The 228,400-nt window shown below is 70.1% G+C and carries 201 protein-coding genes, 1 tRNA gene and 2 pseudogenes (2 of these 204 cut by a window edge); 85 read left to right on the top strand and 119 right to left on the bottom strand.

Features of this window, described 5'->3' with window-relative positions; all coding sequences use genetic code 11:
• Positions 1-344, bottom strand: partial view of an SDR family NAD(P)-dependent oxidoreductase gene (locus LG391_RS15995; RefSeq protein ID WP_225768988.1) — the start only. Its footprint begins 502 nt before the window's first position; only the first 344 of its 846 coding nucleotides appear in the window; the start codon lies at positions 342-344; its stop codon lies off the left edge, out of view.
• 103 nt (positions 345-447) lie between these two features.
• Here LG391_RS15995 and LG391_RS15990 point away from each other — a divergent pair, with 103 nt between their 5' ends.
• From LG391_RS15990 to LG391_RS15970, 5 genes are all read left to right on the top strand, one after another.
• Positions 448-1,356 (top strand): LysR family transcriptional regulator, encoded by a 909-nt coding sequence (locus LG391_RS15990; protein ID WP_225768987.1) that lies wholly within the window; start codon positions 448-450, stop codon positions 1,354-1,356.
• A 303-nt stretch (positions 1,357-1,659) separates the two neighbouring features.
• Positions 1,660-2,403 (top strand): response regulator transcription factor, encoded by a 744-nt coding sequence (locus tag LG391_RS15985; protein ID WP_225768986.1) that lies wholly within the window; start codon positions 1,660-1,662, stop codon positions 2,401-2,403.
• A complete protein-coding gene (locus LG391_RS15980; RefSeq protein WP_225768985.1) occupies positions 2,400-3,722 on the top strand; it encodes an ATP-binding protein in 1,323 nt (440 codons plus the stop codon). The genes LG391_RS15985 and LG391_RS15980 overlap by 4 nt, the downstream gene beginning before the upstream one ends.
• 91 nt (positions 3,723-3,813) lie before the next feature.
• Complete coding sequence (locus LG391_RS15975; RefSeq protein ID WP_225768984.1) at positions 3,814-4,488, top strand: carbonic anhydrase; 675 nt, start codon at positions 3,814-3,816, stop codon at positions 4,486-4,488.
• Positions 4,489-4,493: 5 nt separating this feature from the next.
• Positions 4,494-6,017 carry a SulP family inorganic anion transporter gene (locus tag LG391_RS15970; protein ID WP_225768983.1) on the top strand — a complete coding sequence of 508 codons (1,524 nt, stop codon included), beginning with the start codon at positions 4,494-4,496 and terminating at the stop codon, positions 6,015-6,017.
• A gap of 5 nt (positions 6,018-6,022) precedes the next feature.
• On the opposite strand, the gene LG391_RS15965 is transcribed toward LG391_RS15970, so the two are convergent.
• Positions 6,023-6,391, bottom strand: a complete 369-nt coding sequence (locus LG391_RS15965) for a response regulator (protein ID WP_225768982.1) — start codon at positions 6,389-6,391, stop codon at positions 6,023-6,025.
• A gap of 215 nt (positions 6,392-6,606) precedes the next feature.
• Between LG391_RS15965 and LG391_RS15960 the strand changes: the two genes are divergently transcribed.
• Positions 6,607-6,852, top strand: a complete 246-nt coding sequence (locus LG391_RS15960; protein WP_225768981.1) for a hypothetical protein — start codon at positions 6,607-6,609, stop codon at positions 6,850-6,852.
• Here the strand turns inward: LG391_RS15960 and LG391_RS15955 are convergent.
• Entirely contained in the window at positions 6,842-7,624 is a 783-nt protein-coding gene (locus LG391_RS15955; protein WP_225768980.1) for an SDR family oxidoreductase, read from the bottom strand. The two genes, LG391_RS15960 and LG391_RS15955, sit on opposite strands and share 11 nt — an antisense overlap.
• A 29-nt stretch (positions 7,625-7,653) precedes the next feature.
• Complete coding sequence (locus LG391_RS15950; protein WP_225768979.1) at positions 7,654-8,628, bottom strand: sugar-binding transcriptional regulator; 975 nt, start codon at positions 8,626-8,628, stop codon at positions 7,654-7,656.
• A 261-nt stretch (positions 8,629-8,889) separates the two neighbouring features.
• On the opposite strand from LG391_RS15950, the gene LG391_RS15945 reads away from it, so the two are divergent.
• Genes LG391_RS15945 through LG391_RS15915 form a run of 7 tightly spaced genes read left to right on the top strand, consistent with a single transcriptional unit; the run spans position 8,890 to position 16,494 of the window.
• A complete protein-coding gene (locus tag LG391_RS15945) occupies positions 8,890-9,771 on the top strand; it encodes a transketolase (protein WP_225768978.1) in 882 nt (293 codons plus the stop codon).
• Positions 9,768-10,718 carry a transketolase family protein gene (locus tag LG391_RS15940; RefSeq protein ID WP_225768977.1) on the top strand — a complete coding sequence of 317 codons (951 nt, stop codon included), beginning with the start codon at positions 9,768-9,770 and terminating at the stop codon, positions 10,716-10,718. The genes LG391_RS15945 and LG391_RS15940 overlap by 4 nt, the downstream gene beginning before the upstream one ends.
• Before the next feature lie 2 nt (positions 10,719-10,720).
• Complete coding sequence (locus tag LG391_RS15935; RefSeq protein WP_225768976.1) at positions 10,721-12,196, top strand: glycerol kinase; 1,476 nt, start codon at positions 10,721-10,723, stop codon at positions 12,194-12,196.
• A 36-nt stretch (positions 12,197-12,232) separates the two neighbouring features.
• Positions 12,233-13,213: an ABC transporter permease gene (locus tag LG391_RS15930; RefSeq protein WP_225768975.1), complete on the top strand. Its 981-nt coding sequence runs from the start codon at positions 12,233-12,235 to the stop codon at positions 13,211-13,213.
• Positions 13,214-13,262: 49 nt separating this feature from the next.
• On the top strand, positions 13,263-14,192 hold the full coding sequence (locus LG391_RS15925) for a sugar ABC transporter substrate-binding protein (RefSeq protein WP_225768974.1): 930 nt from the start codon (positions 13,263-13,265) through the stop codon (positions 14,190-14,192).
• Positions 14,192-15,712: a sugar ABC transporter ATP-binding protein gene (locus LG391_RS15920; protein WP_225768973.1), complete on the top strand. Its 1,521-nt coding sequence runs from the start codon at positions 14,192-14,194 to the stop codon at positions 15,710-15,712. The genes LG391_RS15925 and LG391_RS15920 overlap by 1 nt, the downstream gene beginning before the upstream one ends.
• A 14-nt stretch (positions 15,713-15,726) precedes the next feature.
• The gene (locus tag LG391_RS15915; protein WP_225768972.1) at positions 15,727-16,494 is read left to right on the top strand and encodes an SDR family oxidoreductase; all 768 of its coding nucleotides are present in this window, start codon (positions 15,727-15,729) and stop codon (positions 16,492-16,494) included.
• A 225-nt stretch (positions 16,495-16,719) separates the two neighbouring features.
• Here the strand turns inward: LG391_RS15915 and LG391_RS15910 are convergent, their stop codons facing one another.
• From LG391_RS15910 to LG391_RS15900, 3 genes are all read right to left on the bottom strand, one after another.
• Entirely contained in the window at positions 16,720-17,613 is an 894-nt protein-coding gene (locus LG391_RS15910) for a carbohydrate ABC transporter permease (RefSeq protein ID WP_225768971.1), read from the bottom strand.
• Entirely contained in the window at positions 17,610-18,740 is a 1,131-nt protein-coding gene (locus LG391_RS15905) for a carbohydrate ABC transporter permease (protein WP_225768970.1), read from the bottom strand. Before LG391_RS15905 ends, LG391_RS15910 begins: the two co-directional genes overlap by 4 nt.
• A gap of 292 nt (positions 18,741-19,032) precedes the next feature.
• Positions 19,033-20,694: an extracellular solute-binding protein gene (locus tag LG391_RS15900; protein ID WP_225768969.1), complete on the bottom strand. Its 1,662-nt coding sequence runs from the start codon at positions 20,692-20,694 to the stop codon at positions 19,033-19,035.
• A gap of 221 nt (positions 20,695-20,915) precedes the next feature.
• On the opposite strand from LG391_RS15900, the gene LG391_RS15895 reads away from it, so the two are divergent.
• Genes LG391_RS15895 through LG391_RS15885 form a run of 3 tightly spaced genes read left to right on the top strand, consistent with a single transcriptional unit; the run spans position 20,916 to position 24,369 of the window.
• The gene (locus LG391_RS15895; RefSeq protein WP_225768968.1) at positions 20,916-21,734 is read left to right on the top strand and encodes a BtpA/SgcQ family protein; all 819 of its coding nucleotides are present in this window, start codon (positions 20,916-20,918) and stop codon (positions 21,732-21,734) included.
• Between the two features lie 5 nt (positions 21,735-21,739).
• Positions 21,740-22,876 carry a M42 family metallopeptidase gene (locus LG391_RS15890; RefSeq protein WP_225768967.1) on the top strand — a complete coding sequence of 379 codons (1,137 nt, stop codon included), beginning with the start codon at positions 21,740-21,742 and terminating at the stop codon, positions 22,874-22,876.
• On the top strand, positions 22,873-24,369 hold the full coding sequence (locus LG391_RS15885) for an FGGY-family carbohydrate kinase (protein ID WP_225768966.1): 1,497 nt from the start codon (positions 22,873-22,875) through the stop codon (positions 24,367-24,369). The genes LG391_RS15890 and LG391_RS15885 overlap by 4 nt, the downstream gene beginning before the upstream one ends.
• Positions 24,370-24,495: 126 nt before the next feature.
• Here the strand turns inward: LG391_RS15885 and LG391_RS15880 are convergent, their stop codons facing one another.
• Both LG391_RS15880 and LG391_RS15875 read right to left on the bottom strand, forming a co-directional pair.
• Positions 24,496-25,671, bottom strand: coding sequence for an efflux RND transporter periplasmic adaptor subunit (locus LG391_RS15880; protein ID WP_225768965.1), 1,176 nt, complete (start codon positions 25,669-25,671; stop codon positions 24,496-24,498).
• 16 nt (positions 25,672-25,687) lie between these two features.
• The gene (locus tag LG391_RS15875; RefSeq protein WP_225768964.1) at positions 25,688-28,852 is read right to left on the bottom strand and encodes an efflux RND transporter permease subunit; all 3,165 of its coding nucleotides are present in this window, start codon (positions 28,850-28,852) and stop codon (positions 25,688-25,690) included.
• Positions 28,853-29,191: 339 nt separating this feature from the next.
• On the opposite strand from LG391_RS15875, the gene LG391_RS15870 reads away from it, so the two are divergent.
• Complete coding sequence (locus LG391_RS15870) at positions 29,192-29,764, top strand: TetR/AcrR family transcriptional regulator (RefSeq protein ID WP_225768963.1); 573 nt, start codon at positions 29,192-29,194, stop codon at positions 29,762-29,764.
• A gap of 16 nt (positions 29,765-29,780) precedes the next feature.
• Here the strand turns inward: LG391_RS15870 and LG391_RS15865 are convergent, their stop codons facing one another.
• The 13 genes from LG391_RS15865 to LG391_RS15805 form a co-directional block, all read right to left on the bottom strand.
• Entirely contained in the window at positions 29,781-30,197 is a 417-nt protein-coding gene (locus tag LG391_RS15865; protein WP_225768962.1) for a DOPA 4,5-dioxygenase family protein, read from the bottom strand.
• A gap of 59 nt (positions 30,198-30,256) precedes the next feature.
• Positions 30,257-31,264, bottom strand: a complete 1,008-nt coding sequence (locus tag LG391_RS15860; RefSeq protein ID WP_225768961.1) for an EscU/YscU/HrcU family type III secretion system export apparatus switch protein — start codon at positions 31,262-31,264, stop codon at positions 30,257-30,259.
• Positions 31,261-32,064 carry a type III secretion system export apparatus subunit SctT gene (gene sctT, locus LG391_RS15855; RefSeq protein ID WP_225768960.1) on the bottom strand — a complete coding sequence of 268 codons (804 nt, stop codon included), beginning with the start codon at positions 32,062-32,064 and terminating at the stop codon, positions 31,261-31,263. The genes LG391_RS15860 and sctT overlap by 4 nt, the downstream gene beginning before the upstream one ends.
• Positions 32,064-32,363: a type III secretion system export apparatus subunit SctS gene (gene sctS / locus LG391_RS15850; RefSeq protein WP_225768959.1), complete on the bottom strand. Its 300-nt coding sequence runs from the start codon at positions 32,361-32,363 to the stop codon at positions 32,064-32,066. Before sctS ends, sctT begins: the two co-directional genes overlap by 1 nt.
• A 147-nt stretch (positions 32,364-32,510) precedes the next feature.
• Entirely contained in the window at positions 32,511-33,164 is a 654-nt protein-coding gene (sctR, locus tag LG391_RS15845) for a type III secretion system export apparatus subunit SctR (protein ID WP_225768958.1), read from the bottom strand.
• Positions 33,157-34,242, bottom strand: coding sequence for a type III secretion system cytoplasmic ring protein SctQ (gene sctQ / locus LG391_RS15840; RefSeq protein ID WP_225768957.1), 1,086 nt, complete (start codon positions 34,240-34,242; stop codon positions 33,157-33,159). The genes sctR and sctQ overlap by 8 nt, the downstream gene beginning before the upstream one ends.
• Positions 34,239-34,724 carry a YscO family type III secretion system apparatus protein gene (locus tag LG391_RS15835; protein WP_225768956.1) on the bottom strand — a complete coding sequence of 162 codons (486 nt, stop codon included), beginning with the start codon at positions 34,722-34,724 and terminating at the stop codon, positions 34,239-34,241. Before LG391_RS15835 ends, sctQ begins: the two co-directional genes overlap by 4 nt.
• Positions 34,721-36,082 (bottom strand): FliI/YscN family ATPase, encoded by a 1,362-nt coding sequence (locus tag LG391_RS15830; protein ID WP_255646642.1) that lies wholly within the window; start codon positions 36,080-36,082, stop codon positions 34,721-34,723. The genes LG391_RS15835 and LG391_RS15830 overlap by 4 nt, the downstream gene beginning before the upstream one ends.
• On the bottom strand, positions 36,079-36,690 hold the full coding sequence (sctL, locus tag LG391_RS15825) for a type III secretion system stator protein SctL (protein ID WP_225768955.1): 612 nt from the start codon (positions 36,688-36,690) through the stop codon (positions 36,079-36,081). The genes LG391_RS15830 and sctL overlap by 4 nt, the downstream gene beginning before the upstream one ends.
• A complete protein-coding gene (locus LG391_RS15820) occupies positions 36,683-37,306 on the bottom strand; it encodes a SctK family type III secretion system sorting platform protein (protein WP_225768954.1) in 624 nt (207 codons plus the stop codon). The genes sctL and LG391_RS15820 overlap by 8 nt, the downstream gene beginning before the upstream one ends.
• Positions 37,303-38,055, bottom strand: coding sequence for a type III secretion system inner membrane ring lipoprotein SctJ (sctJ, locus tag LG391_RS15815; protein WP_225768953.1), 753 nt, complete (start codon positions 38,053-38,055; stop codon positions 37,303-37,305). Before sctJ ends, LG391_RS15820 begins: the two co-directional genes overlap by 4 nt.
• Positions 38,056-38,110: 55 nt before the next feature.
• Positions 38,111-38,629 (bottom strand): hypothetical protein, encoded by a 519-nt coding sequence (locus LG391_RS15810; protein ID WP_225768952.1) that lies wholly within the window; start codon positions 38,627-38,629, stop codon positions 38,111-38,113.
• Positions 38,630-38,682: 53 nt separating this feature from the next.
• Positions 38,683-39,354 carry a secretin N-terminal domain-containing protein gene (locus tag LG391_RS15805; RefSeq protein ID WP_225768951.1) on the bottom strand — a complete coding sequence of 224 codons (672 nt, stop codon included), beginning with the start codon at positions 39,352-39,354 and terminating at the stop codon, positions 38,683-38,685.
• Positions 39,355-39,870: 516 nt separating this feature from the next.
• Between LG391_RS15805 and LG391_RS15800 the strand changes: the two genes are divergently transcribed.
• From LG391_RS15800 to LG391_RS15775, 6 genes are all read left to right on the top strand, one after another.
• On the top strand, positions 39,871-40,038 hold the full coding sequence (locus tag LG391_RS15800) for a hypothetical protein (protein WP_225768950.1): 168 nt from the start codon (positions 39,871-39,873) through the stop codon (positions 40,036-40,038).
• A gap of 112 nt (positions 40,039-40,150) precedes the next feature.
• On the top strand, positions 40,151-41,140 hold the full coding sequence (locus tag LG391_RS15795; protein WP_225768949.1) for an FHA domain-containing protein: 990 nt from the start codon (positions 40,151-40,153) through the stop codon (positions 41,138-41,140).
• 403 nt (positions 41,141-41,543) lie between these two features.
• Positions 41,544-41,879 (top strand): hypothetical protein, encoded by a 336-nt coding sequence (locus LG391_RS15790; protein WP_225768948.1) that lies wholly within the window; start codon positions 41,544-41,546, stop codon positions 41,877-41,879.
• Complete coding sequence (sctV, locus tag LG391_RS15785; protein ID WP_225768947.1) at positions 41,876-43,963, top strand: type III secretion system export apparatus subunit SctV; 2,088 nt, start codon at positions 41,876-41,878, stop codon at positions 43,961-43,963. Before LG391_RS15790 ends, sctV begins: the two co-directional genes overlap by 4 nt.
• A gap of 8 nt (positions 43,964-43,971) precedes the next feature.
• Positions 43,972-45,567 (top strand): type II and III secretion system protein family protein, encoded by a 1,596-nt coding sequence (locus LG391_RS15780; protein WP_225768946.1) that lies wholly within the window; start codon positions 43,972-43,974, stop codon positions 45,565-45,567.
• Positions 45,568-45,575: 8 nt separating this feature from the next.
• Positions 45,576-46,265: a CpaD family pilus assembly lipoprotein gene (locus tag LG391_RS15775; RefSeq protein WP_225768945.1), complete on the top strand. Its 690-nt coding sequence runs from the start codon at positions 45,576-45,578 to the stop codon at positions 46,263-46,265.
• 150 nt (positions 46,266-46,415) lie between these two features.
• Here LG391_RS15775 and LG391_RS15770 read toward each other — a convergent pair whose 3' ends face one another.
• Both LG391_RS15770 and LG391_RS15765 read right to left on the bottom strand, forming a co-directional pair.
• Positions 46,416-47,180 (bottom strand): lipopolysaccharide assembly protein LapB, encoded by a 765-nt coding sequence (locus tag LG391_RS15770; RefSeq protein WP_225768944.1) that lies wholly within the window; start codon positions 47,178-47,180, stop codon positions 46,416-46,418.
• Positions 47,181-47,359: 179 nt separating this feature from the next.
• Complete coding sequence (locus LG391_RS15765; protein ID WP_225768943.1) at positions 47,360-47,875, bottom strand: DUF882 domain-containing protein; 516 nt, start codon at positions 47,873-47,875, stop codon at positions 47,360-47,362.
• Positions 47,876-48,167: 292 nt separating this feature from the next.
• On the opposite strand from LG391_RS15765, the gene LG391_RS15760 reads away from it, so the two are divergent.
• Positions 48,168-48,770: a CDP-alcohol phosphatidyltransferase family protein gene (locus LG391_RS15760; protein ID WP_225768942.1), complete on the top strand. Its 603-nt coding sequence runs from the start codon at positions 48,168-48,170 to the stop codon at positions 48,768-48,770.
• Here LG391_RS15760 and LG391_RS15755 read toward each other — a convergent pair.
• The 5 genes from LG391_RS15755 to aepX form a co-directional block, all read right to left on the bottom strand.
• Positions 48,761-49,183 carry a DUF2141 domain-containing protein gene (locus tag LG391_RS15755; RefSeq protein ID WP_225768941.1) on the bottom strand — a complete coding sequence of 141 codons (423 nt, stop codon included), beginning with the start codon at positions 49,181-49,183 and terminating at the stop codon, positions 48,761-48,763. The genes LG391_RS15760 and LG391_RS15755 overlap by 10 nt on opposite strands.
• Positions 49,180-50,286 carry a 2-aminoethylphosphonate--pyruvate transaminase gene (locus LG391_RS15750; protein ID WP_225768940.1) on the bottom strand — a complete coding sequence of 369 codons (1,107 nt, stop codon included), beginning with the start codon at positions 50,284-50,286 and terminating at the stop codon, positions 49,180-49,182. Before LG391_RS15750 ends, LG391_RS15755 begins: the two co-directional genes overlap by 4 nt.
• Entirely contained in the window at positions 50,283-51,284 is a 1,002-nt protein-coding gene (locus tag LG391_RS15745) for a flippase-like domain-containing protein (protein WP_225768939.1), read from the bottom strand. Before LG391_RS15745 ends, LG391_RS15750 begins: the two co-directional genes overlap by 4 nt.
• Complete coding sequence (gene aepY, locus LG391_RS15740; protein WP_225768938.1) at positions 51,281-52,453, bottom strand: phosphonopyruvate decarboxylase; 1,173 nt, start codon at positions 52,451-52,453, stop codon at positions 51,281-51,283. The genes LG391_RS15745 and aepY overlap by 4 nt, the downstream gene beginning before the upstream one ends.
• Before the next feature lie 78 nt (positions 52,454-52,531).
• Positions 52,532-54,226 carry a phosphoenolpyruvate mutase gene (aepX, locus tag LG391_RS15735; RefSeq protein WP_225768937.1) on the bottom strand — a complete coding sequence of 565 codons (1,695 nt, stop codon included), beginning with the start codon at positions 54,224-54,226 and terminating at the stop codon, positions 52,532-52,534.
• A 111-nt stretch (positions 54,227-54,337) separates the two neighbouring features.
• Here aepX and LG391_RS15730 point away from each other — a divergent pair, with 111 nt between their 5' ends.
• The 4 genes from LG391_RS15730 to LG391_RS15715 all read left to right on the top strand — a co-directional run bounded on the left by LG391_RS15730 (position 54,338) and on the right by LG391_RS15715 (position 57,467).
• Complete coding sequence (locus LG391_RS15730) at positions 54,338-55,096, top strand: NTP transferase domain-containing protein (RefSeq protein WP_225768936.1); 759 nt, start codon at positions 54,338-54,340, stop codon at positions 55,094-55,096.
• Positions 55,097-55,098: 2 nt separating this feature from the next.
• Positions 55,099-55,890, top strand: a complete 792-nt coding sequence (locus LG391_RS15725; protein ID WP_225768935.1) for a phytanoyl-CoA dioxygenase family protein — start codon at positions 55,099-55,101, stop codon at positions 55,888-55,890.
• A 116-nt stretch (positions 55,891-56,006) separates the two neighbouring features.
• Positions 56,007-56,309, top strand: a complete 303-nt coding sequence (locus LG391_RS15720; RefSeq protein WP_225768934.1) for a hypothetical protein — start codon at positions 56,007-56,009, stop codon at positions 56,307-56,309.
• A 111-nt stretch (positions 56,310-56,420) separates the two neighbouring features.
• Complete coding sequence (locus LG391_RS15715; RefSeq protein WP_225768933.1) at positions 56,421-57,467, top strand: LLM class flavin-dependent oxidoreductase; 1,047 nt, start codon at positions 56,421-56,423, stop codon at positions 57,465-57,467.
• Positions 57,468-57,709: 242 nt separating this feature from the next.
• On the opposite strand, the gene hpnE is transcribed toward LG391_RS15715, so the two are convergent.
• On the bottom strand, positions 57,710-58,996 hold the full coding sequence (hpnE, locus tag LG391_RS15710; RefSeq protein WP_225768932.1) for a hydroxysqualene dehydroxylase HpnE: 1,287 nt from the start codon (positions 58,994-58,996) through the stop codon (positions 57,710-57,712).
• Positions 58,993-60,729, bottom strand: coding sequence for a squalene/phytoene synthase family protein (locus LG391_RS15705; protein WP_225768931.1), 1,737 nt, complete (start codon positions 60,727-60,729; stop codon positions 58,993-58,995). Before LG391_RS15705 ends, hpnE begins: the two co-directional genes overlap by 4 nt.
• 254 nt (positions 60,730-60,983) lie before the next feature.
• Here LG391_RS15705 and hpnA point away from each other — a divergent pair, with 254 nt between their 5' ends.
• The 4 genes from hpnA to LG391_RS15685 all read left to right on the top strand — a co-directional run bounded on the left by hpnA (position 60,984) and on the right by LG391_RS15685 (position 65,988).
• Positions 60,984-61,979 (top strand): hopanoid-associated sugar epimerase, encoded by a 996-nt coding sequence (gene hpnA / locus LG391_RS15700; RefSeq protein ID WP_225768930.1) that lies wholly within the window; start codon positions 60,984-60,986, stop codon positions 61,977-61,979.
• Positions 61,976-63,157, top strand: a complete 1,182-nt coding sequence (locus LG391_RS15695) for a glycosyltransferase (protein ID WP_225768929.1) — start codon at positions 61,976-61,978, stop codon at positions 63,155-63,157. The genes hpnA and LG391_RS15695 overlap by 4 nt, the downstream gene beginning before the upstream one ends.
• On the top strand, positions 63,154-65,109 hold the full coding sequence (gene shc, locus LG391_RS15690) for a squalene--hopene cyclase (protein WP_225768928.1): 1,956 nt from the start codon (positions 63,154-63,156) through the stop codon (positions 65,107-65,109). Before LG391_RS15695 ends, shc begins: the two co-directional genes overlap by 4 nt.
• Before the next feature lie 207 nt (positions 65,110-65,316).
• Entirely contained in the window at positions 65,317-65,988 is a 672-nt protein-coding gene (locus LG391_RS15685) for a nucleoside phosphorylase (RefSeq protein WP_225768927.1), read from the top strand.
• Here LG391_RS15685 and hpnH read toward each other — a convergent pair.
• Both hpnH and ispH read right to left on the bottom strand, forming a co-directional pair.
• Positions 65,938-67,089, bottom strand: a complete 1,152-nt coding sequence (hpnH, locus tag LG391_RS15680) for an adenosyl-hopene transferase HpnH (RefSeq protein ID WP_225768926.1) — start codon at positions 67,087-67,089, stop codon at positions 65,938-65,940. The two genes, LG391_RS15685 and hpnH, sit on opposite strands and share 51 nt — an antisense overlap.
• 50 nt (positions 67,090-67,139) lie before the next feature.
• Entirely contained in the window at positions 67,140-68,078 is a 939-nt protein-coding gene (gene ispH / locus LG391_RS15675; RefSeq protein ID WP_225768925.1) for a 4-hydroxy-3-methylbut-2-enyl diphosphate reductase, read from the bottom strand.
• 304 nt (positions 68,079-68,382) lie between these two features.
• Between ispH and LG391_RS15670 the strand changes: the two genes are divergently transcribed.
• Positions 68,383-69,000, top strand: coding sequence for an ABC transporter substrate-binding protein (locus tag LG391_RS15670; protein WP_225768924.1), 618 nt, complete (start codon positions 68,383-68,385; stop codon positions 68,998-69,000).
• A 44-nt stretch (positions 69,001-69,044) separates the two neighbouring features.
• Here LG391_RS15670 and LG391_RS15665 read toward each other — a convergent pair whose 3' ends face one another.
• From LG391_RS15665 to LG391_RS15630, 8 genes are all read right to left on the bottom strand, one after another.
• Complete coding sequence (locus LG391_RS15665; protein WP_225768923.1) at positions 69,045-69,866, bottom strand: VacJ family lipoprotein; 822 nt, start codon at positions 69,864-69,866, stop codon at positions 69,045-69,047.
• A 364-nt stretch (positions 69,867-70,230) separates the two neighbouring features.
• Positions 70,231-72,852 carry an MMPL family transporter gene (locus LG391_RS15660; protein WP_225768922.1) on the bottom strand — a complete coding sequence of 874 codons (2,622 nt, stop codon included), beginning with the start codon at positions 72,850-72,852 and terminating at the stop codon, positions 70,231-70,233.
• 94 nt (positions 72,853-72,946) lie between these two features.
• On the bottom strand, positions 72,947-74,116 hold the full coding sequence (locus tag LG391_RS15655) for an MFS transporter (RefSeq protein WP_225768921.1): 1,170 nt from the start codon (positions 74,114-74,116) through the stop codon (positions 72,947-72,949).
• 183 nt (positions 74,117-74,299) lie between these two features.
• Positions 74,300-75,574 (bottom strand): Gfo/Idh/MocA family protein, encoded by a 1,275-nt coding sequence (locus tag LG391_RS15650; protein WP_225768920.1) that lies wholly within the window; start codon positions 75,572-75,574, stop codon positions 74,300-74,302.
• 38 nt (positions 75,575-75,612) lie between these two features.
• A complete protein-coding gene (locus LG391_RS15645; RefSeq protein WP_225768919.1) occupies positions 75,613-76,449 on the bottom strand; it encodes a carbohydrate ABC transporter permease in 837 nt (278 codons plus the stop codon).
• Positions 76,446-77,369, bottom strand: a complete 924-nt coding sequence (locus LG391_RS15640) for a carbohydrate ABC transporter permease (protein ID WP_225768918.1) — start codon at positions 77,367-77,369, stop codon at positions 76,446-76,448. The genes LG391_RS15645 and LG391_RS15640 overlap by 4 nt, the downstream gene beginning before the upstream one ends.
• A gap of 4 nt (positions 77,370-77,373) precedes the next feature.
• Complete coding sequence (locus LG391_RS15635) at positions 77,374-78,612, bottom strand: sugar ABC transporter substrate-binding protein (RefSeq protein ID WP_225768917.1); 1,239 nt, start codon at positions 78,610-78,612, stop codon at positions 77,374-77,376.
• 59 nt (positions 78,613-78,671) lie between these two features.
• Positions 78,672-79,823, bottom strand: a complete 1,152-nt coding sequence (locus tag LG391_RS15630) for an ROK family transcriptional regulator (protein ID WP_225768916.1) — start codon at positions 79,821-79,823, stop codon at positions 78,672-78,674.
• A gap of 273 nt (positions 79,824-80,096) precedes the next feature.
• Between LG391_RS15630 and LG391_RS15625 the strand changes: the two genes are divergently transcribed.
• Positions 80,097-82,865, top strand: a complete 2,769-nt coding sequence (locus LG391_RS15625) for a DUF4082 domain-containing protein (RefSeq protein WP_225768915.1) — start codon at positions 80,097-80,099, stop codon at positions 82,863-82,865.
• Here the strand turns inward: LG391_RS15625 and LG391_RS15620 are convergent.
• On the bottom strand, positions 82,832-83,461 hold the full coding sequence (locus LG391_RS15620; protein WP_225768914.1) for a TetR/AcrR family transcriptional regulator: 630 nt from the start codon (positions 83,459-83,461) through the stop codon (positions 82,832-82,834). The two genes, LG391_RS15625 and LG391_RS15620, sit on opposite strands and share 34 nt — an antisense overlap.
• 98 nt (positions 83,462-83,559) lie before the next feature.
• Between LG391_RS15620 and LG391_RS15615 the strand changes: the two genes are divergently transcribed.
• Together LG391_RS15615 and LG391_RS15610 are read left to right on the top strand one after the other, a co-directional pair.
• Positions 83,560-84,279, top strand: a complete 720-nt coding sequence (locus LG391_RS15615; RefSeq protein ID WP_225769364.1) for a glutathione S-transferase N-terminal domain-containing protein — start codon at positions 83,560-83,562, stop codon at positions 84,277-84,279.
• Between the two features lie 3 nt (positions 84,280-84,282).
• Positions 84,283-84,981, top strand: a complete 699-nt coding sequence (locus tag LG391_RS15610) for a glutathione S-transferase family protein (RefSeq protein ID WP_225768913.1) — start codon at positions 84,283-84,285, stop codon at positions 84,979-84,981.
• On the opposite strand, the gene LG391_RS15605 is transcribed toward LG391_RS15610, so the two are convergent.
• From LG391_RS15605 to LG391_RS15590, 4 genes are all read right to left on the bottom strand, one after another.
• Entirely contained in the window at positions 84,972-85,490 is a 519-nt protein-coding gene (locus LG391_RS15605; protein WP_225768912.1) for a GNAT family N-acetyltransferase, read from the bottom strand. The two genes, LG391_RS15610 and LG391_RS15605, sit on opposite strands and share 10 nt — an antisense overlap.
• The gene (locus tag LG391_RS15600; protein WP_225768911.1) at positions 85,487-85,981 is read right to left on the bottom strand and encodes a GNAT family N-acetyltransferase; all 495 of its coding nucleotides are present in this window, start codon (positions 85,979-85,981) and stop codon (positions 85,487-85,489) included. The genes LG391_RS15605 and LG391_RS15600 overlap by 4 nt, the downstream gene beginning before the upstream one ends.
• A gap of 15 nt (positions 85,982-85,996) precedes the next feature.
• Entirely contained in the window at positions 85,997-86,203 is a 207-nt protein-coding gene (locus LG391_RS15595; RefSeq protein ID WP_225768910.1) for a hypothetical protein, read from the bottom strand.
• Between the two features lie 78 nt (positions 86,204-86,281).
• Positions 86,282-86,815, bottom strand: a complete 534-nt coding sequence (locus LG391_RS15590; RefSeq protein ID WP_225768909.1) for a DUF1579 domain-containing protein — start codon at positions 86,813-86,815, stop codon at positions 86,282-86,284.
• An 88-nt stretch (positions 86,816-86,903) separates the two neighbouring features.
• Between LG391_RS15590 and LG391_RS15585 the strand changes: the two genes are divergently transcribed.
• Positions 86,904-87,863 (top strand): YafY family protein, encoded by a 960-nt coding sequence (locus tag LG391_RS15585; RefSeq protein WP_225768908.1) that lies wholly within the window; start codon positions 86,904-86,906, stop codon positions 87,861-87,863.
• A 3-nt stretch (positions 87,864-87,866) separates the two neighbouring features.
• Here the strand turns inward: LG391_RS15585 and ftsH are convergent, their stop codons facing one another.
• Positions 87,867-89,705, bottom strand: coding sequence for an ATP-dependent zinc metalloprotease FtsH (gene ftsH, locus LG391_RS15580; protein WP_225769363.1), 1,839 nt, complete (start codon positions 89,703-89,705; stop codon positions 87,867-87,869).
• A gap of 159 nt (positions 89,706-89,864) precedes the next feature.
• Here ftsH and LG391_RS15575 point away from each other — a divergent pair, with 159 nt between their 5' ends.
• From LG391_RS15575 to LG391_RS15550, 6 genes are all read left to right on the top strand, one after another.
• The gene (locus tag LG391_RS15575; protein WP_225768907.1) at positions 89,865-91,571 is read left to right on the top strand and encodes an IlvD/Edd family dehydratase; all 1,707 of its coding nucleotides are present in this window, start codon (positions 89,865-89,867) and stop codon (positions 91,569-91,571) included.
• A gap of 24 nt (positions 91,572-91,595) precedes the next feature.
• Positions 91,596-92,507: a dihydrodipicolinate synthase family protein gene (locus LG391_RS15570; protein WP_225768906.1), complete on the top strand. Its 912-nt coding sequence runs from the start codon at positions 91,596-91,598 to the stop codon at positions 92,505-92,507.
• A 134-nt stretch (positions 92,508-92,641) separates the two neighbouring features.
• Entirely contained in the window at positions 92,642-93,901 is a 1,260-nt protein-coding gene (locus LG391_RS15565) for an NAD(P)/FAD-dependent oxidoreductase (RefSeq protein ID WP_225768905.1), read from the top strand.
• A gap of 41 nt (positions 93,902-93,942) precedes the next feature.
• The gene (locus LG391_RS15560) at positions 93,943-94,902 is read left to right on the top strand and encodes an arginase family protein (protein ID WP_225768904.1); all 960 of its coding nucleotides are present in this window, start codon (positions 93,943-93,945) and stop codon (positions 94,900-94,902) included.
• 33 nt (positions 94,903-94,935) lie between these two features.
• Positions 94,936-96,153 carry an MFS transporter gene (locus tag LG391_RS15555; RefSeq protein WP_225768903.1) on the top strand — a complete coding sequence of 406 codons (1,218 nt, stop codon included), beginning with the start codon at positions 94,936-94,938 and terminating at the stop codon, positions 96,151-96,153.
• A gap of 103 nt (positions 96,154-96,256) precedes the next feature.
• On the top strand, positions 96,257-97,708 hold the full coding sequence (locus LG391_RS15550; RefSeq protein WP_225768902.1) for an alkaline phosphatase family protein: 1,452 nt from the start codon (positions 96,257-96,259) through the stop codon (positions 97,706-97,708).
• Positions 97,709-97,816: 108 nt separating this feature from the next.
• Here the strand turns inward: LG391_RS15550 and LG391_RS15545 are convergent, their stop codons facing one another.
• Entirely contained in the window at positions 97,817-98,644 is an 828-nt protein-coding gene (locus LG391_RS15545) for a universal stress protein (protein ID WP_225768901.1), read from the bottom strand.
• A gap of 100 nt (positions 98,645-98,744) precedes the next feature.
• Positions 98,745-100,097, bottom strand: coding sequence for an AarF/ABC1/UbiB kinase family protein (locus tag LG391_RS15540; RefSeq protein ID WP_225768900.1), 1,353 nt, complete (start codon positions 100,095-100,097; stop codon positions 98,745-98,747).
• 288 nt (positions 100,098-100,385) lie between these two features.
• On the opposite strand from LG391_RS15540, the gene LG391_RS15535 reads away from it, so the two are divergent.
• Positions 100,386-103,880: an indolepyruvate ferredoxin oxidoreductase family protein gene (locus tag LG391_RS15535; RefSeq protein WP_225768899.1), complete on the top strand. Its 3,495-nt coding sequence runs from the start codon at positions 100,386-100,388 to the stop codon at positions 103,878-103,880.
• 4 nt (positions 103,881-103,884) lie between these two features.
• Here the strand turns inward: LG391_RS15535 and LG391_RS15530 are convergent, their stop codons facing one another.
• The 3 genes from LG391_RS15530 to LG391_RS15520 form a co-directional block, all read right to left on the bottom strand.
• Positions 103,885-105,042, bottom strand: coding sequence for a hypothetical protein (locus LG391_RS15530; RefSeq protein WP_225768898.1), 1,158 nt, complete (start codon positions 105,040-105,042; stop codon positions 103,885-103,887).
• 81 nt (positions 105,043-105,123) lie between these two features.
• On the bottom strand, positions 105,124-105,657 hold the full coding sequence (locus LG391_RS15525) for a manganese efflux pump MntP family protein (RefSeq protein WP_225769362.1): 534 nt from the start codon (positions 105,655-105,657) through the stop codon (positions 105,124-105,126).
• 191 nt (positions 105,658-105,848) lie between these two features.
• Positions 105,849-106,745, bottom strand: a complete 897-nt coding sequence (locus tag LG391_RS15520) for a LysR substrate-binding domain-containing protein (protein WP_225768897.1) — start codon at positions 106,743-106,745, stop codon at positions 105,849-105,851.
• 141 nt (positions 106,746-106,886) lie between these two features.
• On the opposite strand from LG391_RS15520, the gene LG391_RS15515 reads away from it, so the two are divergent.
• Together LG391_RS15515 and LG391_RS15510 are read left to right on the top strand one after the other, a co-directional pair.
• Complete coding sequence (locus tag LG391_RS15515; RefSeq protein ID WP_225768896.1) at positions 106,887-107,999, top strand: branched-chain amino acid ABC transporter substrate-binding protein; 1,113 nt, start codon at positions 106,887-106,889, stop codon at positions 107,997-107,999.
• 28 nt (positions 108,000-108,027) lie between these two features.
• Complete coding sequence (locus LG391_RS15510; RefSeq protein ID WP_225768895.1) at positions 108,028-109,011, top strand: agmatinase family protein; 984 nt, start codon at positions 108,028-108,030, stop codon at positions 109,009-109,011.
• 123 nt (positions 109,012-109,134) lie between these two features.
• Here the strand turns inward: LG391_RS15510 and LG391_RS15505 are convergent, their stop codons facing one another.
• A complete protein-coding gene (locus LG391_RS15505; protein ID WP_225768894.1) occupies positions 109,135-110,049 on the bottom strand; it encodes a LysR substrate-binding domain-containing protein in 915 nt (304 codons plus the stop codon).
• A gap of 97 nt (positions 110,050-110,146) precedes the next feature.
• On the opposite strand from LG391_RS15505, the gene LG391_RS15500 reads away from it, so the two are divergent.
• Positions 110,147-111,118 (top strand): quinone oxidoreductase, encoded by a 972-nt coding sequence (locus tag LG391_RS15500; protein WP_225768893.1) that lies wholly within the window; start codon positions 110,147-110,149, stop codon positions 111,116-111,118.
• Between the two features lie 7 nt (positions 111,119-111,125).
• Here the strand turns inward: LG391_RS15500 and LG391_RS15495 are convergent, their stop codons facing one another.
• From LG391_RS15495 to LG391_RS15480, 4 genes are all read right to left on the bottom strand, one after another.
• A complete protein-coding gene (locus tag LG391_RS15495) occupies positions 111,126-111,842 on the bottom strand; it encodes a YafY family protein (protein ID WP_225768892.1) in 717 nt (238 codons plus the stop codon).
• Positions 111,843-111,877: 35 nt separating this feature from the next.
• Positions 111,878-112,174, bottom strand: coding sequence for a hypothetical protein (locus LG391_RS15490; RefSeq protein WP_225768891.1), 297 nt, complete (start codon positions 112,172-112,174; stop codon positions 111,878-111,880).
• A gap of 99 nt (positions 112,175-112,273) precedes the next feature.
• Positions 112,274-114,316: a DUF4139 domain-containing protein gene (locus LG391_RS15485; RefSeq protein ID WP_225768890.1), complete on the bottom strand. Its 2,043-nt coding sequence runs from the start codon at positions 114,314-114,316 to the stop codon at positions 112,274-112,276.
• A gap of 116 nt (positions 114,317-114,432) precedes the next feature.
• A complete protein-coding gene (locus LG391_RS15480; RefSeq protein ID WP_225768889.1) occupies positions 114,433-114,906 on the bottom strand; it encodes a hypothetical protein in 474 nt (157 codons plus the stop codon).
• 207 nt (positions 114,907-115,113) lie between these two features.
• Between LG391_RS15480 and LG391_RS15475 the strand changes: the two genes are divergently transcribed.
• The 7 genes from LG391_RS15475 to LG391_RS15445 all read left to right on the top strand — a co-directional run bounded on the left by LG391_RS15475 (position 115,114) and on the right by LG391_RS15445 (position 121,977).
• A complete protein-coding gene (locus LG391_RS15475; RefSeq protein WP_225768888.1) occupies positions 115,114-116,280 on the top strand; it encodes a Re/Si-specific NAD(P)(+) transhydrogenase subunit alpha in 1,167 nt (388 codons plus the stop codon).
• 14 nt (positions 116,281-116,294) lie between these two features.
• On the top strand, positions 116,295-116,699 hold the full coding sequence (locus LG391_RS15470) for an NAD(P) transhydrogenase subunit alpha (RefSeq protein WP_225768887.1): 405 nt from the start codon (positions 116,295-116,297) through the stop codon (positions 116,697-116,699).
• Positions 116,700-116,742: 43 nt separating this feature from the next.
• Positions 116,743-118,137: an NAD(P)(+) transhydrogenase (Re/Si-specific) subunit beta gene (locus LG391_RS15465; RefSeq protein WP_225768886.1), complete on the top strand. Its 1,395-nt coding sequence runs from the start codon at positions 116,743-116,745 to the stop codon at positions 118,135-118,137.
• A 162-nt stretch (positions 118,138-118,299) separates the two neighbouring features.
• Positions 118,300-118,593, top strand: a complete 294-nt coding sequence (locus LG391_RS15460) for a hypothetical protein (protein ID WP_225768885.1) — start codon at positions 118,300-118,302, stop codon at positions 118,591-118,593.
• Between the two features lie 114 nt (positions 118,594-118,707).
• Entirely contained in the window at positions 118,708-119,241 is a 534-nt protein-coding gene (locus LG391_RS15455) for a cupin domain-containing protein (protein ID WP_225768884.1), read from the top strand.
• 242 nt (positions 119,242-119,483) lie between these two features.
• On the top strand, positions 119,484-121,031 hold the full coding sequence (locus LG391_RS15450; protein ID WP_225768883.1) for an FAD-dependent monooxygenase: 1,548 nt from the start codon (positions 119,484-119,486) through the stop codon (positions 121,029-121,031).
• A gap of 61 nt (positions 121,032-121,092) precedes the next feature.
• Positions 121,093-121,977: a hypothetical protein gene (locus LG391_RS15445; RefSeq protein ID WP_225768882.1), complete on the top strand. Its 885-nt coding sequence runs from the start codon at positions 121,093-121,095 to the stop codon at positions 121,975-121,977.
• 23 nt (positions 121,978-122,000) lie between these two features.
• Here the strand turns inward: LG391_RS15445 and LG391_RS15440 are convergent, their stop codons facing one another.
• The gene (locus LG391_RS15440; protein WP_225768881.1) at positions 122,001-122,855 is read right to left on the bottom strand and encodes a neutral zinc metallopeptidase; all 855 of its coding nucleotides are present in this window, start codon (positions 122,853-122,855) and stop codon (positions 122,001-122,003) included.
• A 159-nt stretch (positions 122,856-123,014) separates the two neighbouring features.
• On the opposite strand from LG391_RS15440, the gene LG391_RS15435 reads away from it, so the two are divergent.
• The 4 genes from LG391_RS15435 to LG391_RS15420 all read left to right on the top strand — a co-directional run bounded on the left by LG391_RS15435 (position 123,015) and on the right by LG391_RS15420 (position 127,933).
• The gene (locus LG391_RS15435; protein WP_225768880.1) at positions 123,015-124,163 is read left to right on the top strand and encodes a serine protease; all 1,149 of its coding nucleotides are present in this window, start codon (positions 123,015-123,017) and stop codon (positions 124,161-124,163) included.
• A gap of 3 nt (positions 124,164-124,166) precedes the next feature.
• A complete protein-coding gene (locus LG391_RS15430) occupies positions 124,167-125,405 on the top strand; it encodes a serine protease (protein WP_225768879.1) in 1,239 nt (412 codons plus the stop codon).
• A 69-nt stretch (positions 125,406-125,474) separates the two neighbouring features.
• The gene (locus LG391_RS15425) at positions 125,475-126,617 is read left to right on the top strand and encodes an ATP phosphoribosyltransferase regulatory subunit (protein WP_225768878.1); all 1,143 of its coding nucleotides are present in this window, start codon (positions 125,475-125,477) and stop codon (positions 126,615-126,617) included.
• 23 nt (positions 126,618-126,640) lie between these two features.
• Positions 126,641-127,933: an adenylosuccinate synthase gene (locus tag LG391_RS15420; RefSeq protein ID WP_225768877.1), complete on the top strand. Its 1,293-nt coding sequence runs from the start codon at positions 126,641-126,643 to the stop codon at positions 127,931-127,933.
• On the opposite strand, the gene LG391_RS15415 is transcribed toward LG391_RS15420, so the two are convergent.
• Positions 127,930-129,084, bottom strand: coding sequence for a PQQ-dependent sugar dehydrogenase (locus LG391_RS15415; RefSeq protein WP_225768876.1), 1,155 nt, complete (start codon positions 129,082-129,084; stop codon positions 127,930-127,932). The two genes, LG391_RS15420 and LG391_RS15415, sit on opposite strands and share 4 nt — an antisense overlap.
• 232 nt (positions 129,085-129,316) lie before the next feature.
• Here LG391_RS15415 and LG391_RS15410 point away from each other — a divergent pair, with 232 nt between their 5' ends.
• On the top strand, positions 129,317-129,790 hold the full coding sequence (locus LG391_RS15410; RefSeq protein ID WP_225768875.1) for a phosphoribosyltransferase: 474 nt from the start codon (positions 129,317-129,319) through the stop codon (positions 129,788-129,790).
• Between the two features lie 59 nt (positions 129,791-129,849).
• Here the strand turns inward: LG391_RS15410 and rpoH are convergent, their stop codons facing one another.
• Positions 129,850-130,731, bottom strand: coding sequence for an RNA polymerase sigma factor RpoH (gene rpoH / locus LG391_RS15405; RefSeq protein ID WP_225768874.1), 882 nt, complete (start codon positions 130,729-130,731; stop codon positions 129,850-129,852).
• Positions 130,732-130,818: 87 nt separating this feature from the next.
• The gene (locus LG391_RS15400; RefSeq protein ID WP_308013050.1) at positions 130,819-131,838 is read right to left on the bottom strand and encodes an RluA family pseudouridine synthase; all 1,020 of its coding nucleotides are present in this window, start codon (positions 131,836-131,838) and stop codon (positions 130,819-130,821) included.
• 35 nt (positions 131,839-131,873) lie between these two features.
• Here LG391_RS15400 and LG391_RS15395 point away from each other — a divergent pair, with 35 nt between their 5' ends.
• From LG391_RS15395 to LG391_RS15385, 3 genes are all read left to right on the top strand, one after another.
• On the top strand, positions 131,874-132,152 hold the full coding sequence (locus tag LG391_RS15395) for a hypothetical protein (protein WP_225768873.1): 279 nt from the start codon (positions 131,874-131,876) through the stop codon (positions 132,150-132,152).
• Between the two features lie 14 nt (positions 132,153-132,166).
• Positions 132,167-133,228, top strand: coding sequence for a low specificity L-threonine aldolase (locus tag LG391_RS15390; protein ID WP_225768872.1), 1,062 nt, complete (start codon positions 132,167-132,169; stop codon positions 133,226-133,228).
• A gap of 71 nt (positions 133,229-133,299) precedes the next feature.
• A tRNA-Glu gene (locus LG391_RS15385) sits at positions 133,300-133,375 on the top strand.
• A gap of 347 nt (positions 133,376-133,722) precedes the next feature.
• On the opposite strand, the gene LG391_RS15380 is transcribed toward LG391_RS15385, so the two are convergent.
• The 4 genes from LG391_RS15380 to LG391_RS15365 all read right to left on the bottom strand — a co-directional run bounded on the left by LG391_RS15380 (position 133,723) and on the right by LG391_RS15365 (position 138,932).
• Positions 133,723-134,943, bottom strand: a complete 1,221-nt coding sequence (locus tag LG391_RS15380) for a Gfo/Idh/MocA family protein (protein ID WP_225768871.1) — start codon at positions 134,941-134,943, stop codon at positions 133,723-133,725.
• A 16-nt stretch (positions 134,944-134,959) separates the two neighbouring features.
• Positions 134,960-136,006 (bottom strand): sugar phosphate isomerase/epimerase, encoded by a 1,047-nt coding sequence (locus tag LG391_RS15375; protein WP_225768870.1) that lies wholly within the window; start codon positions 136,004-136,006, stop codon positions 134,960-134,962.
• A 179-nt stretch (positions 136,007-136,185) separates the two neighbouring features.
• Positions 136,186-137,679: an NAD-dependent succinate-semialdehyde dehydrogenase gene (locus LG391_RS15370; RefSeq protein WP_225768869.1), complete on the bottom strand. Its 1,494-nt coding sequence runs from the start codon at positions 137,677-137,679 to the stop codon at positions 136,186-136,188.
• 11 nt (positions 137,680-137,690) lie between these two features.
• The gene (locus LG391_RS15365) at positions 137,691-138,932 is read right to left on the bottom strand and encodes an iron-containing alcohol dehydrogenase (RefSeq protein ID WP_225768868.1); all 1,242 of its coding nucleotides are present in this window, start codon (positions 138,930-138,932) and stop codon (positions 137,691-137,693) included.
• Between the two features lie 180 nt (positions 138,933-139,112).
• Between LG391_RS15365 and LG391_RS15360 the strand changes: the two genes are divergently transcribed.
• From LG391_RS15360 to LG391_RS15320, 9 genes are all read left to right on the top strand, one after another.
• On the top strand, positions 139,113-139,763 hold the full coding sequence (locus tag LG391_RS15360; protein ID WP_225768867.1) for a GntR family transcriptional regulator: 651 nt from the start codon (positions 139,113-139,115) through the stop codon (positions 139,761-139,763).
• Positions 139,764-139,863: 100 nt separating this feature from the next.
• Positions 139,864-140,955 (top strand): ABC transporter ATP-binding protein, encoded by a 1,092-nt coding sequence (locus LG391_RS15355; RefSeq protein ID WP_225768866.1) that lies wholly within the window; start codon positions 139,864-139,866, stop codon positions 140,953-140,955.
• Positions 140,956-141,012: 57 nt separating this feature from the next.
• Complete coding sequence (locus LG391_RS15350; protein ID WP_225768865.1) at positions 141,013-142,446, top strand: extracellular solute-binding protein; 1,434 nt, start codon at positions 141,013-141,015, stop codon at positions 142,444-142,446.
• Positions 142,447-142,548: 102 nt separating this feature from the next.
• Positions 142,549-143,625 carry a carbohydrate ABC transporter permease gene (locus LG391_RS15345; protein WP_225768864.1) on the top strand — a complete coding sequence of 359 codons (1,077 nt, stop codon included), beginning with the start codon at positions 142,549-142,551 and terminating at the stop codon, positions 143,623-143,625.
• Between the two features lie 3 nt (positions 143,626-143,628).
• The gene (locus tag LG391_RS15340) at positions 143,629-144,573 is read left to right on the top strand and encodes a carbohydrate ABC transporter permease (protein WP_225768863.1); all 945 of its coding nucleotides are present in this window, start codon (positions 143,629-143,631) and stop codon (positions 144,571-144,573) included.
• Positions 144,574-144,575: 2 nt separating this feature from the next.
• Positions 144,576-145,664 (top strand): ABC transporter ATP-binding protein, encoded by a 1,089-nt coding sequence (locus LG391_RS15335; protein ID WP_225768862.1) that lies wholly within the window; start codon positions 144,576-144,578, stop codon positions 145,662-145,664.
• The gene (locus LG391_RS15330) at positions 145,661-146,155 is read left to right on the top strand and encodes a hypothetical protein (protein ID WP_225768861.1); all 495 of its coding nucleotides are present in this window, start codon (positions 145,661-145,663) and stop codon (positions 146,153-146,155) included. The genes LG391_RS15335 and LG391_RS15330 overlap by 4 nt, the downstream gene beginning before the upstream one ends.
• A gap of 3 nt (positions 146,156-146,158) precedes the next feature.
• Positions 146,159-146,923: a type 1 glutamine amidotransferase domain-containing protein gene (locus tag LG391_RS15325; RefSeq protein WP_225768860.1), complete on the top strand. Its 765-nt coding sequence runs from the start codon at positions 146,159-146,161 to the stop codon at positions 146,921-146,923.
• A 325-nt stretch (positions 146,924-147,248) separates the two neighbouring features.
• Positions 147,249-147,932, top strand: coding sequence for a sugar phosphate isomerase/epimerase (locus tag LG391_RS15320; protein ID WP_225768859.1), 684 nt, complete (start codon positions 147,249-147,251; stop codon positions 147,930-147,932).
• Here the strand turns inward: LG391_RS15320 and LG391_RS15315 are convergent.
• A complete protein-coding gene (locus LG391_RS15315) occupies positions 147,896-148,834 on the bottom strand; it encodes a transcriptional regulator (protein ID WP_225768858.1) in 939 nt (312 codons plus the stop codon). The genes LG391_RS15320 and LG391_RS15315 overlap by 37 nt on opposite strands.
• A 169-nt stretch (positions 148,835-149,003) precedes the next feature.
• Between LG391_RS15315 and LG391_RS15310 the strand changes: the two genes are divergently transcribed.
• From LG391_RS15310 to LG391_RS15285, 6 genes are all read left to right on the top strand, one after another.
• Positions 149,004-150,878, top strand: coding sequence for an ABC transporter substrate-binding protein (locus LG391_RS15310; RefSeq protein ID WP_225768857.1), 1,875 nt, complete (start codon positions 149,004-149,006; stop codon positions 150,876-150,878).
• Positions 150,879-150,939: 61 nt separating this feature from the next.
• Positions 150,940-151,944, top strand: a complete 1,005-nt coding sequence (locus tag LG391_RS15305; RefSeq protein WP_225768856.1) for an ABC transporter permease — start codon at positions 150,940-150,942, stop codon at positions 151,942-151,944.
• A complete protein-coding gene (locus LG391_RS15300; protein WP_225768855.1) occupies positions 151,944-152,813 on the top strand; it encodes an ABC transporter permease in 870 nt (289 codons plus the stop codon). Before LG391_RS15305 ends, LG391_RS15300 begins: the two co-directional genes overlap by 1 nt.
• Positions 152,810-153,820 carry an ABC transporter ATP-binding protein gene (locus LG391_RS15295; protein ID WP_225768854.1) on the top strand — a complete coding sequence of 337 codons (1,011 nt, stop codon included), beginning with the start codon at positions 152,810-152,812 and terminating at the stop codon, positions 153,818-153,820. Before LG391_RS15300 ends, LG391_RS15295 begins: the two co-directional genes overlap by 4 nt.
• A complete protein-coding gene (locus LG391_RS15290; protein ID WP_225768853.1) occupies positions 153,817-154,662 on the top strand; it encodes an ABC transporter ATP-binding protein in 846 nt (281 codons plus the stop codon). The genes LG391_RS15295 and LG391_RS15290 overlap by 4 nt, the downstream gene beginning before the upstream one ends.
• 33 nt (positions 154,663-154,695) lie before the next feature.
• Positions 154,696-156,246, top strand: a complete 1,551-nt coding sequence (locus LG391_RS15285; protein ID WP_225768852.1) for an alpha-N-arabinofuranosidase — start codon at positions 154,696-154,698, stop codon at positions 156,244-156,246.
• A gap of 359 nt (positions 156,247-156,605) precedes the next feature.
• On the opposite strand, the gene LG391_RS15280 is transcribed toward LG391_RS15285, so the two are convergent.
• The 25 genes from LG391_RS15280 to LG391_RS15160 form a co-directional block, all read right to left on the bottom strand.
• On the bottom strand, positions 156,606-156,995 hold the full coding sequence (locus LG391_RS15280; RefSeq protein WP_225768851.1) for a DUF3060 domain-containing protein: 390 nt from the start codon (positions 156,993-156,995) through the stop codon (positions 156,606-156,608).
• Between the two features lie 181 nt (positions 156,996-157,176).
• Positions 157,177-158,676 carry a M23 family metallopeptidase gene (locus LG391_RS15275; RefSeq protein WP_225768850.1) on the bottom strand — a complete coding sequence of 500 codons (1,500 nt, stop codon included), beginning with the start codon at positions 158,674-158,676 and terminating at the stop codon, positions 157,177-157,179.
• Positions 158,676-159,953 carry an ImcF-related family protein gene (locus LG391_RS15270; protein ID WP_225768849.1) on the bottom strand — a complete coding sequence of 426 codons (1,278 nt, stop codon included), beginning with the start codon at positions 159,951-159,953 and terminating at the stop codon, positions 158,676-158,678. The genes LG391_RS15275 and LG391_RS15270 overlap by 1 nt, the downstream gene beginning before the upstream one ends.
• Positions 159,954-159,976: 23 nt before the next feature.
• On the bottom strand, positions 159,977-161,605 hold the full coding sequence (locus LG391_RS15265; RefSeq protein ID WP_225768848.1) for an SUMF1/EgtB/PvdO family nonheme iron enzyme: 1,629 nt from the start codon (positions 161,603-161,605) through the stop codon (positions 159,977-159,979).
• Entirely contained in the window at positions 161,598-162,809 is a 1,212-nt protein-coding gene (locus tag LG391_RS15260) for an ABC transporter permease (RefSeq protein ID WP_225768847.1), read from the bottom strand. The genes LG391_RS15265 and LG391_RS15260 overlap by 8 nt, the downstream gene beginning before the upstream one ends.
• Before the next feature lie 8 nt (positions 162,810-162,817).
• Positions 162,818-163,552 carry an ABC transporter ATP-binding protein gene (locus LG391_RS15255; protein ID WP_225768846.1) on the bottom strand — a complete coding sequence of 245 codons (735 nt, stop codon included), beginning with the start codon at positions 163,550-163,552 and terminating at the stop codon, positions 162,818-162,820.
• The gene (locus LG391_RS15250; protein ID WP_225769370.1) at positions 163,549-165,567 is read right to left on the bottom strand and encodes a vWA domain-containing protein; all 2,019 of its coding nucleotides are present in this window, start codon (positions 165,565-165,567) and stop codon (positions 163,549-163,551) included. Before LG391_RS15250 ends, LG391_RS15255 begins: the two co-directional genes overlap by 4 nt.
• Complete coding sequence (locus LG391_RS34875; RefSeq protein WP_304608481.1) at positions 165,564-167,111, bottom strand: serine/threonine-protein kinase; 1,548 nt, start codon at positions 167,109-167,111, stop codon at positions 165,564-165,566. Before LG391_RS34875 ends, LG391_RS15250 begins: the two co-directional genes overlap by 4 nt.
• On the bottom strand, positions 167,108-167,875 hold the full coding sequence (locus tag LG391_RS15240) for a PP2C family serine/threonine-protein phosphatase (RefSeq protein WP_225768845.1): 768 nt from the start codon (positions 167,873-167,875) through the stop codon (positions 167,108-167,110). The genes LG391_RS34875 and LG391_RS15240 overlap by 4 nt, the downstream gene beginning before the upstream one ends.
• Complete coding sequence (tagF, locus tag LG391_RS15235; protein ID WP_225768844.1) at positions 167,872-168,555, bottom strand: type VI secretion system-associated protein TagF; 684 nt, start codon at positions 168,553-168,555, stop codon at positions 167,872-167,874. The genes LG391_RS15240 and tagF overlap by 4 nt, the downstream gene beginning before the upstream one ends.
• Positions 168,537-172,187 (bottom strand): type VI secretion system membrane subunit TssM, encoded by a 3,651-nt coding sequence (gene tssM / locus LG391_RS15230; RefSeq protein WP_225768843.1) that lies wholly within the window; start codon positions 172,185-172,187, stop codon positions 168,537-168,539. Before tssM ends, tagF begins: the two co-directional genes overlap by 19 nt.
• 23 nt (positions 172,188-172,210) lie before the next feature.
• Positions 172,211-173,620 (bottom strand): type IVB secretion system protein IcmH/DotU, encoded by a 1,410-nt coding sequence (gene icmH / locus LG391_RS15225; RefSeq protein ID WP_225768842.1) that lies wholly within the window; start codon positions 173,618-173,620, stop codon positions 172,211-172,213.
• 3 nt (positions 173,621-173,623) lie between these two features.
• Positions 173,624-174,964, bottom strand: a complete 1,341-nt coding sequence (gene tssK / locus LG391_RS15220; RefSeq protein ID WP_225768841.1) for a type VI secretion system baseplate subunit TssK — start codon at positions 174,962-174,964, stop codon at positions 173,624-173,626.
• Positions 174,965-174,969: 5 nt separating this feature from the next.
• A complete protein-coding gene (gene tssJ / locus LG391_RS15215) occupies positions 174,970-175,458 on the bottom strand; it encodes a type VI secretion system lipoprotein TssJ (RefSeq protein WP_225768840.1) in 489 nt (162 codons plus the stop codon).
• 174 nt (positions 175,459-175,632) lie between these two features.
• Positions 175,633-176,967 (bottom strand): type VI secretion system-associated FHA domain protein TagH, encoded by a 1,335-nt coding sequence (tagH, locus tag LG391_RS15210; protein ID WP_225768839.1) that lies wholly within the window; start codon positions 176,965-176,967, stop codon positions 175,633-175,635.
• 48 nt (positions 176,968-177,015) lie between these two features.
• Positions 177,016-179,691 (bottom strand): type VI secretion system ATPase TssH, encoded by a 2,676-nt coding sequence (tssH, locus tag LG391_RS15205; RefSeq protein WP_225768838.1) that lies wholly within the window; start codon positions 179,689-179,691, stop codon positions 177,016-177,018.
• A gap of 37 nt (positions 179,692-179,728) precedes the next feature.
• Positions 179,729-180,763, bottom strand: a complete 1,035-nt coding sequence (gene tssG / locus LG391_RS15200) for a type VI secretion system baseplate subunit TssG (protein WP_225768837.1) — start codon at positions 180,761-180,763, stop codon at positions 179,729-179,731.
• Positions 180,760-182,571: a type VI secretion system baseplate subunit TssF gene (tssF, locus tag LG391_RS15195; protein ID WP_225768836.1), complete on the bottom strand. Its 1,812-nt coding sequence runs from the start codon at positions 182,569-182,571 to the stop codon at positions 180,760-180,762. Before tssF ends, tssG begins: the two co-directional genes overlap by 4 nt.
• A complete protein-coding gene (gene tssE, locus LG391_RS15190) occupies positions 182,564-183,058 on the bottom strand; it encodes a type VI secretion system baseplate subunit TssE (protein ID WP_225768835.1) in 495 nt (164 codons plus the stop codon). Before tssE ends, tssF begins: the two co-directional genes overlap by 8 nt.
• Positions 183,059-183,074: 16 nt before the next feature.
• Complete coding sequence (locus tag LG391_RS15185; RefSeq protein ID WP_225768834.1) at positions 183,075-183,875, bottom strand: type VI secretion system accessory protein TagJ; 801 nt, start codon at positions 183,873-183,875, stop codon at positions 183,075-183,077.
• Between the two features lie 40 nt (positions 183,876-183,915).
• Positions 183,916-185,430 (bottom strand): type VI secretion system contractile sheath large subunit, encoded by a 1,515-nt coding sequence (gene tssC, locus LG391_RS15180; RefSeq protein ID WP_225768833.1) that lies wholly within the window; start codon positions 185,428-185,430, stop codon positions 183,916-183,918.
• 25 nt (positions 185,431-185,455) lie between these two features.
• A complete protein-coding gene (tssC, locus tag LG391_RS15175; RefSeq protein ID WP_225768832.1) occupies positions 185,456-186,955 on the bottom strand; it encodes a type VI secretion system contractile sheath large subunit in 1,500 nt (499 codons plus the stop codon).
• A 5-nt stretch (positions 186,956-186,960) separates the two neighbouring features.
• Positions 186,961-187,494 carry a type VI secretion system contractile sheath small subunit gene (gene tssB / locus LG391_RS15170; RefSeq protein WP_225768831.1) on the bottom strand — a complete coding sequence of 178 codons (534 nt, stop codon included), beginning with the start codon at positions 187,492-187,494 and terminating at the stop codon, positions 186,961-186,963.
• Positions 187,495-187,548: 54 nt separating this feature from the next.
• Positions 187,549-188,661 carry a type VI secretion system protein TssA gene (gene tssA, locus LG391_RS15165; RefSeq protein ID WP_225769360.1) on the bottom strand — a complete coding sequence of 371 codons (1,113 nt, stop codon included), beginning with the start codon at positions 188,659-188,661 and terminating at the stop codon, positions 187,549-187,551.
• A gap of 165 nt (positions 188,662-188,826) precedes the next feature.
• Positions 188,827-189,129 (bottom strand): hypothetical protein, encoded by a 303-nt coding sequence (locus LG391_RS15160; RefSeq protein WP_225768830.1) that lies wholly within the window; start codon positions 189,127-189,129, stop codon positions 188,827-188,829.
• A 557-nt stretch (positions 189,130-189,686) separates the two neighbouring features.
• On the opposite strand from LG391_RS15160, the gene LG391_RS15155 reads away from it, so the two are divergent.
• From LG391_RS15155 to LG391_RS15145, 3 genes are all read left to right on the top strand, one after another.
• Positions 189,687-190,163, top strand: a complete 477-nt coding sequence (locus tag LG391_RS15155; protein WP_225768829.1) for a type VI secretion system tube protein Hcp — start codon at positions 189,687-189,689, stop codon at positions 190,161-190,163.
• A gap of 78 nt (positions 190,164-190,241) precedes the next feature.
• Positions 190,242-191,036 (top strand): hypothetical protein, encoded by a 795-nt coding sequence (locus LG391_RS15150; RefSeq protein WP_225768828.1) that lies wholly within the window; start codon positions 190,242-190,244, stop codon positions 191,034-191,036.
• A gap of 11 nt (positions 191,037-191,047) precedes the next feature.
• Positions 191,048-191,587: a hypothetical protein gene (locus tag LG391_RS15145; protein ID WP_225768827.1), complete on the top strand. Its 540-nt coding sequence runs from the start codon at positions 191,048-191,050 to the stop codon at positions 191,585-191,587.
• Positions 191,588-191,737: 150 nt separating this feature from the next.
• Here LG391_RS15145 and LG391_RS15140 read toward each other — a convergent pair whose 3' ends face one another.
• The 24 genes and pseudogenes from LG391_RS15140 to ccrA all read right to left on the bottom strand — a co-directional run bounded on the left by LG391_RS15140 (position 191,738) and on the right by ccrA (position 219,291).
• A complete protein-coding gene (locus LG391_RS15140) occupies positions 191,738-192,205 on the bottom strand; it encodes an SMI1/KNR4 family protein (RefSeq protein ID WP_225768826.1) in 468 nt (155 codons plus the stop codon).
• A 160-nt stretch (positions 192,206-192,365) separates the two neighbouring features.
• Positions 192,366-192,806 (bottom strand): hypothetical protein, encoded by a 441-nt coding sequence (locus LG391_RS15135; RefSeq protein WP_225768825.1) that lies wholly within the window; start codon positions 192,804-192,806, stop codon positions 192,366-192,368.
• 231 nt (positions 192,807-193,037) lie between these two features.
• A complete protein-coding gene (locus tag LG391_RS15130; protein WP_225768824.1) occupies positions 193,038-193,490 on the bottom strand; it encodes a YrhA family protein in 453 nt (150 codons plus the stop codon).
• Between the two features lies 1 nt (position 193,491).
• The gene (locus LG391_RS15125) at positions 193,492-194,895 is read right to left on the bottom strand and encodes a PAAR-like domain-containing protein (protein WP_225768823.1); all 1,404 of its coding nucleotides are present in this window, start codon (positions 194,893-194,895) and stop codon (positions 193,492-193,494) included.
• A 254-nt stretch (positions 194,896-195,149) separates the two neighbouring features.
• Entirely contained in the window at positions 195,150-196,229 is a 1,080-nt protein-coding gene (locus tag LG391_RS15120) for a DUF2169 domain-containing protein (protein ID WP_225768822.1), read from the bottom strand.
• Between the two features lie 10 nt (positions 196,230-196,239).
• A complete protein-coding gene (gene tssI, locus LG391_RS15115) occupies positions 196,240-197,763 on the bottom strand; it encodes a type VI secretion system tip protein TssI/VgrG (RefSeq protein WP_255646631.1) in 1,524 nt (507 codons plus the stop codon).
• Positions 197,750-198,541: pseudogene (locus LG391_RS34735) on the bottom strand (type VI secretion system Vgr family protein). Before LG391_RS34735 ends, tssI (LG391_RS15115) begins: the two are co-directional and overlap by 14 nt.
• Positions 198,542-198,790: 249 nt before the next feature.
• Complete coding sequence (locus LG391_RS15110) at positions 198,791-199,084, bottom strand: PAAR domain-containing protein (RefSeq protein ID WP_225768821.1); 294 nt, start codon at positions 199,082-199,084, stop codon at positions 198,791-198,793.
• Positions 199,081-199,779: a hypothetical protein gene (locus tag LG391_RS15105; protein ID WP_225768820.1), complete on the bottom strand. Its 699-nt coding sequence runs from the start codon at positions 199,777-199,779 to the stop codon at positions 199,081-199,083. Before LG391_RS15105 ends, LG391_RS15110 begins: the two co-directional genes overlap by 4 nt.
• Positions 199,780-199,799: 20 nt before the next feature.
• Positions 199,800-200,345 carry an SMI1/KNR4 family protein gene (locus LG391_RS15100; RefSeq protein ID WP_225768819.1) on the bottom strand — a complete coding sequence of 182 codons (546 nt, stop codon included), beginning with the start codon at positions 200,343-200,345 and terminating at the stop codon, positions 199,800-199,802.
• A 10-nt stretch (positions 200,346-200,355) separates the two neighbouring features.
• Complete coding sequence (locus tag LG391_RS15095) at positions 200,356-201,225, bottom strand: hypothetical protein (RefSeq protein ID WP_225768818.1); 870 nt, start codon at positions 201,223-201,225, stop codon at positions 200,356-200,358.
• Complete coding sequence (locus LG391_RS15090) at positions 201,222-202,250, bottom strand: DUF4123 domain-containing protein (RefSeq protein WP_225768817.1); 1,029 nt, start codon at positions 202,248-202,250, stop codon at positions 201,222-201,224. The genes LG391_RS15095 and LG391_RS15090 overlap by 4 nt, the downstream gene beginning before the upstream one ends.
• A pseudogene (tssI, locus tag LG391_RS15085) lies at positions 202,247-203,941 on the bottom strand (type VI secretion system tip protein TssI/VgrG); the annotation flags it as partial. The pseudogene tssI (LG391_RS15085) and the gene LG391_RS15090, both read right to left, overlap by 4 nt.
• A gap of 118 nt (positions 203,942-204,059) precedes the next feature.
• Complete coding sequence (locus LG391_RS15080; RefSeq protein ID WP_225768816.1) at positions 204,060-204,353, bottom strand: PAAR domain-containing protein; 294 nt, start codon at positions 204,351-204,353, stop codon at positions 204,060-204,062.
• A gap of 39 nt (positions 204,354-204,392) precedes the next feature.
• Positions 204,393-205,082, bottom strand: coding sequence for a hypothetical protein (locus LG391_RS15075; protein ID WP_225768815.1), 690 nt, complete (start codon positions 205,080-205,082; stop codon positions 204,393-204,395).
• Positions 205,079-205,660: an SMI1/KNR4 family protein gene (locus tag LG391_RS15070; protein ID WP_225768814.1), complete on the bottom strand. Its 582-nt coding sequence runs from the start codon at positions 205,658-205,660 to the stop codon at positions 205,079-205,081. The genes LG391_RS15075 and LG391_RS15070 overlap by 4 nt, the downstream gene beginning before the upstream one ends.
• A gap of 9 nt (positions 205,661-205,669) precedes the next feature.
• Positions 205,670-206,602, bottom strand: a complete 933-nt coding sequence (locus LG391_RS15065) for a hypothetical protein (RefSeq protein WP_225768813.1) — start codon at positions 206,600-206,602, stop codon at positions 205,670-205,672.
• 5 nt (positions 206,603-206,607) lie between these two features.
• The gene (locus LG391_RS15060) at positions 206,608-207,648 is read right to left on the bottom strand and encodes a DUF4123 domain-containing protein (RefSeq protein ID WP_225768812.1); all 1,041 of its coding nucleotides are present in this window, start codon (positions 207,646-207,648) and stop codon (positions 206,608-206,610) included.
• Complete coding sequence (locus LG391_RS15055; RefSeq protein WP_255646629.1) at positions 207,645-209,303, bottom strand: type VI secretion system Vgr family protein; 1,659 nt, start codon at positions 209,301-209,303, stop codon at positions 207,645-207,647. Before LG391_RS15055 ends, LG391_RS15060 begins: the two co-directional genes overlap by 4 nt.
• Positions 209,290-210,177 (bottom strand): type VI secretion system Vgr family protein, encoded by an 888-nt coding sequence (locus tag LG391_RS34730; RefSeq protein ID WP_255646627.1) that lies wholly within the window; start codon positions 210,175-210,177, stop codon positions 209,290-209,292. Before LG391_RS34730 ends, LG391_RS15055 begins: the two co-directional genes overlap by 14 nt.
• Before the next feature lie 471 nt (positions 210,178-210,648).
• Positions 210,649-211,971: an acyl-CoA dehydrogenase family protein gene (locus tag LG391_RS15050; RefSeq protein WP_225768811.1), complete on the bottom strand. Its 1,323-nt coding sequence runs from the start codon at positions 211,969-211,971 to the stop codon at positions 210,649-210,651.
• A gap of 17 nt (positions 211,972-211,988) precedes the next feature.
• Complete coding sequence (locus LG391_RS15045; RefSeq protein WP_225768810.1) at positions 211,989-215,852, bottom strand: type I polyketide synthase; 3,864 nt, start codon at positions 215,850-215,852, stop codon at positions 211,989-211,991.
• 38 nt (positions 215,853-215,890) lie between these two features.
• Positions 215,891-217,978, bottom strand: coding sequence for an AMP-binding protein (locus tag LG391_RS15040; protein WP_225768809.1), 2,088 nt, complete (start codon positions 217,976-217,978; stop codon positions 215,891-215,893).
• A gap of 125 nt (positions 217,979-218,103) precedes the next feature.
• Entirely contained in the window at positions 218,104-219,291 is a 1,188-nt protein-coding gene (ccrA, locus tag LG391_RS15035; RefSeq protein WP_255646626.1) for a crotonyl-CoA carboxylase/reductase, read from the bottom strand.
• Positions 219,292-219,878: 587 nt separating this feature from the next.
• On the opposite strand from ccrA, the gene LG391_RS15030 reads away from it, so the two are divergent.
• Positions 219,879-220,265 (top strand): hypothetical protein, encoded by a 387-nt coding sequence (locus LG391_RS15030; RefSeq protein ID WP_225768808.1) that lies wholly within the window; start codon positions 219,879-219,881, stop codon positions 220,263-220,265.
• 29 nt (positions 220,266-220,294) lie between these two features.
• Here LG391_RS15030 and LG391_RS15025 read toward each other — a convergent pair whose 3' ends face one another.
• The 4 genes from LG391_RS15025 to LG391_RS15010 form a co-directional block, all read right to left on the bottom strand.
• The gene (locus tag LG391_RS15025) at positions 220,295-220,480 is read right to left on the bottom strand and encodes a hypothetical protein (protein WP_225768807.1); all 186 of its coding nucleotides are present in this window, start codon (positions 220,478-220,480) and stop codon (positions 220,295-220,297) included.
• A 15-nt stretch (positions 220,481-220,495) separates the two neighbouring features.
• Complete coding sequence (locus LG391_RS15020) at positions 220,496-221,245, bottom strand: SDR family NAD(P)-dependent oxidoreductase (protein WP_225768806.1); 750 nt, start codon at positions 221,243-221,245, stop codon at positions 220,496-220,498.
• A 79-nt stretch (positions 221,246-221,324) separates the two neighbouring features.
• Positions 221,325-221,855 carry a YbhB/YbcL family Raf kinase inhibitor-like protein gene (locus LG391_RS15015; RefSeq protein ID WP_225769357.1) on the bottom strand — a complete coding sequence of 177 codons (531 nt, stop codon included), beginning with the start codon at positions 221,853-221,855 and terminating at the stop codon, positions 221,325-221,327.
• Between the two features lie 361 nt (positions 221,856-222,216).
• Positions 222,217-222,981 (bottom strand): IclR family transcriptional regulator, encoded by a 765-nt coding sequence (locus LG391_RS15010; RefSeq protein WP_225768805.1) that lies wholly within the window; start codon positions 222,979-222,981, stop codon positions 222,217-222,219.
• Positions 222,982-223,128: 147 nt separating this feature from the next.
• Between LG391_RS15010 and LG391_RS15005 the strand changes: the two genes are divergently transcribed.
• The 4 genes from LG391_RS15005 to LG391_RS14990 form a co-directional block, all read left to right on the top strand.
• Positions 223,129-224,190, top strand: coding sequence for a succinylglutamate desuccinylase/aspartoacylase family protein (locus LG391_RS15005; RefSeq protein ID WP_225768804.1), 1,062 nt, complete (start codon positions 223,129-223,131; stop codon positions 224,188-224,190).
• The gene (locus LG391_RS15000; protein ID WP_225768803.1) at positions 224,187-225,128 is read left to right on the top strand and encodes a threonine/serine dehydratase; all 942 of its coding nucleotides are present in this window, start codon (positions 224,187-224,189) and stop codon (positions 225,126-225,128) included. The genes LG391_RS15005 and LG391_RS15000 overlap by 4 nt, the downstream gene beginning before the upstream one ends.
• 73 nt (positions 225,129-225,201) lie before the next feature.
• A complete protein-coding gene (locus tag LG391_RS14995) occupies positions 225,202-226,224 on the top strand; it encodes a sugar ABC transporter substrate-binding protein (RefSeq protein ID WP_225768802.1) in 1,023 nt (340 codons plus the stop codon).
• 29 nt (positions 226,225-226,253) lie between these two features.
• A protein-coding gene (locus LG391_RS14990) for an ATP-binding cassette domain-containing protein (protein ID WP_225768801.1) crosses the window boundary here: on the top strand, positions 226,254-228,400 show its 5' portion. 427 nt of this gene lie beyond the right edge of the window; the window shows 2,147 of its 2,574 coding nt (coding positions 1-2,147); it begins with the start codon at positions 226,254-226,256; its stop codon lies beyond the right edge, outside the window.

Below are 228,400 nucleotides of genomic sequence, written 5' to 3'. Positions count from 1 at the left end.
CGGCCCCAGCGCGCCACCGTCTCGGCGACGAAGCGCTCCATCTGCGCCGCGTCGCGGACATCGGCGCGGGTATAGGCGGCGTCGCCGCCGTCCCAGCGGATCCGCGCCTCGACGTCGCGGCCCAGCGCCTCGCGCCGGCCGTTGAAGGCGACCTTGGCGCCGGCCCGGGCCAGCGCGGCCGCGGTGACAGCGCCGATCCCGGAGGTGCCGCCGGTGACGATCGCCACCTTGCCGGCCAGCACGCCCGTGGCCTCGGCGGCGGGGGCCGTGGTCGGAAGCGCCGCCCCGCCGGCCGCGATCGCGCCGGCCAGGACGGTGCGGCGCGGCAGTGCTGTCTCTTCCATGGTCGCCTCCCTGCTGAGTGCGGGGAGAGCCTACCGCCCAAGATTGCCCCGAAAAATCGGGGCTGTCTTTGTAAGCTTTTAAGATCGGATTTATAATCGGCACATGCCCCCACCCGATCCCTTCACCGGATTGTCCGCTTTCCTCGCCGTCGCCGAGGCCGGCGGATTCACCGGGGCGGCGGCGCGGCTGGGCGTGTCGCCGGCGGCGGTCAGCCAGGCGGTGAAGGCGCTGGAGGCCCGGCTGGGGACGCTGCTGTTCGTCCGCACCACGCGCCGGGTCGGGCTGACCGAGGCCGGCGCCGCGCTGCTGGCGCGGGTCGGGCCGGCGACGGCGGAGATCGCCGCCGCGGTCGAGGCGGCCGGGGCGATGGGGACGGAGCCGACGGGCCTGCTGCGCCTGACCGTGCCGCGCATGGCCGTGCCGCTGGTGGTCGAGCCGGTGGTGGCGGCGCTGCGGCGCAGCCATCCGCGGGTCGCGGTCGAGATCGCGGTCGACGACGCCACGGTCGACCTGACCGCCCGCGGCTACGATGCAGGCATCCGCATCGGCGAATATGTCGAGCGCGACATGGTGGCGGTGCGGCTGACCCGCGACATCGCCTGGTCCGTGGTCGGCAGCCCGGCCTATCTCGACGCCCGCGGCCGGCCGCAGCGGCCGGAGGACCTGACCCGGCACGAGGCGATCCGCTACCGCTTCCCCGCCTCCGGCGCGATCTATCGCTGGGAGTTCGAGCGCGACGGCCGCGCCCTGACGGTCGACCCGCCCGGCAGCCTGATCGTCAACGACGGCGGGCTGCTGTTCGCCTTCGCCCGGGCGGGGCTTGGCCTCTCCTACGTGCCCGACATCGCGGTGGCGGCGGAGCTCGTCTCCGGCCAGCTCGAGCCGGTTCTGCAGCCTTTCCTGCCGCGGACGCCCGGCCTGTTCCTGTACTTCCCGCGGCGGGCCCAGGACCAGCCCAAGCTGCGCGCCTTCATCGACGTGGCCCGCGCCGTGCTGCAGCCCGGGCGCTGACCCGAACCAGGACAGTGGACCTTGCCGCTTCGCTTCGTGTCATCGTTCCACCCCCGGGTTGAAATATCATGAATAGTTTGGAATTTTCCTTTATCTCGGCACGGCTGCGACCTTATTTCCGTTGAGATATCGGAATGGATCTTCTATCGACGATCAGACTATGCTTGGAAACTATTCCAGGCCATTGTCGATTATTTTAACGAAAATCTCGTCGATCGGACACGATCGGCGGCGGCCGGCGCCTGCCGGTCCATGGGGAGGACGCGTTCCGGTTTCCGCTGTCAAAGGACCCTTGGATCCGCGATGAACGAGCTCCTGCGTTCCGCCCCCCTGCGCTCGGATCACGTGCTGGTAGTCGAAGACGATCCTGGCACCCGCTCCCTGATCGTGCGCATCCTGCGCGAGAACGGGCTGCGCGCCACCGGCGTCGGCGACGGCCGCGAGATGTGGGATTCGATCGAGGCGGCGCCGGTCGACCTGCTGATCCTCGACGTCATGCTGCCGGGCGCCGACGGGCTCGACCTCTGCCGCGCCTTCCGGGCCCGCAGCCCGGTGCCGATCATCATGGTCAGCGCCCGCGGCGAGGAGATGGACCGCGTGCTCGGGCTCGAGGTCGGGGCCGACGACTACATCAGCAAGCCCTTCGGCCGGCGCGAGCTGCTGGCGCGGGTGCGCGCGGCGTTGCGCCGGGGCGCGGCGCTGGAGCCGTTCCCCGGCCGCTCCCATCGGGAGATGCTGCGCTTCGCCGGCTGGGCGCTCGACCGGCGCCGGCGGCGGCTGACCGATCCCGGTGGGGCGGAGGTCGAGCTGTCGGGGGCGGAGCACGACCTGCTGGTCAGCTTCCTGGAGCATCCCCAGCGCGTGATCGGGCGCGAGCGGCTCCTGGAGCTGTCGCGCTCGCGCCTCGGCAGCCCGTCCGACCGCAGCATCGACGTGCTGGTCAGCCGGCTGCGGCGCAAGCTCGGGTCCAGCGGCCCGGACGGCGCCCTGATCCGCACCATCCGCGGCATCGGCTACATGTTCACGGCGGATGTGGAGCACCGGTGATCCGCCGCGTCGTCTGGCCGCGCGGCCTGCTCGGCCGCCTGACCCTGCTCGTCCTCGCCGCCGTGCTGCTGCAGTTCGTTGGCGCCTCGGTGCTGCAGGAGCTGGCCGAGCGCACCAAGTCGGGCAATGTCCATGCCGACCATCTGGCCGAGCGGCTGGCCATCGGCGAGCGGGCGCTGTCCAGCGTGCCGCCCGGGCAGCGGCCGCAACTGGCCGCGGCGCTGTCCACCGCCGATCTCGCCCTGAGCTGGTCGCCCCATTCGGCCGGCGCCGAGGGCGGCGTCGCGTCGCCCTGGCTGCGCGACCTGGAGGCACGGCTGCAGAAGCGCGATTCCGGCCTGGCCGGGCGCGGCCTCACCCTGGATCGGGGCGTCGGGGAGGGGGAGCCGCACCGCGTCCGGGGCGAGCTGCGCCTCGCCGACGGCTCCGTCCTCGGCTTCGACGTGACCCGGCTGCAGCACGGCCTGCCCGACATCCTGCGCAGCCTGCTGTCCACCGCGCTGCTGGCCAGCTGCCTGCTGATCGCGGCGCCGCTGCTGGTCCGCGCGCTCGGCGCGCCCTTGCGCCAGCTGGTCCGGGCGGCGGATGCGATCGGACGCGGCCGTCCCGTCCCGGTCGCGGTCGAGGGACCGATGGAGGTGCGACGGCTGGCGCGGGCGCTCAACGCCATGCAGGACCGGCTGGCCCGGCTGATCGCCGACCAGACCCAGGCCCTGGCCGCCGTGTCGCACGACCTGCGCACGCCGATCGGCCGGCTGCGCCTGCGCACCGACCTGATGGAGGACCGGCCGCTGCAGGCCGAGATGCAGGCCGATCTCGACGAAATGGAGCAGATGGTCGGCTCGGTGCTGGCCTATCTCAAGGGCGACACCGATCCGGAGCCGCCGCGCGCGGTCGACCTCGTGGCGCTGCTGACCACGCTGGTCGATGACGCGGCCGATGCCGGGCAGGACGCCGCCTATCGGGGGCCGGACCGGGCCGTGCTGCAGGCCCGGCCGCTGGCGCTGAAGCGCGCCTTCGCCAACCTGATCGACAATGCGGTGACCTATGGCGGCTCGGCGCGGGTCGTGCTGCGTTGCAGCGAGACCGAGATCACGGTCGCCATCGCCGATGACGGGCCGGGCATCCCGGAACCGGATCTGATCCGCGTCCTGGAGCCGTTCCAGCGCATCGAAGGATCGCGCAGCCGCGCCACCGGCGGCGTCGGGCTCGGCCTGGCCATTGCCTTGCAGGCGGTGGAGCGCGAAGGCGGACGACTGTCCCTGGTCAACCGGCCCGGCGGCGGCCTGACTGCGGAGGTGACGCTGCCAAGGCGCTGAAACACTTTGTCACGAACCGTTCGCACATGCGAAATCTAGGCTTCCCATCCTATCCATCCGTGACCTCTCGCCCAAGCACAGGAGGCCAGGGATGGATGACCTGTTCACCGGAATGGCGCGGTTCCGCGCCGAGATCTTCCCGCAGCAGCAGCCGCTGTACCAGAAGCTCGCGACCGACGGCCAGCAGCCCCAGGCGCTGGTGATCTCCTGCGCCGATTCCCGGGTGGTGCCGGAGCTGATCACCCAAAGCGGCCCGGGCCAGATCTTCTGCTGCCGCAACGCCGGCAACATCGTGCCGCCCTTCTCTCAGGCCAATGGCGGCGTGTCCTCGGCGATCGAATACGCGGTCGTGGCGCTCGGCGTCCGCGACATCGTGGTCTGCGGCCATTCCGACTGCGGCGCGATGAAGGGGCTGCTGAATCCCGAGGCGCTGCGGGACATGCCGAACGTGGCCGCCTGGCTGCGCCACAGCCATGCCGCCCACCGGGTGGTGTGCGAGGCCTATCCGCCGGGCCGCGACGAGCGCGAGACGCTGCGCGCGCTGGCGATGGAGAACGTGGTGGCGCAGCTGAACCACCTGCGCACCCACCCCTCGGTCGCGGCCAAGGTCGCCCGCGGCCAGCTGCGGCTGCACGGCTGGTTCTTCGAGCTCGAATCCGGCGAGATCCTGGCCTATGACGGCGCCGCCGGCCGTTTCGGCCGGATCGACGACGCCGGCGGCCTGCCGGTGGCGCTGCCGCCGATGCCGCGGCTGGCGGCGGAGTAGGCGGCATGGCGCGCCTCCTCCCGTCCTCGCTGGCCCGCGACCTGCCGGCCTCGATCGTCGTCTTCCTGGTGGCCCTGCCGCTGTGCATGGGCATCGCCGTCGCCTCCGGCGTGCCGGCGGAGAAGGGGCTGGTGACCGGCATCATCGGTGGCATCGTCGTCGGCCTCCTGGCCGGATCGCCGCTGCAGGTCAGCGGCCCGGCCGCCGGTCTCGCCGTGATCGTGTTCCAGCTGGTGCAGGATTTCGGCCTCGCCATGCTCGGCCCGATCCTGGTGCTGGCCGGGCTGCTGCAGCTCGGCGCCGGGGTGCTGCGCCTGGGCAAGTGGTTCCGCGCCATCTCGCCCGCCGTGGTGCACGGCATGCTGGCCGGCATCGGCGTGCTGATCGTGGCGGCGCAGCTGCAGGTGCTGTTCGGCCGCGCGCCGCTGCCGGACGGGCTGCAGAACCTGGCGGCGATCCCGGCGGCCCTGGCCGGCCTCGTGCCGCTGCAATGGTCCTCCGGCACCGCGGCGGTGCTGGCCGGCGGCGCCACCATCCTGGCGATGGTGCTGTGGGAGAGGCTGCGGCCGCGGTCGCTCCGCCTCGTCCCCGGCGCCCTGGTCGGCGTCGTCGCGGGCACGGCCCTGGCCGTGGTGCTGGCGCTGCCGGTCCAGCGGGTGGATGTGCCCGACGCGATCCTCGCCAGCGTCTCGGTCCCGACCATGGCCGACCTGTCGCGGCTGGGCGAAAGCGGCATCCTGGTCGCGGCGCTGGTGATCGCCGTGATCGCCAGCGCCGAGACGCTGCTGTCGGCCGCGGCGGTCGACCGGATGCATGACGGCGTGCGCACCAACTACGACCGCGAGCTGTCGGCCCAGGGCGTGGGCAACCTGCTCTGCGGCCTGGCCGGCGCCCTGCCGATGACCGGGGTGATCGTGCGCAGCTCGGCCAATGTCCAGGCCGGGGCCGCCACCCGGCTGTCGACGATCCTGCACGGCGCCTGGATCCTCGCCGCCGTCGCCCTGCTGCCCTGGCTGCTGCGCGAGGTGCCGATGGCGTCGCTGGCCGGCGTGCTGGTGGTCACCGGCTGGCGGCTGGTCAGCCTGAAGCATGTGCGCGAGCTACTGCACCGGCACGGCCTGCTGCCGGCGGCGATCTGGGCCGCGACCGTGGTCATGGTGGTGGCGACCGACCTGCTGACCGGTGTCCTGGTCGGGCTGGCGCTGTCGTTCCTCGAGGTGCTGCCGCATCTGCGCCGTATGCCGCTGAAGATCCGGCGCCGAGATCTGCCCTCGGGCGAGGCCGAGCTGCGGCTGGAGGGGGCGGCCACCTTCCTGCAGCTGCCGGCCCTGCTGCGGGCGCTGGAGGCGCTGCCGCCGCGCGCGACCGTGCGGCTGGATGCCGGCGGGCTGGCCCAGATCGACCACACCAGCATGGAGACGATCGCCGACTGGGCCGAGCGCAGGGCCGCCGCCGGGGCGCGCGTCGAGTTGCACCGGCCGCCCGCCCTGCCGCACGGGCAGCGCCTGGCGGCGGCGCTCAGGGCCTGAGGTGCTTACCGCCGCTCGACCAGGTCCTTCAGCCCCTGCGCGATCTGCTGCTGCAGGAGCGGCTTGGTCCACACCGGGCGGCCGCGATGCAGCAGCTCGATCTCCGCCTCCGACCGGCCGGTGACGAAGGCGAAGGGGATGTTGCGCTCTTCCAGCACGTCGGCGGCGGCATAGACCTCCGCGCGGCCGAGGCCGATATCCAGGAGCGCTGCGTCCAGCCGCTCCGAGCTGGCGATCCGAACCGCCTCGCGCAGCGTGCTGACGGGGCCGACCACCTCGAGCCCGGCGGACTGCACGATGCTCTCGAGCATCGCCGCGATCCAGGTGTCGTCTTCGACGATCAGGACCCGGGGCGGGGGCTCACGGCTCTCCATGTCACCTCCTTTCACCTTGGAGCCCCGCGCCGAACGGCCGCGGGGCCTTCCTCCTTGCATCATTAACAAGAGATGAACGGAAACCTATCCACAGCCCGGTTCGCCGAATTGGGGACAGGATGACGCGGCAGGGTTGTGATTGGGCCGCGGATCGGAACCGAGGGAAGGATCGAGGGTTGTCCCTGTAGCCTCATGAGCCGCATGGGAGCATGGCGATGACCCTGAGCGCAGAGGATGTCGCGGGGATCCTCGGTCCGGTCGACGAGACGCTGGTGGCCGATGTCATCCGCACCGGCGCGAGCCGGGAAGAGCTGGTCCAGGCCTGGGCCTGGGTCAGCAGCGACGAGGCGATGATCGGCGACGGCCGGCCGCTGCCGGGCGGCCGGGTCGCCGCCCTGGTCGAGCTGCTGGCGCCGGAGGAGGACGAGCCGGAGCCCGGCCCCCCGCCGGTCACGACATGATCAGGCCGCCATCGACATTGATGGTCTGGCCGGTGATATAGGCGGCGTCGTCGCTGGCCAGGAAGGCGACCAGGCCGGCGACGTCCTCGCCGCTGCCGGCGCGGCCCATCGGGATGCCGCGCACCCACTCCGCCATCAGCTCGCCCGGCTTGTAGTCGCCCAAGAGCCTGCCCCAGGCGGTGTCGTTGTAGGCCCACATGTCGGTGTCGATGATGCCGGGGCAGAAGGCGTTCACGGTGATGCCTTCCTTCGCCACCTCCTTGGCCAGGCTCTGGGTCACGCCGACGACGCCGAACTTCGAGGCGGCGTAGTGCGGGGTGAAGATGAAGCCCTGGCGCGCCTGGCCGGAGGCGGTGTTGATCAGCCGGCCGCCGCGGCCGTGCTTGCGGATCCGGCGGATCGCTTCCTGGCAGCACAGGAAGACGCCCTTGGTGTTGACCGCCAGCACCTTGTCCCACTCCGCCTCGGTCATCTCCTCGATCCGGGCGATGGTGATGACGCCGGCGTTCTGGATCGAGATGTCGACCTTGCCGAAGCGCCGCTCCGCCTCGTCATAGAGCGCCGCGACCTGGGCCGGGTCGGTGACGTCGGCGACGAAGGAGGCGGTGCGGCCGCCCTCCTGCGCGATCCGCTCTGCGGTCTCGGCCACGGCGGGCTCGTTGGCCGCCAGCAGCACGGACGCGCCCTCGGCGGCGAAGCGGCGGGCGATGGCGGCGCCGATGCCGCGGCTGGCGCCGGTGATGACGACGGTCCTGTCGGTGAAGCGGGGCATGGTCTCTCTCCCGGAACTCTCGGTTTGGGTCAGCGGGCGAAGTCGCCGTCGGACTGGGCCAGCAGCTTCTCCGCCGTGAAGCGGTCGGTGATCAGGATGTTGATGTGGCGGCCCAGCAGGGCGCCGCGGATCGCCGCCACCTTGCGGTCGCCGCCGGCGACGCCGACGATACGCGGGATGGTGCCGATCTCGTCCAGCGACATCGAGATCACCCGCTCGTCCAGCGACGTCTGGACCGGGGCGCCATAAGCGCCGAAGAAGCGCAGGCAGATATCGCCGACGCCGCCGCTCCTGGCCACCGCTTCCAGCTCCTCGCCGGTGAAGACGTTGCCGCTGTTGGCCAGCATCTTCGACGGCTCGACCGCGCCGATGCCGACCAGCGCCAGGGTGATGCGCCGCCACTGCTCCATCGTCGCCCGGACATAGGGGTCGGCCAGGAGGGCCCGTTTCGCCGAGGCCGAGCCGGCGACGCCGGGGGCGGGAAGGAGCTGCGGCTGCGACCCTGTCAACTGGGCCAGGCGCGTGGTCAGGTGGGTGGCGTGGCCCTGCACCGCGGGGTTGCCCATGCCGCCCAGCATCTGCACCACCCGCTCGGCCGCCACCCGCTTCAGCGGGTTGACGGCGTCGACCATGCGCAGCAGCGATGCGCTCCAGGACGAGATGCCGATCACCTCGCCCTGGTCCAGCGTCGTCTCCAGGAAATGCGCGGCGGCGTCGCCGATGCCGGCCAGGATCGATTCCTCGCGGTCCTCGCCGCATTCGGCGACGATCGCCTCGGTCAGTCCGAAGCGTTCGCGCAGCCCCGTCTCCAGGTCGACATAGGTGCCGCGCGGCGCGTTGATGGTGATGCGGACGATCGATTCCTCTTCGGCCCGCTTCAGCAGGCGCGAGATCGTGGCCTGCGAGATGTGCAGCCGCTGCGAGATGTCGGACTGCTTCAGCCGGTCGACATAGTACATCTGCGCCACCCGGGTGATCAGACGAAGTTCGTTGACGCGGCTCATCTTGGCGTTGCCTCGATCGTCGGTCGCCCGTGTGGCTGATTCGAAATTTTATGCATCACAGCCTGATTATTCAGATGCTCGCTGGGGATCGGTCAAGCGGAAGCTGCGCGTGATCGCCACCAAGGTTCAGAATTTTCTCCTAATTCCTGGTTCTCTTCGTCCCTTGGGCGAATGCTGGGCTGAGCGGCTTGACGCTCTCCCGACTCGGGAATAGCATGAATTTAAATCTAGAGTTGAATAATTATTCAAGTCGGAGGAGCGGTGCTCGACCCCAAGCCCTCAATCGTCCTGGACCCGGTCCCCGACCCGGCGCGCGTCGCCGCGGCGGACGGGGCCGAGCGGGCGCGCCTCCTGGCCGGGGCGGCGGCGGAGATCCGCGCCTCCGTGCTGCGCATGATCGGGCAGGCCGGCCTCGGCCATGTCGGCGGCGACCTGTCGGTGACCGATATCCTGGCGACGCTGTTCTTCGGCGTGCTCGACCTCGATCCTGCCGACCCGACGCGGCCCGACCGCGACCGCTTCATCCTCAGCAAGGGCCATTGCGCCGCCGCGCTGTACAGCACGCTGGCGCTGCGCGGCTTCATCCCGGCGGATCTGCTCGGCAGCTTCATGAAGCCGCTCTCGGCGCTGAACGGCCATCCGAACCGGCGCAAGGTGCCTGGGGTCGAGGCGAACACCGGCCCCCTCGGCCACGGCCTGCCGATCGCCGTCGGCTCCGCCATCGCGGCCCGGCTGTCGGGGAAGCCCTGGCGCACCTTCGTCGTGCTCGGCGACGGCGAGCTGCAGGAGGGCAGCAACTGGGAGGCCGCGATGTCGGCCGGCCATCGCGGGCTCGACAACCTCACGGCCGTCGTCGACCGCAACCGCCTGCAGCAGGGTGCCCGCACCGAGGACACCAACCGGCTGGAGCCGCTGGCCGACAAGTGGCGCGCCTTCGGCTGGGAGGCGATCGAGCTGGACGGCCACGACCACGCCGCGCTGTGGGCCGCCTTCACCGCCGCGCCGGCGGACAAGCCGCGCTGCGTCATCGCCCGCACGATCAAGGGGAAGGGCGTGTCCTTCATGGAAGACCGCGTCGAGTGGCACCACAAGGTGCCGTCGCCGGCGCAGATCGAGCAGGCCCTGATCGAGGTGGCCCGATGAGCGCCGATGTCGTCGCCAAGGCCGGCACCTTCGACTGCCGCAAGGCCTTTGCCGAGACGCTGACCGAGCTGGCGCGGACCGATCGGCGCATCGTCGCCGTGTGCAACGATTCCGTCGGCTCCAGCAACCTGACCGGCTTCGCCGCCGAGTTCCCCGACCGGCTGGTCAATGTCGGCATCGCCGAGCAGGCCATGGTCGGGGTCGCCGCCGGCCTGGCCAATGGCGGCTTCGTACCCTTCGTCTGCGCCGCCTCGCCCTTCCTGACCGGCCGGGCGCTGGAGCAGATCAAGGCCGACGCGGCTTACAGCCAGTATCCGATGGTGCTGTGCGGCATGAGCCCGGGCATGGCCTATGGCGAGCTCGGGCCGACCCATCATTCGATCGAGGACCTGGCCTGGACCCGGGCGATCCCGGAGCTGACGGTGATGGTGCCAGCCGACCCGGCCCAGACCCGCGCGGCGGTGTGCTGGGCCGCAGGCGCCGGACGCCCGGTGTTCCTGCGCATCGGCCGCTTCCCGGTGCCGGAGGTGACGCCGCCCGGCGCCGCGTTCGATGAAGGCGCGACGCAGCAGCTGCGCGCCGGCGGCGACGTCACGCTGGTGGCGACCGGGACCATGGTGTCGCGGGCGCTGGAGGCGGCGGAGCTTCTGGCCGGCGAAGGGGTTGAGGCCCGAGTGCTGAACGTCGCCACCCTCAAGCCGCTGGACCCCGAGCCGCTGCTGCGCGCCGCGGCCGAGACCGGCCGCATCGTCACCGTCGAGGAGGCTGTGGTGCAGGGCGGCCTCGGCGGCGCCGTGGCCGAGGTGGTGTCGCAGGCGCGGCCGGTGCCGATGCGCATCCTCGGCGTCACCGGCTTCGCCCCGACCGGCAGCGCCGCCTTCCTCTTGGACCATTTCGGGCTGAACCCGGCCGGCATCGCTGCCGCCGCCCGCGAGCTGGTGGCCTGACCATGAGCTTCGTCCTCGCCATCGACCAGGGCACCAGCTCCACCAAGGCGCTGCTGGTCGATGCCGCGGGCGCGGTGGTGGCGCGGGGCTCCGCGCCGCTGGGCGAGACGCATCCGAAGCCGGGCTGGGTCGAGCAGGACCCGGCCGCGATCCGGGACAGCGTGCGCGCCGCCGTCGCCGCCTGCCTGGAGGGGCGGGACCCGAAGTCGGTCGCGGCGGTCGGCTTCAGCACCCAGCGCGAATCCCTGCTGATGTGGGACCGCCGCACCGGCGCGGCGCTGTCGCCGCTGATCAGCTGGCAGGACCAGCGCACCGGCGCGCTGTGCGAGGCGCTGCGCTCGCCCGAGTCCGAGCGGCTGGCGCGAGAGCGCAGCGGCCTGCCGCTCGACCCGATGTTCTCGGCCGCCAAGGCGAAATGGCTGCTCGACACGCTCGACCCGGACCGGGTGCGGGCCAGGGCCGGGGAGATCTGCCTCGGCACGGTCGATGCCTGGCTGCTCAGCCGCTTCGGCGGGGAGGCGGTGACCGAGGCCGGCAACGCCTCGCGCACCCAGCTGCTGGATGTCCGCCGCGCCGCCTGGGACCCCGACCTGATGGACCTGTTCGGCGTGCCGGAGGCGGCGCTGCCCCGCGTCGTGTCCTCGATCGGGCCGTTCCCGGCCGTCCGCGGCCTCGACCCGCTGCCGGATGGCGTGCCGGTGGCGGCGGTGCTCGGCGATTCCCATGCGGCGCTGTTCGCCCATGGCGCCTTCGCCCCGGGCCAGATCAAGGCGACGATGGGCACAGGATCCTCCGTCATGGGGCTGATCGACCGGGCCGAGGCGCTGGACCCGGGCCTGTGCCTGACCATCGCCTGGTCGGTCGACGGCCGTCCGGCCCTGGCGGCGGAAGGCAACATCCGCTCGGCCGGGTCGACCCTGCGCTGGGCGGCGGAGCTGCTGGGCCTGTCGACCCAGGACCTGGCCGATCTCGCGGCGGACGCTTCCAGCGACGGCGTCTACCTGGTGCCCGGCTTCAACGGCCTCGGCGCGCCGTGGTGGGACCTGAACGCGGTCGGCCTGCTGGCCGGCTTCACCCTCGGCACCGGCCGGGCGGCGGTCGCCCGCGCGGCGCTGGAATCAATCCCGCACCAGATCGCGGATGTGGTGGAGGCGATCGACCGCAGCGTCGGGCAAGTCCGGGCGCTGCATGTCGATGGCGGGCCGACCCGCAACCCGGTGCTGATGCAGGCCCTGGCCGACCTCGCCGGCTGTGAGGTGCTGCGGTCGGACACGGCCGAGCTGTCGGCCCTCGGCGCGGCGCATCTCGCTGGCCTCGGCGCCGGGATCTGGGACTGGGACGGTCTCGCGGCGCTGCTGCGCGACCGGCACGGCTTCGCCCCGGCGATGCCGGCGGAGCGGCGCCGGGCCGAGCGGGACGGCTGGCGGCGGGCGGTGCGGCGCGCCTCCGGCACGCCGCCGGAGACGGCGGGGCGCTGACCCGCCTCGCCTGGTGACACGAAAAGGATGTAGGGAATGGAAGCGCGCATCGACCGACCGGCCACCAGGACGATCCTCCCACGGATCAGCCTGACCAGCGGCGCCCAGGGCCCGCTGATCGGCCTGATCCTGCTGTGCGTGATCTTCTCCTTCGCCTCGGACCATTTCCTGTCGGTCCGCAACGGCCTCAATGTGCTGGACCAGGTCACCGTGCTCGGCATCCTCGCCATCGGCATGACGGCGGTGATCGTGATCGGCGGCATCGACCTGTCGGTCGGGTCGGTCCTGGCGCTGTCGATGATGGTGATGGGCTGGCTGGCGCGCGACATGGAGCTGCCGATGGCGCTGGCCATCCTGCTCGGCATCGGCGCCGGCGCGCTGTGCGGCCTGGCCTCCGGCCTCCTGATCACCCTGGCGCGGCTGCCGGCCTTCATCGCCACGCTGACGATGATGTCGGTGGCCCGCGGCCTGGCCAACATCCTGACCGACGGCACCCAGATCGTCGGCTATCCGGACTGGTTCACCGCGCTGGCCACCGTGCGCAATTTCGGCTTCCTGTCGCTGACCGTGGCGCTGTTCCTGGTGCTGGTGGCGGTCAGCTGGCTGTACCTGACCTTCCGGCCCAGCGGCCGCAATCTCTACGCCATCGGCGGCAGCCGCGAGGTGGCCCGGCTGGCCGGCATCCATGTCGGCCGGGTGACGATCGCGGTCTACGCCGCGGCCGGGGCGCTGGCCGGCGTCGCCGGCATGGCGCTGGCCTCGCGCCTCGATTCCTCGCAGCCCAGCGCCGGGCTCGGCTACGAGCTCGACACCATCGCCGCGGTCGTGATCGGCGGCGCCAGCCTGTCGGGCGGCGTCGGCAGCATCGGCGGCACGGTCGTCGGCGTCCTGATCATCGGCGTGCTGCGCAACGGGCTGAACCTGCTCGGCGTCTCGCCCTTCGTGCAGCAGGTGGTGATCGGCCTCGTGATCGCCGCCGCCGTCACCTTCGACACCCTCGGCCGGCGCAACCGCTGACCGGGACCACAAAGACGGAATGACCGTCGCAACAGGAGAGGACCGACCCATGAAGACCCGTATCGCCGTCGCCGCGCTGGCCCTTCTGGCCGGCACCGCCCTCGGCTCCCCCGCCTGGGCCAAGGACAAGGTGATCGGCCTGGCCGTCGCCAACCTGCAGGCCGACTTCTTCAACCAGATCAAACAGTCGGTCGAGGCCTCGGCCAAGGAGCAGGGGATCAAGGTCGTCACCGTCGACGCCAAGGGCGATTCCGCCACCCAGGTCAGCCAGATCCAGGACCTGATCACCCAGCAGATCGACGCGCTGATCTACATCCCGGCCGGCGCCACCGCCGCCAGCGTGCCGGTGAAGGCGGCCAAGGCGGCCGGCATCCCGGTGGTCGCGGTCGACCGCAACCCGGCCGATGCGCCGGGCGACACCTTCATCGCCACCGACAGCGTCGCCGCCGCCCGCACGCTGGGCGAGCATGTCTGCAAGGTGACGGGCGGCCAGGGCAACGTCGCCATCATCCAGGGCCAGCTCGGCACCACGCCGGAGCAGGACCGCGACAAGGGCTTCACCGAGGCGCTGGAGAAGTGCCCGGGGCTGAAGGTCGTCGCCAAGCAGGCCAGCACCATGTGGATGCAGGACGAGGGCTTCAACATCGCCCAGGACATGCTGCAACGCGACCCGGACATCTCGGTCTTCTTCGGCCGGGCCGACGCGCTGGCGCTGGGGGCGGCCCAGGCGGTGAAGGTGGCCAATCTCGACCACAAGACCTGGATCTTCGGCTTCGACGGCGACGTCGCCGGGCTGAAGGCGGTGCAGGCCGGCACGCTGGACGCGACCATGACCCAGACCACCCAGCAGATGGGCCGGCTGGCGCTGCAGTCGGCGCTCGACCTCGCCGAGGGCAAGACCGTCCCGGCCGAGCAGCTGCAGCAGGCGACGCTGACCACCAAGGACAACGTCGCCGGCTTCATCGAGAAGCACCCGTAATGGCGAGCGCGGCGACGGTTCGTGCCGCCGCCGTGGCGGAGAGCCCCGAGGGGCTCTCCATCCGCGGTATCGGCAAGGCCTATGGCGGCATCACCGTGCTGCAGGATGTCGACCTCGACATCCGGCCGGGCGAGGTGCTGGCGCTCTTGGGCGAGAACGGCGCCGGCAAGTCGACCCTGTCCTCCGTCATCTCCGGCCTGGTGCCGCCCAGCACGGGAAGCATGACCTGGCAGGGCCAGCCCTACGCCCCGGCCTCGCCGGGGGAGGCGATCGCCGCCGGCATCGGCCTGATCCATCAGGAGATGAAGCTGCTGCCGGACCTGACGATCGCCGAGAACGTGTTCGTCGGCCGGCTGCCGACCCGGGGCGGCCGGATCGACCGGGCGGAGATGAACCGCCGCGCCGGCGAGCAGCTGCACCGCCTGGGCCTCGACATCGCGCCGACCAAGCTGGTGCGCGAGCTGCGGGTGGCGGCGCAGCAGCAGGTCGAGATCGCCAAGGCCCTGACCCTGAACTCCCGCCTGCTGATCCTGGACGAGCCGACCGCGGCGCTCGGTGGCGAGGAGACGGAGCGGCTGTTCCAGCAGATCGAGCGGCTGAAGCGCGACGGCGTCTCCTTCATCTATATCAGCCATCGCCTCGACGAGATCGCCCGCATCGCCGACCGCGTCGCGGTGCTGCGCGACGGCCGCCTGGTCGCCACCCACGACACGGCGCAGGTGCCGGTGAAGACCCTGGTCGAGCAGATGGTCGGCCGCAGCGTCGACCGGATGTTCCCGGCCGTCGCCGCGCCGGAGCAGCAGGCGCGGCTGGAAGTCACGAACCTGACCGGCGCCGACGGCGCCTTCCGCGACATCAGCTTCACGGTGCGGGCGGGCGAGGTGTTCGGCATCGCCGGCATCGTCGGCGCCGGGCGGACCGAGCTGGTGCGCGGCGTGGTCGGCGCCGATCCCGTAGCGTCCGGCACGGTGGCGGTGGATGGAAGGCCGGTCGACCTGCGCGGCCCGTCCGACGCGATCCGCGCCGGCGTCATGCTGGTGCCGGAGGACCGCAAGCTGCAGGGCGTGGTGCTGGACCACACCATCGCCGACAACATCGCCTATGCCAATTTCGACCGCATCGCCCCGGGCGGCTGGATCAGCCCGGCGCGGGTGCGCGGCTTCGCCGCCGATCTCATCGCCCGGATGGGGGTGAAGGGCACGCCGGGCCAGCGCGCCGGGAATCTCTCCGGCGGCAACCAGCAGAAGGTCGTGATCGCGAAATGGATCGCGCGCGACCCCAAGGTCTTCATCCTGGACGAGCCGACCCGCGGCATCGATGTCGGCGCCCGCGCCGCGATCTACGACGTGATCGCCGGCCTCGCCGCCTCCGGCATGGCGGTGGTGGTGGTCAGCTCCGACCTCGACGAGGTGCTGGGCCTGTCGCACCGGATCATGGTGCTGGCCCGCGGCCGCAACCAGGGCATCCTCGACCGCGACCAGGCCAGCCGGGTCGCGGTGATGGAACTCGCAACCCGCTGAACCCAGAGGCTTCCGTGCAGATCTTCCGGCTCGATGATCAGATCGCCTTCGTCACCGGCGCCGGCAGCGGCATCGGCCAGCGCATCGCCGTCGGCCTGGCCGAGGCCGGCGCCGATGTCGCCCTGTTCGACCTTGCGGCATCGGAGGCCGGCCTGGCCGACACCGCCGGCCGCATCCGGGCGCTGGGCCGCCGGGCGCTGACCCTGGCCGGCGACGTGACCAAGGCCGAGGATCTCGCCAAGGCGGTGGATGCGGTCGAGTCCCAGCTCGGCGCGCTCACGGTCGCGGTCAACTGCGCCGGCATAGCCAACGCCACGGCGGCGGAGGACCTGCCGGAGGCGCAGTGGCAGCGCACCATCGACGTCAACCTGACCGGCGTCTTCCTCTCCGCCCAGGCCGAGGCCCGGGTGATGCTGCCGCGCAAGCGCGGCTCGATCGTCAACATCGCCTCGATGTCGGGGTCGATCGTCAATCGCGGCCTGCTGCAGGCGCATTACAACACCTCCAAGGCCGGGGTGATCCACCTGACCAAGAGCCTGGCGATGGAATGGGCCGGTCGCGGCCTGCGGGTGAATGCGATCAGCCCCGGCTACACGCTGACGCCGATGAACCTGCGCCCTGAGGTGGCGGAGCAGCGCAAGATCTTCGAGCGCGACACGCCGATGGGCCGGATGGCGACGGTGGACGAGCTGGTCGGCCCGGCGGTGTTCCTGGCCAGCGCCGCCTCGTCCTTCTGCACCGGCGTGGACCTGATCGTCGACGGCGGCTTCGTCTGCTGGTGAGGGAAGGGCGTCCGCTCTCCGAGCTCTCGATCATGGGCTGAAAGGATATCGAGCAGCTCGGATTGCCTCTCCCGCCTGGCGGGAGAGGTCGGACGTCCGCAGGACGGCCGGGTGAGGGCTGGTCCCGGCCTCGACAAAATCCCCTCACCCGGAGCCGCTTCGCGTCTCCGACCTCTCTCGTAAACGGGAGAGGCACGCATCACCGCCGATCGAGGTGGCTCTAGATTACTTCACTGCCCCGGCGGTCAGGCCGCGGATGATGTAGCGCTCGAGGAAGATGCCGATCACGGCCAGCGGCGCGATCGCCGCGGTCGACAGCGCCGCCATCGACCACCAGTTGATGCCCTGCGACCCGGTCTGGCTGGCCACCATCACCGGCAGGGTCTTGGCGTCGGTGCTGGTCAGCAGCGCGGCGAAGAAATACTCGTTCCAGCACAGCACGACCGACAGGATGAAGGCCGCCACCATGCCGGGCAGAGCCAGCGGCAGCACGATGCGCAGGAAGGCCTGCCACACCGTGGCGCCGTCGACCCGCGCCGCCTCCTCCAGCTCGATCGGGATCGAGGCGAACTGGTCGCGCATGATCCAGATCACGATCGGCAGCACCATCAGCGCATAGACCAGGATCAGCCCGATCCGCGTGTCCAGCAGCGCCAGCTCCTTGTACAGGACCAGGAACGGCATCGCCAAAACCCCCGGCGGCAGGATCAGCTGCGACAGGAACCAGAAGGAGATGTCCTTGTTGCGCCGGGGCCCGAATTTGTAGCGGAGGCGGCTGAGGCCGTAGGCGGCGAGCGAGCCGATGGCGACCGCCAGCACCGAGGCGCCGACCGAGGCCACGACGCTGTTCTCGAAGCGCAGCAGGAACTCCTCCCGCACCGTCGAGGTGGCGCCGATCGTGTCCGGCGACAGGCCCAGCGAGCGCCAGCCGCGCCAGTCCGGCTGATAGTCGATCCAGGGGATCAGGTGCCCCTGGGTGACGTCGACCGCGGTCTTGAACGAGGTCGTCACCGTCCAGTAGATCGGGAACAGCGAGATGAAGGCCCACAGCAGCGCCGCGGCGTAGAGCAGCGTGCGGCCGGAGATGCGCCGGGCGCGCCAGGTCGCCGCGCCGCTCATGTCAGCCGCCGCATCCAGCGGCTGACCAGGCTGAGCAGCGCGGTCACGAAGACGATGATCATGATGAAATAGACCTGCGCCAGCATGGTGCCGTAGCCGACATTCGACCGGTCCCGGTACTCGCGGTAGATGAAGCTCGACACCGTGTCGGTGGCGCCGCCGGGCCCGCCGGCGGTCACGTTGATGACGATGTCGGCCAGCTTCAGCTCGAAGATGATCCTGAGGATCACCGCGGTGACGCTGACCGGCAGCATCAGCGGAAAGGTGATCTTCCAGAAGGACTGCCAGGCCTTGGCGCCGTCGATCCGCGCCGCCTCCAGGATGTCGTTCGGGATGGCCTGCAGCCCGGCCAGCAGCAGGATCATGACGAAGGGGATCGAGACCCAGCCGTCCATCGCCATGATGCTGAGCCGCGCCATCCAGGGCGAGGCGAAGAAGGCCGGGTTCTCCCAGCCCAGGAACCGGGCCAGCGACGCCGCCGGGCCGAAGCGGTACTCCATGATCGACTTGCCGATCATCCAGCTGACCGCGACCGGGCTCAGCATGAACGGCATCAGGAAGGCGACGCGGAAGAACTTGCGCGCCCGGATCTCGGCGTTCAGCAGCAGCGCCAGGCCGAAGGCGATGGCGTATTGCACCAGCACCGCCAGCACGTACCAGACCATGTTGCCGAGCGCGTTCCAGTAATAGGGATCGGCCCAGAGCGTGCGCAGATTGTCGAGGCCGTTGAGCTGCCGGCCGGCGAAGGAGCTGAGGTTCCAGTCGGTGAAGGCGATGTAGAGGCCGAAGAGGGTGGGGAAGATCACCATCGAGACGGTGAACAGCACCGCTGGCAGCAGGAACAACGCCCGGTGGCCGGCCTCGCCCCGGATCATCACCTGCCCGGCGCCGAGCGCCACCGCCCAGGCCAGATAGGTGTAGAGCAGGGGGCGCCAGGTCTCGAAGCCGATCGCGATCACCTCGGCCGAATCCAGCACCTGCAGCAGCAGCATCGCCGCGAGCGCGAGCGTGGCGACCCGGATCAGCCACCGCCCCGCGACCTTGCGGCCGGCCGGGATGTGCGACGAGACGGGCTTGATGCTGTGCTCGCCGGCCAGGGCGCCGGCGCCGATCTCCGCTTCGCTCATGCTGGTCCGGACCGCAAACGGATGATGGTGGGAGACAAAGCGTCGCCGCGCCTGCTTGCGAGGCTCTTGCGGAATCCGATCACATGAACCGACCCGTACTTTCCACACTCCCCCTCCCCTTGCGGGAGGGGAGGGTGTCAATGACAGGAGCCGGCCTGGGGTCAGCCAGGATCTCTGCGGGGCGTGTGGTGACGCCCGACATCGATTCCGTTGGCGCCAAACCCCTCCCCCTACCCTCCCGCAAGGGGAGGGGGAGGATTGAAGGGATAGGTCGCCCCGATCAATTCGGGCGTCACAGCCCGAGCGACGCCTTGTAGAGGGCGATCTGCTTCTCGCGGCCGATCTGGTCGGTGATCTTCTCCCAGGCCGCGGCGATGGCGTCGGCGCCCTTCTGGGCGTCGCTCTGGCCGGCGAAGATCTTGGCCAGCTCATCCTCGGCCACGCTGTAGTACTGGAAGATGCCGGGGATGCGCGGCTCGATCGCCGCATTCGGGTGGTTGTAGGAGTCCGCGTTGGCCTTCAGGTAGGAGGTGATGAAAGCCTCGTCATAGCCGGCCGCGACCCATTCCGGGATCTGGAAGTGGCTGTTCCGGTAGGGCTGGAAGCCCGAGGGGTAGGCCGCCATCCACAGCGACAGGTCCTTGCCGCCGAGATGGGCCGCGGCGCTCCAGGCCGCCTTGTGCTTGGCGGCGTCGCCGTCGACGCGGGCCATGACATAGACGCCCCAGCCCAGATAGGCCATGTTCGGCGCGTAGTTCGGGCCGCCCGGCAGCTTGTCCCAGGCCCCGGTCTTGGCGTTGTACACATCGTCCGAACCCGGCAGGATGCTGAAGCCGCAGACGTCGCCGATGACCGAGGAATCGCTGGTCTTGGCGTTCGACCCGACATCGCCCCACCACGCCACCATCGACCCGGTCCCGGCCAGGAACTGCTGGAAGGCGGTGGTGTTGGGGTCGGCGCCCAGCTGGTCCGCCGGTTCCGACGGCAGCGCGTCGATCACGTCCTGGATCGCCCGCACCCAGGCCGGGTTGTTGATCCGCGGCTTCATGGTGTCGACGTCGAACAGCCAGGCCTTGTCGTCCGGGTGCTTGGCATAGGCCGAGGCCCGGCTGCCCAGGAAATAGAAGCCGAAGCCGCCCCAGGCCTTGGGCGCGTCGAGATAGCCGTAGGCGTCCTGGCCGGCCACCTTCTTGCCCTTCAGGAACCTGGTCGCCGCCTGGACCTGCTGCCAGGTCTTCGGCACGCCCCAGTCGCCCTGGCCGCCGCCGTCCTTCCAGGCCTTGGCCAAGTCGGCGTCGGAGAAGACGTCGGTGCGGTAGTTGAAGGTGTGGCAGTCGCCGTCGATCGAGATCCGGTAGGTCTTGCCCTCCCAGGTGCCGACCGGGGCCTTGAGGTAGCCGACATAGTCGTCCATGTCGATCTGGGCCTTGACCCAGTCCGGCATCTCCGAGGCCAAGCCCTTGCCGCAGACGTCGCCCTCGAACGGGGCGCCCATCTCGACGATGTCGAAATCCACCGTGCCGGTGGCGATCGCCTGCTGCAGCCGCGGGTTGTAGTCGGCCTGGGCCAGGTCGATCCAGGTGATTTTCGCGCCGGTATAGGCCTCCCACGGCTTCAGGAAGCCGCGGAACAGCAGGTTGTGCAGGTTCTGGTTGTTCAGCCCCATGAAGGTCAGCTGGACGCCGTTGAACTCGCCCTCCTTCACCGTCGCCTTGGTCGGGCCGAGGCACAGCTCGCCGACCTTCTGCCAGTCGGCGTCGGTCGGCGATCCCTTGCCCACCCCGGGGATCTGCAGGATCTGGGCGCGCAGGCTGTCCTGCGCCAGCGCGGTCGAGGAAAGGGGGCCGAACAGGCCTGTCGTGCCCAGCGCGGCGCCGAGCCCGGCCGCACCTTTCAGAACCGTGCGCCGGGTGGCCTGCGCCGCGACGAGACGGTCGTAGTCCTGTAGCTTCACCGCGAATCTCCCTGTGGCATTATCGTTCTTGTCGCCCTCGGCCGTCCCGGACCGTCATCCCCGTACCGCCATCGTGAAACGTTTCACAAGATGACGGCCAAGGATGCGATTTCGGCGGGTGCCGTAGGCGATCCTGAGTATGATGCGGCCTCAATGGGGGCGCAAGGGAGCGGCCGGGGAGCCGTTCTACGCCACTCGGAGCAGGGAAGGGACGCGCGCGAATGGGCGCTACAGGCAATTTCCAGCGGGTGTTCGGCGACCGGAAGCCGGTGATCGCCATGGTGCATTTCGGGGCCCTGCCGGGCGCGCCGCTCTACGACTCGGCGGCCGGGCTCGACGGGCTGCTGGAGGGCGCGCGGCGCGACCTGCAGGCGCTGCAGGCCGCCGGCTTCGACGCCGTGATGTTCGGCAACGAGAACGACCGGCCCTATGAGTTCAAGGTCGATACGGCCTCGATCGCGACCATGGCCTATCTGATCGGCCGGCTGCGGCCGGAGATCACGGTGCCCTTCGGCGTCAACGTGCTGTGGGACCCAGCCGGCTCGGTCGCGCTGGCGGCCGCCACCGGCGCCGCCTTCATCCGCGAGATCATGACCGGCACCTACGCCTCGGACATGGGGCCGTGGAACCCGGATGCCGGCGCGGCGATGCGGTACCGCAACCGGCTCGGCCGCCAGGACCTGGCGATGCTGTACAACATCTCCGCCGAATTCGCCTGGTCGCTGGACCGCCGCGACCTGGCCGACCGGGCGCGCAGCGCGGTGTTCTCCAGCATCCCGGACGCTGTCCTGGTCTCCGGCGCGATCACCGGCGAGGCGGCGGCGATGTCGGACCTCGAGGCAGTGAAGCAGGCGCTGCCGCATACACCAGTCCTGGCCAACACCGGGGTGAAGCACGAGACGGTCGCCGACGTGCTGCGGGTGGCGGATGGCTGCATCGTCGGCTCCTCGCTCAAGGTCAACGGCCACACCTGGAACGCGGTGGACCCCGACAGGGCGGCGGAGTTCATGCATCTGGCGCGGGCGGCGCGGAAGGGCTGACGGCGATGACGACGGAGGAAGTGCGGGGCGCAGACCCGGTCAAGCAGCGCCTGCGCAGGCTGGTGGCGGAGCTGATGCTGATCCCCGGCCTCAGCGGCCATGAGGGGCGGGTGCGGCGGCACATCGCCGGGCTGCTCTCCGGGCTCGGCCTCGCCTCGCGCTCCGACCGGCTGGGCAACCTGATCGCGACGATCGAGGGCACGGTCGCGGGACCGAGCGTGATGCTGTTCGCCCATATGGACCAGCTGGGCCTGATCGTCCGCAAGATCGAGCCCGGCGGGCTGGTGCGGGTGGAGCGGCTGGGCGGGGTGCCGGAGAAGGCGCTGGCCTCGCAATCGGTGGTGTTCTGCGTCGGCGCCGGCCGCGACGTGCCGGGCGTGATCGCCAACAAGAGCCACCACGCCACCGCGCAGGAGGAGAAGTACCGGGTCCTGCCCTATCCGGAGATCTATATCGACGCCGGCTTCGACAGTGCCGCCGCGGTGCTGGCGGCCGGCATCGACATCGGCACGCCCGTGGTCTATGCGCCGAAGGTGGTCGAGCTGGCCGGCGACCGCATCGCCGGCACGGCGGTGGACGACCGCGCCGGCTGCGCCGTGATCGTCGAGGTCGCCCGGGCCCTGCTGGCGACGCCGCGGCGGCCGACCGTGCATCTGGTGTTCTCGGTGCAGGAGGAGTTCAACCTGCGCGGCGCGGTCACGGCGGCGCAGGCGCTGGCGCCGGACATCGCCATCCAGCTCGACATCGTGCTGGCCACCGACACGCCGGACATGGCCCAGCGCGGCGATGTCCGGCTGGGCGGCGGGCCGGCGATGAGCCTGTACAGCTTCCATGGCCGCGGCACGCTGAACGGCACCATCCCGCATCCGGCGCTGGTCGCCCTGTTCGGCGAGGCCGCGCGCGGCGAGGGCATCGTGCTGCAGAAGAGCGCGCATGTCGGCCTGCTGACCGATTCCTCCTATGTGCAGTTGGTCCATTCCGGCGTCGCCGCAATCGACCTCGGCTACCCGGCCCGCGGCACTCATTCCTCGCTCGAGATCTGCGACCTCTCCGACCTGGCCGGTCTGGTGCGCCTGCTGGCCGCCGGTATCGGCCGCATCGACGACAGCTTCAGCCTGGACCGCGACCGGTACGAGACATGACCCATTACCTCGGCATCGACATCGGGACTTTCGAATCCAAGGGCGTGCTGGTGGCGGCGGACGGCAGCATCGCCGCCATGGCCGCCAAGCCGCACAAGCTGATCGTGCCTCAGCCCGGCTGGGCCGAGCACCGGCCGAAGGAGGATTGGTGGGACGACGTCACCTTCCTCTGCCGCAGGCTGCTGGCGGAGAGCGGCGTGCCGGCCGAATCCATCCGGGCGGTCGGCACCAGCGCCATCGGGCCGTGCATGCTGCCGGTCGACGCGGCGGGCGAGCCGCTGATGAACGCCGTGCTGTACGGCGTCGACACCCGCGCCCATCAGGAGATCGCGGACCTGACGGCCCAGATCGGCGAGGACGTGCTGCTGGAGCGCTGCGGCAACGCCCTGACCTCGCAGTCGGTCGGGCCCAAGATCCTGTGGCTGAAGCGCAACCGGCCGGAGATCTTCGCCCGCACGGCGAAGATCCTGACCTCGACCTCGTTCCTGGTGCACCGGCTGACCGGGCGCTTCGTCATCGACCACTACACCGCGGCGAACTCCAGCCCGTTCTACCTGGCCGACGAGCTGGCCTGGAGCGACGCGCTGGCGCCCGGCATCGTCGATCTCGGGCTGATGCCGGACCTGGCCTGGAGCACCGACATCGTCGGCACCGTCACCCGGCAGGCGGCGGCGGAGACCGGGCTGGCCGAGGGCACGCCGGTGATCGCCGGCACCATCGACGCGGCGGCGGAGGCGGTCAGCGTCGGCGTGCTCGACAACGGCGACATGATGGTGATGTACGGGTCGACCATCTTCACCATCCTGCTCGGCGACACCCGACTGCGCGACCCGCGGCTGTGGTGGGCGCCCTGGCTGATGCCGGGCCAGCACGCGGCGCTGGCCGGCCTCGCCACCAGCGGCACGCTCAGCCACTGGTTCCGCGACCAGTTCGCGCGCGAGCTGGACCCGGCCACGGCGATCCCGGCGCTGGTGGCGGAGGCCGAGCAGTCGCCGCCCGGCGCGCGGGGGCTGGTGCTGCTGCCCTATTTCTCCGGCGAGCGCACGCCGATCCATGACCCGCAGGCCAAGGGCGTGCTGTTCGGCCTGAACCTGACCCACACCCGCGGCGACATCTGCCGGGCGCTGTTCGAGGGCATCGCCTGCGGCACCGCCCATATCGTCGAGACCTATCGCGAGGCCGGGCAGGTGCCGCGCGCGGTCTACTCGGTCGGCGGCGGCACCCGGAACCGGGTGTGGTCGCAGGCGACCTCCGACATCTCCGGCCATCCGCAGATCCTGCGGCAGAAGACCTTCGGCGCCAGCTACGGCGACGCCTTCCTGGCGGCGCTGGCGGTCGGCGACGTCCGGCCGGGCGACATCCGGGCGTGGAACCCGACCGAATCGGAGATCACGCCCGACCCCGCCCATGCCGAGGTCTACCGGCGGCAGTTCGGCGTGTTCAAGGCGCTGTATCCGGCGACGCGCGATTTGATGCGGCGGCTGGACGGGTGACAGCGACCATCAGCAAGAGGCCGTCATGGCGAGGAGCGAAGCGACGTGGCCATCCAGAGGGCGGTGCCGCTGGATGGCCACGCCTCTGCGGGGCTCGCCATGACGAATTTGGGAACGTCCTGCCGATTACGACCCGGCGTTGGCCTGCTGCTGCGGCAGCGGCTGCACCGGCATGCCGGGGAAGAAGATCTTCTGCAGGTTGCCGGTGATGACGCGGTCGCCCTCGGCCAGGCCCTTCTCGACCGAGACCAGGGCGCCGTCCGTCCCCCCCAGCGTCACCAGCCGCTGCTCCGCCCTGTTGTCCTTGCTGACGACATAGACGTAACGGCCGAACTGGCTGGCGGCGACCGCCACCTGCGGCACCATCAATGCGTCCGGCTGCGGCTTCAGATGGACGCGCACGCGGACATACTGGCCGGGCAGCAGGCCGAAGTCGCCGTTGCGGACGGTGGCGCGGGCCAGGATCGTCCCGGTCTGGTTGTCGACGGCGTTGTCCAGGAAGGTCAGCTCGCCCTGGTGCTTCGCCTCGGTCTCGCCCGGCAGCAGCACGTCGACCATGACCTTCCCCGCGGCCTGCGCCGCCCGGATCTTGCCCAGCTCGTTTTCGCTGGGGTTGAAGGTGACGTAGATCGGGTCGAGCTGCACCAGGGTGTTGAGGGCGCTGCCGCCGACGCTGACCAGCGTCCCGATCGGCGCCTGGTTGCGGCCGAGCCGCCCGGCGAAGGGGGCCCGGATCTCGGTATAGCCCAGGTTCAGCTCGGCCTGGCGCTGCGCCGCCTGATCGGCGGCCAGGGTGGCCTGGGCCTGCTTCAGGTTGCTCTGGCGCTGGTCGAAGGTGTCCTTGTCCAGCCAGCCGTTCTTGCTCAGCTCGCTGCCGCGGTCGTAGTTCGACCGCAGATAGTCGATATTGGCCTGGTCGCGCTGCAGCTGCGCGTTGGCCTGGTCCAGAGCGGCCTGGAAGTCGCGGGGATCGATCTTGTACAGCAGGTCGCCCTGCTTGACGTCGCTGCCGTCGGCCGCCGGCTGCGCCTGGATGTAGCCGGACACCTTCGCCTGCAGGCTGATGGCGGCGATCGATTCGGTGCGGGCGGAATAGTCGAGATAGACCGGCAGCGACCGCTTGAGCACCGGCGCCACCGGCACCGGCATGGCGGGGGGCGGCCCGCCCGGCGCGGCCTCGGCCTGCGCCGTTTCACCGCCCAGCGTCAGCAGGCCCGGGGGGAGGCGGCCGGTCTGGTACAGGCCGGCGACGACAGCGGCGGCCACGACGATCGATCCCAGGAGGACGGTACGGACGCGCATGGCGCGGTTCTCCACTCTATTCGGCCGGGCCGGCCTTCGGCTCCAGCCGATGGCCGTCGGTGACATGGGGGCTGTCCGTGCCGCCGCGGCGTTCACGGAAGGACTCGATCACGGCGTAGAACACGGGAACGAAGATCAGGGTCAGGATGGTGGCGGCCAGCATGCCGCCGAACACGGTGGTGCCGATCGACTGGCGGCTGGCGGCGCCGGCGCCGGTGGCGATCATCAGCGGCACCACGCCCAGGATGAAGGCGAAGGCCGTCATCAGGATGGGCCGCAGGCGCAGCCGCCCGGCTTCCGCCGCCGCCTCGACGATGCTGTGGCCTTCCTCGCGCAGGCGCTTGGCGAACTCCACGATCAGGATGGCGTTCTTCGCCGCCAGGCCGATCAGCATGACCAGGCCGATCTGCGAGTAGACGTCGATCTGCATCTGCCGGGCCCACAGCGCGGCGAACGCCCCGAACAGGGCCAGCGGCACCGCCAGCAGCACCATGAACGGCATCGACCAGCTTTCATACTGGGCCGCCAGGATCAGGAACACGAAGACGAGGGCGAGGCCGAACACCAGCGCCGCCACCGATCCCGCCTGCAGCTCCTGGAAGGTGATGCCGGTCCATTCATAGGTGAAGTCGCGCGGCAGCGCCGTGGCCGCTGCCCGCTCCATCGCCGCGATCGCCTGGCCCGAGCTGTAGCCGGGGGCCGGGGCGCCGTTGATCTTGGCCGAGGTGTAGTTGTTGTAGTGCGGCACCGTTTCCGGCCCCGCGATCGGCTTCAGGTCGCCCAGCGTGCTCAGCGGCACCATGCCGCCCGCCGCGTTGCGGACATACAGGCGCGAGATGTCGGTCGCCGACCCGCGGGCGTCCTTCTCTGCCTGCAAGGTGACGCGGAAGGTGCGGCCGAACAGGTTGAAGTCGTTGACGTAGAGCGACCCGAGATAGATCTGCAGCGTGTTGAACACGTCCGGCAGGTTCAGCCCCAGCATCTTCGCCTTGTTGCGGTCCAGGTCGTAGTTGTACTGCGGGGTCGTGGTGCTGAAGGTGCTGAACATCTGGTGCGGGTCCAGCTCGGGCTGCTTCCGGGCCTCGGCCAGCACCGCCTGGGTCGCCGCGTCCAGGGCGCCGGCGCCCTGGCCGGACAGATCCTCGACCTGGAACTCGAAGCCGCCCGTGGTGCTGATGCCGGGAATCGACGGCGGGTCGAAGGCCAGCGCGAAGGCGTCGGGAATCTGCATCAGCTGCGCGCCCACCTTCTGGGCCAGGGCCGACGCGCTCTGATCCGGCCCGCGCTCGGACCACGGCTTCAGGATGGCGAACTGGGCCGCGGAGTTCGACTGGGCGGCGCTGGTCAGGAAGTTCAGGCCGACGATCTCGCCGACCGTCTCGACACCCGGCGTCGCCTCCAGGATGGCGCGGGTCTTCTTCGCCACCGCCTCGGTGCGCTCCAGCGACGCGCCGTCGGGCAGCTGGATGACGACGAAGAAATAGCCCTGGTCCTCGACCGGCAGGAAAGTCGAGGGCAGGCGCGTCGACACCCAGTAGGTCAGGCCGAGGCAGGCCACGAACAGGACCATGACCAGCCAGCGGATGCGGATCAGGAACCGCACCAGGGCGGCATAGCCGTGCGACAGCGCGTTGAAGCCGGCGTTGAACCAGCGGAACAGGAAGAACGGCGTGTGCGCCCGGTGCCGCAGGAACGCGGCGCTCAGGGCCGGGCTCAGCGTCAGCGAGTTGAACGCCGACAGGCCGACGGAGATGGCGACGGTCAGGGCGAACTGGTTGTACAGGCGGCCGGACACGCCGGGGATGAAGGCGACCGGAATGAACACCGCCATCAGCACCGCCGTGGTGGCGATGATCGGGCCGGTGACCTCGCTCATCGCCTTGCGCGTCGCGGCCAGCGGCGGCAGCCCGGCCTCGAGCTGGCGTTCGACGTTCTCGACCACGACGATGGCGTCGTCGACCACCAGGCCGATGGCGAGCACCATGCCGAGCAGGCTCAGCATGTTCAGCGAGAAGCCCATGCCGTCCATGACCACCAGCGTCGCGATCAGCGACACCGGGATGGCGATGACGGGGATCAGGGTGGTGCGCCAGTTCTGCAGGAAGATGAAGACCACCAGCACGACCAGTGCCAGCGCCTCGAGCAGCGTCTTCAGCACGTCTTCCATCGCCGCCGACACGAAGCGGGTGGTGTCGTAGCGGATGCCGTATTCGATGCCCTGGGGGAAGCGCTGCTTCAGCTCCTCCATCTTGGCCTGCACGGCCTCCTGCAGCGCCAGCGCGTTCGACCCGGGCTGCTGGAACACGGCCACGACCACGGCGGGCCGGCCGCCGAAATAGCCCGAGGACGAGTATTGCAGGGCGCCCAGCTCGATCCGGGCAACGTCGCGCAGCCGCACCACCGACCCGGTCGCCGGGTCGGCGCGGACGACGATGTCGCCGAATTGCTGCGGGTCGCTCAGGCGGCCCTGGGCGTTGATCTGCAGCTCGAACGCCGTGCCCGCGGGGGCGGGCGACTGGCCGATCTTGCCGGCCGCGACCTGCACGTTCTGCTCGGCCACCGCGTTCTGCACGTCGACCGCGGTGACGCCCAGATTGGCCAGCTTGTCCGGGTCCAGCCAGATGCGCATGGAATAGCGCCGCTCGCCGAAGATCTGGACGTTGCCGACGCCGGGCAGGCGCTTGATCGGGTCGACGATCTGCAGATAGGCGTAGTTGCTCAGCTCCACCGGGTCGACCGACCCGTCCGGCGACGTCAGGTCGACGATCAGCACGAAGTTCGGGTTCTGCTTCTGGATCGTGATGCCGCCCTGGTTGACGATCGCCGGCAGCGACGAGGCCGCCTGCGACACCCGGTTCTGCACGTCGACCGCGGCGATGCTCAGCGGATAGCCGACCTCGAAGGTGACGGTGATGGTCGAGGTGCCGTCGTTCGACGAGGTCGAGGACATGTACATCATGCCCTCGACGCCGTTGATCTGCTGTTCCAGCGGCGTGGTCACGGTGTCGGCCACGACCTGGGCGCTGGCGCCCGGATATGTCGCGCTGACCACCACCTGGGGCGGCGTGATGTCGGGGAATTGCGAGACCGGCAGCAGGAAGTACGAGATGCCGCCCGCCAGGACCATGATCACCGCGATCGCCGAGGCGAAGATGGGGCGCTGGATGAAGAAGCCGATCATGGCCGGGTCACCCGCGCCGCGGTCCGGCCGAACAGGCAGCACTGCACCGCGCCGCCGTCGCGCGCATCGCAGGAAATTGCCGAGGCCGACCCCCAGGCCATGTTAAACCTCTTGGTTAAGTTAACTTTGTGGTTGATTATCGTTCCGGCGGGCCGTCGTCAAGCAGAGCTTCGGCCCGGACACCCGCTGGCTGGGTCGGATCTTGACCTGATCCTGCTAGGGTGTTACCGGTAAGTAACAGTATTGGTCTAGACCGATCATACCGTCAAGGACAATTCAGGAGCTATGACGACGATCACACCCTCGAGGCAGGAGAGCCGGTCAGCGCCGAGCGGCGAATTGAGGCCGCGCGACCGGATCCTCGGCACCGCGCGCGACCTGTTCCACAAGCACGGCTATCGCGGAGTCGGCGTCGACGCCATCGCCGAGGCGGCCGGCACCAACAAGATGACGCTGTACCGGCATTTCGGGTCGAAGGACGACCTGATCGTCGAATGCCTGCAGCGCCTTGCCGGCGAGGCCGACGCCATCTGGGCGGGCTTCGAGGCGAAGCATCCCGGCGATCCGGCGGCGCAGCTGCATGCATGGGTCCGGGCCGGGGCCGACTGCGCGATCGCGGATGCGCGCGGCTGCGACATGGTCAATGCCGCGGTCGAGTTGACCGAGCCCGACCATCCCGCCCGCCGCGTGATCGAGGACTTCAAGACGGCCCAGCGCGACCGTCTGGTGCGGCTGTGCCGGACCGCCGGCGCCACCCAGGCGGAGCTTCTGGCCGACACGCTGTGGCTGCTGCTGGAAGGGGCGCGGGTGAGCCGGCAGAGCGTCGGCGCCGAAGGCCCCAGCGCCCGTTTCATCCGGATGGCCGAGGCGATCATCGCTGCCTTCCTGCCGCGCGGCCCCGCCGCGCCCTGAGCCCGGGGGCAGAGGCTCAGGCGGGTCGGTCCGGGTCCGTGTTCGGCTCCAGCGGTCCCTCGGCCTCGTCCGCTTCCGGCAGAACGTCGCCATGCACCGGCAGCGGCGTGCCGATCCAGATCGGGTCGGCCAGATGGTCCCGGCGCGGGTTGCTGGTGTTGGGGTGGACCAGGATGCTCAAGCCCCCATGGTTCAGCATCAGCCAGGGCACCAGCGTCGCGAACAGCTCCGTGGCGAAGGAGACCTGGAACATCGCCTGGTCGTGCGGACCGACCCTGACCTCGTGCCAGCGGCCGAGGCGGACGCGGAAGCGCTCGCCGATCCAGCCGCGCAGCCGTTCCGCCCGGTCGCGGGTGGCCGCCGGATCGAAATAGACATGGGCGTGATAGCTGGCGATCTCCGCCACCGGCCGCGGCGCTTCCCTCGACTCCATCGCGCGTCTCCCGCTCTCGTCGCGCGGATTTTAGCGCAGGACGGGGGAGGGCGGGGGACTCACACTGCGCCGAGCCGCAACAGGATGCGGGCCAGGGCGTCGAAATGCTCGGTCGGAACGGCTTCGCCGATCTTGCCGTCGGCGTGCAGCTGCCGCGCCAGCAGGGGCGCCGTCTCCACCGGCACGTTGGCCATGCCGCCCTTGAACGACTTGCTGACCAGCATCGGCACCGCCGTCTCGCCGGCAACGAAGCGGATGCCGACGGTGACCTCGCCGTCGGTGACGAACAGCGTCGGCGCGGACGACCGGCCCTCGCCGCGGGCCAGGCCGCGATGCAGCTGCCGCCGGGTGCTGCGGATATGCGGATCGCCCTCCTGCTCCTTGCGCTCGCGCTTCATCTCGCTGCGGGTCATCCGCTGGTCGCGCTGGAACAGCCAGCGCTGCAGCACCATGTCGATCAGGGCGAAGACCAGCAGCACCGCGATGATGCCGATCAGCACCGGCTTCAGCGTCGCCACCAGCACCAGGCCGATGCAGTCGCGGCCGCATTGCGGCGTCACCAGCACCGCGCGCAGGGCGCCGAGGGCGAGCAGCCCGATCACCCCGATCAGCGTGCAGGCCTTCACCACCGCTTTCACGAATTCCAGCAGGTTGCGCAGGCTGAACAGCCGCTGGAAGCCGGTGACCGGGTTGATCTTGTCGCCGCGCGGCACCAGCGGGTCGAGCGAGAAGGGGATGCCGCGCAGGAAGCCGACATTGGCGACGACGCTGGCGACGATGATGACCAGCACCAGCGGGGCCACGATCCGGGCGGCCAGCGCCAGCAGGGTCGGGATGATCGTGTAGCTCTGGTCGAACGGCTTGGCGGTCAGGGCGATCGGTTCGGTCAGGATGGCGCGGAACGCCTCCATGATCGCCGGCCCTTCGACCCCGAGATAGAGGAAGCCGGCGACCAGCGCGACCACCGTGACCAGGTCGCGGCTGTGCGCCACCTGGCCCTTGCGCCGGGCATCCGCCAGCTTCTTGGCGCTGGCGGGCAGGCTCTTGTCTTCGCTGGTCTGGCTCACGGCAGCACCGTCCGGGCGAGGTCGAGCACGCCGCGGATCGAGCCCAGGCTGTCGTTGAAATAGGGCACCAGGAAGATGGCGTAGATCGGGAGCACCAGCACCAGCGCCGCCGACTTCACCGACAGCGACAGGTCGAAGACGTTGAGCTGCGGGGCCATGCGGCCGATCACGGCCAGCGCGATGTCGGCCAGCAGCATCACGATCACCAGCGGCACGGCCAGCAGCAGGCCGAGCCGGACCACCTGGTCGAGCAGGCCCAGCAGCAGCGTCGGCGTCTCGCCGGTGAAGGGCGGCAGCAGCTCGGTCACCGGCCACAGGGCGTAGCTGGTGTAGAGGGCCTCGGCCATCACGCCGAAGCCGTTGCCGGCGAAGAACAGGGCCAGCAGCACCAGGACGAACAGCGTGCCGACCGGCGAGGCCTGGCCCGAGGCGTTGGGGTCGAGCAGATAGGCGCCGTTGACGCCGCGCTGCATGTCGATCAGCTCACCAGCCGCCTCGACCGCCCAGAAGGGCAGGCCGAACAGCAGGCCCAGCAGGATGCCGATCACCGCCTCCTTGGCCGTCAGCATCAGCACCTGGCCGGGCTGCAGCGGCGTCAGCACCGCTAGCTCGGACGTCACCTGCGACACCATCGGCAGGGCGATGGCGATGACCACCGCGTTGCGCAGGAGGCCGGTGAGGCCGAGCCAGGAGAAGATCGGCAGCACCGCAGCCAGCCCGACGGCACGGGCGATCGCGACCGAGATGGCGGTGAAGTAGGGCCCGACCAGCTCTGCCAGAAGCCGGAACGATTCGATCATCAGCGCTGCCCGGATTCCGCCGGCACCGTGCCCCGGGTGATCGCCGGGAAGTCGGCGAAGATCCGGTCGGTGTAGCGCACCAGCGGGCTGGCCAGCATCGGGCCCAGCAGCACCAGGGCCAGCACCACGGCGATCACCTTGATCGCCATCGGCAGGGTCTGGTCCTGGATCTGCGTCACCGCCTGCAGCAGGCCGACGAGGAGGCCGACCGCGGCGGCGATGGCGAGCGCCGGCAAGGACAGAAGGAGGGTGAGGGTCAGCGCCTCCTGCAGCAGATGCGAGATCGTCGCCTGGTTCATGGGCGCATCGCCTCCGGCATGGCGGCTCCCACCCTGTTGTCATGCCCGGGCTTGACCCGGGCATCCAGAGGATGCCGAGACCTTCTGGATTGCCGGGTCAAGCCCGGCAATGACAGGGAAGGGGAAAACCCGCACTCCATCGCCGCCTCAGCTGTAGCTCAGGATCAGGCCGTGCAGCAGGCGCGACCAGCCGTCGACCATGACGAACAGGAACAGCTTGAACGGCACCGAGATGGCCAGCGGCGACACCATCATCATGCCCATCGCCATCAGGATCGCCGAGACGATCAGGTCGATGACGATGAAGGGCAGGTACAGGAGGAAGCCGATCTCGAAGGCCCGGGTCAGCTCGGAGATGACGAAGGACGGGATCAGGATGACCATGTCGTTCGGCGTCGCCGCGGCGCTGGCCTCCTGCGGCCACACGCGGGCGGTGGCGGACAGCAGGAAGTCGCGCTCCGCCGGGTCGGTGAAGCGCATCAGATAGGCCCGCACCGGCTCGATCGCCGACTGCATCACCGCCTGCCAGTCCTGGATGCTGCGCAGCCTGAGCGCCGGGTCGCTGACCCGGGCGTAGACCTCGGCGATCACCGGCCCGGTGATGTAGATCGTCAGCATCAGGGCGATGCCGTACAGCACCATGTTCGGCGGCGTCTGCTGGATGCCGAGCGCATTGCGCAGCAGCAGCATGACCACCGAGATCTTCAGGAAGGCGGTCAGGGTGACGACGAGGAACGGCACCAGCCCGACCAGCGTGACGATGCCCAGCAGCGGCAGGACATCGGGCTGCGCCTCATTCATCGCCGAACAGCCGCACCACGCGCACGCCCAGCTCGTCCTCGATCCGCACGATCTCGCCGCGGCCGATGCGCCGGCCGTTGGCGACGATGTCGACCGCCTCGCCCGGGTCGCGGCCGAGCGGGATGACCGCGCCGGGGGCCAGGCCCTGCACCGCGGCCAGCGGCAGCTCGCTGCGCCCCAGCTCGAACACCAGCGTCACCGGGAGCTCGGCCAGCCGCTCCGCCGGCGGCGGCGCCGCGTCGCTGTCGGGATCCGCCATCCATCCTCCTCCATCCTGCAGGGCCAGGGGCCGGCGCGACCCCGCGACCGTGACCGTGCCGCGGTCGTGCCTCGCCGCATGCGACCAGCCCTCGCCATAGACCACCAGCGCCTCGCCGGGCGGGCAGGCGACATCCGGAAAGACCACGTCGCCGGGCTCGAGCTCCCCGAGCTCGGCCAGGCTCAGGCGCACCGCGCCGATGCGGACGGTCAGCGGCACCGGCAGGCCGGCGCAGGGCGCGGGCAGGGGCGGGGCGGCGTCGATCAGGCGGCGCAGCGCCGGGCGGGCGGCCGCGTCGGCGGCGAGATGCAGCGCCGTCTCGGCGAAGGCGTGGCGAACGGCGACGGCGCAGCGGAAGGCGGGCGCGGCGGCCGGAGCCGCCGCCGGCCCGACGCTCTCGATCGCGATCGGCTCTCCGGCCGCCGCTTCCAGCAGCGGCAGCACATCGGATGCCGCGGCTTCCAGCAGCAGCGCCGCCAGCTCCGGCTCCAGCTCGGCGGCCGGCAGCCCGGCGATGTCCGCCAGCGCCTGCTCGACCAGCAGCGCCGGCACCAGCAGCGTCAGGCGGCCGGAGCCGAGGCGCAGGGTGACCGCGATGCCGTTGGCATCGGACGGGGCGAGGATCGGGGTGATCGCGAGCGGCGCCTCGATCTCCAGCCCGCCGATCCGGACCGGCACGGGCGTGCAGCGCCGGGCGACGGCGTTGGCGTCGGCAGCCTGCCCGCGGGTCAGCCGCGGCGGGTCGTAGGGGCGGGCGGCGGGGCCGGAGGCCAGCGGATCCGCCGCCCGGATCCATGCCGGCGGCGCGGCGGCGGTCATGATCGGCCTCCGGACGGAGTCAGGCTGGCCTCGTCCTCGGCGGCGACGTCGTCGCGGATCTCGGCGGCCTTGCGCCGGGCGACGCCGCGGCGCTCGGCCAGCCGGTCCAGCCGGTCGGCGTCCCGCCGCCGCTGCCGCCAGGCCTCGCGCGCCGCATCGGTGTCGGTCTCGGCCCGGCTGGTCTCGGCCCGGCGCTCCCGCACGGCGGCGTCCTGGCGCCGGGATCCGGCGGCGAACTCCGACACCCGGTCGCCCAGCCGCTCCAGCGCGTCGACCACGGCCGGCCTTTCCAGCGCCGCGGCGTAGAGCCGGCTCTCCTGCGCCGTGCGATGCGCCTCATAGGCGTCGCGGTCGGCCTCGGCCTGGCGCTCCCGCGCCTCGGCCGCGGTCAAGGCGGTTCGCTCGCGGCCCAGCGACTCCACCGCCAGCTTTTCCCGGTCACGCCGCAGCTTGCGGAGTTTATCGAGAGCATCGGGCTTCATCGGCTCAGCCGCTCCAGCTGCTCGCGGGTCTGGGCGAAGGTCGCCGCCTCCTCGAAATCCTGCTGCAGGAAGCGCCGGATGTCGCCGATCTTGGCCACTGCCTCGTCGGCCAGGGCGTCGGCGCCGGCCCGGTATTCGCCGACCTGCAGCAGCAGCTCGATGTCGGCGTGCTTGGCCATCAGCCGGCGCATCTGCCCCGCGGCGCGGCGATGGCCGGCGTCGATCACCGCCTCCATCACCCGGCTGCGGCTGGCCAGCACGTCGATCGCCGGGAAATGCCCGGCGCTGGCCAGGGCCTGCGACAGCACGATGTGCCCGTCCAGCAGGCCGCGGGTCTCGTCGGCGATCGGGTCGGTCTCCGCGTCGCCTTCGACCAGCACGGTGTAGAAGCCGGTGATCGAGCCCGTCGCCGCCGGCCCGGCGCGTTCCAGCAGGCGCGGCAGCATGGCGAAGAAGGAGGGCGGGAAGCCGCGCCGGGTCGGCGGCTCGCCGGCGGCCAGTCCGATCTCGCGCACGGCGCGGGCGAAGCGGGTGATGCTGTCCATCAGGAGGGCGACGCGTAGGCCCCGGTCGCGGAAATACTCGGCAATGGCGGTGGCGACAAAGGCGGCCTTGACGCGCTCGATCGCCGGCCGGTCGGAGGTGGCGGTGACGATCACCGCCCGGCGCAGCGCTTCCGGCCCCAGATGGCGGTCGATGAACTCGCGCACCTCGCGGCCGCGCTCTCCGATCAGGCCGATGACGATGGCGTCGGCCTCGGCGCCCTTGACGATCTGGGCCAGCAGCGAGGATTTGCCGGTGCCGGGCGACCCGTAAATGCCGATGCGCTGGCCCTCGCCGCAGGTGAGGAGCCCGTCGATGGCGCGGATGCCCAGCGGCATCGGCCGGCTGATCAGCGGCCGCAGCAGCGCCGGCGGCGCCTCGGCATGCAGCGGATAGGTGCTGTCGGTGTCGAGCGGCCCGCGCTCGGCGACATCGAGCGGCCGGCCCAGGCTGTCCAGCACCCGGCCCAGCAGGGCCGGGCCGACGCCGAGCCTGAGGGCCCGGCCGGTCGGGATCGCCTCGGTCCGGGTCGACAGGCCCTGCAGGCTGCCGATCGGCGTCAGCACCGCGGCGCCATCGACCAGCCCGACCACCTCGGCCAGGATGCTGTGGCCGGTCTGCGGGTCGCGCAGCTCGCAGATCTCGCCCAGGCGGGCATCGTTGATCTCGGCATGGACGGTGACGCCGATCGCCTTCACCACCCGGCCCTTGACCGGGCGCGGATCGGCCTCCTCCAGCCGCCGGCGCAGCGCCTGCAGCGGGTCGGCCCGCAGCTGCAGGCCGGGGACGGGGCGGGGCAAGGCGTCCGGGCTCATGCCGCCGTCTCGCCCGGGCCGGTGCGGCGCAGCGCGTCGCGCAGGGCGCGCAGCTGGGCGTCGATGCCCAGCTCGACATGGCCGTACTTCGTCACCATCACGCAGGTGTCGGCGGCCAGGCCGGGGTCGGATTCGACGGTGACCCGGCGGCCGATATCGGCCAGCGCCGGGTCGGCCAGCCGGCCGCGCAGCGCCTCGACCATGTCCGGCGCCACCCGCAGCGTCGCCGCGTGGTCCAGCCGGGCCTGGCGCAGCGCGTGGTCGACCGCCTGCAGCAGCAGGTCGCGCCGATCGAAGCGGCCGAGGATGCGCTCGATCGTCTCCTGCACCAGATCGGCCAGGGTCTGGTCCAGCCCGGCGAGGTAGCGGTCGATCTGCAGCCCGGTCGCGGCCACCAGCGCCGCGGCCTCCTCCCGTGCGGCGGCCAGCCCCTCGGCATGGCCGCGCTCGCGCTCGGCGGCGAAGGCGGCGTCGGCCTCGGCCCGCAGGCGCCCGGCATGGGCCTCGGCCTCGGCCAGGTATCGCCGCGCATCCCGCCATTGGCCCAGCGATTCGGCCTTCAGGACCGCGCCGCCGCGGCGGAAGGCCGGGCGCAGGGGCTCAGCCATGGGGCGCCACCGCTCGGGCCGCGGCCGCGAACAGGGCGGCGGCGCGGGGCCGCTCGGCCGGCGGCAGCCCGCCGTCCGGCCACCGCTGCGGCGCCAGACGCAGGCGCAGCCTTTCGCCCACGGCCGGGGGCGCCTCGCCGCACCAGGCCGCGAGGCACAGCAGGCCGGCCCGGTCGACCGCCTCCTCGACCGGCCTCGACTCCAGCCCGGCCAGCGCCGGGACGGGGCCCTTGTGGCCGAGGCCGAAGGCGTAGGCGTCGGCGCCGATCAGGCCGGCGGCGCGGCGGATCTCGGCGCCGAGGACGATGGTGCGCAGCCGCGGCGCCAGGGCCGCGGCGCCGGCATGCGCGATCGCACGGTCCAGATCGGCCGGAGCGAAGGCGGCGATGCGGACGACATCGCCCTGCCAGTCCGCGGCGTCGCAGGGCGCGAGGCCCAGGCGGCGACGCAGCAGCGCCGACAGGCGCGGCTGGATCCGGCGGGTGTCGAGCAGCCGCCGGGCCGCCGCCTCCGTCAGGCCCGGAAAGGCGCGGCCCAGCTGCGCCGGATGGGCGTGCAGCGCCACCGCCCGGTCGAAGCGCCGGAGGGCCAGCCTCTCCTCGGCCGTGCCGTTCATTCGGCCGCCGCCGGCGCGGCGGCGCCGCGGCGGCGCCAGATCCGCCAGCCGACGGTGCCGGCGGCGGCGACCACGGCCGCGGCGACCACGGCCAGCAGCCCCTGCAGCCACGGCGCGCTGGACCGGTGCACCCAGAAGCCGGCGACATTGGTCAGCGGGTCGGTGATCGGCGGTGTCGCCGCCTCCGGGGCGGTCGGCAGGAACACGACCGAGACGTTCTCGTACAGCAGGCCCTTGATGCCGTTCGCCACCAGCATCTTGATCTCGGGCGTCAGCTTCGACAGGTCGACATCGGCGCGGTGCCGGATCACCACCGAGGCGGAGGAGGGGGTGGCGGCGGCCTTCAGCCCCTCGCTGTCCGGCAGCACCACATGGACCCGGGCGGAATAGACCCCGTCGATCTCCGAGATCGTGCTCGACAGCTCCTGGCTCAGCGCATAGATCAGCCGCGCCTGCTCCTCCACCGGCGAGGAGACCAGCCCCTCGCCCTTGAACAGGTCCGGGATCTTGGCATAGCGCTCGCGCGGGTAGCCGTTGCGGCGCAGCACGTCGACCGCGTCGGCGAAGCGGTCCTCCTCGACCGAGACGACGAGCCCGCGGTCCTTGGTGATCTCACGCTCGGCCGGGATGCCCTGGTGCAGCAGGATCGCCACCATCTCGTTGGCCTCGCGCTCCTGCAGGCCGCTGTAGAGTTCGACCTTGCAGGCGGCGAGCAGCAGCAGCGCGGCGAACGCGAAGGGCTTCAGCAATTCCGGTCGACCTTTCTGAGATCCTGTCGGGCATCCGCCGGGACGGCAGCCGCGGCTATCCGCGCAGCAGGGTTTCCGGAACGTTGCCCAGCTGCTTGGAGGCGGTGGTGACGAGCGTGGTGCGGAGCACGCCGTTGTTGAACTCGATCGACGCCTGCCGCAGCTCTCGCATCTGCCCCCGGTAGTCGATCTGGGGCGCCGCCTGCTGCGCCGGCTGCGCCGCGGCCGGCCCCGGCTGCAGCCCCGGCCGGCCCGCGCCCGGGACCGTCGCCGAAGCCTGCGTCGCCACGGCGGGCGCCGGCTCGTCCAACCTGGTGCCGAGGGCCATGGTGTCCTTGTGGAACTGCTGCAGCGAGTTGAGCAGCTGGTCGCCCATCGCCGCCGGGTTCGCCAGCAGCCGGGCCTTCAGGCTCGGCGCATAATCGGCGACCGATTTGTGCGCCGGCTGCAGCGGCAGGGCGTAGTCGAAGACGTTCGCCGCCTTCTGATCCAGCGGCAGGGCGACAGGCGTCACCGCGGCCTTGGGTTCGATCAGCGCCGGCGCCTGGAGAATGGGGGGCGAGATGACAACCATGGGATCAGCCTCGGCTCATGGAACGGGTCTGGTCGGTCTGCGTCGCGGCGGGGTCATGATCCGGGCTTCCCGGTGCGGCCGCGCACGATCGTGGTCTGGAACTGGTAGGCCTGCTGCAGCGCCTGCATGGTCTCCTTGACCAGGGCGACGTAGCGGGGCGGCCCCGACACCAGCGCGACATTGGCGCTGGCCAGCGGCCGCGGCGGGAAGCGGGGATCGTCGAGCCTCAGGCTGGCGAGCGACGCCTGCAGCTCCTCGAACCGGATGGTGCCGAGCGGCAGCATCTCCGACACCGCCTCCTCGACCGTGGTCACGTACAGCACTTGGCCGTCATAGTACCATTGCAGGCCGAAGCTGGCGGCCGGGTGGTCGAGCAGCTTCTGCGGCGTCAGCTCCGGCAGCCGGCCGCGCACCCGCCCCGACACCGTGTCGCTGACCTTGACAGGCACGTCGAGATTGCTGCCGAAGGCGGCCAGCACGTCGCGCACATCCTGGTCCAGGACGACATAGGGATAGGGCTTGTCCGGCCAGGGCAGGACACGGCGGTTCTCGGCAGCGGCGAGGTCGGGCGAGACGGGCGTCGCGGCGACGGTCGGGGCGGGGGCTGGGGGCGCCGTCACGACGGCCGGGGGCGCGGGCTGTTGCGCCGCCGCCGATCCAGCCGCCTGGGGGAGCAGGGCGGCGAGCGCGAGCGCGACGGTGCATTGCCGAGTCTTGTCGGACAATACTCCTGTCAGCCCTCTCGTCCTGATCGCCATCCCCACCCGCATCAAGACTTCCCGCCGATATGTCCGCGATCGTCGACCCGCCGCCGGTCTTTATAACGCTGCATAGCCGGAGGTGCAAAAGCCAATCCAAACACCTGGGCCGCTTGAAACGGGCCGTGGATCGTGCAGATCTCAAGCAGACCTAAACGCTTAGACTGTCGGCAGGGTTCCCTGCTTTTTGTTAAAGTTTTGTTGAACAGGCAAGAGGTCGAAATCTGAATGCACTGAGACATTGAAGTGCTTGACCTCACGGCGGTTTGTCGCATAGTCGGATAGTAGTTTCGAGGTGGTGGGCAGGCCTTGGCATCGAACCGTCCATCCGGGTCGTGTTGGCCAAGGTGGCGGGACCGTAGGATTGTTTGGCCCGGACGCCGGAAGGGTTCGGTGAATCGGTGTGCCAAGTCAGAACTCCAGGCCTGCACGGGTCGTGTTCAACTTTGTACAACTTGAGCATTGCACAAGGAGGAGTGTGTCATGGCATCGACTTCCGGTAGCGATCCGGCGGCTGAGTTGAGGCAGGCCAACGCCGAGATCCGCGCGCAGAACATCAAGGACTCGATCGAAGCCGCCCAGGATCTTCAGAAGTCGCAGAAGATCGACAAGTGGTCCCAGGCGCTCATGGAAGCGGCCCGCAAGGGCTGAGCCCGGACGTCGCTCCGGTTCCTTGAGATTCATCGCTGTCAGTATGGCGAGCGCGGCCGGCCTCGGCCGCGCTCGCTTTCGCCAATGATCAGAGCGCCTCGTGGGGTGGGCCATGCTCTCGAAGTTCAAGGCGTTCATCTCTGACAGCCCCCTTTCGGGGCCGATCCAGCGGCTCTTCCCGCAATCCCCCTCGGTCACCCTGTTCGTGCTCGAGGGACCGAACGCCGGCACGGTCCAGAAGCTGGCGCCAGCCGCCTACCGGGTCGGCAATGGCCTCGAATCCGACATTGTGCTCGCCGACGAGGCGCTGGCCCCGGTCCACGCGCTGATCGACATCGACCGCCATCGCGTGCGGATCGAGCCCCTGGCCGGCACCATGACCGTGCCGGGACGGACCGGGCTGCTGGAGCCCGGCGGCACTGCGACCCTGCCGCTCCCGGCCGAGCTGACGCTGGGGTCCTCGCGCATCGTGCTGCGCAGCCCGGTGGAGGCGACCGTCGGCGGATCGCGCCTGCGCGCCGTCACCGTGACCGCCGCACTGCTGGTGATCCTGGGCGGCCTGTCCGGCATCGCGCTGTCCTCCGGCGGGGCCGGCGGCGGCTCCGACGGACGCGCCGTCGACCAGGCGGCGGCGCCCGAGGCCGGGAAGCCGGCGGTGCAGACCGCGGCGCTGGCGCCGGTGGTGCCGCGGCAGCAGACCCCGCAGGAGGCGCTGCAGGCGCGGATCGACGCGGCCGGCCTCGGCGACATCACCCTGGACGCGAAGGGCAGCCGCATCGTCGCCTCCGGCCGGCTGTCGCCAGCCGAGATGGCGCAGTGGCGCGAGATCCAGGCCTGGTTCGACCGGACCTTCGCCTCCTCTGCCCTGCTGGCGTCGGAGGTGACGACCGGGGCGGGCAGCGGCGCCCCCGAGCTGGTGATCCAGGCGGTGTGGACCGGCGACAACCCCTATCTGATCACCCACACCGGCTCGAAATACTTCGAAGGAGCGGATCTCGGCGGCGGCTGGTCGGTCGACACGATCCGGGCCGATGCCGTCACCCTGCGCAGCCGGGCCGGGCAGACCTTCGTGATGGTCCTGACCGACCCCGCCAAGCCGTAGCCGGATGCCGGGGGAGGGGGAATCGAGATGACGACGATCCAGCCACGCACCGAGCCGCTCGACGGCGTCCGGCCCGGCCCGCAGCCCGACGCCGTCGCCGGGCGCCCGGTCACCGCCGTCGGCGCACCGGCGCCGCGCCGGGCCGGGGCCGCGCGCGGCCGTCGCGACCGCGCCTCGCGGCTGCGCGAGGAGGTGCTGGACTACATCCGACCCGCCACGGCCGGGGCGATCCACGCCACGCCCGGCGACCAAGCCGAGACCCTGGCCGACATCCTGGACCTGCTGCAGGCGGAGGCGCCGGACGATCGGCTGGCCCGCTGGGGCACCGCCGTGCTGCTGCAGGAGTTGCGCAAGCACGACCTGCTGCGCGCCCGGCTGAACGACCTGATCGGCGGGGGACTGGATGACGCCAGCCCCGCGCGACACCCTGCATCGCCTCGTCTACGACTATCTGCAGCACGGCCAGAACCGGCGGGCGCCGGCGCTCGCGGTGCTGCTGGCCCCCCGCGACGGCGAGGCCGATCCGGCGGCACTGCGCGCGCTCGCCGTCGCCCTACTTGCGGCCGGCCGCCCGGCCCATGCGATCGAGATTCTCGACCGGCTCGACCGGGCGGAGCCGCCGGCCGCGGCCCGCCACCTGCTGCGCAGCCGGGCGCTGCACCAACTCGGCGAAATCGAGGCGGCGCGCCGCGCCTTCCGCGACTATCTCGACGCCCCCGACCGGCGGGTGGCGGCATGACCGCGCGCGGACGCTGGCAGACGGCCCTGGCCGCCGCCGCGGGGCGGCAGGACCTGATGATCGTGGCCCTTCTGGTGGCCACCATCCTGCTGATGATCCTGCCGCTGCCGACGCTGCTGGTCGACGCGCTGATCGCCTGCAACATGACCTTCGCGGTCCTGCTGCTGATGGTGGCGGTCTATCTGCGCAGCCCGCTCGAGCTGTCGGTGCTGCCGTCGGTGATCCTGATCGCCACGGTGTTCCGCCTGGCGCTGTCGATCGGCGTCACCCGCCTGATCCTGATGGACGCCGACGCCGGGGCGATCATCCAGACCTTCGGCGAGTTCGTCATCGGCGGCAGCCTGGCGATCGGCCTGGTGATCTTCCTGATCATCACGGTGGTCCAGTTCGTGGTGGTGGTGAAGGGGGCCGAGCGCGTGGCCGAGGTCGCGGCCCGCTTCACCCTCGACGCCCTGCCCGGCAAGCAGATGAGCATCGACGGCGAGCTGCGCGCCGGCGACATCGACCTGGCCGAGGCGACGCGCCGGCGGCAGACGCTGGAGAAGGAAAGCCAGCTCTACGGCGCCATGGACGGCGCCATGAAGTTCGTGAAGGGCGATGCCATCGCCGGCCTGATCATCGTCGCGGTCAACCTGATCGGCGGCCTCGCCGTCGGCATGCTGCAGCACGGCATGTCGCTGGGCCAGGCGATGCACGTCTATTCGCTGCTGACCATCGGCGACGGGCTGGTGTCGCAGATCCCGGCCCTGTTCGTCGCCATCACCTCCGGCACCATCGTCACCCGCGTCACCACGTCGGACAGCCGCAACCTGGGCGCCGACATCGCCCACCAGATCGGCGCCAACCCGACGGCGCTGCTGATGGCGGCAGGCGTGGTCGCGCTGCTCGGCTTCATCCCGGGTTTCCCGACCCTGATCTTCCTCGCCATCGCCGCGGCGATGGCCGGCGGCGTGATGCTGCGCCGGCGCCGCGCGCTGCGCGAGGCCGGGGCCGCGGAGGAAGAGGTCCCCGAGGTGGCGGCGGACGAGACGGTGACGCTGCATTTCGGTCCCGACCTGATGGCCGGGCTGGGCCGCGGCACGGCCGAGCGGCTGGCGCGGGACGCGGCGGAGGAGCTGGAGCAGCGGCTGGGCGTGCCGTTCCCGGTCGGCCGCGTCGGGCCGGGCGGCACGCTGCCGCCGGACGGCTTCCGGATCGACATCGACGGGGTGCCGGTCGAGGCCGGAACGGCGCGGCCGGGCCGGATCCTGCTGCGCGACGACCCGATGCATCTCGACCTCCTGGGCCTCGCCGCCGACACCGGCGAGGGCCCCGGCGGCGTGGTCCAGCACTGGATCGACGCCCGGCACGAGCCGACGCTGGCCGAGGCCGGCATCGGCCACGCGACGGCGGAGGAGATCGTGGCCGAGGCGCTGACCCGGGCGCTGCGCCGCTACGCCCCGCATTTCCTCGGCATCCAGGAGACCCAGGCCTTCCTCAAGGGCATCGAGGCGACGCGCGGCGACCTGGTGCGCGAGGCGCAGCGCCACCTGTCGGTCAACCAGGTCGCCGACGTGTTCCGCCGGCTGCTGGAGGAGGGCATCTCGCTGCGCAACCACCGGCTGGTGCTGGAGACGCTGGCCGAGTGGGGACAGAAGGAGCAGGACGTGATCCTGCTGACCGAGTATGTCCGCGGCGGGCTGAAGCGGCAGATCTGCCACGCCCATGCCGACGAGCGGAAGGTCATCCACGCGCTGATCCTCGACCGCGGCGCCGAGGAGGTGCTGCGCCAGTCGATCCGGCAGACCACGGTCGGCGCCTATCTCGCCCTGCCCGAAGGCCAGGCCGAGGAGCTGGTCGACACCATTCGCGGCCATCTCGGCCGGGTCGTGGCCGGCGGCCGGCCGCCGGTGATCCTGCCCGCGCTCGACACCCGCCGCTTCCTGCGCCAGACCCTGGCCCGCAACCAGGTCGAGGCGATGGTGCTGTCCTATGCCGAGATCGCGCCGGACTACACGGTGCAGCCGGTGGCGGTGGTCCGGCTGACCGGCCGTCGGGTCCGCCAGGATGCCGAGGCCGGGGTCGACCGGGCCGCCGCGGAGTGAGGGGGAAGATGGACCAGTCGCGATCCCGATTGCGTCACGCACTCGCCGCCACGGTCGTCCTGGCCGCGGCCATCGGCATCCCGTCCGCGTGGGCCCAGGCCGAACCCCCCGGCATGACGGTGCAGCCGCTGCCGCCGCAGGCCCAGGCCCAGCAGACGCCGGCCGCGCCCGGCACGACGACGGTGACCCCGACCGAGGACGTCACCGCCATGCGGGCGCCCGCCACGGCGCCGAAGATCGTCACCCGGCCGCCGGGGGCGCCGGCTGAGCCGCCGCCGCAGGCAACGCCGGCGATGCAGCCGCCGCCGGCCCCGGGCCAGCCGGCCCCGACCATGCAGGTGTCGCCGGCGCCGCCGCGGCAGCCGGCCCAGCCGGCGCTGACGCCCAGCCGCTCGCTGATCGAGATGAAGGTGGGGCAGGGCAACCTGCTGACCTTCGCCCTGCCGGTGCAGACCGTGCTGGTGGCCAATCCCAACGTGCTCGACGTCGAGATGGTGTCCGCGCGCTCGGCCTATATCTACGGCGTGTCCTCCGGCACCACCAACCTGTTCGCGCTCAGCAGCGCCGACCAGGTGGTGGCGGCCGCCAATGTCCGGGTCAGCCAGGACGCGGCGGCGGCGCAGCGCGAGATGATGCAGGTGGCCCCGGCCGCCGGCGGCCAGATGGGCTACATCCAGGACCGGCCGGTGACCACCGGGACGGTGGCCGATCTCGGCAGCGCCATGAAGCTCGACGCCCTGGCCCAGCAGCTCGGCAGCAATTCCGGCGGAGCGATGAACCTGAACACGCTGCAGGGGTCGCAGCAGGTCGGCATCCGCGTCCGCTTCGCCGAGGTCCAGCGCAATGCGGTGGAGAATCTCGGCGTCAACTGGCAGGCGATGTTCGACATCGGCAAGTTCAACATCGGCCTGGTCAGCGGCGGCTTTGCCGGGGTCGGCCTGCCCGGCACCGCGAATGCCGGCTATCACAGCGGCGGCAACAACGTCGACGCCGTGATCGACGCGCTGCAGCGGGAAGGGCTGGTCAACATCCTGGCCGAGCCGACCCTGACCGCGGTCAGCGGCGAGACCGCCAACTTCCTGGCCGGCGGCGAGTTCCCGATCCCGGTGCCGCAGGGCAACGAGACGGTGACGGTCGAGTACAAGCAGTTCGGCGTGTCTTTGTCCTTCGTCCCGACCGTGCTGCCGGGCGAGCGCATCGCCATGCGGGTGAAGCCGGAGGTCAGCGAGCTCAGCGACGACGCCAGGGTCGAGAACGGCAGCTTCTCGATCCCGTCCCTGATCGTGCGCCGGGCCGAGACCACAGTCGAGCTGGCCTCCGGCCAGACCTTCGCCCTGGCCGGCATGTTCCAGCGCAACATGTCGAACGTGGCCGACAAGATCCCGGTCCTCGGCGACGTGCCGATCCTCGGCAAGCTGTTCCAGTCGAGCCGGTACAAGCGCAACGAGACCGAGCTGGTGATCCTGATCACCCCGTACCTGATGAAGCCGGCGGAGTCGCCGAAGGCGGTGGCGGTGCCGGCGCAGCGCACCGAGCCCACCGTGCGGCGGGTGCGCCAGTCCCCCTCCATGACCGGCGGCAGCGCCGGCTTCGTGCTCGAATAGGACGTGCCATGAGGTTCCCGATCCGACCGCATCATCTCGCGGCGCTGGCCCTGGCCGGCGTCCTGGCCGCCTGCGAACACAAGTTCCCGGACTGGCCCGAGGATGGCTACACCACCCTGTCGACCCCGGTGGCGCACCCGGTCATGTTCGCGCCCCAGGCGTCGAGCCTGAGCGCGACCGAGCGGACCCGGCTGGTCGAGTTCGTCCGCGGCGCCGGACTGGCCCCCGGATCCTCCGTCACCGTCGCCGCCGGCGGCCCGCAGGCGGCGGCCCGGCAGGAGGCGGTGGCGGCGGTGCTGCGTAGCACCGGCCGCTACAGCATCTCCCTGGTCAACGATCCGTCCGCCTCCGACACGGTGCAGGTGGCGGCGGCCGGGCAGCAGGTGCTGTGGCCGAAGCGCTGCATGAACCCGGACGGCTCGCTGCCGGAGGATCTGCCGCTCGGCTGCGCCAGCGACCTCAACCTGGCGCAGCAGGTCGAGCGCAAGAGCGACCTGTTCCGCGGCCGCCAGATGGGGCCGGCCTTCGCTAACCCCTCGGTCCGCGCGGCCGAGCGCTACCTGCAGCTCGACGGCGACGACCGGACCTCCGCGGGGTCCGATTTCCATGGCGACCGCAGCCAGGCGGGCATGGTCCTGCCGCCGTCGGCCGGGACCAGCCCCGACGCGACCAGCATCTCGGGCGGCACCACTCCATAAACCGACACAAGGACCCTTTGGAATGCGCTGGCGTGAGTCGGCTGGCGGTGGTTTCGAGAACCGGAGCGCAGCGCACGTTTGGTGCGTGAGCATCGGAAGCGCAAAACCCGCCGCCAGACGGCCGCGCCAGGTGCATTCCCAACCGGTCTTTCAGCCGATCGTGCCGATCGCCTGAGCCCGCCGCACCGGGTCCTTCATGCCGCGGATCCGGCGCGCCGCGTTGACCAGGTTGCGCGCCTCCTTCGCCGGCAGCACCGAATCGGCCACCTTCCGCGCCTCCTGGGTCTTGCCGTCCATCGCCAGGACCAGCGCCAGGTTGCGCTGCTGCGCCGCGGTGGCGTCGGGCGCCGCAGCGGCCTCCCGCATCACCTGCACCGCTTCGCCGGTGTTGCCCGCCAGGGCGTAGGAGAGGGCGAGGTTGGTCTTCAGGCTGACATTGGTCGGCGCCTTGGTCAGCGCCGCCTGGTACAGCCGCTGCGCCTCCTGGGGCCGGCCCAGCAGGGCCAGCGCGGTGCCCTTGGCCAGGATGGTCGACACGTCGTCCGGCTTGCGGGCCAGCGCCTGGTCCAGCACCGCGATCGCCTCCTGCGGCTTGCCCTGGGCCAGCTGCACCTTGCCCAGGCCGCGCAGGGCATCGACATTGGTCGGCTCCACCGCCAGGGCGGCGTGGTAGTAGCTGGCGGCCCGCGCCGGGTCGCCGGCCTGCAGGGTCGCGTCGCCCAGCTTGACCATCGGCAGCGGGTTGCCGGGGTCCTCGGTCGCGGCACGCTGATAGAAGGTCATCGCCGTGTCGGGGTCGCCCGCGGCGCGGATGTTGTCGCCCATCCGCAGCAGCGAGGTCGTCTGCGATTCGCCGCAACCCGCGACGATCAGGGCCGTCGCGACGATGGCGGCGCGGGTGAACGGGAACGGCATGGCGGCGGGCTCTCCCCCTTGGAAAACCGGATCCGGGACGCCTCTGGCGGGCGCGCCTGCGCGGTCACGCAAGGCTGGATCATGGATAGAATGATCGCGCCGTTACGTCGACTCCGCGATTGGGAATCAGGTCCGGGCCGCGCTGATTGTAATGGCGCCGTCACCGGCCGCGGCGCCCCTCAGCCTTCCCAGGTCCGCAGGTTGCCGGAATCGATATGGGTGAAGCCCGGATACTGGCCGACGCCGCCGATCTGCAGCGCCAAGGCGCAGCCGACCAGCTGGCTCGGCGGCACCTTCTCGAAGGTCAGGTCGATGGCCCGGCCGGCCATGTGCAGGGAATTGCGGGCCGCCCCCTCGAGCGAGGAATTGGTCTTCAGCGTGCGATAGCCGGAATTGATCGTCGCCTTGCCGCTGAAGCCGGCCCGCTGGGCCACGGTGCGGATCACCGCCAGCGCCCAGAACAGCCGCGGGTCCATCTGCACGCTCTGGCCCTGTCGCCAGTCGCGCAGGAAGTAGTCGAGCTTCTGCAGCTCCACCGTGTCGTATCCGGCCGGGCCGTAGAACTGGCCTGCATAGGTCTCGCCGGTATGGGCGTGGGTCAGCTCGAGATAGGGCGGCACCCGGTTGTGCACCTCATCGAGCAGCGAGCCGGGCCGCGCCGCGGGAGGCAGGGCATGGGCGGCCGGTCCGGCCAAGGCAATGCCGCCGATCACGCCGAGCGCGGCACGGCGCGTGAGAGTCGGACCCAGGGGCCGGGAGGGTATGGACGCAGTCATGCGAAAATAGCCTCGACAGGCAGCGAAACCCAGCGCGACGTCTATATCATGTCGCAGGACCGGCGACGGATTGCAATCGCGTCGGCGTGAGGGGACGCATCACCAATTCGACGGGAGGACATGGCCAGACCGTTGCCTTGCGTCCGGCTTGATGGTGTAGAAGCCTGAGAGGGGCGCCTTCGGGACGGGGCGCGGAGACAGCAGATACGGGATGAGTCACGACACCCTGATCCATCGCATCGTCCGGCCGGTCGTCCGGCGGATCGCGCCGACCGGCGTCACCCCGAACCAGCTCACCACCGTGCGGCTGGTCACCGGCGTGGCGGCGGCGGTGGGGTTCGCCTGCGGCGGGGGCTGGGCCGATCTCGGTGGCATCGTGTTCCTGCTGTCGATGCTGTTCGACCGGGCCGACGGCGAGCTGGCGCGGCAGACCGGGCAGATGAGCCCGGGCGGGCACCGCTACGACCCGTGCGTCGACTGCCTGTGCGACGCGATCGCCTTCATCGGTATCGGCATCGGGCTGGCCCAGGCCGGCCTCGGCTTCGCCCCGGTGCTGCTGGGCGCCGCCGCCGGCATCGGCATCGGCGTGCTGTTCTGGCAGCTCAACGTGACCAAGGTGATCGAGCTGTCGCGTTATGCCATGCGCCACCGCGGCGTGGTGGTCGACCCCGACGACGCGCTGGCCCTGGTGCCGGTCTTCGTCTGGCTCGGGCTGGCCTGGCCGATGCTGATCGCGGCGGCGGTGATCACCCCGGCGGGCGCGCTCTGGCTCGGGCTGCTGTCGCGCCGGCCGAAGCCCGCCGTTCAGAAATAGCGCAGCCGGACGGTGATCCGCGTGCCCTGGGGGCTGACGGTGAAGGCGGCGTCCTTGAAGTCCGGCGGGGCGAAGAAATAGGACGGGTCGCGCGAGAAGGCGACGCCTTCCTCCGGCACGCCCAGCAGGGTGCGGTCGACCTCGTGGTTGTCGTTGACGTCCTGGAAACCCTGCGCCGCATAGACGCCGGGGGCGACGTTGCGGATCACCACGGTCGCCTGCGGCACCGCGGCCGGCGCCGTGCCGCTGTAGGGGCAGTCGTCCTTCAGGAACTGCGCCTGCGGGCACAGCGACATCCGGATGGTGCCGCGGGCTTCCTTGATGTTGGTGACGACGATCTCGACCGTCGCCGCCGACGCCGCGGCGGCGCCCAGGCCGAGCCAGGCGGCGGTGAGGAGCAGGGGGAACTTCATCGGCGCATCTCCGACAACGCGTCCTCGATGGCAACGAGCAGAGCCTGGAAATCGTTGCGATCGAGGGCGCCGATGCAGCCGATGCGGAAGCTGTCGGCCCGGGTCAGCTTGCCCGGATAGATCAGGAAGCCGCGCGCGGCCAGCGCCTCGTAGAAGCGGTCGAAGGCGAAGCGCGGGTCGTCCAGCGGGTGGAAGGTGGCGATGATCGGCGCCTGCACCGCGGGGTCGAGGAACAGCCGGAAGCCCAGTCGGCCCATGCCGGCCGCGAGCGTGTCGAAATTGTCCTGGTAGCGGCGCAGCCGGCCGGCCGGGCCGCCTTCGGCCTCCAGCAGGCGCAGCGCCTCGACCAGGGCCGCGACCACCTGCACCGGCGGGGTGAAGCGCCACTGGCCGTTGCCCTCGAAGCCGCGCCACTGGTCGTGCAGGTCGAGGCTGAGGGATGGGCTGTTGCCCTTCGCCGCCGCGATCGCCTGGCGTTCGACCAGGGCGAAGCCGAGGCCGGGCACGCCCTCCAGCCCCTTGTTGCTGGAGGCCAGCACCGCCGCGGCCGGCGTGGCCGAGAGGTCGATCGGCAGCGCGCCGAAGCTGCTCATCGCGTCCAGGATCAGCGCCCGGCCGTGCCGGGCGACGATCTCGGCCACCGCCTCGAACGGGTTGAGGATGCCCGAGGTGGTCTCGCAATGGACCAGGGCGACATGGGTGACGGACGGGTCGGCGGCCAACGCCGCATCGACGCGCTCCGGCTCCACCGGCCGGTCCTCCGGCCAGCGCAGGGCCTCGACCGGCCGTCCCAGCCGGGTGGCGATGGCGACCATGCGTTCGCCATAGGCGCCGTTGGCCAGCACCAGCAGCTTGCCCGAAGGCTGCAGCAGCGTGGCGATCGCCGCCTCGACGATGAAGGTGCCGCTGCCCTGCAGGGGAATGGCGACATGGCTGGCTTCGCCCCCGGCGACGGCCAGCAGCCGCTGCCGCAGCTCCGCCGTCAGGGCGATGAAGGCGCGGTCGCGCGAGCCCCAGTCGCGCAGCATGGCGCGGCGGGTCTCGATCCGCGTGGTCAGCGGGCCGGGGGTCAGCAGGGCCGGCTCGTCCGCGGACCAGGTCATGACGACGCCTCCGACGCGGCGCGGGCACGGCGACGGCGGGCCAGGTGGCGGCCCTCCATCACCTGCCAGGCCATCAGCCCGGGCACGCCCAGCGCGATCTCGCGGATCCGGCGGATCAGCGCCATGGCCACGGCGCTGTGCGGCGGGATGCCGAGCAGGCCGCAGATGACGATGAAGCCGCCCTCCTGCACGCCCAGCGCGCCAGGCACCAGCACCCCGGCGACGCGGACGGCCTGGGCCAGGCTCTCGATGATCACCGCCTCGCGCAGCCCGGCATCGACGCCCAGCGCCTGCAGAGTCATCCAGATCTCCAGGCAGCCGAGCAGCCAGGAGACCAGGTGGTGGCCGCCCGAGACCCACACCCGGCGGGCATGGTCGCCATAGAGCGACACGATCGAATCGTGCAGGCCGGAGACCTCGCCCAGCGACTCCCAGCCGAACTTGTCGGCCAGCCGGATCAGGCCGCGCTCCAGCACCTTGAACATGCCGAAGCGCTGGGCGCCGATGAACAGCACCACCAGCACCAGGCCGACGCTGGCGCCGGCGATGATCCAGGGCGTCATCGCGCCGTCATGGGCGCCGAGCAGCAGCAGCCCCAGGCCGAAGACGGTGAACACCACCTGGCTGGCCATCTGCGTGGTCAGGTCGACGACGATGGCGGCGCCGGACCGGTTCAGGGGCACGCCGCGCATCGCCAGCAGGCGGGCGGTGATCAGCTCGCCGCCGATCTGCGCCACCGGCAGCAGCGAGTTGATCGCCTCGCGGATCCAGCGCAGCCGGATGAAGAAGCTCAGGGCCGGCACCGGCCGCTCCGGCACCAGCACCCGCCAGCCGAGCGACGAGAACAGGAATTGCGGGAAGTGCAGGGCGATGACGGCCAGGATGCCCCAGCCGGCGCCGGCCAGCGCGGCCCAGATCTCGGCCGCGCCGGTCAGCCAGACCAGCACGACCGCGACCGCCAGGCCGACGGCGATTCCGATGCAGGCGGGCCATTTCATGATGCGGCGTCAGCACCCGTTGCGGCCGGGCGGGCGCCGGCGAGGAAGTCCTTGAAGCGGCGGGCGACATCGGCCGGGGCGACTGTCGGCCGCCCCAGCTTGTCCATCGACCCCGGCGCGATGCGGACATGGATCAGCGCCGGCCGCGGCGCCTCGGCCGCGGCTCGGAACGCGGCCTCGAACCCGTCCAGGCTGGCGCAGGAGGCGGCGAACTGATAGCCGCAGGCCAGCGCCACCGCGGCGAAGTCGACCGAGGCGGAGACGGTGGCCTGGCCGCCGGTCGAGTCATGCACGCCGTTGTCGAGCAGGATGTGGATCAGGTTGCCCGGCGCCTGGGCGCCGATGGTGGCGAAGGTGCCCAGCTTCATCAGCGCGGCGCCGTCGCCGTCCAGCACCACCACCGGCGCCGAAGTGTTCAGCGCCACGCCCAGCGCCATGCCGGAGGCGCCGCCCATCGATCCGACCTGGTAGATGTGCTGCTTCCTGTCGGCCAGAGTGAACAGCTCGCGCCCCGCCTTGCCGGTGGTGGCGACCACGGCGGTGCGGTCGTCGGTCAGGGCCAGGAACCGCTCCAGCACCGCGGCCCGGGTCGGGCGCGGCCCGGCTTCCGGCCAGTCGGCGCGGCGGCCGGGGCGGGGCCGGGGCAGCGGCGCCGCCTGCAGATCCTCGTCCCGCACATCGCCCTTCTTCATGACGAAGGCATAGGGCAGCCCGGTCTCGCCCATCCGGGCCGCGGCCTGGTCCAGCGCCGGCCCCAGCGCCTCGGGCGTGGCCGGGAAGGGCGCCTGCGGGATCTCCATCAGCTCCAGCAGGTCCTGGGTGATCCGGCCCATCACCTCGTGCTGCGGCTCGTCCGGCTGGCCGGGCTGGCCGCGCCAGGTGGTGACGAACAGGGCCGGGATGCGGAACGGCGCGTTCAGCGAGGTCAGCGGGTTGACCGCGTTGCCCAGGCCGGAGTTCTGGCACATCACCACGGTCCTGCGCCCGGCCAGCCAGGCGCCGGCGGCGATCGCCACCGCCTCGCCCTCGCTGGCGGCGCCGACATAGGTCAGGGCACTGCTCGACAGCACGCCGTTGATCAGCGGGGTCAGGAAGCTGCACGGGACCCCGGTGTAGAAGTCGTGGCCGTGCGCCTTCGCCGCTGCGATGAACTCGTCTGCGGTGATCATGCCGGTTCTTCTAGAGCGCGGCGGCGCCGGAGGGAAGCGGCGCGCGGACGCATGGCTGGGTCGCGCGCCGCCTTTTCCTCAGGTGAAGTTCCGCGCGTCGGCCAGGTCGCTCAGCGTGTCGACATCCAGCCAATGGGCGGTGAAGTACTGCACCACCACCGGATGCCGGGCGGCCAGGCGGGTCAGCAGCAGCGGCAGATCCGCCGTCTCCAGCAGCCCTTCGGCCTCGATCCGGTCGATCTCCTCGCGCAGCCAGACCGAGCCCTGGGCGCTGAACCGGGCCAGGCCGATCCATTCGCCGCTGACCTCACCGGCCGGGATCGACTCGGACATCGCCTTCAGATGCACCGGCGTGTCGTCCAGGTAGCTGCCGGAATAGGGCCGGTCGGCGGCGACCAGGTCGCGCAGCGTCTTCTTCGGCTGCTTGACCGACAGGCTCATGGCGTCGACCGCCAGGACGATGTCGCCCTCGCTCGACATCAGCCCGTCCAGGATGTAGCGCCGGAACAGCACGTCGCCATAGGCCACCACCGTCTCGCCGTCGAGCGCCTGGCGCGCCTGGGCCAGGGAGTAGACCTCGCCGGTCTCGTCGTAGCGGTCGTTGTCGACCGTCTTGATGCCGGGCACCACCACCGCCTCCTTGCGGTAGCCGCGTACGACGGTGACGTCCTTCAGCCCGCTGCCGCCGAGGGTCGACACCAGGCGCTGCAGCAGCGACTGGCCGCGCACGTCGATCATGCATTTCGGCTGGTCGCGGGTCAGCTCGTCGCCCAGGTCGCCGCGCGACGCGGCCAGCACCACGGCTTTCGGCGCCGCCTTGCCCGGCAGGTAGCGGCGCTCCGCCGCCTCCAGCTCGGCATTGCCGACCAGGGCGAAGATGTCGCGCACGCTGGCGACCCGGCCCTCGACCTCGCGCAGCGACTGGTCCTCGAAGATCTGCTTGGCCGTCTCGCGCATCGCGGTGATCGAGGAACGCAGCAGATGGTTGGCCCAGATCACGGTCGAGATGCCGGCCTGGCGGAACAGGTCGGTCGAGGTGGCGTAATACATCGTCGGCACGATCACCACCGGCGACCGGTTGGCCCAGCGCTCGGTGAACTCGAAGATCTCGGTCGCGGTCGACTTCTTGGAATGGATCAGCACCGCGTCGGCGCCGGCGGCGTGATAGGCCTCGGCCCGGCGCAGTGCCTCCTCCATGCCGCGGCCGGAGATCAGCGCCTCGATCCGCGCCACCAGCACGAAGTCGTCGTCGGTCTGGCTGTCCTTGCCGGCCTTGATGCGGCCGCAGAACTCGTCGATCTCGGCCAGCGGCTGGGCCTCGCCGATGAAGGAGTTGGTCTTCGGGAACAGCTTGTCCTCGATGCAGACCCCGGCGATCCCGCGCTCGCACAGCTTGCGCACCAGGCGGCGGACATTGTTGAAGTTGCCGTAGCCGGTGTCGCCGTCGACCAGGATCGGCAGCGTGGTCGCGTCGGCCATGTATTCGAGGACGTCGAGGACCTGGGTCCAGGACGCCTCGTTGCTGTCGCGCAGGCCCAGGCTGGCCGAATTGGTCAGGCCCGAGGCCCAGATGCCGCGGAACCCGGCTTCCTCGACGATCTTGGCGGAGAGGCCGTTATGCGCCTCCATCAGGAAGGAGAGGGGGGGGGAGAAGATCTCCTGGCGCAGCGCCGCGAACACCGTCTTCGGGCGGTCGGCCGGGGCGGAGGAGCCGGCATCGGACGGACCCGTCAGGGCGGTATCGTCGAGAGCCTTCATTATGTCTTCACTCATGAACCGGATGTCCGGGTTGCGGAATCTCGGCCGCCCGACGCCTTGCCGGGCCGGCAATTCGGCCTGTATCTTCCGTCGGCTTCAGAAAAATGCAACCGGAGCATCACGATCTTGTCATACTCCGATAGGCGGGCGGCCACCGCGATCATCCTCGCGGCCGGCGTCGGCCGGCGCCTGGGAACGGCCGCCGGCGGCCCGAAGATCCTGCTCCGGTTCGGCGGCCGGTCGCTGCTGGAACGGCATATTGCCGCGCTGCACGCGAACGGCGTCGAGGACATCTCGATCACCATCGGCCATGAGGGCGACTCGATCCGGCGCGAGATCGACCGCCTCGGGCTCGGCGGCCGCATCCGCTTCGTCGAGAACCCGCGCTACCGCGAGGGCAGCCTGGTCTCGCTCTGGGTCCAGCGGGACCAGCTCGCGGCCGGCGCGCCGGTGGTGCTGATGGACGGCGACGTGCTGTACCCCGAGCCGATGATCGGCCGCCTGCTGGACGCGGCGCCGGAGAACGCGCTGCTGGTCGACCGCGAGATCGAGCCGGGCGACGAGCCGGTGAAGATCTGCTTCCGCGGCGACACCATCGTCGACTTCCGCAAGAAGCCCGAGCATGCGCATGACTGGCACGGCGAGTCGGTCGGCTTCTTCCGCTTCTCGCCCGACATGGCCCGTGCGCTCGGCGACCGCACCGACTGGTATGTCCGCCAGGGCATCACCACTGTTGAGTACGAGGAAGCGATCCGCGACCTGATCCTGGCGCATCCGCACCGGTTCGGCGTGGCGGACATCAGCGACCTGCCCTGGACCGAGATCGATTTCGACGTGGATGTGGCCCGCGCGCAGCGGGAGATCCTGCCGCAGCTGGAGCATTGAGCATGCCCGATTCCGTGACCCCCGCCGACGCCAAGGCCGGCCCGCTTTCGGCGGAGGACCTCGCGGCCTATGCGCGCACCGGCTGGGTCGCCGCCCGCGGCTTCTTCGACGCCGCCGAGACCGCGGCGATCACGCGCTGGACCGAGGAGCTCAGCGCCATGCCCGAGGAGCCGGGCAAGCACATGGTCTATTACGAGCCGAGCCTGCTCGATCCGAGCAAGAAGGTGGTGCAGCGGATCGAGAACTTCTGTCCCTACCACGCCGAGTTCGACGGGCTGGTGCGGCACGGCCGGCTGTTCCAGGCGGTGGAACAGCTGCTGGGGGCGCCGTCCTGCCTCTACAAGGAGAAGATCAACTTCAAGATGGCCGGCGGCGCCGGCTTCGAGCCGCACCAGGACCAGCAGGCCGGCTGGTCGCGCTACGCCCCGATCTTCCTGACGGTGATGGTCTCGGTCGACCGCGCCACGGTCGAGAACGGCTGCCTCGAGATGGCGGACATGCCGCGCCTGACCGGGCTGATCGGCGAGGAGTGGAAGCCGCTGACCGACGAGCAGATGGCCAGCTTCAAGCTGGTGCCGGTGCCGACCGAGCCGGGCGACGTGCTGTTCTTCGACAGCTACGCCCCGCACGCCTCGAAGCCGAACCTGACCGACAAGGCGCGGCGGATCCTGTACCTGACCTACAACCGCCTGGCCGATGGCGACCACCGCGAGCGCTACTTCGCCGAGAAGCGCGCCAACTTCCCGCCCGACATCGAGCGGCAGCCGGGCAAGGAATACAAGTTCCGGGTGTGACGGGGCGGGTGTCGCTTTTCCTTTCTGTCATTGCCGGGCTTGACCCGGCAATCCAGGGAGCGTCGACATCGTCTGGATGCCCGGGGCAAGCCCGGGCATGACAATGAGGGCTCCCCATGCTCGACCGCCTGAAGGACCAGTTCGAGGACGCGTCCCGCCGCTACGCCGAGGCCAATGGGCTACGGCGCGACACCGACTGGTTCCTGCTGAAGCTGCAGGAGGATCTGGGCGAGCTGACCCAGGTCTGGAACAAGCTGACCGGCCGCGGCCGGACGCATGGCCGGTCCGAGGCCGAGTTGCGGCAGGCGCTGGCCGACGAGACCGCCGACATGCTCGGCCATATCCTGCTGTTTGCCCGGGCGAACGGAATCGACCTCGCCGCGGCGGTGGAGCGGAAATGGCGGTTCCGGCCGGAGTGAGCAGGCGAGAAGATCCGCGCATAGGACAGTCTGTTTCCCGTCGGGGACATTGATCGGCCAATCGGGGTGGCCATCTCTGCGGTAACTTTGCTTCGTGACCCAGGGATCCCCATGGCCCAGCCTCTCGAACTCGGACTCGACACCTTCGGCGACGTGACCACCGGTCCGGACGGCGCCCTGCTGCCGCACGCCCAGGTGCTGCGGAACGTGGTCGAAGAGGCCGTGCTGGCCGACCAGCTCGGCATCGGTTTCTTCGGCGTCGGCGAGCATCACCGCGCCGATTTCGCCGTCTCCGCGCCCGAGGTGCTGCTGGCGGCGATCGCCGGTCGCACGACGCAGATCCATCTCGGCTCCGCCGTCACCGTGCTCAGCTCCGACGACCCGATCCGCGTGTTCCAGCGCTTCTCGACCCTGGATGCGATCTCGAACGGGCGGGCGGAGGTGATCCTCGGCCGCGGCTCCTTCACCGAATCTTTCCCGCTGTTCGGCTACGAGCTCAGCGACTACGAGACGCTGTTCGAGGAGAAGCTGGACCTGTTCGCGGCGCTGCTGCGGCAGGAGCCGGTGAGCTGGCAGGGCAGCGTCCGCCCGCCGCTGCGCAACCAGAGCGTCTTCCCGCCGGTCGAGGGCGCGCGCCGGCTGACGACCTGGATCGGCGTCGGCGGCAGCCCGGAATCGGTGGTCCGCGCCGCGCGCTACGACCTGCCGCTGGCGCTGGCCATCATCGGCGGCGACCCCAAGCGCTTCCGCCCCTATGTCGATCTGTACCACCGCGCCTTCGAGCAGCTGGGCCGGCCGGTGCAGCCGATCAGCGTGCATTCGCCGGGCTATGTCGCCGACACCGACGCCCGGGCGCGGCAGGAGCTGTTCCCCGACTACAAGAAGATGCGCGACAAGATCGGCGCGGAGCGCGGCTGGCCGCCGATGGGCCAGGGCGAGTTCGAGCGCGAGGCCGAGCACGGCTCGCTCTATGTCGGGTCGCCCGAGACGGTGGCTCGCAAGATCGTCTCGACCGTCACCGCGCTCGGCGCCGTGCGCTTCCAGCTGAAGTACAGCGCCGGCCCGCTGCCGCACGACAAGCTGATGCGCAGCATCGAGCTGTTCGGGTCGAAGGTCATGCCACTGGTCCACGAGATGCTCGCCGAGCCCGCCCGGTAGGGTATTCGGCGCGACCGTCCCCTTTTCGTTGCCTCTCCCGCTTGCGGGAGAGGTCGGAGACGCGAAGCGGCTCCGGGTGAGGGGAGTTTGTCGAGGCCGGGACCAGCCCTCACCCGGTCTCGCTGCGCGAGCCCGACCTCTCCCGCCAGGCGGGAGAGGCAATCCGAGAAGACGCTCGACATCCTGTCGGCCTCGGTCCGAATGGACTGACGTGACCCGACCTCAATTCATCCCGTTCTAGCTCACGCCAGCCGCTTTCTCGGACGGGCTCTGACCTGACCGTTCGAGGCCCCTGCGGCGCGGACATGGTCGGCGGCGCGGAAGCCGGACAGCAGGCTGCCCTCGATGGTCGCCGGCAGCCCGGTCGCGGTCCAGTCGCCGGCCAGCCAGAGATTGGGGTAGGGCGTCGGGCAGCCCGGCCGCCGGGCTTCGTCCGCCGGGCTCTGGCGGATCGTCGCCCGTTTCTCCTTGATGATGCGATGGGCGGGCAGGGGGCCGGCCAAGTCCGGGAAGGCCCGCACCACATCGGCCCACAGCAGCGGCGCCAGTTCCTCCGCCGGCGCGTCGACCAGGCCGCGCGCGGCGCTGACCGTGGTGCTGGCGATGCCCGGCCGGCGGAACACCCAATGGGCGGTGCCGCCGACGATGCCGGCGATGTCGTGCGGTTCCTCCCGAAACGGAATGGCGAAATGGCCGTTGACGATCGGCTCGTCCGCCTCCGGCGGCGTCAGCCCCGGCACCAGCCGCGCCGCGATCGCCGGCGGCACCGCCAGCACCACCTGGTCGTCCGGCGCCAGGGGCAGGGTGCCCTGGTCCAGCTCCAGCGCGATGATGCGGCCCTCCTCGAACTCCAGCGCCTTGACCCGCATGCCGGTGCGGACCGTCACGCGATGCCGGTGCAGGAAGTCCAGCGCCGGGTTGATGAAGGTGTCGGCCAGGTCGCTGCGGGCGATCAGCGGGATGGTCTGGGCGCCGCCCTTGGCCAGCGTCTGCTCCACCACCGCCCACAGGCCTCGGGCCGAGGCCTCGTCGGCCGGGGTGTTGAGGGCGGAGACGGCCAGCGGCTCGATCAGGCAGCGGTACAGCTCGCCCTGCGGCACCATGCCGGCGACGGTGTCCTCCGGCCCCGCCTTGGACAGGCGGCGCAGCGCCAGATAGTCGCGCGGGCGCGTGCCCGGCACCCGGCGGCCGGCGCGCAGCACCCACCAGGGCAGCCGGCCGCGGTTCGGCCGCACCGTGAATTCGCGGCCGCGCTCCAGGTCGACGAAGCGGAAGCCGGGCCGGGCCGGGGCCGCCAGCCGGTCGCCGGCGCCGATCAGGTCGAGATAGCGCCGGACGTTACGGTTGCCGGACAGCCCCAGGTGGTTGCCGTTGTCGATCCCCCGGTCCAGCGCCGGCTCGTGGAAGGCGCGGCAGCGGCCGCCAGGTCGGGCCGTGGCCTCGTAGACCACCGCCGGGACGCCGGTGCGGGCGAGCTCGACTGCGGCGGCGAGGCCGGCCAGCCCGCCGCCGATGACATGGACGGTCATGTCAGCAGGACCGACAGCAGGATGCCGATCTTCTCGCGCTTCGACAGGCGCGGCCGAACCGACCGGTCGGCATAGCCGCGGGCCTGCAGCATCTCGAAGATCCGGCGGTAGCTGCGCTGCATGATCAGCGCCGCCTTCATCCGCTTCTCCGTCCCCGGCGGCATCAGCCCGGGCAGGGCGGTGTAGAGCGGCTGGATCTCGGCCGCCAGCCGGGCGCAGACCTGGGCGATGCGAGGATCGGCGACGATGGTGGGGATCGGCGCATCGGTCGGGATTCCGGCCTCGCGCAGCCAGCTCTCCGGCAGGTACAGGCGGCCCAGCCCGGCATCCTCGTCGACGTCGCGCAGGATGTTGGTCAGCTGCAGCGCCTCGCCCTGGGCCACGGCGAAGGCCTCGCTGGCCTTATCCGGGCAGCCGAAGATCTTCACCGCCATGACGCCGACGGTGCCGGCGACGCAGCGGGCGTAATGCGCCAGCCCGGCGCGGTCGGCGATCCGCACCTCGGCGGCGGCGTCGACGGTCATGCCGTCCAGCATGCCGTCGAACTCGGCGCGGGGCAGGCCGAAGCGGCGGATCGCCCAGATCAGCTCGCGGTCCAGCGGATCGTCCCCCCGGCCGGCGAAGATCCGGTCCAGCCGCTGCCGCCAGGCCTGCAGGGCGGCCGTCTTCTCCGCCACCGTCGCGCCGGAATCGGCGATGTCGTCGACCTGCCGGCAGAAGCCGTAGACGGCATAGATGGCGCGGCGCCCTTCGGCCGGCAGTATGCGCATGCCGGAAGCGAAGGAGGATTTGGCACGGAACACCGCCATCCGCACCAGCGCGGCGTCGTCCAGCGGCCTGGCGCCGAAGGCCATCACCGACAGGCCGGGGCGCAGCGCCCGGGCGAAATCCGCCTTGCTCAGCGCCACCCGCGTCAGGATCGGGTCGCCCCGGCGCAGCCGCGCCGCCAGCTTGCGGGCCAGCCACAGCATGACGCTGACCTCCGCCGCCAGCGCGCGGGAGGTCAGCTGGCCGGGGAGGGTGCTGGCGGTGTCGAGCATGGCGTCGACGATGTCGAGGCAGCGGTCGATCACCGGCCGGCGCAGGCGCGCCGACGCCTCGTCCGCGGTGAAGAAGCGGTCGATGCCGCCGGCCGCCTCGATCCAGTCGGTCGGCACGTAGATCCGGCGCAGCTTGCGCCAGTCGTCGCCGCAATCCTGCAGATGGTTCAGGATCTGCAGCACGGTGCACAGCGCGTCGCCGGCCGGGAAGGTCGATTCGGACTGGCCGTGCAGCCGCAGCAGATAGCGCCCGACCGGGTTGGCCGAATAGCGGCAATAGTCGATCAGGTCGTCCCAGGTCCGGCAGCTGCGATTCTCGGAATCGCGGCGGAAGGCGACCAGCAGGTCACGGCAGTCGACCAGCCCGACGCCGGTGGCCGCGATCGAGGCGCGGATGCCGGCGGCCGCCTCCGGACCGAGCTGGACCAGCCCGGCCTCCAGCGCGTCCAGCCGGGCCAGCTTCTCCGCCGTCGGCAGCTCCGGGTCGTCGCCGATGTCGTCGGCGGCGCGGGCGAAGCGGTAGAAGGCGGCGACATGCGGGCGCAGCCGCTTCGGCAGCAGCCAGGATCCGACCGGAAAGTTCTCCTGGCCCGAGGTCTTCGACGCCGGCAGCTCGACGGCGTCCGCACGGGGGGTGGGGGCGCCGGCGGGCGGGGAAGAGTCGACGATGGCTCGGTCGGCCGGCACGGTCATGATCGCCTGTCTTGTCTCGGCCAGGAGCCTCGGAAACGGGTGTTCGGCGGCGGTTCCGCCGCCCGGCCCTGGACCGGGCCACCAGACCGCAGAGCCGCCTGAATTGTCAAGGCAAACGGGGCATGGACCAACGGCCGCAGCAGGGGTGGTTTCCCATATTTTAGGTTGCGGTCGGCGGTCCGCTCCGACAGTGTCGCCGCCATGATGACAGTGCCGCGACAGGCCGAGCTTCCGGCAGACCCTCGCAGGGACGAATGAGCGAGATCGCCCTCGTCACCGGAGCCACCGGCTTCGTCGGCTCGGCCGTGGCCCGCGCGCTGCTGGCGGAAGGCCATCGGGTCAAGGCGCTGGTGCGCCCGAACAGCGACCGCCGCAACCTCGCCGGGCTCGATGCCGAGCCGGTGACGGGCGACCTCGACGACCCGGCTTCGCTGGTCCCGGCGCTGAAGGGCTGCACCGCGCTGTTCCATGTCGCGGCCGACTACCGCCTGTGGGTTCCCCAGCCTCAGGCGATGCTGCGCACCAATGTCGCGGGCACTGCGGCGATCCTGCGCGCCGCGGCGGCGGCCGGGGTCTCGCGCGCCGTCTACACCTCCAGCGTGGCGACGCTCGGCCACCATGCGGATGGCCGGCCGGCGGACGAGACCACGATCGCGACCGAAGGCCAGATGATCGGCCTGTACAAGCGCTCGAAGTTCCTGGCCGAGAATGCCGCGCGCGAGGCGGCGGCCGAGACCGGCCTGCCGGTGGTGATCGTCAACCCTTCCACCCCAATCGGGCCGCGCGACGTCAAGCCGACGCCGACCGGGCGGATCATCGTCGAGGCCGCGACCGGCCGCATCCCGGCCTTCGTCGACACCGGGCTGAACCTAGTCCATGTCGACGACGTCGCCCGGGGCCATCTCTCCGCCTTCGCCCGCGGCGTGCCGGGCGAGCGCTACATCCTGGGCGGGGAGGATTTCGCGCTCTCCGCCATCCTGGCCGAGATCGCCGGCCTGGTCGGCCGCAAGGCGCCGAAGATCCGGCTGCCGCTGGGGCCGATCTGGCCAGTGGCGCTGGCGGCCGAGGCCGTGTCGCGCTTCACCGGCAGGGAGCCGATGGTGACGCGCGACGCGCTGCGCATGGCGCGCAAGACCATGTACTTCTCCTCGGACAAGGCCCGCGCGGCGCTGGACTACCGGCCGCGGCCGGCCCGCCAGGCCCTGGTCGACGCGCTGGACTGGTTCCGAGGCAACGGCTACCTGAAATGATGAGCCTCATCCTCGCGCTGGCCAGCCTCGCGGCGTGGCTCAAGCTGTGGCTGCTCCAGGGCCGGTTCTGGGAGGCCGAGACCGCGCCCGCGGCGCCGCCGCCGGCCGAATGGCCCGGCGTGGTGGTGGTGATCCCGGCGCGCAACGAGGCGGAGGGCATCGGCGCCGCCGTCGGCTCGCTGCTGCGGCAAGCCTATCCCGGCCGGCTGCAGGTGGTGGTGGTCGACGACCAGTCGATCGACGGCACCGCCGACCTCGCTCGCGCCGCGGCCGAGGCGGCCGGCGCCGCCGACCGGTTGACCGTGATCTCCGGCGCGCCGCTGCAGCCCGGCTGGGTCGGCAAGATGTGGGCGGTGTCGCAGGGCGTCGCGGCGGCCGAGCGGGTGGACCCCGAGGCGCGCTGGATCCTGCTGACCGACGGCGACATCGTCCACCGCCCCGGCAACCTGGCGCAGCTGGTGGCGCGCGGCGAGGCGGACGGGCTGGACCTGGTGTCGCTGATGGTGCGGCTGCGCTGCATCGACTTCGCCGAGCGCTGGCTGGTCCCGCCCTTCGTCTTCTTCTTCAAGATGCTGTACCCCTTCGCCTGGGTGAACCGGGCGGACAAGGCGACCGCCGGCGCCGCCGGCGGCTGCATGCTGGTGCGGCGCACGGCCCTGGCCCGGATCGGCGGCATCGCCGCCATCCGCGACGCGCTGATCGACGACTGCACCCTGGCGGCGGCGCTGAAGCGCAACGGCAAGATCCGCCTCGACCTCACCGACGAAGCAGAGAGCCTGCGCGTCTATGGCGATGTCGGCGAGATCTGGCGCATGGTGGCCCGCACCGCCTATACCCAGCTGCGCTATTCGCCCTGGCTGCTGCTCGGCACCGTCGCCGGGCTGATCGTCACCTATGTCGCGCCGCCGGCCCTGGCCATCCTGGGGGAGGGGGCGGCTCGCTGTATCGCATTCGCAGCCTGGGGAATCATGAGCGCCGCCTACCTGCCGATGCTGCGCTTCTACCGGCGCTCGCCGCTCTGGGCGCCCTTCCTGCCGCTGGCGGCGCTGGTGTATCTCGGCGCCACCATCGATTCGGCGCGGCGCCACTGGGCCGGCGTCGGCGGGGCCTGGAAAGGCCGCGTCTACGACCAGCCCGGCGCCTCCCTGTCCCGTCAGCCGTCAGACCCGTCCCGATGAACATCGACAGCCCTTCCTTCCGGACCGACGACCTCGCCGCGCCCTCGCGCGCCAGCCTCGACGACGCGATCGGCCGCGGCGTCGGCGGGCTGCTGGGCCTGCAGCGCGAGGACGGCCACTGGGCCTTCATCCTGGAGGCCGACGCCACCATCCCGGCCGAATACATCCTGCTGAAGCACTTCCTCGGCGTGGTCGACCGGGAGAAGGAGGCGAAGCTGGCCGACTACATCCGCAGCATCCAGTCGGACACGCACGACGGCTGGCCACTGTGGCATGACGGGCCGTTCAACATCAGCGCCAGCGTGAAGGCCTATTTCGCGCTGAAGGCCGCGGGCGACGACCCGGACGCGCCGCACATGGCCCGCGCCCGCGCCGCCATCCTGGCCGCCGGCGGCGCCGCCCGATCCAACGTCTTCACCCGCATCCTGCTGGCGCTGTTCGAGCAGGTGCCGTGGCGCGCCGTGCCGGTGATGCCGGTGCAGATCATGGTGCTGCCGTCCTGGTTCCCGTTCCACCTGAACAAGGTGTCGTACTGGAGCCGCACGGTGATCGCGCCGCTGCTGGTGATCATGGCGAAGAAGCCCAGGCCCGTGAATCCGGGGGCGCTGTCGATCCAGGAGCTGATGGTCGAGCCGCCGGAGCAGGTGAAGAACTGGCACGTCCATGTCGACGGCACTTTCTGGGGCCGGTTCTTCCGCCGGCTGGACGGGGTGCTGCGGCCGATCGAGCCGTTCTTCCCGCGGCGGCAGAAGTCGATCCGCAAGGCGGTGGAGTTCGTCACCGAACGCCTGAACGGCGAGGACGGGCTGGGCGCCATCTACCCGGCCATGGCCAACTCCGTGATGATGTTCAAATGCCTGGGGTATTCGGACGACCATCCGGACCTGCAGATCGCCTGGGCCTCGGTGGAGAAGCTGGTCGACACGGTCAACGGCGTCACCTATGCCCAGCCCTGCCTGTCGCCGGTCTGGGACACGGCGCTGACGGCGCATGCCCTGCTCGAATCCGACGACCCCGAGGCGGTGGCGCGGGCCAAGCGGGGGCTCGACTGGCTGGTGCCGCGCCAGGGGCTGGACGTGAAGGGCGACTGGGCCGAACGCCGGCCGGACGTCCGGCCGGGCGGCTGGGCCTTCCAGTACAACAATGCGCATTACCCGGACCTGGACGACACCGCGGTCGTGGTCATGGCCATGCACCGCGCCGACCCGGAGCGCTATCGCGAGGCGATCGACCGCGGCGTCGAATGGATCCTGGGGCTGCAGAGCCGGAACGGCGGCTGGGCGGCGTTCGAGGTCGACAACACCTACCATTACCTGAACCACATCCCCTTCGCCGACCACGGCGCTTTGCTGGACCCGCCGACCTCCGACGTCACCGCGCGCTGCCTCAGCATGCTGGGCCAACTCGGCCGGCGGATCGACGACCCGGCGGTGGCCCGCGGCGTGGAGTTCCTGCGCCGGGAGCAGGAGGCCGACGGCTCCTGGTTCGGGCGCTGGGGCACCAACTACATCTACGGCACCTGGTCGGTGCTGTGCGCCCTCAACGCCATCGGCATGGACCCGCAGGACCCGATGATCCGCCGAGCGGTCGCCTGGCTCGCGGCGCAGCAGCGCGAGGATGGCGGCTGGGGCGAAAGCGGCGATAGCTACTACGAGGGCAAGCCGGAGATGACGCCGGCCACCTCGACCGCGTCGCAGACCGCCTGGGCGGTGCTGGCGCTGATGGCGGCGGGCGAGGCCAGGCACCCGGCGGTGGAGCGCGGCGTCGCCTGGCTGTCGGCGCATCAGCGCGCGGACGGGCTGTGGGACGAGCCGAGCTTCACCGCGGTCGGCTTCCCGCGGGTGTTCTACCTGCGGTACCACGGCTATCCGGCCTTCTTCCCGACCTGGGCCCTGTCCCGCTATCGCCGCCTGCGCGACAGCAACAGCGGCCGGGTCGAGGTCGGGATGTGAGCCGTCGAGGCCAAGAGCAGCCGCCCCCTCTTATCCTCCCCCTCCCCCTGCGGGAGGGGGTAGGGGGAGGGGGCTCGCGCCGAGTAGCGCTGGCGCCTCACATTTCGCTCGCGAGCGGCCAGGCTCTTGATCGGCCGCTGGGGCGCCCCTCGATCGACAACCCCCTCCCCCTACCCCTCCCGCAGGGGGAGGGGGAGGATTCCTGGATTGGCCACTCGCATGCTCGGCGTCCTGACCGGCCTGGCGAAGGAGGCGGAGATCGCGCGGCGGATCTCGCCGCTCGTCGCCTGCTCGGCCAGCGATCCTGGCCGGGCGGAGCGGCTGGCGCACGAGCTCGTCGGGCAGGGGGCCACCGCGCTGCTCAGCTTCGGCATCGCCGGCGGGCTGGCGCCGGGGCTGGCGACCGGGGAGCTGGTGATCGGCGCATCCGTAGCGACGGGTGCGGCGACCTACCCCTGTGATCCCGACCTGGCGGCCCGGCTCGCGGCCGCGCTGCCCGGCGCCGTTCGCGGCGATATCTGGGGCGGCGACGTCATCGTCGACACCGCCGCGGCCAAGGCCTGGCTGCACCGCGACAGCGGCGCCGCCGTCGTCGATCTGGAGAGCGCCGCGGTGGCGCGGGCCGCGGCGGAGGCCGGGCTGCCCTTCGGCGTGCTGCGGGCCGTGGCCGACCCGGCGGCGCATGGCCTGCCGCCGGCGGCGCTGGTCGGCCTCGATGCGGAGGGGCGCCCGGCGATCGGGCCGGTGCTGCGGGCCCTGGCCCGCAGCCCGGGTCAGCTGCCGGCGCTGATCCGCCTGGGGCGGCAGAGCAGCGCGGCGATGAAGGCCTTACTTGCCGCCGCCGGCACCCTTGGCAGCCATCTTCGGGGTGTGGCGTAGCTTCTCCAGCGCCTTCTGGACGTGGGCCGAGAACACGTATTCGGCCGGGCGCTGTCGGTCGAGCGGGATCTCCGGCGCCATCGGCCCTTCGGTGCGGATGCCGCGCATGCCGACGATGAAGGCCTTCAGCGGGTTGCGGAACATGTCCTTCACCGCGCTGGCCTCATAGCCCGAATGCACCATGCAGTTGGCGCACTTCTCGTAGTTGCCGGTGCCGTACTTGTCCCAGTCCGTCTCCTCCATCAGCTCCTTGTAGGTCTGGGCGTAGCCTTCGCCGAGGAGGTAGCAGGGCCGCTGCCAGCCGAAATAGGTGCGGGTCGGGTTGCCCCAGGGGGTGCAGTGATAGGTCTGGTTGCCGGCCAGGAAGTCGAGGAACATCGATGACTGGCTGAACGACCAGCGCCGGCCCTTGTCGCCGCGCTTGAAGATCTCGCGGAACAGCTGCTTGGTGGTCTGGCGGTTCAGGAAATGCTGCTGGTCCGGTGCCCGCTCATAGGCATAGCCGGGCGACACCGTGATGGCGTCGACGCCCATCGCCTTGACGTCGTCGAAGAAGTTGGCGACGCGCTCCGGATCGGCGTTGTTGAACAGCGTGCAGTTGATGTTGACCCGGAAGCCGCGCTCCTTGGCCGCCTTGATCGCCTTCACCGCGCGGTCGTAGACGCCGTCCTGGCACACCGACCGGTCGTGGTCCTCGCGGTCGCCGTCCAGATGCACCGACCAGATGAAGTAGGGGCTCGGCTTGTACTGGTCGAGCTTCTTCTCCATCAGCAGCGCGTTGGTGCACAGGTAGACGTATTTCTTGCGGGCGATGATGCCCTGCACCACCTCCGCCATCTCCTTGTGCAGCAGGGGCTCGCCGCCAGCGATCGAGACCACCGGCACGCCCGAATCGTCCACCGCCTGCAGGCACTCGGCCACCGACAGGCGCTGGTTCAGGATCTCGTCCGGGTAGTCGATCTTGCCGCAGCCGGCGCAGGCCAGGTTGCAGCGGAACAGCGGCTCCAGCATCAGAACCATCGGGTACCGCTTGGTGCCCATCAGGTGGTTCTTCAGAAGGTAAGCGCCGATACGGATCTGCTGTTGAAGCGGGATACCCATGGGGACCTTCGCGAAACTGTCGGCGGAAAAACCGAGCCAAACGGTGCTTGCTACTCGGCCGGCACCGGTGCGGTCAATTGGGATGGCAGGCGGAAACGGATATTCTCATCGACGCCGTTCAGGGTCGAGACCTCGACCTCGCCATATCGTCGCAGGGTCTCGACCAGCTCCTGCACCAGGCTGTCGGGGGCGGAGGCGCCGGCGGTGATGCCCACCGCCTGCTTGCCCACCAGCCAGGCCGGATCCAGCGCCGAGGCGTCGTCGATCAGATAGCTCGGCACGCCGAGCTCGGCCCCGATCTCGCGCAGGCGGTTCGAGTTCGAGCTGTTGCGGGCGCCGACCACCAGCAGCACGTCGGCCACCTGCGCCAGCTCCCGCACCGCGCGCTGGCGGTTCTGGGTGGCGTAGCAGATGTCCTTGGTGTCGGGGCCGACGATCGCCGGGAACTTCGCCGTCAGCGCGTCGATCACCGCCTTGGTGTCGTCGACGCTGAGCGTGGTCTGGGTGATGTAGGACACCCGCTCCGGATCCGGCACCTCGAGCGCCGCGACGTCCTCGACCGTCGAGATCAGGGTGACGCCGCCCGGGATCTGGCCGGTGGTGCCCTCGACCTCGGCATGGCCGGCATGGCCGATCAGGATGACGGTGCGGTCCTGGGCGGCGTATTTGCGGCCCTCGATATGCACCTTCGAGACCAGCGGGCAGGTCGCGTCGATCACCTGCAGTCCGCGCTGCTCCGCATCTTCCTCGACCGAGCGGGAGACGCCATGCGCGCTGAAGATCGTGATGCTGCCGGCCGGCACCTCATCCAGCTCGTCGACGAACTTGGCGCCCTTCGCCCGCAGGCTTTCGACCACGTGCCGGTTGTGCACGATCTCGTGCCGGACGTAGACGGGCGGGCCGAAGATCTCCAGCGCCCGCTCGACGATTTCGATCGCCCGCTCGACGCCGGCGCAAAAGCCTCGCGGCTGGGCCAAGATGATCCGCATTCCGCACCTGTGTTCCGGCTGGGCGCTGAGGTTCGCCAGAGTGAATCGCTCTCAATTGGACCATACAACGCGCCAACTTTGCGTGTCACTAAGGTGACTACGCGCGGGACGTGCAATGAGTCGCGATCGATATTTATCAAATTGACTGAATCGGCCGATGTGCTGGCCGTCACAGCCAATTTCCGCAGCGGCGGCGTTCGGAACTTCTCGGCAAAGGGGCGGGTTGAAGCCATCATGGGGCGATCGCGCCGCGCCGCAGGCCGGATGCCGGCGGCCCCCAACGTCCGAATCGGAAGAGACAACCATGCGCTCGCCTGCCTTCTCCAGACGCCTTGTCCTGGCCTTCGCGCTTCTGTCGCCGCTGTCCTTCGCTGCGCTGCCGGCCCAGGCAGCGGAGCCGCGCCAGGTCGTCGACACCCTCGACAACGCCCTGCTCGACGTCATGAAGAACGCCGATTCGCTGGGCTTCCGCGGGCGGTATCAGAAGCTCGAGCCGGTGCTCGACCAGGCGTTCAACCTGCCGCTGATGGCGCGAATCGCCGTCGGCCCGGACTGGTCGTCCCTGACCCCGGCCCAGCAGCAGAAGGTGACGGACGCCTTCCGCCGCTTCAGCATCACCACCTACGCCGCCCGCTTCGACGGCTACAGCGGCGAAAGCTTCCAGAGCGAGGACGCCAAGCCGGTCAGCGGCGGCGACCAGGTGGTCAACACCAGGCTGGTGCGGCCCAACGCGGCGCCGGTGCCGCTGAACTACCGCCTGCGGGGGCCGAACTGGCAGATCATCGACGTGTACCTGAACGGCACGATCAGCCAGCTCGCCAACTACCGGTCCGAGTTCGGCGCGACCCTGCGCAGCGGCGGCGGCGACGCGCTGATCAAGCTGATCGAAGGCAAGATCGCCGAGCTGACGCCGAAACGGTAAGCCGGCGAGCGGGGCGGGAGCATCACTCCCGCCCGTCCTGTCGGTCAGGGAATGTCCGGCAGCTGCGAGGCCGGAATGTCGCCGGCAGCGCCGGCTGCGGCCGGTGCGGCCGCACCGCCGGCCGCCCCCGCCGCGGCGGGATCGGTGTAGAGATCGCCGCCGCCCGACGGGGCCTGTCCGCCGTCGAGCTCGGCCTGCCGGTACTGCCGGAACACGCTGCGCAGCGTGGCGTAGTAGTCGACCGAGTTGCGCTCCAGCTCGTCGGTCGCGTCGACCGTGCGCGAGCGGACGTCGACGCCCCGGAACACGAACATGCCGACGCTGGCCTCGGTCGGGATGTCGACGATGTAGCCCCAGGGGCTGCTGACCGTGTCGACCGCGAAGCCGACCGCATCGCGCGGGTTGGACGGGCCGAGCAGCGGCAGCATCAGGTACGGGCCGTCGCCGATGCCCCATTTGTACAGCGTGGCGCCGAAATCGCCGGCCTGCTGCCGGACCACGCCGCGCGGCGTGGCGACGTCGAAGAAGCCGCCGAGGCCGAAGGTCGAGTTCGCCGCGAAGCGCAGCAGCGTCTTGATCGCGGCGATCGGCTCGCCCTGCAGCACCTTGTTCAGGAAGACCACCGGCTCGCCGAAGTTCTGCAGCGCGTTGTGCAGCCCGTCGCGCGCGAATTCCGGCACCACGTCGCGATAGGCGATGGCGACCGGACGGATGGCGTTCTTGTCGAGCGCCTGGTTGAAGTCGAAGATCGCCCGGTTCATCGGCTCGAGCGGATCGTTGATCCGGTCGAACTCCGCCCGCTGGGCGGGATCGGTCGGCGGCGTGGCGCAGCCGCTCAGCGCGGTGGCGGCGAGGAGCACGGCCATGCCGAGGGCGAGGGGGCGAGAGGATCCACGTGAGCGCAACGGCATGTCCGGTCCGATCCCGTAAGCAAATCCGAAAGTCGGTGATCTTGGTCCGCCGGAGACCGGCGGCTTGGCACGTTTCCGCCGCGGTCCGGGTCGACCCGATCCCGCGGCGGAAAAGAAAGTTACAATACGAACAATATCCTGCGGCCTGTGCGGCAACAACCACCTGACGAAAAACTTTGTTCCCCTCCGCCAGACCGCATCGATCCGGGCGCCGGAACCCGGGCGCCGACGGGGGCCGCATCGTGGCGGCCGGGCGAGACTAGGTCCATTCGGGCGGGCCGTCACCGGCCCTGATCCGGATGCTCCGTGAAGCCTGGCTTCACGGTTTGGCCGAAGGATGGCGCGGCAAAGGCACCGGCGGGCCCAGCAGGGCGGGCATGAACACCAGCACGGCGAACAGGGTGAACAGCAGCTCGATCGTCAGCAGTTCGCCCATCCCCGCCGTGCCGGGATGGGGCGAGAGCCACAGGGCGCCGAAGGCCGAGCCGGTGGTGAGCGCGCTGAACACGATGGCGCGGGTGGTGCTGGACTGCAGCGGCTCGCCGCGCCTGGCGCGCCAGTTGACGACGAAGTAGATGTCGAAGGCGACGCCGACCCCGAGCAGCAGCGGCAGGGCGATGATGTTGGCGAAGTTGATCGGCAGGCCGGTGACGATGGTGGCCGCCAGCGTCAGCAGCCCGGCCAGCAGCAGCGGCGTCAGCGCCAGCAGCACGTCGCGCAGCCGGCGCAGCGCGACCGCGAGCAGCAGCGCGATCATCACGGTCGCCAGGATGCCGGCGGTGATGAAGGCGCCGACGATGGTCCGGCTCGATTCCTGGATCGTCACCGCCGTCCCGGTGGCGTGCGGCGCGACGGCGCGGACCGCGTCGACGAAGCGTTCCATCACGGCGTTGTCGGCGGCGTTGCCCTTGGGGAACACCGTCAGCTTGGCCTGGCCGTCCGGCGAGACCCAGGTCTCCTTCAGGTCCTTGGGCAGGTCGGCCAGGGTCACCGGCTGGGCCGACAGCAGCAGCCGCAGCCGGTCCAGCATCGTCGGCAGCCCGCCCAGCAGGGCCTGGCTGACCCGGGCCATGGTGGCCGCATCGGCCTTGGCCAGCCGGTTCAGCCCGTCGGCCAGGCGGCGCTCGGGGCTGTCGGCCTCCGGCGCGATCTGCCGCAGAGTGGCCGCGATCTTCACGGCGGTGGCGCGCAGCGCGGCGTCGGACGGCTTGTCCTCGACCATCGGGGTGTCGAGGACCGGGCCGACCAGGAGGGCGAGGTCGGACAGGACCGCCAGCTTGGCCTCCTGGTCGCCGGGCACGAAGCTGTTCAGCGACAGCACGGTGTCGACCTCGGGCAGCGCCTGCAGCTTCGGCGTCAGCGCCGCCGCGGCCTCGACCGACGGGGTCAGGATGTCGATGGTGTTCGGCGTGGTCAGCGGATCCCGCATCAACTCGAGCATCGTCGAGGCCGCTTCGGAGTGCGGATCCACCAGGTTCAGCGGGTTGAAGTCGAAGCTCAGCCGCGGCATCAGCGCCAGCGACCCGAGGGCCAGCACGGCGCCCCCGGCCAGCACCCAGCGCCGGTACTTCAGCAGGAAGCGGTCGACCGGGGCCAGCTCCGTCCAGCCGACCTCGCGCGGCTCGGCCCGCACCGGCAGCACCGCCAGCAGGGCCGGCAGCAGCGTCAGGTTGAGCACGACCGCGATCAGCATGCCGACGCCGGCGATCAGCCCGAGCTCGGAGACACCGCGATAATCGGTCGGCAGGAAGGCGAAGAAGCCACTGGCGGCGGACAGCGCGGCCAGCACCAGGGCGGCGCCGACGCGGCGGATCGCGGCGTTGGTGGCGGCGAAGAGGTTGGGCGCGGTGGTGCGCTTGGCCCGCACGGCGATGCAGAGCTGCACGCCGAAATCGACGGCGATGCCGACGAACAGCACGGCGAAGGCGACCGAGATCAGGTTCAGGGCACCCACCGCCAGGGCCGCAAAGGCTGCTGTCATCAGCAGCCCGACGAACAGCGTCACCATGATCGCCGCGGTCATGGTGAAGGAGCGCAGGGCCAGCAGCAGCAGCCCCAGCACCAGCACCACCGACACCGTGGTCGACAGGCCGATGCCTTCGCTGACGCTGGCGAACTGGTCGTCGTTCAGCGGGATGTTGCCGGTCTGCCGCACGGTGACGCCGTAATCCGGGGTCAGGTGCAGCTTCTCCGCCGTGGCGCGGACGAAGCCGGTGGCCTTCGCCCCCGGCTCGAGCGCGCCGTAGTCGAGCACCGGCTGCGCCAGGACGAAGCGGCGCAGGGCCCGCGGCGAGGGCGGGGCCGTGGACAGCAGCGACTGCCAGGACAGCGGCTGGACCACATGTTCGGAGGTCAGGTTGGCGTCGATCGTCGCCGCCATCCGGGTGAAGGCCGGCTGCATCTGCGACCGCTCGGCCTGGCCCATCTGCACGCCCTGCAGAGCGAGGTTGAGCACGCCGAACAGCCCGCGCAGCGTCGGGTCGGCCGCCAGGCCGCCGATCAGCGGCTGGGCGGCGATGATGTCGTTCGCCGTCTGCTGCACCTCCTTCAGCGACAGGAACAGGATGCCGTTCTGGTCGAAGAACGGCCCGCCATCCGGGCGGCGGACGGTCCTGAACAGCGACGGCTCCGCCGCCAGCGCCTTGGTCAGCTGCACGGCCGCGGATTCCGCCAGCTCCGGCGTCTGGCCGTCGATGACGATGGCCAGCAGGCCGACATTCTGCGGAAACGCCTTGTCGAGAGCGGCGTTGTCCTGCTGCCAGGGCAGGTCGGGGTCGAGCAGCGTGCCGGTGTCGGTGTTGATCGACAGGCGCTGCATCACCACCAGCACGGCGCAGACCGACAGCACCAGCGCCGTGCCGATCACCCACAGCGCGCGGCGTTGGCAGAAGGCGCCCAGATAGACCAGGGCACGGGTCGCGGACAGTTTGGAGGCAGGCACGCGGTCTGCTTTTCGATGATGGCAAGGACAGGCGGCGGCGGAGTTGTATCCTGCTTCGCCGGTGCGAGGAAGCCGTCCGGTGACCGGGGCTGCACTATGGCGCAGCGCGGGCGAGGCGGGCCAGGCCCAACCAGGCCAGCGCCGCCGCGGCGATCGCGGCCATCAGCAGCCAGGGATCGGCCCCGGTGGCGCGCAGCGCCCAGGGGATCAGCGCGGTGGTCCCGGCCAGGCCGACGAAGGTGGTCAGGAAGGCATAGCCGGCCTGGGCCATGTAGTGCAGCTCCGGCCGGATCCGGGTGCGGATCACGGTCTGCGCCGCCAGATAGGCGCCGCCGAAGGTCATGGCGTGGCCGAGCTGGCTGAGAATGATCAGGGGCAGAGGCGGATCGAGCGACAGCACCAGCCAGCGGCCGATCGCGACCAGGCAGCACGCCGCCAGCAGCGTCGCCGGCGGGATCGTCTCCAGCCGCCGGGCGGCATAGCGGTAGACCACGATCTCGGCGGCGACGGCGGCGCCCCAGACGATGCCGGTGCTGCCCCTGGCGACGCCGTGGTCGATCCACCAGATCGTGCCGAAGGAATAGTAGAAGGCGTGCGACGCCTGCAGCAGCAGGGCCGGCGCCAGCAGCGGCGCCGCCACCGCCAGGGCCGCGGCGCCGGCGCGCGGGTCGAGGCGCGGCGTCGGCGGCTGCCAGGACGGGCCGAGGACCGCCAGGCACAGGCACAGCAGCAGCCCGGCGGTGACATAGGGCAGCAGCGCCGCGCCGTCCGGCAAAGTCAGCAGCGCCCCCATGCCGACATTGCCGATCAGGAAGGCGAAGGACCCCCAGGCCCGCATGCGGCCGTAGCCGTGGCCGCCGCGCAGGGTGACGGTGTTGGCGAAGCTCTCGATCAGCGGGATCGAGCCGTAGACGAGGCCGACCGCCAGGACCGACAGCAGGCCGATGACGGCGGGGTCGCCGATCAGCGGCGCCGCGACCAGCACCAGCGCGGCGCAGACGGCGGCGCCCGCGGCCAGGCGGCCGGCCGGCAGCAGCAGGGTCGCGGCCATGCCGAAGCCGAGGATGCAGACGGCGCGCAGGGCGAATCCCGCGGCCATGGTCCAGCCGACCGCGTCGGCGGCCAGGCCGCTCGCCGCCAGCCACACCGGCAAATACGGCGTCAGGATGCCGCTGACCCCGTAATGCGCCGACAGGGCGGCGACCGCGCGCAGCCGGCCGTGGTCGCCCGCGGGGCGTGAGACGCCGTCCGAGGGGCGGCTCATAGTTTTGCCTCTCCCGCTTGCGGGAGAGGTCGGGCTCGCGAAGCGAGACCGGGTGAGGGGAGTTTGTCGAGGCCGGTGCCAGCCCTCACCCGCCAGCGCTGCGCGCTGTCGACCTCTCCCGCCAGGCGGGAGAGGCAACGCAAACGGGCGGGCCGGCTCTGGCCGCTCAAGGATTCATCCGAGTCACAGCCGGACCACGGTGCCGGTGCGGCGCGAGCGTTCGGCGGCGAAGGCCATGAAATGGCTGTCCAGCGATTCCTCCAGCGAGGTCAGGGCGACGTTCACCTGGCTGCGGCCGCGACGCTGGATCTGCCGGCCCAGGAACTCGGCCATCAGCCGGTCGTCGCCGCCGGCATGGCCGCCGTCCCCGGTCGCGGTCAGCCGGATCGTGGTGACGTCGTCGGTGCGGAAGTCGATCACCGTGATCTCGTTCTTCTCCAGATGCCCGGCGATCTCGCCATGGGTGCCCATCAGGTGCAACGTCCGGGTGTTCTCGGCGGTGAAGGCGCTGACGTTCAGCGTGGCGCTGACGCCGTTGGCGAAGCGCATCGCCACCACCTGGTTGTCGACCACGTCGTTGTCGCAGCGATAGACGCAGCGGCCATAGGGCCCTTCGCGCAGCGCGGCGCGGATGCCGTCGGGCGAGGTGTCGAGGCTCAGCACCTTGTGCGGCCAGGCATCGGCCGGCTTGAACTTCTCGAGATAGATGCGCTGGGCGGAATAGGGGCAGACGCGCTCGACCTTGCAGCCCTCGTCGCAGCGGTCGGTCGACCCGTCGGGCGCGTTCTCGCGCCGGAAATGCGCCAGCGAGCCGTAGGACGAGACCTCGAGACAGGGCGCCCCGGCCAGCCAGCGGATGATGTCCAGGTCGTGGCAGGTCTTGGCCAGGATCAGCGGGCTCGACTCCGCCTCGCGCCGCCAGTTGCCGCGCACGAAGCTGTGGGCGAAGTGCCAGTAGCCGATGTGCTCGGTCTGGCGCAGCGTCACCAGCCGGCCGATCACGCCGCGGTCCAGGATCTCCTTGATGCGCGAGAAGAAGGCGGTGTAGCGCAGCACATGGGCGACGGTCACATCCGCGCCGGTTTCCCTCGCGGCCTCGGCCAGGATGCGGGTCTCCTCCTCGGTCGGCGAGATCGGCTTCTCCAGCAGGATGCCGAGGCCGCGGCGGATCGCGGCCAGCGCCGGCTCGAGATGCAGCGCGTCGGGGGTGGTGATCAGCACCGCGTCCAGCTCGGTCTCGCGCGCCAGCAGGTCGCGCCAGTCGGCATAGAGGTGCTCGGCGCCGAGGCCGTGCCGGGCGGCGGCGTCCTGCAGCCGGTCGGCCCGCGGATCGGCGATGGCGACGATCCGCGCCATGTCCGGCCGGCGGCGGATGTAGTCGCCATAGGCCTCGATGCCGCGGTTGCCGGCGCCGATCACGCCGACGCGGATCTGCTGGGATTTCAGGGATTTGGACATCGGTCTTGGCTTTCAGGCTCGAACGATGGAGGTGGAGGCTAGCCCTTCACGGCACCGGCGACGAGGCCGCGGGTGAAGTGCTTCTGGACCAGGGCGAACAGGATCGCGGCGGGCAGGGTGGTAACGACGCCGGCGGCCATCAGAGTGTCCCAGCGGATCACGTTCTCGCCGACGAAGCGGGTCAGGGCCAGGGTCACCGGCCATTTGCCGTCGTCGGTCAGCATCACCAGCGGGAAGATCAGGTCGCTCCAGGCGTGGATGAAGGTATAGATCGCGGTCATCGCCAGGCCCGGCCGCACCACCGGCAGGATGATGTGCCACAGGCTCTTCAGGCGCGTGCAGCCGTCGACCATCGCCGCCTCCTCCAGCTCGCGCGGGATGCCCAAGAGAAAACCGTGCAGCAGCCAGATCGCGATCGGCGTGGCCAGCGCGGTGTCGCACAGGATCACCGACAGGTAGGTGTCCAGCAGGCCGGCCGCGATCATGGCCTCGTAGAGCGGGATGACGATGACCACCGGCGACAGCATCTGCGTCGCCAGCACCAGGAACAGCAACGTGGTGCGGCCGGTGAAGCGGAACCGCGCCAGGCCGTAGGCGCCGAGGAAGCCGAAGCTGGTCGAGATCGCGGCGGCCGTCCCGGCGATGACCAGGCTGTTGCCCAGCGCCTCGATCACCCGGTACTGGCCGAACAGGGCGCGGGCGTAGTTGCCGAGGTCCAGGCTGCGCGGCAGGAACTCCGGCGGCCAGACATACAGCCGGCCATAGGGGGTGAACGAGGTCTTCAGCATCACCCAGACCGGCAGCAGCAGGAAGCCCAGCAGCAGGATCAGGGCGCCGTGCCGGCCGATCTCGGGAAGGAGGCGGCGGGCCATCATTCTTCGCCTCCCTTCAGCACGCGCCAGTACAGGAGCGACACCGTCATCAGGATGGCGAAGACCACGACGGCCATGGCCGAGGAGGTGCCGAAGTCGAAGCTGCCGAAGGCGGTCTCGTAGATCTGGATCGGCAGGGTGGCGGTGGCGCCGGCCGGACCGCCCTTGGTCAGCGGCCAGATCACCTGGAAGGAGTTGAAGGTCCAGACGGTCGACAGCAGCACGCAGGTCATCAGCACCGGCCGCAGCAGCGGCAGGGTGATGCGGCGGAAGATCTGCAAGGGGCCGGCGCCGTCGATCCGCGCCGCCTCGACATAGTCATCCGGGATCCGCTGCAGCCCGGCCATCAGCGTCACCACCATGAAGGGGATGCCGAGCCAGGCATCGACCACCACGGTGGCGATGAAGGCCGTGGTCTCCTGGCCGAGGAAGGAGATCGGCTCGCGGATCGCGCCGGTCACCAGCAGCACGGCGTTGATCCAGCCGGACTGGCCGTCCAGCACCCAGCGCCAGGAGATGGCGGCGATCACCGCCGGCGTCACCCAGGGCAGCAGGAGCAGCGCCAGATAGACCTTGCGGCCGGGGAAAGGGCGCTGCAGCAGCAGCGCCCCGCCCAGTCCGATCAGCAGCTTCACCCCCACCGAGCAGGCGGTCCACACCACCGTCAGCTGCAGCGTCCGCAGGAAGGCCGGCTCCTGCACCAGCGCCAGGAAGTTCTCGGCGCCGACGAAGTCGTTGCCCTCCCAGGGCGCGGTCAGCACCACATGGTGCACCGACTGCCAGAAGATGCGCAGCACCGGCAGGCCCAGCAGCGCGATGATCAGCAGCAGCGGCAGCGCCAGATAGGGCCAGGGCGCCTTGTCCGGCGACCAGGGCCGGGCTCGGGCAGCTCTCCGCGGCGCGGTGGGGGCGAGCGCGACCACGGGGTCAGGCGCGCGGTTCGATGCGGGCCTTGCGGATCTTCTCCGCCGCCGCATCCAGCGCCTCCTGCGGCGTCGCCTTGCCCAGGATCGCCGACTGCACCGCCTCGACCACGATCTTCTCGAAGGGCTGCCAGGCCTTCGGCGTCGGCTGGGCGAAGCCGTTCGCCTTCATGGCGATGAAGGTCTGCCAGAACGGCGTCTTGAAGGTATCGAGCTGCTCCTCCTCCGCCAGCAGCGGCACCAGCCCGCTGGTCGCGTCCCATTTGGCATGGATCTCCGGCTGCAGCAGATAGGCGACGAACTTGCCGGCCGCCTCGGGATGCTCGCTCCTGGCGGAGATGGCGAGGCTGTCGGAAACCAGCTCGCCCTTGCATTTCTTGCCGCAGGGCAGCGGCGCCACGGCGTAGGGGGCGGTCTTGTTGTCCGGGTCCAGCCCCATGATCGCCTTGCCCCAGGGGCCGCTGACCATCATCGCGATCTTGCCCTGGGCGAACAGCGGCGGGTGCTGCTCGCGGTTCAGCTCCAGCGGGTTGGGCACGACCTTGTCCTTCTGGAACAGGTCGACATAGAACTGCAGTGCGCCCACCGCCTCGGGGCTGTTGATCTTCGTCTCGCCAGACGAATCAAAGGCTTCGCCGCCGTTCTGGTAGACGAAGTTCAAGAACTGACTGACCAGGGTGACATGCGCGGCCGCGGCGGTGGCGTAGCCGTACATGCCGGGGTTCTTCTCGGTCACCGCCTTGGCCGTGGCCACCAGCTCGTCCCAGGTCTTGGGCGGGGTCGGGATCAGGTCGGTGCGGTAGTACAGGGCCTGGGTCGAGAAGGCCATCGGCACGGCCATCTGCTTGCCGCCGAACTGGGCCGCAACGCGCAGCGGCTCCGGGATCCGCCCCAGGGTCTCGGCGTCGACCAGCCCGTCCAGCGGCCGGATCGCCCCCATCATCGAGAATTCGGCGACATTGCGGGTGCCGATATAGGCGACGTCGGCGGCGCGGCCGGCGATGAAGTCGGTCGACAGCTTCTGGAACGCCTCATCCCAGCCCACGCCTTCGACCTTCACGGTGATGTCCGGGTTCTTCTCCTGGAAGCCGGCGACGATCTCGCCCAGAAGCTTCTGGTTCCGCTCCTCGCTGGCGCCGGGGATGAAGAAGCGGATCTCCTCGGCCAGGGCCGGCCCGGCGAGGCCGGCGGCGATGGCAAGAACGCAAAGGCTCGGCCCGAGCCGCGTTGTGCGCAGGTTCATGTTAGCCTCCCGTGGCTGGCTGGTGTTGCTTGGCTTGGGGCGCCCCGATCCCGGCGGGATCAGGGCGGTCGTCTCATCCCGCCCTGGCGCAGCAGCAGGTCCAGCGCCAGGCCGACCGCGCCGCGCAGATAGCCGTCGCCCTCGTCGGGGCTGATGACGATCCCGGTGCGGCATTCGTCGAAGTTGTAGCCATGGGCGCGGAAGCTCTCGTTCAGCGCCTTCAGCAGATAGATGTTCAGCGCCGGCTGCGGCGCCCGGAACACGATCGTCTCCAGGTCGAACAGGTTGGCGACCTGGGCCAGGGCCTGGCCGATCCAGCGCCCGGCACAGTCGAAGATCTCGATCGCCTCCGGATCGCCCTGCGACGCGATCTGGGCCAGAACGGCGATGTCGTCCGACAGGCCGCGCTTCAGCGCCTGGCGCGAGATGGCGGACAGCGAGGCCAGCGACGCCAGGCAGCCGCATTTGCCGCAGCGGCAGGCGGCGCCGGAATAGGGGGCCAGCGACAGGTGGCCGATCTCGCCGGCCTGGCCCTTGCCGCGATAGACGTCGCCATTGATCGAGATGCCGGAGCCGATCTCGTTCTGAAGGCTGACCACGGCGTAGTTCTCATAGGCCCGGGCCAGGCCCAGCATGCGCTCGGCCACGACGATGGCGTTGGACGGGGTCTCGGCCGCGACGCCGATGCCGAAGGCGTCCTGCAGCGCCGCGGTCAGGCGCCGGCCGGCGCCGATCACCTCGGCCCGGCGCGGCCCGACCTCGCCCAGCACCACGCCGCCGGCGGCCAGCGCGTCCCAGCCGGGGCCGCCCCTGCGGCGCAATTGGTCGAGGGCATCGACCAGCGGCGACGGGTCGTCATTGGCCGGGGCGGGCAGGGGGATCGGGCTCTGCTTCGGCGCGCCGGCCAGGTCGGCGATCACCAGCTGGGCCGATTCGGGGCCGAGATGCAGGCCCAGCAGCGTGCCGTAATCCGGGTCGAGGTCCAGCATGACGCGGGGCCGGCCGCCGCCCGACGCCTTGGCGCCGGTCTCGCGCAGCAGGCCATGGCCGATCAGGGTGCGGACCAGCGGGGTCATGGCCGAGGCGCTGAGGCCGAGCTCGCGCGCCGCCTCGATCCGGCTGACGCCGCCGCGGCGATGGATCAGGCGCAGCAGCTCCGAGGCATCGCCCCAGCGCCCGCGCAGATCCAGCTCTCCCATGCTCTTCGCCACCGTCCCTCCGCGTGGAACTTTGTTCCCGGCCCCTGCGGCTTGATCGACTCATATTTCATGAAAGGGGAGATCACAACCATCTAATTTTTGAATCTGAAATAAGCCTACGTACTTTGAAGGAAGCCAGCTTACGGGAAATTCAGGACTCGAATCGTCCGCATGCGGTACCGTTGATGGAAATTTTCCCAAAATCAGAAAGAAAATTTTCGCGCCTGTTTCCGCACCGAAAATATTGGCGCCGCGCCGCGGCGCGAAAAGACGGAGGGATTGGGCATGACGAACAAGATCGTCATCGAGAACCAGAAGACGGGCAATCCTCAGAGCGAATGGGATATCGACGGGATCGGCGACGCCAATATCGTCGGCTTCGCCACCAGCATCAGCGTCGACCCCGGCGAGACGGTCAGCTTCAAGGTCGACACGGATTCGACGGACTACCGCATCGATATCTACCGTCTCGGCTATTACAGCGGGGACGGGGCACGGAAGGTCAAGACGCTGCAGGTGCAGCTGACCACGGCCCAGGTCCAGCCCGACCCGATCGTCGATCTCGGCACCGGGCTGGTCGATGCCGGCAACTGGGCGGTCTCGGCATCCTGGCTGGTGCCGTCCGACGCGGTGACCGGCCTCTATATCGCCAAGCTGGTCCGGCAGGACGGGACCGCGGGCGCCAACCACATGCCCTTCGTGGTGCGCGACGGCGGGGCGGGCAGCGACATCCTGTTCATGACCGCCGACACGACCTGGCAGGCCTACAATTCCTGGGGCGGCTACAACCTCTACGGCGGCAACCTGCCGCCGGGCCGCGCCTACAAGGTCAGCTACAACCGGCCCTACAACACCCGCGGCTTCGATTTCCAGAGCGGCCCGCAGGACTGGATCTTCGGCGCCGAATACCCTGCGATCCGGTGGCTGGAACGGAACGGCTACGACCTGTCCTACGCCACCGGCGTGGACGCCGATCGCGACGCGGCCGCGCTGCTGGCCTACAAGATCCTCCTGTCGGTCGGCCACGACGAATACTGGTCGGCCGGCCAGCGGGCCAATGTCGAGGCGGCGCGGAACGCCGGCGTTCACCTGGCCTTCTTCAGCGGCAACGAGTGCTACTGGAAGATCCGGTGGGAGCCGAGCATCGACGGCAGCTCCACCCCGTACCGGACCATGGTCTGCTACAAGGAATCGCGCGCGAATGCCAAGATCGACCCCAGCCTGGTCTGGACCGGCAGCTGGCGCGACCCGCGCTTCAGCCCGCCCGGCGACGGCGGCCGGCCCGAGAACGGGCTGACCGGCACGATCTTCCAGGTCGATTCCTACCGGCTCGACACGATCGACATTCCCTACGCCTATTCCCGGCTGCGCTTCTGGCGCAACACCACGATCGCCAGCCTGCAGCCGGGCCAGACCGGTTCGCTGGTCACCGGCTATCTCGGCTATGAATGGGACGAGGACCGCGACAACGGCGCCCGCCCGGCCGGGCTGATCGACCTGTCGCTCTCGACCGTCAATGTCAGCACCTATCTCCGCGACTACGGCACGACGATCGGCACCAGGGATGCCGTGCACAGCCTGACGCTCTACCGCGCGCCCAGCGGCGCCCTCGTGTTCGGCGCCGGCACGGTCTACTGGGTCTGGGGGCTCGACCCGAACCACGACAACGAGCCCACCCCCGCGGACCCGATCGTCCAGCAGGTGACGGTCAACCTGTTCGCCGACATGGGGGTGCAGCCGGCCACGCTGCAGCCGGGCCTCGTCGCCGCCACGGCCTCGACCGATACGACCCCGCCGAGCTCGACCATCACCTCGCCGACGGCAGGCGCGACCTGGGTGGAAGGCCAGCAGGTGGTCATCGCCGGCACCGCGGCCGATGCCGGCGGTGGCGTGGTCGCCGGTGTCGAGATCTCGCTCGACGGCGGCGCCACCTGGCGCAAGGCGACGGGCACGACCAGCTGGACCTACAAATGGACCGCCCAGGCGGCGGGCAGCTACACGCTGAAGTCGCGCGCCACCGACGACAGCGTCAATATGGAGACGCCCGGCAGCGGGGTCGCGGTGACGGTCTCCGCGGCCCCGACCGTCAGCCTCTGGGGCTTCGGCCAGCAGCCGGCCACGGTCTTCGTCCAGGACCCGAACGGGGTGGAACTGGGCGTGAAGTTCCTCTCCACGGTCAACGGCACGGTCACCGGCCTGAAATTCTACAAGGGCCTGCAGAACGAAGGGCCGCACACCGGCAATCTCTGGTCCAGCGACGGCACGCTCCTGGCCAGCGTGACCTTCGCGGACGAGATCCCGACCGGCTGGCAGACGGCGACCTTCGAGACGCCGGTCGACATCACCGCCGGCACGATCTATGTCGCCTCCTACCACACCAACGGCTTCTACTCGGCCGACGCCAACGCCCTCGCCGGCGGGCACACCAATGGTCCGCTGACGGCCCTGGCGGATTCCGACGTCGGCAACGGGGTCTTCGCCTATGGCCCCTCCTCATCCTTCCCGAACACCAGCTTCCAGGGCTCGAACTACTGGATCGACGTGATGTTCGAGCCGGGCGCGACGCCGGTGGGGGACAGCCTGTTCTCCCTGTCCGACGTGCCGGCGACCGTCACCGTCAATGATCCCTCGGCGGTGGAACTCGGGGTCAAGTTCACCACCAGCGTCGCGGGGACGATCGCCGGCATCCGCTTCTACAAGGGGCCGCAGAACACCGGGGCGCATCAGGGGCGGCTGTGGACGGAGGCCGGCTCGCTGCTGGCGACCGTGACCTTCAGCGGCGAGACGGCGAGCGGCTGGCAGACCGCCTATCTCACCACCCCGTTCGCGATCTCCCCGGGCACGACCTACATCGTCTCCTACCACTCGAACGGGTTCTACTCCGCCAACGGCGCCTATTTCGGCACGGCGCACACCAACGGCCCGCTGACCGCGCCGTCGGATGCGGCGGCCGGCGGGAACGGCGTCTACAGCTATGGCGCGGCGGGCAGCTTCCCGAACAACACGTTCAACGCCACCAACTACTGGGTGGATGTGATCTTCGTGCCGGATTGAACGGGTCGGCGGCGCTCGCGGAACAGCGTCCGCACCAGCGCCGCCGCGATCCGCTCCAGATGGCCGGCGTCCTGGTAGACCCGCTCCATCACCGCCAGGCCGCGGGTGAAGGTGACGACCAGGTCCGCGGCCTCCTCCGGCGTCACCGCCAGCCGGGCGCGGGCGGCATCGGTCGACAGCGCGGCCAGGACGATGCCGCGCAGCCCGTCCAGCAGGCCGCGCAGCCGCGCCTGCAGCCGCGGGTCGTCCAGCGCCGCCGGCTCCGTCGCCGTCTTGGTGCTCAGGCAGCCGCGCGCCGGAGAGCCGCGGGTCATGCTGGCGATGGCGGCGCCGAACAGGGTCCGCAGCGCCTGCTCCGGGTCGGGCGTCGACTCCAGGGCCTTGCGGGCACCGGCCAGGAAGCGGCCGGCATAGGCGTCGAAGGCCAGCAGGAAGATCTCCTCCTTGCCGCCATAGGCGTTGTAGAGCGAACCGCGCAGCACGCCGGTCGCCTGGGCGATGTCCTGCATCGTGGTGGCGCTCAGCCCCTTGCGCCAGAACACGTCCAGCGCCTCCGCCAGAATCTCGCCTTCATCGAACCGCCGCACGCCGGCCATCACCGCCTCGGATCATTCTTGACATCGATGTCAAATTTGACGCTCATGTCAAGCATAGCCGATCGACCCCGCGACGGCCAGATCCCGAGGACCGGATGATGATCGACCTGCATTACTGGACCACGCCGAACGGCCACAAGATCACGATCGCGCTGGAGGAGCTGGGGCTGCCCTACCGGATCGTCCCGGTGAACATCTCGCAGGGCGAGCAGTTCAGGCCTGACTTCCTGGCGATCGCCCCGAACAACCGCATCCCCGCCATCGTCGACCACGACCCGGCGGAGGGCGGCGCGCCGATCTCGATCTTCGAATCCGGCGCCATCCTCGAATACCTCGCCGACAAGTCCGGCAAGCTGCTGCCCAGGAGCGCGCGCGAGCGCTTCGGGGCGCTGCAATGGCTGTACTGGCAGATGGGCGGCCTCGGGCCGATGGCCGGGCAGAACCACCACTTCTCGATTTACGCGCCGGAGCGCATCCCCTACGCGACCGAGCGCTACGTCAAGGAGACCGGGCGGCTCTACAGCGTGCTGGATCGCCAGCTCGCCGGCCGGGACTTCGTCGCCGACGAGTTCTCGATCGCCGATATCGCCATCTATCCCTGGATCGTGCCCCACCAGCGGCAGCAGCAGCGGCTTGAGGATTTCCCGAACGTCGCCCGCTGGTTCGCCGCCATGGCGGCCCGGCCCTCGGTGGTCCGCGCCTACGAGATCGCGGCGCAGATCAACACCGTGCCGACGGTGACCGAGGACTCGAAGCGCCACCTGTTCGGCCAGTCGGCTGCAACGGTCGCGGCCGCGACCATGCAGGGCAGGGCCTGACCCGTGGCGGCCCTCACCCTCTACGAACTGGCCGGCGCCGATGCCGCGCTGCGCTTCAGCCCGCATTGCTGGAAGACCCGCATGGCCCTGGCCCATAAGGGGCTGGAGGCGGAGCGGGTGCCGTGGCGGTTCTCGGAGAAGCAGGCGATCGCCTTCTCCGGCCAGGGGCTGGTGCCGGTGCTGGTGCATGACGGCGAGACCGTCTCCGACTCCTGGCGCATCGCGCTGCATCTCGAGGAGCGCTTCCCCGACCGGCCGTCGCTGTTCGGCGGCGCCGCTTCCGTGCCACTGGCACGCTTCGTCAACCACTGGGCCGATACCGTGCTGAGCCCGGGGATCGCGCGGGTCATCCTGGTCGACATCTTCGGCTGCCTGGACGAGGGGGACCTCGACTATTTCCGCGGCTCACGTGAGCAGCGCTTCGGCCAGAGGCTGGAGGAGGTCGTCGCCGACCGGCCGGCCCATATGGCGGCCCTGAAGCAGGCGCTGACCCCGCTGCGCCGGGCTCTGGCGCAGGATCCGTTCCTCTCCGGGGCGCAGCCGGCCTATGCCGATTACTGCGTCTTCGGCATGTTCATGTGGGCGCGCTGCACCAGCCCGGCTGAGCTGCTGCAGCCGGACGACCCGGTCTTCGCCTGGCGCGACCGGCTGCTCGACGCCTTCGGCGGCATGGCCCGGGCGGCGCCCTGCGTTCAGGGCTGACGGTCGGGCGCATCCAGCCGCCAGACCGCGCAGTCGATGCCGTAATGCCGCTCCAGGCCGATGCTGCGCATGCCGAGCCGCTGCATCACCCGGATCGAGGCGGCGTTGCCGGGATCGGCCACGCCGTAGAGGCAGGGCGCCCGCAGCGCGGTGAAGGCGAATTCGGCCATCGCCCGCGCCGCCTCGGTCGCCAGGCCCCGGCCCCAATGATCCGGCCGCAGCCGCCAGCCGATCTCCAGCGGCTGGGCCGGGTCGTTCTCGATGTGCTGGACGCAGCCGGCGCCGATCACCTCGTCCGACCCGGCCGGCAGGAACGCCCACCAGGAGAAGCCCTGGGCCGCCCAGCGCGCCTGCACCCGGGCGATGCCGGCGCGGACGTCCTCCGCCGTGTCGGTCGTGCCGCCGACATGGCGCATCACCACCGGATCGGAGTTCAGCGCGAGCAATCCCCCGAAATGCTTCTCCGCATAGGGCTCCAGCCGCAGGCGGGGCGTGTGGAGAACGGTCATGCGACGCCGAACGCCGCGTGGAACGTCACCGTCCCGTCCGGCACTTCCCCGCCGAAGGGCAGCGCCAGGAAGTACTGGGCCGGGATGCCCGGCGACTGCAGCCGCGGGTCGGCGGCGAAGCCGAAGCGGCCGTAATAGCCGGGCGCGCCGGCCAGGACGCAGCCCTGGGCCCCGAGCGCTCGGATCCGGTCGAGGCCGGCTCGGATCAGGGCCTGGCCGATCCCCTGTCCCTGCCGGTCGGGCCGGACAGCCACGGGGCCGAGCCCGTACCAATCCCGGATCGAGCCGTTGATGGCGACGGGCGAGAAGGCGACCTGGCCGAGGATCTCGCCGTCCTCCTCCGCCACCAGCGCCACGCTCAGCGCCCCGGCGGCCCGCAGCGCCTCGACGATGGCGGGTTCGCTGCCGTCGGCGTAGGGGCGGCCGCGGAACGCGTCCTCGACCAGTTGCCGCACCGTCGCGTCGTCTTCGGGTCGCTGGTCTCTGATCATGCCGTGGCGCCCGGCTCAGGTGTCCAGCATGGTCAGGGCGGCCTTGCGGTCGCCAGGCTTCAGCTTCAGGAACAGGGCCCGGGCCGCCTTGATGTCGCGCTCCGTGCCGCTCTCCGCCGCGGCCTTCAGGGCCAGGGCGGTCGCGTGCTCCGGCCCGCAGATGAAGGCCACCGCCTTGGCCAGGCGCCCCATGGCCTCCCGATCGATCCTGGTCTCGTCCATCCCGATCCTTCCCCGTGCCGCCGGATATCTCCGGTTCTGGACCATCGCGGGGCCGCTGCCCAGGAGATTCGGCGCCGGTCAGTCGCCGGTGCGCTCGAAGCGCATGATCCAGTTGGTCTCCCAGCTCTCGCCGCCATCGGTCGAGAAGGCCTGCTCCCAGCGCGCCGAATGGCCGGTGATCTCCGACCAGATGAAGCGCACCCGGATCGGCGTGCCCTCCCAGACATCGTCGGCGAAGAAGGTGCCGACACCGTCCTCGAACCGGCCGCGCAGCGGCGCCTCGTCCATGTGCAGGCTGCGGCCGTCGAACCACCAGATCGACCACAGCTTCGTCGCCGCGTCGAACAGGCGCAGCGTGGCGGCGCGATAGGGGCCGGACGGCAGCTCCAGGATGTTGTCGTCGATCGTGCCCAGGCCGCCGATCAGCGGCCGCATCTCGGAATGGCCGGCGAACTCGTCCCACAGCGTGTCGCCGACGAGGCGGCGGCGCAGCCTTCGGTGCGACACCGACCAGCGGCCGAACAGCGGGCCGAAATCGTCGCGGCCGTCATTCGGCGAATCGGGGACGCTGGGGTCGGTGCCGGGGGCGGGCTTGGCGAACAAAGCGGGCATCGGTCTCTCCGTGATGCAGTGGCGATGCGGCGGAGGATGCAGGCGTCCGGCTGACACCGAATGTCAGGATTTCGGCTATGCTCGGGCCATGCGCGCCAACCGCCTGCTGTCGATCCTGCTGCTGCTGCAGTCCCGCGGCCGCCTAACCGCCCAGGCGCTGGCGGCGGAGTTCGAGGTCTCGGTCCGGACCGTCTATCGCGACATCGACGAGCTGTCGGCCGCCGGCGTGCCGGTCTATGCCGATCGCGGCCCGGGCGGCGGCTTCGCGCTCTTGGACGGCTACCGCACCCGGCTGACCGGCATGACCGCTGGCGAGGCCGAGACCCTGCTGCTGGCGGGTCTTCCCGGGCCGGCGGCGGATCTCGGCCTGGCCGAGCCGCTGGCGGCGGCGCGGCTGAAGCTGCTGGCGGCGGTGCCCCCGGCGGCGGGGGAGGGCGCGGCCCGGGTCGGCGACCGCTTCCACCTCGACCCGGTCGACTGGTACCGCCGGGCCGAGCCGCCCCTGCACCTGCCGGCGATCGCCCGGGCGGTCTGGGGCCAGCGGCGCCTGGTGATCCGCTACGAGAGCTGGTCGGCCACGGTGCGGCGCACGATCGATCCGCTCGGCCTCGTGCTCAAGGCCGGCGCCTGGTACCTGATGGCGCGAACGGGAGCCGACATCCGCACCTACAAGGTCGCCAAGGTGCTGGACCTCGACGTGCTGCCGGACGGCTTCGACTATCCCGCCGGATTCGAGCTGGCGGCGCAGTGGCGGGAGTCGCTGCAGCGCTTCGCCCGCGAGCTGCGCCGGGCCGAGGCCGTGCTGCGCGTCTCGCCCGAGGCGCTGCCGCTGCTCGACCGGCTGGGCGCCGACGCGGCCGAGGCGGTGCGGCAGGCGGAGCCGGACGCCGAAGGATGGCGGCGGGCGACCGTGCCGATCGAGGGCGTCGGCCATGCCGCCCGGCTGCTGCTGGGCTTCACCGATCTGGTCGAGGTGCTGGACCCGCCCGAACTGCGCCGGGCCCTGGCCGAGGGGGCGCGGCGGGTGGCGGCGCTGTACCGGGACTAGCTCTCAGTCCTCCGTCCCGGTCTTCGCCGTCGCCTCGGCGCCGGTCAGGGCGGCTAGCTCGGCGGCGTCGAGGGTCTCCTTTTCCAGGAGGCGCTTCGCCGTGCGGTCGAGCAGGGTGCGGCGTTCGGTCAATATCCGGACCGTGCGGTCGAAGGCGGCATCGACGATCCGCCGCACCTCGGCGTCGATCTCCGCCGCGGTCTCGTCGGAGAAGTCGCGCTCCCGTGGCCCGCCCGCGAGTGGGTTGGGGCTGAGGAACGAGCGCTGGTCCTTCTCCAGCGCGACATGGCCCAGCGCCTTCGACATGCCGTAACGCGTGACCATGGCGCGGGCGATGTCGGTGACCTTGGCCAGGTCGTCGGCGGCGCCGGTCGAGAGGTGATGGAACACGATCCATTCGGCGGCCCGACCCCCCAGCAGCACCGCCATCTTGGTCTCGAGCTCCGCCTGGGTCATCAGGAAGCGGTCCTCGGTCGGGCGCTGGATGGTGTAGCCGAGGGCGCCGACCCCGCGCGGGATGATCGAGACCTTGTGCACCGGGTCGGTGCCGGGCAGGGCCATGGCGACCAGGGCATGGCCCATTTCGTGGAAGGCGACGATCTCGCGCTCGCGCGGGTTCAGCAGCCGGTTGCGCTTCTCGAGGCCGGCGATGATGCGCTCCACCGCGTTGTTGAAGTCCTCCATCGTCACGGCGTCGGCGCCGCGCCGGGTCGCGAGAAGCGTCGCCTCGTTGACCAGGTTGGCGAGGTCGGCGCCGGTGAAGCCGGGGGTCAGGGCGGCGATCTTCTCCGGGTCCACGTCCGGCCCCAGCCTGGCCTTGCGCAGATGCACCTTCAGGATCTGGATGCGGCCGGGCTTGTCGGGCCGGTCGACCAGCACCTGCCGGTCGAAACGGCCGGCGCGCAGCAGGGCCGGATCCAGGATCTCCGGCCGGTTGGTCGCGGCCAGCAGCACCAGGCCGGTCGATGAATCGAAGCCGTCGAGCTCGACCAGCAGCTGGTTCAGCGTCTGCTCCTTCTCGTCATGACCGCCGCCGAAGGGGCCGATGCCGCGGGCGCGGCCCAGCGCGTCGAGCTCGTCGATGAAGATGATCGCGGGAGCCTTGGCTCTCGCCTGCTCGAACAGGTCGCGCACCCGGGCGGCGCCGACGCCGACGAACATCTCGACGAATTCCGAGCCGGAGATCGAGAAGAACGGCACCTTGGCCTCGCCGGCCACGGCCTTGGCCAGCAGCGTCTTGCCGGTGCCCGGCGGGCCGACCAGCAGCACGCCCTTGGGCATGCGCCCGCCGAGCCGGCCATAGGCCTTCGGATCCTTGAGGAAGGAGACGATCTCCTGCAGCTCGGCCTTCGCTTCGTCCACCCCGGCGACGTCGTCGAAATGAACCCCGGTGTCGGCCTCGACATAGATCTTGGCCTTGCTGCGTCCGATCTGCATCAGCCCGCCGCCGATGCCGCCGCCCATGCGGCGCAGCAGGAAGCCCCACAGGCCGAAGAACAGCAGCACCGGCAGGACCCAGGACAGGAGGTCGCGGAAGAAGGTGCTTTCGACCTGGCCCGTGAAGCGCACGCCGTAGCGCTGCAGATCCTCGGCGAAAGCCGGATCCACCCGCGTGGTCAGGAACTGGGTCTGGCCGCTTTCCAGCGGCTGCTTCAGCGTGCCCTGGATGTAGCGGTCGGAGACGGCGACCTCGGCGATCTTGCCGTCGCGCAGATACTGTTCGAACTCACTGTAGGGGATCGGCGCCACCTGCTGCGCGGTGGTGATCAGATACTGCAGCAGCAGGATGCCGAAGAAGGCGGCGATCCAGTACCAGACGTGGAACCGGGCCTTGTTGTTCATCTGCGGCATCTGCGGCGTCTCGCTCGGGCTCACGCCTCTAAAACACTCCCGAGACCCCGAACGGTCCATCGGGGGATCGTTGAACAATCGAAGGCCGCGGCCTACGGTGCGACAGTCACGCGGCGCAGCGGCCGCGACCGTCATCCCGGAAGGTTTCCCATGGACAAGCGCGGCCTGCGGAAGGGGCTGACCAGCTACGGCGACGCCGGGTTCTCGCTGTTCCTGCGCAAGGCCTTCATCAAGGCCATGGGCTATTCCGACGACGCGCTGGACCGGCCGATCATCGGCATCGTCGACACCGGCAGCGACTTCAACCCCTGCCACGGCAACGTGCCGCAACTGGTCGAGGCGGTGAAGCGCGGGGTGATGCTGGCCGGCGGCATGCCGATGGCGTTCCCGACCATCTCGATCCACGAATCCTTCGCCCATCCGACCAGCATGTTCCTGCGCAACCTGATGGCGATGGACACGGAGGAGATGATCCGCGCCCAGCCGATGGATGCGGTGGTGCTGATCGGCGGCTGCGACAAGACCGTGCCAGCCCAGATCATGGCCGCGGCCAGCGCCGACCTGCCGGCGATCGTGCTGCCCACCGGCCCGATGGTGGTCGGCCACCACAAGGGCGAGGTGCTGGGCGCCTGCACCGACTGCCGGCGCCTTTGGGGCCGTTGGCGCGCTGGCGAGATCGACGACCAGGAGATCGAGGCGGTGAACGGCCGGCTGGCGCCGTCGGTCGGCACCTGCATGGTGATGGGCACCGCCAGCACCATGGCGATCCTGGCCGAGACGCTGGGCCTGTCGCTGCCCGGCGCGGCGGCGATCCCGGCCACCAATGCCGACCGCATCCGCTGCGCCGAGGCCACGGGCCAGGCGGCGGCGCGCATGGCGGTGTCCGGCGGGCCGAAGCCGTCCGAGATCCTGGTGCCCGGCGCCTTCCGCAACGCCATGGTGGCGCTGCAGGCGGTCGGCGGGGCGACCAACGGGCTGGTGCACCTGGCCGCCATCGCCGGCCGCGTCGGCCAGCCGATCGACTATGCCGAGTTCGACCGCATCGGGCGCGAGACGCCGGTGCTGATCGACCTCAAGCCCTCCGGTGCGCATTACATGGAGCATTTCCACCACGCCGGCGGCGTGCCGCATCTGCTGGCGGAGCTGCAGGACCTCCTGGACCTGACCGTGCCGACCGTGGCCGGCGGCATCCTGGCCGACACGCTGCCCCCGCCGGGCGAATGGCGCGACGCGGAGGTGATCCGGCCGCGCTCGAATCCGCTGAAGGCCCAGGGCGCCATGGCGGTGCTGCAGGGCAACCTGTGCCCCCGCGGGGCGGTGATCAAGCAGTCGGCGGCGACGCCGGCGCTGCTGCAGCACACCGGCCGGGCGGTGGTGTTCGAGTCGGTCGAGGACATGGCGGCGCGGATCGACGACCCCGATCTCGACGTCGCGGCCGACGACGTGCTGGTGCTGCGCAGCGCAGGGCCGAAGGGCGCGCCGGGCATGCCGGAGGCCGGCTACCTGCCGATCCCGCGCAAGCTGGCGCAGCAGGGGGTGAAGGACATGGTCCGCCTGTCCGACGCGCGGATGAGCGGCACCGCCTTCGGCACCATCGTGCTGCACATCGCGCCGGAATCGGCGGCCGGCGGGCCGCTGGCCCTGGTCCGCACCGGCGACCGCATCCGGCTCGACACTGCCGGCCGGCGGCTCGACCTGCTGGTCGACGACGCCGAGCTGGCCCGCCGCGCCGCCGAGGCGCCGCCCCCGAAGCCGGCGCCGGACCGCGGCTATGCCCGGCTGTTCCACGACAGCGTGCTGCAGGCCGACGAGGGCTGCGATTTCGACTTCCTGGTGCCGGGCCGGAAGGCCGGCTGATCGGACCGACAGAGGATCATCACTATGCCGAGACTGTCCGGCGTCATCGCCGCCGCCGCCACGCCGCTGCGCGACGACCTCTCCATCGACCATGCGAAACTGGTCGCGCATTGCCGCTGGCTGCTCGGCGACGGCGGCTGCGACGGGGTCAACCTGCTCGGCACCACCGGCGAGGCGACCTCCTTCTCGGTCGAACAGCGTCTGGCGGCGATGCGGGCGGTGGCCGAATCCGGCCTGCCGATGCAGCGTTTCATGGTCGGCACCGGCGCCTCGGCGCTGGCGGATGCGGTGCGGCTGACGGCGGAGGCCAAGGCGTTGGGCTTCGCCGGGGCGCTGCTGCTGCCGCCCTTCTACTACAAGGGCATCGACGATGAGAGCCTCGTGGCCTATGTCGACGCGGTGATCGAGCGGGTGGGGGCCGAGGGGCTGGGCCTCTACCTCTATCACATCCCGCAGAACACCGGCGTGCCCTGGCCGATCGAGGTGGTGGCGCGGCTGGCCGAACGGCATCCGGGCCCGCTGCTGGGGCTGAAGGATTCCTCGGGCGACATCGCCTATTCGACCGATCTGGCCAAGCGGGTGCCGGGCATTGCCGTGTTCCCCAGCTCCGAGGCGACGCTGGGCCTGGCGAAGGCGCGCGGTTTCGCCGGCTGCATCTCGGCCACCACCAACGTCACCGGTCCCCTGGCGCGGATCGCCTGGCACCAGGCCGGCACGCCGGAGGCCGAGGCCGCGGTGGCCGCCGCCGGGGCCGTGCGGGCGGCGCTCAGCACCGTCACCCTGGTGGCGGCGGTGAAGGACACGGTGGCCGAGATCCATGGCGACGCCACGTGGCGCCGGCCGCACCCGCCGCTGCGGCCGCTGACCGAGGCCGAGCGCCGGACCCTGCGCGAGGCGCTGGCCAAGACCGAGTATCCGACGCTGTTCGGGCGCTGAGGCGGGGCAATCTCCGTCCTCCTACCGTCCCTCTCTCCGGCGTCGAACCGGCCGGGCGGCAAAGCGACGCTCTTGCCCTGGCCTGCCGCACCGCAATATCGGTGAGGGGACAGTCTCAGGCGAGGGGATCATCCATGGCCGAAGCGCGTCACCGCGTGGTCATCATCGGCGCCGGCTTCGGCGGGCTGGAAGCGGTGCTCCGGCTCAAGGGCGCGCCGGTCGACATCACCCTGATCGACCGCCGCAACCATCACCTGTTCCAGCCGCTGCTGTACCAGGTCGCCACCGCGTCGCTGGCGCCGTCGGAGATTGCCTGGCCGATCCGCCACTTGGTGGCGCGGCGGCCGGAGGTGCGGACCATCCTGGGCGAGGTCACGGGCGTCGACATGGCCGGGCGGCAGGTGCAGTTGGGCGACGAGCGGGTGCCCTACGACACCCTCCTGGTCGCGACCGGCGCCCGGCACGCCTATTTCGGCCATGACGACTGGGAGCCCTTCGCCCCCGGCCTGAAGGACATCGACGACGCCACCGCCATCCGCCGCCGCATCCTGATGGCGTTCGAGCGGGCGGAGACTGAGACCGACCCGGCGGTGCGGAAGGCGTTGCTGACCTTCGTCATCGTCGGCGCCGGCCCGACCGGGGTGGAGATCGCCGGCACCATCGCCGAGCTGGCGCACCACACCATGGCCCGGGACTTCCGGGCCCTGGACCCGAAGGAGGCGCGCATCCTGCTGGTCGAGGCCGGGCCGCGTGTGCTGGCGGCCTTCCCGGAGGATCTGTCAGACTACGCGAAGACGGCGCTGGAGCGCCTGGGCGCCGAGATCCGCACCGGCCAGGCCGTGACAGCCTGCGACGCCGAGGGCGTGGCGCTGGGAGCGGAGCGGATCCCGGCCAAGACGGTGATCTGGGCCGCCGGCGTGCAGGCCTCGCCGGCCGCGATCTGGCTGGGGGCGGAGGCCGACCGCGCCGGCCGGGTCATGGTCGCGCCGGACCTGACCCTGCCGGGACACCCCGAGATCTTCGTGGTCGGCGACACCGCCCGGCTCGACGCCTGGAACGGCCAGCCGCTGCCCGGCATCGCCCCGGCCGCCAAGCAGCAGGGCAAGCACGTCGCCGACACCATCCGGGCCCGGCTGGAGGGCCGGGCGGAGCCGCGGCCGTTCCGCTACAAGCACGCCGGCAGCCTGGCGACCATCGGCAAGCGCGCGGCGGTGATCGATTTCGGCTGGATCAAGCTGCGCGGCTGGCTGGCCTGGTGGATCTGGGGCTTCGCCCACATCTACTTCCTGATCGGACTGCGCAACCGCCTGACCGTGGCGCTGAGCTGGCTGTGGATCTACACCACCGGCCAGCGCAGCGCCCGGCTGATCACCGGAAGGGGGCGGGAGGAGTAAGAGCAGCGGCCCTGGTCAACCAGATCAGAGGGGGAGCGACCATGGGACATGCAATCCTGGCCGAGGGTATCGCCGGCACCGCCCTGATCCGGGCGCCGTCGAATCTCGGCCTCCGGCCGCTGCGGCCGGGTCATGAGCCTGGCACCTGGCGGGCGCCGGCGGTGCTGACCGAGGCCGGGCTGCAGGCGCGGCTGGCGCCGGCGCGCACGGTCGATCTGGACCGGCCGCGCTACAGCACCGAACCGCAGCCCGGCACCGTGCTGCGCAACGGCCCGGCGATCCGCCGCTTCAACGAAGAGGTCGCCGACGCGGTCGACGCGGCGCTGCGCGACCGGCTGGTCCCGGTGGTGGTCGGCGGCGACTGCTCGATCCTGATCGGCTGCCTCGCCGGCGCCCGGCGGCATGCGGAGCTGGCGCTGGTCCATCTCGACGGCCACAGCGACTTCCGCCACCCCGGAAACTATGAGGACTTCCCGCTGCATTCGGCCGCCGGCATGGACCTGGCGCTGGCGATCGGCCTGGGCGACCCGCTGATGCTGCGCTGGGACGGCGCACCGGACCCGCTGGTGCCGGCGGAGCGGGCGATCCAGATCGGCGAGCGCGAGGGGCGGGACCCCGATTGGGGCTGGGAGGACATCAACGACACCGCGATCACCCGGATCGACATCTTCGAGCTGCTGGAGCTCGGGCCTGAGCAGGCGCTGCGCCGCAGCTTCGCGGTGCTGGACCGGACGCCGGAGATCCCGTTCTGGCTGCATCTCGACGTCGACATCCTCGACCAGGCGGTGATGCCGGCGGTGGATTCGCCCGGCAGCCCGGGGCTGGATTACGACGGGCTGGCGGCGCTGCTGCGCGGCTTCCTGGCCTCGCAGCGCTGCATCGGCCTCGACATCACCATCTACGACCCGGACCTCGACCCGGACGGGACGTATGCCCGCGGCCTGGTGGGGATGCTGGCCGATGGGCTGGCGCCGTTGACAGGCGCCCGCCGCCGGCCCTAGAGCCGTCGCCGATTGTCGCGACCGGAGCATCCGATGGCCGCCGAAACTCCTGCCAGCTCGGGCGTCCGCGTTGCGATTCCGCGCGGCGTGTGGATGCTGGGGTTCGTCAGCCTGTTCATGGACGTCTCGTCGGAGATGATCCACGCCCTGCTGCCGGTCTTCCTCCTCACCACCGTCGGCGCCAGCGCCGCGGTGATCGGGCTGATCGAGGGCGTGGCCGAGGCCACCGCCTCGATCGTCAAGGTGTTCTCCGGCGTGCTCAGCGACTGGTTCGGCCAGCGCAAGCTCTTGGCCGTGATCGGTTACGGCCTCGGCGCCCTGTCCAAGCCGCTGTTCCCGCTGGCCGGCAGCGCCGGGCTGGTGCTGGCGGCGCGCTTCGTCGACCGGGTCGGCAAGGGCATCCGCGGCGCGCCGCGCGACGCGCTGGTCGCCGACCTGACGCCGCCGGCGATCCGCGGCGCCGCCTACGGGCTGCGCCAGTCGCTCGACACCGTCGGCGCCTTCGCCGGGCCGCTCCTGGCGATCGGGCTGATGCTGGCCAGCGGCGGCGACATCCAGCTGGTGTTCTGGCTGGCAGTGATCCCGGCGATGGTCTCGGTCGCGATCCTCATCGGCGGCGTGCACGAGCCGGACGCGGTCCGGCCGGCCAAGGCGGCGCGGTCGCCGATCCGGCGCGACGAGCTGCGCCGGCTGGGCGGCGCCTATTGGCGCGTGGTGGCGGTCGCGGCGGTGCTGACCCTGGCCCGGTTCAGCGAGGCCTTCCTGGTGCTGCGGGCGCAGGAGGCCGGGCTGGCCGCGGCGCTGGTGCCGCTGGTGCTGGTGGTGATGAACCTCGCCTACGGCCTGTCCGCCTATCCGGCCGGGGTGCTGGCCGACCGCCGCGACCCGAAGCGGCTGCTGGTCCTCGGCTTCGGCGTGCTGGTGGCGGCCGACCTGGTGCTCGCGTTTGAAGGCGGGCTGTGGGCGGTGATCGCCGGCACCGCGCTGTGGGGGCTGCATATGGGCATGACCCAGGGGCTGCTGGCGGCGCTGGTGGCCGAGACCGTGCCCGCCGACCGGCGCGGCACCGGCTTCGGCCTGTTCAACCTGGCCGGCGGGCTGGCGTTGCTCCTGGCCAGCGCGCTGGCGGGCGGGCTGTGGACGTGGATCGGCTCCGGCGCCACCTTCCTGGCCGGCGCCGGCTTCACCGTGATCGGCCTGGCCGGCGCCGTGCTCCTGCTGCCCCGCCGCACCATCGCCGCAGGTCAGTAGGCGCGCGGCAAGCCCTGTGTCCGGGCAGGGCGAGCTTCACCATCGAGGCCGCTTCAGCTTCCGATGCAGCCGTAATAGGATCGCTGTTGGAAGGCGGGGGCCTATGAAAAAGATCATTCTCATCGAGGCGAACGAGATCCCGTTCCGAGTGTTCGACCGCTATGTCGAACAAAACCCCGGCGGCTTTCTCGCCCGATTTCTCTCCGAATGCATTCAATACGAGACGATATGCGAGGACGAGCAGCAGCTCGATCCCTGGATCAGCTGGCCGACGATGCATCGCGGCACGACGGACCGGAACCATGGGATTCTGCATCTGGGCCAACCGATCGCCCCCGAGGTCGAGAAGGATTATCCACCGATCTGGGAATGGCTGCGTCTGGCCAACCGCAGCGTCGGTGTCTTCGGTTCCCTGCACAGCTCGGCGATCCCGACGCGCATGCAGGACTACGCCTTCTATCTGCCGGATTATTTTGCTGCCGATGCAGCGGCATGGCCGCCCGAGCTCGAGGCGTTTCAGCGCTTCAACCTGGTGATGACCCGCAATTCCGCGCGCAATGTTTCGATGAGCCTTGGCCCGGCCTCGGTGTTGGGCGGATTTCTGGGCAAGGTGGCGCCGAAGCTGTCCATGAACACCGCAGGGCAGATTCTCGGTTTCCTCGTTGAGGAGCGCTTCAAGCCCTACAAGCGGATCCGGCGACGATCCTTCCAGCCCGTGATCATGGCCGACCTGTTTCTGGACAATCTGGAACGGACCAAACCGGATTTTGCGACCTTCTATACCAACCATGTCGCCGCGGCGATGCACCGCTATTGGGCGGCGCAGTTCCCGGAGGATTATCGTGAAAAGGTCGATGTCGACTGGATCGAGAAATACAAAGGCGAAATCTCCTTCGCGATGGCAAAGTTGGAAGGAATTATCAGGAAGTTCATGAAGTTCGTGGAACGCAACCCTGAATACGGGATCGTGATGGCGTCAAGTCTTGGTCAGGCAGCCATCCGCTTCGGCCGGACGGATGAGTTTCTGACCATCGTGAGCGTCGAAAAGCTGATGGAGGCCCTGGGGGTTGACCGTGCCCATTGGGCGAGCGCCCCTGCGATGGTGCCCTGCGTTTCGATCCGGATGCAGGGGAACCATCCGTCACGCGACGAAATCCAATCAAGATTGGAAAATATCCGGGTTGCTGATCATCGCATGGTGTACTCTCCCAGGCCTGACAAGCCGCTTTGCTTCGACATCAAGGACGACTACATTCACTTCTATGTTTCGGTCGACAACTACAAAGGGGATAATTTTGCGTTTTATGGCAACCGAAAGATCCCCTTTGAAGACATCGGCTTCGGCATGATGGCGCATGAAGACAATGTGAATTGCACGGCGCAGCATGTGCGCGGGGGCACCCTGTTCATCCATCAGCCCGGCGAGGCCAAGCCCATCTCGCCAGGCGCGGCGAGAACGCAGATATCGACGATCGACTTCGCGCCCAGCGTGCTCAGCCACTACGGGATCGACGCGGGCGGTCGCTTCGAGGGCAAGCCGAGCATCCGGTTCTGACGCAGCAGCCCAACGGGCCGGGTTCGCCCGCGGCGAAGCTCACATTCCGCCGTGGTCCATGCGGCCAAATTCGCGGCAGCGAAACCCGACCTGTCGAGCGCCGTCCGCTTAGTGCGCCATCAGCACCGGGCGGTCGGCGTGGAACAGCATGTGCTCGGTGACGCCGCCCAGGATCATCTCGCGGAACCGGCTGTGGCTGTAGCCGCCCATGACGATCAGCCCGGCATTGGCGCGCTGGGCCGCGGCCAGGATGGCGGCGTCGACCGACTGCTTCGGGTCGTCCTCGGCGATCCGGTTCGACGGCGCGCCGTGGCGGCTGAGATAGCGCACCAGCTCGGCCGCGGTGCAGCGGTCCTCGCCCTCGTCCCGGGTGTAGACGCTGACCGCTGTCGCGCCTTCCAGGAAGGGCAGGGCGGCGGCGACGCTGCGCGACGCCTCCTTGCCGCCATCCCAGGCGACCAGGATGCGCTCGGCGAAATCCTCCGCCACCGGTCCCGGCACGATCAGCACCGCCCGGCCGGTCTCGAACAGCGCCGCCTCCAGCACCGCCCGGCTGGCATTCGGGTCCTGGCCCGGGCCGGGCGTCACGATCAGGTCGGCGACGGTGCCGCGGTGGCCGATCACAGCGGTCTCGCCGCCGGTCTCCTCGCGGTACTCCACCTCCGGCCCAGCGCCGGCCTCGGCCGCGGCGGCGTCGAACACGGCGCGGTTGCGGGCGGCGACCTCGTTCGAGGCCTTCTCCGCCCCTTCCAGCAGCATGCTGGTGGCGACCGCCATCTCGGCCCCGGTATAGGCCAGGACCCGCTGCGGATCGGGGCGGAGCGACAGCACCTCGACCGAGGCGTCGAAGCGCCTGGCGACGCGCAGCGCCGCGTCGAGCGCGGCGCGGTCGCCGGCATGGCCGCTGAGGGGGACGAGCAGGTGCTGGATGGTCATGCAGCCTCCGGGGCTTTCAAGTCCATGGGCATTGTCCTCCCAAGGGAACCGCCGATCCAGCGTTTCGGTGCCCCGCATGGCTGCGTCCCGCTTGTACGGGTCAGGCGTCCGCTACCGGCAACGACAGCTTGTGCTTCTTCAGGATCGCGGCCTGCCGCTTCGCCAGGGTGGCCTGGTCGAAATCGGCGATCAGCTCGTTGAACAGGTTGTGCCAGTTCACCCGGGCCTTGAGGTGGATGAAGACCGATCCGAGGCCGAGCGCCGCGCGGTCCATGAACACGAATTCGCGCGGCACCTCGACCCCGCCGACCCGGCGCAGCTCCTTGTGCACCTGCTCGGCGGTCTCGCGGCCGTAGACGCCGCCCTTGGCCTCGCCGATCAGCCGAACCTTGTTCTCCAGGATCGGCCCGTACAGGAAGCTGGCCCAGACGTTCAGCACGTCGGCCAGCTCCTTGGTGATGGTCTTGAAGCCCCAGGTCCTGTAGGCCTCGACCGCCCGGTCGCGGTCGTTGGTCTCGAGCGCCCGGTACAGCTCGATCACCGCGCCGACGAAGCTGGGCGGGAACACCCGGATGCAGCCGAAATCCAGCAGGTTGATCGAATCGTCCGGCCGCACCGTGTAGTTGCCGAGATGCGGGTCGCCGTGGATCACGCCGTAGTAGTACAGCGGCACGTACCAGGCCCGGAACATGTTCAGCGCCAGCTGCGCCCGCTGCTCCTCGCTGCCCTGGACGAAGGTCAGGATCTTCTCGCCGTCCTGCCAGGTGGTGGTCAGGAGCCGCTTGGTCGACAGCTCCGGCACCACCTCGGGCACATGCACGTTCGGCTCCTTCGCCAGCATCTCGGCGTAGAGCTGGGAGTGCCGGGCCTCGAGCGCGTAGTCCAGCTCCTCGCGCAGCCGCTCCGAGATCTCGGCGTGGATCTGCTTGGTCGAGACCGTCTTGTCGTAGCGCTCGAAGATGCCGAGGATCAGCTTCAGCTGCTTCAGGTCGGCCTCGACCGCCGACTGCATGTCCGGATACTGCAGCTTGCAGGCGAGGCGCCGTCCGTCCAGCCCGACCGCCCGGTGCACCTGGCCCAGCGAGGCCGCCGCCGCCGCCTCGTGCTCGAAGCTCTGGAACTTCGACTGCCAGGCCTGGCCCAGCTCGCTCGCCATCCGGCGCTTGACGAAGGGCCAGCCCATCGACGGGGCGTTGGCCTGCAGCTGCTGCAGCTCCTGCGCGTATTCCTTCGGCACCGCCTCGGGGATGGTGGCCAGCATCTGCGCCACCTTCATCAGCGGGCCTTTCAGCCCGCCCAGCGCCGCCCGCAGCTCGTTGGCATGCGCCTCGCGGTCGACCTTGAGGCCGAGATAGCGCTCGCCCGCCACCCGGGCGGCGAGCCCGCCCATGGCGCCGGAGACTCGGGCGTAGCGGCGCAGGCGTCCGCCGAAACTGTTCTCTTCGTCGGCCATGATCCAACCGGGGCAGCGCGGCCGGGCCCGGCCGCCCGACCTATCTAGGGGCAGATCCGCCTTCCGTCACCCCCGGCGGTGTCGCAGCCGGTCCTCGGGCCTGAGTCGGGTTCGTTTCCGTCGCGTTTCCGGCAAAGTCGGAAATCTTGGATCAAGGACAGCAATACTGTCGGTTCCGCGTTGCTTTCTTTCCGGGAAGCTCCCGGTGCGATTGTCCCCGCGGCGAAAGAAGATTACCTATTTGGAGGTGGCCGCGGCGACAGACCGGCGGCCTTTCGGGAGGCATCGATGACGGCAACGGCGCTTGCTTCCGTGAGCCTCGAGGACAAATACACCCTCGACTCCGGCCGCATCTATCTCACCGGCATCCAGGCGCTGGTCCGCCTGCCGCTGATGCAGCGCCGGCGCGACGAAGCGGCCGGGCTGAACACCGCCTGCTTCATCTCCGGCTACCGCGGCTCACCGCTCGGCGGCTACGACCAGGCGCTGTGGGCGGCGCGCAAGTTCCTGCAGAAGCAGAACATCGAGTTCAAGCCCGGGCTGAACGAGGATCTGGGCGCCACCGCGGTCTGGGGCAGCCAGCAGGTCGGGCTGTGGCCCGGCGCGAAATACGACGGCGTGTTCGGCATCTGGTACGGCAAGGGCCCCGGCGTCGACCGCACCGGCGACGTGTTCAAGCACGCCAATTTCGCCGGCACCTCGAAGCATGGCGGCGTGCTGGTCATGGCCGGCGACGACCACGCCTGCAAATCCTCGACCGTGCCGCACCAGTCCGAGCACGCCTTCATCGCCCATATGATGCCGGTGCTGAACCCGACGAACGTCCAGGAGATCCTGGACTACGGCCTCTTCGGCTGGGCGATGAGCCGCTATTCCGGCCTATGGGTCGGCTTCAAGACCATCGCCGAGAATGTCGACAGCTCGGCCTCGGTCTTCGTCGACCCGAACCGGGTCAGGATCGTGCTGCCGGAGGATTTCGTGATGCCGCCCGGCGGGCTGAACATCCGCTGGCCCGACCCGCCGCTGGTGCAGGAGGAGCGGCTGATGCGCGACAAGCTGTACGCCGCGCTCGCCTTCGCCCGCGCCAACAGGCTCGACCACCTGGTCTATGACAGCGGCCGGCACCGCTTCGGCATCGTCACCACCGGCAAGTCTTATCTCGACGTCCGCCAGGCTCTGGATGACCTCGGCATCGACCGGGAGCTCGCGGCCCAGCTCGGCATCTGCATCTACAAGGTCGGCATGCCCTGGCCGCTGGAGCCGACCGGCGTGCGCGCCTTCGCCGAAGGCCTCGACGAGCTGATCGTGGTCGAGGAGAAGCGGGCGCTGATCGAGAACCAGCTGAAGGAGCAGCTGTACAACTGGCATGCCGACAAGCGGCCGGTGATCGTCGGCAAGTTCGACGAGAAGCGCGACTGGATCCTGCCCTCGACCGGCGAGCTGACGCCGGCGCAGATCGCGGTCGCGATCGGCCGGCGCCTTCTGAAGTATCTGGACCATCCCGGCCTGGCCGAGCGGGTCCGCTACCTGGAGGAGCGCGAAGGCCAGAAGAAGATCGTCAAGGCGGCGGTCGACCGGGTGCCCTATTTCTGCTCCGGCTGCCCGCACAACACCTCGACCCGGGTGCCGGAGGGCAGCCGGGCGCTAGCCGGCATCGGCTGCCACTACATGGCAACCTGGATGCCGGACCGGCATGCCGAGACCTTCAGCCAGATGGGCGGCGAAGGCGTCGCCTGGATCGGCCAGGCGCCGTTCACCGAGACCAGGCATGTCTTCGTCAATCTCGGCGACGGCACCTATTTCCATTCCGGCAGCCTGGCCATCCGCGCGGCGCTCGCGGCCGGCGTCAACGTCACCTACAAGATCCTCTACAACGACGCTGTGGCGATGACCGGTGGCCAGCCGGTGGACGGCACCATCACCGTGCCGATGATCGCGGCCCAGCTGCGGGCCGAGGGCGTCCAGACCATGGTCGTGGTCACCGACCGGCCGGAGATCTACGGCGAGCCGGGAACGCAGAGCAAGCTGCTGCCGGCCGGCGTCGGGGTCGAGCACCGCGACCGGCTCGACCACATCCAGCAGCAGCTGCGCGAGACGCCCGGCGTCTCGGTGATGATCTACGACCAGACCTGCGCCGCGGAGAAGCGCCGCCGCCGCAAGCGCGGCACGATGGAGGATCCGGCCCGCCGGGTGTTCATCAACGAGGCGGTGTGCGAGGGCTGCGGCGACTGCTCGAAGGTCTCGAACTGCCTGTCGGTGGTGCCGGTCGAGACCGAGTTCGGCCGCAAGCGCGCGATCGACCAGTCCAGCTGCAACAAGGACTATTCCTGCGTCAACGGTTTCTGCCCGTCCTTCGTCTCTGTCCTGGGCGGCAAGCTGCGCAAGCCGAAGCCGGCCGCGGAGGGCCAGGCAGACCTGTTCCCGACGCTGCCGGAGCCCGAGCTGCCGTCGCTGGAGCAGCCTTACGGCATCAGGATCACCGGCATCGGCGGCACCGGCGTGATCACCATCGGTGCCCTCCTGGGCATGGCCTCGCATCTCGAGGGCAAGGGCGTGTCGGTGCTCGACCAGGCCGGCCTGGCCCAGAAGGGCGGCGCCGTGGTCAGCCATGTCCGCATCGCCCGCAAGCCGGAAGACATCCACGCCGTGCGCATCGCCGCCGGCGGCGCCCGGCTGATGCTGGGCTGCGACCTGGTCGTCGCGGCCTCGGGCGAGGCGCAGTCGAAGATCCATCCCGGCCTGACCCGGCAGGTGGTGAACAGCCACGAGACCATCACCGGCGCCTTCACCCGCAACCCCGATTTCGTCGTTCCCGGCACGTCGATGCTCGAGACCCTGGCGAAGAACGGCGGCGACCCGAAGCTGCTGGACGCGGTCGACGCCACCCGCCTCGCCACCGCGCTCTTGGGCGACAGCATCGCCACCAACCTGTTCATGCTCGGCTACGCCTGGCAGAAGGGGCTGGTGCCGGTGTCGCACGAGGCGCTGGAGCGCGCGATCGAGCTGAACGGCACGGCGGTCGCCATGAACAAGGCCGCCTTCCTGTGGGGCCGCCGCGCCGCCCACGACCTCGCCCGGGTCGAGCGGCTGGCCGCGCCGCCGCAGGAGGAAGGGCACCGGCTGTCGCGCAGCCTGGACGAGGTGATCGCCCGCCGGGTCGAGCAGCTGACCGCCTACCAGGACGCCGCCTACGCAGCGCGCTATGCCGCGCTGGTCGGGAAGGTGCGGGCGGCCGAGGCGAAGCTGGGCCGGGAGGAGCTGACCGAGGCGGTGGCCCGCAACTACTACAAGCTCCTGGCCTACAAGGACGAATACGAGGTCGCCCGGCTCTACACCGACGGCAGCTTCCTGAAGCAGATCGAGGCGCAGTTCGAGGGCGACTACAAGCTGCAGTTCCACCTGGCGCCGCCGGCCTTCGCCGAGAAGGACCCGGACACCGGCCATCTGAAGAAGCGCGCCTTCGGGCCCTGGATGCTGAAGGCGTTCAGGCTGCTGGCGCGGATGAAGCGGCTGCGCGGCACCGCCTTCGACCCGTTCGGCCGCACCGCCGAGCGCCGCGCCGAGCGGCAGCTGATCGCGGATTACGAGGCGGTGGTGGAGGAGCTGCTGGCCCGGCTGGGGCCGGACACCCATGCCGTCTGCGTCGCCATCGCCCGGGTGCCGGAACAGATCCGCGGCTACGGCCACGTCAAGGACGAGAACCGGGACAAGGCCAAGGCGCGCGAGGCCGAGCTGCTGGCCACCCTGCGCACCCCGGCGGCGCCGAAGCTGGCGGCGGAATAAGGGCTCAGTCGGGCGGCGGTGCCGACACGCTGCATTGCACCAGCAGCCGGACCAGCTCCGCCTGCCGGCTGGTGCCGGTCTTCTCGAAGATATGGGCCAGATGGGTCCGGGCGGTGCTGTCCGAGATCGACCGGCGCCTGGCCGCGGCCCGGATGCCGTCGCCGCGGGCGATCTCGACGGCGAAGCCGGCCTCCGCCGCCGTCAGCCCGAACAGCTCCTGCAGCAGGGCGGAGGCGGGCGCCGCGGTGCGGTCCGGATCGACGATGAAGATCGCCACCCGCGGCTGCGGCCGGCGGTCCCCGACCCCCGCCTCGCGGATCGGGATCACGGTCAGGAGCAGCGGGCGGGCGCCGGAGGGGCGCGACACGCGCATCCGGGTGCCGGCGGCGGCGGCGCGGGCCGCGGCATCGAGGCCGGGGGGCGCGGTCCCGGCCGCCGCGGCCATGGCGACGGCGCGCCGCAGCCGGCGGGTCTCTTCCGGCAGCGCCGCGGCGATCCCGGACGGCCCGGCCGACAGCCCGTCGGGGCGGGCGACGAGCGCGCCGGCCCGCCGGTTGAGATAGGCCGGCCGGCCCTCGGCATCGCAGAGGATCAGCCCGAGATCGATCCGGTCGAGCACGGCCATCGCATCGGCGAAGCGAAGGTCGGCGGCGCCCAGCGTCCGGCGGAGCTCCAGCACGCGGGCGAGATGGGGCAGGACCGCCTGCAGCGCCGCGACGTCGCGGTCGGTGAAATCCGGCGCGCCCAGGACCCGGCGGACGGCGACGTAGCTGCCGTGGGTCGGCGTCTGCCGCACCAGCGCCACGATGCCGTAGAAATCGCCGTTGGGCCGGACCACCTGGTTGTAGAAATCCGACCGGATGAAATCACGCTCGGGCTTCAGCTCCAGGCTGCGCACCGCCCGGCCGAGCGGCAGCCTGGCCGCCCATGGCGCCGTCCGCGGGGCGCCCGGGGCCGACATGCGCTGCAGATGGGCCGGGTCCCAGCGCCAGCCGATCATCAGATCCGCCCGCCGTTGCGGCTGGTCCTCGACCAGCAGCGATCCGCGCTGCCCGTCGGCGACGGCGGCGATCGCCTCGACCGCGCCGGGCCAGGCATCCGGCGACGCCGCGGCGTCGTAGATCCGCTGCACGGCCTTGAGGATTGCGTCCGCCCGGTCCATGCCCCCCCGCCTGCCGGAAACGTCACGCTCGCTGTCGGGAATTTTATCACAGTCCGCGGCGTTCCGGTACGCCGGCGGCGGTCAGGCGCCGCCGAGGTGCTCGACCAGGATCCGGGCGCCGACCAGGATCAGGCCGAACCCGCCCAGCACCTCGGCCAGTCGGCCGAGCCGGGCCCCGGCGCCGCGGCCGAGCAGGAAGCCCAGGAGGCACATGCCGAAGGTGACCGCGCCGATGGTCAGGCTCGCCGTCCAGATGTCGATCCGGACGAAGGCGAGGCTGACCCCGACCGCGGTGGCGTCCAGGCTGGTGGCGATGCCGGCCATGGCCAGCGCACCCAGGCTCGACCGCCGGTCCGGCGCCGGGGCCCGCTCCGGCATCATCCCGTGCCAGGCCATGCGGCCGCCGACCAGGCCGAGCAGGACGAATGCGACCCAGTGGTCGATCGCCGCCACCGCCTCGGCGAAGGCGATGCCCAGCGCCCAGCCGAGCAGCGGCATGACCAGCTCGAACCCGCCCAGCACGACGCCGACCCGCATCGCCTCCACCGCCTGGGCGCGCACCGGGATGCGGCGGGCGGAGGCGCCCTTGCCGATCGCTGCGGCGAAGGCGTCCATCGACAGGCTGAGGGCGAGGCCGAGGGTGGTGGCGAGGGGCACGGGGGCGCATCCGGGTGACGGTCGAGGCGCCCCGGATAGCCGCGTGGACTCGATGGGTCAACGGCGCAAGTCTTTGTTCTGGAATGGTTATTTCGGCTTCGCTGGAAAGTGAAGCCGGGGCTGAACCCTGTGCCCGGCGGCTCGTCCCGTCAGCCGTCGAACTGCGCCGTCAGCCAGGCCAGGGCCATCCGCACCGCCGGCAGCTCGAGCCGGCGCGGATCGCACAGCACCCACCATTGCCCCTCCGCCGCGATGCGGACCGGGAAGGGGCGGACCAGCGTGCCGTCGCGGACATGCTGGGAGGACAGGACGTCGCTGACCAGCACCATGCCGCCGCCATGCAGCGCCACATCGATGGCGACGCTGATGTCGGAGAAGTGCATCTGCCGGGCGGCATGCGGCGCCTTCACCCCGGCGGCCTCGAACCAGCGGCGCCATTCGGTGCCGTCGTCCTGGTGCAGCAGCGGCACCTCGCCCAGCGCCGACGGGTCGGGGATCACGCCGCCGCGGTCGCCGAACAGGCGCGGGCTGCAGGCGGGGGACAGCGCCACCTCCGCCAGGATGCGCGACCACTGCCCCGGCCAGGGGCCGCCGCCGAAGGTGACGCCGACATCGACCCCGGCGGTCGCCACCGCGTCGTTGTCCAGCACCCGCACGGTGCAGGCGACGGTCGGATGGGCCCTCACGAACTCCGCCAACCGCGGCGCCAGCCACTTGCTCGCGAACATCGGCGGCGCGCCGATCACCAGCGGCCCGGCCAGCTCGCCGGCGCGGGCGGCCAGCAGGGTCGCTGCGGCGGAGACGGTCTCCAGGCTGTCATGCACGGTGCGATGGAACAGCCGCCCGGCCCCGGTCAGGACGACGCGGCGGCCGCGCCGCTCGAACAGCGGGAAGCCCACCGCCTCCTCCAGCCGGCGCATCTGGTGGCTGACGGCGCTGTCGGTCAGGTGCAGGGCCCGGGCGGCGCGGGAGAAGCTCTCGTGCCGCGCCGCCAGGTCGAAGGTGCGCAGCGGGTCGAGGGGCAGGCGCATGGCATCCGCCTTCATGAATTCAGATCATCTATTTCCTGAGATTTGATCACTTTGTGTCAAGTAGGTGTCACGATAGGGTTGGATGCATCACCGGGCGCGCCAAGACGTCCGGACCATCCGACAGGGGCGAAAGTCATGGGTTGCGCCATTCGAGGCATGCTGATCGCCAGCACCGTCCTGGCGGCCGCCGCGCTGGCGGCGGAGGGCTCGGCCGCGGCGCGGGCGGAGGAGCTGCGGCTGGGGGCGGCCGGGCCGTTCACCGGGCCGGAGGCGTCGTTCGGCGAGCAGATGGCCAGCGGCGCGGAGCTCGCGGTCGCTGACATCAACGCCAGGGGCGGCATCCTCGGCCGCAAGGTCGTGCTGGAGCTGGGCGACGACCAGTGCGACCCGCGCCAGGCGGTCAGCGTCGCCAACGACCTCGCCGGCCGCGAGGTGGCGGCGGTGGTCGGGCATTTCTGCTCCTCCTCCTCGATCCCGGCCGCGGCCGTCTATCACGACAGCGGCATCCCGATGGTGACGCCGGCGTCGACCAACCCGGCCCTGACCGACGAGGCGGCGGCCAAGGGCTGGCAGGAGGTCTTCCGGGTCTGCGGCCGCGACGACGCCCAGGGCGCGGTGTCCGGCCGCTACCTGGCCGCCCACTTCAAGAAGGTCGCGATCGTCCATGACCGCTCCGCCTTCGGCACCGGCGTGGCCGGGGAGACGCGCAAGGCGATGAACGCCGCCGGCCTGAAGGAGGTGCTGATCGAGAGCATCAACCAGGGCGAGCGCGACTTCTCCGCCGTGGTCAGCAAGCTCAAGGACGCCGGGGTCGAGGCGGTCTATTACGGCGGCTACCAGACCGAGGCCGGCCTCCTGATCCGCCAGTCGCGCGACCAGGGGCTGGCCGCCGTCTTCGTCGCCAGCGACGGCATCCTGGCCGACGATTTCTGGGCGATCGCCGGCACCGCGGCCGAGGGCACGCTGATGACCCATCCGCCCGACCCGCGCGGCAGCGCCGCCGGCAAGGCCGTGGTCGAGGCGCTGAAGGCGAAGGGCAAGAGCCCGGACGGCTTCGCCCTCTACAGCTACGCCGCCTTCCAGGTGCTGGCCCAGGCGGCGGAGGCCGCGGGCAGCGCCGAGCCGGAGGCGATCGTCAAGGCGCTGCGCGGCGGCAAGCCGTTCGACACCGTGATCGGCCCGATCCGCTTCGACGCCAAGGGCGACGTCGTCGACCCGTCCTACGTCATGTACGCCTGGCGCGGCGGCACCTATGCCGAGCTGGACTGACCGGCCCATCCCGAAACCGGAGCACACCATGTCCGAACCGACCGATCCCGGCCTGATGCCGCCCGGCCTCGTGGTCAACACGATGAAGGGCGATCCCGGCGAGCACCGCGCCGGCAGCTGGCTCGAATGGGACGGGAAGTGGGAGGGGCTGCAGGCGGCGCTGCTGGGCATCCCCTTCGACGGCGCCTCGGTGGTCCGCACCGGGTCGCGCCACGGTCCGGATTCGGTGCGCCGGTCGATGATGTACTACACCACCTACAGCAGCGGCGACGGCCGGGCGATGACGGGATTCCGCGCCGCCGATGTCGGCGACGTGCCGACCGTGGTCACCGACCTGCCGGGCAGCCACGACCGGATCAGCGCCGCGGTCGCCGCCATCGCCGGCCGCGGCATCGTGCCGGTGGCGATCGGCGGCGACCATTCGATCTCCTTCCCGATCATCCGCGGCGTGGTGCGGGCGCTCGGGCCCGGCAAGCGGCTGGGCGTGATCCATTTCGACGCTCATCACGACCTGCGCAAGGCGCATCTCGGCGCCGAATCCAGCGGCGTGCCGTTCCGCAAGTCGCTGGAGCTGCTGGACGGGGCGCTGTCCGGCCGCAACCTGGTGCAGATCGGCATGGCGGAGTTCGCCAACTCGCCGCAGCTCGCCGGCTATGCTGCGGAGCAGGGGGTGACCGTGATCCCGGCGCTGGAGGTCCGCCGCCGCGGCATGGCGGCGGTGGTGGAGCAGGCGCTGGCCCTGGCGACCGACGGGGTGGATGCGCTCTACGTCTCGGTCGACATCGACTGCATCGACCAGAGCCAGGCGCCCGGCACCGCGGCGCCCAACCCGGGCGGGCTGGATGCGCGCGACGTGCAGGACGCGCTGCGCCGGATCGGCAGCCATCCGAAGACGGTGGGATTCGACCTGGTCGAGATCTCGCCGCCCTTCGATCATGACGACATCACCGGCCGGACCGGCGCCGCCCTGGTGCTCAACCTGCTGTTCGGCCTGGCCGGCCGGGCCGGCTGAGGTCGCCGGTCAGCTGAAGAACAGCCAGATCAGAATCAGGATCGGGATCGGAATCCCGAGCAGCCAGAGCAGGATGTACGGCACGCGGCGCCTCCGGTTCGTTCGGCCGCACGCGGGCGGCCTCTACGATCCGGAACGGCGGCTCTGCGTCTCCGGTTCCCCTGCCGGCCGCGGCTCGGGCATCGCCGGCAGGCCGTCCAGCAGCACGCCGATCGCGGCATCGGCCACGGGCGTCCGGCGGTCGCGGGCGTAGAGGCCGTACTGGGCGGCCAGCGGCCCCGGCACCCCGGCGGACGGCTTCAGCACGCGCATGCCGCCCGCGCGGACGGCTTCGGGCGGCAGCAGCCCGACGCCCAGCCCGTTCTCGACCGCCGCCTGCAGGGCGGTGACGCTCTGGCTCGTGAAGGTGACCCGGTGCTCCCGGCCGGTCGCGGCCAGCGCCTCGATCATGCGCCGGCGCCACAGGCAGGGCGCGGTGAACGCGACGAGGTCGAGGGGCCGCTCCGGATCCGGGGCGCAGTCGGGCGCGCACACCCATTGCAGCTCGACGGTCCAGGTGGCCAGGGCGTCGGCCGTCACCACCGAGGTCGGGCCCAGCATGATGTCCAGCCCGTCCTCGCCCCACAGCCGCCCCAGCGCCACGCTGTGCTCGACCACCACGTCGAGGCGGATGTCGGGATAGGCTCGGTGCAGCCGCCCCAGCGCGGCCGGAAGCGCCGCGGAGGCCAGCTCCTCGGCCAGGCCGATGCGGACGCCGCCGCTGATCTCCTTCTGCTGCAGCCGGGCCACGGCCTCGTCGCCGAGGGCCAGGATGCGGGTGGCGTATCCCAGGAAGATCTCGCCCTCGGCGGTCGGCACGACGCCGCGGCCGGTGCGCTGGAACAGGTGCCGCTGCACCAGGCCTTCCAGCCGGCGCATCTGCATGCTCAGCGCCGACTGGGTCCGGCCGGTCTGCGCCGCGACCTTGCTCAGGCTGCCCTGCCGGCAGACCGCCACATAGGTGCGGAGGAGGTCGAGGCCGATCTGCTCGGATATCATTTTCGATGAACTCTGATGTTCATGGTATCAGCCTACAACCATGTCCCGCCCCACGCCATCTCCCGGGCATCAGCAGCGCAGGACAGGGGCGAACCCCATGAAAGCGATCCGTGTTCACCGCCACGGCGGGCCCGAGGTGCTGGCCTATGAGGAGGTCGATATCGGCCGGCCCGGGCCCGGCGAGGTCCGGGTCCGCAACCGCGCGGTCGGCCTCAACTTCGTCGACACCTATTTCCGCACCGGCGCCTATGCGCCGCCCGCCCTCCCGTTCACGCCCGGCAACGAGGGCGCCGGCGAGGTGGTCGAGGTCGGCGCGGGCGTGGAGGGCTTCGCGCCGGGCGACCGGGTGGCCTATGTCGGGACGCTCGGCGCCTATGCCGAGGAGCGCATCGTGCCGGCCCATTTCCTTGTGCGCCTGCCGGACGCCATCGGTTTCGAGACCGGCGCCGCGATGATGCTGAAGGGCCTGACGGCGCAGTTCCTGCTGCGCCGCACCTTCCGCGTCGGGGCGGGCCACACCGTCCTCATGCATGCGGCAGCGGGCGGCGTCGGCCTGATCCTGACGCAATGGGCGAAGCATCTAGGCGCCACCGTCATCGGCACGGTGGGCTCGCCCGAGAAGGCCGTGCTGGCACGCCGGAACGGCTGCGACCACGTCATCGAGTACCGCCGGGAGGATTTCGCCGCGCGGGTGCGGGAGATCACGGGCGGCGAGGGCTGCGACGTCGTCTATGACGGCATCGGCCGCGCCACCTTCCCGGCCTCGCTCGACTGCCTGCGGCCCTTCGGCACCTTCGTCAGCTTCGGCGCGGCGTCGGGGCCGATCGAGCCGTTCGACATCATGCTCCTGATGCGGAAGGGCTCGCTCTTCGCCACCTGGCAGCTGCTGTTCCAGCACCTTGCGAAGCGCGAGGACGTGCTGGCCATGAGCAAGGATCTCTTCGGGGTGGTGGCGACCGGCGCGGTGACGGTCCCGGTCCATGCCCGCCTGCCCCTCGCCGAGGCGGCCGAGGCGCATCGCCGGCTCGAGGCGCGGCAGACCACCGGCGCGACCGTGCTGCTGCCGTAGGGGCGCGCTAACGGCCGGACTGGAGGGCCCGCTCCCGCAGCTCCTCCGCCTCCCGCGCCTCGCGCTCGCGGTTGAGGTAATCCTCGAGCGTCCGGCCGGAGACCGGCTCGAACCGCTCCTCCAGCGTCTCCAGCGTGTCGATCCGGTCGAGGCGGAAGCTGCGGAAATCCTGGCGCAGCTCGCACCAGGCGGTGGCGGTCCAGCGGTTGCCCCAGAAGAACAGGCCGAGCGGCTGCACGATCCGCTCGCTGGTCGCCTCCGGCGCGCTGTAGTGCAGCCGCAGCTTGCGCCGCTCGGCGATGGCGAGGCGGATCGGCTCCATCAGCTCCAGCGGATAGGGCCGGCGGCCGGGAGCATGGATCGGCACTTCGTCGAGCGAGGCGGCGCTGGCCTCCGGAAGCACGCCGGAGATCTTGCGCGCGGCGCTGCCGGCGGCACGGGCCAGGGCCGGGTCGGTCCAGGCCGCGACCATGCGGGCGCCCAGGCTCAGCGCCAGCAGCTCCTCGGCGGTGAACTGCACCGGCGGCGGCTCGAAGCCGCGGCGCAGCCGGTAGCCGACCCCGGCCTCGCCGTCGATCGGCGCGCCGCTGGCCAGCAGGTCGGCCATGTCGCGATAGACCGTGCGCTCCGACACCTCGAGCGCCTCGGACAGCTGCTGCGCCGTGACCAAGGTGCGGCCGCGCATCAGCAGCAGGATCTGGATCAGGCGGTCGGCTCGGCGCATCGGCAGATTGCCTGCCGACGGGGCAGGCGGGAGGGTCAGAGGGAACGGCTCCTGAAGTGATAGAGCCGAACGCTCGGCCCGTCGATGGCCTGCATGAAGCGGTCGAAGCCGGGCAGGGCGGGCGCCGCCGTCGCGGCCGCCTCGGCGCTGGCCAGGTCGCGCCAGCGCACGATGTCGCCGAACAGCCCGTCGGCGCCGATGCCGAAGCTGCGGTCGATATAGCCGTCGAGCCCCGCCAAGGCCGCGCGGCTGCCCTCCGCCGCCCCGACCACGGTCTCGACCGCGATGCCCGGCCGGGCCCGGAACAGCACGACCTCGGTGACGAAGGCCATCGGTGTCTCTCCATCCGTGAGGCCCTGGACGGGCCGTCGATGGAGGCACGATACGACACCCCTCCTGACAGCATTCTGTCAGGAGGGGTGGGGCGCCCGTCAGACGTTCAGCTTGCGCACCGACTGGCGGAACTGGGCGCGGGCGGAGTCGATCGCCTTGCGGGCCTTGTCCAGGCCGGCGCCGACCTGCTCCAGCTCGCTCTCGCTGTCGTTCAGCTTGCCGAGATAGCGCTGGAACAGGTCGCTGTCCTTCGGCACCGCGCCGATGTTCTCGCGCAGCCGCGCCTGCTCCTGGCCGATCTCCGCCTGGCGCTGCTCCAGCCGCTCGGCCTCGGCCTCGCGGTCGCGGATCACCGCGAGCTGGCCGGCCAGCTCCGTCATCGCCTGGCGCACCTTGGCCGGCAGGCTGCGGTCCTCGGCCCAGGCGGCGATCTGGTCGTCGGCGTCCTCGGCCAGGTCGATGGTCTGGGACAGCGGCTGCTCTTGCGTCACTGTCACCGTCTCGGTCCTGCCGGCCGGCACCGCCTGGCGGATGCGGTACTGGCCGGCGACGATCTCGACCTTCCCCTCGGCAGGCTCGGTCAGGGTCCAGCCCTCGTAGCGCGGCGTCTGCAGCAGCACCGTGCGGTTCTCGCCGGCGACGCCGGTGACGGCATAGGTGACGCTGGCGCGCTGGGTGGTGGTCAGCTCCAGCACGCCGTCGACGATGCGGGCGCGGGCCAGGGTGTCGTCCCGCCTGTCCTCGCGGTCGACCGTCACCTTCTGGTCGACGGCGAAGCTGACCAGCCGGGCCTCGCCGGCCGGCAGCGCGCCCAGCCGGGCGTCGCCGACATAGGCGACGGCACCGTCGGCGCCGCGCTCATAGAGGGTCAGCACGCCGGGCGGCAGGCCGGTCTGGCCGTCATTCCTCAGGTCGACCGCGGCCAGGGGGTGCTTCGGCTCGGTCTCCGGCAGGTACAGGTCGATCCGGCCGGCCGGGATCTCGCGGTCGATGATCGGCACCAGCAGCGAATGGCCGGCGGCGACGGTCACCGGCTCGGGCAGGCGGAAGGTGACCTGGGTCGCGGTCTCGCCGGACTCGGCGGCGGTGACCTGCGCGTATTGCTGCCGCGCCTCCTCGTCCTGCGCGATCGCCGCCTCGGCGGCCGGGGCGGCCATCATCGCCATCGGCGCCGGCGGGGCGGCGGCGCCGGCTGCCGCCCGGGCACGGCCCGGGCCGGCCCCGTCGGCGTCGCGGGCGCGCTCGTCGACCGGCGGCAGCACCCGGCCCAGCACCTCCACCGGCACCTCGGGCCGGGCGACGGTGTAGCTCTGGTACAGCGCCTGGCGGAAGGTGACGGGGTTGCCGGACACGACGGTCAGGTCGACGCCCTGCCAGTCGGTGCCGCTCATGTTCTCCAGCACCGCCCAGCCCTGCAGCCCGGCCTTGTCCGCCTTCGGGTCGGCGGCCAGGGTCAGGCGGTAGCTGGTCTTCCACAAGGGCGCCGCGACGACATAGCCGACGCGCAGCGTGCGCTCGCCGTCGCCGGTGGCGCGGATCGCCAGCGTGCGCCGGTCCTTGGCCGAATCGCGGGCCAGGGCGGCCAGCGCCGCGTCCAGCTTGGCCTGCAGCGCCGGGTCGGCGAATTGCAGCCCGTCCGCCTCCTCCAGCAGGAACTGGCGCACCCCGCCCGCGGTCATCAGGCTGACCCGGTGGCGGGTGATCTGCGCGCCGTCCTTGTCCTTCGACGTCTCCGCCACGACCGACAGGATGCGGCCGGAGACGCCGCGGGCGCCTTCGACCCGGACCTCGGCCCCGCGCAGCGCGTTCAGGAGGTCGGCGGGGGAGGACAGCGCCTCCGGCCCGAACGGCATCTCGCGGAAGGCGGCGGCCAGCGGCTCGCGCCCGGGCCGGCTGATCTCGCCGATGCCGCCCCTGTCGTCATAGACGACGATGCTCTTCATCACGTCGTCGACCTGGTCCAGCGGCACGGCCAAGTCCAGGGTCTCGTTGCCGGTGACCCTGGCCTCGTACTCGAAATAGCCGACGCCGCCGGTCGACAGCAGCACGCGCTTGAGCGCCAGCGGCTCGGCGGCGAAGGCCGGCAGGGCCAGGAACGCCACGGCCGCGGCGGCCGGCAAGGCGAGGCGGATCGGTGTCATGCGGGTCCCCCTTCAGGATCGGTCGCAGACCCGACCATGCCGGCCGATCGTGGCGGCGCCGCGGCCATGTGGGGCCGAGCATGGCGGAAAGACGTCCGCCATGCCCGGGCGATCGGTCAATCGAACGGCCAGCCGTCGTTGTCGTTGTAGTTGCGGCGGCCGCGCCAGCCGCCGCCGGTGCAGTCGGCAGTGTCGGTGCCGTCGGTGCAGCGGTTGGTGCCGCCGTAGCGGCCTTCGTCGCAGACGCCGTTATAGGCGCGGCGGCAGCTGTTCGGGCCGTGGTCGCGGTCGCGGCTGGCATAGCCGCGGCAGTCGGCGGTGTCGGTGCCGTCGTCGCAGCGATTGGTGCCGCCGTAGCGGCCTTCGTCGCAGACGCCGTTATAGGCGCGGCGGCAGCTGTTGGCGCGGTCGTTCCGGTCGCCGCGATAGCGGTTGTCGATCCGGGTGTAGCCGCCGTCGCCGTAATAGCCGCCGTCGCTATAGTAGCCGTCGTTGTAGGAGCCGTTGCCGTAGTAGCCGTCCTGCGGGACGCAGGCGATGGCGCCGACGGCGGCGACTGTCAGGGCAAGGGTGCGCAGGAAGGTGGACAAGGGGTGGTTCCTCGAAGGCGTTTCTGGCCGGCCGCAATCTCTTGCGGGGCGGTGGGGAATCAAGGCGCGACACCCCGTCCGGGTTCCGTTGTTTCAGGTGGAAGGATCGTGGACAGCGGGCGGGGGCGTAGGGCATGGTCGGACGTTGCGTCGCCGCGGGGAAAAACTTGCGGATCCATCGCCGGGAACGCGAAGGGAGAACGATCCATGCGGATAGTGGTGTTGCGGGAGCGGCGGGACGGGGAGCGCCGTGTGGCGGCGACGGCGGACAGCGTGAAGAAGCTGGTGGGTCTGGGGGCGACGGTCGTTGTGGAGGCCGGGGCCGGGCTGGGCAGTGCCGTGACGGACGAGGCGTACCGCGCGGCGGGGGTGGAGGTGGCGCCGGATGCGGCGGCGGCTCTCGCGGGCGCCGATGTGGTGCTGAAGGTGCGGCGGCCCTTGCGGGCCGGGCAGGGCGAGGTGGACGAGCTGTCCCTGATCCCGCGGGGGGCGGCGCTGATCGGGGTGCTGGAGCCCTATGACGACGCGGAGAGCCTGTCGGCCTATGCCGAGGCGGGGATCGAGAGCTTCGCCCTGGAGCTGGTGCCGCGGATCACGCGGGCGCGGGCGGTGGGCGTGCTGTCGGGCGAGGCGAACCTGGCGGGGTACCGGGGGGTGCTGGAGGGGGCGTCGGTGGTCGGCCGGGCGTTCCCGAGGATGATGACGGCGGCGGGCACGGTGCCGCCGGCGCGGGTGCTGGTGATGGGGGCCGGCGTGGCCGGGCTGCAGGCGATCGCGACGGCGCGGCGCCTCGGGGCCGTGGTCTCTGCCACCGATGTGCGTCCGGCGGCGAAGGAGCAGGTGCAGTCGTTGGGCGCCAGCGTCGTGGCGGTGGAGGACGAGGAGTTCAAGGCGGCGGAGACTTCGGGCGGCTACGCCAAGGAGATGTCGGCGGAGTACCGGGCCAAGCAGGCGGCGCTGATCGCCGAGACGGTGAAGAAGCAGGACATCGTGATCTGCACCGCGCTGATCCCGGGGAAGAAGGCGCCGGTGCTTATGGACGAGGCGATGGTGCGGTCGATGAAGCCGGGGTCGGTGATCGTGGACCTGGCGGCGGAGCGGGGCGGCAACTGCGCCCTGACCCGGCCGGGCGAGGTGGTCGAGGACCAGGGCGTGACCATCGTCGGGCACAGGAACGTGCCGGGCCGGATCGCGACCGACGCCTCGGCGCTCTACGCCCGCAACCTGGTGGCCTTCCTGACGCCGCTGATCGACAAGGAGAGCAAGGCGCTGAAGGTGGACGGCTCTGACGAGATCGTGGCGGCGACGCGGCTGACCGCGGGGGGCCGTGTGGTGCATCCGGGCTTCGGCGGCCGGGCCGAGCAGGCGGCGTAGGGGAGAGCGGGATCATGGCGGCGGACGGGATCGCAGAGGGCGCGCAGGGTCTGGCCGAGGCGGCGCGGGGGCTGGCGGACCAGGCCCAGGCGCTGGCGGCGCAGGCGCAGGCGGCGACGGCCGTGCCGGCGGGGGGGCACGGCTTCTTCCTCACCGGGGTGACGGTGGTCGTGCTGGCCTGCATCGTCGGCTACTACGGGGGGTGGCGGGTGACGCCGGCCTTGCATTCGCCCCTGATGAGCGTGACCAACGCGATCTCCTCGGTGATCGTGGTCGGCGCGCTGATCGCGGCGGGGCCGGCGGGGATCGGGGCGTCGAGCGTGCTGGGGGCCCTGGCGGTGCTGCTGGCCTCGGTCAACATCTTCGGGGGCTTCCTGGTGACCCGCCGCATGCTGGCGATGTACCGGAAGAAGGGCTGAGGCAGCCCGTACAGGCAAACCAAGACACGACGAGGGGATCGCGATGACGAGCCTGGCGGTGCTGGCGTATCTGGTGGCGGCGGTGTGCTTCATCATGGCGCTGCGGGGCCTGTCGAGCCCGGAGACGAGCCGGCAGGGGAACTGGTACGGGATCGCCGGGATGGCGATCGCGGTGGCGACGACGCTGGTGCTGCTGCCGCAGGTGCGGAACTACTGGCTGATCGTACCGGCGATCGCGATCGGGGGCGGCATCGGCTACGTGGTGGCGCAGCGGATCCAGATGACGGCGCTGCCGCAGCTGGTGGCGGCGTTCCACAGCCTAGTGGGGCTGGCGGCGGTGTGCGTGGCGGCGGCGGCGTTCCTGGACCCGGCCGCGTACAATATCGGCACGCCGGGGGCGATCCATGTCGGCAGCCTGATCGAGATGGCGCTGGGGGCGGCGATCGGGGCGATCACCTTCACCGGATCCCTGGTCGCCTTCGCCAAGCTGCAAGGTCTGGTCTCGGGCAAGCCGCTGGTGTTCCCGTTCCAGCACCCGCTGAACGCCGGCCTGGGCCTCCTGATCGTGCTGCTGATCGTGTGGATGTGCGCCGGGCAGTCGGGGGCAGCCTTCCTGCTGCTGATCCTGGTGGCGCTGGCGCTCGGGTTCCTGCTGATCCTGCCGATCGGCGGGGCGGACATGCCGGTGGTGGTGTCGATGCTGAACAGCTACTCCGGCTGGGCGGCGGCGGGCATCGGCTTCACCCTGCAGAACAACCTGCTGATCGTCACGGGCGCCCTGGTCGGGTCGTCGGGCGCCATCCTCAGCTACATCATGTGCAAGGGGATGAACCGGTCGATCATCAACGTGATCCTGGGCGGCTTCGGCGGCGAGGCCAATGCCGCCGCGGCCGGCGGCGCCTCGGGCGACCGGGCGGTGAAGCAGGGCTCGGCGGAGGATGCGGCCTTCGTGATGAAGAACGCCCGGTCGGTGATCATCGTGCCGGGCTATGGCATGGCGGTGGCGCAGGCGCAGCACGCGCTCAGGGAGATGTCGGACCTCCTGAAGAAGGAGGGGGTGGAGGTGCGCTACGCCATCCACCCGGTGGCGGGGCGCATGCCCGGGCACATGAACGTGCTCCTGGCCGAGGCCAACGTGCCCTATGACGAGGTGTTCGAGCTGGAGGAGATCAACCGCGACTTCGCGCAGGCGGACGTGGCCTTCGTGATCGGGGCGAACGACGTGACCAACCCGGCGGCGAAGTCGGACCCGGCGAGCCCGATCTACGGCATGCCGATCCTGGACGTGGAGAACGCCAAGACGGTGCTGTTCGTGAAGCGGTCGATGGCCTCGGGCTATGCCGGGGTCGAGAACGAGCTGTTCTTCCGCGACAACACCCTCATGCTCTTCGGCGACGCCAAGAAGATGTGCGAGGACGTGGCCAAGTCGCTGGCATAGTGCGTTGTCCCGATGTCTGACGACCGAGAGGCCTCTCGAAGGGACGAGCATTACGTCATCGACCTTTGCGATCAAATCCTTCGAAGATGTTCTGTGCGCCAGCATCGGTTCGGTTTCCTGCGAGGGGATCCGGATCGGCTTGGCCGGTCCAGATGCCTGCCGGTGGACGCCTTTTACGCCGATCTCGGGTTGGTCATAGAGTACCGGGAACGACAGCACAGTGAGCCGGTTGCCTTCATGGACCGGCGAATGACCGTCAGTGGTGTGACACGCGGAGAGCAGCGGCGGCGCTATGATGAGCGTCGCCGTGAGGTGCTTCGCGAGCAAGGCATCGCGCTCCTGGAACTGGACTATGTCTCGTTCAAGCACACTCCTCGAAAGAGGCTGCAACGCGTGCCCGACGATGAGGCCGTGATCCGAGCCCGGTTGGCGGCGCTCGGCATCATTGCCGAGTAGACGTTAGGTTCGCGTGCCGCGAACGGCAGCCTACGCGACGCTTTCCAGCTTCAGGCCCTTGCCGCTGGCTGCCTTCGGGCCAAACTCCTTGGTCTGCAGCCGAGGAGACAGGCCATGGCTGAAGCCGATCCGGGCGTCGAGGCCCATTACTTCGAGGATGGCGGTGCCGTGCCGAACAACCCGGCCCTGCCGCTGCTGGTCTATCGCCAGGTCAGCGGGCTCGGCCTCGGCGACATGGCGACGGCGATCGAGGCGCGCTTCGGCCAGAACGGCTGGGGCAAGGGCTGGCGCAACGGCATCTATCCGTTCCACCACTTCCACAGCAACGCGCATGAGGTGCTGGGGATCGCCGGCGGCCGCGCCAAGGTGCGGTTCGGCGGCGCCGGCGGCGTCTCGCTTGAGCTGCTGGCCGGCGACGTGGTGGTGATCCCGGCCGGGGTCGGCCACAAGCGCGAGGAGGGCAGCGGCGACCTGCTGGTGATCGGCGCCTATCCGCCGGGCCAGGACCCGGACCTGGTCAAGGAAGGTGACGGCGACGGCCGCGCCCTGCGCGACAGCATCCGCGGGGTGCCGGTGCCGGCGACCGACCCGGTGCTCGGCGCCGGCGGACCGCTGGTCAAGATCTGGCGCGAGGCCGAGGGCGGGTAGCCGGCCAACGGCAAGCCGTCGCAGCCCTGTCCGTTGCCGATCGACCGCGGCGACGCTATACAGCCCGTGTCGGAAAAGGCAGGCTTGGTTTGGTCAGCCCAGGCCCTTCCGGAAACGAAAGCTCTGGTCTCCCCCCCTGCGCAGGAGACCCCCGCGACGAACGGCGGACGCTGCGTCCTTGTGTTCGCCGGGGCGGTTCTCAGCCCCGCCGCTCCGGTCGAACGCCGACAGAGGAGTGGTTCATGCACGACCCGGCTCTCCATGATGTCGTGATCGCCGGCGCCGGCCCCGTCGGCCTGTTTCTGGCCTGTGAGCTGCGTCTCGCCGGCCTTTCGGTGCTGGTCCTGGAGCAGGCCGGGGACCCGCGTTCGCCCCTGAAGCGGCTGCCGTTCGGGATGCGCGGCCTTTCGGCGCCGACCCTCGAAGCCCTGTACCATCGCGGCTTGCTGGACGACGTCGCCGCGGCGCAGCGCGCGAAGGATGCATCGGGCGGCGGCACCGTGGCCGCCGCGCATTGGCTGCAGCAGCCGCGCCGCCCCGGCGGCCATTTCGCCGGCATCCCGTTCTACCAGGACGACATCGACAGCTCGCAATGGCCGTATCGTCTGCCGAGCCCGGCCGGCACCAGCATGCCGGTCGACCTGGAAACCCTCGAAACCGTTCTGGCCGCCCGCGCCACCGCGCTGGGTGTCGAGATCAGGCGCGGCGTCGGCGTCGCAGGCTTCGATCAGGCCGACGGGGTGACCATTCGCGCCGGCGGCGAGACCGTCCGCGGGCGCTGGCTCGTCGGCTGCGACGGCGGCCGCAGCACGGTCCGCAAGGCCGGCGGCTTCGACTTCGCGGGCACCGATCCCGAGTTCACCGGCTATTCCGTCGATGTCGAGTTGGCCGATCCGGACACGCTCCGCCCCGGCCGCCACTACACGCCGACGGGCATGTACACCTATGCGCGGCCCGGGACGGTGGCGATGGTCGAGTTCGACGGCGGCGCCTTCCACCGGGCCCGGCCGGTCACGCTCGAACATGTGCAGGCGGTGCTGCGCCGCGTCTCCGGCACGGACGTGACCGTGACGGCGCTCCGGCTCGCCACGACCTGGACGGATCGCGCCTGCCAGGCGACCGCCTACCGCAACGGGCGGGTGCTGCTCGCCGGCGACGCCGCGCACATCCACTCCCCCTTGGGCGGTCAAGGCCTCAATCTCGGGCTCGGCGACGCGATGAATCTCGGCTGGAAGCTCGCCGCGACCATCCGCGGCGACGCGCCGCCCGATCTGCTCGACAGCTACTGCGGCGAACGGCATCCGGTGGGGGCGCTGGTCCTCGACTGGTCGCGCGCCCAGGTCGCGCTCATGCGGCCGACCCGAAGCTCGCGCGCGCTCGAAGCCATCATGCGCGATCTGATCGGCACGCGCGACGGCGCGACCTACTTCGCCCGGCGCGTGTGGGGCGTTTCCCTGCGCTACGATCTCGGCGGCGACCATCCGCTGGTGGGCCGCAGCGTTCCCGACTTCGAGCTGGCCGACGGGACCACGGCCGGCGGTCTCCTCAGGACGGGCAGGGGGCTGTTCCTGGACTTCGACTCGCGCGCCTCGCTCCAGGCGCTGGCAGGCCGCTGGAAGGGACGGATCGCTTACGTCGCCGGCGACGCCAAGGACCGGCTGGGCCTGAGCGCCGTGCTGGTGCGCCCCGATGGTGTCGTCGTCTGGGCCGGCGAGGCCGCCCCCGACGAGAAGGACGCGTCCAGGGCCGCGTCACGCTGGTTCGGGGAGCCTGCTCATGGCTCCGCCTGATCCCTCCGGTTAACGCAATGTTCATTGCTTAACCGCCCGTACCTCGTTCATGATATGTTCCATGGACACAGGCGCGGACTCCGATCTCGACATCCAGGCCTACTGCCGCAGCCTCGCGCTGCAGCAGGTCCGGATGCTCACCCGCCTGGCCGAGATCGCCATGCAACTGGCCGAGGCCGAAGGCACCCGCGCCATTGAAGCGCAGGCCTGGGCCGCCCAGGCCAGGGCCGCCCAGCCCGAGGCCGATGAAGCTTCGGTGCAGGCGGCCCGGGCCGAGGCGCAGCAGGCCGGGATGGCCTTCGGCCGCTTCTCCCGCTCGGTGCAGCGCTCGCTCGACCTGCGCTCCCGCGCCGCCGCCGACCTCTGCGCCCGCGACAAGGCGGACCGGAAGGCCCGCCGCGCCCGCCAGCGCAACCATGTCACCGAGGCCTTCTACGCCCTGATCTGGGATCCCGGCCAGGCGACCCGGGAGCTCGACGAGGCCGATTACCACACCAACAATCTGCACGAGCGGCTCGACGCGCTGTACGAGGACGAGGAGGACCGGATCGAGGACCGGCCGGTGGGCGCGGTGATCACCGGCCTGGCCTGCGGCCTCGGCCTGTCCGACGAATGGCGCCGCCGGGCGGCCGACTGGTCGGACCCGCCGCACCCGCCGCCGCCGACCGGCACCCCGGCGGAGGTTCGGGAGCGGCGCCGGGCCCGGCTGCACGAACTGATGAGGCGGGCGTTCAAGGCCGTCGATCCTGCCAAGGCGCCCGGCCTCGAGGCCGGGATGGATACCCGGCTCGAGGAGCCCGACGTCCCGGCCCTGATCGACGCCGAGCCGCCCGCCCGGGCCGCCGCCCGCCTCTGCCGCTCCCTCGGCGTCGACTTCGCCGGCGACGACGAGGAGCCCCCCGAACCCCACGAACCAGGCAAACCCAGCGGACCCGACACCGGGTGACCGGCCTCTCCGCCGGCCGGCGGCTACAGCGTCTGGGCCGAGAAGGTGTCGCAGGTGGTCGGGGTGCCGCTGTCGAAGCCGCGGCGGAACCAGCGCACCCGCTGCTCCGAGCTGCCATGGGTGAAGCTGTCGGGCACGACATAGCCCTGGGACTGCTTCTGCAGCGCGTCGTCGCCGCCCGCGGCGGCGGCCTTCATCGCGCTCTCGATGTCGCCCGGCTCGATGAACCGGCTCTGCTGGTCGCCGCGCTTCGCCCAGACGCCGGCGAAGCAGTCGGCCTGCAGCTCGACCCGCACCGACAGCGCGTTGCCGTCGACCCCGCCGCGGGCGCGCAGCTGGCTGACCTTGTCCATGATGCCGAGCAGGTTCTGGACGTGGTGGCCGACCTCATGCGCCACGACATAGGCCTCGGCGAACTCGCCGGGCGCGCCGAAGCGGCGGCTCAGCTCGTCGAAGAAATCGGTGTCGATATAGACCTTCTGGTCGGCCGGGCAGTAGAACGGCCCCATCGCCGCGCTGGCCGACCCGCAGGCGGATTGGACGGCGCCGCTGAACCGCACCAGCCTCGGCGGCGCATAGCGGCTGCCGGCCTCCTGGAACACGGCGCCCCAGGTGTCCTCGGTGCTGCCGAGCACGGCGGCGAGGAACTGGGACATCTCGTCCTGCTGGGCGCCGGACGGGCCGGAAGCGGTCTCGGTCTGTGACGGGCCCGGGCCGGGGTCGACCTGCTGCAGCAGGGCCGAGGGATCGACGCCGAAGAACAGCGCCACCAGCACGATGACGATGGCGCCGATGCCGCCCACCCCGCCGACCGCGGCCGGGCGCATGCCGCGCCGGTCCTCGACATTGCTGCTGCGCCTCAGATTCTGCCACCGCATCGACGTCTCTCCCCTGATGCGCCCGGACAACCCGCCGCGGCCCGTCCGGTTCCATCCTAAGGCAGGAGCGTCGATCGTGCGATCCGCCATCGTTTCGCCGCGGGATCGCGCTTAGGATACGGGATCGCTTCGCTCTGGATGCTCCGCCTTGGTCCAGGCATGCCCGTTCTGACGTTTCGCCTGCTGGTCGCCTGGACGGTGCTCTGCCTCTGCGCGGCGGCCGATCCGGCCGAGGCCGCCAAATCCGGCCCGAACAGCTGCCGCTGGGCCTTCGACGACCGCTGCGACGAGCCGGGGATCGGCACCGGCGACTGCGCCTCCGGCACCGACACCGCGGATTGCCGGCCGGTCCGCGCCGGCGGCAACGACAGCTGCCGCTGGGCCGAGGACCACAGCTGCGACGAGCCGGACATCGGCACCGGCGTCTGCGCCGACGGCACCGACGTCAGCGACTGCCGGCCGCTCTACGCCCGGCGCAACCGCGACAACAGCTGCGCCAGCGCCTTCGACGACATCTGCGACGAGCCCGGCGCCGGCACCGGGCGCTGCGCCGTGCGCAGCGACACCGCCGACTGCCTGGGCCGCGACACCCCGGCCGGGATCCGCGACCACTTCTTCGGCCGCGACCAGCGCCGCCTGGCCCGGGTCGACCGTATGCCGTGGAGCGCGATCGGCGAGCTGACCTTCGACCACGGCGCCTGCTCCGGCACCCTGGTCGGCCGGCGGGTGGTGCTGACCGCCGCGCATTGCTTCATGCGCGACGACGATTCGCTGGACAAGCCGCGCCGCTTCCGCGCCGGCCGCAACGGCGCCAGCCAGGTGGCGGAGGCGGGCGTGGCCGGCTTCTTCCTGCCGCCGGGCTTCCGCCAGGGCCGCAGCCATGGCGGCGAGTCCTGGTACAGGCTCGACTGGGCGCTGGTCGAGCTCGACGCCGATATCGGCGACGTCACGGGCGTCATGGCGGTGCACCGCCTCAAGCCCGAGGACAAGGCCGAGATCGAGGCCGGGCGCTGGGTGCGGGTGATGCAGGGCGGCTACGCCTGGGACGCGCCGGACCGGATGACCGAGCATGTCGGCTGCCGCGTCGTCTCGCTGCGCGACGACGGCACGCTGCTGCACGACTGCGACATGACCAAGGGCGACAGCGGCTCGCCGATCTTCATCAAGCGGTCCGGCGGCTATGCCGTGGTCGCCGTGGTCAGCCGCTTCTACGGCGGCGACGACGGCAGCCGCTCGGCCTATCTGGCGGTCGACAGCCGGGCCTTCGAGAAGGCGGTGGCGAAATACGTCGCCGCCCATGGCGGCTGAACGGTGAGGGCCGTTCTCGCGATGCTCGCGGTCCTCGCCCTGGCCGGGCCCGTTCGGGCCGACGACAGCTGCCGCTGGGCCCGGGACGGCGCCTGCGACGAGCAGCGCTTCGGCGGCTCGGGCGAATGCGCCGCGGACACCGACGACGCCGACTGCGCCGCCTTCAAGACCGGCGACAACAGCTGCCGCTGGGCCTTCGACGGCCAGTGCGACGAGCCGGAGATCGGCACCGGCGAATGCGATGCCGGCCGCGACAGCACCGATTGCCGGCCGCTGCGCGCCGGCGGCGGCGACGGCTGCTACTGGGCGGGCGACGGCGCCTGCGACGAGCCGGGCATCGGCACCGGCGTCTGCCCGGACGGCACCGACATCAGCGACTGCCGGCCGCTCTACGCCCGGCGCAACCACATCAACAGCTGCGCCACCGCCTTCGACGATGTCTGCGACGAGCCGGGTCTCGGCACCGGCCGCTGCGCCGCCCGCAGCGACACCGCCGACTGCCTGGGCCGCGATACCGTCCCCGGCATCCGCGACCACTTCTTCGGCCGCGACGACCGCCGCATGGTCCGGCCCGACCGCATGCCCTGGACCGCGATCGGCGAGATCGCCTTCGACAGCGGCGGCAGCTGCACAGGCACCCTGGTCGGAAGGCGGGTGGTGCTGACCGCGGCCCACTGCTTCTTCCGCGACGACGGCGAGCGCGACGAGCCGAGCAGCTTCCGCGCCGGGCGCGACGGCGACAGGTCGGTGGCGGAGGCCGGCATCGTCTCGGTCCAGCTGGCGCCGGGCTACCGCCCCGCAGCGGATCGGGAGGAGGAGGGCCAGGGCTCCGACTTCGGCTCCGACTGGGCCATCCTGCTGCTCGACGCCGACATCGGCGACCGGGCCGGCATCATGGCGGTGCACCGGCTGACCGAAGCGGACGAGGCGCGGATCAAGGCCGGCGACTGGGTGCCGCTGGTCCAGGCGGGCTACGCCTGGGACGCGCCGGACCGGATGACGGCGCACAGCGGCTGCCGCGCCCTGGCGCTGCGCCGCGACCACACGCTGAAGCACGATTGCGACATGACCAAGGGCGACAGCGGCGGCCCGATCTTCATGAAGGAGAGGGGCGGCTACGCCGTGGTCGCCGTGGTCACCCGCTTCTTCCGCGACGGCGGGGCCGAGAACGCCTATCTCGCCGTCGACAGCCGGGCCTTCGCCGACGCGCTGCAGCGATACCTGGTCGCGCATGGGGGGTGAGCGCGGGGCGGGGATCGAGCCGCCTTCGTCGTTGCGCCGGGGGCGGAAGGCCCTAGCGTGCGGCACGTCATGACCGACGCTTTCAACGCCGCCCTCCTGCCCGAGGGATTCTACGACGTCCTTCCGCCCGACGCGGCGCAGGAAGCGGCGGTGATCGAACGCATGATGGCCGTCCTCGGCAGTCATGGCTTCGACCGGGTCAAGCCGCCGCTCGTCGAGTTCGAGGACACGCTGCTGTCCGGCGTCGGCGCCAGCATGGCGCGGCACACCTTCCGCCTGATGGACCCGATGGGCAGCCGCATGCTGGGCCTGCGCGCCGACATGACGGTGCAGGTCGCCCGCATCGCCCGCTCCCGCCTGGCCGCTGCGCCGCGGCCGCTGCGCCTGGCCTATGCCGGCCAGGTGCTGCAGGTGCGCGGCACCCAGCTGCGGCCGGAGCGGCAGTTCGCCCAGGTCGGCGCCGAGCTGATCGGCGGCGCCCAGCCGGCGGCGGATGCCGAGGCGGCCCTCTTGGCGGTCGAGGCGCTGCAGGCGGTCGGGGTCGACCGGCTGGCGCTGGACCTGACCGAGCCGACCCTGGTGCCGGCGCTGCTCGGCGCCCTCGGGGTGGAGGGCGAGGCCGGCACGGCGCTGCGCCACGCGCTCGACCGCAAGGACGCCGCCGCCGTCGCCCAGCTCGGCGGCACTGCCGCGGCGGCCCTTGGCGGGCTGCTCGCCGCCTCCGGCCCGGCCGATGCGGCGCTGGCCGCGCTCGCCGGCATCGACCTCCCGGCGGTGACCCGGCCGATCCTGGACCGCCTGGCCGAGGTGGTGCGGCTGATCCGCGCCTCGGCGCCGGACCTCATGGTGACGGTCGACTTCGTCGAGCATCGCGGCTTCGAGTACCACACCGGCGTCGCCTTCACCCTGTTCGCCCGCAATGCCCGCGGCGAGGTCGGCCGCGGCGGCCGCTATCGCGCCAATGGCGCCGAGGGCGAGGAGGCGACCGGCTTCACCCTGTTCATGGACACGGTGCTGCGCGCCGCCGCGCCGCCGCAGGCGCCGCGCCGGGTGTTCCTGCCGCGCGGCACCGCGCCGGGCGAGGGCGCCGCGCTGCGCGCCCAGGGCTATGTCACCATCGCCGGGCTGGAGCCCGGCGCCGATCCTCTCATCGAGGCGCGCCGCCTCGGCTGCGGCTGGGTCCTGCGGGACGGCCGGCTCGACGAGATCTGAGTTAGAAGGCACGAGGTATTCCGATGGCGAATGTGGCCGTGGTCGGCGCCCAGTGGGGCGACGAGGGCAAGGGCAAGATCGTCGACTGGCTGTCCAGCCGGGCCGACGTGGTGGTGCGGTTCCAGGGCGGCCACAATGCCGGCCACACGCTGGTCATCGGCAACAAGGTGCTGAAGCTGTCGCTGCTGCCGTCGGGCATCGTGCGGCCGGGCAAGCTCGGCATCATCGGCAACGGCGTGGTGGTCGACCCCTGGGCGCTGCTGGCCGAGATCGAGAGGATCCGCGCCCAGGATGTCGAGGTCGGGCCGGAGAACCTGCTGCTGGCCGAGAACGCGGCGCTGATCCTGCCGGTGCACGGCGCGCTGGACCGGGCCCGCGAGGCGGCGCGCGGCGAGGGCAAGATCGGCACCACCGGCCGCGGCATCGGCCCGGCCTATGAGGACAAGACCGGCCGCCGCGCCATCCGCGCCTGCGACCTGGCCGACGAGGCGGCGCTGCCGGGCAAGGTCGAGGCCCTGCTGGCGCATCACAACGCGCTGCTGCGCGCGCTCGGCGCCGACGAGGTCGACCCGGCCGAGCTGCTGGCCCAGCTGCGCGAGGTGGCGCCGAAGATCCTGCCCTATGTCGGCGTGGTGTGGGAGCGGCTGGACGCGCTGAAGCGCGAGGGCAAGCGCATCCTGTTCGAGGGCGCCCAGGGCGCGATGCTGGACATCGACCATGGCACCTATCCCTTCGTCACCTCCTCCAACACCGTCGCCGGGCAGGCGGCCGCGGGCTCCGGCATCGGGCCGAAGGGCGTCGGCTATGTGCTGGGCATCACCAAGGCCTACACCACCCGCGTCGGCTCCGGCCCGTTCCCGACCGAGCAGGAGAACGAGATCGGCCGCCGGCTGGGCGAGCGCGGGCACGAATTCGGCACCGTGACCGGCCGGCCGCGGCGCTGCGGCTGGTTCGACGCGGTGATGGTGCGGCAGGCGGTGAAGACCGGCGGCATCGACGGCATCGCCCTGACCAAGCTGGACGTGCTGGACGGCTTCAAGTCGCTGAAGATCTGCATCGGCTACGAGCTGGACGGCCAGGTGCTGCAGCATTTCCCGGCCGGCCAGTCGGCCCAGGCCAGCGCCAAGGCGGTCTACGAGGAATGGGACGGCTGGGAGGAGAGCACCAAGGGCGCCCGCTCCTGGGCCGACCTGCCGCCGACCGCCATCAAGTACATCCGCCGGATCGAGGAGCTGATCGAGGCGCCGGTGGCGCTGCTCTCGACAAGCCCGGAGCGCGACGACACCATCCTGGTGCGGGATCCGTTCGCCGACTAGGACGCCGGCCCGACGCGGAGGATCTCGCCGTCGCTCTCGTCGGTGAGCAGGTACAGCGCGCCGTCCGGCCCCTGCACCACCTGGCGGATGCGCAAGGCCAGATCCTCCAGCAGGTCCTCCGCCCCGGTGATCCGGTCGCCGTCGCGCTCCAGCCGCACCAGCTTGGGGATGGCGAGGCCGCCGACGAAGACGTCGCCGCGCCAGCCCGGCATCGCGTCGGCGGTGTAGAAGGCCATGCCGGAGACGCCGATCGACGGCGTCCAGTGGTAGATCGGCCCGGTCATGCCCGGCGCTTCGCGCCGGCCGGTGCCGACCGGGCTGCCATTGTAGTTCACGCCGTGCGAGACGACCGGCCAGCCGTAGTTCTTCCCGGCCTCGGGGATGTTGATCTCGTCGCCGCCCCGCGGCCCGTGCTCGTTGATCCAGAGCACGCCGGTGTCGGGGTTCAGCGCCGCGCCCTGGATGTTGCGGTGGCCGTACGACCAGATCTCCGGCAGCGCGTCCCGGCGATTGGTGAAGGGATTGTCCTCCGGCGCCGAGCCGTCCGGCCAGATCCGGATCACCTTGCCGAGATGGGAGCCGAGCTGCTGCGCCTGGTCCCGGAACTGGGCCTTGGAGCGTTCGCCGAGGGTGATGAACAGGTGCCCCTGCCGGTCGAAGACGAGGCGGGAGCCGAAATGCATGGCGCTGTCGAGCTTCGGCTTCTGCGAGAAGATCACCTCCACCCCGGTCAGCCGCGTCCCGTCCTCGCTCAGCCGGCCGCGCGCCACGGCGGTGGAGTTGCCGCCGTCGCCGGCCTCGGAGTAGCTGAGATAGACCATGCGGCTCTGGATGAAGGCGGGGTCGACCGCGACGTCGAGCAGCCCGCCCTGGCCGCCGGCGTCCACCTCCGGCACGCCGGCCAGCGGCTCGGAGACCTTGCCGCCGCCGATCAGGCGGAGATTGCCGTCGCGCTCGGTCACCAGCATCCGCCCGTCCGGCAGGAAGGCGAGGCCCCAGGGGTGGCTCAGCCCTTCGACGACGGTCTGGACGCGGATCCGGCCCTTCTCGGTGTCGTAGGCGGCGTCGACCGCGGCGGCCTCCGGGATAGGGGCCAGCAGGGCGGCGGCGGTGAGGGCGGGGGCGGCGAAGGCGGGGATGGGCACGCGCATGAGGCTCTCCTCGTCTCGGTCTCGACCCGTCTGACATGGGGGCGGGGCATCGCAGGCAACACTTCGCCGCGGCGCGCTTCGAGGACATGATGACGCGGCCGGGAGGGCAGGCGGATGACGGACGGGATCGAACGGGCGCTGCTGCAGGCCGTCTCCGCCACGCGTGGACATTTCCGCTACGAATCGGGTCATCACGGCGACCTCTGGCTCGACCTTGACCTGCTGTTCGTCGATGCCGCCCGGATGCGGCTGGGCCGCGGCGCTGGCCGGGCGGGCGGCGGGGCTGGGGGTGGAGATCGTCTGCGGTCCGCTGACCGGCGGCGCCTTCCTGGCCCAGTCGATCGCGGCCGAACTCGGCCTCGGCTTCGTCCATGCCGAACGCAGGATCGAGGACGGCGCGGTGCAGTACCGGATCCCGGCGCCGCTGGCGGCCGTGATAGCCGGGCGGCGGGTGCTGGTGGCGGACGACGCGATCAACGCCGGCTCGGCGCTCGGCCTGACCCTGGCGGAGCTGTTGCGCCATGGCGCTGCGCCGGCCGGGGTCGCCTGCCTTCTGACCCTCGGCGAGGCGGCGGGCCGGATCGCCGCTGGCCACGGCGTGCCGTTGCTGGCCCTGGCGGCGTTGGCGCGCGGGATGTGGCGGCCGGAGGACTGTCCGCTCTGCGCTGCGGGCGAGCCGCTCGTCGATCAGGTGCCGAAGGGCTGATCCACAAACGAAAACGGCCGGAGCATCGCCCCGGCCGTCTCGGTTCATCGGTTGCCCGATCAGTGGGCCAGCTTGGCCTCGACCGCGGCGTTGCGGATCGCCTTTTGCAGCTTCTCGAAGGCGCGCACCTCGATCTGGCGCACCCGCTCGCGGCTGATGCCGTATTCCTGGCTCAGATCCTCCAGCGTGGTCGGCTCGTCGCGCAGCCGGCGCTCGCTCAGGATGCGGCGCTCACGGTCGTTCAGATGCGACATCGCATCCTTCAGCAGCTGCCGGCGCTTGCCGAGCTCCTGCCGGTCGGCGAGCATCACCTCCTGGCTGTCGCGCTCGTCGACCAGCCAGTCCTGCCACTCGCCTTCGCCGTCGACGCGCAGCGGCGCGTTCAGCGAATGGTCCGGCGCGGCCAAGCGGCGGTTCATCGAGATCACGTCCTGCTCCGGCACCGACAGCTCGGTGGCGATCTTGGTCACCGTCTCCGGCTTCAGGTCGCCGTCCTCGATCGCCTGCAGCTGGCCCTTCAGCTTGCGCAGGTTGAAGAACAGCTTCTTCTGCGCCGCCGTGGTGCCCATCTTCACCAGCGACCAGCTGTGCAGGATGTATTCCTGGATGGCGGCGCGGATCCACCACATGGCGTAGGTGGCCAAGCGGAAGCCGCGGTCCGGATCGAACCGCTTGACCGCCTGCATCATGCCGACATTGCCCTCGGAGATCAGCTCCGAGATCGGCAGGCCGTAGCCGCGGTAGCCCATCGCGATCTTGGCGACCAGCCGCAGATGGCTCGTCACCAGCCGGTGCGCCGCTTCGGTATCGCCATGCTCCCGCCACGCCTTGGCGAGCATGAACTCCTCCTGCGGCTCCAGCATCGGAAACTGACGGATTTCCTGCAGGTAGCGGCTCAGGTTGGATTCGGACCCCAGGACGGGCAGGCTTGCTTGTGCCATCAATCTTGCTCCCTCTCCGGCGCCCGGCCCTTGGGAGGCGGGCGCCCTTCCGGATGACTCATCCGGACCGATTCATAATACCCGACTTCAGTACTCGGGTATACGGTCTTCCCCTGCGAGGGAGACGAGCAAATGTCGCATGTCTCCCGGCAGAGGCCTCGTGAATTCGAGTTCACGTTGATCCGCCGGATGGCGGAAGCGCAGCTTCGCCGCATGCAGCGCCTGCCGCGGAAAGCTGCGCGCCGTATCGTTTCCGGCCGACTTGGGCCCGATAGCCGAGCGCGGGCGTCGGCCATAGACCGGATCGCCGATCAGCGGATGGCCGATCGAGGTCAGGTGGACCCGGATCTGGTGGGTCCGCCCGGTGTCCAGCTTGCAGGCGATCAGGCTGGCCTCGGCCCCGGCCGGGCGCAGCACGCGGTAGTGGGTGCGCGCCGGCTTGCCTCCAGCCTTAACGAGAGCCATGCGCTGCCGGTTCCGCGGGTCGCGGCCGATCGCGCCCTCGATGGTCCCGGCCGAGGGACTCGGCCGGCCCCAGACCAGGGCGAGATAGGTGCGCGACAGGGTGCGGTCCGCGAACTGGGCCGACAGCGCCTTGTGGGCGGCGTCGGTCTTGGCCACCACCATCAGCCCGCTGGTCTCCTTGTCCAGCCGGTGGACGATGCCCGGGCGGGCGACGCCGCCGATGCCGGACAGCTGCGCGCCGCAATGGGCGAGCAGGGCGTTGACCAGGGTGCCATCGGGATTGCCGGCCGCGGGGTGGACCACCAGCCCGGCCGGCTTGTCGATGACGATAAGATGGGAATCCTCGTACACGATATCAAGCCCGATCGCCTGCGGCTCGGGCTCCGCCGGAACCGGCGGCGGCACGCGGATTTCGAAGCGCTGGCCGGGTTTGACCTTGACCGAGGCGTCTTCTACTGTCCGCTCGCCCTCCCGCACGCAGCCCGTGGCGATCAGCGCCTGCAGCCGTGACCGAGACAGGTCCGGAACCGCGGCGGCCAGGGCGCGGTCCAGCCGCTGGCCGGCGGCGTCCGGACCGATAATGACGGGAATCGTCCCGTCGCTGGAAAGGGGTGAGACGGGTGCGTCTGGAAGCTGGGTCATTGCGAGCGGTGAAGATAACCGTTTGGGCGATGCTTGTGGTCATCATCCTGCTCGCTGCCGTCGTCGTCGGGGAATTGGGCCGCCGCTTCTTCGCCCCGGGGTCCGCCCCGGCACCGACCGCCGCTGTTCCCGCCACGACGCCGGCGACCGCCGCCGCGCCGTCCGCGCTGCCCGCCGGCAGCCGCATCACCAGCATCGCCGTCGCGGGCGATCGCGCAGTGATCCTGATCACACTGCCCGGCGGCGGGCAGGAGCTGCGCAGCATCGACCCGCGCACCGGCGCCGCCGCGACCCTTCTGACCACCGCCCCGTAACCGGAAGATTCGGCATGACCGACGTGATCAACCTCGCCAGCGACAACGTCGCCGGCGCCGCGCCCGAGATCCTGGCGGCGATCGCCGGCGCCGCCGATGGGCGCGTGCCCTCCTATGGCGGCGACGAGGTCACCGCCCGGCTGCAGGACCGCCTGTCGGAGGTGTTCGAGCGCCGCGTCGCCGCTTTTCCGGTGCCGACCGGCACGGCGGCCAACGCCCTGGCCCTGGCCACCTTCACCCCGCCTTATGGCGCGGTGCTGTGCCACCGTGAGGCGCATGTCGCGGTCGACGAATGCGGCGCGCCGGAATTCTACACTCATGGCGCCAAGCTGATGCTGGCCGAGGGCGCGCACGGCAAGCTGACCCCGGCGATGCTGGAGGCCGTCTTCCCGACGGATTGGCGCGGCGACGTGCACCGCAGCCAGCCGGCGATGCTCAGCCTGTCGCAGGCGACCGAGGCCGGCACCGTCTACAGCCCGGCCGAGATCGGCGCGCTGACCGAGGCGGTGCGGCGCTGGGGCCTGGCGGTGCACATGGACGGCTCGCGCTTTGCCAATGCCCTGGCGGCGCAGGGCTGCTCGCCGGCCGAGCTGACCTGGAAGGCCGGCGTCGACGTGCTGTCCTTCGGCGGCACCAAGAACGGCTGTGTGATGGCCGAGGCGGTGGTGTTCTTCGACCCGGACAAGGCGGCGGATTTCGCCTTCCGCCGCAAGCGCGCCGGGCACCTGCTGTCGAAGATGCGATTCGTCTCGGCCCAGCTCGAGGCCTATCTGGCCGACGGGCTGTGGCTGCGCTTGGCGCGCAACGCGAACACCCGGGCGCGGCAGCTGGCCGAGGGGCTGCAGGCCTTGCCGGGCGTGACGCTGGAGCACCCGGTCGAGGCCAACGAGGTGTTCGTCCGCCTGCCGGCGGCGCTGGCCGAGGGGTTGAAGCGCCAGGGCGTGGTCGCGGCGCATTGGGAGGGCGAGGTCTGGCGCTTCGTCGGCGCCTTCGACACTGATGCGGCAACGGTCGAGACGGTGCTGGAGCGGGCGCGGCGCTGCCTCGCGCCCGGTGCTGCGGCAGCGGCCGGATAGGGCTGTCAAAAAACCGACGGAAATGTCTTGCGTCGGCGCGCGGGCTCCCCTATATCCGGGCCCGCGCCTCAGTCCCCTTCGTCTAGAGGCCTAGGACACCGCCCTCTCACGGCGGTAACAGGGGTTCGAATCCCCTAGGGGACGCCATCTCTCTAGAGTATGTCTAGAAAGAGATGAGCGATGATGTGCTCTGTGGCTTAATGATGAGCCGCGATGGTGCGCCTCTCCGATAGAGGTCGACCTGCATAGCGCAAGGCCGAGTCTGATAGCGGCGACGTCGGCACCTATCCAACAGATCATCGTCCTACTCTCGCATCCATGCGCGACGGATGGATTCGCGCTTCGGCAGTGTCGGGCAACCAGACCGACAGGCGATGGGCGCGTCCCGTCGCCTGCGCGTCCCGCAACCACCTTTGTTATCACGAAGGCTGCCGCATGGCGGCTTTGGCTCGACCCTCCTGGCAGGCCGGCCGAAAAGCGCGGGGACCGTCCAGTCACGCCTTGGCTCTGCTGTCGAGCGCCTTGGAAGCGACGCCTGGCTTCATTGCCCTGGTCTTCCGCGCCTTGGTTGGCCTGGGCGTCTCGACATCGATCCATGTGCCCGCTCTGCCCGACGCGATGATGGCGTCGCAGACGACCGTCGTCTCCAGCGCGTCGCGGAAGGTCGGCGCGGCCGGCTTGCCGTCGGCCAGGCCATGCAGGAAATCGGCGACCTGATGCACGAAGGAATGCTCGTAGCCGATGATGAGCCCCGGCACCCACCATTTGCCGAGATAGGGGTGCTCGCCGTCCGTGACCAGGATCGAGGTCCAGCCGCGCAGCACGCCGGGCGTGCGGTGGTCGAACCAGGCGACGCGGTTGAGGTCGTGCAGGTCCCAGGCGAAGGAGCCCTTCTCGCCGTTGATCTCCAGCGTGTAGGCGGCCTTGTGCCCGCGCGCGTAGCGGGTGGATTCGAAGGTGCCGAGCGAGCCGTTCGAGAAACGGGCCAGCACCGCCGCCGCATCGTCGATGCCGACCGCCTGAACCTTGCCGGTCAGCGCGTGCTTGCGCCGCTTGACGAAGGTTTCGGTCATGGCGGTCAGGCTTCGGATCGAGCCGTTGATCCAGATCGCCGTGTCGATGCAGTGCGCCAGCAGGTCGCCGGTCACGCCCGACCCGGCCGCGTCGACATCGAGCCGCCATGTCCCGGCGCCGCCCTGCGGCACGTCGGGCGAGATGGTCCAGTCCTGCAGGAACTTGGCGCGGTAGTGATAGATCCTGCCCAGCAGCCCCTGGTCGACGACCTGCTTGATCAGGCTGACCGCCGGCACGCGGCGGTAATTGTACCAGACCATGTTCGGCACGCCCGCCGTCTCGACCGCCTGCACCATCGGCAGCCCCTCGGCGGCGCTGCGGGCCAGCGGCTTCTCGCAGGTGACCATCTTGCCGGCCTCGGCCGCCGCGATCGCGATCTCGGCATGGCTGTCGTTCGGCGTGCAGATGTCGATCACGTCGATATCCTTGCGCTCCACCAGCCTGCGCCAGTCGCTCTCGACGCCCTCATAGCCCCAGGTCTGCGCGAAGGCCTTGGCCTTCTCGCCGTTGCGGGCGGCGACCGCCTTCAGGACCGGCCGGTGGCCGGTGTCGAAGAACTGCGAGATCTTGCCCCAGGCATTGGAATGGGCCCGCGCCATGAAGCCGTAGCCGACCATGCCGACATTGAGTGTCTTGGCCATCGTTGGTCCTTCCGCCTCAGTCTTCGCGCCAGCCATGGGCGTCGCGCACCTTGATCATGGCGCCGAGAACGGCGTTCCAGGTGTTCTGGTCCTCCATCACCGCATTCGGGAACATGCAGCCGTCCCAGCAGATATGGCGCATCCTCCTGGTCAGGGTGCTGTCGCCGTCGCGCAGCCAGTAGCCGGCATGCTTGACGATATCGAGCCGGCCGTTCGGGTCCGTGACCTGGCAGTGGCGGCCGGTCTTCTCGTGGTCGCCGGAGCCGAAGACGGTGCCGTCATTCTGGGCGACGTGGAAATCCATGGTCCAGGGGCGGAGGGCATCGGCCACCGTCCGGTAGGCGGCGTCGAGCGTCGCCTGATCGGACCAGTCGAAATCCCTCGGCAGGATGCGGTCCTGCTCGGCGTTGTACCCCAGCGTGTAGAGCATCGAATGCGCCATGTCGGCCTGGTAGCCCACCACCCCCGGGCGGTCGACGAGCTCGAGCAGCTTCACCATCTCGCGCCAGGAATGCATGCCGCCCCAGCAGATCTCGCCCTCGGCGACCAGGAATTCGCCATGGTCCTCGGCGATCTCGGCGGCTTCGCGGAAGGTCTGCGCGATCAGCCGGGTGTTGCCCTCCGGATCCTGGCACCAGGCCTCGACGCCGGTCGAGGAGTCGATCCGGATGCCGCCGGTGGGCCGGATGCCCAGTTCGCGCATCTGCCGCCCGATGGCGCAGGCTTTCCGGACCTGCTCGACGAAGCGCTTGCGGTCGTCGGCCGAGCCCATGGCCGATCCGCCGCCGGCGCCGCCCCAGATCGGCGCGACGAAGGAGCCGACCTTCAGCCCGTAGCCGGCGATATGGTCGGCCATCCGCTTGACCGCGTCCTCGTCGCTGTCGATCGACATATGCGGATCGGTGATGAACAGGTCGATGCCGTCGAATTTGACGCCATCGACCTCGGCCTCGGCGGTCAGGCGCAGCAGCGTGTCGAGCGGGATGATCGGCTCGGAATCGCCGCCCTTGCCGACGATGCCGGGCCAGGCCGCGTTGTGCAGCTTGGGATAGGTGTTGGCCATCGGATCCTCCCCAGATCTGACGTCGCAGGCCTTGTCTTGACTGCCGGTTTGCCCGGTCAGCGGCTCGACCCTGTCCGGGGGCTTCGGCCGCGACCTCGAGCCGCGCCCCCGGATTCCCCACATTAAACGACGGACGCGCCAGGCCGGCCAGATCGAAGACGGACCACCGGTCCGGCCGGTTAGAGCCGCGTCGCGATGTACTTGGCCTCGAGGAATTCCAGCACGCCCTGCGCGCCGCCCTCGCGGCCGAGCCCGCTCTGCTTGGTGCCGCCGAACGGCGCCGCCGGGTCGGAGACCAGCCCGCGGTTGAGACCGACCATGCCGGTCTCCAGCCGGCGGCAGACCCGCAGCCCGCGCGCCAGGTCGCGGGTGAAGACATAGGCGGCCAGGCCGTATTCGGTCGCGTTGGCCAGGGCGACGGCCTCGTCCTCGGTCTCGAAGTGGCTGAGCGCGGCGACCGGCCCGAAGATCTCCTCCCGCGCCATGGCGGCCTCGGCCGGGACGCCGTCCAGCACGGTCGGGGGATAGAAGTAGCCGGGGCCCTCCGGCCGTCTTCCGCCGCAGAGCAGCCGGGCGCCGCGCGACAGCGCGTCGTCCACCAGCCGCTCGATCTTGCCGACCGCGGCCGGGTTGATCATCGGGCCACATTCGGTGGCGGGATCGGTCCCGGGGCCGACCTTCAGCGCCGCCATCCGCGCCGCCAGCTCCGCCGCGAACCGGTCGTAGAGGCCGGATTGCACATAGAGACGATTGGCGGCGGTGCAGGCCTCGCCGCCATTGCGCATCTTGGCCAGCATGGCGCCGTCGAGCGCCAGCTCCAGATCGGCGTCGTCGAAGACGATCAGCGGCGCGTTGCCGCCGAGCTCCATCGAGCAGCTCACCACATGCTTCGCCGCCTCGGCGAGCAGCACCCGGCCGATCTGGGTGGAACCGGTGAAGGACAGCTTCCGCACCCGGGGATCCGCCAGGATCGCCGCCGTCACCGGGCCGGGGGCGGAGGTGGTCAGCACGTTGACGACGCCCGGCGGCACGCCGGCCTCGGCACAGAGGGCCGCGAGCGCATAGGCGGTCAGCGGCGTCTCGCTGGCCGGCTTCAGCACCACGGTGCAGCCGGCGGCGAGCGCCGGCGCGATCTTGCGGGTGGCCATCGCCGCCGGGAAGTTCCAGGGCGTGACCAGCACGCAGATGCCGACCGGCTCGTAATCGACGACGATGTAGTTCGCCCCGGTGGGGGAGAGCATGAAGTCGCCGCAGATGCGCACCGCCTCTTCCGCGTTCCAGCGGAAGAAGTCGGCGGCATAGGCGACCTCGCCGCGCGCGTCGCGCAGGGCCTTGCCGTTCTCCAGCGCGATCAGCCGCGCCAGGTCCTCGGCGCGCTCGCTCATCAGCTCGAAGCAGCGGCGCAGGATCTCCGACCGCCGGCGCGGCGGCGTCGCGCGCCAGGCCCCGGCCGCCTGCGCGGCCGCCTCGACCGCCGCCGCCGCATCCTCGACTGACGCGTCCGGCACCTCGGCCAGCAGCTGTTCGGTCGACGGATCGATGACGGAGATCGGCTTGCGGCCCGCCGGCCACAGCCATTCGCCGCCGATGAAGAGGCCGCGGGCGCAACCCGCCGGATCGAGGCCCGATGCGGAGGAGGGGGGCGCGGGCGCCAGCGGCGTTGCCAGGGTCATGGCCGGATCCCTTATTCGAGGACGGAGTCGGCTGCCGCCGCGTCCAGGTCGCCGCGATAGGCGGCATCGACCAGGCGGCGCATCTCGGCGGGCCCGATCGGGCGCGGATTGTTCTTGATCAGGCGCTCGATGCCGACCGCCTGCTCGGCGGTCCAGTCCAGCTTGTCGGCGGGCAGCCCGAGGCCGGCGAGCGTCGGCGTGATGCCGATGGCGCGCAGCAGCCGCGTCACCTCGTCGATGGCGGCGTCGGCCAGCGCCGCGCGGGCGGTGCGGCCACCGTCGACCCCGAGTGCGATGGCGATCTCCGCCATCTCCTCCAGCGCCGCGGCGCGGTTGAAGCGCATCACATAAGGCAGGGCGGTCGCGACGCCGAGGCCGTGGGGCGTGTGGGTCAGGGCGCCGACGGGGTACTGGATGGCATGTGCCGCCGCCGTGCCCGCCGTGCCGAAGGCGCAGCCCGCGGCCAGCGCCGCCAGCATCACCTCCGCCCTCGCCTCCTCGTCCGTCCCGTCGCGCCAGGCGCGTTCGAGGCCGCGCCCGAGCAGCCGGATGGCGAGGAGCGCGAAATGGTCGGTCAGCGCGCTCTTGCCGATGAAGACGTGTTGCTGCGCGAGCGCCGCCGAAGGCTGGCGCCGGCCTGCCGTGAACGCCTCGATGGCGTGGGTCAGCGCATCGGCGCCGGCGACCGCGGTCAGGGCGGACGGGCAGGAGAGGGTGAGGTCGGGGTCGCAGACGGCCGCGGCGGGAATGAGGTACGGGCTCGAGATGCCGACCTTCAGCATACGGTCCGGGTCGGAGATCACGGCGACCGGGGTCGCTTCCGAGCCGGTTCCCGCGGTGGTGGGAACGGCGACGACCGGCAGAACCGGCCCCGGCACCTTGAACTCGCCGTAATAGTCCGGCAGCCGGCCGCCATGGGTGAGCAGCAGGGCGGCGCATTTCGCCATGTCGAGGCAGCTGCCGCCGCCGATGCCGATGACGAGGTCGGGCGCGAAGCCGCGCGCCTCCTCGGCGCAGTCGGCGGCGCTGTCGCGCGGCACGTCCGGCTGCACGCGGCCATGGACATGGACGTCAAGGCCGGCCGCGCGCAGGCCGTCGAGCATCCGCTCGAAATCGGATGACGTGGCGAGGCGCTCGTCGGTGCAGATCAGCGCCCGGCGCCCCAGGCGGCCGGCGACCGCGGGCAGGGCGCCGCGCTGGCCCTTGCCGAACAGGATCTCCTTGGGCAGCCGGATCGCCGAGAAGGACGTCACGATCGACTCCATCGATGAACGACGCTGCGACTTCTGTTCGCCTATATCCTATATCGAATCGTATAGGATATCGTATTGAATGCGGCGGAGGATCGTGCTAGCTCTGCTGCGTTGTCAAGGGACAAAGCAGTGCGAAGCGAGAAACCACTGATCGCATCCGATCCGGACGAAGGTGGCACGGTGATCCACAGGGCCGCAAGCCTCGCCGAAGAGGTCTACGAGGCGATCTTCGCCCGGCTGATGGCGCTGAAGATCCCGCCCGGCGCCCGCATCACCGTCGACGCCCTGGTGCGCGAGCTCAGCGTGTCACAGACGCCGATCCGGGAGGCGCTCGGCCGCCTGGAGGGCGAGGGCCTGGTGGTCAAGACCCATCTCGTCGGCTACAGCGCGGCGCCGCAGATCTCGCGCCGGCGCTTCACCGAGCTGTACGAGCTGCGCCTGCTGCTCGAGCCCGACGCGGCGCGCAGGGCCGCGTCGGCGATGACGGATGCGGCACTGCAGGAGCTGGCCGAGGCGGCGGGGGTGATGTCGCGCCCGGAGGGGCCGGACGCACGGGCCCGCTACTCCCAGTTCGCGCGCCAGGACGCGGCATTCCACGACAAGATCCTCGACGTCGCCGGCAACGAGCTCATCCGCGAGACGCTGGCGCACCAGCACACCCATTTCCACATCTTCCGCCTGATGTTCCATTCGCGGGTGACCGAGGAGGCGCTCGACGAGCACGCGGCGATCCTGGCCGCCTTCTCCCGGCGCGACCCGGACGAAGCCGAGCGGGCGATGCGCACGCATATCGAGCGGTCGCGCGATCGCCTGCTGCCGGCATTCGACTGATGGCGGCCGTGATCCCGTCCGGCACGAGTCCCTCGCCCGAATGCGGGAGTCGCCAGGGGCGGGCGGATCCGTGATACGCTGGAGGGAAGGGAGGGAAGCGATGGGACAGGGCGACGCCTGCGCGCTGAACCTGACGAATGTCAGCAAGTCCTATGGACGCGTCACAGCCCTGCGCAACCTGTCGTTCAGCGTCGCGGAAGGCCGCTTCTTCGTGCTGTTCGGGCCCAGCTCGGTCGGCAAGACCACGACGCTGCGCATGATCGCCGGACTCGTCGCGCCGGACCGGGGCCGGGTCGAGATCTTCGGCCGGGACTGGACCCACGAGCCGATCGCGGGGCGCGGCGTGTCGATGGTGTTCCAGTCCTTCGCCCTCTATCCGCATCTCACCGTCCGTCAGAACCTGGCCTATCCGCTGGTCGAGGCCGGGGAGGCGCGGGACGAGATCGATCGCCGCGTCCGGGAAACGGCGGCGATGCTCCGGCTCGACGCGAAGCTCGACCGCAAGCCCGGCACGCTGTCGGGCGGCGAGCAGCAGCGGGTCGCGCTCGGCCGGTCCCGGATCCGGCGCCCCCGGATCCTGCTGCTGGACGAGCCGCTGACCAATTTGGACGCCAAGCTCCGGCACGACATGCGCGCCGAGCTCAAGCGGCTGCACCGGCAGTTCGGCCTCACGATCGTCTATGCGACGCCCGACGAGCTCGAGGCGCTGTCGATGGGCGAGGAGATCGCCGTGCTGCGGGATGGCGGCGTCGTGCAGACCGGGACTCCCGATGAGCTCTACGAAGCGCCGCGCGACCTGTATGTGGCCGGCAAGATCGGCTCGCCCGCCATGAACATGATCAGGGGCACGCTGTCCCGCGACGGCGCCGTCGTCGACTCCGCCATCGGCCCCCTGCCATGCCCGCGCAGGCTGAGCGCAGCGGAAGCCGGGGAAGCGGCCGTGGTGGGCATCCGGCCGAGCGACATCCGCCTTGCGGCCGGCGGCGAAGACGGCGTGCCGGCGAGCATCGCCATGCTGGAGCCGCTGGGCGACGTGACGGTGATCTCGATGGAGGCCGGCGGAGAGACGTTGCGGCTGGTGCTGCCGGAAGCGGCGGCTTCGGGCCTGCAGCCCGGCCAGCGGGCCTCGATCGTTCTCGATCCTGGAAAGCTTCACGTCTTCCGGGCTTCGAGCGGACAGGCGATCACCTGACGCAGGAGACCGGACAACAACAAAAAAGCCGACAACACATGGGGAGGAGATCCAAGAATGACGGCAACGACGAAGATCAAGGGCGTGGTGGCGGCGGCGGGCCTGGCCGCCTTGCTGATGACGAGCGGGGCCGGGGTTGCCTTCGCCGAAGAGGTCACGCTGTCGATGGCGGTGCCCGACTGGCCGCCGACGCGTGTCATGAAGAAGTTCTTCGACGAGCAGTACAAGCCGAAATCCGGCAACACCGTGAAGCTCGACGTCGACTTCATTCCCTGGCCCGATTTCTACACCCGGGTGAACGCCTCGCTCACCTCCGGTGAGCAGAAGTACAATTTCATCGTGTCGGACTCGCAATGGCTGGGCGCCTTCGTCGAGGGCGGCTATTTCCGGAAGATCAACGACCTCCTGGACGCCGACCCCGAATTCAAGAAGGCGTTCATGGAGATCCATCCCAACCCGCTGAACGCCTACGCGACCTATCCCTACAAGTCGGAGAACTACTACGGCTTCCCGCAGTTTCCTGACGTGCTGGTCACCTTCGCCCGCAAGGACATCATCTGCGACGAGACCGAGCAGAAGAACTTCATGGCGAAATACCAGAAGAAGCTGCCCTGCACGGGCGAAGAGATCGACGCCATGACGTGGGACGATTTCAGGAACGTCGGCGAGTTCTTCCGGCGCAAGAAGGGCGAGATGCTGGCGGGCAAGCCCGCCGACGACGATTTCTACGGCATCGCCTTCCAGGCCGGGAAGAGCTACGACTTCTCGTCCATGCAGATCAACGGGTTCATCTGGCAGATGGGCGGCAACATCTGGGACGAGACCCAGGTGCCGCAAGGCCAGGCGGAGGGCGTGGTGAATTCGCCGGCCGCGGTGAAGGCGCTGGAGGCGTATCTGGGCCTGATCGAATACATGCCGCCGGTGGCCAAGACCGGCACCATGGACATCTTCAAGTCGGACGAGCTGTTCCGCGAAGGCAAGGTGGCCATGAACGTCAACTGGATCGGGCTGGGCGAGGCCTCGCTCGACCCGAAGACCTCGAAGGTCGCGGACAAGCTGGTGTTCGGCCTGATGCCGGGAACCATGGGGGCCGACGGCAAGATGGTCCGCTGGTCCAACATCGGCGGGCAGCCCTTCGTGCTGACCACCTGGACCTCCGAAACCCAGATCAAGGAGGCCGTGGAGTTCGTGAAGTGGTGGCTGTCGTCCGACATCCAGCACCAGTTCGCGGCGGCGGGCGGTCAGTCGGCGATCAAGTCCGTGTATTCGGACCCCAAATACGTGACCTACCGCCCGTGGAACAGGGCCTGGGCCCCGTCGCTGGACTGGCAGAAGGACGTGTGGCACGTGCCCCAGTTCTTCGAGCTGCTGACCCAGCAGCAGGACCAGTTCGATCTCGCGATCACCGGCAAGCAGGACGCCAAGACGACCTTGGACAACATCGCCAAGTTCCAGCAGAACCTGCTGACCGAGGCGGGCCTGATCGAGTGATGTGACGGAGGCTGCCGCCGGCCGTCCGGGCCGGCGGCAGCCGCCCCGAGCCGCAGCCAGGCGGGCCGGATCCGACAAGCAGAATTGCGATCGAGAGCGCCCATGTCAGTGACACCAACCTTGTCGGCCCCCGGGGGGCGGACGTCGCCGGCATTTCTGGAGGTCTCCGCCGACAACTGGCGGCTGGCCATCGTCGCGGGCGTCGTCGTCTCCGTGGCCGCCGCCGTGGCGGCGCCCGCGGCCGTCGCCTTCTGGATCGTCGGCGCGATGGCGGCGCTGGTCGCCGCGGCGTTCGCGGTCAACGCCTATCGCCGCCGTTACTACGGCGGGCTGCTCGTGGCGCCGGCCATCGCCGTGCTGTTCACGATGAACATCTTCCCGCTGCTGTGGTCGCTGGGGCTGTCGTTCTTCGCCTACCAATCGAACCAGCAGTCGATCCGGTTCGTCGGGCTCGGCAACTACATCAAGGTGCTCACCAACGACATCGCCGCGGCGGACAACTGGCACGCCCTGATCAACACGGCGATGTTCGTCGTGCTGACGGTGACGGCGCAGATGGTCGTCGGCTTCCTGCTGGCGATGCTCTTCGCCAAGCAGTTTCCGCTGCGCAAATATCTCCTGATCCTGGTGCTGACGCCGATGATGCTGTCGGTCGTCGCCTCGGGCGTATTCTTCACCTACTACTACGACCCGACCTTCGGCATCCTCAGCTATGTGATGAACGGTGTCGCCGACGGCCAGTTCATCCTGATGGACAGCAAGGCGGGCGCGGTGGCCGGCATCGTCTTCGCCGATGCCTGGATGTGGTCGCCCTTCGTCATGCTGCTGGTGCTGGCCGGGCTCGTCTCCGTGCCGAAATACCTCTACGAGGCGGCCGCAATCGACCGCGTCTCCGCCTGGCGGCGCTTCTGGACCATCACCTTTCCTTATATCCGCGGGCTGCTGATGCTGGCGCTGCTGTTCCGCACCATCGAGGCGTTCAAGCTGGCCGACCTCGTCATCCTGCTGACCAAGGGCGGCAACGACACGATGACGATCTCCTACCACCTGATCCGCATCGCCAACGAGCAGAACAAGACCAGCGAGGGGGCGGCGATCTCCTACATCATGCTGTTCATGGTGATCGTCCTCACCAACCTCTACCTCTATCTCGCCAACCGCAGGAACCGGGAGAGCTGACCCATGGCCTCCGGCCCATCCATCTGGGAACGCATCGGGTTTCGCCGGAGCCACGGCGTCGCGGAGGCCGGCTGGGGACGCACCCTGGTCGTGGCCGGCGTCAGCTTCGTCTACTTCCTGCCGGTGCTGTTCATCATCTTCACCGCGATCAAGCCGCAGGCGCTGGCGCTGTCCGTGCCGCCGACGCTGTCGCCGACCTCGCTGTTCGGCCTCATCCCCGACCAGTTCGTCTTCACCCCGACGCTGGAGAATTTCGGCTCGGTGTTCTCGCGCGTGATGACGGCCGGCGGGCAGCCGGAGGCGACCGGCTTCGACCGCTTCTTCTTCAACTCGATCGTGATCGCGACCGTCTCGGTCCTGCTGGCCCTCGTCCTCGGCACGCTCGCGGCCTACGGCTTCTCGCGCTACCCGCTCAAGGGCAACGACACCTACCTGTTCATCATCCTGACCACGCGGATGCTGCCGGCCATCGTCGTCATCATCCCGGTGATCCTGATGTTCCGCGCCGTCGGCCTGTCCGGGTCCTATCCCGGCATCATCCTGCTCTACACCGCCTTCAACCTGGCCTTCACCATCTGGATGATGAAGAGCTTCTTCGACGAGCTCTCGACCGACGTCGAGGACGCCGCGCGGATCGACGGGTCGTCCGAGGTCAAGGTGTTCTGGAAGATCTGCCTGCCGCAGGTCGTCGCCGGCCTGGCCGCGACCTTCGTCTTCGGCCTGATCCTGACCTGGAACGAGTTCCTGTTCGCCCTGCTGCTGACCGGCCCCGACACGCGCACGGTGCCGGTGGCGATGAACCAGGCCGTCTCCTCCGGCGGCCGCGGCACCGACTGGACGCTGCTGGCCGCGATCGAGACGCTGTTCCTGATCCCGGTCTTCCTGGTCACCTTCTTCCTGCAGGACCACCTGCTGCGCGGCGTCACTTTCGGCACGGTCAGGAAGTAGCGATGTCGACCATCGAGATCCGCGGGATCACCAAGGCGTTCGGCCCGTTCGTCGCGGTCCGGGACGCCGACCTGTCGGTCGCGGCGGGGGAGGTCGTCTGCCTGCTCGGCCCGTCGGGCTGCGGCAAGACCACGACGCTGCGCATGATCGCGGGGCTGGAGCGGGCGACGGCGGGCGACATCGTGATCGCCGGGCAGCGGATGAACGAGCTGCCGCCGCAGAAGCGCAACATCGCCATGGTCTTCCAGTTCTACGCCCTCTACCCGGCGCTGACGGTCGGCGAGAACATCGCGATGCCGCTGCACCGCGAGGGCATCGGCAAGGCGGAGATTGCCGCCCGTGTCGGCAGGGTGGCCGGCATCCTGCATCTGGGCGACGTGCTGGACCGGATGCCGGGCCAGGTCTCGGAGGGCGAGAAGCAGCGCGTCGCCGTCGCACGCGCCATCGTGCGCGATCCCAACTGCTTCCTGTTCGACGAGCCGCTGTCGCGGCTGGATGTGGAGCTGCGCCACGCCATGCGCGGCCAGATCAAGGCCGTGCTGTCCAACCTGTCCAAGGCCACGGTCATCGTCACCCACGACCAGCTCGAGGCCCTGACCATGGCGGACCGCATCGCCATCATGCGCGACGGGCTGATCGAGCAGGTGGGAAGCCCGCACGACGTCTTCGCCAGGCCGGCCAATGTCTTCGTCGCCAGCTTCATCGGCACGCCGCAGATGAACCTGATCGAGGCGGAGCTGAAGGGCTATGGCGGCGGCAAGGCGACGGTCACCTTCGACCGGCAGGACGTCGACCTCCCCGCGAACCCGGCCGTCGCGGCCCTGGGGCCGGGGCGGGTCACCGTCGGCGTGCGCCCGCGCGCCTTCACCGTGGTGCCCCGGGACACCGCCGGCACGATCGATGCGGTGACCGAGCTGATCGAGCCGATGGGCGCCGAGACGCTGATCCATGCGCGGACCCGGACCGGCGGCGACATCCGGGTGGTCGTCCCGCGCGACCGGAAGGTGACCGTCGGCGAGCCGCTGCACCTGATCCCGGATCCCCTGCAGACCCACATCTTCGCCGCGGACGGCAAGGCGGTCCGGGCATGAGCCGGCACGATCAGGGCGGGCTGTCGCCCGCAGCCGCGCGCAGGCTGGAATACGCGATCATCGGGCTCGGCGTCGCGGCGCTGCTGCTGATCTTCCAGCCCTTCGAGATCGCGCTGTTCACGGCCGGGGGCATCATCGTCGTCGTGGCGGCGCTGGCGAACAACCTGCTGCCGCTGGCGCAGCCCGGCGTTCCTGCGCGGACCGTGGTCAAGGCGGCGATGATCGTCGCCATGATCTTCTGCCTGGTCCTGCTGGTCGCGATCTTCGCGGCCCATCTCTACGGCCTGTTCTTCCTCAAGCCGCCGGATCCCACCACCCTCGGCGGCAAGGCCCAGCTGGCCGCCAGGCCCTGGTACATGCACGGCTTCACCTGGACGGTCGCGGCCATCGCCTGCGTCCTGGCCGGCGTGCTGATGCTGCAGGGCCGCCGGGAGGCCGGAGGCGAGGAAGGATCCGGCGAGCACAACCCCTCGACATCTCCAGGAGAGTGAACGATGAGCCATCGCGATCAAGCCGCCGCCTTCCACCGGATGCAGCAGCTGATGTCCGCGTCCCCGGTCCCCTCCATCTCGACGGAGCTGCTGGTCACGGCGGACGGCGAGCTGAACCGGGAGCTCAACAGCTTCCTGTTCGACCCGCCCTCCGACCCGAACCTGCTCGAGGGCAAGCGCATCGCCATCTGCTGCACCAACGGCGTGGAGGAGGTGGAGATCCTGGGCGCCCATCGCTGGCTGACCGAGCATGGCGCCACCGTCCACATCGTCTCGCCGCGCATCGGCGAGTTCGACCCGACGCTGGGGCTGCGCTTCCCGCCGCAATGCGCCACCCATGTCCTCGCCATCCGCCTGATGGAGAATGCCGGCTGGCTGAAGATCGACCGCTACACCGACGAGGCGAAGGCGGCGGATTACGACGCCGTCCTGCTGCCCGGCGGCTGCTGGAACCCCGACGCGCTGCGCATGGACCCGCACGCCCGGGCCTTCGTCCGCGCCATGCATGAGTCCGGCAAGCCGACCACCGCGATCTGCCACGGCCAATGGGTGATGGTCAGCGCCGGGATCCTCAAGGGCAGGCGCGCCACCGCCGTGTGGAACATCCAGATCGACCTCGAGAATGCCGGCGCCGTCGTTCTCGACGAGCCCTGCGTGGTCGACGGCAACCTGATCACCGCGCGCTTCCCCTATGACCTGCCGCGGCTGGTCCAGGCCATGGTGCAGCAGCTGCTGGCGGCGAAGGGCCAGGCGTCGGCGGCGCAATAGGCGCCGTGGCCGGCCTCGCCTGAAAAGGGGGCGGGCCAGGGCGATCGCGATGTCTTTGGTCCATTCTGTCCATGATCTGTCCGGTTCGGACCATTGCATTGCCTCTCCCGCCGGACGCGGGAGAGGTCGACAGCGCGCAGCGCTGGCGGGTGAGGGCTGGCCCAGACCTCGACAAACTCCCCTCACCCGGAGCCGCTTCGCGTCTCCGACCTCTCCCGCAAGCGGGAGAGGCAATCGGGCGGCGCCTTATCTGCCACCGTAGGCGCTTCAAGCAATTGCCTTGGGGTCGGGCCGGCGACCCGCGACGGCCGAGGGAGGAGGGGGGATGAAGTACGGCTTCAACCTGCTGCTCTGGACGGGGCATGTCACCGACGACCACGCGCCGCTGCTGAAGGCGCGGCGGGAGACCGGGTATGACAGCGTGGAGATCCCGGTCTTCGAAGGCGCGCCCGACGACTACGCCAGGCTCGGGGAGCGGCTCGCGGCGCTGGGCTTCGACGTCACCGCCGTGAGCGTGCTGGGGGCGGGGCACAACTGCCTCTCGGACGACCGGGCGGAGCGCGAGGCCGCGCTGGACCGGGCGAAATGGGTCGTCGACTGCGCCAGGGCGCTCGGGGCATCGATCGTCGCCGGCCCGATGCACTCGCAGCTCGGCCATTTCACGGGCCACGGCCCCACGGCCGAGGAGCGCCGGCGCGGCGTCGACTTCCACCGCCGCGCCGGCGACCACGCCCAGCGGCAGGGCGTCCGCTTCGCCCTCGAGGCGCTGAACCGCTTCGAGTGCTATTTCCTCAACACGATGGATCAGCTGGCCGGCTATCTGGACGAGGTCGACCACCCCGCCGTGAAGGGGATGTACGACACCTTCCACGCCAATATCGAGGAGAAGGATCCGGTCGCCGCCATCGGCACGATCAGCCGCCACATGATCCATGTCCACATTTCGGAGAACGACCGCGGCACGCCGGACCGTCACGCGCCCAGCCGCAGGCGCATGACGATGTCCTGATCATGGTTGCCGAAGCCGCGGCCGAAGATGTTGAGGCCGCCTGGGTGCTCGGCGTTCTCCTCGATGCCGATCCGGAGGCGGATCGCGTGATGGTCGTTCAGGCGAAGCTGGTCCAGCGTCACGTCCGAGGCGCGGCTGCCGTCGACGAAGGCCCCGTCGCCGGTGATCCGCCAGGTGACGAGCTTGCCGTATTGCGATCCGGCGAGCTTCCACCAGCGCGGCGTGTAGCGGCCTCGCGTGTCGCCGTAGTCGCCCGGCGACGTCCAGGTCGCCACCGCGACATGGTTGATCCACAGGGTGATGTCCGACGGCCAGTCGCTGTTGGTGCCGGGCACTTCCGACGACAGCTCCATGGTGACTTCGAGCTGTTCGATCGCCTTCCCCACCACCTTGGCGTTGTTGGGGAACTTGTATTCGACGAAGCCGCGGCCGAACCAGATCAGGGAAGCCTTCATCCGGTTCGGGTCCAGGAAATGGTCGGGAACGTCGAGAAGGCCCAGCACGCCGTCGGTGGAGCACAGCCCGCAGGGGGCGCTGACCTCGCAGGTGGTGTAGAGGCCGATCGGCATCGCGACCTCGATGATCCGATCGTTCTGCAGCGCGTCCGGATCGTCGAGCCGGACCGTGATCTCGTCATAGAGGGCCGAGCAGACCTTCTGCTGTCCCTTGCTTGCCTTCACGGTCTCGGTCCGGATCAGCTCGGCCCGCTCCAGCTTCTGCACGTTGATGGCAACGGTGGATTGCGGCAGCTCCAGCTCGCTGCTGATCTGGTTGACGTTCAACGGCCCGCGCTGCCGGAGAAGCCTGAGCATGGCCAGCCTGACGGGCGAGGCGAGCGCCTCCAGCGCTTCGCTGCCTTCCCCCGCCATCAATGTCAGCAACCGGCGCTGCGGGACGTCCATTGCACGATCATCCTTGAGAACGGCCACGAGATCGCCCTGTTCTGTATCAGAGATTGTGATATGTATCAAAATTATTGACGCGTAGGTCGAATGGGGTTTCACTCCCTGCCCGGACCGGCTTCAGAACCGGTTGGATAGGGAGGAACCCATGCGTGTCATGAAATTGCTCATGCTCGCCTTTGCGGGCCTCGTCGCCAGCACGGCCGCGTCATTCGCCCAAGGCACGGTCTCGGAGCTGCCGCGCCGCGAGACGCTGATCCTCGAAAACCCCGAGGGGACGATCAAGAATTCCGGCTGGTTCAACATCTGGGCCATCAACGCCGGCGGACAGTCCACCGGTCTGCACCAGCTGGCGCTCGACACGCTCTGGTACATCGATCCGGAGCGTGGGCTCGACGGCTCCTGGCAGAATTCCCTGGCCGCCGAGAAGCCGATCTACAATGCCGACTTCACGGAAATGACCGTGAAGCTGCGCCCGGGGATCTACTGGAGCGACGGCGTCGAGTTCACGGCCGACGATCTCGTCTACACCGTCGAGACGCAGATCAAGACTCCGGGCATGCGCTGGAGCGCGCTGCTCTCGCTCAATGTCGACAGCGTCAAGGCGGTCGATCCGCAGACCGTCGTCTTCAGGCTGAAGAAGCCGAACTCCCGCTTCCATGCGCTGTTCACGGTGCGCTTCAACGCCATCTGGATGATGCCGAAGCACGTCTTCGAGAAGGCGCCCGACCCGCTGCGGTTCGATTTCAACAAGCCGGTCTCGCTCGGCGCCTACACGCTCAACAGCTATGACCCGGACGGCAAGTGGTACGTCTGGCAACGACGCGACGACTGGCAGCGCACGACGCTCGGCCGCTACGGCCAGCCCGGCCCGAAATACGTCGCCTATGTCGACCCAGGCCCGCCGGACAAGCGCGTGATCGCGCAGCTCAACCACGATCTCGACGTCATCCACGACGTCGCGCCCGAGGGCATGTTCACCCTGGCCAAGCAGTCGAAATCCCTGAAGACCTGGTTCAAGGGCTTCCCCTACGGCCACCCCGATCCGACCCTGCCGTCGGTGATCTTCAACCTGCAGAATCCGGCCTTCCAGAACCGCGACGTGCGCTGGGCCCTGGCCCTGCTGATCGACATCCGCGCCGTCGCGATGGCGTCATACCGGGGCGCCGCGACGATCTCGGCCATCGCCGTCCCGCCCACCGGCACCCATCCGGACGATTATCACAAGCCTTTGCAGGACTGGCTGGCCGGCTTCGAGCTCGACACCGGCAAGGAGAAGATCAAGCCCTACGATCCCACCGTCGGACAGCAGATCGCGACGATGCTGCGCCCGTCGATGGGCGACCAGATCCCGACCGATCCGGCGGAGATCGCGCGCTCCTTCGGCTATGGCTGGTGGAAGACCAATCCCACGGCTGCCGCGGAGCTGCTGGAGCGGGCCGGCTATGCCAAGCGCGGCAACGCCTGGTACACGCCGGACGGCAAGCCCTTCTCGATCAAGATCATGGTCGAGGGCGAGACCCGGCCGGTGATGACGCGGGCCGGCACGATGATCGCCCAGCAGTGGCGCCAGTTCGGCATCGACGCGAAGATCGACGTCGCCCAGGGCACCAACATGCTCGACCGCCGCGGCGCCGGCGATTTCGACACCTTCATCGGCTGGAGCATCGAGACCTATGGCGGCCACCCGGACCTCGCCTTCTTCCTCGACAGCTGGCACTCCCAGTTCGTCGCGCCGGCGGGCAAGACTCAGTCGCCGCGCAACTGGCAGCGCCTGCAGAGCCCGGAACTCGACAAGCTGATCGAGCAGATCCGCACCGTCTCCTTCGAGGATCCGCGGACGGTCGAGTTCGGGCGCGACTACGCCAGGTTCATGGTCCGCGAGATGCCGGTCATCCCGCTGATGGCCTACAACGTCTTCACGGCCATGGACGAGACCTACTGGACCGGCTACCCGACGGCCGAAGATCCCTACACCAATCCGGTGCCGAACTGGGGCAATTCGCGCCTGATGATGGTGCGGCTGAAGCCTGTCCAGCCCTGAACCCCGCGATGGCTGCGCGGCGCCCGTCCGGCGGGCGCCGCCGGCAACCCGAGGGCGGAGAATGAAGCCTTTTCTCGCCTATCTCGCCAGACGGCTGGTGCAGTTCGTGGTCGTCGTCTTCATCGGCGTGAACATCACCTATGTCATCAGCCATTCGACGCCGATCGACCCGGTGGAGCAGAGCGTGTCCGCGGCGACCTCCTTCGGCGTCACCAGCCCCGAGGCGATCGAGATGATGCGGGCTTCGCTGCGCCAGCTCTACGGCCTCGAAGGATCGCCGGTCGAGCAGTACCTGTCCTTCTGGCGGCGGGTCGTCGCCGGCGATTTCGGCCCGTCCCTCTCCGCCTTCCCGACGCCGGTGTCCACCCTGATCTGGCGTGCGATGCCATGGACGGTCGGGCTCCTGCTCGTCTCCACGCTCATGACCTGGATCATCGGCAACCTGATCGGCGGGCTCGCCGGCTATTACCGGCGCAACCGCCTGCTGAAGCTGGCCGGGATCGTGTCGATGGGCGTCCATCCGATCCCGTACTACATCGTCGCCTTCGTCCTCCTGATCGTGTTCGGCTTCCTCTGGCCGGTGCTGCCGATCAGCGGCGGCGCCAGCATGAACGCCAATCGCGAGGACGGCTTCGGCTTCGCCCTCGACGTGCTGGTCCATTCGGTGCTGCCCGCCCTGTCGCTCATGGCGGTCGGCATCGGCGGCTGGTTCATGGGCATGCGGGCGCTGGTGTCGAACATCGTGACCGAGGACTATGTCGGCTATGCCGAGCTGGGCGGCGTCGGCCGGCGCCGGATTCTCGGCTCCTATGTCATGCGCAACGCGCTGGGGCCCCAGGTCACCGGCCTCGCGCTGCAGCTCGGCGCGATCTTCAACGGGGCGATCATCACCGAGCAGGTGTTCGGTTATCCCGGCCTCGGCTCGCTGCTGATCAGCGGCGTCCACGCCGGCGACTACAGCCTCGTGCTCGGCATCACCTCGGTGTCGATCATCGCGGTTTCGGCCGCGGCCCTGCTGATCGACCTCCTGTTCCCGCTGATCGATCCGCGCGTGGAGGCCCGCTGATGCAGTTCCTCGCGATCCTGCGGGACCTTGTCCGATACAACATCGAGTTCACTGCGGGCCTCGTCCTGGTCGGGCTGGTGATCGTGATGGCGCTGCTGTCCTTCGCATCGCCGTACCCGCCGCTCGACGTCTATGTGGTGGCGCCGGACGTGCCCCCCTCGTCGGACCATCTCTTCGGGACGACCTCGCGCGGCCAGGACGTGTTCTGGCAGCTGACCATCGCGATCCGCAACACGCTGACCTTCGGCATCGTGGTCGCGGTCCTCAGCCGGATCATCGCGCTCGTCGTCGGCCTGGTGGCCGGCTACAAGGGCGGCTGGGTCGATCGGGTGCTGATGTCGATCAACGACACCTTCGTCGTCGTGCCGCTCTTCCCGATCCTCGTCCTGTTCTACTTCATCATGCGCGACGCGATGAGCTGGGCCATGCTCGCGCTGATCACCGCCGCCCTCGGCTGGGCCTATGACGCGCGGCTGATCCGCGCCATGGCGATGAGCCTGCGGACCCGCGAGTTCACCCAGCAGGCCTATTTCTCGGGCGCGAGCACCGGCCGGATCCTGGTGCAGGAACACCTGCCCTTCGTCCTGCCGATCGTGTTCTCGACCACGATGAACAACATCAACTGGTCGATCGGGATCGAGGTGACGCTGTCGGTGCTCGGCTTCACCGACATCAACACGCCGACCGTCGGCGGCATGATCTACTGGGCCAACCAGCACACGGCGCTGGTCGCCGGCGTGTGGTGGTGGATCGCCTTCCCGGTGGCCCTGGTGGTCATGCTCTTCGTCGGGCTGTTCCTGCTCGCGATCTCGATGAACGAATACATCGACCCGCGCAGCCGGCTGGCGCGGATGGGGGGCGGCGCATGAGGTCCGCGCCACTGCTAGAGGTCTCGGGTCTCAAGGCCTGGTACCAGATGCGGTTTTTCGGGGTGACGCGGGAGGTGCGCGCCGTCGACGACGTCAGCCTCGCCATCCGCCGCAACGAGATCTACGGGCTGGCGGGGGAATCCAGCTCCGGCAAGACCACGCTGATCAAGACCATCGCCCGCGCCATCCGGCCGCCGCTCAACGTCGTCGGCGGCACCGTGACCTTCGCCTTCGCGGACGGCCGCCGGGACATCTACGCGATGTCGCCGGCCCAGGTCGCCGACATCCGCTGGAGCCGCCTGTCCTACGTGCCCCAGGGATCGATGAACGTGCTGAATCCGGTCCGACGGATCCGGAACACATTCGTCGACTTCGCCGCGCGCCATATCGGCGACACGCGGCAGGCGTTCTTCGCCGCGGTCTCGGCCCATCTGCGGCGGCTGTCCCTCGACCCCAAGGTGCTCGACGCCTATCCGCATGAGCTGTCCGGCGGCATGCGCCAGCGCCTGACCATCGCGCTGGCGACCATCTGCCGGCCGGAATTCATCATCGCCGACGAGCCGCCGACCGCCCTCGACGTCGTCGTCCAGAAGGGCGTGCTGGCCATGCTGCGCGAGGTGCAGCAGGAGATGGGCTCCTCCATCCTGTTCGTCACCCACGACATGGCGGTCCACGCCAACCTCGCCGACCGGCTCGGCATCATGTATGCCGGCCGGCTGGTGGAGGAGGGGCCGACCGCCGAGATCTTCCAGCGCCCGCTCCACCCCTATACGGCGCATCTCATCTCGAGCCTGCCCCGGATCGGGGACGATGTCCGGAAGACCGGCATTCCGGGCGCCCCACCGAACCTCGCCGACCCGCCGGCCGGTTGCCGCTTCCACCCCCGCTGTCCCCTGGCGGTGGAGCGCTGCCGCGAGGCGGCGCCGCCGCTCGAGGAGCTCGAGCCGGGTCATCGGGTCGCCTGCCACGTCGCCAGCGCCCGGGCCGGGGGGACGGCTCTGCCATGAGCACGCTGCTCGAGGTCCGGCAGGCGAGCAAGAGCTTCAGGTCCGGCGGCCTGTTCGGGCGCCATGTCGTGCGGGCGGTCGACGGCGTCGACTTCTCGCTGGCGAGCGACCGGCCGGAGGTCTTCACCATCATCGGCGAGTCCGGCTCGGGCAAATCGACCCTGGCCCGCATGATCCTGAACAGCACGGCGCCGAGCGGCGGGTCGATCCTGTTCCGCGGCCGCGATCTCGCGACGATCCGCAGCCGCCGCGACCGGCTGGCCTTCATGGCCGAGGTGCAGCCGGTGTTCCAGAACCCTTTCGAGGCGTTCAACCCGCTGAAGCGGCTCGACGGCTATCTCTTCATGGCGGCACGCCGGTTCTGCGGCGTGCGGACGCGCGACGAGGTGGACGCCCGGGTGGACGCCGCGCTGCGCAAGGTCGGCCTGTCGCTGGCCGAGGTCCGTGGCCGCTTCCCCCACGAGATGTCCGGCGGTCAGCTGCAGCGCGTCGCCATCGCCCGCGCCCTGGTGCCCGAGCCGGCGCTGATCGTGGCGGACGAGCCGGTGTCGATGATCGACGCGTCGCTGCGCATGACCATCGTCAACATGTTCGCGACGCTGCGCGACGCGTTCGGCGTGTCGATCGTCTACATCACCCACGCCCTCGCCACCGCCTACCCCATCAGCGACCGCCTCATCATCATGGAAAAGGGCAGGGTGGTGGAAGGCGGTCCCGCCCGGGCCGTGCTCACCGCCCCGAGCCATCCGTATTCCATCCGACTGCTGCAGGCGGTCCTGCCCGTCCGCAACGCCTGGCGGGAGGAGCTCCCCGCCGCACCCAGGCCCCAGCCGGCGGCCTGAGGATCTCGTCCGTCTCTTCTCCCGGAGCGCTTCATGCAGACCGTCAGGGTTTCCATCGACCGTGCCTTCGCCATCGGCGAGACCGACCGCCGCCTGTTCGGCGCCTTCGTCGAGCATCTCGGACGCTGCGTCTATGGCGGTCTCTACGAGCCGGGGCATCCGCGCGCCGATGCCCGCGGCTTCCGCGCCGACGTGCTCGAACTGGTGCGCGAGCTGGCGCCGACCATCATCCGGTATCCGGGCGGCAACTTCGTCTCGGGCTACAACTGGGAGGACGGCGTCGGGCCGGCCGACAGGCGCCCGCGACGGCTCGACCTCGCCTGGATGTCGACCGAGATCAACGCCTTCGGCACCAACGAGTTCATCGACTGGTGCCGGGCCGCCGGGCTGGAGCCGATGCTGGCGGTCAATCTCGGCACCCGCGACGGCGATGCCGCCCGCCGGTTGGTCGAATACTGCAACTTCCCCGGCGGGACGGAGCTCTCGGATCTGCGCCGGGCCCATGGCTGGCCGGAGCCGCACGGCGTCAAGTTCTGGTGCCTCGGCAACGAGATGGACGGGGCCTGGCAGATGGGGACCAAGACGGCGGAGGAATACGGCCGGATCGCCACCGAGGCCGCCAAGCTGATGAAATGGGTGGATCCGACGATCGAGCTCGCCGCCTGCGGCTCGTCGGGCCGCACCATGCCGACCTTCGGCGCGTGGGAGGACACGGTGCTCGAGCACTGTTTCGAGCATGTCGAGTTCATCTCGCTGCACACCTATCTCAACGACTATGCCGGGGACACGCCGGCCTTCCTCGCCAGCCCCGACCTGATGGACTCCTTCATCGACGAGGTCGTCGCCATCGTCGACGCCGTGGCGGCGCGGCGGCGCTCCTCCAGGCGCATCATGCTCAGCTTCGACGAATGGAACGTGTGGTACCGCACGCGCCGGCGCGGCGAAGGCCGGACCAAGCTCGGCTGGCCGGCGGCGCCCGAGATCCTGGAAGAGGTCTACACCATGAAGGATGCGCTGGCCTTCGGCGGGGCCTGCATTTCGCTGCTCAACCACGCCGACCGGGTGCGCTGCGCCTGCCTGGCGCAGCTGGTGAACGCCATCGCCCCGATCATGACGGCGACCGGCGGCCCGGCCTGGCGGCAGACGATCTTCCATCCCTTCGCCCATTTCAGCAATTTCGGCCGCGGCCGGGTCCTCCGGGCGCAGGCGGCCTCACCGACCTATGCCGCGACCTATTACGACCCCCGCGGCACGGCGGACCTGACCTTCCCGTTGCCGGAGGTGCCCTATGTCAAGGTGGCCGCCGTCCATGACGAGGACGGCCGGGCCGTGACCCTGTTCGTCCTCAATCGCCACCTCGACCAATCGGCCCCGGTCGAGATCGACGCGCGCGGCTTCGGCGATCTCGAGTTGAACCAGGCGCTGGAGATGCGCGACGACGATCTCTCCGCGGCCAACACCAGAGAGGCGCCGGACCGGATCCAGCCCCGCGCGCTGACCGGCGTGCGGGTGGAGGGCGGACGGATCGCGGCGACGCTCGGGCCTGCGTCCTGGAACGTGATCAGACTGGCGGCCTCGGCATGACCCTACAGGCGAGGTGCTCGCGGATCGCGACCTCCTTGGGCGGCCGCTCGTCGCCGTCATTGTCGCTTGCGGTTGAGCGCCGGCCTTAAGCCGTATGACGGCCAGGCTGCATGGGGCCCGATGGTGTCGTGTCCCCACTGAGCGATGCCGGTGTCCAGATCCGCTCGACCGCGCAGGTCCAGGCCGTGCAGGGCGAGGTAGCCAATTAAACCTCCACTTCGACCAGCACGGTCTCGGGCTGTGAGCCGCAGCGGGGGATCCAGCCTTCGGCGATCTCCTCCTCGGCGATGCAGCCATTGTGCTCCATCCGGATCCGGGAGAGAGCCTGCCTGCCAAGCGGATCACCGCGTCCAGAGCCGTCAGCGCCGCGGCCTTGCGCCGTCGAGCGGTTCGATGCGGTTGCCGCTGCCCGCGTCGACGACCGAGGGCGCCTGGGACCTCTCCGTCCAGTACACCTGGTTCTGCGACCCGGACACGGTCAGCGTGGCGCCCGAGGCCAGCCCGATCGAGACGATGTTGCGATCGCCTTCGAGGATGAGCGAACGGCACTTGCCTGAAATGGTGTAGCGCTGGTCGTCGGCGCGAATGACGACGTCGCGGTCCTCGCAGGCGATGGGCTGGCGTTCGGCCGCAGTCTGCAGGATCAGGATCTCCGCCTGCGATGGCGCGCAGGGAGCAATCGAAAACCCGAGCAGGGCTGCGATGCCGAAGATCATCCGGGTCATGCTGTGTCTCTCGACTGCGATCATCGGTTCGCCTCCTTCCCCTCCATTACCGGTGCCGCTCCATCCGGCCCGATCTCCGGTGAGTCCCGGCTGCATCATGCGAGGATACCGTGCCTCGTTTGGGATTGGATGAACATTGTCCGAGTGGGATCATGCTGCCGGATCCATGCGGCCGCATGGCCTCGCTCGGGCGGACGCGACGCCGTCACTTCCGGAACGCCACCAGCAGGGCCGCCTTCAGGGCCTGGCCGGCCTCGAGGAAGGGCATCGGGTCGACCGGGATATCGCCGCGCCGGACCTCATAGTGAAGATGGGGGCCGGTCGATTCGCCCGTCGAGCCGAGGGTGCCGACGACGGTCCCCACCGCGACCGGATCGCCCACGCCGACCGCGAGGGACTGCATATGCGCATAGCGGGTGACCAGCCCGTCGGCATGCTGGACCTCCACCATGTTCCCGTAGCCGCCGGCGGGGCCCGACCGCAGGACACGGCCGGCGCCGGTGGCGAAGATCGGCGTTCCCGCGGGGGCGACGAGATCGACGCCGGTGTGCATCATCGTCAGGCCGGTGATCGGATGGACGCGCACGCCGAAAGGGCTCGATTTCTGATACTCGATGCGCAGGGGCGGCGCCAGGGGCAGCCCCGGCAGGCGCGCTGCCAGGAGGCGAGCATGGGCGTCGAGCGCGGCGGGCGAGAACGGATCGGCGATCGGGGCGGAGCCGGCTGCGGGCGGCAGGTCGAGCCGGTCCAGGGCACGGTCGATCGCGTTGACTGCCACGGCCAGGCGCACGGTCTGCGCCAGACGCCGATCGGCGGCCCCGATATCGGCCGATGACAGGCCGAGCGCCGCAAGGTCCGGGTCGGCCGTGGGAACCGGAGCGGGCGGCTCTGCCGGCGGTGGCCCGGGCCGGTGCGACAGCGCCAGGCCAACCGCCAGAGCCGTGAGCACCGCCAAGGCCCCGACCCCCAGGAGGAGCGGCAGCGGGGCCCGTCCGGCCGGGCGGGCGCGCCCGCCTGCCGGCGATCGATCGCGCGACGGCGACACCGGCTGCGACGAGGCGGCCTTCGCGACGGTCCGCGCGGCCAGCACGAGCACAGCCGGTAGACGCTCCCCCGCCTCGGCGGCGTGCGCGGCCAATCGCCGGGCGGCGGTGTCGGGCGGCTCGCGGAGGAGGGCCGCATCGACCGGCCGCATCATGTCGGCCGACAGATCACAGGAGGCCAGGACCAGCCGGTCTCCGGCTTCCAGGTGAATCCGCGTCACCTCCGGCTGGAGCGCGTTGTCCGCGGACCGGGACCGCCCCTCGAAGCCGATGGCGGTGAGGCCGTCCGGCCCGAGGCGATAGAGTCGGCCCACGCCAGTCCGGACGCACATCGTATGCGGCGGGCTGACGATCGCGGCCAGGATGGACACGCCTTCGGGGCGCCGGCGGGATTGCTGCCGGTGACCGGACCGGAGCGCTTCCCGCTCGATCCGCCGGCGAACGGCCCGAGCCACCTCCGCCCGGCTCAGCCCGTCCGGGAGCGCCGCAAGATCCCCCAGGACGGCGGCTGCCTCGTCGCGACTCTCCGCCGTCTCGCTTCCCGGCACGGCCAGCGCCCAGAGCCCGATCTCAGGCCGGCACAGCCTGTGCGGCGCCCCGGCGATGCCGGCATCGCAGGCGGCGCGTGGATCCGCGCCCGGCCGGGGGGCCACCTCCGCCATCAGTCGAGCGGCGAGGCCGATGGCGGCGCGTCGCCCGGCAGGCCGCCGGCCGAATCGATCAGCGGCTGCGCCGCGTCGATCAGCACCCCGAAGCCAGGCAGATCCCGGCCGTCACCCCCGAGAAGCCAGGCGTAGCGACGATCGATCGCCGTCCACGGCCTGGTGCCGCCGACGGCCTCGGCCAGGGCCGAAAGCCGCACTGCGTCCGCACCGCTCGCCCGGTCGAACAGCGTGGCTTGGCGTGCGGCGAGGGCGAGGCGCAGGAGCGGTCCGGGCGACCGGGTCAGAGCGTCGATGACCCGGCCTGCGCTGCCGGGGTCGGCCCCGGGCAGCGTGACCTCGAGATCGTCCAGAAGGCTGTCCCAGGCCCTGGCCGTGTCGTCGAGGTAAAGGCCGAGCACGGTTGCGGCGAGCGTGCGCCCGACCGTCTCGGGCCGTCCGCTATCGCCCAGCACCCAGGCATCGGCCTGCAGCGCGCCGGACAGATCGGCCAGGGCCGGCGCCATCACCCGGTGGAACCCGTCCGCCGTGAGCAGGCCGGGGATCGGCGTGGCGAGGGAGGCTCCGGAGCGGCGGGTCAGCGGCCAGCCGTCGGCACCGAGGACGAGATCTGCGCGGAACGGCGGCAGAGCCTGGGCCGCCTCGGAGCTCCGGATCGCGGCATAGGCCCGGACCGCGAGCGGCGTCTGCCGGAGGCGGGCCCTGACCCGGTCGATCGCCGCGGCATCCACCGCAGGCAGGAGGCGCGGTTCCGCAGCCAGGGCCCGGTCCAGCTGGCGCGCCAGCCTTTCGCGCCGGTCGGGGGAGGGCTCGGTCATCGACCAGTCGATCGTGGCCCAGAGGCGGATCAGGTCGTCCTGCCGCGGAGCGTCCGCGTCGCCGAGGGCAAGGACCGCCTTCAGCCCCTCGAAGGCGAGCTCGGGCGCGATGTCCGGACGCTCGATCCGCTCCAGGATGCGGCCTGCCAGGCGGCCCAGCAGCCCGTCGCGCAGCAGGTCGCGGTCCAGCCGCTGCGTCTCGGCCTGGAGATCGTCGAGGTCCCCGGCATTCAGGCCGGCCCGTCGCCACCAGGCTGGCGGTCCGCCGGCGAGCGGAGAGGCGGAGAGGCGGTCGAGGGCGGCGAGAGCGACGGCCGGATCGTCCGGCGACGCGGCAGGGCCGGGCGCGACGGCGCGGGCCTCCCCGACCGCCGATCGCGCTTCCCCGGCGAGCCGCGCATTGGCGATGTGGATGGCGGCGAGGAGAGCGGCCGCGATGGCGAGCCCGCCCCCCAGCACCGCTATCCATATCCGCCGCCCGGTCATTGCGTCAGATCGTCGACGAGGCTCTGCGGGTCGGCGGCGCCGTTGTCGCGCATCCGCTGCATGTGCAGCACGAAGATGTCGACATAGGGCAGCAGCGAGTCGGAGCCGCGGGCGTGCAGCTCCGCCTTCAGCGTCGGCACCTGCGCCTGGACCACCTCGTCGGAGTAGTCGCCGGCGGTGCTGAGAACGGTGTCGACATAGATCTCGCGCGAGGTGCGCACCGTATCCTCCAGCCCGGACCGCTGCTTCTCCATCTGCTGCATCTGTGCCTCGGCGTCGGCGGTCGCCTTGCGGGTCGGGGCGTCCTGACGCCGCGCCTGCAGCCGCCGCAGGGCTGGTCGTGCCACTTGCTCGATCGCCTGATTCACGGCCAGCAGCCGCTGCTGATCGGTGCGCAGCTTGTTGCCGAGAAGAGCGCCGACATTGACCAGCGACCGCACCGTCCGGTTCCGGGCGTCGTTGCGGTCCACCAGGGCTTCCCGGATCGACTGCCCGACGCCGCGCAGTTCGGTCTTGACGGCCTCGTCTCCGGCCTCGTCGGCCAGGCGATCCAGCGTGCTCAGGGCCGCGTCCTCGCGCCGGGCGTTCGCCGGGCTCTCGGTCGACGACGGCATCGCCTGCCATTCGCGCTCGATCTCCGCCAGACGCTCGGGCGAGGTGATGACCGGCGCGGCCACCGCCAGGCGAAGCCCGAGCTGGCGGGTTTCGGTGGCCTTGCCGCTGCCGCCGGCGTAGTACGGCATCTCGACGCGCATGCCGGAGCGGATCTGGTCGAGCGGCATGGTGAAATCGCCGCCGCGGACGATGAAGCCGCCGGCTTGGCCGTGCAGCCGGCCGCGCCGGTTCAGCCGGAACGGCTCGAACATCATCTCCGACGCATTGCCGAGCACGTCGTGCAGACCCAGCGGATTGGGCTTGAGCAGGCCGACCGGATGCAGCTTGCCTTCCGCGGAGCCGGTGCCCTGGTACCAGAGATACTCGGCCGGAATGCCGCTCGACATCGGGAACCGGGAGGCGAGGAAGGCTTCCGAGGAGACCGCCATGCCGCCGCGCGCGGCATATTCCCATTCATCCTCGGTCGGCAGGCGCACGAAGCCGGGGGTGCCCGATTCCGACGGCAGCACGTCGCGAGCATGGGTGATCAGCCATTCGGAATAGCGTCGGCCGAAAGCCACGGCATCGAACCAGGTGATCTCGGTCTGCGGCAGCCGCGTCCGCATCGTCGGGTTCGGGCAGTCCCCGCCGGCCAGTGCATCCCACTGCGCGCGAGTGACCTCGTACTTGCCCATCAGGAAGTAGCGGACGCCCGGAGTCGCCGCATCGGAGAAGGAACCGGCGATGACCTCGAAGCGGCGGTCGCTGAGGAAGCCCAGCTCCGGCTGGGCGTCGCCGAGCTGGACCCGGACATCGTCGAGGACGCCGGCGGAGGGCAGATCGATGCGCCGGAACGTCATGGCGCCCCCGCAGGGCAAGGGCAGGACGATGTCGCCTGGCGCGGGCGACGGGTTGTAGGACTCCTCGGGCCAGGTGATGGGCTCGGCCGCCCGGCCCGGCCCGGCGACCGCCAGGCAGGCCGCGAGTCCCAGAAGCGCGGCTCGCAGGCGCCGGGCGGAGCGGTCAGACATCGCGAAGTCCTTCGGAGGGTTGGATGCGGGCGGCGAGCAGGCCGCCCCAGCTTGCCGACAGCAGCGCGGCCAGGATCGTCGCCGCCGTGGCGATGCCGAAATGGGCCAGCAGCAGCCGGCAGATGCGCTCGCCGGGCTGCAGGCTGCCTGCAAAGATGGCGTTGAGTGCGGTGGCGGCGCCCTGGAAGACGATGCCGGCGAGGGCGACGCCGAGCACCGCGATCAGCACGGCCTGCACCACCGGGAAGGCGACCAGGGACCGGGTCGGCAGCCCGATCAGGCGCAGCATCGCCAGATCCCGCCGCTTGCGCTCGACATGGGCGCGCAGGCTGGCGGCGAGGGAGACCAGATAACCGAGCGCGCCGCAGCCGGCGATCAGCCAGAAGGCGATGCCGAGATTTCGGTCCAGCAGCTGCATCTGCGCGATGTCGGCGGAGGCGGTGCGGACCTCCACGCCGCGTTCCTTGAGCGACGCCTCGATCGCGGCGACGTCGTAGATCGAGCGGGCGTAGAGGCGGAACCGCGCGAACACGCGGTCCGTGGCCGGTGGCGGGGCGCCGGCCCAGCCCCGGCTGCCGACGCCAAGACCGTCCCGCCAGTCCTCGGTGGCGGTGAGAAGGTCCAGCGGGGCCAGCAGGGCGTCGGACGGCGCGATCGGGGCGTCGGTGATGCCGGAGACGGTGAGGGTCAGGCGCTGCGCCTCGATGCGGCCGTCGCGCTGCCGCGTGATCTCGGCGGTGAGCCGGTCGCCCGCGGCCGTGCCGAGGCTGTCGGCCAGCCGGCGGCCGAGCACGACCGCATCCCCGGCCGGCGGCGCGTTGCCGGCGAGCAGCGGGTCGCCCGGCCCCGACGGCAGCAGCGCGACGCCGGAGAGGGGGCGGCCGCCATCTTCCTTGCGCAGACGGGTGAAGCTGGCGGCGATCGAGCGCGTCGCGGGCACGATGAAGGCGATCCCGTCCTGTCCGGCCAGGTCCCGGAAGAAGGCGGCGTCGAAGCGGCCGCTGCCGGCCGGCACGATCTCGCGGTTGCGCGGATCCTCGATCAACCGCTGGGCCAGGGTGTCGATCAGGCCGAAACGCATCCCGAACAGCACCAGCAGCGGTGCTAGCACCGCCGTGAGGCCGAGCACCTGGCACAGCACGATCCGCCAGTCATGGCCGAAATCCCGGGTGGCGAGGCGCGCCGCGAGCGCGATCCGTCCCACGATCGGCCTCAGGTCCAGAAATAGGCGCGCACGGCATCCTGCTCGCGCCGCAGGGCATGGCCGAAGGTCCGGTATCCGCCGGCCTCGGCCCTGGCCCAGTCATGCGAGGCGATGATGGCCGTGGTCTTCAACTGCTGGACGGTGTCGATCATCAGGCCGAACACCTGCTCCGCCGTGGGCGGGTCGAGCGACGCCGTGGGTTCGTCTGCCAGCAGGATGTCGGGGCGATGGGCGAGGGCGCGGGCGATGGCCACGCGCTGCCGCTCGCCGACCGACAGGCGGCGCGGCTGGACATCGAGCAGCCGCCCGAGGCCGAGCCGGCGCGCCAGGGTGCGCAGATGCTCCGGGTCGTGCCGGCCGGCGACGCGGGCGGTCAGGGCGATGTTCTCCCCGACCGTGAGATAGGGCAAAAGCCCGCCGGTCTGCAGTACATAGCCGATGCTGTTGGCCCGCAGCGCCGCGAGGGCGTCGTGCCGCCGGCGGCGCCAGAGCAGGGCCAGGTCGATCGGCGAGCCTGCCCCCCCGGCCAGATGAAAGGCGGCGGCGCTGTCGGGGGCCAGGGTGCCTCCCAGCAGGTCCAGCAGGGTCGACTTGCCGGAGCCGGACTGACCCGTCAGGAACCAGATCTCGCCACGCTGGACGACGAGGTTGCTGACATGCAGCTCGAAGGCGGCGGCCCGGCCGCCGCGGCGCAGCATCACGTCGCGCAGGGCATAGACCGGCGGAGGCGCCAGGACGTTCATGGCAGGGCGTCGAGCGGAATCGGAGAGACGGCATCGCCGCCACTGCGGTCGCCGTCGAGGGCGATCCACTGATCGGTGTTGTCGTAGATCTGCCGATACAGCGAGACCTTGGCCTCGAGATCGTCGAGGAACTGACGCTGTTGGCCGAAGCTCCAGGACAGCCAGTCATCCTCGCTCAGCTCCATGATCCGGCTGCGATAGGGCAGGCCCTCGAGGTATTCGCCGATCAGACCGAGATCGGCCAGCCGGCGGGCGTTCTCGCTGCCCACGCCCTCCGGCCGCCGGGCCATGGTGGCGGCGGCGCTGCGCAGCTGGCGGAAGAAGTCGTTCGGCGCCATTCGGGTCGACTCGCCGGCGTCGATGATCGCCTTCAGCGTCGCCTGCAGATCCGACAACTGGTTCCGGGTGATCAGGACCCGGACATCGAGCGTCTTGCGCGCCGGGTTGGCGATGTCGCGGTCGGACACCCAGGCCGAGAACAGGCGGGGCGGCTGGTTTCCCTCCATCCGCCCGAGATAGGCGAGCTGCATGGCGCGGCCGACGAGGCCGGCGCGGGCGAAGGTGCTCTCGGTCGCCTCTGCCGCCTGGTTCGGGGAGGATGCCGCGGCGGAGATCGCCCCGTTCGCGTCCTCAGCCTTGGCGCCGGTATCCATCTGCCGGAGGATGGTCTCCGAGATCCGGTCGATCACCATGCCGAAAGTCCGGACGTCGCCGCCTTCGACCGGGAAATAGAGGCTGCCGATGTTCGGATAGGCGGTCATCGGCGTGTAGGCGTCTTCGGCGGCCTGATGGTCGGCCTTGCCGGCCGGGGTCTTCAGATGGATCACCATCAGCGCCGCGCCCTTGGACTGGGCGAGGAGGCGCAGCTGGTCCGGATCGAGATGGGTCGCGGAATAGGGGTCGCTGGCGCGCCGCGGGCTGGCGTCGGTCACCAGCACGACGAACCGGCCGGCGACGCCGGTCCAGTCGATCTCGTCGAGCGCGGACTTCAACCCGGCCAGGGAATCCTCGCGGAAGTCGAGATTGTTCGCCGTCGAGGCCGCAGCGGCGTCGAGGCGCCCGAGGAACGACGCCCGGTCGTGCCCATCCGCCAGGGTCGCGAACACCTTGGTGATATAGCCGTCGGGCGTGCCGTCCGGCATCACGTCGCGGTAGCCGATCAAGCCGAAGCTGAGCCGGTCGCCCTCCTCGGACGCGGCGAGCTTGGCGGTCAGCGCCTCGATGGTGGCGCGGGTGCGTTCGACATAGGGCTGCATCGAGATCGTGGTGTCGACGACGAAGACGACGCCGGCGCGGTAGCCTTCCAGCAGCCTGGCCGCGGTCTCGGGATCGGGCTTGGCCGGGCCGGGCTGGTCGGGCTTCTCCTGCAGCGATGTCGCCGCGACCTCGAGAGCGAGCCCCGAGAAGCCGCTGGCGAAGTAGCCATCAGTCCAGTTCAGGATCGGCAGCAGGTAGAAATTCTTGGCCGGATCGATCCAGGTCGGCGGCTCGATCGCCGTCACCGGGCTGTCCGCAGGCAGGGCGCGGCTTTCGGCGGCCTGGCGCAGCGTCGCGGCCCGGCCGCCGGCATCGGGCGACTCCATCAGCGTGAGCAGCGGATCGGCGTCCTTGAAGAACAGGGCACGGTCGCGGTTCACCGGATTGGTGAAGAGGACGACCATCGTCTGCTTCCAGTCGATCGCCTCCGCGGCTGGGATCCAGCCCAGCGTCCGCCCGGCCGGCGTCGTACCGACCTCGATCCAGTCGGCGTCCCCGCTCTTCATCCGGCCATAGACGAACAGCACGGACAGGGCCGGGATCTCGGGGCCGGCCGAGGATCCGCCCGGCTCGGGCGCGGCCTTCGCGCCCGGCCGGGTGAGCACACGCTGCCACAGGCTCGTGGTCCCCGGCATCAGCAGCGGCGTCCGGGTGTCCGCCGGCACGGGAGACGGAGTTTGCGCCATGGCCGCGCCGGCGAAGACCGCCGTCGACAGCCCGACCGCGAGGATGCGGGCCAGGAGAGCCAGTCGGATCATGGTTCGGAACCTGCATTGCCGAGGGCCTGAAGGCGCGGCCGGGCTTCCTCCATCCCCCGTTCCAGGGCGGTCGAGTAGAACTCGCGGGCCCTGGCGGGGTTCGGCGCGGTGAAGGGATGGGGCCCCTGGTCCCAGGAGGCCGGGTCGTAGAAGCGGGCGATGCCGAGCGCGGCCTCGCCGCTGCCGCGCCGCGCTGCCTCTTCCCACAGGACGAGGGCGGTGTCGGCGTCGCGCTTCTCCAGCAGGAAGCGGCGTCCGGCCAGGTACAGATCGCGCGCAGGCAGGTCCAGGAGCCGCGGCAATTGCTGCCGGTCCAGGGGCGGAGCCGGATCCACGCGGATCGCGGCTCCTGCTGCGGCCGGGGCTTCCGAGTCTGGCTGCGCCGGTTCCGGCTGTACCGGTTTCGGCTGTACCGGTTCGGGGCGCGCCGGTTCCGACGGCGCCGTCTCGATGGCGGGCCCGGACGCGGCCGCCGACGGCGTCGGCTGCTGGGGTTGCGGCGTTGAGGGCGGGACTGCGGTCGTGCGCCATTGCCACCCCAGGCCGCCGGCGGCCGCGGCCAGGACGAAGCAAAGCACGACGGCGATCGTGGCGATCCGGCGCCGCGGCGTCCTGGCCGAGGGGGCCGGTCCCGGGGCGGAAGCGGCCGTGCCGACGAGGTCCCGCATCGATTGCGGCCGGTCGAGCGGGTCGGGCTCGAGCATCCGCGCGATCTGGGGGGCGAGGCTCGGCGGCACGCCGTCGAGCTGCGGAATGCTGCGGCGGGCGTTGACGACCGCCATCATCGACCGGCCCATCTCGAGCGGCCGGCCCCGGGCGGCGGCGGCGAGCACGAGCCCCAGGCTGTAGATGTCGGACCGGGAATCGACCTGGGCGCCGAACAGCCCGACCTGCTCCGGCGACGCCCAGGAGAATTTGCCGGCGAAGGCGCTGCCGACCACGGTCTGGGCGTCGGGGTCGACAAGTTTGGCGATGCCGAAATCGATCAGCTTGGCGCCGCCGAGCCGGCCGTGCTCGAGCAGGATATTGTCGGGGGACAGGTCGCGGTGGCAGATGCCGAGGTCATGCGCTTCGGCAAGGCCGGAGGCGAGACGGTCGCGCAGGGCGGCGACCTCCTCCGGCGTCAACGGCCCGTCGCGCAGCCTCTCGCTCAGGGAGGGGCCGTCCACATACGCCATGACCAGGTGGAGGCGTCTCGACTCGTCGCGGAACAGCCCGTCATAGCCGACGATCGCGGCGTGCCGGATCTTGCGCAGCGCGTCGGCCTCGCGCAGGAACAGGGTGACGATCGCCTCGTCGCCCATCAGCTCCGGCAGGATGATCTTGATGGCGTGCCGCGTCCGCTGGTCGATGTGCTCGGCCTCGTAGATCTCGCCCATGCCGCCGCGGCTGATCAGCCGGACGATGCGATACGTGAACAGCACGGTCTCGCCGGGCGACAGCTCGGCGGCCGATCTCGGCGTCCGCGGCGGCTGCGCCTCGCGGTCGGCCGCCCCGGCGGGCGAGACCGGGTCCTCGGGCCGGCGCTCGGGCCCGGCGCTCACGACCACCCTCCGTTCGGCCGGCGCGGCGGCACGGTGCGCTCCTCGTCGTCCTCGCAGGCCAGGATCACGACGGTGACGTTGTCGGGCGCTCCGCGGCCGAGCGCCAGGTCGACCAGCCCGTTCGCCGCCTGATCGGGTGGCATGGCGTCGAGCAGATTGGCGATCTCGCCCTCGGAGACGACCCGGGTCAGCCCGTCGCTGCACAGCAGGAAGACGTCACCCGGCAGCACGACACTCCGCTCCATCTCCAGCTCCAGGATGTCCGACGCCCCCACCGCCCGGGTGATCACGTTGGACTGGGGATGGTGAAGGGCCGCCTCCGGCGACAGCACGCCGCTGTCGACGAGCTCCTGGACATAGGAGTGATCTCGCGTGATCTGCCATAGCTGCCGGTCGCGCAGCAGGTAGAGCCGGCTGTCGCCGGCCCACAGGCAGACGAAACGGCCGGCATGGATCAGCAGCACGATGGCGGTCGACCCGATCGTCCCGCCGGCCTGTGCCGCCTCCTGCCGCAGGGCGCCGTGGACCTCGGAGAGCCGGGCGTGGACGTCGCTCATGAAGGCGGCTCCGGATTCGGGAGCCTGCACCCGATCCAGGGCCTCGACGATCATCCGGCTGGCCTGGTCGCCGCGCCGATGGCCGCCCATGCCGTCGGCCACCGCCCACAGGCCGATCTCCGGCCTGGACAGGAACGCGTCCTCATTGTGGTGCCGCACCGCGCCCGCATCGGTGCGGCCGGCGGATCGGAACTGCAAGCGCCTCACCGGGCCGGCTCCATGGCGAAGCGCGCCGTCATGAACGCCCGCGGCCAGGCTTGGGGCGGCGGCAGCCCGTCGCCGGCGAGGTACCAGCCCTCCGCGGCCGGGCCGGTCCAAAAGCGGGCCCGGGCCGCCGCCGTATCCAGGCGCAGCGCAGCGATGCCCAGCCCGTCGGCCGAGGACAGCGGCACGCCCCGCCAGCCTTCGCCGATCTCGGCCGGTTCCTCCTCCGTCAGCGGCGGGGCGCCGAGCGCCTCGACCGCAGCTTCCCACGCTTCGGGTGTCGTGGCGTCGTCGAGCGCGGCGAGCGCGGTCCGCTCCAGCACATCGAACCATGCGGCGGCGCGCAGCGGAGCCTCCGGCCCCGGATCTGCCTCGAGCGGCGAGGCCAGGGTGAGGGGAAAGTACCGCCCGACCCGGTCCACGCTGGGCATGAGAAGCCCCGCCATCGCGGGGCCGGCGCTGCCCGCCGGCAACAGGAAGCGCCAGACCGGCGCCGTCAGGAAGCTGTCCAGCCACGTCTCGCCGAGCGCGTCGCGCGTCGCCGCCATGCCGCGCTGCAGCCAGTCGTCCCAGGGATCGACGAAGCTGCGGGGCAGCCGGCGGGTGACGAAGTCGCCGAGCCAGGGCAGCTTGCCGAAGATGCCGGGCCCCTCGGCCCCTGGGATCAGAAGGCCTGCGGACATTGGAACTCCCTCAGCTGCGGCAGCGTGAAGGGGTTGAGGACGCTGGCGGTGCGGATCTCGAAAGTGGCGCTGTCCTTGCCCTCGCTGACGGTCAGGCGGAAGCGGTCGCTGGCCGAGGCGCCGGCGATCCGCGACCGGTCGACCAGCCGGAACAGGGCCCAGGGGCCGTCCAGGGTGATGCCTCCGCTCGGCGAGCCGTCGACCGCGGTGAAGGAAACGCGGACCTGGCTGGCCCCGGTGCCCGGCCAGCGCATCGACACCGGGCGCACCGGGCCATGGTCGTAGGAAACCGTCTGGCCATTGATATCCAGCGTCACGCTGGCCGCCTCGGGCGACAGGTCGACGGGCTCGATCTCGAAGCCGATGCTGGGCTGCGTCCCGCCCTGCGGGAAGAACGCATCGCGGATCCTTGCCGCCTTCTCGAACTGCGCCAGCGTGCTGTCGGCGATGCCGAGATCGACATTGTTCAGCCGGGCCCAGCGCCAGGGGGTGCGGGAGGTGTCGGCATACTGGGCCAGGTTGCTGGAGAAGAAGCCGTCGATCAGCCCGCCGGGGGCGAACAGCCGCGCGAAATCGTCCAGCTTCACGTCCTGCCGGGCGCCGCGGGCGAGGGGATAGCGTCCGGCCAGCGCCGACTGGCACAGCGGCCGGCCGGTGGTGTTCCAGTCGGCGTTCAGCGTCTGCCGGGCGCCGCCGATGGTGACGTTGGAGGTGGCCTGGGCGATCTGCTCGGCCCAGCCGCGCATCGCCTCCGGCGCGCGCCCCGCCGAGGCGGTGAGCTGCTGCGCCAGAGCCCCCAGCTCGGCGTTGGCGGCAGCTCCGGCGGCGCCCGGTGTCATGGCGCTGCGGTTCATCTGGCGATAGATGTCGGCCAGCGTCCGGATCATGTCGTCGAGCGGCGCTGCGGCACCGTTCGGGCCTTCGACGAAGGCATGCAAGTCGCGGAACCGCTCCTCCACATAGGCCCCTGGCAGCGGGGCTGAGTCCGACGACGGCGCGGCGGTGCCGCCGCCGAGGCGCGTCCGGGCATAGTCCTGCGCGAGCAGCGAGGCGATCCGGCCGCTCATGCCCAAACGGTTCTGCGCCACGGTCTCGGCCTGGGCGGCGGCGACATTGGCCGCCTGCTTCTGGCCGGCGCTCAGTTCGGGCGCCACCTGGCCCCCGGCGGCCGGGGCCTCCTTGGTCAACGCGGTCTCCTGCGCCGCCCCGCGCAGGATCGCGGCCAGAGGTGAGCCGGGGCCGGACAGGATGTTCAGCACCTCCACCGCGTGCTCCCGGCTTTCGAACGGGACCACGCGGATATCGGCCAGCAGGGCGTTCCAGGCCGAGATGTAGTCGTTGTAGTAGAGCTGCAGCGCGTCGCCGGCGATCCGGGCCACGGCGGCATCGTCAGGCACGCCCACCGCCGCCTGCGGATCGGTCACCCAGCGGTCCGAGGCTACGAGGCGGGCCGCGTCCTCGACCTCCGTCAAGACCACGTCGTGGAAGCCGCGATAGGTGAAGATCCCCGGCACGCCCTCGCCGAGACTCTTGTTCGAGGCCCGGACCAGGACACGCGGGGTCTCGGGCCCCCCATGGTCACTCACGGACCAGACCGGCAGGGCGGCGGCATCGGGGCTGGCGGAGAGCAGCGTATAGGCGCGCTGTGCCGCCGGCGTGGCCGCAATGATCCCACGGACCCGCTCGACCAGCCGGCCGTCGATCCCGATCCCGGCCAGGGGGCGCTCGAGCAGGGCAGCCGTGTGGGCCTCGACGGACTGGCGGAGGAGGGCGTTCTGCTCTCCGGGATAGCGCTGTGCGAGATCGATGCGCAGCCATTGCAGGATGGTGGCGCTGTCCACCTCCGGCGCCTTGCCGCCGAGCATCAGATAACTCTTCAGCGCGACATAGGCGAGGTCGGAGGGCTGCTGCACGTTGCGCAGGATATCCTCCAGCCGCAACACCAGACGCGGCAGGAGGACAGTGTTCAGGGCGTGCCGATAGGCCTGGACGGTGCCCTGTGAGAGGGTATCGCCCTGCCACAGGCCGAAGCCCAGCGTCCACGGCGCCGGGTCGTCCTGCCGCTCATAGCCTGTCGGCGCGGCGCGCAGGGCGTCGAGGGCAGGCAATACCGGACCGAGGTCGGCGTCTCGGACCGGCCCCCTGGTGTCGCCGAGCTTCGCGGCATAGCTGTCGAGACCTTCCTGGGCCGATGCGATCAGCGCCCGGTTGCCGAGGTAGCTGACGGTCCAGGCCGCGATCAGGGCGACCACGACCACTGCGGCGGCCGCCGTCGCGCCCCAGCGGAGCCAGCGCAGACGGCGCTCCAGCCGCGGATTGGTCGAGACGATGTCGGCCTCGGCAAAGACCACCTTGCGCAGCAGGTCGGTCAGGAAATAGCTGCGGCCCCGGCCGTGCGCGGCCGCCATTTGCTGGCGATCCAGCCCGAAGGACCGGGCCATCGCCCCCATCAGCCGGTCGAAGGGCGTTCCCTCCTGGGTGCCGCTGGTGAGATAGACGCCTCGCAGCAGCGGCCTGGCGTCGTACCGGCTGGGGCGGAACGCCTCGGTCAGGAACTCGTGCAGTGCGTCGCGCATCGAGGCGACCTGGGCCGGGAAGCCATAGACCAGGCTGCGGTGCTGGATGTCCGGCTCCTGGTGCAGCCGCTCGATGACGCGGTCGTTGAGCCGGTCGACCAGCAGGTCGAACTCGCGCAGGAAGCCCGGGACGACGCCGGTCTCGTCCTTGCCCTCGTCGAAAGCGAAGGTAACGCCCCAGACCTGCTCGCGCTCCTCCCGGACGAGATTGTCGAAGAACTCCGAGAAGCCGGCCAGGAGGTCGGCCTTGGTGAACAGCACGTAGATCGGGAAGCGGACCCCGAGCTCATCCGTCAGTTCCTGCAGTCGCTGGCGGACGGCGCGGGCATGGGCCAGCCGCTCGCTGTCCGGCATCAGCGCCACGTCGGAGATGCTGACGCAGACGATCGCACCGTTGATCGGCTGGCGCGGGCGGTTCCGCTTGAGCAGCCCGAGAAAGCCCTTCCAGGCCGCGGCGTCGCGCGCGGCATGGCTGTCCTGGGTGGTGTAGCGGCCGGCGGTATCAATCAGTACCGCCTCGTTGGTGAACCACCAGTCGCAGTTCCGGGTGCCGCCGATGCCGCGAATGGCGTCCTGGCCCTGGCCGGTGCGGTCGGCGAGCGGGAAATCGATGCCCGAGTTCAGCAGCGCCGTCGTTTTGCCGGCGCCGGGCGGGCCGATCAGGACGTACCAGGGCAGCTCGTAGAGCCAGCGGCGGCGGCCCCTGCGGCCGAGACGCGTCTTGCGCAGGACCGCGAGCGCCTCGGACAGCCGGCCGCGGATCGCCTCGATCTCGTCATCCGCCGTGTCTTCCGGGGCGGCGGCGTTGTCCGCCGAGACCTCGTCGACCAGCTTCGCGTTCGCCCGCTGGCTGCGCACGGCGGACCAGGCGATTGCCAGGGCCCAGAGCACCAGCATCGCGGCGATGACGACGACGCGGACCAGGGCGTCCTCGAGCGGCCGCACCTCCGCCACCGCGATCAGCGGGCCGACGAACCAGATGATCGTCGACAGCAGGAGCACGCCGACCAGGGAGACGAACCAGCGGGCCGTCAGGATGGAGACGATCTTACGCATCGGTTGTCTTCGTCCGCACGGCGTCAGCCGCCCTTCGTGGGCTTGAGGAGGACCACCTCGATCCGCCGGTTCTGGGCCCGGCCGTCGGCGGTGTCGTTCGGAACCAGCGGGACCGTGTCCGCCTTCGCCTCGACCGAGAAGCGGGCATCGTCCTGAACCCGCTCCGCCAGGATCCGCCGCACCGATTCGGCCCGGGCCAGGGACAGCTGCCAGTTCGACGGGAAGCGCAGGTTCCGGATCGGCTGATTGTCGGTGTGTCCCTCGACCACGACCTGGCCCGGCTCGGTCTTCAGCGCGTCGCCGATGCGGATCAGGATCGGCTTGCGGTTGTCGATCACCGTGTCGCTGGCCGAGGCGAAGAGCCCGTTGCCGTTGATCCGGACCCGGGTGCTCTGCGGATCCTCGATGACGGTGACCAGTCCCTCGCGGATCTCCGGCTCGAGAAAGCGCTTGAGGCGGCTGCCCGAGCTCTCCTCGACGATCTGGGGCGGCGGCGGGGGTTCGACCGGCGCCGGCCGCTCGATCACCACCGGGCCGACCGGCGGCACCTGGGCGGCTGCCGCCATCACCGGCTGCAGCGTCTCGTCCAGCAGCCATTGGTAGGCGAAGAACGCCCCAAGCAGAATCGCGCCGGCCGCGGCGCCGATGACCCAGAGCGGGACCAGGCGTGACAGCCGGCGCCCGGTCGGGGCGACACCGACCCAATGCGGCGACAGCGCGCGCTCGCGGTGATCGCGCCGCCGCCGGATGGCGATGTAGAGGGATTCCCGGGTTTCCGTCAGCCGGGCCGGTCCGCGAGGATCGATCCGGTAGCGTCCTTCGAAGCCCAGCGCCAGGCAGACATAGAACAGCTCGAGGATGTCGAGCGCCCGCTCCGGGTCCTTCATCAGATGGTCTAGAATGTCGAAGAAGCGTTCGCCGCCCCAGGTCTCGTTATAGAAGGTCGAGACCATCGACTGCTTGGTCCACACGCTCTGGCTACCCCAGGGCGTGTTCAGGACGAGATCGTCGATGGTGGCGCAGAGCCCGTAGCGGGCCGCCCGGATCGCGTCGGCCGTGGCGCCGGTGGCCAGTGCGGATCGCTCGAAGGCGCGGATCTCGGCGATGACACGCTCGCGCAGCAGCGGCACGTCGCGATGCACGGCCCGGTTCTTCAGCCGCACCGCGAGGGCGAACAGGGGCGTCGCCGCCTGGATGACCTTATTCACCCCGGTCGGCGCGATGGGCGTCGCGCCGTCGAGTTCCGGCATCGCCACGCCAGCCGCGAGGCGGGGGCGGGGCGGCGGGGCCGCGCGCGGCACCAGCGTCTTCTCTCCGTCCCCACCCGGGATGCCGCCGGTGACCACTGCCGCGGGGCGCGCGCCGCCGGGGCGCGGCCGGATCACGGTGCGGTCGGCATCCTGCGGGTCGGCGAACGGATCGTCATCGACCATCGGCTATCCTCGTTGCGCCTTGATGGCCCAGCATTCGAGCTGCAGGTTCGGGTACTCGCCTGCCACATGGACCGCCATGCCGCCGGAGGTCTTGAGTTCGGTCCAGTGCCGGCTGTTCCGGTCCATCTCGAAATAGATCACACCCGGATGGTAGGGCAGCTGGCGCGGCGCCACCGGCAGCGGCCGGATGGTGATGCCCGGCAGCGCTGCATTGACCAGGTTCCGGATCTGCTCCACCGGCCCGATCTTGATCTGCGACGGGAAGTGCCGACGCACCGCCTCGGCCGGGACGTCGGCGCGAACCGCGAGGATGAAGGCGGCCTGGTCGAGCAGCGTCCGGTCATGGATCGAGGCGACGCGGATGCCGTAGCGCCGCTCCTCGAGCGGAATCGGAACGGCGCTCTGCTCGAGCACCGCGGACAGCGCCTGGCGCAGCTCGATCATCACCGCCTGGAAGCAGGACTGCAGATCGTCGTGGCGATAGGGCGGGAAGGCCACGGGCCGCTTGTCTCGGCCGGTGAAGGTCGCGACCTCTCCCGCCAACTCGAGCATGGCGGCATAGAGCCGCTCCGGATGGATGCCGGCGGCGGCGGCAACATGGGCGAAGAGGGGCTCGGCGCGGTTAACCAGCTGCAGCAGCAGGAAATCCGCCACCTCGGCCACGCCGCGGGCGTCGGAAGCGTTGACCCGGCCGGCCAGGGCCTCGCCGCGATGGTGCAGCAGCCCGACCAGCTCGGCGGCGTAGCCGGACAGGGCGGCCGAGGCGTCATGGGCCAGGCATGGCGGGATGTACCGGTCGTCGAGGACGATGGAGCGGTCGGCCCGGACCTCGACGATGCGCGCGAGGCCGAGGCAGACATAGCCCGACCGGTCGTCGGTCTCGAGCAGGTAGCGCAGCTTCAGCCGGGCCACCTGCAGGGAGGCCACGGCCGCGGAGAAGGCGTTCGCGTCCGTCGCCTCGAACTCCGCGGTCGCGTAGCGCGCCGTCGCGTTGGCGTCGCCGTGGTCGATGTCCGGGTTCCCCGGCTGCCGGACCGGCACCGCCAGGTAGACGATGGCGTTCCTGGTGCTCTCCGGCACCGTCAGGGGCGGCGGATGGTCGGCATCCTCCGGCACCGCGAACGGCGTGCCGTCCTCCAGCACCCCCGACACCGCCGCGACGGCGAACTTGCCGGTGCCCAGCAGGTCGCGATTGATCCGCAGCTCGCGGATGCCCCAGCCATAGGGATGGAGGCCGGCGACGCGGGCACGCACCAGCTTCTCGACATAGCGGTCGAATTGCTGGAAATGATGGGTGCGGAGAAACATCCCCTCCGCCCAGACGACCTTGTTGTCCCAGCCCATTCCGTCTAGTCCTCGACCTTGATCGAGATGTCGGAGGCGCCGACACGGATCGTCACCTCGTCGACATCGCCGGGATCGATGCTTTCCACGGCGCGCCACCGGGCCCGGTCGATGTCGCGGAAGCCCGCCACCACCCCGATCTGGCGGGCGGCGGGGTCGAGCTGCACCGACAGCGTCCGGCTGTTGCCCGGCGTCAGCAGCATCTGCTCGCTGCCGATCAGCGTGTCGCCGAGCACGGCCTGGGGATTCTCGGTCAGCTTGAAATAGTCGGCCTGCTCCAGCGCCGCCCCTGATTTGAGCTGGTAGATCCGGACCAGGATCGGCGACGGGCGACCCGAGGCGTCGGGATTCACATTGGCCGCGGCCTCGACGGTGATCGTCGTGTCCCCCGGCTTGAAGCCGAGCGTCCGGTCGACCATGTCGCTGATCGCCCCAGCGGTCCCACATCCCGCCAGCAGCGCAGCGACGCCCATCAGCGCGATCAACCTCTGCAAGCGCATCTCCTATCCCATCAGCCCAATAGCATTGCCGTCCTGTGTATCAGGCGTTTGGTCCTGATGCCAGACCGCGGAAAAAACCCGCCCTTCTGTCCATAGCCGGCATGCGTTACATCCTCATTACGGGTGCGCGTTCGGCACAGTTACTGATCCTGTACGAATTTCTTGCGATTACTTCTGCACAGGATCGCTCAGACGCTCGTATCCTTCGGCGAAGGATTTGCCGAACAGATCCCGCACATTCTCGGAGGCGCGCTCGGACATCTGCCGGTGCAGGGCGACATAGGCATCCCAGAGCCGGGCCTTGCGTGTGGCCGGCAGCACCGCACCCAGCCCGCCGGAGGCGCCGCCCGCGGCTTCCGCCACCGCATCCGGCGACAGCCTGTCGAGCAGATGCCGCAGCGCCGCCTCCATGCCGCCGATGGTGCCGATCTGATGCCGGCGAAGATCGCGGAACCCCTCCTCCACCGCATCCGCCCCCTTGGCGAAGGCGGGAAGCGGCGGCGACAGGATCGCGGCAAGCGCTTCCTCCACCGTCGTGGCAAACTTCAGCGGGTTGTTGTTGCGCGGCTGGATCGCCGTCCGTTCGATCCGGAACTCCGTCTTCAGCGACGACCGCGCATCCAGCGCTTCGAGCAGGCCGCGCACGCTGGTGCGGAGGATCTGGCCGATCATGCGTGCCAGCTCCTCGCCGCGCTCCGCCGGAAACTGCTCGGGATCCAGGCCGGCCGCCTCGAGGATCGGGCGCAGGGGATCGGCGCCGGCGGGCGCGGGCGGCCGCGCCTCGGGGGGCGGAGGCGCCGGATCCGGCTGCGGCGGCGCGGGCGGGGAGGGCGGTGCCGGCGTGTCATGCCAGTCCCGCGGGATCGGCCGGACGGGCGCAGGCCTTGCCGCCGGCGCCGGGCTCTCCTCGGCCCAGTCCTCCGGAATTTCCCGGAACTGCGGCGCGGGAGGCCGGATGGCCACATGCTGCGCCGGGATATGGTCGGGCTCGGCGGGACGGGCCCAGCCGTCATCGGATGTGGCTTCGAAGGGGGAACGCTGGGACGGTGCGGACAGGGGCGGCCACCCCGTCTCCTCGGGCCGGTGGGGGGGCAACCTCGGGCCGCTCCCCGTGTCGACGCCGAAGGGCAGGGCCATGGGATCGTCGATATCGATCGAATGGCTGGCTGCCGGGGCGTCCGCGCCGGACAGGCGGACCAGGAAATGGTAGTCGCCGACCGCGATCCGGTCCCCGTCGGACAGCACGACGCTGCCGGACCGGCCGACCGGAGTCGCCGCGCCGTTGACGAAGGTGCCGTTGGTCGACAGGTCGAACAGCACATAGTGCCCGTCGACATAGTCGATCAGGCAGTGGTTCTTCGAGACGAACCGCGAACCGTCCTCCAGCACCCAATCATTGTCCTGGCCGCGGCCCAGGGTAAGGCCGCAACGATCGAGGGTCCTGGTGGCGTCGCTCCCGGACAGGCCGGAACCGCCGGTGGTGAGGTCGAGGATGAGCTTCATGGCCGAGAAACTCGGGCGAAGGTGCGGGGGAGCACAGTCCTGACCGGGCTATGAGACACGATATTGAATCGCGCCGTGGGAGTCGACGGATACGCTCACGTCCTGGACAGGAGCGGAATCCGCCATGCGGGCGAGACACTCGGCGGCCAGCTCGGGCAGAAGCGTGTTCGCCAGGATCTGCTCGATGGCCCGGGCGCCGCTCTCGCTTTCGGTCGCGCGGGCTCGAAGCTCGTCCACCAGGCTGTCGTCATAGCTGAAGCCCGCACCGTAGGATTCCGCGATGCGCCGCCGGATCCGTTCGAGCTGCAGCCGGGCGATGCCGCGCATCGTGTCCTCGTCCAGCGGCAGGAAGGGGACCACCGACAGGCGGCCGAGGAAGGCCGGCTTGAAGGTCTTCAGCAACTCCGGGCGAAGCGCCGCGGCAAGGTCGGCGGGCGCCGGGGCGGTGTCGGGATCGGCGCAGAGCTTGGCGACAAGATCGGTGCCGACATTCGAGGTCAGGATGATCACGGTGTTCTTGAAGTCGATGTCCCGGCCCTCGCCGTCCCGCAGCATGCCCTTGTCGAACACCTGGTAGAATATGTCCTGGACGCCGGGATGGGCCTTCTCCAGCTCGTCCAGCAGCACGACGGAATAGGGGCGCCGGCGCACCGCTTCTGTCAGCACCCCGCCCTCGCCGTAGCCGACATAGCCGGGCGGCGACCCGAGCAGGAGCGAGACCTTATGCTCCTCCTTGAACTCCGACATGTTGATGACCGTCAGGTTCTGCTCGCCGCCATACAGCAGATCGGCCAGGGCCAGGGCGGTCTCGGTCTTGCCGACGCCGGAGGGGCCGAGGAACAGGAACACGCCGATCGGCTTGCGTGGATCCGTCAGCTTGGCGCGGGCGGTGCGGATGGCCCGGGCCACCGCCTCCAGGGCATGGTTCTGGCCGACGACGCGCTCGCGCAGCCTGTCCTCCAGCGCCAGGATCGACCGAATCTCGTCGGACACCATCCGGCCGACCGGGATGCCCGTCCAATTCGCCACCACCTCGGCGACCGCCTGGGCGTCGACCTCGACCGGGATCAGCGGCGTCTCGCCCTGCAGCTCGCGCAGGGCCCGGCGGGCCTCGGCGTAGTCGGCGCGCAGCGCCGCGACGTCCTCGACGGCATTGGACGGAGGCGATGCCTCCGACCCGTCCGCCGCGGGGCCAAGGCCCTGGGCCGCCTCGATCCGGTCGCGCAACCCTCGGATCCGGTCGACCAGGCCGCGCTCCTCCTCCCAGCGGCTCCGCATCGCCTCGTGCTCGGCCGCGGCCTGGTCGCGCAGCGCCTGCAGATCGGCGATGCGCCCCGACTCGCCGCCCGTCGCCTCCTCGCGCCGCAGGATGGCGATCTCGGCCTCCAGCCGCTCGATCCGGCGCCGGCGCTCCTCGATCGCCTCGGGCGTCGCGGCCTGGGCCATGGCCACGCGGGCGCAGGCGGTGTCGAGCAGGCTCATCGACTTGTCGGGCAGCTGGCGGCCGGCGACGTAGCGGTGGGACAGCCGGACGCAGTCAGCGACCGCCTCGTCCAGGATCCGGACGCCGTGATGCGCCTCCAGCATCGGGACGACGCCGCGCATCATGTCGATTGCGGCCGCCTCGCCCGGCTCTTCGACCTTCACCACCTGGAAGCGGCGGGTCAGAGCCGCATCCTTCTCGAAATACTTCTTGTACTCGGACCAGGTGGTGGCGGCGACGGTCCGCAGCTCGCCGCGGGCCAGGGCCGGCTTCAGCAGGTTGGCGGCATCGCCTTGCCCGGCCTGGCCGCCGGCCCCGATCAGGGTGTGCGCCTCGTCGATGAACAGGATGATCGGACGCGGGCTCGCCTGCACCTCCTCGATCACCGATTTCAGGCGGTTCTCGAATTCTCCCTTCACCCCGGCGCCGGCCTGCAGCAGGCCGAGGTCGAGCGTGCGCAGCGAGACGTTGCGCAGATCCTCCGGGACATCGCCGGCGGCGATCCGCAAGGCGAAGCCTTCGACCACGGCGGTCTTGCCCACCCCGGCCTCGCCGGTGAGGATCGGGTTGTTCTGCCGCCGCCGCGTCAGGATGTCGATGACCTGCCGGATCTCGCCGTCGCGGCCGAGCACCGGGTCGAGCCGGCCGGTGCGGGCGCGCTCGGTCAGGTCGATCGTGTAGCGGTCCAGCGCCTCGGTCCGTCCTGCACCGGCCGACCGGGGGGCGGCGCCCTCGGCGCGCGCCGTCGGCTCGACGCTCTCGGCCTCGGACGAGGCCGCCGTGATGCTGGCCAGCCTGCGGCGCAGCTCGTCGGGCGGGATGCGGGAGAGAGAGGGCGACGCCGCGCGCGCATGCTGGCCGAGCGTCTCGTCGGACAGCAGAGCCACCAGGAGATGCCCGGAGCGGATCTGCCCCTCGCCGTATTCGAGCGTGGCGAGGAGCCAGGCCTCGCGGCCAAGCGAGACCACGGACGGCGACAGGGCCGGTGGATGGGCGTTTCCGGTCTTGAGCCGGTCGAGGGCGCGGGCCAGCTCGGCCGCGACCCGCTCGACCGCGATCTCGTAGTGGCGCAGGCAGGCCGCAAGGTCGGACCGCTCGTCCTCGAGCAGCTTGGCCAGCCAGTGCTCGATCTCGACGTTGAACTGTGATCGCGACAGGGTCAGGCCGGCAGCGCCTTCGAGGGCGCGGCGGCATGGCGCATTCAGCTTGCCGACGAGGGATTTCAGATCGATGGCGGCCATGCGGGGCTCGTGTTGCGGTCGGTCGGTGCGGCGGTGATCAGATATCGTCCAGCTCGAAGACGGCGTCGGACAGGTCGGAAGGCGGCGGCTGCGACACGGCCCAGCTGGTCCAGCCGAGCCGTGACGCCTCGGGGCCGAGCCGCGGTTCGGGCACCTCCCTGCGATCAAGCACGACGCGCAGGTTGAAGCTGAGGCCGGGCCCGACATAGAGGCGGGTCAGCTCGGCCAGGCGGCGGACCTCGTCCGATCCCGGGAGCAGGGTCTGGAAGCGCGCCCAGGATACGGGGCCGACCCGGATCTGGAACTTGCCGCGCCGGTCCCACACCCGCTCGCCGGCGACGGCGTCGACCCCGAGCCGGCAGAACTGGCCGTCCGGCGAGGCCGCGGTCGGCAGGATGCTGCGTTCCTCCTGCGGCAGGGCCAGCCAGGCGCCCTCGAACGGCTTCACGGCCACGGGCAGGCCGAGATAATCGCCCAGCAGGGCCTCGAGCGCCGCCGCGGACCGCGGCCAGCGGGCGAAATGCCCCGCATAGTGGATGATCGCCTCGTCATCGACCGCGAGGCGCCGCTGCAGGTGCGGCGTGCCCAGGCCGACAAGGGCGCGCAGGGCATCGGAGATCCCGTCCCCGGCGCCGCCCGCCCGTTCATAAGCGATCGGCAGCCGGTACTTCGCCCAGGCGCGATAGAAGAAGGAGGCGAGCCGATGCTGGAACAGATCGAGGAACGCATTCAGCGCCGGACGCTTCTGGCGGGCCGCGCGGCTGACCTCGGCCGTCAGGTGGCTGGGCAGGACGCCGGACGGGCCGGTCAGCCCGAACAGGGTGATGGCCAACCGGGGCGGCCCGCCCTCCTCCGGAGCGGGCGGGTCGAACCGGGCGACGGAGCCGGCCGGAAAGGCGAGGGAGGTGGTGCCCGTCAGCCGCACGGCCTCGCCGGATGGGGGCAGATCCTCGCCGATCGGGCGGCCGCGACCGTCTTGCCCCGGATCCCGCTTCCGGGCCACGGTCTCGAGCAGGCGGATGGCCTGAAAGGCCTCGACGCTCCAGGGTTTTCGGGTCAGGCGGTCGATCACAGCAGCACCGTCTCCCCCGCCCGCGGCGGCCAGCGCCGCAGGGGCTGCGAGCGGCCACGGATGACGGCGGTCAGCCGCGAGAAGGAATTGATGCTGCAATAAAGGCCGAGGAAGCGCTCCAGCACCGAGGCGAAGAGGTAGAGGCCGGCGGCGGTGAAGCGTTCGCCGTCGAACTCGACGGTCACGTCGACGCCCCGGGCGAAGCCGCCGAGCGCGTCGCCCGGCAGCCGCGCCGAACCGCGGCGACCGGAAACCTTCAGCAGGCTGTCGATCACGGCCCGCGTCTCCGGCGAATCCCGGAAATCGTAGAGCTTCAGGATCTCGCGCAGTGCCTCGATGCCCTCCGTGTCGTCGGTCAGCGACAGGTGGTTGAGCGCGAGATGCGAGACCAGCCGCCAGCGGCCGCGCTTGCCCAAGGCCGGGCGCAGCGTCGGCGTCGGCGGCGTCAGGCAGGCGACCCGGTCGATCGCGGGGGACGTATCCGCCGCGCTCAGATGCGGATGGCCGCCGCCGAAGGGCAGGCGGCTCGGCAGGTCCCGGTTCAGGCACAGGATGTCGATCGACAGCGTCGTCTTGGGCGACGATGCCGGGTCGAAGGCCTCGTCGACCAGGGTCAGGAAGACCTCCGTTCCGGCCTCGCCCTGCCTGCCGGGGCGGCGCGCGGCATGCCAATAGGCCCGCCGGCCGCCGGCGTGCCGGAGCGCGTAGAACGGCTCGAAGGTGGTCACCTGGCCGCGGTCGTCCGAGCTCTCGACCTGTTCGATCGCATAGACCTCGGTCGCCGTCGGCCGCCGGGAGTCTGGGACCACGCGATATTCGGTCGTGGCCTGGCTCACCGTGATCGGCTCGGCCCGCAGGGGGAAGAGGTTGACGATCGGGGTGCAGCCGAGCGCCAGGGATTCCGTGCCGACGCTGCGCTCCAGATCGGGCGAGCCGCGGCGCAGATAGAAGAAGATCTCGATCCGCCGGCCGGCGTCGAGCAGCGTCTTGGCTTCCAGCCCTTCGAGATCGAAGAACAGGAACTTCTCGGGGAAGGCGAAGTATTCGGTCAGCAGCCGATAGCCGAGATGCGACCGGGCCGGATAGGGCAGCAGCCCCTCCCCGGGATCGAAGCCGACCGGCTTGATCGCCTCGGCCGGCAGGATCGCAGGGTTGGGATCGGTCGGGCCGTCGGCCACCGCGATCGACAGGCAGTCGTTGTGGATCAGCTCGTAGAGCGGCAGCGCCTGCTGCGCCGGGCCCGGCAGGTGGAAGCGCAGCGTCTCGATGCCGAGCGAGGAGAAGGTCGCCGCCTCGTTCAGGCAGCGTAGGCCGATGCGCAGGATCGCGGTGGCGCCCGCCGCCCGCGGGTTGGGCGGCGCCGCCATCGGCCTGGCGCCGAAGGCGACCGTGTCCAGCGCGATCGGCCAGAGGGTCAGCGGGTATCCGGTCCGGAACTGGCAGGCCTCGCCGTCCACGGTCTCGGTGCTGACCTCGGTCCCTTGCGGCACGCGATAGGCGCCCCGCATGTCCGACCGGCAGTCGAACCGCGCGATCGCCATCGACGGGATCGGCGCCGCATAGTGCGGGTAGAGCACCCCGATCAGCGCATCCGTCAGCTCCGGGAAGTCGTCGTCGAGCTTGGTCCGGATCCGCGCGTTGAGATAGGCGAAGGCCTCGATCAGGCGGGCGACGAAGGGATCGTCCGTGGCGTCGCCGCTCAGCCGCAGCCGCCCGGCGATCTTCGGATGCGCGTCGGCGAACTCGCCGGCCAGGCGGCGGATATAGGTCAGCTCGCGCTGATAATGGGCGAGAAGGTCTTCAGCCATGGCTGCGCGAGGTCACCGAGAAGCTGCGGCTCACCGGTTCGAGCACCGAATCGAAGGTCATCGGCTCCGGCGACGGTTCGGCATGCATCAGTGCGTCGATCCGCAGCCGCAGCGTGCGGTCCAGCCCCTCGGCGTTGTCGAGCAGGCGGACGGTGACGGAGCGGAACCTCGGCTCGAACCGCCGGATGGTCGCCTCGATCACCGCGCGGAAGCGCTCGCGGTCTTCGGCGGAGGTCATGGACAGGGCGGTGAAATCCGGCAGGCCATAGCCGGTCAGGGCGGAGCGGAGCTCGTCCCAGGCGTCCGGCCAGGCGATCGGCCGCGCCCGCGTGTTCAGCAGGTTCTCCAGGTCGCGCCTGACCCCGTTGCGGATATCCGCCAGGGACCGGGCCGCGCGCGGCACGCCGCCGCGCATGGCCGGTTCCGCCTCGTCCGCGAGCAGCCGGTCGAGCACCGAGAGCAGGAGGGCGCCGTCATCCTTGGCCATGCGCTGCTCCGCGGCCTCAGGCGGCCGGCCGGGCTTCGAACCGGCCGGCCTGCAGGATCGGCACCGCCGCCTCGCCCGCCAGCCAGCAGCGCTGCCCGATGCCGAGAGCCGGGGTGCCGTCCCCGCCCTGCCATTCCGTAACCCGGCCCAGCCTGGCGCCGTCATCGGCACCGTCGGCGGCGCCGGCATACAGCACCGGCAGGTAGACATCGCCCTCCGGGCCGTCCCGGACGGTGATCGAGACGCGCCGCCACAGCAGGTCCCGCCGCCGCTCCGGCGCATGGAACTCGATCGCGGCGACGCGCTCCATCGGCACCCAATAGTATTTCCCGGTGCTGGTCAGCACCTCGAAAACCGGCGCGACGAGGTCGTCGATGTCCCGCAGGTCGTCGATCTCGGCCCCATCCAGGCGACCGGGGCAGGGTGGCCGCAGGGCCTCCGCCTCGGCGGCGAGGCGGCCGGCCTCGGCGCCCTGCCCGTCGCGCAGGGCCAGCCCCGCCTCGAGCAGGCGCTGCAGATGCGGGGCCGGCGGATCCAGGAATTCCGGCAGACGCCCGGCGGTGAAATGCTCGGCCCGGGCCTGGGCGGCACGGATCAGCTGGCGGAACAGGGCCAAACCCAGCGCCGCCCCGGGGTCCTGGTCGCCGACGACGTCGAGCTGGCGGTCGGCCCGCTCGAAGTCGCCGGCAAAGCACAGCAGCTCCGCCAGGAAGACCCGCTTGGCCGTGGCGCCGGGGGCGGCCTTCACCTCGGCCAGGGCGGCGGCGAGGGCCTCGGCCAGGCGGCCGGCCTGGAAATGCTCGGTCGCAGTGGTCATGTCGGATCCTCGACTCGTTTCCTCGACCCGGCCGGCGGCATCATGCGGCCTGGCCGGCATGGGCGATTTCGGTGACCAGGCGGAAGCTCGACGCCACCTGGTCCAACTGGAAATGCGGCCGCAGGTGGATGACGCAGCCATACAGGCCCGGTCGCCCGGGCAGCTCGCGCACCGAGACGTCGACCTCGCGCAGCGGATAGCGGGCGCGCTGCTCGCTGGTGGCGGTGTCGCTGGCGACCGAGTAGCCGAGCAGCCAGCGGCGCAGGAATTCCTGGCAGTCCTCGACGGTCTGGAAGGCGCCGATGCGGTCGCGGCCGATCACCTTGACGTAGTGCGCGAAGCGGCTGATGCAGAAGATGTATTGCAGCATGGCCGACAACCGGGCATTGGCGGTCGCCGCCGGCTGCCGGCTGTCGCCCCGCGGCCGCTGCAGGGACGGGTTGCCGTGGAACACGGCATGGGGCGTGTCCCGCGCGCGGGACAGGACGACAATGCCGAGATCGGTCAGGTCCTTTTCGATCGCATCGGGCAGTTCGACGTCGAGAGCGATCTTGTAGCCGATTCCAGGGCGGTCGGTGCCGAAGGACATGCTGGGCAGGTCCGTCACCAGCCCGCCGCTGCCGCCCTGCGCGGCGGCGCCGCGGATTTCGGCGAACCAGCCGAACTGGTCGAAGGCGCGGATCAGCGTGCCGGCGAAGGCGAAGGCCGCGGGAGCCCAGCAATAACCGGAGAGGTCGGGGGCGGAGACGTCCTCGCGATAGCAGAAGCCGTCGGCCCGGCTGCCGTCATCGGCCCAGGGGAGCCGCATCAGGATCCGGGGGGCGGTGAGGCCGAGGAACCGGGCCTCCTCGGTGTCCCGCAGCGCGTGCCAGCGGGCGTAGTCGGGGGCGCGAAAGCCGTGCGAAAGCTCGATCGGCTGGCCCAGCTCGGCAAAGCTGCTGACGCCCAGCAGCGTCGGATGCGCCCCGGCGATGAATGGCGCAAAGGCGGCCGCGGCGATCTGCGCCATGCCCCGCAGCCCCGCGACATCGTCGGTCGGGTGGCCTGGCGCCGGCGCGTGCCGCATTTCGTAGGCGCCCACCAAGACGCCGAACGGCTCGCCACCGGGCGTCCCGAACTCCTGCTCGTAGATCTTCTGGAACAACTGGCTCTGGTCGAACTCGATCGCCCGCTCGAGATCGCGGCAAACCTCCGTCCAGCCTATATCCAGCAGGCGGATCTTGGCAGCGGTACCGGCGGCGCCGTCGACCAGATAGGCGACGCCCCGCCAGTTCGCCTCGAGCTGCTGCAGCCTGGGCGCGTGCAGGATGACGTCGAGCTGCGCCGAGATCAGGGCGTCGATTCCGGCGATGTCGCGGTCGATCGCCGCGCGCAGCGCCCGGCGGTCGCGCAGCAGGCGCGCAGCCTCCGCTCGCCCGAACCATAGGCTGAGCGCCTCCGCCGGGCGGGGCTCGGCCAGGAACGAGACGACGGGCCCGGCCCCGTCGGCAGCGTCCCACCCCCCGCCGGCGAAGATGCGGTCGATCAGCTCCGGCCTCAGGCCGGCGTGCCCCATGGCTCCTTCCGGCATCGGGCCGGGATCAACCGTTGCCGCCGGCGTTCGGGATGCGCGCCACCATGCGCAGCGAGGTGGTGAGCTCCTCCATCTGCAGCCAGGGCCGCAGCCAGGCGACAGCGTTGTAGGCACCGGGCGAGCCCGGGATCTCCTTGACCGAGATCTTGGCCTCCGCCAGCGGATAGCGGGCCTTCATTTCCTGGCTCGCATCCTTGTTGTTGTTGACGTAGTTCATGATCCAGCGGTTGAGCCAGGCCTCGCAATCCTCCGCCTCGAGGAAGGAGCCGACCTTGTCCCGCGCCATCACCTTCAGGTAGTGGGCGAAGCGCGACGTGGCCATCATGTAGGGCAGGCGGGCCGAGATGGCGGCGTTCGCCGTCGCCTCCGGCCGGTCGTACTTCTTCGGCTTCTGCGTGCTCTGGGCGCCGAAGAACACCGCGTAGTCGGTGTTCTTGTAGTGGCAGAGCGGCAGGAAGCCGAGGCGCGACAGCTCGGCTTCGCGGCGGTCGGTGATGCCGATCTCGGTCGGGCACTTGTGATCGGGATCGCCGTCGTCGCTGACGAAGGTGTGGAACGGCAGCCCCTCGACCTTGCCGCCGCCCTCGGCGCCGCGGATGGCGGTGCACCAGCCGAACCGGGCGAAGGCGTCGGTCAGCCGCGCGCCCATCACATAGGCCGCGTTCATCCAGCAGTAATGGTCATGCGCCATCGCGCGGCGGGTGCCGTCGGCGTCGATCGGCGCCTCCTCGAAGTCGAACTCGTCGATCCGGCGGGTGCTGTCGCCATAGGGCAGCCGGGCCAGGGCCCGGGGCATGGTCAGGGTGACGAAGCGGCTGTCCTCGCTGTCGCGGAAGCTGCGCCACTTCGCGTATTCCTGGGCCTCGAAGATCTTCTCCAGGTCGCGCGGCCGCGACAGCTCGGTGAAGTCGCTGAAGCCGAAGAGGGCCGGGGCCGCCGCCGAGACGAAGGGGGCGAAGGCGGCCGCCGAGACCTGGCTGATATGCTGCAGCAGCTCGACATCCTCGGGGTGGTTCGAGAATTCGTAGTCGCCGATCAGCGCGCCATAGGGCTCGCCGCCGGGGGTGCCGAACTCGCTTTCGTAGATCTTCTTGAAGATCTGGCTCTGGTCGAACTCCACCGCCTTGTTCAGGTCGCGGTACAGCTCGCGCTTCGAGACGTTCATGACACGGATCTTGAGCATGGCGCTCGTCTCCGTGTTGCTGACCAGGTGATGCAGCCCGCGCCAGGAGCCCTCGAGCTGCCTGAACTTCTCGTGATGCATGATCGCCGACAGCTGGCGGGAGAGCTGCTCGTCGATCACCTTGATCGCCCGGTTCAGCGTCGCGGTCAGGTTGCGGTCATAGGTGACCGTGCCCTTCAGCGCCTCTTCCGTCAGGGTGCGCAGCAGCTCCTGGGCGCGCTCGGGCTCGGTCTGCCGCGTGGCCGAGATCGCCTGGTCGAGCAGCGAGGTCGTCGTCTCGACGGTCCGGCCGGCGGTCTGGGTCTGGGATTTTTCCACGGCCATGGCCCTTACTCCTTGGTTCCGCCGTCGCCCGCGGGGGGCACGTCCTGGGTGCCGAGCTCGTGCGAGAGCCGGGACAGCTGCTCCTTGTTCTGCAGCACCTGCTCGAGCAGGGCTTCGAGATCCTCGGAGCGGTCGATCTTGGTCATCAGGTCGCGCAGCCGGTTCCGGGTCTCCATCAGCTTGCGCAGCGGCTCGACCTGCTGGACGACCGCGGCCGGCTCGAAGTCGTCGAGCGACTTGAACGCCAGGTTGACGGAGAATTCGGTGCCGTCGTCCTTCAGCGTGTTCTCGACCCGGAGGTTGAGGCCCGGCGCGATCCGCGCCATGACGTCGTTGAAGTTGTCGCGATCGATTTGCACGAATTTGCGCTCGCGCAGCGGCGCCAGCGGCTGGGTCGGGTCCCCGGAGAAATCGCCGAGGACGCCGACCACGAACGGCAGCTCCTTCTCGATGACCGCGCCTTCGGTCTCGACCTGGTAGGTGATGTGGACGCGCGGCTTGCGGACACGCTCGAGCTTGTCGTGAATGCTGGACATCATCACCTCGACCTCGTCTTGTTCAATGCGTTGCTCCCGAGACGCACGGCCGCGGCCTTACGCGCCGCGGGACCTGATGCCGGCGACCACCAGAAAATCACCCCGGGCGGCATCGTCCCGGATCAGCTCGTCGATCAGATCGGGCAGCGGCAGGCGGGCCCGGCGCACCGCCTCCTGCAGCGTGTAGGAAATCGGCGCCTGGGGCTCCACCCGGCGGAACCAGGCGGCCGCCTGCTCGACCAGGCGAAGCGCGTCCTCGCGGTCGCGGATCCCGTCGGCGGGGGGCGCCGCGGGGGACGCATCCGGCCCGGACCCGTTGGGCTGGGGGCGCGGCGCCGGCGGCGCCGCGGCGGAAGAGCCCGCCGACCCGCCGAGCGCCTGCCGCAAGGACTGGCCGCGGTCGCCGAGGGCCAGGAACAGGGCGTCGCGGGCCGCCTCCAGCACGTTGCGGATGTTCGATGTCGGCGGGGACTCGGCGCCGCACAGCTGGTCCAGGCTGTGGCACAGCTGCAGGAAGGCGTCCTGGGCGCCGACGATATCGGCGAGCGTGGTCGACACCTCCGTCGCGTCCATCGCCTGGGCCGCGGCGGTGACCGCGTCGAGATCCTGGGCCCCGGCCGCCAGGCGCTGCTGCCGCCGGTCGTCGTCCAGCGTGGCGACCTCGCCCGCCTGCATGATCTGCCACAGCGCATAGTCGGCCTGCTGCCCCCGGATCAGCGGAATCTTCCGGATGGGCTGGATCAGCGTGCCCTCGGCGCCTTCGCCGTTCAGCCCGGTGATCGGGCGCAGGCGGGTCGCGAGGCCGTCCTCGTCGGGGGCGGGGTGCAGGCCGTCCCAGTGCCGCTCGACCAGGGCGTGCAGCAGCCGGAAGCCGTCGCGCAGCCCGGCATAGCCGTGCAGCCGCGTCAGCCCCTCCACCATCATGGCGGCGACCTCGAGATCCTTCGACTGCCCCGCCAGGATCTCGCCGGCGGCGGCGACGATCTGGCGCCACTCCGCCGTCGGCTGCGCCGCGTCCTCCTCGGCATCGGCCGCGCGCTCCTGCGCCCGGGCCTGCGCCCGCAAGTCCCGAAGCCGCTGGAACGCGGCGACGGACGACATGTCCGACCGCGGATCCGTCCCGGTCGGGCTCGACCCCGGGACGGGCGCCAGCAGCGTCTGGATGTTCACGACCTCAGGAGTTTGCACCGGGCTGCTCGCTTAATGCCGATCGTGTCACAAATCTGTCTTATCATGGGCCGGGATTCTCTTGAGCATAGCGGCATATCCTAGCGTGTGGGAGCCGCGAAGCGTCACTTGGTCATAATAGGGAAATGATCCGCCCGGCCATGCATGTCACCAGGATGGGGGAAATTCGCTGATCGCCAGCACCGCCGGGACCGGACGGCTGGAGGTGTCGACCGCGGCGACCCAGACGGCATAGATGCCGTTCTCGGGATGGTCGAAGGTCAGCGCCGGGTTCATGCCGCCATCGGTGGTGTCGTCCGCGCACAGCCACTTTCCGCCCGGGGTGTGGACGAGGAGCGCGGTGTCCGACCCGGCGGCGGCATAGAGGGTGAGGGGGCGCTTCCCGTCCTTGAACTCGACCGTCACGTCGGGGCGCTCGGCGGTGATGTTGCCGATGCAGTCGCGGCCCATGCGGGAGACGGAGTAACGGCCGCCGGCGACGACACCGATGGGAAAAGGGTCTGTTCTGAAGTCGCCCTCGAGAGAGAGCTTCTTATAATAGGGGGGCGCCTCCGCATTGGGCGGCGGCAGCGGCGACTCGGGCTGCTGGGCCGAAATGGCGCCGAGAGGCAGGGTTGCGCCCGCCGCCAGCGCGACAATTGTCCGACAAAACCGCACCGAGGACCTCCTTCGAGCTTGCTAATATCGATTATGCGATAAATGTCTTTCGCCTTCCAGATTCCATAATCCTGTGTATAGATGCATGTGTCTCGAGCGGGCTTGAGTCACCCTGGGGGATCTGGATTGAAATGTGACGCTGATGTGTCAGAGGGCGCCCGCAGATTATAGCTGTTCGGGCGGGTAGTGTCTGGGCATGACAGCAATCGTCTGTGATTTGGGAAGGCATTCCAAGGAACTTCATGGACCGGGGTGCTCTGGATTGCCGGGGCCCCTCGTGACAGAGCCGGATCCCTGTACCGGTGATGCCGTTCGCATCTAATTTCCTAAGAAAGGAGACGTGAGGGACCATGGCGATCTACGTTCAGATCGATGGCATCCAGGGCGATGCCACGCAGGAGAACCACAAGAAGTGGATGGATGTGGCGTCGTTGAACTGGGGCGTCCACCGGGCCGTCTCCACGCCGTCCGGATCCTCCCAGAACCGCGAGGCTTCCGAGCCGGTGATCGGTGAGATCCGCCTGACCAAGGCGATGGACGGCGCGTCCCTGAAGCTGTTCGAGGCCGCCGCCACCGGCAACCAGGGCAAGGCCGTGACCATCCACCTGGTCACCACCGGCAGCCCGGGCAGCACCTACATGGAGTACAAGCTGACCAACGCGCTGGTCAGCGGCTACCAGATCAACACCACGGGCGACCGCCCGGTGGAGGAGATCACGCTGAACTTCACCAAGGTGGATCTGAAGTACACCACCTATGACGAGAACCATAAGCCCGTCAGCAACCAAGTGGCGAGCTACGACGTCGGCACCACGCTGCGCGGGTGACGGGACGGCGAGGGTGATTGGCCGGCCGGGACCCGTCGCGGGTCCCGGCCCGTTCCCCATTCGCGAAAGGTGCTGCCGATGATGCCGATCAAACCTCCGGTCACCGCATTGGCGCTGTCCCTGCTGGCGGCGGCCTGCGGCCAGGAGATCCCCGATCAGAAGGTGTTTCCGGGCTATGCCAAGGGGCCGGAGCCCGCGGCACCGGCCCCGACGCTGGTCGCCGAGGCGCCGCTGTCGGCCGAGGCCCTGGCCCGCAAGACGGAAACCTCGCGCCTCACGCTCGACCGCACGGTCGAAACCATGCGGCAGCGGCTGACGCAGCTGAAGCAGCAGATCGTCGCGACCAGGGCCAGCCTGGACGACCAGGGCGGCCGCCGCGTGAATCCGGATCAGTATGCTGAGCTGCAGAAGGCCGAACGCCAGGTCAGCCTGGCCCTCGGCCGGACCCGCGTGTCGACCAGCCGGAATGCCGCCACGGTGCCCGAGCAGGCCTCGACCATCAACGATCTGAGCGGCCTGATCGTCTCGGTCTCCGGCCTGGTCAACACCATCGGCGAGGCCGAGCCGGTGGCGGCGCCGACGCTGCAGGCGCGCGCCGGGCTGTCCCCGGATATCGACATGAGCCGGATCCGCGCGTCGCGGCCGCTGCCGCAGGGGGAGGGCGCTGCCGCGCCGAGCCCGAGCCCGGTTCCGGCGCCGGCGGCGTCGAATCAGGTTCCGGCGCCGGCCATCGGGTTGTCCCCGGATGTCGATGTGAGCCGGATCCCGGCGTCGCGGCCGCTGGTGCAGGAAGCCCCGGTCGCCGCGCCGAACCCGATTCCGGCACCGGCCGCGCCGAATCCCGCCCCGGTGCCTTCCATTCCCGTCAGTTGAGGGTGACGACCATGCGTGCTGATCAGATGATCGAGCTGGTCCGAGCGGTTCTGCGCGAGCTCGACGGGCCGGCCTTCGGCGCCGCGGCCGATGCCGCCGGCACGGCGGCGGCGACGCTGCGGCGCCAGCGCCAGGCCATGCTGCTGGAATGGGCCGTCTCCGAGCTCGGGCCGTCGCTGCCCGGCTTCCGCAGCCGGCTCGCCTGGCGGCTCCCGTCCGGGCCGGCCGCCTCCTCGGCCTCGCCGGCGCAGGACGAGGCGCTGGCGGTCCAGGCCTGCCGCATCGCCCGCGACCGGCTGGCCGGGGCGGAGGAGAGCGGCGGCAGCGGGGGGCTGCGGCCGTCGCGCCTGTTCGACGCGGCCCTGACGCGGCTGATTCCCGGCACCGACGGGGCGGAGATCCGGTCGGTCGCCCTCGGCGGCGGCCGCCCGGCGCGGAGCCCGTCCGATTCGGCCGAATCGCAGCGGCCGGCCGGCGCCCGCCTGCTGGCCGCGCTGGCGGTGATCGCGGTGACGCTGCGCGAGGAAGACCGGGTGGCGGCGGCGGCGTGAGCCGCCGGCCGGAATCACCGGTCGGTTCAACTGGCTCCGATCAAGGAGACTCCCTGGACGATGCGGCCGCCATGCGCGGTCGCATCGTCCATGTGGGCGGCGGCTTGTGTTGCTACGCTGTTTTTGCAGTCTCCGGCATGGCCATCCGGCCTAGCGGTCTGCCAAAGCAGAGGTGATTTCATCGAGGAAGAAGCTTCCGAAATCGTCGGCTATCTTCTCCGACCCGCCGGATATTCCCTGAACCGGCAATTCCAGGACGGGTCCTTCTCCCTCGGCATCTGTCTGCGACAGATCAATCACATAGAACGGGCCGTGACCGGACATCTTGATGCGCAACATCGAGTCCGTGATGTGACCTTTTTCGCGAGAGCGCTCGGTAGCCCATAGAACGCATGGAATTGACTGTGCGTTAAGGCCGCTCTTCGTGATGCCGTAAAATTGGTGACCCATAAAGCTGAGCGTGCCCATCCTTGCAAGAAAGTGCCTGTAGGAAGGCGGGAATTTCACGCCCAATCTGCCCTCGAATGCAAAAAGCATGTCATCCGTGGCGCCGCTTCCTGGACGATACGATTCCCCGGAATCGAGAATCAGTTGAATGGTGGTATCGACGGCTGACATCTCGTCTCCTCGCCGGTCGGGCCTCAGCCGATGGGGCGCACAGGCTCTGCCCCCTCGACCCCGACGCGTGCGAGCTGGAAGGCGTCGAACTGAGCGAGGATTCTCGAAATATGAGATATATAGTTATGGACTTGCTCCGACAAGTGCTCTTCCGGCGCCATCAAGATTTTTCCTTCAAGTATAAATCGAGATATTTTTTCTGATCGCCCCTGAATCCTTCTGCGCCAAAGCGCTCGTATATCTTTCTAAATACGTCCATCGCCTCACGATCGAGGCCAGCATCCAATAAAGATGAGCCTTCTAGCATCATGACAAAATGATTGGTGCGCTCAGTATCGTCATACGCAGTGTATGTTATATCAATCCATCTCCTTAGGTGATCTATATCTTTTTGTAGAGCATATTTTTTGACCAAACTGGCCGCTATCGTCTGTGGATAAAAATCCCAATCTTCCTTCGATTCGGGTATAATGTCCCAAGCCCTGAGTGCGATTTCAATCGAGGACCAAGTGTCCCCGGAACGATTCTTTTCTCCAGATTCCTTAAGAAGGGCATCAATCCTTCGCGATAGATCTCTGTCCAGCTCGGGTCTGTGGCTCATTTCTTGCCTCTACTCAAGTGGTGGAAGGTACCTGGAAGGAGTAGACCCGTCTCTGGCGGTATTGAAGGGACCATACACAAAGCGGTAGTTCTTGATCGCATACGCCAGATCTTTGTGCAAACCGCTCATCTTTGCCATATTTGCAGTGCTTTAGCTCGACGCTCATATGTTCTCCGGAACGACCTACGCATTGCATTCGCTCGGCTTAAGACAATATTTCTTTGTTGTACGCTAAGTTCGCTCATCGATCATTTTCTTTAGGACGGAACGCAACAATTCCTCCGCGCTGTCATATTCTTCGTATTCATCTAAAGAATACCGATCTAGCATGCAATATATTCCTCTATTATTATTGTGGCAGAATAAAGAATCTCCACTTTCTGCGATGAAAGTGTAAATTTTCTTTTCAGAATCCTCGTGCCATGCGCGATTGGCGGAAATTAGATCTTCTACATTTGCTTCACTGTTGCAACCGGAGCTATATATAAGATAGCCATTGTTATCAAGGCCATCGCATAGCCGAAAAAAATTTAGATGCCCTGGATCCAGCATATATCCGAACTCTTGAGAGATTTGTCCGGAAATCCTAGACAAGCACTCTTCGCTTGCTCCAGAAGGAGTGTGGTCGCCCCACTTTACTCGTTCGGCTTTGATCTGATTTAGAAGCTTGGCTAGATCTTCCATTCTACTGTCCTCCTGTTGGATAGACGAACCCGTCTGGAGTTGGCCAGTTTACAGTAATTGAATCGCCTGGAGCTAGATTTCTAGTCAGCCCGTTCTGTAGGTTGGTAAGAGCTTTATGGAAAGGATCGTTCTTTATAAGAACTAGATTTTCAAACGAGTTTGTTCCTCCGTCATCAAGCGGGAGTTTATGGTGAACTTGATAGCCGTCAGGGACTCTGCCAGATGCGATCTTCTGAATATCAGAATCTGATAGGCCTGCTTGCCGAAGCGTCTCTATTTTATCTGGATCAGAGCCAATGTTTTGCAAGAAGCTCCGTCTCTCGCTGGTATTGAATTCGTCTCTGAGTTTTTTGGTGTCCTCGGGCGATCTTTTCTTGTAATTTATTTTCTGCTTTTTCATATTCACGAGTTCGATTTCCTTGCCCCTCAAAGGGGCTGAAATTCTGACATTCTCATCAGGTGTCGCCCGCTCGATCTCCTCCGTCGCTTGCTCCGCCTTTCGGGCGGCCGGCACGACATCCTCTGCCGCGTCGACTGCGCCGGCGGCCGCCCCTTCGGCCGCGCCGACCTTGCGGGCGACGCCGGCCGCGGTGGCGGCCTTGCCGGCCACGGTGATCGCCCCCTTCGTCGCCAGGGCCTCGACCCCGAGCCTGACCACGTCGAAGGTGCCGTGGCCCAGCGCCTGTGCCACCCCGCCTTCCCGATAGGCCTGGACATAAGGATCGGAGACGCCATGCCAGACCGCGCCGGCCGCGTTCTGCGTGTTCTCCCAGCCGCGGCCCAGAGTGCCGCCTGGGTCGTTCCACAGGTTCTGGCCGACCTCGCCGGTCCACTGGGCCGCCCCGGTGACGCCGCCCACGACGCTCTCCCCGGCCGAACTCAACGTCCCCAGCGGATCGTTCCACAGATCGGAGGCGATGCTTTTCGCCCCCTCCAAGGCGTCCGACCCGACCTTCTTCGCGCCCTCCCAGGTCTCGCTCGCATTCTCAGTGAAGCCGTCGGCGAACCGCTCGCCGGCGCCGCGCGTGTCGGCCCTGTTGCCACCGTTGCCATAGGTGGTGTTGTCGCCCGCCATCTGGGCTTCGCCGAACGTGTTCCCGCGGTTCAGATAGAACCGGTCTTCACGTCGGATGACCGGCTGCCCCTCCGCCCGCACGGTTCTCGAATGGTCCAGCGGTTCGGCGATGTCTCCCACGGTTCCCGACTTGATGCCCTTGGCCGATCCTGGTTCGTCGCCATGGGTGCAGGTGGTGTTCGAGCGCAGCACGAAGGCGCGCTCGCCGGTGAAGAATACGGTCGGCGTCGTCTTCTCGTCCTCGCCTGGAAGGGCGTAGACCGAGTAGGGGATCGGCGGGGTGGAGGAGCCGACCGGGGTCTTGCAGACATCCGGTGTCAGCGACAGCACGATCGGCTTTGAGGAGTCGCGGATCGCCTCCTTCGGCGTCGTCGTCCACTGTGCCTGCGGCGGGGGCTCCTCCGTCTTCGGTGTCGCCCACCCGATAGGGTTTGCCCAGTTCGTCCGCCTCGGCCAGGATGGCGACGGCGGGGGTCCAGTCGCTGGCTCGAGACAGGGCCTGGAACCGATCGATCAGCGAACCATACCGGGCCGCCACCTCCGGTGGCATGCTCCCGACGTCGACCGGATATGATCCGCGGCTGTCAATCACGACGCACCTCCGCCGGAACGGGCTGCCGGTCGCCTGCGGGTTTTCGCCCGGCCGGTCCCAGCACATGGGCCTCGACGGTTCGCACGCCCTCGCGCCACGCGAAGCCCACGCGCCAAGTCAGGGTCACATGCGGCGGGGTGTGGATGAGATCGAGGTGGACGCCGTCGAGCGGCATCGCGAGGATCTCGGTCTCGCCGGTCTTCCGGTGCACCACGCAGACCAGCCGCAGCCCCGGCAGGCGGAACGGCAAGAGCGGCGCGGCGCGGAAGAGATTGGCTAACCGAATCTCTTCGTCACCGTGCAGCCACGGTGTGAACACCAAGTCGGGATGGGCGCAGTTGTAGAAGCGGTAGTCGAAATCCGGCGGAAGGAACGGGTGCCGGGTCGCCAGCCAGGTCTCGTCATAGGTGCCGGTATACTGTTCCCGGAACCGCCACCAAGGCGCGATCGGGGCCAGACCCTGCGGCTGATATGCCTCGTGCCATTCCGTGACCGGCTCGTCCGCCGCCTCGATCCGCGGCGCCGGCAGTGGCCGGTCCTTCGGGCTCAGCTTTGGATCCAGCAATCCGGGACCGAGTGGATTGAAGCGGCAGCAGTCCTGCGGCCTGTCATCCTCGGCCGCCTTGGGGACCGGGCCGCCATAGGCGAGATAGTAGCTGAGCGGCACTTCGGATGCCGGGGCGGCTTCGCCCATGCGCCAGCCGTCCCCGTCAGGCTGCCAGTGACGAGGGCCATGGACCCGGAGCAGCTTCTGCCGGTCCCCGACCTTGATTCCGGCCAGCCACGAAGGCTGCGGCTCGCCGGAGGGCGCATAGGCGCGGGCCAGCACCGTCACGTCCGTGCCGGGCTTGAACGGAACGAAGTCGGCCTGACGCAGCAGGTGGGCGCGCTGGCCTTCCCCGGCATACTCGTCCTTGAGCAGGAACGGCCTCTGGCTGGCCGACGCCGTCAGCGCTTCGCCGGGACGGATGTCGAAGGTGCCGCGCAGCGCCAGGACGCCGTTCAGTTCCGAACGCGCGTTGTACTGCTTGAACGCCAAGCCGGGAAACGGCGTGTGGTTGCGGAATTCCATGCGCCGGCGCTCAGTTCAGGTCGATCGTCTTGCCGTTGATCTGAACCGGCCCGCTCATGGTGATGTTCAGGTTGTCGCCGAGGATCCGGATCGAGCCATCGGCCCGGAGGGTCATCTTCGACTTGCCGACCTCGAGGACGAACTCCTCGCCGACCTTGACGACATAGGCCTGTCCGACATTGAGGGTCTTGGCGACGCCGACCTGTTCGTGGCGGGCGATGCCGACGGTGTCGGATTTGAAGGAGCCGACGACGGTGTTCATCATGCCGGGCAGGGAGAACAGCTGGTTGACCGAGGCGCCGAGGCCGGTGCCCGAGGCCTGCAGCGCGGCGCCGGCGTCCCGGCGCGTGCTGGGGCCGGCCACCAGCCCCGACAGCGCGCCGAGGGCGGGACCGGAGAGGAAGCCGAGCGCCGAGCCGCCGATCATGCCGGCGAAGCTCTGCATCAGCGCCGGGGTCGCGGCCAGGGCGCCGGCGGCCAGGCTGCCGGCGAGCCCGGCGATGCCGCCTCCGCCCGAGCCGCCGCCCCCGGCGGAGGAGGGGGCCTGGATGTTCATGGCCAGCGGCGGCTGACTTCCGCTCCCGCCTGCGTCGCCGCCCTTGAAGGCGCCGCCGCGCTCGGCGATCGAGGTCGCCTGGGCGATCAGCCCGGCCGAGGAGCCGGCGAGCCCGGCGACGTTGGCCAGGAGGCCGAGGGCGCCGCCGCCGGCGCCGCCGACGGTCAGGTTCATCGAGCCGCCGATCTCCTCCTTGTGGTTGGCAGCGACGTTGATCGCCTTGCTGGCGCCGATGCTCTCGACCTTGTCGTTGTCGACCCGCTTGACGTGGTTGTGGCGGACCTTGACCGTGTGGTCCTTCTGGGCGTGGAGGAACAGGTTCTCCCGGCCGGCGTCGTCCTCCATCGAGATCTCGTTGTTGCCGACATAGCCCTGGGCCTTGTGCGACAGCGAGCGCCAGGTCGAGCGCGTCTTGTTGTCGGGGAAGGCATAGGAGACCATGTTGTCCGGGTTCGGCGCGGTGCCGATGCACAGCGGCTTGTCCGGGTCGCCGTCGACATAGGTGATGAAGGCGGTCATGCCGATGCGCGGCTTGACCTGCAGGCCGTGATTGGGGCCGGAGACGGCGTGGCAGACCTGGATCCAGCAGCTGTCGCCGTCGCGGCGCCTGGCGTAGCGGTCCCAGTGGAAGGCCACCTGGATGCGGCCGTACTGGTCGATCCAGATCTCCTCGCCCGGCGGGCCGACCACGGTCGCGGTCTGCACCCCCTCGATCTTCGGATGCGGGGTCTTCTGCTCCGGCACGAAGGGCTTGTTCGCCGGCATCGCGGTGAAGCGGTTGGCGTAGCTCGGCCCTTCGGTCGCCGCATCGGGGGCGTAGGTCGGGTCCTTGGCCTCGTGGTCGACCGAGACCACGGTGTAGTCGCCGTTCTCGGCCGCGATCGGGTGGCCGTAGAGGGTGAAGCCCTGGCCCGGGGCGACGCGGCGGTTGCCGCTCTCGGCCGCGACCGTGTCGAAGGCCGCCTCATGCACCTCCATGCGCCGCCGGGTGATGTGGTCGGTCGGCCCGGCCCTTCTCCAGGAACCGGCCGCCCCAGCGGTACATCTCGAACGGCTTCGACGTCCTGATCGGGTTGACCGTCGGCTGCGCCCGCGTCAGGTCCTGCCGCGGCGTCTCGAAGTTCCAGTCCGATTCCGCCACCGCGCCCGGCTTGAAGGCCCAGCGCCGGGTCCAGACCGTGACGTCGTTCAGGTCGACATTGGTCGTGGTGTAGCGCAGCCGCGGCTCCTCGCCCTGCGCGAAGGCCCGCGGGCTGTCGGCGACGAGCAGTCACTGGCGGCCCGCCCTGCCGTCCTGGCCGGCCTCGTGGCGGAACCACCAGCACCACCCTTCCTCCTCCAGCAGCCGGAAGGCGAAGTTCAGGTCGGTCTCGTTGTACTGGACGCAGTAGCCGCGCGGCTCCTTCGGCCCGGTGACGGCGCCGAAGTCATAGTCGCGGATGCCGGCCTCGCCGAAGATGGTCTCGAGGATCTGCTGCGTCGTCTGATGCTGGAAGATGCGGCAGTCGGAGGTATGCGAGAACAGCCACAGCCAGGGCCTGGCGGTGACGGTATAGGCGCGCATGCCGTCGCCGACCGCATGCCCCGCCTCGATCGAGCCGACCACGCCGGACCAGCTGCGCCGCGCGCCGCTGGGCAGCTCCAGGGTCCAGGACAGCGGCAGGCCGACCATCTCGTCCGGCGTGATGTCCTGGCGCTTCGAGCGCACATGCAGCCGGAACTCGAACAGGTCGCACAGCGCTTCGTGCCCCTGCATCCGTTCCAGCAGCAGGACATCCTGGCCCAGCGGCGTGTCGATCGTCAGCAGCCGACCGGCCTGCGTCAACGAACCGACGTAATCGTAACCCCCCATGACGACGGCTCCGACTGCATCGAAAGCTGCTCAACTTGTCGCCAGATCGGCCGCCTTTGGCAAGCCACCAGATAGGATCGCAGTCGGAGTCAGGAATTCCACCGAGGGCGGACATCGATTGAGACCGTCATGTTGCAAAAAGGGACCGCCGACCTATTCAGCCTTGATCGACGGCACGCCCTGGACGATGCGGCCGCCATGCGCGGTCGCATCGTCGATCCTGGCCACGGGCTTGCCGTTGATGCGGACCAGTCTGGAGCCCCCGGTGATGGTGTCGAAGGGCCCTACGCAGGTGCATTTGTCACCACGCACCGCGACCGGGACGCCGTTGAAACGCACGAAACTCTGCTGCGGCTGCGCGATCGGGCCGCCGATATGCGGCTTCGACCCTTCGGCCGCCGGGCAGATGTGGTGGTGGCCGACGAGCGCGATCGGTCGTCCGGTCATGCAGCCCTCCCGAGACGGCGGCGATCATCGAGAATCGGGTTGATGTCGACGATGCGAAGATTGCCTGCACCGCGGTCGATCACATCGACGAAGACACGGTCGAGCGACGTGCGGGCGACCAGCGATCGGACGAAATCTTGGGCATCTGATCCGCTGAAGAGCGCAAGATGATCGCCACCATCCCGGCGCCGGACCGGACGGATCGTCCCGCCCCTCACGGCGAAGCGGATTTCCGCTGCGCCGGCGAGATCGAGATGGGGAAAGAGGTGCAGAAAGGCCGACTGCTCCAGTGTCAGCCAGGCCTCCAGTACCAGCGCCATCCGATCGGTCGCTGAGCGCAGCAGTACGCCGCTCCATAGCCCTGCCGCCGCACCGTCGAGGCGTGCCAGCCAGGGCGTCTCCTTCCAACTCAGCGGCCCCAGCTTCGGGAAGATAGTCACCGCGGGGACGACGGCAGAGAGGCGGGCCGCCAGATCGTCGACCGCTGGGGCGGCGGCGATCCCATAGCGTGTCCGGTAGGACGTGTTGTGCCGGAGGAGCCGATCCAGGTCTGAAGGCGACAGGCGCAAGGACACGAGAGGCTCTGCGAGCGCCGCCGCCTGCGCGGCCTCGGGCCAGGCCTCGAAAGAGGTCGAGGCGATCAGCTCCGCATCGCGCCGTATGGCGGGCACAAGCCTGGTCGGATCGAGGGGCACGGGATCTCCGGGAGCGCTGATTATCGTCGAAGCGCCGCTTCGACCTCGTCCTCGGTCCGAATGCCGGCCAGGAACTCGGTGAAGCTGCGGGCGATCAGGCCCATCCGGTTGTTCTCCTCCGTGCCCCAGGTGGCATATTGCTCCGGCCATTGCCACACCCAGCCCGACCGCTCGGCGGAGAGGTCTAGGAGGACGTAATCCGTTCCGGCATTGACGCCGATCGGAATCATGGTTTTCGGAATCAGATTCTCGACGCCGTCTTCATGCTTGGATGGATCAATGAATTTCCTGTACCGGTCCACGATCCGGTCCGCATTGGTGAAGCCGCCAAAATAGCCGGATTGCACAATCTTCTGATCGCCCGCCAAAAAGGTGACGACAAACCATCCGAGATCAGTGTTTTGAATCTTCAGTGCTCCATAATTCTTGAGAAAATCTGAATACTCGGCTGGCAGGGGGAGTCCGACTTGAGCCTCCAGATTCGATATCGCGTCGGCAGCCTGCTTGGCGTTGGGTTGCTGTGTGGCGACTGCTGCCAGACGAGGATTGATGCTCGCCAAGTCCATTGTTTCCTCCTCAAAACAGGTCCGAGTTGATGATCGAGTTGCCGCCCGCATGGGCTACACCGGTGTCCGCTTTATCATGAATTGCTCTCGGGACAAACCCAACCTGCCCGTCCTCAAAGTGATGCAAAACAAAATCATCAAGATCGGGGATTTCCGTATCTGGAAATTGGCGTCGCAATTGAGAGAGATCTTTGTCCACGTTCCCGCTTACGACATCCAATGTATGCTTTTGGCCTTCGACATAGTTGTCGAAGACGGGAAAGCCGTCGCGGTATTCGATATGATCGACCGTCCGGCCGTCCGGCAGCTTCACCGGCTCGTTGAACTGGAATTTGCCACTCCCGCTCAGTGGAGCTTCGCCGTCCGGCGTGTTCCACTGACCCTTCTCTCCCTTCTTGGGCATCTGCAGTTTGCCCTTGAACTCCTCGCATTCCTTGCAGTTCGGAACCTTCTGACGAGCCTTCAGCATGGCCTCGCGGACCTTGGCCATGGCCTGCTTGCGCAACTCGTCGATCTTCTGTGGCGACAGCCATTGCAAAAACTGGCGCTGCGCGTCGGCGCCCTTCAGCGCCTTGGCCATCAGGCCGCCGACCAGATCGGCGATCTTCTCGCCCTTCGCGCCATAGCGGGCGAATTTCCCCGACTTGCCGATGGCGTCACCGAGATAGGGGACCATCGAGACGGCGGACAGGCCGGCGCCGATCCAGTCTCCCTTCCACAAGGCGGCGGCGGTGGAGATCCCGTCGGAAATCGGTGTGGGATCGAAAATGCCGGTCACATCGGTGATGATCTCCGGGTTCTCGACCGCGATCTCCTTGGCCTTTGTCCAGATGTCGTTCTTGAGTTCCTGCTGGCCCAGGCGATTGAACTCGTCGCTCACGGTCTTGTCTCCGGGGGGCGCGGCAGGTTGGGGAACCAGTCTTTGAAATCGCGCAGCCCCTCGGCTTCGACCCAGGCGTCGGCATAGCGGTCGTCCGCCAGAATGTCGAACCGGCGCCCGGCCGGCAAATCGGTGCGCCGCAGTACGGCATTGATCTGCTGCTGCCGGTGGAAGCCGGGCGCCATGCGCCACATCAGGTCGCAGAACAGCCTGATATGGGCCAGATCGGTGATGCCGTAGGAGAACGCCAGCTCGACGCCGCGATTGATCATCGAGCGCAGCGCCCCTTCCGGAAAGAAGGACATGCGTTGCCGATGATCCGGGCGCAGATGATCGAGCACATGTTCGATCAGCATTGGCCGGTTGAACAGCAACGGTGCTTCCATCTGCTCGCGCGCTAGCGTGAGATAGGGCCGAATGCCGGAGTTGGTCAGGTCGATGCCCGGCAGGCTCTGCAGCCTGTCCGTGGTTTCGAGCCCGCCCTCCGGCTTCGGCTCGATGATGCGGGAGGCAAAGCGTGCATCCGCCTCCAGCCTTAGGCGCATGAAGCCCTTGTCGCCCAATTCCGTCAGAGACAGGTCGATGCCGTCGAACAGGTGGCGCCGCTGCTCCTCCGAGAAGAAGCCGACCTGACTGTTCCAGACGAAGGGATCGAAGAAGCGGAAGAAGACCAACTGGTTTTCCCAGGTCCGGATCTTCACGAAGCGGCGCAGATGCCGGCGGACCGCATCGAAATCCCGGCGGGACGCCAGGAACACGCCCCAGCGCTGGCCCAGCCCTTCCTCGATCAGCCAGGTCCACAGCTCAGCATGCGGGCCGGCCGTCGCCAGCCAGGGCGCTTCGTCGCCGTATTCCGCAAGCGCCTCGCCCTGGTACAGGCACGCGCTCTCCTCGGCCAAGGCCTGCAGCAGCGTCCGGATATTGCGGTCGCGGCCACAGTCGGCGACGACGTAGAGCCGGGCCGTCCCGTCGCCGACTGCCGCGCGCTCGGCTTCGAGGAAATCGAGAACCGCCTGCTGCATCATGGCTTGGGCTTCCGGACTGGACACTCCTCGCTGAAGGCCAGGTCGGTTCCCTTGCCTGGGCCGCCCGAGGAGAAGTCGATCGAATTGCCTTTGATCTCCACCTTCAGCCCCTTGATGACGATGCCGCTCTCGTTGATCTCGATCGACCCGCCCGGTGCCGATAGCAGGATCTTCTCCTGGGCCGCCGTGAAGTGCTGCTTGGTCCGATGGACGATCTTTTGGCCCGAGAAGAGGTCCACGGTCTCCCCGACCTTGGTGCGCATCTCGGTGCCCACCTTGACGACATAGGCCTGTCCGACATTGAGGGTCTTGGCGACGCCGACCTGTTCGTGGCGGGCGATGCCGACGGTGTCGGACTTGAAGCTGCCGACCACGGTGTTCATCATGCCGGGGAGGGAGAACAGCTGGTTGACCGAGGCGCCAAGGCCGGTGCCCGAGACCTGCAGCGCGGCGCCGGCGTCCCGGCGCGTGCTGGGGCCGGCCACCAGCCCCGACAGCGCGCCGAGGGCGGGACCGGAGAGGAAGCCGAGCGCCGAGCCGCCGATCATCCCGGCGAAGCTCTGCATCAGCGCCGGAGTCGCGGCCAGGGCGCCGGCGGCCAGGCTGCCGGCGAGCCCGGCGATGCCGCCTCCGCCCGAGCCGCCGCCCCCGGCGGAGGAGGGGGGCTGGATGTTCATGGCCAGCGGCGGCTGGCTTCCGCTCCCGCCTGCGTCGCCGCCCTTGAAGGCGCCGCCGCGCTCGGCGATCGAGGTCGCCTGGGCGATCAGCCCGGCCGAGGAGCCGGCGAGCCCGGCGACGTTGGCCAGGAGGCCGAGGGCGCCCCCGCCGGCGCCGCCGACGGTCAGGTTCATCGAACCGCCGATCTCCTCCTTGTGGTTGGCGGCGACGTTGATCGCCTTGCTGGCGCCGATGCTCTCGACCTTGTCGTTGTCGACCCGCTTGACGTGGTTGTGGCGGACCTTGACCGTGTGGTCCTTCTGGGCGTGGAGGAACAGGTTCTCCCGGCCGGCGTCGTCCTCCATCGAGATCTCGTTGTTGCCGACATAGCCCTGGGCCTTGTGCGACAGCGAGCGCCAGGTCGAGCGCGTCTTGTTGTCGGGGAAGGCATAGGAGACCATGTTGTCCGGGTTCGGCGCGGTGCCGATGCACAGCGGCTTGTCCGGGTCGCCGTCGACATAGGTGATGAAGGCGGTCATGCCGATGCGCGGCTTGACCTGCAGGCCGTGATTGGGGCCGGAGACGGCGTGGCAGACCTGGATCCAGCAGCTGTCGCCGTCGCGGCGCCTGGCGTAGCGGTCCCAGTGGAAGGCCACCTGGATGCGGCCGTACTGGTCGATCCAGATCTCCTCGCCCGGCGGGCCGACCACGGTCGCGGTCTGCACCCCCTCGATCTTCGGATGCGGGGTCTTCTGCTCCGGCACGAAGGGCTTGTTCGCCGGCATCGCGGTGAAGCGGTTGGCGTAGCTCGGCCCTTCGGTCGCCGCATCGGGGGCGTAGGTCGGGTCCTTGGCCTCGTGGTCGACCGAGACCACGGTGTAGTCGCCGTTCTCGGCCGCGATCGGGTGGCCGTAGAGGGTGAAGCCCTGGCCCGGGGCGACGCGGCGGTTGCCGCTCTCGGCCGCGACCGTGTCGAAGGCCGCCTCATGCACCTCCATGCGCCGCCGGGTGATGTGGTCGGTCGGCCCGGCCCTTCTCCAGGAACCGGCCGCCCCAGCGGTACATCTCGAACGGCTTCGACGTCCTGATCGGGTTGACCGTCGGCTGCGCCCGCGTCAGGTCCTGCCGCGGCGTCTCGAAGTTCCAGTCCGTTCAGTCCGTCTTGATCGACGGCACGCCCTGGACGATGCGGCCGCCATGCGCGGTCGCATCGTCGATCCTGGCCACGGCCTTGCCGTTGATGCGGACAAGGCCGGACCCTCCGGTGATGGTGTCGAGGGGGCCGATGCAGGTGCATTTGTCACCGCGCACCGCGATCGGGACGCCGTTGAAGCGAACGAAGCTCTGCTGCGGCTGCGCGATCGGGCCGCCGACATGCGGCTTCGATCCTTCGGCCGCCGGGCAGATGTGGTGGTGACCGACGAGTGCGATCGGTCGTCCCGACATTGGCGAACCCCTTTCCGTTCGGCAGACAAGCAAATACGTTCATACAACCGGGTTGATCTCGATGATACGGATCTCCTGCCCGCGCCCGGTGCTCGCCAGATCGAGCAGGCAATCCTTCAGGCGGTAGGTCGAAACCAACCAGTGGGCCGTCTCGACAATCCGGCTGCCGCTTTCCGGACGGCCCACCGCATCCGCCGGCTGCTCATGGTGCTTGACGTGCTGAAGCCGGGCGACGCCGTTTCGCACCAGCACCCGGTATTCGCGGGCCGCGGAGAGATCTATGAAGGGGAAGAGGTGGAGATACGCCCCTTCTCCCCGCGTGACGAAGGCATGGAGGATGACGGCCATGCGGTCGGTCACGTTGCGCAGCACCGTGTCGAAGCCGTGTGCCGCCAACGTCCCCCACGACACGACCCCGAGCCCCCACCGTTCGTGCCAACTGCAAGGGCCCAGCTTCAGGAACAGGCTCCGGTCTCCGTCGATCGTCTCCGTCCCGACCCGGGGCAGATGCGTGATGTCGCGTTCAGCGCTCCAGCCCCGGAACCGGCGATAGGGCGGGCTGTGCGACAGGACGGCCTCGAGGTCGCGGGGCGCGATCCATAGCGACGCCAGTGGACGGGCCAAGGCGTGGTCGGCGAGGCCCTCGGGCCAATTCTCGATCGACGTCTCGATGACCCTGTCGGCGCAGGCTTCGATGCGCTGGATGGCGGCGGCGAAGTCGAGCCTCACCGGCCTTCCTGGGCGAGCTTGCGCTCGGCCTCGTCCTTGGTCATCAGCCCGGCGACGAATTCCGTGAAGCTCGGCGCGACGAAGCCCAGGATCGTGTTGCCCTCGGTGCCCCAGGTGGCGCGGGTACCTTCCCCCTTGTGCCAGATCCTGCCGTATTTTTCGTCGGACAGATCCATGAGGTAAAATTCATCTCCGTCTGCAGTGTATCCGATAGGAACAGTTTTTGGCGGAATCATTGGTCCTAGATCCGCATAATGTATATGGGGTCGTGATAATTTCGTATAATACTCTAAAACAAAATCACTGTCTGCTATCCCGTAGATCCACTGCCAATCTTTTCGGATGGATCCGCCTATAGAATATTGAACTATGCATGAATTTACATTTCCCAAATCTAGAGATATGGATCCATATTGGTTCATAAAGCTCCAATAATCTTCTGGAAATTTATTGTTGCAATCCTTTTCTATTTCCTCCAGGGGTGTGGTGTTTATCCGAACATATTCCGGTCGCTGCGTGCGCGTGCGCTCCCACACCTCGACCAACCGTGGGTTGACGACATTCAGATCGAAAGTCATTGGCTCCTCCTAAAACACCGGAGAATTGAGCAGAGAATTACCTCCGGTATGGCTGGCGCCGCCGAGCGCTCTGTCGTGGATCGACTTGGGAACATAGCCCACGGAACCATCATTGAAATGATGAGCGACCCAATTTCGAGGATTCGGAGGCTCTGCGCCATTGCTTCTCATCAACGCATCCAATGCGGGCTTATCCTGCTTCGTCGATCCTGTCATCGAATCCAATTGGTAGCGGCCGCCGGGATAGGTATAGGCACTGAAGTCTGGTTCGCCGCCTTTGAAGCTGATGCTGTCGACGGTCGTCTTCCCGTCCGGTCCCTTCATGCCGTCGGGCAACGGTTGGGGCTGATCGAAGGTGAAGGTTCCCGACCCGTCCGCCGGGGCTTCCTTCAGCGGTCTTCCGTTCGCGTCCTTCCAGGTGCCGCCATTCTGCGGCAACTGCATCTTGCCCTTCATATCCTCCCTGCATTCCTTGCAGTTCGGATGTCCCTTGCGGGCCTTCATGGCCTCTTCCTGGGCCTTCTTCAGGGCGTCGGCACGCGCCTTGATCATCGCGTCCTTGCCCATGTACTCCATGAACTGGGCCTGGCCGTCGGCGATGTTGTCGAAGCTGGAGCCGACCTTCTCCACCAACCTGGCAGCTCTGACGCCGGCCGGGCCGAGATTGTGCAGCTTCCGCATCAGATGCGCGACGTCGACGCCCGGAATATACGATGCTGCCGCGCCAGCGACATCGATGGCCGACTCGCCCATGCCACCGAGATCGAGATTCCATAGGGCGACCCCAAATCCCCCTAGGCCAATCAAGCCGGATGCGATGTTGGAGGCAGGCGACGGATCAACAAGACCTGTAATATCCGGCAGAATCTTCCAATTCTCTGCAGCGAACTTCTTGAGTTCTGCGGACAGGTTACTGTTGAAACTCTTCTGGAATTCCTCCATGATGGCTATTCCTTATCGAAATCTTGGTCCGTGAACCCAGCCTCCTCGAATGGAAGCCAGTGCCGGAACCCCCGCAGATCGGTCGCCTGCGCCCAGGCGTCGGCGAAGTCCGGCTGCAGGATCCGGTCGAAGCGGTCTCGGGCCGGCACATCCGTCCGCCGCAGGACGGCGTTGATTCGCGGCTCCTTGTGGAAGCCAGGAGCGATGCGCCACATCAGGCCGGCGAAAAGCTTGATATGCGCCAGGTCATGGATCTTGAAGGTCTCGATCGCCAGCTGGGCGCTGTGGGCGATCATCAGGTGCAGATAGCCCTTCGGATAGAGATTCATCCGAGCCCGGAAATCGTCCTCCAGATATTCGATCAGATACTCGATCAGCAGCGGCCGGTTGATCAGGACCGGCAACTCCATCTGCTCGCGCGTGAACACGAAGGCCGGCCGCGCCGCGGATCCCGCCAGATCGACGGCGGGAAGGGTGGCATAGCCCTCCTTGCCGATGGCCGCTTCGGCGCCGGGTTCCGTCACGCTGCGCCAATGCAGGCGCCCATCGGGCACCAGGCTGGCTGCCAGGAAGGCCTCGTCCCCAATCTCGAAGCCGATGGTCGCGATGCCGGTGTAGAAGCGCTCGCGCTGCTCCTTGGAGAACACGCGGATCTGGCCGGAGAGCACCTGGGGATCGAAGAAACGGAAGAACAGCGACGCGCCGTCGGTGGTCTGGATCTTGACGAATTTCCGCAGATGAGAGCGCAGCGCCTGAAAGGGTTGCGTCGAGACGATGAACACGCCCCAGCGCTTGCCCAGACCTTCCTCGATCAGCCAGGTCCACAGCTCAGCATGCGGGCCGGCCGTCGCCAGCCAGGGCGCTTCGTCGCCGTATTCCGCAAGCGCCTCGCCCTGGTACAGGCACGCGCTCTCCTCGGCCAAGGCCTGCAGCAGCGTCCGGATGTTCCGGTCGCGGCTGCAATCGGCGATGACATGGAGCCTGGCCCCGTCGCCGGCGGCGGCGCGCTCGGCTTCGAGGAAATCGAGAACTGCCTGCTTCATCATGGCTTGGGCTTCTGGGCCGGACACTCCTCGCTGAAGGCCAGGTCGGTTCCCTTGCCCGGGCCGCCCGAGGAGAAGTCGATCGAATTGCCTCTGATCTCCACCTTCAGCCCCTTGATGACGATGCCGCTCTCGTTGATCTCGATCGACCCGCCCGGTGCCGATAGCAGAATCTTCTCCTGGGCCGCCGTGAAGTGCTGCTTGGTCCGATGGACGATCTTTTGGCCCGAGAAGAGGTCCACGGTCTCCCCGACCTTGGTGCGCATCTCGGTGCCGACCTTGACGACATAGGCCTGTCCGACATTGAGGGTCTTGGCGACGCCGACCTGTTCGTGGCGGGCGATGCCGACGGTGTCGGACTTGAAGCTGCCGACCACGGTGTTCATCATGCCGGGGAGGGAGAACAGCTGGTTGACCGAGGCGCCGAGGCCGGTGCCCGAGGCCTGCAGCGCGGCGCCGGCGTCCCGGCGCGTGCTGGGGCCGGCCACCAGCCCCGACAGCGCGCCGAGGGCGGGACCGGAGAGGAAGCCGAGCGCCGAGCCGCCGATCATGCCGGCGAAGCTCTGCATCAGCGCCGGGGTCGCGGCCAGGGCGCGGGCGGCCAGGCTGCCGGCGAGCCCGGCGATGCCGCCTCCGCCCGAGCCGCCGCCCCCGGCGGAGGAGGGGGCCTGGATGTTCATGGCCAGCGGCGGCTGACTTCCGCTCCCGCCTGCGTCGCCGCCCTTGAAGGCGCCGCCGCGCTCGGCGATCGAGGTCGCCTGGGCGATCAGCCCGGCCGAGGAGCCGGCGAGCCCGGCGACGTTGGCCAGGAGGCCGAGGGCGCCGCCGCCGGCGCCGCCGACGGTCAGGTTCATCGAGCCGCCGATCTCCTCCTTGTGGTTGGCAGCGACGTTGATCGCCTTGCTGGCGCCGATGCTCTCGACCTTGTCGTTGTCGACCCGCTTGACGTGGTTGTGGCGGACCTTGACCGTGTGGTCCTTCTGGGCGTGGAGGAACAGGTTCTCCCGGCCGGCGTCGTCCTCCATCGAGATCTCGTTGTTGCCGACATAGCCCTGGGCCTTGTGCGACAGCGAGCGCCAGGTCGAGCGCGTCTTGTTGTCGGGGAAGGCATAGGAGACCATGTTGTCCGGGTTCGGCGCGGTGCCGATGCACAGCGGCTTGTCCGGGTCGCCGTCGACATAGGTGATGAAGGCGGTCATGCCGATGCGCGGCTTGACCTGCAGGCCGTGATTGGGGCCGGAGACGGCGTGGCAGACCTGGATCCAGCAGCTGTCGCTGTCGCGGCGCCTGGCGTAGCGGTCCCAGTGGAAGGCCACCTGGATGCGGCCGTACTGGTCGATCCAGATCTCCTCGCCCGGCGGGCCGACCACGGTCGCGGTCTGCACCCCCTCGATCTTCGGATGCGGGGTCTTCTGCTCCGGCACGAAGGGCTTGTTCGCCGGCATCGCGGTGAAGCGGTTGGCGTAGCTCGGCCCTTCGGTCGCCGCATCGGGGGCGTAGGTCGGGTCCTTGGCCTCGTGGTCGACCGAGACCACGGTGTAGTCGCCGTTCTCGGCCGCGATCGGGTGGCCGTAGAGGGTGAAGCCCTGGCCCGGGGCGACGCGGCGGTTGCCGCTCTCGGCCGCGACCGTGTCGAAGGCCGCCTCATGCACCTCCATGCGCCGCCGGGTGATGTGGTCGGTCGGCCCGGCCCTTCTCCAGGAACCGGCCGCCCCAGCGGTACATCTCGAACGGCTTCGACGTCCTGATCGGGTTGACCGTCGGCTGCGCCCGCGTCAGGTCCTGCCGCGGCGTCTCGAAGTTCCAGTCCGATTCCGCCACCGCGCCCGGCTTGAAGGCCCAGCGCCGGGTCCAGACCGTGACGTCGTTCAGGTCGACATTGGTCGTGGTGTAGCGCAGCCGCGGCTCCTCGCCCGGGGCGAAGGCGCGCGGGCTGTCGGCGACGACCAGCACGTGGCGGCCCGCGCTGCCGTCCTGGCCGGCCTCGTGGCGGAACCACCAGCACCACCCTTCCTCCTCCAGCAGCCGGAAGGCGAAGTTCAGGTCGGTCTCGTTGTACTGGACGCAGTAGCCGCGCGGCTCCTTCGGCCCGGTGACGGCGCCGAAGTCATAGTCGCGGATGCCGGCCTCGCCGAAGATGGTCTCGAGGATCTGCTGCGTCGTCTGATGCTGGAAGATGCGGCAGTCGGAGGTATGCGAGAACAGCCACAGCCAGGGCCTGGCGGTGACGGTATAGGCGCGCATGCCGTCGCCGACCGCATGCCCCGCCTCGATCGAGCCGACCACGCCGGACCAGCTGCGCCGCGCGCCGCCGGGCAGCTCCAGGGTCCAGGACAGCGGCAGGCCGACCATCTCGTCCGGCGTGATGTCCTGGCGCTTCGAGCGCACATGCAGCCGGAACTCGAACAGGTCGCACAGCGCTTCGTGCCCCTGCATCCGTTCCAGCAGCAGGACATCCTGGCCCAGCGGCGTGTCGATCGTCAGCAGCCGACCGGCCTGCGTCAACGAACCGACGTAATCGTAACCCCCCATGACGACGGCTCCGACTGCATCGAAAGCTGCTCAACTTGTCGCCAGATCGGCCGCCTTTGGCAAGCCACCAGATAGGATCGCAGTCGGAGTCAGGAATTCCGCTGGGTCTGGCTGCTGATATTGTGGCGATTTTGTTGCAAAATCGGACCTGGGACCTACTCGATCGACCGATTCTCCCGGGCAAGCATCAGCGGCCGCAGAATGTCCCCGGGTCGAGGGCGGGCTCTTCGGCGGCATATCCCGGTTCCCGGCGGACAGCCGGAGATCGAAGGCGTCGAGCTCGATGCGACGGATACCTCTCGTGCGGCCGGTTTGCGAGGCTCCCGACCAGGCGGACTCAAGGGCGATCACGGGTGAAGCACGGATCTCTCTCGCGGATCGCAGCTCTTGGCATCGACGAGAGCTGATGGCGACGATGTCGGGAGCGGCGCGCGGCGTCATGGCATGATGACAAAGGCATAGTTCTCATTTTCATCCACCATGGGACGCCACCGCCGCGGTTGCTTGCCCGATCGCCGGCTCAATGATCCCGTCGGCGTTCAGGGAATGCAGCAGCCAGTTCCCGCCCTGAAGACCAAGGGAATGGTTCTCGCCTCCCTGAATCAGGCAGACCGTGATGTCGCGCAGCATCCGCTCGACGATGTAGTCCCGCGACAGCCCATTGGCGCCGAAGATCTGGATCGCCTCCATCGCCAGCTCGAAGGCGGTCTGGGTCGCCGTCGTCTTGGCGGTGATGGAGGCGAGAAGATGCGGCCCCTGCTCGGAGAAGTTGTAGGCCACGCCGCGACGGACGGAGGCGCGGCAGATCTCGAGCTTCCGCCACATCTCCCACAGCCGCCATCTCACATGCTGATGCGCGATCAGCTTCGCCCCGCCCTGTTCGCGCGACCGGGCATATTGCAGGGCGGAGTCGAAGGCCGCCTTGGCGATGCCGCCGGCGATGGCGGCGACGTTCATGGCGCCGGAGGTGTGCGTCCCGGCGAACGAGGCATAGAACTCGTCCCGGCCGCGGACGATGTATCGGGCAGGGACCCGGACATCGGTGAACCGGACGTGGCCGGTCGGCAGCGTGCGCTGGCCGATCTTCTCGACCGGCGGCCCTCGCTCGATCCCCGACAGGTCGAACGGAACCAGGATGGCGATGCCGGACACCCCGCCATCCGGCCTCGCGATCCCGCCGCCGTAATCCGCGGGGCAATGGACCAGGGCGCATTCCGCGATCGGAGCGCAGGAGATCCAGTCGGAGGACACCCCGTTCAGGATCACCTCCGACCCTTGCACCACCGCGCGCAGGCTGCCCTCCGACTGCCGGGCGCCCTTCACCAGCTCGAACCCGGCATGGTCGATGGCGTCCGATCCCCTGTCCGCCAGGATCGCGATCCAGCAGCCTCGCAGCGGGCTGAATCGCTCGACCAGCTCCGGGTCGCCGGTGGTCGCGGCGATCGCCGCCGGCATCTTCGAGGTGAAAGCCGCGACGGCGAGCCCGGCGTCGCCATAAGCCAGCTCCTCGAACACGAGCGGCAGCATGCGCTTGAGACGCTGCGGTCCGAGCTTCGCCAGCCAGGCCGGGTTGATGCCGAGATCGTCGAAGCGCGCCAGGTACTCCCAGAGAGGCGAGTCCTGGGCAATCACTTCGGCCGCCGCCATCGGATCCAGCCTGGCGGCGGCGGGGCGCATCACGCCGAGCGCGAAGCTCCGGATCTTCCGCTGAAGATCGCGTTCCTCATCCGTCAGGTCGGCGTCGAGTCCGCCAAATCCCAGGTGAGGGGGCGCGACATTCTGAAACTTCTGCATTCGTCCGTCCTCTCCCGTCACTCGGCCACCAGGGGCACGGGCTGCGTGGTCGGCCTCGCCGCCGCTCCCAGGAATCCGGCCACGGCTTCGACTGCGGGGGATCGCATGATCGAGAAGTGATCGCAGTCGAAGCCCAGGATCCGCAGCGGCCCGCCGGAGAGCGCCTGCAGCGGGCGGATCGCCGCCTCGGAGCTCGCGGCGTTCTCGGCACGGAGAGCGAGCGCGTAAGAGAGAGGCGCCCGGACGGGTCGCGGCCGGTGCCCGGCCAGCGCGGCGGCGTTCGCGGCATGGATCCGGAACACGCGCTCCACCGTGGCGGAGTCGGCGATGGCGCGAAGGCGGCCGAGGCCGTGCTGCTCGTCGAAGACCGCCAGGAACTCCGGATGGGCGACCATCAGCTCCAGGGCGCCGTCATCCTCGACCCTGCCCACGGCGTCGAGCAGGCGGCGGACCCGGCGGGCATAGACGCCGTCCGGCATGGGGCTGTCGATGGCCGCCAGCCCGGCGATATGCGCGCCTTCCTCCTCCCACTGGGCCGTCATCTCCTGGGCGACGGCCCCGCCGAAGGACCATCCGCCGACAATGTCGGGGACCCTGCCGGCGGCTTCGATCACGGCCCGGCGGTACAGCTGCGCCAGCTCGCTGTGAGAGCGATGGCGGACACGGCCCGCCTCGGCCTCCGGGTGCCGGACGCCGACGATCCGGGCGTCGCCGGGCCACGCGGCGGCCAGATCGCCGTAGCACAGCACGTCGCCGCCGACCGGGTGGATCAGCGCCACCAGCGGGCCCGGGCCGTCCCGGAGCGTGAGCACGTGGCCGGAGGGATCCATCGACCGGGCCGACGGCATCGGCATGACGGCGGCGGGCGCAGGCGCCGCCTGGGCCGGCGTGTCCTCGCGGCCTGGGGCGGCGCCGTCCGAATAGAAGGCGGCGAGGCTTCGCAGCGAGGCCCCGGCGGCAAACCAGGCCATGGGGACGGCTTGCCCGAAGGCCTGCTGCAGGCGGCCCCGGATCGCGGTCAGCGCCAGCGAATCCAGGCCGAGCGCGACCAGCGCGGCGTCGGCATCCGCGTCGGCCGCGTCACCGACCACGGGACGGACGATGTCGATCACCGAGGCGAGCACGTCGGCGGCCGGCGCGTCTGTCGAGGCGGCAGCCGCAGCCTCGTCGGCCCCCTCGCCGTGAGCCATGGCGACCGACGCCGGCTGGAGACGATCGGCGTGCGGCTGCAGCCCCGTCGCTGGCAGCTCGATGTGCTTCAGGTCGAAGGCGTAGGTCGGCGCCTCGGCGGGGGAGGGCGGGGCGCCATAGAGGCGCGCCCAGTCCGGGGAATGGCCGGCGCAGTACAGGCGGGCGCAGGCATGGGCCAGGCCGTCGGGCTCCGGATCCTCGTCGCCGCCGGGGCCGTCGCAGAGCGAGGAGATCGCCCGCGGCCCGTCGCCCGACGCCGCCCTCGCCAGGGTGGACAAGGCCTTGCCCGGCCCGACCTCGAGGAAGGTCACGCCGTCCTTGGCAATGGTGTCGAGCGCCTGGCGGAACCGCACCGGCCGCTCGACCATGTCGACCCAATAGTCGACCGTGGCGATCTCGGCCCCGGCGCGTCGCCCGGTGACCGTCGAGATCAGCTCGATCTCGGGCGCCTGGAGCCGGATCGGGGCCAGGGCGTCGCGGAACGGCGCCAGGATCGGCGCCAGCAGCGGCGAGTGGCCGGGGGTGTCGTAGGTCGGCACTCGCGACACCCGGATGCCCCGGTCCGCCAGCGCCCGCTCGGCCTCGGCGACGGCCGGCGCCCTGCCGCTGAGCACCGTCTGCTCCGGCCCGTTGATCGCGGCGATGAACAGCTCGGTGCCGAGCGGGAACGCCGTCTCGAGCCATTCGGCGCCGGCAGCAACGGCCAGCATCGCGCCGTGCGGCCGCAGCGTCTCGAACAGCCGGCCGCGGGCCTCCACGGCCTTGAGGCCGTCATCCAGCGACATGACGCCGGCGATGACCGCCGCCGCGTGCTCGCCCAGGGAATGCCCGATCACAATGTCGGGGCTGACGCCGAGCCTGATCCAGGTGCGGGCCAGCGAATGCAGCACCACGAAATGCGCCAGCTGCCCGGGATCATGGCGGGCGCGGCCGGGATCGCGGTCGAGGATGGCCCGCTGCACCTCGGTCGCCACGTCCGGCGCGAGGCGCGCGAGACAATCGTCGACGGCCGACCGGAAGATCGGGTTGTCGCGATACAGGCCGCTGCCCACGCCGGGCCGCCAGCCGCCCTGCCCGGGGAACAGGAACACCAGCCGGCCCTTCGGCGTCGCCCTGCCGGCATGCCAGCGGCCGGACGGCACGCCGGCCGCGTGCTCGCGGAGCGCCGCCGCCATCTCCTCGCGCGAGGCGCCGACCAGGGCCAGCCGATGGTCCCAATGCTCGCGCCGGACGCTCGCGGTGTAGCAGAGCTCGCGCAGCCCCGGTCCCGACGGTTCCGGCGGCTGTTGATAGGCGGTCGCGAGCCTGCCCAGGGCCGTCTGCGTTCGCGCCGAGAGCGTCAGGACCCGCATCCGGTCCGGCTGCTGTGCCGGCCTGGCGGCCGGCGCCGACGCCAGCACGGCATGGGCGTTGGTGCCGCTGATGCCGAAGGAGCTGACCGCCACCAGGCCGGCCGGCAGGTCGCGGCCGGTCCGCGGCACCTCCATCCCGGCCCCGTCCCAGCGGAACCGCGGATTGGGGGTGTCGAACCCGGCCTGGGCCGGCGCATGCCGGTGGCGCAGCACCAGGATCGCCTTGATCAGCCCGGCGATGCCCGCCCCCCCTTCGAGGTGGCCGATCTGGGACTTCAGCCCGCCCAGCAGCAGCGGCGACCCTCGCGGCACGTCGCGCGTGTAGGCGTTCCGCAGGGCCGAGAGCTCGATCGGGTCGCCGAGCGGCGTGCCGGTGCCGTGGGCCTCGACATAGACGACGTCCTCCGGGCCGGCGCCGGCCTGAGCCAGCGCCTGGCGGATCACGGCTTCCTGCGCCGCGCCGTTCGGGGCCGTGAGGCCGTTGCTGGCCCCGTCGTTGTTCACGGCGGATCCGACCAGCAGCGCCTCGATCCGGTCCTTGTCGGCCATCGCCTCGCCGGTCCGCTTCAGCACGACCACGGCGCCGCCCTCGCCGCGGATGTAGCCGTCGGCCCGGGCGTCGAAGGTGCGGCAGGTGTCGGTCCGCGACATCGCCTGCAGCCGGGCGAAGCCGATCGTCTCCTCGGGCCCCAGGATCAGGTTGACGCCGCCGGCGATCGCCAGGTCGCAATCGCCGCAGCGCAGGCTCTGCGCCGCCAGATGCACCGCCGTGAGCGAGGCGGAGCAGGTCGAGTCCAGGAAGATCGCCGGGCCCTGCAGCCCGAGCGTGTAGGCGACGCGGCCGACGCCGACCGCCCTGTTGGCCCCGAGCTTGCCCCAGGCGGTGATGCGGTGCGGGTCGCCGGAAGCGACGGTCCGGCGCGCATAGTCGACGTCGCCGGCTGTCAGGAACAGGCCGACGCGCTGCCCCCGCAGGCTCGACGGCACGATCCCGGCATGCTCCAGCGCGGCCCAGCACAGCTGCAGCATCCAGCGCTGCTGCGGGTCCATCTCCAGCGCCTCGGCCAGGGAGATGCGGAAGAACTCCGGGTCGAAGGCGTAGGGATCGCCGACATAGCCGGCCCGCCGCGAGTAGGTCGTCCCCGAACGGTCGGGATCCGGCGAATGCCACGCCTCGATGTCGAAGCGGTCCGGCGGGGTCTCACGAATGGCGACCCTCCCGGATCTGATGAATTCCCAGAACGCGGCCGGCGTGTCGTTGTCGCCCGGAAGCCGGAACGCCATGCCGATGATCGCGACCGGGTCGACCGGAGCGCCGCGTGCCGGCCGGGTGTCCATCGGCCTTGCTTCCAGTTCAGCCTGCACCTTGGGCCCCGCTACCAGTTGGCCGAGTCCGCGATCGGCTGCGCCGGCGCGGACGGCTTGGCTCCGGCCGGGGCCTCGGGGGCCCGCAGCGCGGCCAGGTGGCGCGACAGGGCTTCGATCGTGGTGCAGGTCCACAGCAGGGTCTGGTCGAGCTCGAGCCCCAGCTCGGTCTCGAGGAAATGGATCAGCTCGACGGCGCTGACGGAATCGAAGCCGGCCTCGGCGAAGGTCTGGCCGGCCGAGGGGATCTGCAACCCGTGGCTTGCCGCCCACCGCGCGATCAATGCGGGAACGGTACTCGCCGCTTGTGCCGGCACGGCAGCGTCGGCGGCGTCTGCCGGCCTCACGACGATCGGCGCGGCCTTCACCGATCGGCCCTGGATCGCCCGATCCAGCTCGCCGCGCTGGTAGAGATCGCGGCACAGCACGCGCTGGATCTTGCCGGCCGACGTCTTCGGCACGGTCTCGGGCTTGGTCAGCACCACATCCGCCACCGCCAGCTCGTGCTCCTGGAAGACGGCGTCGCGGATCCGGGCGACCAGCTCCTCGCGGTTCGCCGTCGCCAGCCAGGACCGCTCGATCTCCTGGACCACGACGATCGCCTCGCCGTCCTCGCGGTCGATGGAGAACACCGCTCCGCCCGCCGGCTTGAACGCGTCGTGCGCGCGCTGCACGGTGGCCTCGATGTCCTGCGGATAGACGTTCCGGCCGCGGACGATCATGACCTCCTTGATACGGCCGGTGATGTAGAGCTCGTCGTCGATAATGACGCCGAGGTCCCCCGTCCGCAGGAGCGGCCCCCGCCCATCCGCCAAGCGCGCGCCGAAGGTCTGGGCCGTGACATCGGGACGACGCCAGTATCCCTGCGCGACGCAGGGGCCCGACACCCACACCTCTCCGACCATGCCCTCGGCGCAGAGCCGGCGGCTGTCGGGATCGACGATGGCGACCTGCTGCGGCGCCCGGACCTTGCCCGAGCTGACGATCGGGCGCGATCCGGGACCGGAAGCCGGGACGATCCGCCCCGCATCCACGGCCCCCGCATCGACCGACAGCAGCCGGGCCGGCCGGTCGAGGTCCCCGACCGACACCATCAGCGTGGCCTCCGCCAGCCCGTAGACTGGCCGAAAGGTTTCCGCACGAAAACCATGGTCGCGATACGCCTCGACAAAGCCGGTGATGGTCGAGGCGCGGATCGGCTCGGCGGCGTTGACGGCGGATCTCCAGCTCGAAAGGTCGAGCCCGTCCCGCTTCTCCGGCGGGATCCGGCGGACGCAGAGCTCGTAGGCGAAGTTCGGCGCCATGCTGATCGTGCCCCGGTACCGGCTGATGGTCTCGAGCCATCGCCGGGGGTTCTGGATCAGCGACACCGGCGGCAGCAGCACGCACAGCGCCCCGTCCAGCAGCGACTGCAGGATGTTCCCGATCAGCCCGAGGTCGTGATAGGGCGGCAGCCAGCACACGACGACGGCGTCGAAGTCGAAGCCGCAATAGGGGCCGATCACCGCCGCATTGGCGATCAGGTTGCCGAAGGTCACGACCGTGCCCTTGGGGATCCCGGTCGACCCCGAGGTGTATTGCAGGAAGGCCGGGGTATCCGCCGACGGCCGCCGCCAGTCGATGCCGGACGGATCCGCGTCGAGATCGCCTGGCGAGAGCATCGGCAGCGACGACAGCTCCGGGCTGTCGGCGAACCAGCCGGTGAGCTTCGGGACGGACGCCTCCTCCGTCAGGATGCAGGCGGCGTCCGAATCCTGAACGATGGCGATCAGGCGGTCCCAGGTGGAGCGGCCCGGCTTGGCCAGATGGCAGGGCAGGGCGATCACGCCTGCGCGCAGGCAGGCCATGAAGGCCACAACGAAGCCGGCGCCTGGTTCGAACAGCATCAGCGCCCGCTGCCCGACCAGGCCGCGCTCGATCAGCCCGGCGGCGTACCGGTCCACCTGCGCGTGCAGCTCGCCGTAGCTCAGCCGCAGCTTCTCGGCGCCGTCGGTGCCGACGACGGCCAGCGCATCCTTCGCGGGATGGGCCTCGGCCCTTCGGGCGAGAATATCCGAGAACCAGCGATCGTCGGCATTCGCCAGCGGGTCCGTCGCCATCAGAGTCTCCTTGCGCGCCCGAACGGTCGCGGCCTCAGGGGCCTGCACCCGAGAAGGGGCGGGCCGTTGTCCGTCTCGTGGGTGGGGATGACCCGCCCGCATGCAGCCGGGCGGGCTTCAGCGGCTCATTCCAGCCTGCCCCCGTCTCCTGCGTGGGCGGCGTGGACCAGCACCGCCATGTTCCCGGGAAGGTGTTGGTTCCGAAGCATCTTGGCATGCGCCGCCGGCAGCCGGTCCCAGGCGAATACTTCCGACAGGCACGGGTCGATGCGGCCCGCCATGACCAGGCGGTTGGCTTCGGCCGCCTGCTTCAGATTGGCGAAATGGCTGCCCTGGATCCGCTTCTGCCGCATCCACACGTAGCGGGCATCGAAGGTCAGGTCGTAGCCGCTGGTCGCCGCGCAGAACACCACCATGCCGCCGCGCTTCACCAGGAAGCTGGAGACCGCGAAGGTGTCCCGCCCCGGATGCTCGAAGACGATGTCGACCTCGCCGCCGGGCCCGGCCGCCTGGCGCACGGCGCGGCCGAACGCCTTGACCTTGTCCAGATAAGCCGCGTAGTCGGGCGACCCGATCGGCGGGGGCGCGCCCCAGCAGTCGAATTGGGACCGGTCGATGGTGGCCGCCGCGCCGAGCTTGCGGGCATGGGCGGCCTTCGCCTCGTCGGAGACCACGGCGATCGGCCGGGCCCCGACGATCGAGGCGAGTTGGATCGCCATGGAGCCGAGGCCGCCCGCCGCGCCCCAGATCAGGACGGTCTTGCCGGGGCCGAGGACATGCGGCGCATGCCCGAACAGCATCCGGTAGGCCGTGGCCAGCACCAGCGTGTAGCAGGCGGCCGCCTCCCAGCTCAGATGCCTGGGCTTGGGCAGAAGCTGCGCCGCCTGGACCCGGGTGAACTGGGCAAAGGCGCCGTAGGACGTCTCGTAGCCCCAGATCTTCTGGGTCGGCGAAAGCATCGGATCCCCGCCGTTGCATTCCTCGTCGTCGCCGGCGACCTGGCAGCAATGGGCCACGACCTCGTCGCCGACGCGCCAGTTGCGGACATTCGATCCGACCGCCCAGACGATCCCGGAGGCGTCCGAGCCGGCGATGTGGAACGGATGATCGTGGAAGTCCAGCGGCGACACGGGATGGCCGAGCGCCGCCCACACGCCGTTGTAGTTGACGCCCGCGGCCATCACCAGGACGAGAACCTCGTCCGGGCCGATCTCCGGAACGCCGACGATTTCCCGCTGGAAGGCGGTCGAGGGATCGCCATGGGTCTCTCGCCGGATCGTCCAGGCATGCATCCGCTCCGGGACGACCCCCAACGGAATCGTCCGGCCAAGATCGAAAAGTGCCTCTTTCGCGATCGATGGCGCGGGAACGTTCCCTTCAAATTGAGTCAACACCACAACCCCTCCCAATCCGCATTGGCAATGCCAGAGGGCTATTTCGGCGGTCAAATACAGGTCGCCTTCTGGCGACGATTTTATTGAGGAATGCCAGCGCTATTCAGCATTTATAGAGGTAAGGCTGAAAGCATCTGACATGGCACATTTGCCACTTCGATCGATGGCTTGCAAGAAAAAAAGAGCGTTTCTTGAGAGTTTTTCTGATGACGGAGGCATAAAAAGTCAATCAATTTGCCGATTAATTTTGCGTTCTCATTAACAATTCAGTGTTTCCTGTACTATCAAGGCTCGCTTTGTCATCGGCGGCGCCGAAGCCGACAGGAAGGCCGTAGGCGGAGGCTGCGGGGCAGGATATCCCACGAAGGCCGCATGGCCGCTCGACAACGCCGACGGCCGGTGCGAGGCGGAGGCCGACGTCCGGGACGCAAGGGAGCGATGTGATCGCGCGACGATGTTATGAGAAGGTGATTGAACCCCACGAGCGCTGAGGATGAGAGCGACGCATGCGAAAGCGAGGAAGCGCGCTGCTGCTCTTAGGAGCCATCGTGCTGTCGGCCGGGACCGCCGAGGCGAAGCAGGCCCCATTGGCGGATGTCTGCTACCGGGCGGTGCTCGATGCCGCAACGGCGTATGCTCTCGGCAAGGTTCAGCTCGAAGCCGAGGATGAAGAGACGGGGCATCCGGGGATCGCCGGCCGCATCAAAGCGATCCAGGATGAGCTGACGCAGGAGATGGGGGCCGCGCTCGATGCCGGGTGCCCATCCGGACCGTTCGAGGACCTCATCGCCTGTTTTCAATCGAGGAGCGATGGGAGCGGCAGGAACGTGCTCAAGGCGAGTGAGTGCGTGAAGCAGGTGACCGGGAGACGAGACGATCCTCTCGGGAGATAGCCGTATAGTGGCCGTTCAGGCCCGATGGCTCAGAACTCATAGGCGCGTCTGCCGTCTTCATCACGGCAGACCATCACGCCTCTGCGGTCGCGCTCGTCCTCGGAATACTGGATGAGCGCATGGAGAACCGCTTCGTCGAGCCGCTCGAACTCGGCCACGATCCGCTCATGGTCCGTCGCGCCTCGCTCCACCACGAGATACGTCACGCCGGACATGGCGGTGAAGGCGTCCTACAGGCTGAAGCCGCCATCCACCCCGAGGATCTGTCCGGTGACCCAGTCGGCGCCCGGATCGGCGAGCGCGACGACCCAGCGGGCGACATCCTCAGGGACGCCGCGCCGACGCAGGGGGATCATCTCGACCTCCTTTGCCTTAATCGCTGCGATCTGGTCGTCGGAGAAGCCCATGCGATCCCGCAGGAACTCGCTCTCGACCGGGCCGGACGCGACCGCGTTGACCCGGACGCGGTCCGGCGCCAGTTCGACCGCCCAGACGCGCGTCAGCTGCTCGAGAGCGGCCTTGCTCGCCGCATAGGCGGAAAAGCCGGCGATCGGCTTGCGCGCCAGCGTGCTCGACAGATTGACGATCGACCCCCTGGCCTTCCGGAGGTGGGGCAGGGCCGCCTTTGCGAGCAGCGTCGGCCCGAAGACGTTCGTCCTGTAGACGGCCTCCATGCCCTCGGGCGAAACGGCCTCGAGCGGCTCCGGCCGCCCCGCTCCGGCATTGTTGACCAGAATGTCGAGCCTGCCCCAGAGTTCGATCGCCCGGGCGACCGTCGTCTCCGCAGCGCCGGGGCCGCCGGCATCGGCGACGAAACCTTCGATGGCCGGATGCGTCGATGCGGCCGCTTCGATGGCGTCCGCGCGCCGCCCCGTGATGAGAACCCGCGCACCGGACTCGGCGAGTTTGCTCGCGACGGCGCGGCCGATCCCCGCGCCTCCGCCGGTGACGATGGCGATGCTGTCCGTGAACATTGGCATGATGGCTTCTTCAGCGGTGAGGGAGATTGGCGAGCCACCGGTCGAAGCCGGTGGTGCCGGAGACGGTCGTGTTGGATTCCTAGTGCCCGTATCGGGCGACCAGGCTGGCGCTGCCGATCTCGGTGCCATGCAGGGCAAGGCCGACCATGGCCGCGGAGACCTGCGGATCGACCGGCAGATGGGCCACCGGCAGCGCGTGGACGGTGAAGACGTAGCGGTGCGGTGCGTCGCCTCGGGGCGGGCACGGGCCGCCATAGGAGAGGGTGCCGAAATCGGTCCGGCCCTGCATCGCGCCGGCGGGGAGCTCCGTTCCGGCCGGGCGGCCGGCGCCGCGCGGCAGCGCCGTGACGGTCGCCGGGATGTCCGTCACCACCCAGTGCCACCAGCCGCTGCCGGTCGGCGCATCCGGGTCGTAGACGGTGACGACGAAGCTCTTCGTTCCGGCCGGCGCGCCGGACCAGGCCAGCGCCGGCGATGCGTTGCCGCCGGCGCAGCCGAAACCATCCAGCACGAAGGTCTCGGCCACGGTGCCGCCGTCGGTCATGTCCGGGCTGCTCAGCCGGAATTCCGCCGCCAGCGACGTTTGCGCTGCCGCCAGAGCGGCGAACATGACCACGATACCGATCCGCATGATCCTCTCTACGATTTGGGGCGACGGGTGGATCGATGCATTCGGAGAATCCTCGAGGCCTCTGGCCCCACGGCACGTCCTGTCCCGGTCCCCTCCGGGCCATCGATCCCAGCGAGCGAAGGCTATTGGAGGCACCGATCCTGCGTCGACCGGTCGAAGGACGCGGTGCGGCACGCCCCATGGCCAGGAGCTTCTAGCCGGACGGCTAGGATCTGACCGATATCCGGCCCGGGGCGAGGGTGCACCGGACAGGCTGCGCCGTGTCGGAAGGCGCATGCGTCGATGCGCCGACCGTGATCTGAGGCGACGGCCGGACGCCGGCTCGCGCAGCCGACGGCGTTCACATCCGGACGGCGGCCTGGCTGATCTGGGCGCAGGCGCGCTTCAGGGCGTCGAGCGTGTCCATCAGCCGGACCTCCTGGCCGTGGCGCTTGATGCAGGTGATGATCATGCTGGCCACCGCATGGCCGCTGCGGTCCAGGATCGGGCAGCAGATGTCGGTCAGGCCGACGAAATCGCGGCTCTCGTGCAGCTCGAAGCCGCGGCTGCGGATGCCGTCCAGGGACGCCCGCAGCTCCTCCTCCGTCACCCGGCCCTGCGCCTGGGGCAGGCTCTCGCGGATCAGCCGCTGCTGCACCTCCGGCGACTGGAAGGCGACGATCACCTGGCCCGAGGTGGCGTCCACCGCCGGGCGGTTGAAGCCGAGATTGAGGGTGAAGCTGATGTCCGGCTCGCCGGAGACCGAGGCCAGCACGACCGTCCGGCCGCGATACAGCACCACCAGATGGGCGGAATGGCCGGTCTCTGCGGCCAGCGCGTTCATCACCGGCACCGCCTCGGTCACCAGGTTGCGCACGCGCGGCGTGCGCAAGCCCAGCGAGAACAGCCGGTTGGTCAGGGTCAGGTCGTCAGTGGCCGGGTCGCGGGCCAGGTAGTCCCGCTCCAGCAGCACCATCACCATGCGGAAGATCTCGCTCTTCGACCGGCCCAACTCGTCGGCGATGCGGGTCAGCGACAGCGGCTCGTCACGGCTGGCCAGCAACTCCAGGATGTCCAGGCCCTTCTCCAGCGCCGGCGCCGAATAGCCCGCCTTCTTCTCCGTCACGTTCAACCCCCAAGCGATTCCGGGCCGGACTGTACCGCCGCCGCCGGCGTTCCGATGAGTGTTTTATATATGATGTTGACATCACCAATGAAACAACTCTAGCGTTTCTCCACGGCGGCGACGACAGCCGCAGGGGAGGCATTCACGGTGGAAAGCATCGAGACCGTGGCGGTGGGATCCAGGGGCGGGCCGACCGCGCGCCGCAGCACGGCGTTCACCGATATCGACTTCGACAAGCCGGGCCGGCAGGTGGGATTCTTCCATATCCCGCAATCGCCGGACGACGACGCCTGGGGCACGGTGCGCATCCCGCTGGCGGTGATCGCCAACGGCACCGGCCCGACCGTGATCCTCGAGGGCGGCAACCACGGCGACGAATACGAGGGGCCGATCACCCTCGGCGAGATCATCCGCGACCTCGACCCCGGCACGATCCAGGGCCGGCTGATCCTGATCCCGGCGATCAACCTGCCGGCGGTGGTGGCCGGCAAGCGCACCTCGCCGGTCGACGGGCTGAACTTCAACCGCACCTTCCCGGGCGACCCGGCCGGCACCATCACCCGGCAGATCTCGGCCTATGTGCAGGATGTGCTGCTGCCCCTGGGCGACGCCTTCCTCGACCTCCATTCCGGCGGCTCTTCGCTCGATATCCTGCCCAGCGCGATCGTCGAGCCGGCGGCCGACCCGGCGCATCTGCGGCGCAACATCGACGCAGTGCTGGCCTTCGGCGCGCCGATCACCGTCGTGGTCGACAATCTGGGCGAGCCGCGCACCGCAACCGCCGCCGCCGTCGCCGCCGGGCTGACCGTGGTCGGCACCGAGATGGCGGGGGCGGGCACCGTGTCGCTCGACGCGCTGGCTCTCTGCCGGCGCGGCGTGCGCAGCGTTCTGGCCCATTTCGGCGTGCTCGACCCGTCCTTCGCCACGCCGCGCCAGCCGGAGCCCGAGGTCTATGAGGTGGCAGGCGCCTCCTCCTACGTCCTCGCCGGCGATGACGGGGTGTTCGAGCCGTATCACCGCAACGGCGCGGAGGTGCGGGCCGGGCAGCCGGCCGGGCGGATCCATTTCCTGCACGATCCCGGGCGCACGCCGGTCGAGCTGCGCTACGGCGCCGACGGCATCGTCTACGCCCGCCGCCAGCCCGGCCGGGTGCGGCCCGGCAATTGCTGCCTGGTCGTCGCCTCGCCCTATCGCGGGAGCCTCGGATGATCGGCTTCGGAGACATCACGACCGCGGCCGACCGGATCCGCGGCCATGTCCGGCGGACGCCGCTGATCAGGGCCGACCAACTGCTCGAGGCGCCGGCGGCGGCGCCGCTGTGGCTGAAGCTCGAATGCCTGCAGGTCACCGGCTCCTTCAAGGCGCGCGGGGCGACCAACCGGCTCTTGGCCGCCGACCCGACGGCGCTGGCCCGCGGCATCGTCACCGCCTCGGGCGGCAATCACGGCCTCGCCGTGGCCCGCGCCGGGCATCTCGCCCGGGTGACGACCACCGTCTTCCTGCCCGCCAACGCGTCCCCGGCCAAGCGCGCCAAGCTGGCCGGGTGGGGCGCCGAGGTCCGGATCGAAGGCACGGTGTGGGACGAGTCCGACCGCGCCGCCTGCGCTTTCGCCGAGGACACCGGCGCCGTCTATTTCCACCCCTTCGCCGATCCCGAGGTGGTGGCGGGGCAGGGCACGGTGGCGCTGGAGATCGCCGAGGACCTGCCGGAGGCCAGCCTGTTCCTGATCGCGATCGGCGGCGGCGGCCTGGCCGCCGGCATGGCGACGGCGATCCGCGCCACCTATCCGAAGGCCCGGATCGTCGGCATCGAGCCCGTCGGCTCCCCGACCCTGCGCGCCAGCCTGGACGCGGGGCGGGTGGTGACGCTCGACGCCGTCACGACGGCGGTGCCGACCATGGCCTGCGGCCGCACCGATCCGCGCATCTTCGACATCATCCGCAGCACCGTCGACGAGGTGGTGCTGATCGAGGACCGGGACATGGAGCGGGCGGCGAAGTGGCTGTGGTTCGAGCTCGGCCTCGCCGCCGATCTCAGCGGCGCCGCCTCGGTCGCGGCGCTGCAATCCGGCCGGGTGGTGCCGCGCGACGGCGACGTCGTTTGCGGCCTGGTCTGCGGCGCCGGAACGGACGGCCTTGGCGCCTGAACGCGGGGCCCGGAGGCAAAGCCCTCCCAACAAGAACAGCGCAACCGAGGCTTCACAGGAGAGGACGAGAACCATGATCAAGCATGTGCTGTCGGGCGTGGCCCTCACCGCGGTCCTGGCCCTGTCGGGCCTCGCATCCGCCGCCGAGCCGGTGCTCGGCCTCGCCGCCATCGACCTGCAGAACTCCTTCTTCGTGCGGATGAAGGAGGCGGGCGACACCGCCGCCAAGGACTACGGCGTCCAGGCGACCTGGCAGAGCGCCGAGGGCAGCCTGGAGAAGCAGGTCGCCATCATCGAGAACTTCATCAACCAGAAGGTCGACGCGATCCTGGTCGACCCGCTGGACAAGAACGCCCTGCTGCCGGTGATCAAGAAGGCCGAGGCCGCCAAGATCCCGGTCATCACCATGGGCAACAAGGTCGAGGGCGGCTGGAACACCTCGACCCTCTATCCGGACCAGGAGAACATGTCGATGGTGGCCCGCGCCCTCGGCACGACCCTGGGCGGCGAGGGCGAGGTCGCGCTGCTGGTCGGCACCCGCGGCAACTTCGTCTCCGACACCCGCGAGAAGGCCTTCACCGAGACGCTGGCCAAGGAATTCCCGAACATCAAGCTGGTCGGCATCCAGCCCACCGGTTGGGATTCGGCCAAGGCCACCGACGCGGCCCAGACCTGGCTGACCACCTATCCCGAGCTGAAGGCGATCGGCTGCATCTCGGACTCCATGTGCCTCGCCGCCAGCGCCGTGGCCCAGGCGATGGACCGCAAGCTGCTCTATGCCGGCTATGACGGCGACGAGGAGATGCACCCGCTGCTCGAGGACGGGTCGATGGTGATGGACGTCCTGACCGGCGCCTATCGCGTCGGCTACTGGAACATTGCCGTCGCGGCGCGGCTGGCCAAGGGCGAGAGCATGCCCAAGGACCTGTACATGCCGACCTATTTCGTCAGCTCCGACGCCACCGCCCAGGCGCTGGCCGGCAAGGGGCTGAAGGTCGAGCACATCACGCCGGAGGCGGCGACCAAGGCGGCGAAGGCCTATACCGAGCAGCTGGGGCCGCAGCAGCCCACCTCCGCCATGACCGTGGGCCAGTGACCGGAGAGGCGAAGGGCAGGGAGCGGGCCATGTCTCCGAAGACGGCGGATGCAGCCCCGGCGCGGCGCGCCCTGCTCGCCGGCGCGGGCTTCGGCAACGACCTGGTGCTGGCCGGGCTGATCCTGCTGGTGCTGGTCGGCTTCGGCCTGGCCGGGCCCGGCTTCCTGTCCTTCGCCAATCTCGTCTCGATCGGCCAGCAGACGGCGGTGATCGCGATCGTCGGCTTCGCCATGACCGCGGTGATCATCGCCCGCGGCATCGACATCTCGGTCGGCAGCACCCTGGCCGTCGCCGGCATCGTCGCCGCCCAGGCCTATGGCGCCACCGGGTCGCCGCTGCTCGGCATCCTGGCGGCGCTGGCCGCGGGCGGCGCCATCGGCCTCATCAACGGCCTGCTGATCAGCGCCGTCGGCATCAGCCCCTTCATCGCCACCCTGGCGACGCTGGCGGCGGGGAAGGGCGCGGCGCTCAGCCTGTCCGGCGCCTCCAGCATCCCGGTCGACAGCCCGGTGCTGCTGTGGGCGGGCAGCGCCGACATCCTCGGTGTCCCGGCGTCGCTGCTGCTGGCGCTGCTGCTGCTCGCCGGCTGGTGGGCGCTGCTGCACCGCACCGTGCTGGGCCGCTGGATCTTCGCCGTCGGCGGCAATGCCGGCGCGGCGAGGGCCTCGCTGATCCCGGTCCGCACCGTGCAGACCCTGACCTATGTGCTGGCCGGCATGTCGGCCGGGCTCGGCGCCGTCGTCATCATCGGGCGCCTCGGCTCGGCCCAGCCGCTCGCCGGCACCGGCCTCGAATTCGCGGCGATCACCGCCGCCATCGTCGGCGGCACCAAGCTGTCGGGCGGTGAGGGCAGCGTCACCGGCACGGCGCTGGGTGCGCTGCTGCTCGGCGCCATCAACACCGGCCTGTCCTTCCTGCAGGTGCCGCAGCAGGCGATCTACATCGTCACCGGCGGGCTGGTGCTGTTCGCGGTGCTGCTGAGCCAGCGCGACCGGCTGGCCGCCACCGTGGCGAAGTGGCGCCGCCGCAGCCGTGCCGCCCATACGGCCGAGGAGGCAGCCCAGGCCGTGCCGCGCCGGCCGGACCGGCATGAGCTGCGCATCGTCGGCCTCGGCAAGGTCTTCCCCGGCGTCAAGGCGCTGGAGGGCGTGGCCTTCGACATCCGCGCCGGCGAGGTGGTGGCGCTGGCGGGCGAGAACGGCGCCGGCAAGTCGACCCTGGTGAAGTGCCTGTCCGGCGTGCACCAGCCGGACGAGGGCGGGCTGATCCTGGACGGCCGCCCGGTGCGGCTGCGCACCCCGGCCGAGGCGGCGGCGGCCGGTATCGCCGTGATCCACCAGCATTTCAGCCTGGTGCCCGACCTGACCGTGGCCGAGAACCTGTTTCTGGGGCGCGAGCCGGGCGGCATCGCCCTGCGCCGGGCCGAGATGCGGCGCAAGGCGCAGGAGGTGATCGACCAGTTCGGCCTCGGCCTGCGGCCCGACGACCGCGTCGGCAACCTCACGGTCGGCCAGCGCCAGATGGTGGAGATCGCCAAGTCGATGCTGTCCGAGGCGTGGCTGGTGATCATGGACGAGCCGACCAGCGCCCTGTCGACCCGCGAGCGCGACCGGCTCTACGAGCTGATCGGCCGGATGAAGGGGATCGGCTGCGCCATCCTCTACATCTCGCACAAGATGGAGGAGATCTTCACCCTGGCCGACCGCGCCGTGGTGCTGCGCGACGGCCGCTTCGTCGGCGACCGGGCGATCCGCGACCTCGACGAGCCGGCGCTGATCGGGATGATGGTCGGCCGCGACATCGGCAACGTCTTCCCGCACCGGCCGGTGCCGCGCGGCGAGCTGCTGGTGGCGGTCGAGGGCATCGGCGACGGCGGGCTGCTGCGCTCGGCCAGCCTGACGGTGCATGCGGGCGAGGTGGTGGCGCTGGCCGGGCTGATGGGCAGCGGCCGGTCCGAGGTGATGCGCTGCATCGCCGGCCTGTCCACCCACCGCGCCGGGACGATCCGGATCGGCGGCGCCGAGCTGCCGGCCGGCGACGCCCGCCGGGCCAATGCGCTGGGCGTCGCCTATGTGCCGGAGGACCGGCATCTCGAGGGCTTCGTCGGGCCGATGTCGATCCAGGATAACGTCACTTTGGCCTGGATCCGCGCCAAATCCGCGCTGGGCCTGGTGCG

This window comes from Inquilinus sp. Marseille-Q2685, from assembly GCF_916619195.1.
In the GTDB taxonomy this organism is placed as follows: Bacteria; Pseudomonadota; Alphaproteobacteria; order DSM-16000; family Inquilinaceae; genus Inquilinus.
This window is presented reverse-complemented; position numbering and strand designations above follow the sequence as displayed.

Excerpts from the sequence above, each read along its gene's own strand:
- LG391_RS15990 (WP_225768987.1), top strand. The coding sequence starts at position 448 with ATGCCCCCACCCGATCCCTTCACCGGATTGTCCGCTTTCCTCGCCGTC.
- LG391_RS15985 (WP_225768986.1), top strand. The coding sequence starts at position 1,660 with ATGAACGAGCTCCTGCGTTCCGCCCCCCTGCGCTCGGATCACGTGCTG.
- LG391_RS15975 (WP_225768984.1), top strand. The coding sequence starts at position 3,814 with ATGGATGACCTGTTCACCGGAATGGCGCGGTTCCGCGCCGAGATCTTC.
- LG391_RS15970 (WP_225768983.1), top strand. The coding sequence starts at position 4,494 with ATGGCGCGCCTCCTCCCGTCCTCGCTGGCCCGCGACCTGCCGGCCTCG.
- LG391_RS15965 (WP_225768982.1), bottom strand. The coding sequence starts at position 6,391 with ATGGAGAGCCGTGAGCCCCCGCCCCGGGTCCTGATCGTCGAAGACGAC.
- LG391_RS15960 (WP_225768981.1), top strand. The coding sequence starts at position 6,607 with ATGACCCTGAGCGCAGAGGATGTCGCGGGGATCCTCGGTCCGGTCGAC.
- LG391_RS15955 (WP_225768980.1), bottom strand. The coding sequence starts at position 7,624 with ATGCCCCGCTTCACCGACAGGACCGTCGTCATCACCGGCGCCAGCCGC.
- LG391_RS15950 (WP_225768979.1), bottom strand. The coding sequence starts at position 8,628 with ATGAGCCGCGTCAACGAACTTCGTCTGATCACCCGGGTGGCGCAGATG.
- LG391_RS15940 (WP_225768977.1), top strand. The coding sequence starts at position 9,768 with ATGAGCGCCGATGTCGTCGCCAAGGCCGGCACCTTCGACTGCCGCAAG.
- LG391_RS15935 (WP_225768976.1), top strand. The coding sequence starts at position 10,721 with ATGAGCTTCGTCCTCGCCATCGACCAGGGCACCAGCTCCACCAAGGCG.
- LG391_RS15930 (WP_225768975.1), top strand. The coding sequence starts at position 12,233 with ATGGAAGCGCGCATCGACCGACCGGCCACCAGGACGATCCTCCCACGG.
- LG391_RS15925 (WP_225768974.1), top strand. The coding sequence starts at position 13,263 with ATGAAGACCCGTATCGCCGTCGCCGCGCTGGCCCTTCTGGCCGGCACC.
- LG391_RS15920 (WP_225768973.1), top strand. The coding sequence starts at position 14,192 with ATGGCGAGCGCGGCGACGGTTCGTGCCGCCGCCGTGGCGGAGAGCCCC.
- LG391_RS15910 (WP_225768971.1), bottom strand. The coding sequence starts at position 17,613 with ATGAGCGGCGCGGCGACCTGGCGCGCCCGGCGCATCTCCGGCCGCACG.
- LG391_RS15905 (WP_225768970.1), bottom strand. The coding sequence starts at position 18,740 with ATGAGCGAAGCGGAGATCGGCGCCGGCGCCCTGGCCGGCGAGCACAGC.
- LG391_RS15895 (WP_225768968.1), top strand. The coding sequence starts at position 20,916 with ATGGGCGCTACAGGCAATTTCCAGCGGGTGTTCGGCGACCGGAAGCCG.
- LG391_RS15890 (WP_225768967.1), top strand. The coding sequence starts at position 21,740 with ATGACGACGGAGGAAGTGCGGGGCGCAGACCCGGTCAAGCAGCGCCTG.
- LG391_RS15885 (WP_225768966.1), top strand. The coding sequence starts at position 22,873 with ATGACCCATTACCTCGGCATCGACATCGGGACTTTCGAATCCAAGGGC.
- LG391_RS15880 (WP_225768965.1), bottom strand. The coding sequence starts at position 25,671 with ATGCGCGTCCGTACCGTCCTCCTGGGATCGATCGTCGTGGCCGCCGCT.
- LG391_RS15875 (WP_225768964.1), bottom strand. The coding sequence starts at position 28,852 with ATGATCGGCTTCTTCATCCAGCGCCCCATCTTCGCCTCGGCGATCGCG.
- LG391_RS15865 (WP_225768962.1), bottom strand. The coding sequence starts at position 30,197 with ATGGAGTCGAGGGAAGCGCCGCGGCCGGTGGCGGAGATCGCCAGCTAT.
- sctT (WP_225768960.1), bottom strand. The coding sequence starts at position 32,064 with ATGATCGAATCGTTCCGGCTTCTGGCAGAGCTGGTCGGGCCCTACTTC.
- sctS (WP_225768959.1), bottom strand. The coding sequence starts at position 32,363 with ATGAACCAGGCGACGATCTCGCATCTGCTGCAGGAGGCGCTGACCCTC.
- sctR (WP_225768958.1), bottom strand. The coding sequence starts at position 33,164 with ATGAATGAGGCGCAGCCCGATGTCCTGCCGCTGCTGGGCATCGTCACG.
- sctQ (WP_225768957.1), bottom strand. The coding sequence starts at position 34,242 with ATGACCGCCGCCGCGCCGCCGGCATGGATCCGGGCGGCGGATCCGCTG.
- LG391_RS15835 (WP_225768956.1), bottom strand. The coding sequence starts at position 34,724 with ATGAAGCCCGATGCTCTCGATAAACTCCGCAAGCTGCGGCGTGACCGG.
- LG391_RS15830 (WP_255646642.1), bottom strand. The coding sequence starts at position 36,082 with ATGAGCCCGGACGCCTTGCCCCGCCCCGTCCCCGGCCTGCAGCTGCGG.
- sctL (WP_225768955.1), bottom strand. The coding sequence starts at position 36,690 with ATGGCTGAGCCCCTGCGCCCGGCCTTCCGCCGCGGCGGCGCGGTCCTG.
- LG391_RS15820 (WP_225768954.1), bottom strand. The coding sequence starts at position 37,306 with ATGAACGGCACGGCCGAGGAGAGGCTGGCCCTCCGGCGCTTCGACCGG.
- LG391_RS15810 (WP_225768952.1), bottom strand. The coding sequence starts at position 38,629 with ATGGTTGTCATCTCGCCCCCCATTCTCCAGGCGCCGGCGCTGATCGAA.
- LG391_RS15800 (WP_225768950.1), top strand. The coding sequence starts at position 39,871 with ATGGCATCGACTTCCGGTAGCGATCCGGCGGCTGAGTTGAGGCAGGCC.
- LG391_RS15795 (WP_225768949.1), top strand. The coding sequence starts at position 40,151 with ATGCTCTCGAAGTTCAAGGCGTTCATCTCTGACAGCCCCCTTTCGGGG.
- LG391_RS15790 (WP_225768948.1), top strand. The coding sequence starts at position 41,544 with ATGACGCCAGCCCCGCGCGACACCCTGCATCGCCTCGTCTACGACTAT.
- sctV (WP_225768947.1), top strand. The coding sequence starts at position 41,876 with ATGACCGCGCGCGGACGCTGGCAGACGGCCCTGGCCGCCGCCGCGGGG.
- LG391_RS15780 (WP_225768946.1), top strand. The coding sequence starts at position 43,972 with ATGGACCAGTCGCGATCCCGATTGCGTCACGCACTCGCCGCCACGGTC.
- LG391_RS15775 (WP_225768945.1), top strand. The coding sequence starts at position 45,576 with ATGAGGTTCCCGATCCGACCGCATCATCTCGCGGCGCTGGCCCTGGCC.
- LG391_RS15770 (WP_225768944.1), bottom strand. The coding sequence starts at position 47,180 with ATGCCGTTCCCGTTCACCCGCGCCGCCATCGTCGCGACGGCCCTGATC.
- LG391_RS15760 (WP_225768942.1), top strand. The coding sequence starts at position 48,168 with ATGAGTCACGACACCCTGATCCATCGCATCGTCCGGCCGGTCGTCCGG.
- LG391_RS15755 (WP_225768941.1), bottom strand. The coding sequence starts at position 49,183 with ATGAAGTTCCCCCTGCTCCTCACCGCCGCCTGGCTCGGCCTGGGCGCC.
- LG391_RS15750 (WP_225768940.1), bottom strand. The coding sequence starts at position 50,286 with ATGACCTGGTCCGCGGACGAGCCGGCCCTGCTGACCCCCGGCCCGCTG.
- LG391_RS15745 (WP_225768939.1), bottom strand. The coding sequence starts at position 51,284 with ATGAAATGGCCCGCCTGCATCGGAATCGCCGTCGGCCTGGCGGTCGCG.
- aepY (WP_225768938.1), bottom strand. The coding sequence starts at position 52,453 with ATGATCACCGCAGACGAGTTCATCGCAGCGGCGAAGGCGCACGGCCAC.
- aepX (WP_225768937.1), bottom strand. The coding sequence starts at position 54,226 with ATGAGTGAAGACATAATGAAGGCTCTCGACGATACCGCCCTGACGGGT.
- LG391_RS15725 (WP_225768935.1), top strand. The coding sequence starts at position 55,099 with ATGCCCGATTCCGTGACCCCCGCCGACGCCAAGGCCGGCCCGCTTTCG.
- LG391_RS15720 (WP_225768934.1), top strand. The coding sequence starts at position 56,007 with ATGCTCGACCGCCTGAAGGACCAGTTCGAGGACGCGTCCCGCCGCTAC.
- LG391_RS15715 (WP_225768933.1), top strand. The coding sequence starts at position 56,421 with ATGGCCCAGCCTCTCGAACTCGGACTCGACACCTTCGGCGACGTGACC.
- hpnE (WP_225768932.1), bottom strand. The coding sequence starts at position 58,996 with ATGACCGTCCATGTCATCGGCGGCGGGCTGGCCGGCCTCGCCGCCGCA.
- LG391_RS15705 (WP_225768931.1), bottom strand. The coding sequence starts at position 60,729 with ATGACCGTGCCGGCCGACCGAGCCATCGTCGACTCTTCCCCGCCCGCC.
- hpnA (WP_225768930.1), top strand. The coding sequence starts at position 60,984 with ATGAGCGAGATCGCCCTCGTCACCGGAGCCACCGGCTTCGTCGGCTCG.
- LG391_RS15695 (WP_225768929.1), top strand. The coding sequence starts at position 61,976 with ATGATGAGCCTCATCCTCGCGCTGGCCAGCCTCGCGGCGTGGCTCAAG.
- shc (WP_225768928.1), top strand. The coding sequence starts at position 63,154 with ATGAACATCGACAGCCCTTCCTTCCGGACCGACGACCTCGCCGCGCCC.
- hpnH (WP_225768926.1), bottom strand. The coding sequence starts at position 67,089 with ATGGGTATCCCGCTTCAACAGCAGATCCGTATCGGCGCTTACCTTCTG.
- ispH (WP_225768925.1), bottom strand. The coding sequence starts at position 68,078 with ATGCGGATCATCTTGGCCCAGCCGCGAGGCTTTTGCGCCGGCGTCGAG.
- LG391_RS15670 (WP_225768924.1), top strand. The coding sequence starts at position 68,383 with ATGCGCTCGCCTGCCTTCTCCAGACGCCTTGTCCTGGCCTTCGCGCTT.
- LG391_RS15665 (WP_225768923.1), bottom strand. The coding sequence starts at position 69,866 with ATGGCCGTGCTCCTCGCCGCCACCGCGCTGAGCGGCTGCGCCACGCCG.
- LG391_RS15655 (WP_225768921.1), bottom strand. The coding sequence starts at position 74,116 with ATGAGCCGCCCCTCGGACGGCGTCTCACGCCCCGCGGGCGACCACGGC.
- LG391_RS15650 (WP_225768920.1), bottom strand. The coding sequence starts at position 75,574 with ATGTCCAAATCCCTGAAATCCCAGCAGATCCGCGTCGGCGTGATCGGC.
- LG391_RS15645 (WP_225768919.1), bottom strand. The coding sequence starts at position 76,449 with ATGATGGCCCGCCGCCTCCTTCCCGAGATCGGCCGGCACGGCGCCCTG.
- LG391_RS15635 (WP_225768917.1), bottom strand. The coding sequence starts at position 78,612 with ATGAACCTGCGCACAACGCGGCTCGGGCCGAGCCTTTGCGTTCTTGCC.
- LG391_RS15625 (WP_225768915.1), top strand. The coding sequence starts at position 80,097 with ATGACGAACAAGATCGTCATCGAGAACCAGAAGACGGGCAATCCTCAG.
- LG391_RS15620 (WP_225768914.1), bottom strand. The coding sequence starts at position 83,461 with ATGGCCGGCGTGCGGCGGTTCGATGAAGGCGAGATTCTGGCGGAGGCG.
- LG391_RS15615 (WP_225769364.1), top strand. The coding sequence starts at position 83,560 with ATGATCGACCTGCATTACTGGACCACGCCGAACGGCCACAAGATCACG.
- LG391_RS15605 (WP_225768912.1), bottom strand. The coding sequence starts at position 85,490 with ATGACCGTTCTCCACACGCCCCGCCTGCGGCTGGAGCCCTATGCGGAG.
- LG391_RS15600 (WP_225768911.1), bottom strand. The coding sequence starts at position 85,981 with ATGATCAGAGACCAGCGACCCGAAGACGACGCGACGGTGCGGCAACTG.
- LG391_RS15595 (WP_225768910.1), bottom strand. The coding sequence starts at position 86,203 with ATGGACGAGACCAGGATCGATCGGGAGGCCATGGGGCGCCTGGCCAAG.
- LG391_RS15590 (WP_225768909.1), bottom strand. The coding sequence starts at position 86,815 with ATGCCCGCTTTGTTCGCCAAGCCCGCCCCCGGCACCGACCCCAGCGTC.
- LG391_RS15585 (WP_225768908.1), top strand. The coding sequence starts at position 86,904 with ATGCGCGCCAACCGCCTGCTGTCGATCCTGCTGCTGCTGCAGTCCCGC.
- ftsH (WP_225769363.1), bottom strand. The coding sequence starts at position 89,705 with ATGAACAACAAGGCCCGGTTCCACGTCTGGTACTGGATCGCCGCCTTC.
- LG391_RS15575 (WP_225768907.1), top strand. The coding sequence starts at position 89,865 with ATGGACAAGCGCGGCCTGCGGAAGGGGCTGACCAGCTACGGCGACGCC.
- LG391_RS15570 (WP_225768906.1), top strand. The coding sequence starts at position 91,596 with ATGCCGAGACTGTCCGGCGTCATCGCCGCCGCCGCCACGCCGCTGCGC.
- LG391_RS15565 (WP_225768905.1), top strand. The coding sequence starts at position 92,642 with ATGGCCGAAGCGCGTCACCGCGTGGTCATCATCGGCGCCGGCTTCGGC.
- LG391_RS15560 (WP_225768904.1), top strand. The coding sequence starts at position 93,943 with ATGGGACATGCAATCCTGGCCGAGGGTATCGCCGGCACCGCCCTGATC.
- LG391_RS15555 (WP_225768903.1), top strand. The coding sequence starts at position 94,936 with ATGGCCGCCGAAACTCCTGCCAGCTCGGGCGTCCGCGTTGCGATTCCG.
- LG391_RS15550 (WP_225768902.1), top strand. The coding sequence starts at position 96,257 with ATGAAAAAGATCATTCTCATCGAGGCGAACGAGATCCCGTTCCGAGTG.
- LG391_RS15545 (WP_225768901.1), bottom strand. The coding sequence starts at position 98,644 with ATGACCATCCAGCACCTGCTCGTCCCCCTCAGCGGCCATGCCGGCGAC.
- LG391_RS15540 (WP_225768900.1), bottom strand. The coding sequence starts at position 100,097 with ATGGCCGACGAAGAGAACAGTTTCGGCGGACGCCTGCGCCGCTACGCC.
- LG391_RS15535 (WP_225768899.1), top strand. The coding sequence starts at position 100,386 with ATGACGGCAACGGCGCTTGCTTCCGTGAGCCTCGAGGACAAATACACC.
- LG391_RS15530 (WP_225768898.1), bottom strand. The coding sequence starts at position 105,042 with ATGGACCGGGCGGACGCAATCCTCAAGGCCGTGCAGCGGATCTACGAC.
- LG391_RS15525 (WP_225769362.1), bottom strand. The coding sequence starts at position 105,657 with ATGGACGCCTTCGCCGCAGCGATCGGCAAGGGCGCCTCCGCCCGCCGC.
- LG391_RS15520 (WP_225768897.1), bottom strand. The coding sequence starts at position 106,745 with ATGAAGGCGGATGCCATGCGCCTGCCCCTCGACCCGCTGCGCACCTTC.
- LG391_RS15515 (WP_225768896.1), top strand. The coding sequence starts at position 106,887 with ATGCTGATCGCCAGCACCGTCCTGGCGGCCGCCGCGCTGGCGGCGGAG.
- LG391_RS15510 (WP_225768895.1), top strand. The coding sequence starts at position 108,028 with ATGTCCGAACCGACCGATCCCGGCCTGATGCCGCCCGGCCTCGTGGTC.
- LG391_RS15505 (WP_225768894.1), bottom strand. The coding sequence starts at position 110,049 with ATGATATCCGAGCAGATCGGCCTCGACCTCCTCCGCACCTATGTGGCG.
- LG391_RS15500 (WP_225768893.1), top strand. The coding sequence starts at position 110,147 with ATGAAAGCGATCCGTGTTCACCGCCACGGCGGGCCCGAGGTGCTGGCC.
- LG391_RS15495 (WP_225768892.1), bottom strand. The coding sequence starts at position 111,842 with ATGCGCCGAGCCGACCGCCTGATCCAGATCCTGCTGCTGATGCGCGGC.
- LG391_RS15490 (WP_225768891.1), bottom strand. The coding sequence starts at position 112,174 with ATGGCCTTCGTCACCGAGGTCGTGCTGTTCCGGGCCCGGCCGGGCATC.
- LG391_RS15485 (WP_225768890.1), bottom strand. The coding sequence starts at position 114,316 with ATGACACCGATCCGCCTCGCCTTGCCGGCCGCCGCGGCCGTGGCGTTC.
- LG391_RS15475 (WP_225768888.1), top strand. The coding sequence starts at position 115,114 with ATGCGGATAGTGGTGTTGCGGGAGCGGCGGGACGGGGAGCGCCGTGTG.
- LG391_RS15470 (WP_225768887.1), top strand. The coding sequence starts at position 116,295 with ATGGCGGCGGACGGGATCGCAGAGGGCGCGCAGGGTCTGGCCGAGGCG.
- LG391_RS15465 (WP_225768886.1), top strand. The coding sequence starts at position 116,743 with ATGACGAGCCTGGCGGTGCTGGCGTATCTGGTGGCGGCGGTGTGCTTC.
- LG391_RS15455 (WP_225768884.1), top strand. The coding sequence starts at position 118,708 with ATGGCTGAAGCCGATCCGGGCGTCGAGGCCCATTACTTCGAGGATGGC.
- LG391_RS15450 (WP_225768883.1), top strand. The coding sequence starts at position 119,484 with ATGCACGACCCGGCTCTCCATGATGTCGTGATCGCCGGCGCCGGCCCC.
- LG391_RS15445 (WP_225768882.1), top strand. The coding sequence starts at position 121,093 with ATGGACACAGGCGCGGACTCCGATCTCGACATCCAGGCCTACTGCCGC.
- LG391_RS15440 (WP_225768881.1), bottom strand. The coding sequence starts at position 122,855 with ATGCGGTGGCAGAATCTGAGGCGCAGCAGCAATGTCGAGGACCGGCGC.
- LG391_RS15435 (WP_225768880.1), top strand. The coding sequence starts at position 123,015 with ATGCCCGTTCTGACGTTTCGCCTGCTGGTCGCCTGGACGGTGCTCTGC.
- LG391_RS15425 (WP_225768878.1), top strand. The coding sequence starts at position 125,475 with ATGACCGACGCTTTCAACGCCGCCCTCCTGCCCGAGGGATTCTACGAC.
- LG391_RS15420 (WP_225768877.1), top strand. The coding sequence starts at position 126,641 with ATGGCGAATGTGGCCGTGGTCGGCGCCCAGTGGGGCGACGAGGGCAAG.
- LG391_RS15415 (WP_225768876.1), bottom strand. The coding sequence starts at position 129,084 with ATGCGCGTGCCCATCCCCGCCTTCGCCGCCCCCGCCCTCACCGCCGCC.
- LG391_RS15410 (WP_225768875.1), top strand. The coding sequence starts at position 129,317 with ATGCCGCCCGGATGCGGCTGGGCCGCGGCGCTGGCCGGGCGGGCGGCG.
- rpoH (WP_225768874.1), bottom strand. The coding sequence starts at position 130,731 with ATGGCACAAGCAAGCCTGCCCGTCCTGGGGTCCGAATCCAACCTGAGC.
- LG391_RS15400 (WP_308013050.1), bottom strand. The coding sequence starts at position 131,838 with ATGACCCAGCTTCCAGACGCACCCGTCTCACCCCTTTCCAGCGACGGG.
- LG391_RS15390 (WP_225768872.1), top strand. The coding sequence starts at position 132,167 with ATGACCGACGTGATCAACCTCGCCAGCGACAACGTCGCCGGCGCCGCG.
- LG391_RS15380 (WP_225768871.1), bottom strand. The coding sequence starts at position 134,943 with ATGGCCAAGACACTCAATGTCGGCATGGTCGGCTACGGCTTCATGGCG.
- LG391_RS15375 (WP_225768870.1), bottom strand. The coding sequence starts at position 136,006 with ATGGCCAACACCTATCCCAAGCTGCACAACGCGGCCTGGCCCGGCATC.
- LG391_RS15370 (WP_225768869.1), bottom strand. The coding sequence starts at position 137,679 with ATGACCCTGGCAACGCCGCTGGCGCCCGCGCCCCCCTCCTCCGCATCG.
- LG391_RS15355 (WP_225768866.1), top strand. The coding sequence starts at position 139,864 with ATGGGACAGGGCGACGCCTGCGCGCTGAACCTGACGAATGTCAGCAAG.
- LG391_RS15350 (WP_225768865.1), top strand. The coding sequence starts at position 141,013 with ATGACGGCAACGACGAAGATCAAGGGCGTGGTGGCGGCGGCGGGCCTG.
- LG391_RS15345 (WP_225768864.1), top strand. The coding sequence starts at position 142,549 with ATGTCAGTGACACCAACCTTGTCGGCCCCCGGGGGGCGGACGTCGCCG.
- LG391_RS15340 (WP_225768863.1), top strand. The coding sequence starts at position 143,629 with ATGGCCTCCGGCCCATCCATCTGGGAACGCATCGGGTTTCGCCGGAGC.
- LG391_RS15335 (WP_225768862.1), top strand. The coding sequence starts at position 144,576 with ATGTCGACCATCGAGATCCGCGGGATCACCAAGGCGTTCGGCCCGTTC.
- LG391_RS15330 (WP_225768861.1), top strand. The coding sequence starts at position 145,661 with ATGAGCCGGCACGATCAGGGCGGGCTGTCGCCCGCAGCCGCGCGCAGG.
- LG391_RS15325 (WP_225768860.1), top strand. The coding sequence starts at position 146,159 with ATGAGCCATCGCGATCAAGCCGCCGCCTTCCACCGGATGCAGCAGCTG.
- LG391_RS15320 (WP_225768859.1), top strand. The coding sequence starts at position 147,249 with ATGAAGTACGGCTTCAACCTGCTGCTCTGGACGGGGCATGTCACCGAC.
- LG391_RS15315 (WP_225768858.1), bottom strand. The coding sequence starts at position 148,834 with ATGGACGTCCCGCAGCGCCGGTTGCTGACATTGATGGCGGGGGAAGGC.
- LG391_RS15310 (WP_225768857.1), top strand. The coding sequence starts at position 149,004 with ATGCTCGCCTTTGCGGGCCTCGTCGCCAGCACGGCCGCGTCATTCGCC.
- LG391_RS15305 (WP_225768856.1), top strand. The coding sequence starts at position 150,940 with ATGAAGCCTTTTCTCGCCTATCTCGCCAGACGGCTGGTGCAGTTCGTG.
- LG391_RS15300 (WP_225768855.1), top strand. The coding sequence starts at position 151,944 with ATGCAGTTCCTCGCGATCCTGCGGGACCTTGTCCGATACAACATCGAG.
- LG391_RS15295 (WP_225768854.1), top strand. The coding sequence starts at position 152,810 with ATGAGGTCCGCGCCACTGCTAGAGGTCTCGGGTCTCAAGGCCTGGTAC.
- LG391_RS15290 (WP_225768853.1), top strand. The coding sequence starts at position 153,817 with ATGAGCACGCTGCTCGAGGTCCGGCAGGCGAGCAAGAGCTTCAGGTCC.
- LG391_RS15285 (WP_225768852.1), top strand. The coding sequence starts at position 154,696 with ATGCAGACCGTCAGGGTTTCCATCGACCGTGCCTTCGCCATCGGCGAG.
- LG391_RS15280 (WP_225768851.1), bottom strand. The coding sequence starts at position 156,995 with ATGATCGCAGTCGAGAGACACAGCATGACCCGGATGATCTTCGGCATC.
- LG391_RS15275 (WP_225768850.1), bottom strand. The coding sequence starts at position 158,676 with ATGGCGGAGGTGGCCCCCCGGCCGGGCGCGGATCCACGCGCCGCCTGC.
- LG391_RS15265 (WP_225768848.1), bottom strand. The coding sequence starts at position 161,605 with ATGTCTGACCGCTCCGCCCGGCGCCTGCGAGCCGCGCTTCTGGGACTC.
- LG391_RS15255 (WP_225768846.1), bottom strand. The coding sequence starts at position 163,552 with ATGAACGTCCTGGCGCCTCCGCCGGTCTATGCCCTGCGCGACGTGATG.
- LG391_RS15250 (WP_225769370.1), bottom strand. The coding sequence starts at position 165,567 with ATGATCCGACTGGCTCTCCTGGCCCGCATCCTCGCGGTCGGGCTGTCG.
- tagF (WP_225768844.1), bottom strand. The coding sequence starts at position 168,555 with ATGTCCGCAGGCCTTCTGATCCCAGGGGCCGAGGGGCCCGGCATCTTC.
- tssM (WP_225768843.1), bottom strand. The coding sequence starts at position 172,187 with ATGCGTAAGATCGTCTCCATCCTGACGGCCCGCTGGTTCGTCTCCCTG.
- icmH (WP_225768842.1), bottom strand. The coding sequence starts at position 173,620 with ATGGTCGATGACGATCCGTTCGCCGACCCGCAGGATGCCGACCGCACC.
- tssK (WP_225768841.1), bottom strand. The coding sequence starts at position 174,964 with ATGGGCTGGGACAACAAGGTCGTCTGGGCGGAGGGGATGTTTCTCCGC.
- tagH (WP_225768839.1), bottom strand. The coding sequence starts at position 176,967 with ATGAAGCTCATCCTCGACCTCACCACCGGCGGTTCCGGCCTGTCCGGG.
- tssH (WP_225768838.1), bottom strand. The coding sequence starts at position 179,691 with ATGGCCGCCATCGATCTGAAATCCCTCGTCGGCAAGCTGAATGCGCCA.
- tssF (WP_225768836.1), bottom strand. The coding sequence starts at position 182,571 with ATGGCTGAAGACCTTCTCGCCCATTATCAGCGCGAGCTGACCTATATC.
- tssE (WP_225768835.1), bottom strand. The coding sequence starts at position 183,058 with ATGGCCAAGGATGACGGCGCCCTCCTGCTCTCGGTGCTCGACCGGCTG.
- LG391_RS15185 (WP_225768834.1), bottom strand. The coding sequence starts at position 183,875 with ATGACCACTGCGACCGAGCATTTCCAGGCCGGCCGCCTGGCCGAGGCC.
- tssC (WP_225768833.1), bottom strand. The coding sequence starts at position 185,430 with ATGGGGCACGCCGGCCTGAGGCCGGAGCTGATCGACCGCATCTTCGCC.
- tssC (WP_225768832.1), bottom strand. The coding sequence starts at position 186,955 with ATGGCCGTGGAAAAATCCCAGACCCAGACCGCCGGCCGGACCGTCGAG.
- tssB (WP_225768831.1), bottom strand. The coding sequence starts at position 187,494 with ATGATGTCCAGCATTCACGACAAGCTCGAGCGTGTCCGCAAGCCGCGC.
- LG391_RS15160 (WP_225768830.1), bottom strand. The coding sequence starts at position 189,129 with ATGGGCCGCGACTGCATCGGCAACATCACCGCCGAGCGCCCCGACGTG.
- LG391_RS15155 (WP_225768829.1), top strand. The coding sequence starts at position 189,687 with ATGGCGATCTACGTTCAGATCGATGGCATCCAGGGCGATGCCACGCAG.
- LG391_RS15150 (WP_225768828.1), top strand. The coding sequence starts at position 190,242 with ATGATGCCGATCAAACCTCCGGTCACCGCATTGGCGCTGTCCCTGCTG.
- LG391_RS15145 (WP_225768827.1), top strand. The coding sequence starts at position 191,048 with ATGCGTGCTGATCAGATGATCGAGCTGGTCCGAGCGGTTCTGCGCGAG.
- LG391_RS15140 (WP_225768826.1), bottom strand. The coding sequence starts at position 192,205 with ATGTCAGCCGTCGATACCACCATTCAACTGATTCTCGATTCCGGGGAA.
- LG391_RS15135 (WP_225768825.1), bottom strand. The coding sequence starts at position 192,806 with ATGAGCCACAGACCCGAGCTGGACAGAGATCTATCGCGAAGGATTGAT.
- LG391_RS15130 (WP_225768824.1), bottom strand. The coding sequence starts at position 193,490 with ATGGAAGATCTAGCCAAGCTTCTAAATCAGATCAAAGCCGAACGAGTA.
- LG391_RS15120 (WP_225768822.1), bottom strand. The coding sequence starts at position 196,229 with ATGGAATTCCGCAACCACACGCCGTTTCCCGGCTTGGCGTTCAAGCAG.
- tssI (WP_255646631.1), bottom strand. The coding sequence starts at position 197,763 with ATGGAGGTGCATGAGGCGGCCTTCGACACGGTCGCGGCCGAGAGCGGC.
- LG391_RS15110 (WP_225768821.1), bottom strand. The coding sequence starts at position 199,084 with ATGACCGGACGACCGATCGCGCTCGTCGGCCACCACCACATCTGCCCG.
- LG391_RS15100 (WP_225768819.1), bottom strand. The coding sequence starts at position 200,345 with ATGGACTTGGCGAGCATCAATCCTCGTCTGGCAGCAGTCGCCACACAG.
- LG391_RS15090 (WP_225768817.1), bottom strand. The coding sequence starts at position 202,250 with ATGATGCAGCAGGCGGTTCTCGATTTCCTCGAAGCCGAGCGCGCGGCA.
- LG391_RS15080 (WP_225768816.1), bottom strand. The coding sequence starts at position 204,353 with ATGTCGGGACGACCGATCGCACTCGTCGGTCACCACCACATCTGCCCG.
- LG391_RS15070 (WP_225768814.1), bottom strand. The coding sequence starts at position 205,660 with ATGACTTTCGATCTGAATGTCGTCAACCCACGGTTGGTCGAGGTGTGG.
- LG391_RS15065 (WP_225768813.1), bottom strand. The coding sequence starts at position 206,602 with ATGGAGGAATTCCAGAAGAGTTTCAACAGTAACCTGTCCGCAGAACTC.
- LG391_RS15060 (WP_225768812.1), bottom strand. The coding sequence starts at position 207,648 with ATGATGAAGCAGGCAGTTCTCGATTTCCTCGAAGCCGAGCGCGCCGCC.
- LG391_RS15055 (WP_255646629.1), bottom strand. The coding sequence starts at position 209,303 with ATGGAGGTGCATGAGGCGGCCTTCGACACGGTCGCGGCCGAGAGCGGC.
- LG391_RS34730 (WP_255646627.1), bottom strand. The coding sequence starts at position 210,177 with ATGGGGGGTTACGATTACGTCGGTTCGTTGACGCAGGCCGGTCGGCTG.
- LG391_RS15050 (WP_225768811.1), bottom strand. The coding sequence starts at position 211,971 with ATGCAGAAGTTTCAGAATGTCGCGCCCCCTCACCTGGGATTTGGCGGA.
- LG391_RS15045 (WP_225768810.1), bottom strand. The coding sequence starts at position 215,852 with ATGGACACCCGGCCGGCACGCGGCGCTCCGGTCGACCCGGTCGCGATC.
- LG391_RS15040 (WP_225768809.1), bottom strand. The coding sequence starts at position 217,978 with ATGGCGACGGACCCGCTGGCGAATGCCGACGATCGCTGGTTCTCGGAT.
- LG391_RS15030 (WP_225768808.1), top strand. The coding sequence starts at position 219,879 with ATGCGAAAGCGAGGAAGCGCGCTGCTGCTCTTAGGAGCCATCGTGCTG.
- LG391_RS15025 (WP_225768807.1), bottom strand. The coding sequence starts at position 220,480 with ATGTCCGGCGTGACGTATCTCGTGGTGGAGCGAGGCGCGACGGACCAT.
- LG391_RS15020 (WP_225768806.1), bottom strand. The coding sequence starts at position 221,245 with ATGCCAATGTTCACGGACAGCATCGCCATCGTCACCGGCGGAGGCGCG.
- LG391_RS15015 (WP_225769357.1), bottom strand. The coding sequence starts at position 221,855 with ATGTTCGCCGCTCTGGCGGCAGCGCAAACGTCGCTGGCGGCGGAATTC.
- LG391_RS15000 (WP_225768803.1), top strand. The coding sequence starts at position 224,187 with ATGATCGGCTTCGGAGACATCACGACCGCGGCCGACCGGATCCGCGGC.
- LG391_RS14995 (WP_225768802.1), top strand. The coding sequence starts at position 225,202 with ATGATCAAGCATGTGCTGTCGGGCGTGGCCCTCACCGCGGTCCTGGCC.